At 55.5% G+C, this 230,686-nt stretch carries 167 protein-coding genes, 2 tRNA genes, 1 pseudogene and 1 riboswitch (2 of these 171 only partly in view); of the genes and pseudogenes, 108 read left to right on the forward strand and 62 right to left on the reverse strand.

Features of this window, described 5'->3' with window-relative positions; all coding sequences use genetic code 11:
* The 11 genes from SD425_RS18090 to SD425_RS18140 form a co-directional block, all read left to right on the forward strand.
* Positions 1-181: the 3' end of a sugar O-acetyltransferase gene (locus tag SD425_RS18090; protein ID WP_324671368.1), read on the forward strand. It extends 377 nt beyond the left edge of the window; the window shows 181 of its 558 coding nt (coding positions 378-558); its start codon lies beyond the left edge, outside the window; its stop codon occupies positions 179-181.
* Positions 182-405: 224 nt separating this feature from the next.
* Positions 406-1,416, forward strand: a complete 1,011-nt coding sequence (bioB, locus tag SD425_RS18095; RefSeq protein WP_324671369.1) for a biotin synthase BioB — start codon at positions 406-408, stop codon at positions 1,414-1,416.
* Positions 1,417-1,567: 151 nt separating this feature from the next.
* The gene (locus tag SD425_RS18100) at positions 1,568-2,722 is read left to right on the forward strand and encodes an aminotransferase class I/II-fold pyridoxal phosphate-dependent enzyme (RefSeq protein ID WP_324671370.1); all 1,155 of its coding nucleotides are present in this window, start codon (positions 1,568-1,570) and stop codon (positions 2,720-2,722) included.
* Positions 2,723-2,733: 11 nt separating this feature from the next.
* On the forward strand, positions 2,734-3,360 hold the full coding sequence (bioD, locus tag SD425_RS18105; protein WP_324671372.1) for a dethiobiotin synthase: 627 nt from the start codon (positions 2,734-2,736) through the stop codon (positions 3,358-3,360).
* A gap of 127 nt (positions 3,361-3,487) precedes the next feature.
* Positions 3,488-4,774: an adenosylmethionine--8-amino-7-oxononanoate transaminase gene (gene bioA, locus SD425_RS18110; protein WP_324671374.1), complete on the forward strand. Its 1,287-nt coding sequence runs from the start codon at positions 3,488-3,490 to the stop codon at positions 4,772-4,774.
* Between the two features lie 103 nt (positions 4,775-4,877).
* A complete protein-coding gene (locus SD425_RS18115; protein ID WP_324671376.1) occupies positions 4,878-6,086 on the forward strand; it encodes a beta-ketoacyl synthase N-terminal-like domain-containing protein in 1,209 nt (402 codons plus the stop codon).
* Between the two features lie 126 nt (positions 6,087-6,212).
* Complete coding sequence (locus SD425_RS18120; RefSeq protein ID WP_324671377.1) at positions 6,213-7,580, forward strand: M28 family metallopeptidase; 1,368 nt, start codon at positions 6,213-6,215, stop codon at positions 7,578-7,580.
* 27 nt (positions 7,581-7,607) lie between these two features.
* Entirely contained in the window at positions 7,608-8,429 is an 822-nt protein-coding gene (locus SD425_RS18125) for a hypothetical protein (protein WP_324671378.1), read from the forward strand.
* Positions 8,430-8,855: 426 nt separating this feature from the next.
* Positions 8,856-9,542, forward strand: coding sequence for a hypothetical protein (locus tag SD425_RS18130; protein WP_324671380.1), 687 nt, complete (start codon positions 8,856-8,858; stop codon positions 9,540-9,542).
* Positions 9,543-9,667: 125 nt separating this feature from the next.
* Positions 9,668-10,591, forward strand: coding sequence for a 3',5'-cyclic-nucleotide phosphodiesterase (locus tag SD425_RS18135; RefSeq protein ID WP_324671381.1), 924 nt, complete (start codon positions 9,668-9,670; stop codon positions 10,589-10,591).
* A 384-nt stretch (positions 10,592-10,975) separates the two neighbouring features.
* Positions 10,976-11,740, forward strand: coding sequence for a slipin family protein (locus SD425_RS18140; RefSeq protein WP_324671382.1), 765 nt, complete (start codon positions 10,976-10,978; stop codon positions 11,738-11,740).
* 84 nt (positions 11,741-11,824) lie between these two features.
* Here the strand turns inward: SD425_RS18140 and SD425_RS18145 are convergent, their stop codons facing one another.
* The 9 genes from SD425_RS18145 to SD425_RS18185 form a co-directional block, all read right to left on the reverse strand.
* Positions 11,825-12,160, reverse strand: a complete 336-nt coding sequence (locus SD425_RS18145) for a hypothetical protein (protein WP_324671383.1) — start codon at positions 12,158-12,160, stop codon at positions 11,825-11,827.
* Between the two features lie 306 nt (positions 12,161-12,466).
* Positions 12,467-14,005, reverse strand: a complete 1,539-nt coding sequence (locus SD425_RS18150) for a TSUP family transporter (RefSeq protein ID WP_324671384.1) — start codon at positions 14,003-14,005, stop codon at positions 12,467-12,469.
* Positions 13,998-15,734: an NADPH-dependent assimilatory sulfite reductase hemoprotein subunit gene (locus SD425_RS18155; protein ID WP_324671385.1), complete on the reverse strand. Its 1,737-nt coding sequence runs from the start codon at positions 15,732-15,734 to the stop codon at positions 13,998-14,000. The genes SD425_RS18150 and SD425_RS18155 overlap by 8 nt, the downstream gene beginning before the upstream one ends.
* On the reverse strand, positions 15,734-16,510 hold the full coding sequence (locus SD425_RS18160; RefSeq protein ID WP_324671386.1) for a DUF2490 domain-containing protein: 777 nt from the start codon (positions 16,508-16,510) through the stop codon (positions 15,734-15,736). The genes SD425_RS18155 and SD425_RS18160 overlap by 1 nt, the downstream gene beginning before the upstream one ends.
* Positions 16,511-16,523: 13 nt before the next feature.
* Positions 16,524-19,394: a TonB-dependent receptor gene (locus SD425_RS18165; protein ID WP_324671387.1), complete on the reverse strand. Its 2,871-nt coding sequence runs from the start codon at positions 19,392-19,394 to the stop codon at positions 16,524-16,526.
* Positions 19,395-19,889: 495 nt separating this feature from the next.
* The gene (locus tag SD425_RS18170; protein ID WP_324671389.1) at positions 19,890-21,728 is read right to left on the reverse strand and encodes an assimilatory sulfite reductase (NADPH) flavoprotein subunit; all 1,839 of its coding nucleotides are present in this window, start codon (positions 21,726-21,728) and stop codon (positions 19,890-19,892) included.
* 90 nt (positions 21,729-21,818) lie between these two features.
* Positions 21,819-23,108 carry a sulfate adenylyltransferase subunit 1 gene (locus tag SD425_RS18175; protein ID WP_324671391.1) on the reverse strand — a complete coding sequence of 430 codons (1,290 nt, stop codon included), beginning with the start codon at positions 23,106-23,108 and terminating at the stop codon, positions 21,819-21,821.
* Between the two features lie 77 nt (positions 23,109-23,185).
* Positions 23,186-24,097: a sulfate adenylyltransferase subunit CysD gene (cysD, locus tag SD425_RS18180; RefSeq protein WP_324671392.1), complete on the reverse strand. Its 912-nt coding sequence runs from the start codon at positions 24,095-24,097 to the stop codon at positions 23,186-23,188.
* A 111-nt stretch (positions 24,098-24,208) separates the two neighbouring features.
* Entirely contained in the window at positions 24,209-24,988 is a 780-nt protein-coding gene (locus tag SD425_RS18185; protein ID WP_324671393.1) for a phosphoadenylyl-sulfate reductase, read from the reverse strand.
* 284 nt (positions 24,989-25,272) lie between these two features.
* A riboswitch (SAM riboswitch) is annotated at positions 25,273-25,363 on the reverse strand.
* A gap of 182 nt (positions 25,364-25,545) precedes the next feature.
* Between SD425_RS18185 and lysA the strand changes: the two genes are divergently transcribed.
* Positions 25,546-26,688 carry a diaminopimelate decarboxylase gene (lysA, locus tag SD425_RS18190; protein ID WP_324671394.1) on the forward strand — a complete coding sequence of 381 codons (1,143 nt, stop codon included), beginning with the start codon at positions 25,546-25,548 and terminating at the stop codon, positions 26,686-26,688.
* A 153-nt stretch (positions 26,689-26,841) separates the two neighbouring features.
* On the opposite strand, the gene SD425_RS18195 is transcribed toward lysA, so the two are convergent.
* A complete protein-coding gene (locus SD425_RS18195) occupies positions 26,842-28,497 on the reverse strand; it encodes a glycosyltransferase family 39 protein (RefSeq protein ID WP_324671396.1) in 1,656 nt (551 codons plus the stop codon).
* A gap of 636 nt (positions 28,498-29,133) precedes the next feature.
* On the opposite strand from SD425_RS18195, the gene SD425_RS18200 reads away from it, so the two are divergent.
* The 3 genes from SD425_RS18200 (at position 29,134) to SD425_RS18210 (ending at position 33,597) form a co-directional block, all read left to right on the forward strand.
* On the forward strand, positions 29,134-29,952 hold the full coding sequence (locus SD425_RS18200) for a formylglycine-generating enzyme family protein (protein WP_324671398.1): 819 nt from the start codon (positions 29,134-29,136) through the stop codon (positions 29,950-29,952).
* A gap of 95 nt (positions 29,953-30,047) precedes the next feature.
* Positions 30,048-31,541 carry an SDR family oxidoreductase gene (locus SD425_RS18205; RefSeq protein WP_324671400.1) on the forward strand — a complete coding sequence of 498 codons (1,494 nt, stop codon included), beginning with the start codon at positions 30,048-30,050 and terminating at the stop codon, positions 31,539-31,541.
* Between the two features lie 199 nt (positions 31,542-31,740).
* Entirely contained in the window at positions 31,741-33,597 is a 1,857-nt protein-coding gene (locus SD425_RS18210) for a prolipoprotein diacylglyceryl transferase (RefSeq protein WP_324671402.1), read from the forward strand.
* Positions 33,598-33,630: 33 nt separating this feature from the next.
* Here SD425_RS18210 and SD425_RS18215 read toward each other — a convergent pair whose 3' ends face one another.
* Positions 33,631-33,861 (reverse strand): DUF2905 domain-containing protein, encoded by a 231-nt coding sequence (locus SD425_RS18215; protein ID WP_324671403.1) that lies wholly within the window; start codon positions 33,859-33,861, stop codon positions 33,631-33,633.
* Between the two features lie 246 nt (positions 33,862-34,107).
* Between SD425_RS18215 and SD425_RS18220 the strand changes: the two genes are divergently transcribed.
* The gene (locus tag SD425_RS18220; protein ID WP_324671404.1) at positions 34,108-35,922 is read left to right on the forward strand and encodes a prolipoprotein diacylglyceryl transferase family protein; all 1,815 of its coding nucleotides are present in this window, start codon (positions 34,108-34,110) and stop codon (positions 35,920-35,922) included.
* 18 nt (positions 35,923-35,940) lie between these two features.
* On the opposite strand, the gene SD425_RS18225 is transcribed toward SD425_RS18220, so the two are convergent.
* The 4 genes from SD425_RS18225 to SD425_RS18240 all read right to left on the reverse strand — a co-directional run bounded on the left by SD425_RS18225 (position 35,941) and on the right by SD425_RS18240 (position 40,921).
* Positions 35,941-36,213, reverse strand: a complete 273-nt coding sequence (locus SD425_RS18225) for a hypothetical protein (RefSeq protein WP_324671405.1) — start codon at positions 36,211-36,213, stop codon at positions 35,941-35,943.
* A 104-nt stretch (positions 36,214-36,317) separates the two neighbouring features.
* Complete coding sequence (locus SD425_RS18230) at positions 36,318-36,716, reverse strand: response regulator (protein WP_324671407.1); 399 nt, start codon at positions 36,714-36,716, stop codon at positions 36,318-36,320.
* On the reverse strand, positions 36,709-38,214 hold the full coding sequence (locus tag SD425_RS18235; protein WP_324671408.1) for a PAS domain-containing sensor histidine kinase: 1,506 nt from the start codon (positions 38,212-38,214) through the stop codon (positions 36,709-36,711). Before SD425_RS18235 ends, SD425_RS18230 begins: the two co-directional genes overlap by 8 nt.
* 169 nt (positions 38,215-38,383) lie before the next feature.
* Positions 38,384-40,921: a DNA topoisomerase 3 gene (locus SD425_RS18240; protein ID WP_324671410.1), complete on the reverse strand. Its 2,538-nt coding sequence runs from the start codon at positions 40,919-40,921 to the stop codon at positions 38,384-38,386.
* Between the two features lie 215 nt (positions 40,922-41,136).
* Between SD425_RS18240 and SD425_RS18245 the strand changes: the two genes are divergently transcribed.
* The 4 genes from SD425_RS18245 to SD425_RS18260 all read left to right on the forward strand — a co-directional run bounded on the left by SD425_RS18245 (position 41,137) and on the right by SD425_RS18260 (position 44,847).
* Positions 41,137-41,637, forward strand: a complete 501-nt coding sequence (locus tag SD425_RS18245) for a hypothetical protein (RefSeq protein ID WP_324671411.1) — start codon at positions 41,137-41,139, stop codon at positions 41,635-41,637.
* A 657-nt stretch (positions 41,638-42,294) separates the two neighbouring features.
* Positions 42,295-42,561, forward strand: a complete 267-nt coding sequence (locus SD425_RS18250) for a hypothetical protein (protein ID WP_324671412.1) — start codon at positions 42,295-42,297, stop codon at positions 42,559-42,561.
* Positions 42,562-42,653: 92 nt separating this feature from the next.
* Complete coding sequence (locus SD425_RS18255; protein ID WP_324671413.1) at positions 42,654-43,484, forward strand: DUF1206 domain-containing protein; 831 nt, start codon at positions 42,654-42,656, stop codon at positions 43,482-43,484.
* Between the two features lie 247 nt (positions 43,485-43,731).
* Positions 43,732-44,847 carry an NAD(P)-dependent alcohol dehydrogenase gene (locus SD425_RS18260; RefSeq protein ID WP_324671414.1) on the forward strand — a complete coding sequence of 372 codons (1,116 nt, stop codon included), beginning with the start codon at positions 43,732-43,734 and terminating at the stop codon, positions 44,845-44,847.
* A gap of 95 nt (positions 44,848-44,942) precedes the next feature.
* On the opposite strand, the gene SD425_RS18265 is transcribed toward SD425_RS18260, so the two are convergent.
* Positions 44,943-45,314 carry a hypothetical protein gene (locus tag SD425_RS18265; RefSeq protein ID WP_324671415.1) on the reverse strand — a complete coding sequence of 124 codons (372 nt, stop codon included), beginning with the start codon at positions 45,312-45,314 and terminating at the stop codon, positions 44,943-44,945.
* A 229-nt stretch (positions 45,315-45,543) separates the two neighbouring features.
* Between SD425_RS18265 and SD425_RS18270 the strand changes: the two genes are divergently transcribed.
* Positions 45,544-45,753 (forward strand): hypothetical protein, encoded by a 210-nt coding sequence (locus SD425_RS18270; protein WP_324671417.1) that lies wholly within the window; start codon positions 45,544-45,546, stop codon positions 45,751-45,753.
* Between the two features lie 188 nt (positions 45,754-45,941).
* Here SD425_RS18270 and SD425_RS18275 read toward each other — a convergent pair whose 3' ends face one another.
* From SD425_RS18275 to SD425_RS18285, 3 genes are all read right to left on the reverse strand, one after another.
* Complete coding sequence (locus SD425_RS18275) at positions 45,942-46,670, reverse strand: carbonic anhydrase (protein ID WP_324671418.1); 729 nt, start codon at positions 46,668-46,670, stop codon at positions 45,942-45,944.
* 353 nt (positions 46,671-47,023) lie between these two features.
* Positions 47,024-48,421 carry a sensor histidine kinase gene (locus SD425_RS18280; protein WP_324671420.1) on the reverse strand — a complete coding sequence of 466 codons (1,398 nt, stop codon included), beginning with the start codon at positions 48,419-48,421 and terminating at the stop codon, positions 47,024-47,026.
* A 159-nt stretch (positions 48,422-48,580) separates the two neighbouring features.
* Positions 48,581-49,258 (reverse strand): response regulator transcription factor, encoded by a 678-nt coding sequence (locus SD425_RS18285; protein WP_324671422.1) that lies wholly within the window; start codon positions 49,256-49,258, stop codon positions 48,581-48,583.
* 704 nt (positions 49,259-49,962) lie between these two features.
* On the opposite strand from SD425_RS18285, the gene SD425_RS18290 reads away from it, so the two are divergent.
* The 10 genes from SD425_RS18290 to SD425_RS18335 all read left to right on the forward strand — a co-directional run bounded on the left by SD425_RS18290 (position 49,963) and on the right by SD425_RS18335 (position 92,391).
* Positions 49,963-50,364: a hypothetical protein gene (locus tag SD425_RS18290; RefSeq protein WP_324671424.1), complete on the forward strand. Its 402-nt coding sequence runs from the start codon at positions 49,963-49,965 to the stop codon at positions 50,362-50,364.
* A 780-nt stretch (positions 50,365-51,144) separates the two neighbouring features.
* On the forward strand, positions 51,145-51,795 hold the full coding sequence (locus SD425_RS18295; RefSeq protein WP_324671425.1) for an exopolysaccharide biosynthesis polyprenyl glycosylphosphotransferase: 651 nt from the start codon (positions 51,145-51,147) through the stop codon (positions 51,793-51,795).
* Between the two features lie 250 nt (positions 51,796-52,045).
* Positions 52,046-58,300, forward strand: a complete 6,255-nt coding sequence (locus SD425_RS18300; protein ID WP_324671426.1) for a PKD domain-containing protein — start codon at positions 52,046-52,048, stop codon at positions 58,298-58,300.
* A gap of 319 nt (positions 58,301-58,619) precedes the next feature.
* The gene (locus SD425_RS18305; RefSeq protein ID WP_324671428.1) at positions 58,620-64,730 is read left to right on the forward strand and encodes an FG-GAP-like repeat-containing protein; all 6,111 of its coding nucleotides are present in this window, start codon (positions 58,620-58,622) and stop codon (positions 64,728-64,730) included.
* Between the two features lie 139 nt (positions 64,731-64,869).
* Complete coding sequence (locus SD425_RS18310) at positions 64,870-70,950, forward strand: FG-GAP-like repeat-containing protein (RefSeq protein ID WP_324671430.1); 6,081 nt, start codon at positions 64,870-64,872, stop codon at positions 70,948-70,950.
* Between the two features lie 182 nt (positions 70,951-71,132).
* Positions 71,133-77,222 carry an FG-GAP-like repeat-containing protein gene (locus SD425_RS18315; protein WP_324671433.1) on the forward strand — a complete coding sequence of 2,030 codons (6,090 nt, stop codon included), beginning with the start codon at positions 71,133-71,135 and terminating at the stop codon, positions 77,220-77,222.
* A gap of 127 nt (positions 77,223-77,349) precedes the next feature.
* The gene (locus SD425_RS18320) at positions 77,350-80,736 is read left to right on the forward strand and encodes an FG-GAP-like repeat-containing protein (protein WP_324671435.1); all 3,387 of its coding nucleotides are present in this window, start codon (positions 77,350-77,352) and stop codon (positions 80,734-80,736) included.
* 355 nt (positions 80,737-81,091) lie between these two features.
* Positions 81,092-85,561 (forward strand): FG-GAP-like repeat-containing protein, encoded by a 4,470-nt coding sequence (locus SD425_RS18325; protein WP_324671436.1) that lies wholly within the window; start codon positions 81,092-81,094, stop codon positions 85,559-85,561.
* Positions 85,562-85,856: 295 nt separating this feature from the next.
* On the forward strand, positions 85,857-89,009 hold the full coding sequence (locus SD425_RS18330) for an FG-GAP-like repeat-containing protein (protein ID WP_324671437.1): 3,153 nt from the start codon (positions 85,857-85,859) through the stop codon (positions 89,007-89,009).
* Between the two features lie 259 nt (positions 89,010-89,268).
* A complete protein-coding gene (locus SD425_RS18335) occupies positions 89,269-92,391 on the forward strand; it encodes an FG-GAP-like repeat-containing protein (RefSeq protein WP_324671438.1) in 3,123 nt (1,040 codons plus the stop codon).
* Positions 92,392-92,485: 94 nt separating this feature from the next.
* Here SD425_RS18335 and fbaA read toward each other — a convergent pair whose 3' ends face one another.
* From fbaA to nirB, 8 genes are all read right to left on the reverse strand, one after another.
* Positions 92,486-93,568 carry a class II fructose-bisphosphate aldolase gene (gene fbaA, locus SD425_RS18340; RefSeq protein ID WP_324671439.1) on the reverse strand — a complete coding sequence of 361 codons (1,083 nt, stop codon included), beginning with the start codon at positions 93,566-93,568 and terminating at the stop codon, positions 92,486-92,488.
* An 897-nt stretch (positions 93,569-94,465) separates the two neighbouring features.
* Complete coding sequence (locus SD425_RS18345; RefSeq protein WP_324671441.1) at positions 94,466-96,634, reverse strand: alpha-galactosidase; 2,169 nt, start codon at positions 96,632-96,634, stop codon at positions 94,466-94,468.
* A gap of 226 nt (positions 96,635-96,860) precedes the next feature.
* Entirely contained in the window at positions 96,861-98,354 is a 1,494-nt protein-coding gene (locus SD425_RS18350) for a rubredoxin domain-containing protein (RefSeq protein WP_324671442.1), read from the reverse strand.
* A gap of 257 nt (positions 98,355-98,611) precedes the next feature.
* On the reverse strand, positions 98,612-102,124 hold the full coding sequence (locus SD425_RS18355) for a molybdopterin-dependent oxidoreductase (RefSeq protein ID WP_324671443.1): 3,513 nt from the start codon (positions 102,122-102,124) through the stop codon (positions 98,612-98,614).
* A gap of 201 nt (positions 102,125-102,325) precedes the next feature.
* The gene (locus SD425_RS18360; protein WP_324671444.1) at positions 102,326-103,648 is read right to left on the reverse strand and encodes an MFS transporter; all 1,323 of its coding nucleotides are present in this window, start codon (positions 103,646-103,648) and stop codon (positions 102,326-102,328) included.
* 63 nt (positions 103,649-103,711) lie between these two features.
* Positions 103,712-105,001, reverse strand: a complete 1,290-nt coding sequence (locus tag SD425_RS18365) for an alginate export family protein (RefSeq protein WP_324671445.1) — start codon at positions 104,999-105,001, stop codon at positions 103,712-103,714.
* A gap of 68 nt (positions 105,002-105,069) precedes the next feature.
* Entirely contained in the window at positions 105,070-105,432 is a 363-nt protein-coding gene (nirD, locus tag SD425_RS18370; RefSeq protein ID WP_324671447.1) for a nitrite reductase small subunit NirD, read from the reverse strand.
* A 208-nt stretch (positions 105,433-105,640) separates the two neighbouring features.
* On the reverse strand, positions 105,641-108,145 hold the full coding sequence (nirB, locus tag SD425_RS18375; RefSeq protein ID WP_324671448.1) for a nitrite reductase large subunit NirB: 2,505 nt from the start codon (positions 108,143-108,145) through the stop codon (positions 105,641-105,643).
* A 655-nt stretch (positions 108,146-108,800) separates the two neighbouring features.
* Here nirB and cobA point away from each other — a divergent pair.
* From cobA to SD425_RS18390, 3 genes are all read left to right on the forward strand, one after another.
* Positions 108,801-109,562 carry a uroporphyrinogen-III C-methyltransferase gene (cobA, locus tag SD425_RS18380; RefSeq protein ID WP_324671449.1) on the forward strand — a complete coding sequence of 254 codons (762 nt, stop codon included), beginning with the start codon at positions 108,801-108,803 and terminating at the stop codon, positions 109,560-109,562.
* A 314-nt stretch (positions 109,563-109,876) separates the two neighbouring features.
* Positions 109,877-111,325, forward strand: coding sequence for a T9SS type A sorting domain-containing protein (locus SD425_RS18385; RefSeq protein WP_324671450.1), 1,449 nt, complete (start codon positions 109,877-109,879; stop codon positions 111,323-111,325).
* Between the two features lie 56 nt (positions 111,326-111,381).
* On the forward strand, positions 111,382-112,392 hold the full coding sequence (locus tag SD425_RS18390; protein WP_324671452.1) for a hypothetical protein: 1,011 nt from the start codon (positions 111,382-111,384) through the stop codon (positions 112,390-112,392).
* Positions 112,393-112,413: 21 nt separating this feature from the next.
* Here the strand turns inward: SD425_RS18390 and SD425_RS18395 are convergent, their stop codons facing one another.
* The gene (locus tag SD425_RS18395; RefSeq protein ID WP_324671454.1) at positions 112,414-115,140 is read right to left on the reverse strand and encodes an MGH1-like glycoside hydrolase domain-containing protein; all 2,727 of its coding nucleotides are present in this window, start codon (positions 115,138-115,140) and stop codon (positions 112,414-112,416) included.
* A 281-nt stretch (positions 115,141-115,421) separates the two neighbouring features.
* Here SD425_RS18395 and SD425_RS18400 point away from each other — a divergent pair, with 281 nt between their 5' ends.
* The gene (locus SD425_RS18400; RefSeq protein ID WP_324671455.1) at positions 115,422-116,279 is read left to right on the forward strand and encodes an aldo/keto reductase; all 858 of its coding nucleotides are present in this window, start codon (positions 115,422-115,424) and stop codon (positions 116,277-116,279) included.
* 99 nt (positions 116,280-116,378) lie between these two features.
* Here the strand turns inward: SD425_RS18400 and SD425_RS18405 are convergent, their stop codons facing one another.
* Positions 116,379-117,605, reverse strand: coding sequence for a multidrug effflux MFS transporter (locus tag SD425_RS18405; protein WP_324671456.1), 1,227 nt, complete (start codon positions 117,603-117,605; stop codon positions 116,379-116,381).
* 470 nt (positions 117,606-118,075) lie between these two features.
* Between SD425_RS18405 and SD425_RS18410 the strand changes: the two genes are divergently transcribed.
* The gene (locus SD425_RS18410; RefSeq protein WP_324671457.1) at positions 118,076-119,071 is read left to right on the forward strand and encodes a ScyD/ScyE family protein; all 996 of its coding nucleotides are present in this window, start codon (positions 118,076-118,078) and stop codon (positions 119,069-119,071) included.
* A gap of 160 nt (positions 119,072-119,231) precedes the next feature.
* Here the strand turns inward: SD425_RS18410 and SD425_RS18415 are convergent, their stop codons facing one another.
* The 3 genes from SD425_RS18415 to SD425_RS18425 all read right to left on the reverse strand — a co-directional run bounded on the left by SD425_RS18415 (position 119,232) and on the right by SD425_RS18425 (position 122,590).
* Positions 119,232-120,275, reverse strand: coding sequence for a DUF1259 domain-containing protein (locus SD425_RS18415; protein ID WP_324671458.1), 1,044 nt, complete (start codon positions 120,273-120,275; stop codon positions 119,232-119,234).
* 23 nt (positions 120,276-120,298) lie between these two features.
* A complete protein-coding gene (chrA, locus tag SD425_RS18420) occupies positions 120,299-121,639 on the reverse strand; it encodes a chromate efflux transporter (RefSeq protein ID WP_324671459.1) in 1,341 nt (446 codons plus the stop codon).
* Between the two features lie 105 nt (positions 121,640-121,744).
* Positions 121,745-122,590, reverse strand: a complete 846-nt coding sequence (locus SD425_RS18425) for a chromate resistance protein ChrB domain-containing protein (RefSeq protein ID WP_324671460.1) — start codon at positions 122,588-122,590, stop codon at positions 121,745-121,747.
* Between the two features lie 123 nt (positions 122,591-122,713).
* Between SD425_RS18425 and SD425_RS18430 the strand changes: the two genes are divergently transcribed.
* Positions 122,714-124,312: an OmpA family protein gene (locus SD425_RS18430; RefSeq protein WP_324671462.1), complete on the forward strand. Its 1,599-nt coding sequence runs from the start codon at positions 122,714-122,716 to the stop codon at positions 124,310-124,312.
* 202 nt (positions 124,313-124,514) lie between these two features.
* Here SD425_RS18430 and SD425_RS18435 read toward each other — a convergent pair whose 3' ends face one another.
* Positions 124,515-125,939, reverse strand: coding sequence for a sensor histidine kinase (locus tag SD425_RS18435; RefSeq protein ID WP_324671463.1), 1,425 nt, complete (start codon positions 125,937-125,939; stop codon positions 124,515-124,517).
* A gap of 141 nt (positions 125,940-126,080) precedes the next feature.
* A complete protein-coding gene (locus tag SD425_RS18440; RefSeq protein WP_324671464.1) occupies positions 126,081-126,746 on the reverse strand; it encodes a response regulator transcription factor in 666 nt (221 codons plus the stop codon).
* 255 nt (positions 126,747-127,001) lie between these two features.
* Between SD425_RS18440 and SD425_RS18445 the strand changes: the two genes are divergently transcribed.
* The 5 genes from SD425_RS18445 (at position 127,002) to SD425_RS18465 (ending at position 130,961) form a co-directional block, all read left to right on the forward strand.
* Positions 127,002-127,457, forward strand: coding sequence for a thioredoxin family protein (locus SD425_RS18445; RefSeq protein WP_324671465.1), 456 nt, complete (start codon positions 127,002-127,004; stop codon positions 127,455-127,457).
* A gap of 5 nt (positions 127,458-127,462) precedes the next feature.
* Positions 127,463-128,536 (forward strand): FAD:protein FMN transferase, encoded by a 1,074-nt coding sequence (locus tag SD425_RS18450; RefSeq protein WP_324671466.1) that lies wholly within the window; start codon positions 127,463-127,465, stop codon positions 128,534-128,536.
* Positions 128,537-128,541: 5 nt separating this feature from the next.
* Complete coding sequence (locus SD425_RS18455; protein ID WP_324671467.1) at positions 128,542-128,775, forward strand: DUF4266 domain-containing protein; 234 nt, start codon at positions 128,542-128,544, stop codon at positions 128,773-128,775.
* 53 nt (positions 128,776-128,828) lie between these two features.
* Positions 128,829-130,112: a DUF3570 domain-containing protein gene (locus tag SD425_RS18460; RefSeq protein ID WP_324671469.1), complete on the forward strand. Its 1,284-nt coding sequence runs from the start codon at positions 128,829-128,831 to the stop codon at positions 130,110-130,112.
* Between the two features lie 138 nt (positions 130,113-130,250).
* The gene (locus SD425_RS18465; RefSeq protein ID WP_324671470.1) at positions 130,251-130,961 is read left to right on the forward strand and encodes a VIT1/CCC1 transporter family protein; all 711 of its coding nucleotides are present in this window, start codon (positions 130,251-130,253) and stop codon (positions 130,959-130,961) included.
* 32 nt (positions 130,962-130,993) lie between these two features.
* Here the strand turns inward: SD425_RS18465 and SD425_RS18470 are convergent, their stop codons facing one another.
* From SD425_RS18470 to SD425_RS18480, 3 genes are all read right to left on the reverse strand, one after another.
* On the reverse strand, positions 130,994-134,137 hold the full coding sequence (locus SD425_RS18470) for a PAS domain-containing protein (RefSeq protein ID WP_324671471.1): 3,144 nt from the start codon (positions 134,135-134,137) through the stop codon (positions 130,994-130,996).
* Between the two features lie 359 nt (positions 134,138-134,496).
* Complete coding sequence (locus SD425_RS18475) at positions 134,497-134,955, reverse strand: VOC family protein (RefSeq protein ID WP_324671472.1); 459 nt, start codon at positions 134,953-134,955, stop codon at positions 134,497-134,499.
* 2,128 nt (positions 134,956-137,083) lie between these two features.
* Entirely contained in the window at positions 137,084-137,692 is a 609-nt protein-coding gene (locus SD425_RS18480) for a Crp/Fnr family transcriptional regulator (protein WP_324671473.1), read from the reverse strand.
* Positions 137,693-138,225: 533 nt separating this feature from the next.
* Between SD425_RS18480 and SD425_RS18485 the strand changes: the two genes are divergently transcribed.
* From SD425_RS18485 to SD425_RS18585, 21 genes are all read left to right on the forward strand, one after another.
* Positions 138,226-138,399 (forward strand): hypothetical protein, encoded by a 174-nt coding sequence (locus SD425_RS18485; protein ID WP_324671474.1) that lies wholly within the window; start codon positions 138,226-138,228, stop codon positions 138,397-138,399.
* Between the two features lie 3 nt (positions 138,400-138,402).
* Positions 138,403-138,801, forward strand: a complete 399-nt coding sequence (locus SD425_RS18490) for a DUF308 domain-containing protein (protein ID WP_324671475.1) — start codon at positions 138,403-138,405, stop codon at positions 138,799-138,801.
* Between the two features lie 130 nt (positions 138,802-138,931).
* Entirely contained in the window at positions 138,932-139,588 is a 657-nt protein-coding gene (locus SD425_RS18495; protein WP_324671476.1) for a Crp/Fnr family transcriptional regulator, read from the forward strand.
* 72 nt (positions 139,589-139,660) lie between these two features.
* Positions 139,661-140,746 (forward strand): medium chain dehydrogenase/reductase family protein, encoded by a 1,086-nt coding sequence (locus SD425_RS18500; RefSeq protein ID WP_324671477.1) that lies wholly within the window; start codon positions 139,661-139,663, stop codon positions 140,744-140,746.
* 398 nt (positions 140,747-141,144) lie between these two features.
* Positions 141,145-141,645, forward strand: a complete 501-nt coding sequence (locus tag SD425_RS18505; RefSeq protein ID WP_324671478.1) for a cupin domain-containing protein — start codon at positions 141,145-141,147, stop codon at positions 141,643-141,645.
* Positions 141,646-141,780: 135 nt separating this feature from the next.
* Entirely contained in the window at positions 141,781-142,668 is an 888-nt protein-coding gene (locus SD425_RS18510) for an NmrA family NAD(P)-binding protein (protein ID WP_324671479.1), read from the forward strand.
* 187 nt (positions 142,669-142,855) lie between these two features.
* Complete coding sequence (locus SD425_RS18515; protein ID WP_324671480.1) at positions 142,856-143,836, forward strand: AraC family transcriptional regulator; 981 nt, start codon at positions 142,856-142,858, stop codon at positions 143,834-143,836.
* 306 nt (positions 143,837-144,142) lie between these two features.
* On the forward strand, positions 144,143-145,390 hold the full coding sequence (locus SD425_RS18520) for a site-specific integrase (protein ID WP_324671481.1): 1,248 nt from the start codon (positions 144,143-144,145) through the stop codon (positions 145,388-145,390).
* Positions 145,391-145,443: 53 nt separating this feature from the next.
* On the forward strand, positions 145,444-146,424 hold the full coding sequence (locus SD425_RS18525) for a hypothetical protein (RefSeq protein WP_324671482.1): 981 nt from the start codon (positions 145,444-145,446) through the stop codon (positions 146,422-146,424).
* Positions 146,425-146,530: 106 nt separating this feature from the next.
* On the forward strand, positions 146,531-146,848 hold the full coding sequence (locus SD425_RS18530; RefSeq protein ID WP_324671483.1) for a helix-turn-helix domain-containing protein: 318 nt from the start codon (positions 146,531-146,533) through the stop codon (positions 146,846-146,848).
* Positions 146,841-147,608, forward strand: a complete 768-nt coding sequence (locus SD425_RS18535) for a KilA-N domain-containing protein (protein WP_324671484.1) — start codon at positions 146,841-146,843, stop codon at positions 147,606-147,608. The genes SD425_RS18530 and SD425_RS18535 overlap by 8 nt, the downstream gene beginning before the upstream one ends.
* A gap of 46 nt (positions 147,609-147,654) precedes the next feature.
* Complete coding sequence (locus tag SD425_RS18540) at positions 147,655-148,140, forward strand: hypothetical protein (RefSeq protein ID WP_324671485.1); 486 nt, start codon at positions 147,655-147,657, stop codon at positions 148,138-148,140.
* Between the two features lie 57 nt (positions 148,141-148,197).
* Entirely contained in the window at positions 148,198-148,692 is a 495-nt protein-coding gene (locus tag SD425_RS18545; RefSeq protein WP_324671487.1) for a hypothetical protein, read from the forward strand.
* 77 nt (positions 148,693-148,769) lie between these two features.
* Complete coding sequence (locus SD425_RS18550) at positions 148,770-149,573, forward strand: hypothetical protein (RefSeq protein ID WP_324671488.1); 804 nt, start codon at positions 148,770-148,772, stop codon at positions 149,571-149,573.
* Complete coding sequence (locus SD425_RS18555) at positions 149,570-151,051, forward strand: replicative DNA helicase (protein WP_324671489.1); 1,482 nt, start codon at positions 149,570-149,572, stop codon at positions 151,049-151,051. Before SD425_RS18550 ends, SD425_RS18555 begins: the two co-directional genes overlap by 4 nt.
* Positions 151,052-151,054: 3 nt before the next feature.
* A complete protein-coding gene (locus SD425_RS18560) occupies positions 151,055-151,585 on the forward strand; it encodes a hypothetical protein (protein ID WP_324671490.1) in 531 nt (176 codons plus the stop codon).
* Positions 151,586-151,642: 57 nt separating this feature from the next.
* A complete protein-coding gene (locus tag SD425_RS18565; protein WP_324671491.1) occupies positions 151,643-152,497 on the forward strand; it encodes a hypothetical protein in 855 nt (284 codons plus the stop codon).
* 1,053 nt (positions 152,498-153,550) lie between these two features.
* Positions 153,551-154,240 (forward strand): hypothetical protein, encoded by a 690-nt coding sequence (locus tag SD425_RS18570; RefSeq protein WP_324671492.1) that lies wholly within the window; start codon positions 153,551-153,553, stop codon positions 154,238-154,240.
* 104 nt (positions 154,241-154,344) lie between these two features.
* On the forward strand, positions 154,345-154,656 hold the full coding sequence (locus SD425_RS18575; RefSeq protein WP_324671493.1) for a terminase small subunit: 312 nt from the start codon (positions 154,345-154,347) through the stop codon (positions 154,654-154,656).
* A 174-nt stretch (positions 154,657-154,830) separates the two neighbouring features.
* The gene (locus SD425_RS18580; RefSeq protein ID WP_324671494.1) at positions 154,831-155,118 is read left to right on the forward strand and encodes a hypothetical protein; all 288 of its coding nucleotides are present in this window, start codon (positions 154,831-154,833) and stop codon (positions 155,116-155,118) included.
* A 106-nt stretch (positions 155,119-155,224) separates the two neighbouring features.
* Complete coding sequence (locus SD425_RS18585; protein ID WP_324671495.1) at positions 155,225-158,113, forward strand: hypothetical protein; 2,889 nt, start codon at positions 155,225-155,227, stop codon at positions 158,111-158,113.
* Here the strand turns inward: SD425_RS18585 and SD425_RS18590 are convergent.
* Complete coding sequence (locus SD425_RS18590; protein WP_324671496.1) at positions 158,091-158,666, reverse strand: DUF4468 domain-containing protein; 576 nt, start codon at positions 158,664-158,666, stop codon at positions 158,091-158,093. The two genes, SD425_RS18585 and SD425_RS18590, sit on opposite strands and share 23 nt — an antisense overlap.
* Before the next feature lie 43 nt (positions 158,667-158,709).
* On the opposite strand from SD425_RS18590, the gene SD425_RS18595 reads away from it, so the two are divergent.
* The 4 genes from SD425_RS18595 (at position 158,710) to SD425_RS18610 (ending at position 160,349) form a co-directional block, all read left to right on the forward strand.
* On the forward strand, positions 158,710-159,054 hold the full coding sequence (locus SD425_RS18595) for a hypothetical protein (protein ID WP_324671497.1): 345 nt from the start codon (positions 158,710-158,712) through the stop codon (positions 159,052-159,054).
* 608 nt (positions 159,055-159,662) lie between these two features.
* Complete coding sequence (locus tag SD425_RS18600; RefSeq protein ID WP_324671498.1) at positions 159,663-159,875, forward strand: hypothetical protein; 213 nt, start codon at positions 159,663-159,665, stop codon at positions 159,873-159,875.
* Between the two features lie 15 nt (positions 159,876-159,890).
* Positions 159,891-160,112, forward strand: a complete 222-nt coding sequence (locus SD425_RS18605; RefSeq protein WP_324671499.1) for a hypothetical protein — start codon at positions 159,891-159,893, stop codon at positions 160,110-160,112.
* 102 nt (positions 160,113-160,214) lie between these two features.
* A complete protein-coding gene (locus SD425_RS18610; RefSeq protein ID WP_324671500.1) occupies positions 160,215-160,349 on the forward strand; it encodes a hypothetical protein in 135 nt (44 codons plus the stop codon).
* Positions 160,350-160,481: 132 nt separating this feature from the next.
* Here SD425_RS18610 and SD425_RS18615 read toward each other — a convergent pair whose 3' ends face one another.
* Both SD425_RS18615 and SD425_RS18620 read right to left on the reverse strand, forming a co-directional pair.
* Entirely contained in the window at positions 160,482-160,703 is a 222-nt protein-coding gene (locus SD425_RS18615) for a hypothetical protein (protein WP_324671501.1), read from the reverse strand.
* Positions 160,704-160,824: 121 nt separating this feature from the next.
* On the reverse strand, positions 160,825-161,724 hold the full coding sequence (locus SD425_RS18620) for an alpha/beta hydrolase (RefSeq protein ID WP_324671502.1): 900 nt from the start codon (positions 161,722-161,724) through the stop codon (positions 160,825-160,827).
* 448 nt (positions 161,725-162,172) lie between these two features.
* On the opposite strand from SD425_RS18620, the gene SD425_RS18625 reads away from it, so the two are divergent.
* Together SD425_RS18625 and SD425_RS18630 are read left to right on the forward strand one after the other, a co-directional pair.
* On the forward strand, positions 162,173-164,689 hold the full coding sequence (locus tag SD425_RS18625; protein ID WP_324671503.1) for a PAS domain-containing sensor histidine kinase: 2,517 nt from the start codon (positions 162,173-162,175) through the stop codon (positions 164,687-164,689).
* A gap of 27 nt (positions 164,690-164,716) precedes the next feature.
* Positions 164,717-165,121 carry a response regulator gene (locus tag SD425_RS18630; protein WP_324671504.1) on the forward strand — a complete coding sequence of 135 codons (405 nt, stop codon included), beginning with the start codon at positions 164,717-164,719 and terminating at the stop codon, positions 165,119-165,121.
* A 95-nt stretch (positions 165,122-165,216) separates the two neighbouring features.
* Here the strand turns inward: SD425_RS18630 and SD425_RS18635 are convergent, their stop codons facing one another.
* The 4 genes from SD425_RS18635 to SD425_RS18650 all read right to left on the reverse strand — a co-directional run bounded on the left by SD425_RS18635 (position 165,217) and on the right by SD425_RS18650 (position 170,977).
* A complete protein-coding gene (locus tag SD425_RS18635; RefSeq protein ID WP_324671505.1) occupies positions 165,217-165,633 on the reverse strand; it encodes a response regulator in 417 nt (138 codons plus the stop codon).
* 38 nt (positions 165,634-165,671) lie between these two features.
* Entirely contained in the window at positions 165,672-168,065 is a 2,394-nt protein-coding gene (locus SD425_RS18640) for a PAS domain-containing sensor histidine kinase (RefSeq protein ID WP_324671506.1), read from the reverse strand.
* A 212-nt stretch (positions 168,066-168,277) separates the two neighbouring features.
* Positions 168,278-169,138, reverse strand: coding sequence for a DUF2971 domain-containing protein (locus SD425_RS18645; RefSeq protein WP_324671508.1), 861 nt, complete (start codon positions 169,136-169,138; stop codon positions 168,278-168,280).
* Between the two features lie 1,659 nt (positions 169,139-170,797).
* Positions 170,798-170,977 carry a hypothetical protein gene (locus SD425_RS18650; RefSeq protein WP_324671509.1) on the reverse strand — a complete coding sequence of 60 codons (180 nt, stop codon included), beginning with the start codon at positions 170,975-170,977 and terminating at the stop codon, positions 170,798-170,800.
* 242 nt (positions 170,978-171,219) lie between these two features.
* Here SD425_RS18650 and SD425_RS18655 point away from each other — a divergent pair, with 242 nt between their 5' ends.
* Together SD425_RS18655 and SD425_RS18660 are read left to right on the forward strand one after the other, a co-directional pair.
* The gene (locus SD425_RS18655) at positions 171,220-171,672 is read left to right on the forward strand and encodes a hypothetical protein (RefSeq protein ID WP_324671510.1); all 453 of its coding nucleotides are present in this window, start codon (positions 171,220-171,222) and stop codon (positions 171,670-171,672) included.
* A 6-nt stretch (positions 171,673-171,678) separates the two neighbouring features.
* Positions 171,679-172,053: a hypothetical protein gene (locus SD425_RS18660; RefSeq protein ID WP_324671511.1), complete on the forward strand. Its 375-nt coding sequence runs from the start codon at positions 171,679-171,681 to the stop codon at positions 172,051-172,053.
* A 77-nt stretch (positions 172,054-172,130) separates the two neighbouring features.
* On the opposite strand, the gene SD425_RS18665 is transcribed toward SD425_RS18660, so the two are convergent.
* Positions 172,131-172,204, reverse strand: a tRNA-Ile gene (locus tag SD425_RS18665).
* 171 nt (positions 172,205-172,375) lie between these two features.
* On the opposite strand from SD425_RS18665, the gene SD425_RS18670 reads away from it, so the two are divergent.
* The 3 genes from SD425_RS18670 to SD425_RS18680 are packed head-to-tail and all read left to right on the forward strand — an operon-like array spanning position 172,376 to position 174,611.
* Positions 172,376-173,032, forward strand: coding sequence for an HAD family phosphatase (locus tag SD425_RS18670; protein ID WP_324671512.1), 657 nt, complete (start codon positions 172,376-172,378; stop codon positions 173,030-173,032).
* Entirely contained in the window at positions 173,007-174,212 is a 1,206-nt protein-coding gene (locus tag SD425_RS18675) for a site-2 protease family protein (RefSeq protein WP_324671513.1), read from the forward strand. Before SD425_RS18670 ends, SD425_RS18675 begins: the two co-directional genes overlap by 26 nt.
* Before the next feature lie 60 nt (positions 174,213-174,272).
* Positions 174,273-174,611 (forward strand): hypothetical protein, encoded by a 339-nt coding sequence (locus tag SD425_RS18680; RefSeq protein ID WP_324671514.1) that lies wholly within the window; start codon positions 174,273-174,275, stop codon positions 174,609-174,611.
* A 71-nt stretch (positions 174,612-174,682) separates the two neighbouring features.
* Here SD425_RS18680 and SD425_RS18685 read toward each other — a convergent pair whose 3' ends face one another.
* A complete protein-coding gene (locus tag SD425_RS18685) occupies positions 174,683-175,876 on the reverse strand; it encodes a phosphoglycerate kinase (protein WP_324671515.1) in 1,194 nt (397 codons plus the stop codon).
* Between the two features lie 210 nt (positions 175,877-176,086).
* Here SD425_RS18685 and SD425_RS18690 point away from each other — a divergent pair, with 210 nt between their 5' ends.
* From SD425_RS18690 to SD425_RS18715, 6 genes are all read left to right on the forward strand, one after another.
* The gene (locus SD425_RS18690; protein WP_324671516.1) at positions 176,087-178,837 is read left to right on the forward strand and encodes a D-alanine--D-alanine ligase; all 2,751 of its coding nucleotides are present in this window, start codon (positions 176,087-176,089) and stop codon (positions 178,835-178,837) included.
* Positions 178,838-179,064: 227 nt separating this feature from the next.
* Positions 179,065-179,850, forward strand: a complete 786-nt coding sequence (locus SD425_RS18695) for a PASTA domain-containing protein (RefSeq protein WP_324671517.1) — start codon at positions 179,065-179,067, stop codon at positions 179,848-179,850.
* A gap of 188 nt (positions 179,851-180,038) precedes the next feature.
* Positions 180,039-181,880 carry a T9SS type A sorting domain-containing protein gene (locus tag SD425_RS18700; protein ID WP_324671518.1) on the forward strand — a complete coding sequence of 614 codons (1,842 nt, stop codon included), beginning with the start codon at positions 180,039-180,041 and terminating at the stop codon, positions 181,878-181,880.
* Positions 181,881-181,964: 84 nt separating this feature from the next.
* Complete coding sequence (locus SD425_RS18705; RefSeq protein ID WP_324671519.1) at positions 181,965-182,261, forward strand: rhodanese-like domain-containing protein; 297 nt, start codon at positions 181,965-181,967, stop codon at positions 182,259-182,261.
* Positions 182,262-182,415: 154 nt separating this feature from the next.
* Positions 182,416-182,865 (forward strand): MarR family transcriptional regulator, encoded by a 450-nt coding sequence (locus SD425_RS18710; protein WP_324671520.1) that lies wholly within the window; start codon positions 182,416-182,418, stop codon positions 182,863-182,865.
* A gap of 26 nt (positions 182,866-182,891) precedes the next feature.
* Entirely contained in the window at positions 182,892-183,329 is a 438-nt protein-coding gene (locus tag SD425_RS18715; RefSeq protein WP_324671521.1) for an organic hydroperoxide resistance protein, read from the forward strand.
* A gap of 62 nt (positions 183,330-183,391) precedes the next feature.
* Here SD425_RS18715 and SD425_RS18720 read toward each other — a convergent pair whose 3' ends face one another.
* On the reverse strand, positions 183,392-185,311 hold the full coding sequence (locus tag SD425_RS18720) for an ATP-dependent DNA helicase RecQ (protein ID WP_324671523.1): 1,920 nt from the start codon (positions 185,309-185,311) through the stop codon (positions 183,392-183,394).
* Between the two features lie 334 nt (positions 185,312-185,645).
* Here SD425_RS18720 and SD425_RS18725 point away from each other — a divergent pair, with 334 nt between their 5' ends.
* A complete protein-coding gene (locus tag SD425_RS18725; protein WP_324671524.1) occupies positions 185,646-186,119 on the forward strand; it encodes a hypothetical protein in 474 nt (157 codons plus the stop codon).
* A 77-nt stretch (positions 186,120-186,196) separates the two neighbouring features.
* Here SD425_RS18725 and SD425_RS18730 read toward each other — a convergent pair whose 3' ends face one another.
* The gene (locus SD425_RS18730) at positions 186,197-187,012 is read right to left on the reverse strand and encodes a hypothetical protein (RefSeq protein WP_324671525.1); all 816 of its coding nucleotides are present in this window, start codon (positions 187,010-187,012) and stop codon (positions 186,197-186,199) included.
* A 379-nt stretch (positions 187,013-187,391) separates the two neighbouring features.
* Positions 187,392-188,045, reverse strand: a complete 654-nt coding sequence (locus SD425_RS18735) for an ABC transporter ATP-binding protein (RefSeq protein WP_086596343.1) — start codon at positions 188,043-188,045, stop codon at positions 187,392-187,394.
* A 227-nt stretch (positions 188,046-188,272) separates the two neighbouring features.
* Here SD425_RS18735 and sucC point away from each other — a divergent pair, with 227 nt between their 5' ends.
* A complete protein-coding gene (gene sucC, locus SD425_RS18740; RefSeq protein ID WP_324671526.1) occupies positions 188,273-189,475 on the forward strand; it encodes an ADP-forming succinate--CoA ligase subunit beta in 1,203 nt (400 codons plus the stop codon).
* A 96-nt stretch (positions 189,476-189,571) separates the two neighbouring features.
* On the opposite strand, the gene SD425_RS18745 is transcribed toward sucC, so the two are convergent.
* A complete protein-coding gene (locus tag SD425_RS18745) occupies positions 189,572-190,051 on the reverse strand; it encodes an Ohr family peroxiredoxin (protein WP_324671528.1) in 480 nt (159 codons plus the stop codon).
* 165 nt (positions 190,052-190,216) lie between these two features.
* Between SD425_RS18745 and SD425_RS18750 the strand changes: the two genes are divergently transcribed.
* Positions 190,217-190,291: transfer RNA gene (locus tag SD425_RS18750), tRNA-Arg, on the forward strand.
* 372 nt (positions 190,292-190,663) lie between these two features.
* Positions 190,664-191,302, forward strand: coding sequence for a Type 1 glutamine amidotransferase-like domain-containing protein (locus SD425_RS18755; protein ID WP_324671529.1), 639 nt, complete (start codon positions 190,664-190,666; stop codon positions 191,300-191,302).
* 156 nt (positions 191,303-191,458) lie between these two features.
* Here the strand turns inward: SD425_RS18755 and SD425_RS18760 are convergent, their stop codons facing one another.
* The 3 genes from SD425_RS18760 to SD425_RS18770 form a co-directional block, all read right to left on the reverse strand.
* Complete coding sequence (locus tag SD425_RS18760) at positions 191,459-192,004, reverse strand: hypothetical protein (protein ID WP_324671530.1); 546 nt, start codon at positions 192,002-192,004, stop codon at positions 191,459-191,461.
* The gene (locus SD425_RS18765; RefSeq protein WP_324671531.1) at positions 191,988-192,809 is read right to left on the reverse strand and encodes a helix-turn-helix domain-containing protein; all 822 of its coding nucleotides are present in this window, start codon (positions 192,807-192,809) and stop codon (positions 191,988-191,990) included. The genes SD425_RS18760 and SD425_RS18765 overlap by 17 nt, the downstream gene beginning before the upstream one ends.
* A gap of 274 nt (positions 192,810-193,083) precedes the next feature.
* A complete protein-coding gene (locus SD425_RS18770; RefSeq protein WP_324671532.1) occupies positions 193,084-194,202 on the reverse strand; it encodes an acyltransferase in 1,119 nt (372 codons plus the stop codon).
* A 339-nt stretch (positions 194,203-194,541) separates the two neighbouring features.
* Here SD425_RS18770 and SD425_RS18775 point away from each other — a divergent pair, with 339 nt between their 5' ends.
* Positions 194,542-194,805 carry a hypothetical protein gene (locus SD425_RS18775; protein WP_324671533.1) on the forward strand — a complete coding sequence of 88 codons (264 nt, stop codon included), beginning with the start codon at positions 194,542-194,544 and terminating at the stop codon, positions 194,803-194,805.
* Positions 194,806-194,894: 89 nt separating this feature from the next.
* On the opposite strand, the gene SD425_RS18780 is transcribed toward SD425_RS18775, so the two are convergent.
* The 4 genes from SD425_RS18780 to SD425_RS18795 form a co-directional block, all read right to left on the reverse strand.
* Positions 194,895-195,356, reverse strand: coding sequence for a molybdopterin oxidoreductase (locus tag SD425_RS18780; RefSeq protein ID WP_324671534.1), 462 nt, complete (start codon positions 195,354-195,356; stop codon positions 194,895-194,897).
* A gap of 18 nt (positions 195,357-195,374) precedes the next feature.
* The gene (locus SD425_RS18785) at positions 195,375-197,672 is read right to left on the reverse strand and encodes a nitrate reductase (protein ID WP_324671535.1); all 2,298 of its coding nucleotides are present in this window, start codon (positions 197,670-197,672) and stop codon (positions 195,375-195,377) included.
* Positions 197,673-198,056: 384 nt separating this feature from the next.
* The gene (locus tag SD425_RS18790) at positions 198,057-199,079 is read right to left on the reverse strand and encodes a glycoside hydrolase family 43 protein (RefSeq protein WP_324671536.1); all 1,023 of its coding nucleotides are present in this window, start codon (positions 199,077-199,079) and stop codon (positions 198,057-198,059) included.
* Positions 199,080-199,399: 320 nt separating this feature from the next.
* The gene (locus tag SD425_RS18795) at positions 199,400-201,133 is read right to left on the reverse strand and encodes an alkaline phosphatase D family protein (RefSeq protein WP_324671537.1); all 1,734 of its coding nucleotides are present in this window, start codon (positions 201,131-201,133) and stop codon (positions 199,400-199,402) included.
* Between the two features lie 281 nt (positions 201,134-201,414).
* Here SD425_RS18795 and SD425_RS18800 point away from each other — a divergent pair, with 281 nt between their 5' ends.
* The 3 genes from SD425_RS18800 (at position 201,415) to SD425_RS18810 (ending at position 203,035) form a co-directional block, all read left to right on the forward strand.
* Positions 201,415-201,906, forward strand: coding sequence for a Panacea domain-containing protein (locus SD425_RS18800; RefSeq protein ID WP_324671538.1), 492 nt, complete (start codon positions 201,415-201,417; stop codon positions 201,904-201,906).
* Positions 201,890-202,264, forward strand: coding sequence for a hypothetical protein (locus tag SD425_RS18805; protein WP_324671539.1), 375 nt, complete (start codon positions 201,890-201,892; stop codon positions 202,262-202,264). The genes SD425_RS18800 and SD425_RS18805 overlap by 17 nt, the downstream gene beginning before the upstream one ends.
* A 120-nt stretch (positions 202,265-202,384) precedes the next feature.
* On the forward strand, positions 202,385-203,035 hold the full coding sequence (locus tag SD425_RS18810) for an outer membrane beta-barrel protein (RefSeq protein WP_324671540.1): 651 nt from the start codon (positions 202,385-202,387) through the stop codon (positions 203,033-203,035).
* 134 nt (positions 203,036-203,169) lie between these two features.
* Here SD425_RS18810 and SD425_RS18815 read toward each other — a convergent pair whose 3' ends face one another.
* Positions 203,170-204,828: a catalase gene (locus SD425_RS18815; protein WP_324671541.1), complete on the reverse strand. Its 1,659-nt coding sequence runs from the start codon at positions 204,826-204,828 to the stop codon at positions 203,170-203,172.
* Positions 204,829-205,166: 338 nt separating this feature from the next.
* Here SD425_RS18815 and SD425_RS18820 point away from each other — a divergent pair, with 338 nt between their 5' ends.
* From SD425_RS18820 to SD425_RS18845, 6 genes are all read left to right on the forward strand, one after another.
* A complete protein-coding gene (locus SD425_RS18820; RefSeq protein ID WP_324671543.1) occupies positions 205,167-205,655 on the forward strand; it encodes a TlpA disulfide reductase family protein in 489 nt (162 codons plus the stop codon).
* Positions 205,656-206,078: 423 nt separating this feature from the next.
* Positions 206,079-207,521 (forward strand): T9SS type A sorting domain-containing protein, encoded by a 1,443-nt coding sequence (locus SD425_RS18825; RefSeq protein ID WP_324671545.1) that lies wholly within the window; start codon positions 206,079-206,081, stop codon positions 207,519-207,521.
* 300 nt (positions 207,522-207,821) lie between these two features.
* Positions 207,822-209,123: a T9SS type A sorting domain-containing protein gene (locus tag SD425_RS18830; RefSeq protein ID WP_324671546.1), complete on the forward strand. Its 1,302-nt coding sequence runs from the start codon at positions 207,822-207,824 to the stop codon at positions 209,121-209,123.
* A 230-nt stretch (positions 209,124-209,353) separates the two neighbouring features.
* Positions 209,354-209,563, forward strand: coding sequence for a hypothetical protein (locus SD425_RS18835; RefSeq protein WP_324671547.1), 210 nt, complete (start codon positions 209,354-209,356; stop codon positions 209,561-209,563).
* 198 nt (positions 209,564-209,761) lie between these two features.
* Positions 209,762-210,490 carry a fasciclin domain-containing protein gene (locus SD425_RS18840; RefSeq protein WP_324671548.1) on the forward strand — a complete coding sequence of 243 codons (729 nt, stop codon included), beginning with the start codon at positions 209,762-209,764 and terminating at the stop codon, positions 210,488-210,490.
* A 107-nt stretch (positions 210,491-210,597) separates the two neighbouring features.
* On the forward strand, positions 210,598-210,978 hold the full coding sequence (locus SD425_RS18845; RefSeq protein WP_324671549.1) for a hypothetical protein: 381 nt from the start codon (positions 210,598-210,600) through the stop codon (positions 210,976-210,978).
* A gap of 46 nt (positions 210,979-211,024) precedes the next feature.
* Here the strand turns inward: SD425_RS18845 and SD425_RS18850 are convergent, their stop codons facing one another.
* On the reverse strand, positions 211,025-211,306 hold the full coding sequence (locus SD425_RS18850; protein ID WP_324671550.1) for a GNAT family N-acetyltransferase: 282 nt from the start codon (positions 211,304-211,306) through the stop codon (positions 211,025-211,027).
* Between the two features lie 181 nt (positions 211,307-211,487).
* Between SD425_RS18850 and SD425_RS18855 the strand changes: the two genes are divergently transcribed.
* The gene (locus SD425_RS18855; protein WP_324671551.1) at positions 211,488-211,955 is read left to right on the forward strand and encodes a hypothetical protein; all 468 of its coding nucleotides are present in this window, start codon (positions 211,488-211,490) and stop codon (positions 211,953-211,955) included.
* A 193-nt stretch (positions 211,956-212,148) separates the two neighbouring features.
* On the opposite strand, the gene SD425_RS18860 is transcribed toward SD425_RS18855, so the two are convergent.
* The 3 genes from SD425_RS18860 to SD425_RS18870 form a co-directional block, all read right to left on the reverse strand.
* A complete protein-coding gene (locus SD425_RS18860) occupies positions 212,149-214,260 on the reverse strand; it encodes a TonB-dependent receptor family protein (protein ID WP_324671552.1) in 2,112 nt (703 codons plus the stop codon).
* Positions 214,261-214,426: 166 nt separating this feature from the next.
* Complete coding sequence (locus SD425_RS18865; protein WP_324671553.1) at positions 214,427-216,004, reverse strand: SusD/RagB family nutrient-binding outer membrane lipoprotein; 1,578 nt, start codon at positions 216,002-216,004, stop codon at positions 214,427-214,429.
* Between the two features lie 14 nt (positions 216,005-216,018).
* Positions 216,019-219,204, reverse strand: a complete 3,186-nt coding sequence (locus SD425_RS18870; RefSeq protein WP_324671554.1) for a SusC/RagA family TonB-linked outer membrane protein — start codon at positions 219,202-219,204, stop codon at positions 216,019-216,021.
* 475 nt (positions 219,205-219,679) lie between these two features.
* On the opposite strand from SD425_RS18870, the gene SD425_RS18875 reads away from it, so the two are divergent.
* The 13 genes and pseudogenes from SD425_RS18875 to SD425_RS18935 all read left to right on the forward strand — a co-directional run.
* A complete protein-coding gene (locus tag SD425_RS18875) occupies positions 219,680-219,964 on the forward strand; it encodes a hypothetical protein (RefSeq protein ID WP_324671555.1) in 285 nt (94 codons plus the stop codon).
* Between the two features lie 121 nt (positions 219,965-220,085).
* The gene (locus SD425_RS18880) at positions 220,086-220,583 is read left to right on the forward strand and encodes a hypothetical protein (RefSeq protein WP_324671556.1); all 498 of its coding nucleotides are present in this window, start codon (positions 220,086-220,088) and stop codon (positions 220,581-220,583) included.
* Between the two features lie 237 nt (positions 220,584-220,820).
* Positions 220,821-222,020, forward strand: a complete 1,200-nt coding sequence (locus SD425_RS18885) for a PQQ-dependent sugar dehydrogenase (RefSeq protein WP_324671557.1) — start codon at positions 220,821-220,823, stop codon at positions 222,018-222,020.
* 129 nt (positions 222,021-222,149) lie between these two features.
* The gene (locus SD425_RS18890; RefSeq protein WP_324671558.1) at positions 222,150-223,502 is read left to right on the forward strand and encodes a dicarboxylate/amino acid:cation symporter; all 1,353 of its coding nucleotides are present in this window, start codon (positions 222,150-222,152) and stop codon (positions 223,500-223,502) included.
* Positions 223,503-223,629: 127 nt separating this feature from the next.
* Positions 223,630-224,184, forward strand: a complete 555-nt coding sequence (locus SD425_RS18895) for a hypothetical protein (RefSeq protein ID WP_324671559.1) — start codon at positions 223,630-223,632, stop codon at positions 224,182-224,184.
* 136 nt (positions 224,185-224,320) lie between these two features.
* On the forward strand, positions 224,321-224,632 hold the full coding sequence (locus tag SD425_RS18900; RefSeq protein ID WP_324671560.1) for a hypothetical protein: 312 nt from the start codon (positions 224,321-224,323) through the stop codon (positions 224,630-224,632).
* Between the two features lie 10 nt (positions 224,633-224,642).
* Positions 224,643-224,957, forward strand: coding sequence for an outer membrane protein assembly factor BamE (locus SD425_RS18905; protein WP_324671561.1), 315 nt, complete (start codon positions 224,643-224,645; stop codon positions 224,955-224,957).
* Between the two features lie 565 nt (positions 224,958-225,522).
* Positions 225,523-228,237 carry a S8 family peptidase gene (locus tag SD425_RS18910; RefSeq protein WP_324671562.1) on the forward strand — a complete coding sequence of 905 codons (2,715 nt, stop codon included), beginning with the start codon at positions 225,523-225,525 and terminating at the stop codon, positions 228,235-228,237.
* Positions 228,238-228,651: 414 nt separating this feature from the next.
* The gene (locus SD425_RS18915; RefSeq protein WP_324671563.1) at positions 228,652-228,900 is read left to right on the forward strand and encodes a hypothetical protein; all 249 of its coding nucleotides are present in this window, start codon (positions 228,652-228,654) and stop codon (positions 228,898-228,900) included.
* Between the two features lie 227 nt (positions 228,901-229,127).
* Entirely contained in the window at positions 229,128-229,436 is a 309-nt protein-coding gene (locus SD425_RS18920) for a hypothetical protein (protein WP_324671564.1), read from the forward strand.
* A gap of 113 nt (positions 229,437-229,549) precedes the next feature.
* Positions 229,550-229,891 (forward strand): LysR family transcriptional regulator, encoded by a 342-nt coding sequence (locus SD425_RS18925; protein WP_324671565.1) that lies wholly within the window; start codon positions 229,550-229,552, stop codon positions 229,889-229,891.
* Positions 229,892-229,957: 66 nt separating this feature from the next.
* Positions 229,958-230,446, forward strand: a pseudogene (locus SD425_RS18930) (LysR substrate-binding domain-containing protein).
* 172 nt (positions 230,447-230,618) lie between these two features.
* A protein-coding gene (locus SD425_RS18935; protein ID WP_324671566.1) for a hypothetical protein crosses the window boundary here: on the forward strand, positions 230,619-230,686 show its beginning. The gene runs 307 nt beyond the window's last position; the window shows 68 of its 375 coding nt (coding positions 1-68); its start codon is at positions 230,619-230,621; the stop codon falls past the right edge of the window.

The raw sequence follows: 230,686 nt of genomic DNA on the forward strand, positions 1-230,686 counted from the left end.
AATTACCATTGGCAATAAAGTATGGCTAGGCGCGGGTGTGCTGATAATGCCCGGCGTAAGCATCGGCGACAATGCAGTGATTGGGGCGGGCAGTGTGGTCACGCGCTCCATCCCAGCGAATACCGTGGCCGTGGGCAATCCGTGCCGCGTGATTCGCGAGTTACCGGATCAGACGAGTTAGGTTTCTGCCCTTTAGAGTACCACGAAGAACTTGGGTCGACGCACCTAGGTTTGGTCTCTCAAACCTATCAAGGCACTCGAAAGGACAGCTTAGAGCGCCTAACCTAAAACTTATTCGTGGTCTAAACTCAACTTCTCGCTTAAATTGCAGCCCGCCGAAAAGCCATTCAAGCTTCGGCGGGCTTTTTTATCTTGTCATCCGGCAACTCACAAACGGCACTCCATATGCTCCGCACCGACTGGACCCTCGACGAAGTCAAAGCAATTTATCACCAGCCCGTGCTGGAATTGGTAGCGCAGGCTGCCGCCGTACATAAGGAACACCAAACCACCGGCGAAGTGCAGGTGTGCACGCTGTTGAGCGTAAAAACCGGTGGCTGCCCCGAAGATTGCGCTTATTGCCCCCAAGCCGCCCGTTACCACACGGGCGTGCAAGCCCATAAGCTTCTCCCTGACGCTGAAGTGATTGCGGCCGCCCAACGCGCTAAAGACTCGGGCAGCACCCGCTTCTGCATGGGCGCCGCCTGGCGCGAAGTGCGCGACAACCGCGACTTCGACCGGGTGCTGAACATGGTAACCGAAGTGAACAACCTAGGTATGGAAGTGTGCTGCACCCTAGGCATGGTGAACGAGTACCAGGCCGAGCGCCTCAAGCAAGCCGGCCTCTACGCCTACAACCACAACCTCGACACGAGCGCCGAAAACTACTCCAACATCATCACCACGCGCACCTACGACGACCGCCTCGATACGCTGGAACACGTGCGCAAAGCGGGTATTTCGGTGTGCAGCGGCGGCATTATTGGCCTAGGTGAAACCGACGAAGACCGTGTAGCCATGCTGCACACACTGGCCACGCTACCCGCCCACCCCGAGTCGGTGCCGGTGAATGCGCTGGTGCCGGTGCAAGGCACGCCCCTCGCCGACCAACCTCGCGTGAGCGTGTGGGAGATGCTGCGCATGATTGCCACCGCCCGCATCCTGATGCCCAAAACGATGGTTCGCCTCTCCGCTGGTCGGCAGGAAATGCCGGTATCGGAACAGGCATTGTGCTTCCTGGCCGGGGCCAATTCCATCTTCTCGGGCGAAAAACTACTCACTACACCGAACCCTGACTTCGACGCCGACAAGCAAATGTTTGCGACCCTAGGTCTGACGCCTCGCAAGTCGTTCAAGGATGTACCAGTAGGCGCCACAGTGCTAGGCAAAGCTGAAGCGGTAACAGTAGAAGCGTAGTTGGCAATCATTAACCGCGCAAAACCTTTTCATCTGTCATCCTGAGCTTGCGAAGGACCTTCTCACGCCTGAATGCTAATCGTTGCTACGACTCTTTCAAGCGTGAGAAGGTCCTTCGCAAGCTCAGGATGACAGATGATTTTTGTTCATAATGTCCCAGCACCTGCTTCTTCAACGCCTTGCCCAGCAGCTCGCTAAGCGTGAAGCCGAAGGCACTCGCCGCCACCTGACTACTGCCAGCGCCGTCCGCGTTGATTTCAGCTCTAACGATTACCTGGGGCTAGCTAGCTCGGAGGCACTGAAGGCGGCACTCCAGAAAGAAGTTGCTGAAGCAGCAGGCAGCACTGGTTCGCGCCTGCTTACCGGCAACTCTGCTTCGGCTGAAGCCTTGGAAGCACACTTGGCTAGCTTCCACCGCGGTGAAGCCGCGTTGCTGTTCAACTCCGGCTACGCTGCCAACCTAGGTTTTTTTGCGGCCGTGCCGCGGCGCGGGGATGTTATTTTTTATGATGAAGCCAGCCATGCTTCGGTGAAGGATGGTATTCGGGGCAGCTTCGCCACGGCGTATAGCTTCCGCCACAACGACGTGGCGGACCTAGAACGGCGGCTACGCCGGCTAGACCTAGCTGCTGGCGGTGCCGTATTTGTGGCGGTGGAAGCGTTGTATTCCATGGATGGCGACCAAGCCCCGTTGCGAGACCTTGCGACTTTCTGCCAGCAGGAAGAATTGTATTTAGTTGTTGATGAAGCGCATACTAACGGCTTGTATGGTCCAAATGGCGAGGGGCTGGTGGTGGAGCTAGGATTGACGGAACAGGTTTTTGCCCGGGTACTCACCTTCGGCAAAGCCTTGGGCAGTCAGGGAGCGGCCGTGGTGGGAGCGGCTGTGCTGCGCGACTTTCTCATCAATTTCAGCCGTCCTTTCATTTATACCACGGCCCTGCCGCCTGCTACCATTGCAGCTCTCACGGCAGCTTATCAGCTCCTTCCCACGCTCACGGCAGAGCGGCAGCAGTTGTTCGCCCTCTCCGATTTGTTGAAAGCGACACTGAATGCCGTAGCTGGCCTCCACGTACCGGAAGCGAGCCACGTTATTCATCCCATCTTTTTCCCGACGGCCACCGGTGGCCCGGCCCACGTGCGTGCCGTGGCGCAAGCGGCGCAGGCAGCGGGCTTCGATGTCCGCCCGATTGTGTCACCGACGGTTCCAGTTGGGACTGAGCGGCTACGACTTATCATCCACAGCTTCAACACCGAAGCTGAGATCCTAGCTTTGGCTGACGTGTTGCGCGCGGCAGCCAGCTAATGCTTTCTTACATGACTCCTGAACGCTTATTTGTCACTGGTATCGGCACGGATGTGGGTAAAACCTTCGTTGCCGCTATTCTCACCGAAGCCCTAGGTGCCGACTATTGGAAGCCGGTGCAGGCTGGCCTCACCCCCACCACCGACACAGCTACGGTGCAGCAGTTGGTTACGAATCTGACCACTTACTTCCACCCAGAGACGTACCGCCTACAATTGCCGGCGTCACCTCACGCGGCGGCGGCCGCCGAAAATATTCTTATCCGGCCCGAAGATTTCACGCTTCCTGCAACTGACAACCACCTGATTGTGGAAGGTGCGGGCGGCTTGCTAGTGCCACTGGCGCCGGGCTTTTTGATAGCAGATTTAGCAGTTCAGCTAGGGCTAGCGACTATTGTAGTCTCCCGCAATTACCTAGGCAGCATCAATCATACCTTGTTGACCTTGGAAGCGCTCCGTCAGCGCGGGCTGTCCGTTCGGGGGGTGGTGTTCAATGGTGAACCAAACCCAGCGACGGAAGATTTTATTACGCAGCACACGGGGGTGCTCGTGTTACCTAGGATTCTGCCAGAGCCAACGGTAAATGCAGCGGTTGTCAGTCGCTACGCCGCCGCCTTCAAGACTGCCTTCGGGCTGTAGGAACGCGCCACGACGCCTTCGGCTTTCCTACCAGCAGAGCCACAACCCAACTTCTGCCTCCAACGATTGTCATTCATGTGAGAACGCGCCGTGGCGCGTTCCTACGTACCTTATTTATTTGAACAGAATGTCTCTCGCCACCCGCGACCACGCCGTTATCTGGCACCCCTACACCCAGATGCAAACCGCCCCGCTGCCTATTCCTATCGTGCGCGGAAAAGGCGCTTGGCTGTACACGGAAGACGGTACCGCCTACCTCGATGCCATTGCTTCGTGGTGGGTCAACCTGCATGGACACGCCAACGCGCACATTGCCGAGCGAGTTAGCAACCAATTGAACACGCTTGAGCACGTGATATTTGCGGGCTTCACCCACCCTTCGGCCGTAGAGCTGGCAGAGCAGCTACTAGAGATTCTGCCCTCTAATCAAGCCCGCATCTTTTACTCCGATAATGGCTCGACGGCAGTAGAAGTAGCCCTGAAAATGGCGCTGCAATACTTCCACAACCTAGGCCGGCCGCGCAAAACAATCGTGGCCTTTCGCGACAGTTACCACGGCGACACGTTCGGGGCCATGGCGGTGAGCAGCCGCGGGGCCTTCACGGCGCCGTTTGCACCCCTTCTTTTTGATGTGGCCTTTATTGATGTGCCCACGCCGGGTCGAGAAGCCGAAAGCCTAGCGCAGCTTGAAGCGGTAGCAGCGCTGGGCGACGTGGCAGCGTTCATCTTTGAGCCGTTGCTGCTCGGTACAGCCGGCATGATTACGTATTCGCCCGAAGCCCTGAACGCCCTGATGGCCTGCTGCCAACGCCACGGCATCCTGACCATCGCCGATGAGGTAATGACAGGTTTCGGCCGCACCGGGCGGCTGTTTGCTAGCGAGTACCTAGCTAGTCAGCCCGACATGGTGTGCCTTTCTAAAGGACTAACGGGAGGCACGATGGCACTCGGCGTGACAAGTTGCGCTGCTCCGGTTTACGATGCTTTCTTGAGCGAAGACAAGCTCAAAACGCTCTTCCACGGCCACTCCTACACAGCTAACCCAGTAGCTTGCTCGGCGGGATTGGCTAGCATGGAACTTACCCGCTCGGCCGAATGTGCGGCCAGCCTAGCGCGTATCAACCTAGCCCACCAGCAGTTTGCCCAAGAAATGACTGACCAGCCGGGCATTCGCGACATCCGGTTGCTAGGTACCGTGCTAGCCCTCGAGTTTGCCGTAGACACCTCAACTACCTACTTCAGTTCCCTGCGCGACGAGCTATATCAGTTGGCCCTGTCCCACCGCGTCATTCTGAGGCCGCTCGGCAACATCGTTTACACCATGCCTCCTTATTGCACAACCGATGAGGAGTTGCAGCTGATTTACAGCGTAATGCGCCAAATGCGCGAGTTGGTAGTAAGCAAAACGAAGTAGACACAAGCCACTCAGACGATATCGTCTGCTAACGCCAACAGCAACCAGCCGGATACCTTTGGCATCCGACCGGCAGGCAAATACCTGATTTGAAGATTACGAAATGTCTGCTGAAGACCTGATTATTATTCGCGGTAGCGGCAGTGTTTCGGCGTTAGGCCTAGGTTCGGCCCCTTATGGCGCACCCGAAGCAACCTTCACGGCGCGGCAGCTAGGCTCTAGTGCAGTGGCAGTAGCCGCTTTGCCAACCGCTGCGGAGGCAGCGCTAACCGCCTTGCGCCAGCAGCACCCCACCTACCGCCAACTCGACCGCACGGTATTGCTAGCCCTGGTGGCTGCTCGTCAGGCTGCTGCACAAGCGGGGTGGTCCGGTGCCGAAGAACTAGCGTCGCTAGCGGTTAGCATCGGTTCTTCGCGCGGCGCAACAGGACGCGTAGAGCAGTTTCACGAGCAGTTTCTGACGGAAGGCACCGTGCCAGCTGCCGCCTCGCCGCTCACGACCCTAGGCAACGTAGCCAGTTGGGTGGCCTACGATGCCAGTGCCCACGGCAGCGCGGCGCTGAGCCATTCCAGCACGTGCAGCAGCGCCTTTCAAGCGCTCGGCAATGCCCTGGCGTGGCTCCGAGCGGGCATGGCGGAGCTTTTTCTGGCGGGTGGTGCCGAAGCTCCGCTCACCGATTTCACCTTGGCCCAGATGCAGGCTATTGGCATTTATTCGCCCTTCGCGGCAGCAGAGTGGCCTTGCCGGCCCGGCGCAGGTGCTCCTTCCACGTTCACGCTCGGCGAAGGAGCCGCGGTGTTTGCCCTGGAAAAAGCTAGCTACCAAACCATTCAACAGCAAAAGCTTGTTCGCCCAAACCAACCCATTTTTCAATTGGAAAGCGTAGGCTTTGGCTTCGAAGCCATTGGCAGCAAAACTGGCCTTTCCCGCGACGGTCAGCACTTCCAAACAGCTATGCGGCAGGCCTTGCGCCAGGCCAACCGTAGGCCCGACGAGGTAGACGCCCTCGTGCTACACAGCCCCGGTACGCCCGCCGGCGACGCAGCTGAGCGGGCGGCCATACAGGCTGTTTTCGGGGAAAACACCCCGCCGCTCACCTCCAACAAGTGGCTGCTCGGTCATACCCTAGGCGCTTCGGCGGCGCTCAGCCTAGATTATGCCCTGCACCTGCTCACCACCCAGACCTGGCCGACTGCACCATTTGCCACCGACCTAGCTCCTGCTCCTACGCGCCCGCTCCGCCGATTATTAATCAACGCTGCGGGTTTTGGGGGCAACGCTGCCAGTGCCTTAGTGTCTTTGATGCAGTAACATAATACTTTCAGGTAGCGGGTTGCGCGTAGCTAGGTACACACACCTACCTCGGTTCATTCGCCCTACAGCGCAAACCAAAAGTTCGCGTTACTTTACTAACGTTCCATAACCTAAATACCTTAGATGAAACTTCACTTTACTCTTTTACTTGCTACGGCCGCCAGTATTGCGCCCTCTTTTTTGCGTGCCCAAAGCGCCCCGCCTACCACGCCCGACCCGGCTATCAAACAGATGGTGGAAGCCATTTCGGCCAAGAACCTAGAAGATGATATCCGTAAAATGGTGTCTTTCGGTACCCGCCATACGCTGAGTGATACCAAGGATAAAAAGCGCGGCATCGGGGCAGCGCGTAACTGGGTTGAGCAGGAGTTCCGGAAGTATGCCAAAGCCAGCGGCAACCGCTTGAAAGTGGAGCAGGATACCTTCACGCTCAACCCCGACGGCCGCCGCATCGATAAGAAAACGCTGATGGCTAACGTGATGGCCACACTGCCTGGCACTGACCCCAACGACAACCGCGTGTTCATCGTGAGTGGCCACCTCGACTCGCGCGTGACCGACGTGATGAACCGCACCAGCGACGCCCCTGGCGCCAACGACGACGCTTCGGGTGTGGCTTTGGTAATGGAAATGGCGCGCGTAATGTCGCAGAAACAATACCCATGCACGCTGATCTTCGTGGCCGTGCAAGGCGAAGAGCAGGGTCTGCTAGGCTCGGGCTACCTCGCCAAGAAGGCCAAAACGCAGGGCTGGAACTTGGTGGGCATGCTCAACAACGACATTGTAGGCAACTCAAAAGGCTTCGATCCGGAAATCTCTGACAACAAGCACATTCGGGTATTTAGCGAGGGAGTACCGGCTACCGAAACACCCGAGCAGGCTCAGCTACGCCGCACACTCAGCAGCGAGAACGACTCGCCAAGCCGGCAGTTGGCCCGTTACGCCAAAACGGCCTGCGAGCAGTATGTGTCCGACTTCGGCGTGATGGTGGAGTATCGCCCCGACCGCTTCCTGCGTGGCGGCGACCACACGCCCTTCAACCAACAAGGCTTCACCGCTGTGCGCTTCACCGAGCCCAACGAGAACTTCAACCACCAACACCAGGATCTGCGCACGGAGAACAACATCGTGTACGGCGACAACCCCGAGTTTGTGGATTACCAGTACTTGCGTAAAAATGCGGGCGTGAACTTGGCCACCATGGCCAGCCTAGCTCTCGCCCCTGATGCCCCCCAAAACGTGGGCGTGCTCACCGCCAAGCTCACGAACCGCACCGAGCTAAAATGGGATGCGCCCAAAACCGGCCGCAAACCCGCCGGCTACTACGTGCTGATGCGCGAAACCAGCAGCCCCGTATGGCAGCAGAAGTTCTTCTCTAGCGGCACCACCGCCGACTTACCTCATAGCAAAGACAACTATATTTTCGGGGTAGCCTCGGTGGATGAAGCTGGGCACGAGAGTTTGCCGGTTATTCCGAAGCCGGTTCGATAGTACCAATTATTTATGTAGTGTAAGCATATGTGGCTCAGCAAGATCATCCTCAGTTTGTCGATTATGAGCTACATATGCTTAGACTCAATAGCTGTACACGCTCAAGTTGACGCAAGCCTCTGGATAGCTGTTTGGCCAAGTAGAATAGAGCTTCCTATTCAGCCAAGTCAGGTTTTTTTGTTCTCTACTTCTAGTTATGACTTCCTGAAAAAGGCGATGCAACAGCTTGACTCTGACATTCAGGTCTATCTCTGGTCTGCCCATGATTCGGTACCGCTGCGAGTGCATGACCGTTTAAGTAGCGCGAATGGCAATATGAGGCTCTTACTTCAGCCTGAACGCCCATTATTAATGGATAGCTTGTATGAGCTACGTGCTAGCCGCGGCGAAGAGAATGTGTTCTATTACTTCCAACAGAATGAGCCTACTGTACCAGGTAGACGTGGCAGAACCCGTTATAGGTGGCGGGTAGTAAGCACACCAGATACAAAAGCCCCTATCTGGTGTGCTACGCCTATGGTGACGAAAAAAGTGTATGAAGCATGGGGTGAGGCTCCATCTAATTATGTCTCCTTCTCTTATCCCCTACAGGACACTTCGACTTGTATAATCAAAGCAGTCGTTCAACATGTGCGCGATGGGTGCAAATTCACTACTTATTTGAAGCCGTGGCAAAACCAACTCTTTCTTGGAGAGTTTGACGAAGACAATTTTCGCTTTGCTTCAGGGGAAGATTATAACGTTACATTCGAGGCCATAGATGCTGCTGGTAACCGTGCTACTGCTAATGGATCTGCTCTTCCGTTTCAAGCGCCTACTAAGAGCCCTACAATTTGGGGGGAATATTGAATATCCTAGTCGCTGATAATGCCTATCCGCTCAGTCAAATGGAATAATAACTTGACTGCTGATACTTTATCGTCTAATCCAATAGTTCGCAGGAACTTATCAGAGCAGCAGCTAAATGAAGCTAGGCCAGTCTCTTCTAGCTGGTAGTTGGGCAGCAGATAGCCTGATCGGGCTATATAGAGTTGACAGTGAGTAAGCCTACGAGGCGTGTAGGCAATAGTCAGCAAAATCCAACTTAAGTAGACCTGTACAATTAATCAATCAGCAGCACTACTATCTGTTTGTCAGCACGTTATTCTCGCATAATCTGACATTTATGTGGTTCTCGATAGTAAGGCACGATATAATGGCCATGAGTTGAAAGCCCGTAAATTCGTTCTGTTGTGCCAGCCTAGAATATCATAAGTGGCTGCCATACTCAACATCATGAACCACTTGCCACTTCGATTGCTCACTGGCACACTCGCTTTGCTGGTTTTAAGCTGTGATCTTAACAAGGAAGATGCTTTCACAGTAGTCGAAGGTAAGGTGATGAACCCATACCTTGGCCAACCGGTAGCGGGGGTATCAATTGTAGCATATCGCGTCCTTAATTCCTGGAGTGGCCCCTTTATCGATTCGTTAACGGCCGCAGAGACGGACGCAGCTGGCTACTACCAGCTTTCCTTTGATGCAAGTAAATCCGCCAGATACGAGGTTAGGATGCGGTCTACTAACGTGTATGATGTAACGAACGGCTTTGATGGGTATGCAGAAGCAGAACGCGGCACCGCTAACCACCTAAACTTTTCCGTCACGCCTTACAAAACGGTGACCTTAGACGTTAACTCCAGCAAAGGCGGTAAAACCGACATTTCCTTTGGCTACTTCACCAATGACCCAGGCAATTGGGTCGGCGGGACTATCTTCTATGATACACTGAAAGCGCATCAGGACTTTCATTTTTTACAGACCATCCGCGTCGTACCTAATCGTACGTACCGATTCAATAGAACAACCGCAAACCGCTACAAAGTCCCCAACACGTATTACTACGATTTCAGGGATTATGCTTCGACTTTTATCGATCGTACAGTTGGGTACAATGACACAACCGTGATTACATTCAGGTAATAGCTTACGCTAGTTTCAGCGGGGTTGATCCCCAGGCAGCTACTATAGCAGCTGTTGCAACTTGTTAACTATTCATTCTTTTGCACCTAGCTCTGCGCCTGTTTTTACAATTGCTTTGCGCAATTTTGTTGCCGCTCAGCGCGCTGGCTCAACGCGCGCCGCGGCCCACCTTCCAAGTCGTGCCCCTAGGCGTGAACGGCGGCATTACTGAGGACAACCTATCGGCCTACTTGCTCGCGCCGGTTAACTCAACTAGTTACATCAGCCTCGATGCGGGCACGTTGCGAGCGGGTATTGAGCGAGCTATTGTGGCGAAGACCTTTGAGGTACCGGCAGAAGTGGTGCAACGGCGCTACATCAAAGCGTACTTCATTTCTCACCCTCACCTCGACCACCTAGCCGGCCTGCTACTCAACGCGCCGGACGATACAGCCAAAACCATCTACGCGCAGCCGTCTTGCCTGGAGACGATTCAGACGCACTACTTTAATTGGGCGAGTTGGCCAAATTTCGGTGATGTGGGCGCGGCACCTGCGTTGAAGAAGTATCATTACCAACGGTTGACCCCTAGCACCGAAACGCCGGTGACCGGCACTAACATGAGCGTCCGAGTTTTCCCGCTGAGCCACGGCAAGCCCTACGAAAGCGCGGCCTTTCTTGTGCGCAGTCAGGAAGCGTACGTGCTCTACCTAGGTGACACCGGCGCCGATGCCGTAGAACGCACGGACAAGCTGCATTACCTGTGGCAAGAAGTAGCGCCCCTGTTGAAAGCGCACAAGCTCAAGGGCATTTTCATCGAAGCCTCCTACCCCAACGAGCAACCCGAGTCGCAGCTTTTCGGCCACCTCACACCCCGGCTATTACTACAGGAGCTGACGAACCTAGGTCAGCTCAGCGGCGCTGAGGCGTTGCGCAATTTACCTGTTATCATCACCCACCTGAAGCTCACTGGCGACAACAAAGCGCGTATCCAACAGCAGCTTCAGCAGGCCAATACCCTAGGGTTGAAGTTAATCTTCCCCGAGCAAGGGCAACGGTTGCTACTGTAGGAACGCGCCAGGGTACGTTCGTCGTCTGTGTATTGCCTACGGGGAAACGATTCGTGCGTAGTCGCTCAACGATTGAACGCGCCGTGGCGTGTTTCTACAACCTGCCCGAACTAGTATTTCTGAAACGGCAAGAAAGCCTTTTCCAAAATGATAAAAGATGCTCAGCTAAAGGGAAGACAATATTGCTTTACGATAATCATTACACCTGTTATACAGACTCTTACATAAAAAACACTACTCTCAAGAAAGTTAGCTTCAGGTAATTTGCCCCTCGGCACTGGCTTTGTGACCTGACTCGGTACGGTCATCAAGCGCATTCCGCCGCTCATCGGAGTGCGCTTGATGACCGCAATCAAACCCTGTCACCTTACAGTCTTCACCACCATGCTACCTTTAGCTATTCTCCTGATTGTTGTTGCCTTTTTTCTACTCGGGCTTTGTATTTCTCAGGAATACGAGCGGGCTATTGTTTTCCGCCTAGGTCGGTTCACGGGTACTCGCGGACCAGGGCTGTACTGGATTATCCCCTTCATTGAGCGCCGGAAAACCATCGACATTCGCACCAAAACCGTGGACTTGGAGCAACAGGAAACCATCACCAAGGACAGCGTAACCATTAAGGTCAATGCGGTGCTGTGGTTCCGGGTGGTGGCGCCAGATGCCGCGGTTATCAAGGTGGCCAACTACAACCAAGCCGTCTACCAATTGGCGGTTACGGCCTTGCGCAACATCATCGGACAGCACCAACTCGATGAAGTGCTGCGCGGCCGGCAACAGATTAACGCCACGCTTCAGCAGCTCGTAGACGCCGCCACCGAGAACTGGGGTGTGAAGATTGAGCTGGTTGAAATTAAAGACGTGGAGATTCCCGTATCGATGCAACGGGCCATGGCGCGCGAGGCCGAGGCCATTCGGGAAAAACGGGCCCGCATCATCAAGGCCGAAGCCGAGCTGGAAGCTAGCATCAAACTCACGCAAGGTGCGCAGCAAATGGAAAACAGCCCCATGGCCCTGGAGTTGCGCCGCATGCAGATGGTTTCGGAAATTGGTATCGACAACAATACCACGACTGTTGTGCTGATTCCCTCGGAGTTCAGTCACGCCGCTCAAAGCCTGAACAAATTGGCTAAAGTCGCTGAGCACGTGTAAGCGCCACGTAACGTTAGCTAACTCCATCAATCAAAAAGCGGGTACTCCAGTTGGAGCACCCGCTTTTGCGTGAGCCAGAACTACCTAGGCCTGAAGCGAAGCCGCCGCCGAGCTGAGCGTCTGACCGAGCTGTTGGAGCTTGGCACTGGCATCGGGAGTAGCGCTAGCAGCAGCTTTGCTCGTGTGCTCGCCGAGCGTTTGCAACGACTGGCTGATCTGGGCAGCGTCGCCGCTACCGATGGCGCTCTTCAAGTTCTTTAGTTCTGCTGAAATAGCGCTTAGAGCAGGGCTACCGGCTCCGTCCAGCGTAGAAATCCAGCCGTCGATGTTGTCAGCTGCGGCCGGAGCGGCGGCGCTAAGGCCTCCACCAAGTGCTTGTAAGGTGGCGTCAAGTTGGTTGGGTGATTGTGAAGATTCCATAGTGGAAAGAATAGTTTGGGTGAAAACGATTGTGAACACCTATACTACTCTACCCTGTATTTAATGTTGATTATCAATATTTTAAACAAGCCAAGCTAAAACATATTTCGCTCTAACTGGTGTGCACATAATAGGGCCTAGCACAACGGTAGAGCGTATAAAAAAAGCTGGCTTCACTCTGCTATGAGTGAAGCCAGCCTAAATCTTACACACTTAAATTTTTTAGCAAAAAATTAACACAAGCTCATCCGGTGGTACTTGGTTGACCAACGCAACTTCTGCCGCTGTAGCGTTGTGCTTGGCGCGTTAGAAAACCACTTTTCGCAAAGCCCACAGACTCCAGATAATTACCATCAGCCCGACACAGATAAACATCGTCCGGATAGGTAAGCGGCCAGCCAAACGAGCCGCGAAAGGAGCTGCGGCCACGCCCCCTACGATCAGCCCCAGCACGATTTGCCAGTGCGTGATACCTAGGGTAGCGAAGAACGTGAGGGCACTGGCGAACGTGACGAAGAACTCCGTCAGGCTAACCGAGCCAATAACATAGCTCGGCGTGCGGCCTTTTGCAATGAGCGTGCTCGTAACTAACGGCCCCCAGCCGCCACCGCCGAACGAATCGAGGAAGCCCCCGGCAGCAGCCAACCAGCCCACATGCTTGATCTTGCGCTTGCCCTCCTGCTTTTTGAAAGCGCGCACAATGATGCGGATACCGAGCAGGAGAAGGTACACGGCCAAAAAGGGCTTGACATACTTGGCGTACTCCTCACCGAAGCGAGAAAGCAAGTATGCTCCCGTTACGGCGCCGAGAATACCCGGAATGAGCAAGGCTTTGAACAAGCGCTTGTTGACGTTGCCAAACTTGTAGTGACTATAGCCCGAAGCACCACTCGAAAACATCTCGGCCGTGTGAATGCTGGCGCTAACAGCCGCGGGCGAAATATTCATTGACATTAGGCTAATAGCCGTCACCACGCCGTAGCCCATGCCGAGCACCCCATCTACGATCTGTGCTCCGAAGCCAACAGCCACGAAAGCATAGAACATGCCCCCGTTGCGCATGGCGTCGTATACTTGGGGCAAGGTGATGTAGAAGGAAGCAATATTGAGCGCAATAAATGCAGCAAACGTAATGAGCGCACCCGTTGCCACGCGGCGCCAATAGATTGTTGCCGGCGACTCGTAGGCCGGGCCGCCCGCTAGCTCCGCTGTCACAGCGTTCAGCGATTTTACTTTCTCGGCAAAATCTCCCTGAATACGGTTGCGAATGGCTGTCATCTGCTGCAGCAACTCATGTACTTCATCGGGCAACGTTTCCTCCAACACTGCCCGCAGACGCTTGGCGACCGTCGGTGACTTGCCGTTAGTGGATATGGCTATCTTCAGATCACCCTTCTGCACTACCGACGACAAGTAGAAGTCGCACTGGTCGGGCGTGTCGGCTACGTTGGTGAGGAGGTGGCGGGCGGCAGCTTGCGCCTTGATGTGCCGGTGCAAGGCCGGATCATCGGTGGCGGCAAACACAAAATCTTGGTCGTTGAGGTCGTCGTCGGAGTACGGACGCTCAAATATTTGCACGCGTGGGTGCCGCGCCGCTAGCTCGCGCAAAGCGGGCTGCACCGTAGTGCCCACCACCGTGACGGCGGTGGCGGGACTATTGCGCAGAATGGCCGTCAGCTTCTCCAGGCCCACATTACCGCCTCCCACCAGCAGCACCCGAAATTGCTCCAGCTTAATAAAAACCGGAAACAACGGGTTAGCTGCCGGGGCGGGCGCGGATGCAGCAGCGGCAACGGCTGGGCTAACTTCCGCGTTGGTAGGCACAGGGTTCAGCGTATTAGGCATGGAAGTTTAGTCCGTGAGTTGTGGCTTGCACATGACCCTGGCGAATAACAAAATCACCAAAACGCTCCCCGGTTTGGCGCTGCTTGGCGTAAGACTCCAGCAAGGGCGTGAGCGTTTGCATGATACCTTCCTCGTCCAGCATTTCCTTGTAGAGCTTGTTTAGTCGCTCGCCTTCGTGGTCGGCACCTAGGTAGAGGTTGTAGCGGCCAGGCGAACGGCCGATCAGGCCGATTTCACCTAAGTATGGCCGGCCGCAGCCGTTGGGGCAACCGGTCATGCGGATCAGGATGCCGTCGTTTTCCAACTCGTTAGCGCGGATAACGACGTCGAGGCGGTCGAGCAAGTGCGGCAAATAACGCTCGGCCTCGGCAAAGGCGAGTGAGCAGGTATTCAGGGCCGTGCAGGCAATGGAGTGCAGGCGCAACGCCGTTTGCTTCTCGGTTTTGGCCCACACACCGCGGGTTTCCAGAATCTCTTGGATGCGGGTGCGGTGCTGCGTCTCGATGTTGGCCAGTACTAGGTTCTGGTTGCCGGTCAGGCGAAACTCGCCGGTGTGGAACTCGGCGATTTCGCGCAGAGCTGTCTTCAGCTCGAAGCCTGGCTGGTCGTGCACACGGCCACCTTCGATGAACAGCGTCAGGTGCGCCTTATTAAGCCCGTCGCCGATAGACCAGCCGAAGCTGTCCCCTGAGGTTTCGAACTTATACGGCCGGGCCGGAGCTAGGTCGCGCCCAAAACGCTGCCGCAACTCACCCAAAAAGGTATCGAGGCCTACCCGGTCGATGGTGTACTTGAGGCGCGAGAACTTGCGGTTTTCACGGTTGCCCCAGTCGCGCTGAATCGTTACGATCTTCTCGCACAAATCCACCGTGTCTTCTACTGGTACAAACCCGATCAGGTCAGCCAAACGCGGGTAGGTTTCGGGCATGCCGAACGTCATACCTAGGCCACCACCGATAGCCACGTTGAAGCCTACTAATTTGCCGTTTTCTTCAATGGCAATCAGGCCGATGTCGTTGGAGAAAATATCGGTATCGTTTTGCGGCGGCACGGCCAGCGCAATCTTGAACTTGCGGGGCAGGTACGTGGAGCCGTAAATCGGCTCGTGGTCGGTGTGCTCCACCTCACGCTCCGTGGTCAGGGCACTGCTGTAGGCTTGCTGGCCGTTCAGCCACAAATCCCAGTACGCGGTGGTGCGCGGCGTGAAGTGCTGGCTGAGCGCGGCGGCTACTTCGTGCACTTGCTTATGCACGCCCGACTCGTGCGGATTGGCCGAGCACATTACGTTGCGGTTCACGTCGCCGCAACCGGCAATGCTGTCGAGCAGCACGTCGTTGAAGCCCTGAATGGTGCGCTGCAAATCGCGCTTCAGCACGCCGTGAATCTGAAACGACTGGCGGGTAGTAAGCTTCAGCGTGTCGTTGCCGTAGCGAACAGTTAGCTCATCCATGCGTAGCCACTGCTCGGCATTCACCACGCCGCCCGGTACGCGCACGCGCAGCATGAACGAATACAGCGGCTCTAGCTTCTGCCGCTTCCGCTCGCTTTCTAGGTCGCGGTCGGTTTGCTGGTAGAAGCCGTGAAATTTGATCAGCTGGGTATCGTCAGCCGCCACAGAACCAGTGATGGGGTTCTCCAGGCTTTCGGCAATCGTGCCACGCAAGAAGTTGCTGGCCGTCTTGATGTGTTCGACTTCGGAGAGTTTCGGATTACTTGAAGTATCTGCCATTAGTAAGGTTGTGGCGAGGAAGGTAGCTGCGCAGATGCAGCGCGCAGATCTAGGTTATGAAAATAGAACACCCGGATGGTGTGCTGGTTGCGGTACGTGTCGCCAGCCGGGAGCTGTTGGAATAGGTGCATGTAACCGGCTTGTACCTGCGCCTGTTTGCTTATTTGGTACGCCACACCCGCAAACAAGCGGTTTTGGTCGAAGTAGTTGTACCGTACTTCTTTGCCCAAGTTAACCATTACCTCGTCATTCAGCAGAAACTGCCAACTGCCGGGGTCGAAGTTGCGGCGCGTCAGAGGCAGGAACAGCGCCATGTTGAAGCGGGTTCGATAATTGAAAGCATAACCCGGCGCCAAGGCCTCATTATTGCGGATATTTCGCCGAAAACGCTCCTCCAGCCGCACCCATTGCATGAGTCGCGCCTTCGGGAATTTGGTAAACCACTGCACTTGTTGCCAAGGGCGGTGTTCAGGCATGCCGATCCGCCGAGCCCCGTCGGGGAAGTGGTGCACGTAGGCGTAACCAGCCGTCAGGCGCACATCATCTGTGAGGTAATACGTCAGGCCAACGCGGGCAACGGTCTGAAACATATCATGCACAAACTGATCGTGCAGGCGCAGGTGCAAATCCGTCCAGGTGCCCCAGCGTTGCGAAAAGCGCGTTTGGTTGAACACCCCCACCCAGGTCTGGCGCTCCTGCACAAAGTTCTTCTGCGCCCACAGGGGTTGCCCAGCCAGTAGCAGACTTACAACGAGAAGAGACAGAAACCGCTTCATCCTTGTACCTAGCTTAGTGAAGCACCGTGTTGTCGAACGTCAGCGCTATGTAGTACAGCCCGCCGATGGTTGGGCCCGCCGCGTACTGGATGTAGCGGTTATTGAACAAATTCGCGCCGCCTACTTTGATCGTGGTTTTCAACGTAGGCACACGTAAGTTGACCTGCGCATCCACCGTTTGATAAGCCGGCACTCGGCCGTTAGCCAGCGGGCTTTCCCAGTAGAAAGTACTCTGCCGACGCCACGCAATGTTGAAACCTAGGTTACGCACTACCTCGCGGTTCCCAAACGAAGCGTTGATGGCCCACTTCGGGGTATTGAAGCCCGTCACAAAGATGTCGGCCTGTTTGTTGGCGGAAATGTTGTTGTAGTTAACGTTACCACCCACGGTAAACTTCTGGTAGAAGTTGTAGTTCACGCCCAGCGTAGAGCCGTAGCTCTTGTAATCGTTGCGGGCATTGGTGTACACGCGGTAGCGGTCCTGGCGGGCGTCACGGTTGCTGCGCACGGCGGCTAGCACGGCGTCATCCGAACCCACTTGCACTTGGTTGCCGCTAGCATCTTTCGGCACACTTACTTCTACCTGACCGAGAAAGCCCGAGTAGATGTTGTAGTACGCATCGGCGTCAATGGACACTTTGTTGTCGAACAGCACACTACGGTAGCCTACTTCGTACGAGTTGATCTGCTCGGGTTGCTCGTTGGGCAAGTTAGCTACTTGCAGCAGTTCCCGGTTTTGCGGAAGCAGGGCAGCCTGCGAGGCAGTAGTGCCATTGTTGGCTGCCACGTAGGCGTTCACAGCAGCGTTGAACCGGTCGATGGAAGCACGGGTGTAAGAATTTTGCAGGTAGTTCAGGCCTTCGTTCACGCGAGCTAGGCCACCCACGCGGCGTACGTTGCCGTTATTCACGAAGGAAAGCGCCTCAAACAGCGACGGGAAGCGCCAGCCGTTCTGGTAGGAAGCGCGGAAATTATGCTTCTCGGCCACGGTGTACACGGCGGCGATGCGCGGGTTTACTTTCGGCGTAAACTCCGGGTTGTAGTCAACGCGCAACGAGCCAGTCAGCTTCAGGCGGTCGGCAAGCAGCAGCTTGGTGGCTTGAGCAAAGCCGCCGAACTTCTTGTAATACACATAATCGCCACCGGGCTGGTTTCGCTCCGTTAAAGGCAGGCTAAAATCTACGAAGTTGTTGCCGTCGGGAATGATCTGGTACACGCGGGCATCGGCGCCAACTAGCACATCGGCAAACTTGATGCGCTGACCTAGGTTCCAGATGCCTTCGGTGTGGTACGTACGACTGCGCTGGGTAAGCGCGGCACCGCCCGGAACGGGGGCACCCTTCACGTTTACGCCGCTGTCCCAGTTATTAGTACCAACAATCTGCGCTTTCAAGTCCCGGAAAGCCTGGGTACCCGGCTCGGCACGACCAGCATCGGCGGCGGCGCGGGCAGCCACCATGGCGTTGCCTAGGTCCGCACCCGATTGCAAGGAGCTTTGCAGAGCCGTCCGGAACTTGGCGCCCCACACAGCGTTGGAGCCATTCTGCAAATCCAAGTTCAGGGCCAGTGGATTGAGGTTGTAAGAGTTACCCGTGTTCTCAATCAGCGAATAGGCGCGTACGGTGAAGTCGGTGCCTTTCAGCTCTAGCTTATGGTTCTGAACCGTCACGCCGTCGAGCTGGATCTTGTTGCCGCGCTGAAACACACCGTCCATGAGGCCGAAGCGGTAGCCGTAGCTCAGCTCCAGCTTGTCGGTGAGCTTGTAGTGCAGGCTAGCATCCGCCTTGATGTTGCGCACGGTGGAGTTCACCAGATCCTTTTCGTAGTAGCCCGTGCGGGTTACCGTAAAGTTCTGGCTTTTACCGTTGTATGGGATGTTTACCGTCAGGGAAGAGTTGGTATCGTCGCCGTAGCGGTTCCAGAGGTCAGCCGCCGGGTTGTAAGCACCCGATAGTTCGGGAAAGGCTGGGTTGGCGGTAGCTAGGTTCTGCGGGTTTTGGTCGGTCTGGGTATTGGCCAGCCAGTCGGTACCCTGTAAGTAGCTCAGGTTCACCTTGTACGCCCAGCGCTGCGTCTCGCCAATTGTTTGAGCCCAGCGTACCGCTGATTCCGTTAGCAAGCTAGGTTTGCGGTCGATACCATCCACGTGGTTTACGCCCCCCTTCTGATACACGCTCAAACCTTGGTAGGTGAAAGGGCTCTTGGTGGTTAGGTTGGCCATACCGTTGATGGCGTTCATACCGTAGAGCGCCGATGCCGCACCGGGCGTGATTTCCACGCTGGCGACGTCTAGCTCGGTCGGACCAATGGCGTTGCCGAGCGGCACCCCGAGGGTAGCCGCCTGCATATCCACGCCATCCACCAGCTGCATGAAGCGGAAGTTGTTCGGAATGTTGAAACCCCGGGTGTTCGGCACTTTGAACGTGAGGCTCGAGGTAGTCATCTGAACGCCTTTCACGTTTTCCAGCGCATCGTAAAAGCTAGGTGCCGGAGTTTCCTTAATTGCCCGAATGTCAAGCTTTTCGATGGCAACTGGCGACTTCAAACGGCTTTCTTCTACCCGAGAGGCCGATACCACGACTTCGTTGGTCAGCACCGATTTGGACTCCAGCGACACCTGCAAACGGCTGCTGGCGCTGGCCACTTGAATTTCGCGGGTTTCGTAGCCAATAAAGCTGAAAACCAAAGTAAACGGAAAGCGGAGCCGCTCTTTTAAGGCGAAAGCGCCCGTAGCATCGCTCTGGGTACCGACGGTGCCTCCTTTCACGCTGACCGTCACGCCGGGCAGTGGTTGGTGGTTGTTATTGTCGCGGATGGTGCCGCTGATGGCAATGATAGGGTCTTGGGCAAACGCCGGTACTGCGTTGGCTAGAAGCAAAAGCACAAAAAGCCACAAAGAGGCATAATAGTGTCTCATTGTCAATGATGTGTAGATTTCAAAAAGAGAGATGTAAACAGAACGGCCGCTCAAAAGTGCGTGCGACGGCCAGACACAAGGCTTTGACGACAAGACGGCCTTGGCATGTTGCCAAAGGCATTGGGGCCAAGCGCTAGTCGTTTAATTCTGACTACAACATCGTCTTTGAAAAGCGCACACCATAGGAGGCAAGGAATTCATTAGTAAGATTTTAACAGTAGGTTCTTTTGATTAGAGTTGCTTTACTCTAGGGTGAATGCTAGCGGCTTCCTTGATATCAAGGAAGAATCGGAGTAGCCTTGTTGGTGAAACAACTTTTTAAATGTGTCATGCTGCCGCCAGAAAGCGCTGGCGTACAGTACCAGCTTTTCTGCTCGCAACGAAGCACGTAAGCGGCTTCCAGCGGCAACATGACAAACGATTAAGCCAACCTTTTACTTTAACTGGCTTATTTACTGCCAACTAATATACATCTTCGAGGTAGCGACGCTGTTTTTTCAAATTGCGCACGTAATCGGTGGCCGCATCTGAGCTGATACCAGCCTCACGCTGCACCACTTCTGTCAGCGCTGTTTGAATAGCAGCACCTAGGCGTACTTTGTCGCCGCACACGTAGAAGTGCGCGCCGTTTTCCAGCCAGCCATATACTTCCTTCGAGTTTTCAAGCAGACGGTTCTGCACGTAGATTTTCTCGGCTTGGTCGCGGGAAAAGGCTACGTGCAACTGATTGAGCTTGCCTTGCTTGAGATACTGTTGCCACTCCGTCTGATAGAGGAAGTCGGTGGTGAAGTTGGGGTTGCCGAAGAACAGCCAGTTGCGACCGGCGGCACCTAGCTCCACGCGTTCCTCCACGAAAGCTCGGAAGGGCGCCACACCCGTTCCCGCTCCTACCATGATAATGTCGGTATCTGTGTTTTGGGGCAGCTTGAAGTATTCGTTGTGTTCTACAAACACCTTTACCGTATCGTCGACGGCTATGCGGTCGGCCAGGAAGGTTGAGCAAGCACCCTGCTTACGCCGACCAAACGCTTCGTAGCGCACCGCACCTACCGTGAGGTGCACTTCATCGGGGTGAGCGAGCAAGCTGGAGGCAATGGAATAGGCCCGGCTCGGCAGCGGCCGCAGCGTTTCTACGAGTGCCTGCGCGGAGAGTTCCGTAGGGAAATCGGTGAGCAAGTCGGCGATGTCGCGGCCATAGAGGTAAGGCTGCAACTGCTTCGTATCTGTCAGCAGATCCTGTAGTTGTGCATGCGGAGCCAGGGCAGCATAGCGCTCCATCACGTCACGCGTCAGCACCGACAGCTCCCGGCGATTGGCCAAAGCAGCTGCTAGTGGCAACCGCTCGGTACCTAGGTCTACCGATTCGCCTTCGGGCAAACGGGCGGCCTTTAGCACTTCTTCTACAAGTGGGTCTTCGTTGACAGGCACTACTGCCAGTGCATCGCCTGGCTCATAGTGCAAACCCGACTCAGCTAGGTCTAGCTCTAAGTGGTACGTTTCCTTCGACGAACCCCGGCCATTAAGCTGAATGCTTTCGAGCACCCGCGCTTCCCACGGGTGCTTACGCGAATAAACTGTAGCGGCCGGTTCTGCTTTCACAGCAGCCGAGGCACTTGCGGTGGGCGCAGCCGCGGCAGCAGGTGCCGACGCAGGAGCAAACTCGCTGGTGATCTTATCTAGTACGGCCGCAATCCACTCTTCGGCAGCAGTTTCGTAGTCTACGTCGCAGTCGACCCGGTCTAGAATGCGTTGGGCACCTAGCTCGGCAAAGCGCTCATCGAAGTCACGGCCAGTCTTGCAGAACTCCACGTAGCTTTTATCGCCCAAGGCCAGCACCGAATAGCGTAGCTCGGGTAGCTTTGGCGCCCGCTTGCTGAACAAGAATTGGTGCAGTTCTTCCGCCGACACGGGCGGATCGCCTTCCCCTTGCGTGCTCACTACCACCAGCATCAGCTTCTCTTGCGCCAGATTGCGGGTAGCGTAGTCGTTCATGTCTTTTACCTCTACTTTGAGGCCCTTACCAGTGGCAGCATCCGCTAGCTGTTTTGCTACCTTCTTGCTATTACCTGTTTGAGAACCAAAGAGTACGGTAATGGTAGGCACTGGTGCAGGTGCGGGCGCTACCGCCGCAGCTGCCGGGGCAGCCGTAAGTTGCGGCGCCGCACCGGTAGTTGCTGAGTAGCGACCATAGAAATAGCCACTCAACCACAGCAGTTGTTGCTCGGTCAAGTTGCCCGAGAGTTGCTGAAGCGTTGCGTCGTCGAGGCCCGCGGGAAGAGTTGTGCCTTGTAAAGATGTCATGTTTGCTAATGGAGAATTCTTTCTGCGGTTTCTGGTTTGACCCGGTGTAGAGTAACCAGCTGGTCGCTCTGCACCGGGTCAAATCAATTCCTAGATCGAGAAGGCTAGGGCGCCGGGTTCTGCTTCGGTAAATAAATCGGGGTCAGTGGCTTCGATCAGGCCAGCGGCAACCGTGCTGCCGGTTTGCTCGTCCACCAAAACGAAGGAGCCCGAGTCGCGGTTCTGACGGTATGGATCAGCCACGATAGGCGCCGCCGTTTTCAGCCGTACTCGCACGATGTCGTTGAGCTTGGCCTCGTCGGTGGCAACGTGGGTGAACGTTTGCACGTCGATTTTATACAGAATCGTGGGCAGCGAAGCCTTCACTAGCGCCGAATGGTGCTGAAGCAGGAATTTCCGACCACTGCGTAAAGGCGCTTCGGCCATCCAGCACAGGGTGGCTTCCAGTTCGCGCGTGATGTGCGGCACCTGCTTCACCGGCACGATAGAGTCGCCGCGGCTCACGTCCACATCCTCGGACAGGCGGATGATTACGCCTTGCGGTGCCACAGCACTTTCTACCTCTTGTTGGTTGATCTCAATAGCTTCAATGGTCGTTTCAATACCGGAAGGCAGCACCGTCACCTTGTCTCCTTTGCGGTACGAGCCGCTCTGAATCCGGCCAGCGTAGCCGCGGTAATCAGGCAGTTCATCCGTCTGAGGACGAATAACATACTGCACCTGGAAGCGCGACTCTTGTACGTCGGCCTCTTGGGTGGTCGGTACGCTTTCGAGGTACTCCAGCAAGCTAGGTCCGTTGTACCACGTCAGGAAGGCCGAACGCTCCACAATGTTGTCGCCGTGTAGGGCGCTGATCGGAATAGCCTTTATATCAGACAAGCGGAGCTGCTTGGTAACCTCAGCGTAATCGGCTACAATCTTATCGAACACTTCCTGGCTGTGCCCAACCAAATCCATCTTGTTCACGGCCAGCACGAAGTGCCGGATGCCAAGTAGAGCCGCTACCATCGAGTGACGACGCGTTTGCTCAATCACGCCCAGGCGCGCATCGACCAGCACGATGGCTAGGTCGGCGTTTGAAGCGCCCGTCACCATGTTGCGGGTGTACTGCACGTGGCCGGGCGCGTCGGTAATGATAAACTTACGGCGCGGCGTGGTGAAGTACTTGTACGCCACATCGATGGTGATGCCTTGTTCGCGCTCGGCGCGCAGACCGTCGGTGAGCAGGGCTAGGTCTACGGTGCCGTGCACGGTTGGCTTGTTTTCAAGCGCCGCTAGGATATCCAGTGACACTGAATCACTGTCATATAGCAGGCGCCCGATGAGCGTACTTTTGCCGTCGTCAACGCTGCCGCAAGTAATAAAACGAAGTAAATCCATTTGGTGGTCTATTGATTTAGCGAGTAGTCGACTCCGTGAGCATGATAGCTAGCTCACGAAGTCACTAAATCACATTTTTAGAAATAGCCGTTACGCTTACGATCTTCCATCCCGGCTTCCGAGATGTTATCATCGAGACGGGTAGCACCCCGCTCGCTGACTTTCGCCAGAAGCAGGTCTTCAATAATATCGTCGATGGTGCTAGCGTCGCTCTCTACAGCAGCCGTGCAAGTCGAGTCACCCACGGTGCGGTAGCGTACTTGGCGCTTTACTATTTCGTCGTTTTCGTCTAGTTGCAGGTGCTCGCTTAACCCGAGCAGCTGGCCGCTCGGCAGCACCACACAGGCGCGCTCGTGGCCGAAGTAGATGCTCGGCAAGGCAATATTCTCGCGCTGAATGTAGCGCCACACATCTAGCTCGGTCCAGTTGGAAATGGGGAATACGCGCACGTTTTCCCCCTTCTGAATTTTGCCGTTATAGATGTTCCATAGCTCGGGGCGCTGCCGCTTGGGGTCCCACTGGCCGAACTCGTCGCGCACGGAGAAGATGCGTTCTTTGGCGCGCGCTTTTTCCTCATCGCGGCGAGCCCCACCGATGCAGGCATCGAACTCAAACTCTTCGATTACATCGAGCAGCGTGTACGTCTGCAAGGGATTGCGACTCGGAAATTTACCGGTCGCGTCGCGTAGACCGCGCTGCTTGATGGTGTCTTCTACTTTGCGCACGATGAGCTTTTCGCCCAGGCGGGCAGCTAGCTCGTCGCGGTAAGCCAGCACCTCTGGGAAGTTATGCCCAGTGTCAACGTGAACCAAGGGAAACGGGAAGCGCCCCGGACGGAAAGCCTTTTCAGCCAGACGCGTTAGTACAATAGAATCTTTGCCACCCGAAAATAGCAGTGCGGGGCGCTCAAACTGCCCGGCTACTTCCCGCATAATGTGGATTGCTTCGGCTTCTAGGCGGTCGAGGTAATCTAAATGAGAGGTACTCATGCAAATTGTTGCTTTAACCTGTGCATCGGCCCTACTCCTGTGAGGAAGCTAGGCCGACGACATTGAGAGGTAAACCAAGGCTAGCTTGGCAAATTGAATTAACAAGAGGAGTTAGTTGCTCGGGGCAGGCGTGGTGCTCGTAATAGGCTCCACCACCGGGTCCGGCCCATCGTGGGTGCCGTGGGTATGCAGGCCGCACTCCTTCGCCGACTGGTTTTCCCACCACCAGCGCCCGGCGCGGAAGTCTTCGCCGGGCTGAATAGCGCGGGTGCAGGGCGCGCAGCCAATGCTCACGAAACCTTGCTTGTGTAGCGGGTTCACCGGAATGCCATGCTCACGCACATAGTCCCAGCATTGGTCCCACGTCCAGTCGAACAGCGGGTGCACTTTGATAAGCTGGTGCGCCTCGTCCCACTCTACATTATGCATGCCCTGGCGGTTGGCCGATTGCTCGGCGCGGATACCCGTAAACCACAGGTGCTGACCAGCTAGTGCGCGATTCAAGGGCTCTACTTTACGGATGTAGCAGCACTCTTTGCGGTTTTCTACGCTTTCGTAGAAGCTGTTAGGTCCTTTTTTGAGCATCAGCTCCTGTACGCTCTGCTGATCGGGGAAGTATGTTTCAATTGGCTTCTCGTACTTCAGCAGGGTCTTGTTCCAGGTCGAGTAAGTTTCCTGGAAGTTACGCGCGGTGTCAAGTGTAAATACTTTCACCGGCAGATCATTCGTAAAAATCAGATGACTAATTATCTGATCTTCAATCCCGAAAGAAGTTGAGAAAACAGCTTTATCGGGAAAAAGAGAAGCGGCGTAGGTGAGTATTTCAACAGCACTACGTCCGGCTAATTCTTGGCGCAGGTCGTTGACCCGGTCCTCAGATGGTAGTTGCATAAGCAGAAGAATTCAGGGATTTGGGAGGGCTAGCTCCGATTTTGCAGTAGAACCAACGGATCGGCGCAAACTTCAGCCTACGTTGAGTGGCTACTGCGGTACGTTGCGTAAGACCTTTGTGGTCATTACCAGCGTGTTAAACCAAGAAAAAGGAGAAAAGATGCGCGAAACCTTCTTAACCTCGCATAAGCCCAACCATGCACGTGCCACAACATCCATGCTGTACGGATGCAGAGGTGGTGGGGTGGGCGGCGGGGTTCAGCAAGAATTTCACGGCTGTGTTGTTTTTATATGATCAGGACTTGGCACCGTTCCGGTATTCCGGGGGTTGTCGGCGTTTCGTCGAGCCTGTCTCTCCACGCCTCTGTATAAAAACAATCCTTTTGTCAGAAAGATTGAATGGACGCAAAAGTAATAGCCATTTCTTAATAATCATAACTTATATACACACTGCTTGCGTGCTTCACCACAGGTTTTTACGCAGTAAGCTCGGCAGATTTATAATTTAGCTAGGTTCTCGCCGTACATTCGCGCGGTTTTTACGCTGTTTTTCACGAATGTCCTTCACGCTACCGGCGGAACTTCACGCCCACTCCACTCCTTTCTATTTCTACGACCTAGCCCTGCTGGAGCAAACCCTCACGGCTTTGCAACAAGCCGCTAAGCCCCGCGGCTTCCACGTGCACTACGCCCTAAAAGCGAACGTCAACTTGCCCGTGCTGGAGCGTATCCGGCAGCACGGCTTGGGCGCCGACTGCGTGAGCGGCGGCGAAGTGCAACGCGCGCTGGACGCCGGCTTTGCGCCTCAAGACGTGGTATTTGCTGGCGTAGGTAAATCGGATGTGGAGTTGAACCTAGCCCTAGCCGCTGATATCTGGTGCTTCAACGTAGAATCGGTGGAGGAGCTGGTGGTGCTCGATGCGCTAGCTGGTGCCCAGAACCGGCGCGCCCGCGTGGCACTGCGCGTGAACCCTAACGTGGATGCACACACCCATCATTACATCACGACGGGTCTGGAAGCCAACAAGTTTGGCATTAGCTTATCCGACTTGCCGAGCGTGGTAGCTCAGCTGCCTTCGTTGCCCAACATTGAGCTGGTTGGGCTGCACGCGCATATCGGTTCACAGATTACGAATCTGAGTGTGTTTGGCGAACTCAGCCAAAAGCTGAACGAACTGCAAGATTGGCTGCAAGATCAAGGCTACTCCCTCCCCCACCTCAACGTGGGCGGCGGCCTCGGCATCGACTATCAAACGCCTGACAAGAACCCTATCCCGGACTTCGAAACCTACTTCCGGACCTTCGAGCAGCACTTGGTGCGGCGCCCCGGCCAGAAGGTGCACATGGAGCTAGGTCGCGCGGTAGTGGCGCAGTGCGGTACGCTCATCAGCCGCGTGCTGTTCGTGAAGCGCAGCCAGCAAACGCAGTTTGCTATCCTCGACGCCGGTATGACCGAGTTGATCCGTCCTGCGCTCTATGGCAGCCACCATCACATCCAGAATCTCAGCAGCCAAGGTGCCGTGCAGCCCTACGACGTGGTAGGCCCTATTTGTGAGTCGTCCGACCGGTTTGGGCAAGAGGTGCTGCTACCCGAAACCAAGCGCGGCGACCTTATTGCATTGCGATCGGCGGGAGCTTACGGCGAGGTAATGTCGTCGCATTATAACCTACGCGAAAAGGCGCCAGCATACTACGCTTAGCCTAGGTAGCTAGGTCATAAATGCTTCGGTCATCCTGAGCAGAGCGAAGAACCTTATCGCGTTGAAACGATAATCGTAGTTACGATTCGTTCTCGCGTGATAAGGTCCTTCGCTCTGCTCAAGATGACAGATAAATCAGTGGATAGCACTGATTTACCAGTAGATCGTCCACTTGCCTAGGGTTTCATGCTGGGTGAAGTAGCGCAGCATCCACTTGCGTTCTTCCTTCAACTCGCCTTTCACCAGCATCGCTGGGTGTTGCACGAGCAAGCTACCTAGGTAGGGCTCCTGGCGAGTGTCAGGTAGCATGATGAGGTTGCGGCGCCATGTCTCATCGGCTTCGAACTGCGTTTCGCGGTGCAGGTTTTCATTGCCATCGTAGAGCGAGACGGGCAGCTTGCCTAGCTCAAATGCTAGAGACGGCAGCAACTCGTTGTACACAAGTACGGTACGACTCGCGAGCTTATGCTGGCGCAAAAATTCCGCGAGCGGGCGGCTGCCATTGAAAGCTAGTTCGTTCTGGTCCATGATGGGCTTGGCAGTGAGCAAGAGGGCGGCGGTGAATACCACGGTTGCGGCCAGAATGCGGGGAGCTACTCGTACTTGGTCCCATAGTGTTAGGAGGAGCACCAGCACAATCACCCCAACCGCCGGTCGCAACACCGTCAGGGGGCTCATTTCCAAAGGGATGCTTGGGAAAGCAGTTAGCAGCACCGGCAGCAAGCACAGCACCGCCAGCAGAAAGCCGTAGAGCGCCACAATACCCACATACCAACGAAACAGCACGGCGTCGGTGAGGCGACCTAGGTAGTACACCGTCAGCAAGGCCACGCCGGGGAAGATGGGCAACACGTAGAGCAGCAGCTTTGACTTCGAGATGGAGAAGAAAATCAGCGGCACTACTACCCAAAAAATGAGCACGTTGCGCCACTGTTGCGGCAGCTCGCGCCAAGGCGTGCGCACCGCCCGACTAATCAGCGCCACCGACCACGGCAAGCTCGTGGCAGGCGCCAGTACCACGTAAAACCACCACGGCTTAGCCCGGTTGAAGGTAGCGGCGTTGGCGAAGCGCTCCACGGTGTGCTCAAACAAGAAGTAGCGTACGAAGGCCGAGTTTTCGGCCACCAAGTACAAATACCAGCTCAGCCCAACCAACACGAAAAGCACGATGCCTAAAGCGTGATGCTTGGTGAAAGGCCGCCGGGTTTGCTGCTGTTTGAAGTAAAAGCTACTGACTGCCATCAGCGGCAGCACAAAGCCAACAGGCCCTTTAGTAAGAAAAGCTAGGCCGAGTCCAATCCAGAACAGGTAGAGCCAGCGGGCGCCCCCCCCGTCGTAGTAACGCAGAATTCCGTAGGCTGCCGCCAATTCTAGCGTAGCTAGGTAGGCATCGGTCGTGACATTCAGCGCCGAGATGAGCACGACGGGCAGTGTGCCGTAGATGATGGCTGCCGCTAAGGAACGTGCCCGGTCGCCACGAAACATAATTTGCCCCAGGCCATACACCAGCAGCACTTGCAGTAATACGGCCACAATGGGTAGAAGTCGCACAGCGGCGGCATTCGGCCCGAACAAACCTAGGCCAGCCGCTACGAGCCAATAGGTGAGCGGCGGCTTGTGGAAGTGCTGAATACCCAGCAAGCGCGGGTGCAGCCAATCTTGCCCCACCAGCATCTCGCGGCCGATTTCGGAATAACGCGCCTCGCTGCTTTCCAGCGGACCCCAACTGCCGATATTCACCAGAAAAGCTAGCCCCAGCACCAACAGAAACAACCAGAGCCAGGTGCGGGAAGTAAGCGGAGCAGACATAACAGCGTTTTTTGGCCAATGAAAATGGCTGCAATGTTAGCCAAAATGGGCGGGCGCGTCATCGACAGGGGCTTTGTTCTAGTTCTTTTTCGCCCAAGATATTATTTGCTGTAGGGAGCAGGGCCTGCTGACGCCTCTTGTGGAACGATACTGCTGTCTTGGCACGGAGTAGCGAGAGTAAGCGCCACATCCTATGTACACGTGCTCCAAACTATTAGCAGGTTTCTGGTAAGCAGCGCTTCAGATATCTGCTGTTATATAAAATAACTTACATCATATAAACCTTTAACGATAAGCCACTTGTGTTTTTGAAAAACAACTTATTTCTATTACCTAAGCAGTTACGCTGAGCGCCGCATGGCAAAGCAGCTACTCCGATACTAGGCGCAGCTGCATACCCGTCGAACAACTTTAGCCACAGAACCACGCAAGTGCCTAGGAGAGTATTCTTGACAAGATTTTTTCATGAGATACGCTACAGGAAAACAAAGAATACTAACAATAACCGCGGTAATTATTGGCTGTACACTAGTTGCAGCTAAGACCTCCGCACAAAACAATCACAAGCCTAGCAACTCGTTCAAAGATTGTCCTGACTGCCCAGAAATGGTAGTGATTCCCTCTGGGACTTTTACGATGGGCACTCCTGATAGCGAAGAGGGAAGGTCTGAGGTGGAAGGGCCGGTTAAGAAAATAACCATCAGGCAATTCGCTGCTGGTAAATACGACGTTACCCGAGGTCAGTGGGAAGTATTTGTAAATGCTACTCATCGACCGGTCGTTACGGGGTGTGCCTTCAGTGGTTTTGAAGATGCGAGCCGCAAAGCCTGGGATGCCAACCCCGATGCATCATGGCAACATCTCGGCTTCCCACAAGACAAGACGCACCCTGCTGTTTGCCTAACCTGGGATGACGCGCAGGACTACGTGAAATGGCTGAGCCAAAAAACAGGACATACTTACCGCTTATTAACGGAAGCTGAATGGGAATTTTCGGCTCGTGCCGGCTCGAATACACCTTATCCCTGGGGAGCAGTAGCCAGTCATGAACTTGCTAATTATGGCGCTGACTCCGGCTGGGTAGGAGCAGCCGTGGGGCGGGATAAGTGGCTAGGCACTTCACCGGTAGGGTCTTTTCCGCCGAACGCCTTTGGCCTGTACGACATGCAGGGAAATGTATTGCAGTATGTAGAAGACTCTTTTTCACCTACTGTTGCTCAAATACCGTCTGATGGGTCTGCTTATAAAGAAGATGTCGTTTTGCACATGACGGGAAGGCTTACTTTTATGAACGGCAAAAAATCCAGTGAAAGCCGGATGGTAAGAGGTGGCGACTGGGGAGATCCGCCGCTCATGCTTCGTTCAGGGTTCCGCAACTGGGCGCCCGGACGTGGATTCACCCTACAGAACTACCGTAGCGGAGGTGTGGAATTCCGCGTAGCGAGAGATCTGTAGTGTTTAATGGGTAGATAGAAAGGGAGCAACTTTGCCCGCTTCTGCAACTAACGGAAGCCGAATGGGTTATCAACATACACCCTTTCCGCCCGCCCATGAAAATCCTGCTCACCGGTGCTAATGGCTACATCGGCCAACGCCTGCTTCCGCTGCTAGTAGAGGCCGAACACGAGGTCATTTGTCTGGTGCGCGACCCGCGCCGCTTCGAGTTGCCTGAGCGCCTCCGTGCCCGCGTGACGGTAGCACAAGGCGACTTACTCCAACCCGACTCCCTCCGCGACCTGCCCCGCGACCTAGATGCTGCCTACTACCTGGTGCACTCGATGAGCGGCAACGACAAAAACTTTGTGCAATCGGAACAAGATTCAGCGCAGAATTTCGTCGATTACCTCGATCAGACTACCGCCAAGCAGGTTATTTACCTGAGCGGCATCGTAAACGACCAAGGGCTTTCGGCGCACTTACGCTCGCGCAAAGCGGTGGAATCGGTGCTGGAGAAAGCGGAAAAAGCTAGCCTCACGGTGCTGCGCGCCAGCATTATCATTGGCTCCGGCTCGGCGTCGTTCGAGATTATTCGGGATTTGGTGGAAAAGCTGCCGGTGATGGTTACGCCGCGCTGGCTCAACTCGCGTTGCCAACCCATTGGCATTCGCGACGTTATGTTTTACCTCACCGCGGTACTCGACAACCCCGACTGCCTGGACAAGAAATTCGACATCGGCGGGCCAGATGTGCTGACCTACAAACAGATGCTGCTTGGGTTAGCTGAGGTGCGCGGCTACCGGCGCTACATCATCACGGTGCCCGTGCTTACGCCGCGGCTTTCGTCGTGGTGGCTGTTCTTGGTAACGCGCACTACCTTTTCGCTCGCCCAAAGCTTAGTAGAGAGCTTGCGCAACGACACCGTGGCCGACCCGCAGCGGAGCATTCGGTCGGTAGTGCCGCACGAGTGCATGAGCTACCGCGCCGCGTTGGAGCTAGCTTACTCACGGATCGAGCAGAACGAGGTGATTAGCAGCTGGAGCGATGCCCTGAGCAGCGGCGTTATCCAGAAGAACTATATGGACTTCGTGCAGATCCCGCAACACGGAGTACTCACCAATCGCCAAGTGCTCAACTTCACCCGCGACCCCAATGAGGTGCTGCGCAACGTGTGGAGCATCGGCGGCGAACGGGGCTGGTATAAAGTCGATTGGCTCTGGCGCATCCGTGGACTGATGGACAAGTTTGTGGGCGGCGTAGGCCTGCGCCGCGGCCGCCGCTCCCCCACCAAGCTACGCGCCGGCGACCCCCTCGACTTTTGGCGTGTGCTCGTGGCCGACCGAAGCAGCCGGCGCTTGCTGCTTTACGCTGAGATGAAATTACCCGGCGAGGCCTGGCTGCAATTTCGCATCACCGATAACGGAGACGGAAGTCACCGATTAGAGCAGCTAGCTGCCTTCCGGCCACAGGGGATTGCAGGTCGTCTTTATTGGTACTCGCTCGTGCCGTTTCACTTCATCATCTTCCGGGGCATGATCGAGAACATTGTGCAGTATGGCGAGGTGGTACCGGTGCTAGGTTCTCAGCCAGCCCCAGCAGGAATATAGCTGTTGCTTACCTAGCAGCGCTTTATTTACGAAGTCTAAAATTCAGGTTATTTTCGTCTAAACACCAACTACTTACAAACATATCTTAGCAGTACCGAAAGTCCTTTACTCATGAATAGTGGGTATAGTTATTTTCTAATAAAGAAGAGATTTGAACAATGATCATGGCGTGTCGTCAGGTCTTGTTAGTTGCTCTTCTATGCCCTGTTATTTACACCTGTTGCTACCGACTCCAGTCGGTCATTTCTATTACGACATATTTTATCTACTCGGCTTCGGGGTAGCGGGTGTACTGCTGCTACTTGAGGCTAAGCGGCGGCAGTATGCTTGGCGGCCTTGGCTGGTGTTGATGGCGGGCGCTCAACTGCTACTTATCCTAGGCACGAAGCTGGTGGCGGGTTCGGCCGCAGATTGGCAACACTTATTTGCACTCGGTATCTGGAACGGCCCCGACCATCGTTCTATCCTTGGGGGCTTACTAGGTGTGGTACTGGCGGTTGCTATTTTACGGCGCTGGCTTGGCTTCGACCGCGATGCATACGATGCACTGGCTTTACCGCTTATGGTTGGCTTAGCAGTGCAGGGCATAGGATGCTTTTTAACGGGATGCTGCTTCGGCATTGTGGCCCCTACGCTCCCGTTCAGCGTAGCGTATGCGCCCGGTACACTGCCCTTTTTGGTGCAAGTGTCGCGGGGCGTGCTTGAGGCCAGCGCACCTAGCTCACTCCCGGTGCATCCGGCTCAGCTCTATCAAATTCTTCTCTGCCTAGGTATTGCGGCTGTCCTACTGGCTACGCGGCGGAAGCAGTGGCCAGATGGCTGGCGTTTTACGCTCGTGCTTTTGCTGTATGTGCTCGGCCGGTTTGGTTTCGAATTTTGGCGCGATGCGGCTGGCGACGTGGTGGGTAGTGGGCTTTGGGGCAGCCTAAAACCCGTGCAGTGGGGCCTGCTGCTTGCCTTACCGTTATTAGGTGGCTGGCTCATCTACCAGAAGAAAACGGCTGCTCCTGCTACCGGCTCCGTTCTGTCGAATGACTGGCGCCCCATGTTCACGGTGGCAACGCTGCTCCTACTCACTGCCGCTCTAGGCCCGCAGTGGCTGACGTGGTCGGAGCGGTGGGTAGTGCAAAGCTTGCTTCTGACAGTAATGATATTGGAAGCTAATCACTTACGCCAACTGCATAACAGAGTACACTCGGCCCCGAAGCTAGCTACTATGCTCGGCTGCTTAGCCATGCTGACCATGAGCCAAGCACCAGCGCCCCAAGACCCCACGCTTCAGCCTGAGCGCCAGGGCTACACCACATTCAGCGTAGGTGGTTCGGCTGGCTCTATGCGGCAGCTGTATGATTATCCTTACGGGTGCTCCGGTTCGCGCTATGATGTCCCGACATACCGTCAGCATTACCAAGTGGGCACACTCGATGTTGCCCAAACCCAGCCCTTTGGTCGGCACCTCACCTTCACCTACGGCGCGGCGCTTCACGTGGGCCAGACCCGCTTTTTGCCCGATCAGGATACCTCCTTTGTCCCGCACTCAGCCTATAATACTCCGGTGCCTGCCTTCACCTACGATGGTAAGCGGCAGCTGTTCACCATCAACCCCTATCTGGAAGTAGCTCGTCCTGAATATCTACGCATGGGGCTAGGTGTCCACCTCGGTACAGCAGCTTACGATTTTCCGTATAGCCCTGGAGAGCGGAATAAGGTCAGATTGCAGTTCCTGTTAGAGGGTGGCTATATGCCTTACGTGTTCTTGCACATGAGCATCAACCAGGGAGCCCGAGGAGTGGGCGACGGTACCTCTATGGTTGGCCTGGGGTCAGGCTTTGGCCAGAACGAGCCGCGCCTGCTTACCGGTTTGGCTTTGGTGAACAGCGAATCAAATGCGGGACTGCTAGAAAAAGTCACTTATTCCTACATTCCTTTCATACAAGGCAGTATACCGGTAAACGCCAACTGGGAAATCCTGCCATACGCAGCTACTAACTTCAAGCACGTAAACCAAGTGCGCGTGCAGTTGCGCTACCGCTTGCCCCGGGCCACGACCCGCTAAGATGCTGGCGCTTTGCCAAACCACTGTTCAGACCTAGCCCCCAAATCGCCGGACCAGCCACATGATTAGGCTGAGCAGCAAGCTGATTAGCACCATCGAAACAAAAGGAGCATAGAGCCGGAAGCCAGGCCGCTCTACCCGCACGTCGCCGGGCAGACGTCCAAACCAGCCGAGCAAACTGCCGCCACCTAGCCACAGGAAAGCGCCCAGCAGCACAATACCTAGCCCCAGCAGGACAAGAATTTTACCGAGTTGAGGAGTCATGGTTGTAGGCTATAAGCTGTTTCTACGGCCAGTATACGTGTCTCTTATTTACAGATTACACAGTTACTTGAAATACCCCTATTTAATGACCTTAATTTTCTGTTTCACAAGCATTTATTATATAGAATAATAGTATTTTAGAGTACTGCTTTGTGAAGTACCAGGTGGGTAGCACGCCAGCTAAATTCGACCTAGCAGCAGCTTTCTTGCCGACGTAAATTCTTTCTTTGGTATCAGCTCTATCCTATGTCTTCGTTGCTGTTGCCTTCGCCTCTTGGGCACCATTATTACTCCTTGTTTTACCTGCTAGCCTTTGCATTAAATCAAGGGTTGTTGCTGTGGGAAGGGTATCGGCGCGGCTACCCGGTCCGAACGTGGCTGCTGCTCATGGCCTGCACAACGCTGGCGTTTATTCTAGGTACCAAGCTGATAGCTGTTCCGGCCTCTGAGTGGGCAGCTTGGTGGCACACTGGGCAATGGCCAACTTCCACCATGCGCTCTGCCTTAGGTGGTGCCGTAAGCGGCACGCTGGCGTTGCTCGCGCTGCGGCGCTGGCTAGGCTTTAGCTGGCACGTCTTCGATGCATTCACAGTGCCGTTTTGCGTGGCGCTGGCCGTGCAGTGCGTAGGCTGTCTACTCACGGGTTGCTGCTTCGGCGAGCTAGCTCACGACGGCCTAGGCCTCTGCTACGCGCCCGGTACCCCGCCCTTCCTGACCCAAGTACAGCAAGGACTCATAGCCGCAACGGCCTCTCATTCACTACCTGTGCAGCCCGTGCAGGTGTACCAATTGCTGGTATGCCTAGCCGTCGGCGCAACTATTCTGCTGGTGCGCCGCAAGCCATGGCCCGGTGGCAGCTGGCGTTTGCTGGGGCTAGGCTTACTACTGCTCGGACGCTTCTGGCTGGAGTTTCTGCGCGACCCTGCCAGTGAGCGGGTCGGAGCTACTTTGCGCCCACTAGCGGGCATGGTGCTCAAAGAAGTTCAATGGGTCCTGCTACCTCTACTTTTTATCTCGCTGTTTTGGTGGCTCTACCTGATAAGGCGCCACGCAGCAGCACGCCCAGAGATAGTACCAGTGAACAACAGCCTGCGCAATTTGCTCGGTACCGCCGCACTGTTGGGCATCACGGCAACGCTCGGCCCTTGGGCACTCACGCTCCCAGAGGTATTAGTTATCAAGTTTTTGCTCCTCCCCGTGGTAGTTATAGAGCTAGGTAGGTTGTTGCTCAATGGGTCGCGCGCGGCTACCCAGCCGCGGCTAGTTGGCTTACCCCTCGGCCTAGCTTCTTTGGTACTGCTATTCACGAACCAAACGCCCGTTGATTCTACGTACCGCCAAAGCTACTGGTCCGTGACGGGCGGCGTTGGCAATGGCCGCTTTACCCGAGTACAAGAATATGAATCGACGGGCTGCGGCAGCACACCCCCGCCCCCTCAGTCATTCAGGCACGAGTACCAGTCGTTACAGCTGGGTGTGGCGCACATGGGGCAGAAGAAAGCCAATCCAAGTCAAGGCACACACGGATATAGCGTGGAAGTGGGCCTTCGCGGGATGCTAGGCCGCGACCGTGAGTATGACTCTATTGGCTCCCTGACCCGTACAACGCCATTGTTCACGTTCGTTCCCTATTCCATTCTCAACAGCCGTTATCTTGGCGTAGGTTTAGGCTTCTGGATTGGCCCACTAGGCTATTCTACTGCCGATAAAACCTACTCAGTTAATAAGTTTGATGCCTATTCACTGCTACGGCTGGGCCCACGGGAGCTTATCTATGCCCAAGGCGAGTACAATTCGCTCGAAGCAGGGTTAGGAAATCCAGCCACGCGCTTCGGCTTGGGGTCACAATTCAAGTCGAACGGCCAGGTGCAGGTGCTAGCGGGCCTCGCAATGGGCAAAAATTACAGAACGCCATCTAACAGCCGCAACCAGGCCTTTTTCATAGAAGCTAGCTTAAGGCCACAACCGAATCTATATGTGCAGCCTTACCTCACCCTAGGTGGGCGTGAGTTCCGACAAGCCAGCTTGCGCCTGCGGTATGACTTCCGCCGCCAGAAATAGCTTGGGCAGATCGGCTTTTTAATTCCAATAAATTTGAACCAGCACGATAATACCGATAACCAAAGCGGCGTAAACGCCCAACGCCCACCACTCGCCGGGGTCTTTGAAGTTATACGGATAGCGCTTGCGAGCTGCTTGCTGTACCCATACCGACACTACCGTGCCGCCAGTGGCAAGCCCCAAGGCTAAGGTCTGGGGTATGGCTTGGCGAAACAACAACAGCAAGGCAACCAGCGGCACAAGCCCCACAAGGTAGCCTAGCAGGCGGGTAGTAAAAAGGGTAGAAGACATACAAACAAATTAGCACTAACGGCTCAATCGGGTACGCCGTTGAGCCGTTAGCAGCGTGTAAAACGAAGTTCACGTTTTACACTACGTGTCGCAGACGTTTAGCGCTATGCTTTACTTTCATTGGCTAGCCCCAGCATTTTTTCTAGCGCGTCGCCATCTAGGGGTTTGGTGAAATAACCTTTCACTGCCTTATACCCTCTCGACTTTTCTATGTCTTCGGGGTGGATAGAAGAAGTTAGCACACAAACGCACACTTCCTTGGGCAGCTGTAGCGCGGAGAAGGCGTCCAGAAACTCCCACCCGTCCATCACCGGCATGTTGAGGTCGAGTAGAATCAGATCTGGAACTTCTTCTTGCCGTTGTAATGCGAGCAGCGTGTCGTAAGCTTCTTGGCCGTTTACGTACTTCTGTACTTCGCCAAAAGCCTTGTTCTGCTTTACAATCAGCTCCGTTATAACCAACGTAATTGGGTCGTCTTCAATAACATAAATCAAATCAAACACTTTCACTGAAGTAGACTTTAAAGGTGGATCCACTACCTAGCTCGCTCTCCACATCAATCTTACCGTTCATTGCTTCAATCTGATTCTTCGTGATAAAGAGGCCAACGCCGCGGGCATCTTCGTTGCTGTGGAAGGTTTTGTACATTCCGAAGAGCTTCGTGCGGTGACGATTCAGATCAATACCTAGGCCATTATCTTTAATAGTTAGAACGGTATACCCTTCTTCCAGATAGTAGCCCAATGCGATAATGGGGTAAGTATTAGTGGAGCGGTACTTAATAGCATTGCTAATTAAGTTGAGCAAAATACTGTCCAGGTACGCAGGCACCACGTTCACTGTTATAATAGACGGAATGTCGACGGAAACGGCGATGCTACTTTCGTGGATAAGTATATTCAGTGCCTCCAGGGTTTTGTTCACCTCTTCCCGCAGATTGCGCGGCTCTTTGGGCTGATTGGCGTGGCTGTTAGCCGTTACAATCTCATTGAGGTTGACGATGGTTTCGGCTAACTTATCGGTGCTGGTTTTCAGCATTTGCAGAAACATCGCACTTTGCGCCTGGTCCGTCGAAAGCTGCATGAGTTTCACCAGCGACGTCAAGTTGGCCGAGTGCGAACGGATGTTGTGAGAAATGATGTAGGCGAAGTTTTGCAGCCGATTATTTTGCTGCTTGGTTATCTCCAGTAGCTTTTGCGACCTTTCTAGGTTCTCGACGAGCAGCGTCACATCATATCCTACGCATAGGATTTCGCTTATCTGGCCAGCACTATCGAGTAACCCTTTGAATTCCCAGTGGTTAGATTTGACGGTACCGTCGCGGTAGGGCTTGCGCAGAATAACCTGGTGCGGAATTTCGGGCTCGGCAAAGCAACGCCCCACCACCCCGATGCATTTGGGCCAATCTTCTTCAACGATGCTCTGCAAGGACGACGTGCCGATGATCTTGCTATCGTAACCGAAACGCTCGTAGAAGAAATCGTTTACGTACGTGTACTTGCCCTGGGCATCAGTCTTGATAATGTACACCGACTGATTACTCAGAATAGATCCGTAGTGACTGGCTAGCTCGTGCGCATATATTTCCTCGTTGCGCTGCTTGGTAAAGTTCGTAAGCACCCCCAGCATCCGGTACGGCTGGCCGGCTTCATCCTGTATCAGAAGGCCTTGGCACAGCAACCAAACGATAGCCCCACTCTGGTGCGTACACCGCACTACCTGTTCGTAGCTTTTTGTGGACGAGGCAGTACAATGCGCGACGTGCGCATTAAGAGCAGCTAGGTCTTCTGCATTCACCACAGCCTGCCAACGTTCTACTACGTTTGGCAGCGCTTCCGGGTCATGCCCGACGGTGCGCCAGAACTTGGGAGATATCCACCGGTTTTCTGGGTTGTGCAGATCCCAGTACCAGAGCCCACCCAGCGAAGATTCTTGGATAAAGTCAAAAACTACACGTTGCGTCTTTTGTAGCTGGACAAGCTCTTCGTGGAGATAATTCATATCGGTAATTTATTGGCTTTGACAAGACAATCGACCTCACACGGGTAGCACTAATCTTGCCGAGGGCTAAACAATACAGACAAAAATATACCGCTACGCTTGACCTTAGTGTAGTTTTCTACAAACCCCTCCTTTCGTCACGGTCAACCTCCTGTATGACACGTTGACCTCATTCCTTTTCGAACACGGGTTCAATATGTCCGGTGGCGCTGATCTGCAAGGCAGCCGCATAGCGTGCGCCCGTGCGCTGCGACAAGAAGCCGCGAATGACACCAGTTTTACCTTTGCGCAGCAACTGGTTCATCTGCACGTCGCTCAGCGTTTTACCACCCCACTCAAACGGCGCCCGGAACTGGCAATCTTCCCGGAAGCGCGAGCAGCCCCAGGCCGTTTTGCCGCGCAGCATGGTACCTAGCTTGCACACTGGGCATGGAATCACGCCGGGGTCTTGGGCCGTTGTAGGCTTGCTTTCGGCAGCACGCACCAGTTCTAGCTGGTGCTGCGGCGTAAGGCGCACAGCCGCGTCGAACTTGGCTCCGGCATCGTCTACGAAGCTTTTAATAACGGGCGTGCGGCCTTTGGCAAGCAACGCACTTACTTGCTTGTCGGTGAACTTCTTCCCTTCAAATTCGGCGGGTAGTCGAAACTGACAATTCTCCCTAAAGCGGGAGCAGCCGAATGCCGTTTTGCCGCGCAGAATGTGCCCCGCACCACAAGACGGGCACGGACCTAGGCTCCCCGGAATGGCAGGCGTAGCAGGTTTAGCTCCTGGAGCTTGCGAGCCACCTTTTGCCGCAGCTGTAGCTGCTGCTTCAGGGGCGCCTACGGTAATAGAGCGGCGCGAACCGTCCTGCTTTACTTCCAACACCATCTCACGCACGAGGCTTTTCAGCTCGCCCAAGAACTGGTCTGAGTCTAGGTTGCCGGCTTCGATCTGGCGCAGCTTCTTCTCCCACTGCCCCGTCAGCTCCGCCGACTTCAGCGTGGGGTTACGAATCAGACCAATCAGCTCAACTCCAGTCGATGTGGGTACAATCTTCTTCTTATCGCGCCGGATATAGCCGCGTTTAAACAGCGTTTCAATGATCGCTGCCCGGGTACTCGGTCGCCCGATACCGTTTTCCTTCATGGCCTGGCGCAGCTCATCATCGTCGATGTTGCGACCGGCCGTTTCCATCCCGCGCAACAGCATGGCCTCGCTGTACTCGCGCGGAGGTTGGGTCACTTTCTGGTCAAGACGCGGCTTGTGCGGGCCACTCTCGCCTTTTTCGAAGGTAGGCAGCACGGTATTCACGACGTCATCGTCGCCTTCGGTGCCCGCTTTCGGCGTGGCGGGTGCTTGCTGGGCCGCCGGGTCGCCGTACACCACGCGCCAGCCGGGGTTCAAAATCTGACGCCCCCGCACGCGAAATGGGTAACCAGCCGCCTCGGCCGTCACGGTTGTGTTCGACACTTCGCAGTCGGGGTAAAATGCGGCTAGGAAGCGCCGCACGATGATGTCGTACACGCTCGACTCATTGCCCCCTAGGCCGTTAGCGGTGGCACCCGTTGGGATGATGGCGTGGTGGTCGGTGACTTTCTGGTTGTTGAAGACCTTAGTCGACTTCCGGATCTTATTGGCCAGCAGCGGCTGCGTAAGGCTGTGGTAAGCGCTTAGCCCTTTAAGAATGCCGGGAATTTTGGGGTACTGGTCGTCGGGCAGGTAAGTGGTATCCACGCGCGGGTAGCTCACCACCTTCTTTTCATAGAGGCTCTGCACCGTTTTGAGCGTGTCTTCAGCTGACAAACCTAGCTGGTTGTTGCATTGCACTTGCAGCGAGGTCAGGTCGAAGAGCGCGGGCGGCGACTCGTAGCCTTTCTTGATTTCGACACCGGTGACGGTGAGCGGCGCGGGCTGCACGGCCGCCAGGGCCGCCTTGGCTTCCTCCTCGCTCACGAAGTAGCCACGCGCTTTCAGCCTAGCTTTTTCGTCGGGCTCATCGTCGTCGGCTTTACTCTTCTTAGGCGGCGCCACGTGGCTGAACATAGTGCCGCGGTACTCCGTGCGCAACACCCAGTACGGTTCGGGCTTGAAGTTCTGAATCTCGTGGTACCGGTCTACGAGCAGCGCTAGGGTTGGCGTTTGCACGCGCCCAATGCTGAGCACCTGCTTTTGGCCGGCGGCGTACTTGAGTGTGAATAGGCGCGTGGCATTCAGACCTAGCAACCAGTCACCCACGGCGCGGCTCTTGCCGGCTTGGTAAAGGCGGTCGAACTCGGCACCGTCGCGCAGGTTCTGGAAGCCCTGGCGAATGGCTTCCTCGGTCAAAGAAGAAATCCAGAGGCGCTTGAAGGGCTTGCGGTACTTGGCCTCGGTGAGCACCCAACGCTGAATAACCTCGCCCTCCTGCCCGGCGTCGCCACAGTTGATGACTTCCTCGGCGTTGGCCAGCAAATTTTTGATAACGTTGAACTGACGCACCACGCCGTCGTCGCGGCGCATGAGTTTGATGCCGAAGTTATCGGGCACCATGGGTAGGTCGTGGATGCTCCAGCGCTTCCACTCGGGGCGGTAGTCTTCGGGTTCGCGCAGCTGGCAGAAGTGCCCGAAGGTCCAGGTTACTTGGTAGCCATTGCCCTCAAAGTAGCCGTCCATCTTCCGGTTGGCACCGATGACGTTGGCAATTTCGCGGGCGACGCTAGGTTTTTCGGCAATGCAAACTTTCAAATCGCAGGGTGTTGCTGATTCAATGATTTCGCTGAGCTAGCTCAGCAAGGAATCAACAAAGATACACGGAGAAAAAGTCGATTTCGCTTGTGACTTCTCGCTTGAAATGGCTAGGTGTTGCTGCCGACTTATATATTTACAACTAAGTATATCCAACCGACTACATAAGGGTTCCTTTCTGCTGCCTACTCTCTAGGATTTCCTTTACTTCTCTCTTGGAACCTACCCTACCACCCAACTTATGGGAGCGTATCCGGGCTTTTGAGCTCGACGATCCGGCTGCTTCCTTTTCCTTTACAGACCGCCTAGCGCGGGAGAACGGTTGGCCCTTAGACTATGCCCTCCGCGCGGTGCTGGAGTACAAAAAATTCATGTTTTTGCTGTGCCTCGCGCCGCACCCGCTCACTCCTTCCGACCCAGTAGATCAGGTGTGGCACTTGCACTTGCTGTACACCCAGTCGTACTGGGTAGCGTTTTGCGACCAGGTGCTCGGGCGCCCTATTCACCACGGTCCCACGAAAGGCGGCCCTAGCGAGCAGACCAAGTTTGAGAACTGGTACGAACGCACGAAGCAACTGTATCACACCACGTTCAATGCCTTGCCACCTGCTGACATTTGGCCCGATAGCGAGACCCGATTCCGGGAAATCAACTTCCGGCGTGTGAACCTTGATGCTTATTGGTTAGTACCTAAACCTAGCTTTCGGCGCAACTGATGCCTGCCCTTACGGACTTCTCTCCTGCTGAGCTTTTGCTCGTTGTTCACGAGCGTCACGCTCCTCTTCTACGACAGCTTCTGCGCCTTACATTTCTGGATCTGTTGCGCAAGGAAGCACTTAGCTTAGAACATCGGTATAGTCAACCGCACCCTAGCGACCCTGCGGTTCTGTATACCTACGTATGCGCAGGCCCTATGCTAGGTGCTTACTCGTATTTGCCCCATGAGAAGCCGCTCCTAGAGTTATTCCTACAAGACCCTTCTTTCCAGACGCAATTTCGGCAGTACGTCAGGATGCTTATGCAGCGCGTAGGCTCCGTGCGCGCTTACTATCAGTTGATCTTGCAAAATGACCGCACCGCTGAGTTGTTCATTCACGCCTCTTGGTGGCGGCGCCTGATTGGCTACATAACGCCAACCACTCAAGGCAGCAATTTCGATCAGTTTGTTCGAAATGAGTTAATTAACCTAGATAAGCAATTGGTACGATGTGCCAACCAGCCCACAGCCGAAACTCAAACGTGGCTGCACAATTTGCAAGGATTACTCTTTCTGCTTCCCTCATTTACTTCGCCGGTTGGGCGCCAGCTAGAAACAGAAATGCGGGAGCTTGAGCATGTAGAAGGCACTAGTGACGCGGGCGGGTCTACTTGGAATGATTGCGCGGATACGTTTGACAGCCATTGCCCGTCGCACGATGGGCATAGTGGCTGCGGCGGGCACGGAGATGGACATGGGCACAGCAGCGACAGTGGGTGTAGCAGCGGCTGCTCCGGATGCAGCAGTGGCTGTGGGGGATGTGGTGGTGTTGACTAACCTACTCACTGCTTTTTACCACCGCAAGGAACCTAGCTGGATTCATTCCCACGTTTCTACTCAGCCGGACTACAAACCCAATGGGCTGAGTAATAAAGAAGAATAGCTGGCTCAGACGAACGGTTTTGTGAGTATTCCATACATGCGCAGCAACCTAGCTATGTTTTTCTTACGTAAGCGTTGGGTTGTCATAACGCAATGGAATTCACGACCTCCACTATACCAGCTGCCTTACCCTCCCCTGCGGCCAGCCTCAAAGTTTGGGCACGAATTGGCTTTGCCTCACTCGGGTTCGTGTACTTGGTACTAGGTGTGCTCGCGACTATGGCTGCGCTCGGCTTGCGTGGCAGCAATGCGCCAAGTCAGCAGGAGGCCTTTCAAGCCATTCAGCACATGCCGCTAGGTCAGGCTTTGCTATGGCTCATTGCGGGTGGCCTGTTGGGGTATGTGGCGTGGCGCTTTGCCCAAGCTCTACTTGACACGGAAAACCAGGGATCCGCTGTGAAAGGCTTAGCCGTCCGGGGGTTCTATATATTTAGCGGACTACTGCACGGAGTCCTAGCTTTTTACACCGCCAGAATTGCCTGGCATGGTCACCTCCCGCCCAGTGACAACACCAGCCAATCGACGCTACGAAGCGTACTGCACCACCACTACGGGCAGGCACTGCTAGGGCTAGTTGGGTTGATTGTGCTAGGTGCCGGCGTCGTCCAGCTCTACCGCGCTTGGTCGGGAAAGTTCGATACCGACGTACAGTTCAGTCCATTTACGCACGCCCAACGGCTACTCGTGCACCGCATGGGCCAAGTTGGCTACAGTGCCCGCGGCGTGGTGCTCCTCATTATGGGTTACTTCTGCTTTATGGCTGCCCAGCATGCCAACATCAATGAAATACGTGACACAGAGGGTTGCTTTAAGGCGCTGCAAGCCATGAGTCCAGAAGCGCTCGGCGTAGTTGCGCTGGGGCTAGTCGTTTACGGACTTTACATGTTTATTCAGGCCCGCTTTCCGATTCTGCGACGAGTCTGACCTAGGGTATGGCGTGCATAATCAGGGGAATTTCAGTTTCCCAAGCACCTCTCTTTTAAGATAGAGGCCTGTTTTTGGTCGATGAAAGGGCGATACAGTTGGTTGAGCTAGGAGGTAATGGCAAGCTAGCTTTTAGAGCTCCATAGGTCTATTAACTACCTCCAGGCGCAGCCGTAAACTCTGCTAGCGTTCTACGCTTCTGGCTTGCGCCAGAAAACGTCCCTCTCATTACCAAAACCAACCTCTTATGGATACTACCACTTTCGAAGCAACCACGACGGTCGAAACCATCAAAACGCCTGCTTACGGCGCCACCAACTCCATCTTCAACGGTCTGAAGCGCATGGAAATTGAGCGCCGCCTCCCCCAGGGCGACGAAGTTCATATTGATATCCTATACTGCGGGGTGTGCCACTCCGATGTGCACCAGGTGAAAAACGATTGGAAAAACACGGTGTATCCGTGCGTACCAGGCCACGAAATCGTTGGTCGGATCTCGCAAATCGGTAGCGCCGTCACCAAGTTCAAGGTCGGCGACCTGGTAGGCGTGGGCTGCATGGTTGACTCGTGCGGCGAGTGCCAACCCTGTAAGCACGGCGAGGAAAATTACTGCCAAGGCCCGGTGAGTTGGACGGCCACGTACAACGGCCCGATGAAGCCCGACGGCAGCGGCGCCAACACCTTCGGTGGCTACTCCACCAACATCACCGTGAAAGAGTCGTTTGTGTTGCGCATTCCGGAAGGTCTCGACATCACAGCGGCCGCGCCTATCTTGTGCGCGGGTGTCACGACCTATTCACCGATGAAGCACTGGAATGTGAAAGCCGGTGACCAGGTAGGTATCGTGGGCCTCGGCGGCCTAGGTCACATGGCCGTGAAGATAGCCAAAGCGTTAGGCGCTAACGTAACTGTGCTTACAACTTCCAAGGATAAAGTAGCCGATGCTGAAGCATTCGGCGCCCACGAAGTCATCATCTCGACTGACTCTGCGGCGATGAAGCAGCACGAAGCCACGTTCGATTTTATCCTCAACACCATCCCCGACGCGTACGACATCTCCGATTACGTGTCGCTGCTCAACCTCGACGGCACCATCGTGGCCGTTGGCTTGCTAGGCGAATACAAGAAGCCGCTCAACAACATGGATATGGCCATGTACCGCCGCACGGTGGCGGGCTCCATCATCGGGAGCATCGCCGAAACCCAAGAGGTACTAGATTTCTGCGCCGAGCACAACATCTTGCCCGAGGTACAAATGATCAAGATGCAGGACATCAACAAAGCGTTCGACGACCTGCTTGATAAGGAAGTGCGCTACCGCCACGTCATCGATATGCAGTCATTGAAGGAGGAAGAAGCATAAGCACCTAGCTCCTTTGCAAAACGGCCTTGCAATAGTTCACGTGAGAACCGCTGCAAGGCCGTTTTGTGTACAGGGCTTCGAAGAAGCCCAGCAAGTTAGTCTCGGTATTTCGGCATTTCCTCCGGTTGCGAGAGCAAGCCGGCGGTCAATTCTACTGCTCCAATCGCTAAGAAGGCGTTGCGGGCGGCTTTATTTTTAGAGAAACCTAGCAGCCAAGGGGCACTAGCCGCTAGCACACCGGCAGCTATGTCCAGAATAAGGTGCGTTTTGAAGGGTATCTTCTTGAACACGCCCCATTCGGCTCGGGTAAATAAGCCAACGGTCAGGACGTTACCGGCCAGCACGCGCGTCATCGTAACGGCGCTCTTTTCGTCTTCGAAGCCAGCTAGCTTTGGTAAAGCAAGAACCATGGGTATGTAACTCAAATCGGCAACGCCGTGCATTTGACGCGAAATAGGCTTTTCCATACTACAAGAAAGTGGGATGATGAATACAAGCAGTACGTCAAGCTTTTTGGAAAAGGTATTGTCGAGTTGGCAACAACTTTATGACCTTCCAGCTATCAGCACCTTCCACAAGCGCTCCTTAACAGTTCGAACAGACTAGTCGCTTTGCTTGGAATATTCAAGTATTCATGTGCCGCTCACTTAACGAGCGGTAGGTTTGGACCATCGTTCAACCACTTGTTTTTTCGTCATGAAAAAGTACCTAGTTCCGGTTGTCGCTCTGGCTTTGGTTACGGTTCCTGCGTGGGCCGGTCCCAGCCACCCCGTCACTGCAAAGCTTATTCCCGCTTATTCCATCCTGCTACCCGGCGTAGAAATCGATGGCATCAGCCCCACAAAACATCTGCCGCGCACAGCGCATCCGCGGCCCGTACATCGTACCAAATCGGTGAAGCATTAAGCAGAACATGCTGCAACAAACGCCTAGTTCTTGAGGCGTAAGCATACCCAAGCTTAGGCGTCTCTCACACGCAGGCGTCTACTCACTTGCTTGTCTTAGGGCATAAAAAAACCACCGAAGCTTAATGCATTCGGTGGTTTTAACACGCCAGCCCTTTCCCCTCAGTCTAGGCCAGCGTGGTACTGGTGTTAGCTCACGCGCTGCATGGAGCTATCAGCTTCTTGTTCTTCGACATGCAGGGTGTTTGCCTGTTCTTCTATTGGCACCACTGGCAAGGCTAGCTCATCGCTCGAAGGCTTCGCGCTTGTTGCGTAAATGTGTGCGTACTCGTGAAGGTCATCTTCCACGCGCAAGTCTTTCAGCAGGCCATCACGCACGTCGTACACCAGGCCATGCAAGCGCGGCGGGTTGTCTCCTTTGCGTGCGTTCTGGATGATGTTGGTTTTCGACAAGTTGCGTACCTGCTCGATTACGTTCAGTTCCACGAGGCGTCGCAGACGCGTCTCCTCGTCATTGATGCGCAAGTATTCTTTTTCGTGCAGCCGAATAACGTCCCGAATGTTGGTCAGCCAGTTATCAATCAAGCCATATTGCTTATCGGCAGCAGCAGCAGCCACACCGCCACAACCATAGTGACCTACCACCATAATATCTTGCACACCAAGCACCTCCACAGCGTATTGCAACACGCTCAGCAGGTTCATATCGGAGTGCACCACTAGGTTCGCAATATTGCGGTGCACGAACATCTCCCCTGGGCCAGTGCCTGTGATATTGCTCGCGGGCACTCGTGAATCGGAGCAGCCAATGAATAAATACCGCGGCTTCTGGCCCTTCGCTAGTCGGTTGAAGTAGTCAGCATCATTCGCTAACTTTTCTTTGACCCATTTGCGGTTGTTTTCCAGAATCTCTTGCATCAGTGGGAATTAGATTTGAATGTTGCTGCTAATTTCAACGTGCAAGTATTTGTTTACAAGAACGAAGCATCTTTCAAAAGCGCCTGTAACAGATGGGTGGTTGCGCCAGCGGGCGCAGACGCAGTTACACCCTAAGCAGTTTTAATCATAGCAGCAGAGCTAGCTTCGCACCGGCGATAATGGCTTGGTAAAAATGGCCTGCCAGTACGAGATGGTACAAGTCTACAACCACGCCGTTAAGACCAAATTAAAAGAGCGTTAAAAGGAAATTAAAAATTACAACTGTTTGATTATCAATAATAAATATCAGCAAATAAGTTATAAGCTATGCTACCGTCCTGGGGCAACAAGCTTCACATAGCTGGTAATTCTAAGCGCACCTGAGTTCCCCTACCTAGCTCGCTCTCCACGGTTATGGTGCCGCCATGCAGTTCCATGATCTTAGCTGTCAGCGGTAGCCCAATGCCATGCCCCGGCACGTTGCGCACCGTCGCGGCCCGAAAGAAAGGCACGAATACTTGTTGGCGGTCCGCTTCGCTCATGCCTACCCCTTCATCGCGCACTTCCAAACTCACCATCCGTCCATTGGTTGCCAACACTGCCAGGATAGGTTGTTTAGAGCCCATCGAAAACTTGCAGGCATTCTCCAGAATATTGAGCACGGCCGCCAGTAGCAGCGCTTCGTTGCCGTACACGCTGAACGGAATGGCCGTCATGTGCGCTGACGCTTCGTTGAAATCTAGGTCGATCCGGCAGGTAGGCTGGCGGCGCTGCATTTCTTCGTGGGCCTGCAACACCAGCTCGTCTAGGCGCACCGACGTGAGCGGCACCTGCGAAGGGTCGTCCGACACTTTTGCAATCTGCAACAAGCCGTTCGTTAGATCTTTCAACAGACGCGCCGCATCTAGGGTACTCTGTAGCACGCGCCGGTACTCGCCAGGCGTGCGCTCCTGCATCAGCGCCACTTCCAGTTGCCCAATGACAGCCGTGATGGGCGTACGCAGTTCATGCGAGGCATCGCGCACGAATGTACGCTGCCCTGCAAACGCTGTTTCAAGCCGATCGAGCAAGCTGTTGAAGCGCTGGGCTAAGTGCGACACCTCGTCTTGGCCATCGGCCTGCGACAGGCGCTGGTGCAGATCCGACGCCCGGATATTATCTACCTCCTGCACAATACGCTTCATGGGGCGCAGGGCCTGCCCGGCAAAAAACCAACTTCCTAGCCCCACAATGAGGAAAGAGCCGAGTAGCCCAGCTAGCAAAATCTGGCGTTCCTGCCGTAGCTGCTCCCGGGTTGTAGTATCGAGCGAGGACGCCACTACTACAAAATCGCCGCGGCGGGCATCGCGGTAGAGCAGCCCTACCGTTTGCCGGTAGTCAGGACCTAGCACCACCTCCTGCCCAGTTTGCCGCACCGCACTAAGCAAGTCAGCGGGCACGGCCATTATCGTTTCCTGCCCTTCGCGAAATACGATTTCGTTGGCAGCATTATATACGTATACTTCTTCCTCGGGCAGGGTGCGATAAAACTGCCGCAAATAGCGTCGGTACGAGGCACGACTTTCCTCGTCGGCCCGGTTAGTTCCATCCAAGTACACGTGCGCTACAATGCGCGCCCGCGCAAACAAGATCTCGGTGAAGTACTGCCGCCAAGAGTAGTATGAAAAGAAGTAAATGACCAGCGTAAATAGCACCAGCGTGACGGCCAAAATAGCGGCAAACTGCAAGGCTAGGCGCGTGCGAATGGTCATAGGCTGAAGGATTGAATTAGTAGATAGTTGAATGGTCGGCTATTGCAGCTTGAGCCTACGTCGTCCTTCTCGCAAAGAAAGGACTTGTGACTTCCCCGTTCAGCTAGACATCCATGGCTTACCCCCTAGCTGCTTAATAAGCCGCCAGCTAACACACCGTTATTCTTCCTTCATTACGTAGCCCATGCCCACGAGTGTATAGATGAGCTTAGGCGAAAAGTCTTTATCTACCTTTTTGCGCAGGAAGTTGATGTACACATCAATCACGTTGGAGCCGGTATCGAAGGACGTTTCCCAGACGTGCTCCAGGATATCAACCCTGGAAATTACCCGTCCTTGGTTGCGCAGCAGGTATTCGAGCAGGGCAAACTCACGAGCCGTGAGCTGAATAGCCTGCCCCGCACGCTGCACAAGCTTGCGCGCTGGATCGAGGGTAAGATCGGCTAAGCGCAACACAGCCCCGGCCGCTGGCCCCTCCTGACGGCGCCGAGCCAGGGCCCGAATGCGCGCCAGCAACTCCTGAAACGCGAAGGGCTTAACCAAGTAATCGTCGGCACCTGCATCGAGGCCCCGGATCTTATCATCCGTTTCGCCGAGGGCCGTGAGCATCAGAATGGGGACGGCCGGGTTTTGGGCCCGCACCTGCCGACACACTTCGAGCCCACTGAGGCTAGGCAGCAGCGTGTCGAGGATAAGCAGATCGTAGGAGTTAGCTAGCGCCATACGTAAGCCCACCAAGCCGTCGGGCGCTAAGTCGACAGCATACTGCTGCTCCGTCAGGCCTTGGTGCAAAAAAGCGGCTACTTTGGGTTCATCTTCAACCAGCAGGATCTTCATCGGGAAAGGGCGAGGATAAGGGCAACAAACTACTTCTGTCTGTTGCGGTTGCGGGCCCCAAGATACAGGACTAAGCCGGGTCGCCTAGTACCTAGCTCCTGATAAGCTGATTCTGCTGATTTAGCGAATACGCTATGAACGCAGATTCATCTGCGCAATAATAGAAGGTAAATAACTAGCTATAAGAACTTTATAATACCTAAAAGGCTACTAGATGATGTAGCCCAAACAGCTAGAAACTTGCTGTAGCAATTCATTGGGAGTAAGAAACTGATTACTCATCACTACCGTTTGACATATAGCTACAAGTGCTGCTTGCTGCCTAACCGTGAGTTTGAGTGACGTATACCGTTCCTGCACAAACTCAGACAGCCAGCAACCAGCCTGTGCCGAGTTGCCTTTGTATAACGCTGCGCGAAGATTTACCTCATTCTCTGACATGGGCTTTTATCTTAACAGGTATTTCTACAAAGTTATTATTCCTAAGTCCAATTTTCAAAGATGCTCCCTACATCCCCAGCAGTTATTTTTTATGCACAGTTCTGGCTTGGCACTGCGTACCTAGGTACCAGAGTTTCAGGAGCTGAGGTATAGCATCTGTTTTCGTCCTCTTTCGTCCGCCTCCTTAGTAACGCTAGACCCTTGGCTGGTCGCCCACCGGCCAACGGTAAGTCTAGCGTGAAGCGCACCGTCCGTTCCATACAATGCAGACTTTTCGCAAATTAGTTGATACCCCTTCTCTCACTGTTTCCTATGATGGTCCTAACGATTGGTTGTATATCGAATGGAAAGGAGAACATGATAAAACCTCAGTACTCGCTGGCTTCGAGGTTATTATACGATGCTTGCAAGCATGGGAATGTAGAAAGATTTTGAACGATAGTAGTCAGGTAACTAGCAGTTGGGAAACATCTGCACAGTGGCTAGGTCGTGATTGTCTTGACAGCATTGCCCAACAGGGCGTTCGTTATGTCGCCTGGATCTACTCTCCTCTCTGGTCTGACCAACACGCCATTGATGCCAGCATGCAGTTCATCACCAATCCCATCGTGATTATGTTTGAAGAATTGGCTACTGCGTACGCATGGCTGAAGCAGAGCCGGTAGGCACCGGTTATGCTACTTCATGTCGGCAAGAATAGTACATCGTTTAGGTTATATAGAGTGATATTGACAGAGATCAACTAACATAATGTCGCGCGGTGGTAGGCTGTCCTAGGTGCATCACTTTATAACCTCTCGGCCCTAGAATCGCCCCTAGGTAAAAGCCTATAAATGCAAAATGAAATAATTGGATATTTCCAACTAGGCATTTTACAAAAAGTTCCATCTTCAGCTTTTATTGCCAGCATATGTACCTAGCAGGGCGCTAAGGCGTTTTCTTGGGCTATTTGTATCTAGCTAATCACTAAGCTTATAGGACTTGAACGCCACGCCTAGCTCCGGTTAGGCAAAAAAGCACAATTGTTTACAGCTAGTAAATCCAGCTAACTACTTCACTACGTATGTATTTGCCGCAGGTAACAGTACGTTTTCTGCTGGTATGTTCCCGAAAAGCCTCAGTCAGTGATTGAGGCTTTTTTATAGCTCCTCAAGGCATTCGGCCTTCTACTTAGGAGCAAGAACCCTCCCCTTTTCCTACGGCTTATAAAAGCGCTACCAAGAAGCTACCGCCTAGCTTTTGTGGTTTGATCTAACGTCCGACCAACCAGCTGAATAGAAAGTAGTAAAGCTATAGAAACGAGCCTCTATACTCCTTAAACACAAGGATATAACCGCGTATTGCAATTCCCTGAATAGGTTTTTAAAAATAATTTCTTGCACAAATTTTTGTTTATATAATGTGATTACACTATGTTTATAAAAAATATAACGTATCTGGTAAGCATGGAGCACATTTTCTCTCTCCCTTCAGCCGCTCTAAAGGTAAACTCTACAGTAGCCCAACCCACTTTTCTCAAGCGGGCTTTCGACATTGCATTTGCCTCTTTGGTACTGATTTTTTTGCTCAGTTGGTTGGTGCCGCTGATTGCACTAATTATCAAAATTGATTCAAGAGGACCGGTCTTTTTTAAACAACTACGCACAGGCAAAGATGGGTTACCCTTCTACTGCCTCAAGTTCCGCAGCATGCGCATGAGCGCTGATGCTGACCACAAGCAAGCTAGCCGTGGCGACAACCGCATCACCCGTATTGGTGCCATGCTGCGCAAAACGAGCATAGACGAGCTGCCGCAGTTCATCAACGTGTTGCGAGGCGAAATGTCGGTGGTAGGGCCGCGCCCGCACATGCTCAAGCACACGGAAGATTACGCCCGCGTGATTGACAACTTCATGGTGCGCCACGCGGTGATGCCTGGCATCACGGGCCTTGCACAAGTAGCGGGTCACCGCGGCGAAACCAAGGAGCTTATAGCCATGACTAAGCGCGTAAATGCTGACATCTTCTACATCAAAAACTGGTCGTTTCTGCTTGATCTTAAAATCATTGTGCTCACCGTTTACCAATCCGCTAAAGGCAGCGAAAACGCCTTCTAGTACCCTTTTTCTTCTGCTCTCTCCCGCTCTCAGTTGCCCTATCCTACCCTTATCTAACCCCACCAATTTTCATTTAAGCTTGCTCAGCTGCTTCGTCATGTAACATTGCTTAACAACAAGCTTTCTATCTCAAATAAGACTAAACTTTACAAACACACCCAGCATGCATTCTTTTTATAACCTCTACCATCGTAGAAGGGGCTTTTTTCTGTCATTATTAATTCCATTGCTTGCCGTCGCTCCCCTCTCGATGGCAGCAGCTGAGCCGGTAGCAAGCCGGTCTATCTCTAGTAATGATAATCCTACGGCTCATCCGCAAGCACATCTAGCTTCCCCATCCGTTCGCTATACCACTGCTGCATCAACAAAGCGCAAAGCTGCTTTAGTGGATCTGCGCACGCCAGAAAACCCAGCCAGCACCGTTTCGGGTCTGGACTACAAGTATTATGAGGGTTTCTGGAAGGCGATTCCCAACTTCACTACTCTCACGCCGCTCAAAACGGGCGCTATCATGCAGCCGGCCCTAACGCCGGCGCAGCGCGACTACGGCTACGCCATGCAGTTCACGGGCTACGTGACCGTACCCACTGATGGCCAGTACACCTTCTACGTCAACTCCGACGACGGCTCGCTTCTCTACATCGGCAATACGCTGGTGGTCAACAACGATGGCACCCACGGCGACCAGGAGCTCAACGGCACCATCGGGCTGCAAGCCGGTACCCACGCCATTACCGTGGCTTACTTGCAGGATGCTGGCGGCCAGAACTTGCAAGTGAGCTATGCCGGCCCAGGCCTGAACAAGCAGCTCATACCGGCTTCCGCCTACAAGCGGGCCTCGACATCTACGTCGAACAAGGCACCGGTAGCTAATGCGGGCGCTGCTCAAACCATCACGCTGCCAACCAGCACCGTTACCCTCAATGGCAGTGGCACGGACAGCGACGGCACAGTGACAGGCTACCTCTGGAGCCAAGTAAGCGGCCCGAGCACCGGCACGTTCAGCAACAAAACGGTAGCCGCTCCTAGCGTGAGCGGGCTGCAGGCGGGCACGTATGTCTTCAGCTTGGTAGTGACCGATAACCTAGGTGCCCTCAGCACCGAGTCGCAGGTGACCGTAACCGTGAATGCTGCTTCGGGTCTGCGCACACCAGAGAACCCAACCAACACGGTAGCAGGCCTCGACTATAAGTACTACGAAGGTTTCTGGGATAATTTGCCAGCCTTCAATACCCTGACGCCCCTTAAGACAGGTACCGTTACGGCTCCGTCGTTGGCGGCTCAGCAGCGTGACTACGCGTTTGCGTTCCAATTCACGGGCTACGTGACTGTACCAACTGATGGTCAGTATACCTTCTACTCCAACTCCGACGACGGTTCCCGTATTTATATGGGTTCCACCTTGCTCTTAGATAACGACGGCTCGCACGGCGACCGGGAAATTGCTAGCACCATCGGCCTGAAAGCTGGTACACACGCTATTACCATTGCCTACTTACAAGGCTATGGTGGCCAGAATCTGCAAGTGAGCTACGCTGGTCCGAGCTTCGCGAAGACCCTTATTCCAGCCTCGGCTTACAAGCGCGCCACTACGGCTACAAACCAAGCGCCGGTGGCCAACGCTGGCGCCAACCAGAGCATCACCCTACCGACTAGCTCAGCAACGCTCAGCGGCAGCGGCACCGACGCCGATGGCACGGTGGCTAGCTACGCTTGGACGCAAGTAAGCGGCCCTAATACTGCTACCTTCACTAATAAGACAGTGGCTCAGCCGGTAGTGAGTGGCCTAACGGCCGGCACCTACGTGTTCAGCCTCATTGTCACCGACAACCTAGGCCTAGCCAGCGCTGCTGCTCAGACCAGTGTGACAGTTAGTTCAGCTGCCAACCAAGCACCAGTAGCGAATGCTGGCGCCAGCAAGACCATTACGCTGCCCACCAGCAGCACCACCTTGAGCGGTAGCGGCACCGACGCCGATGGCACCATTGCTAGCTATGCTTGGACCCAGGTGAGTGGTCCTAACACCGCAACGTTCTCTAGCAAAACCATTGCTGCACCGACCGTGAGTGGCCTAGCAGCTGGCTCTTACGTGTTCAGCTTGATCGTGACGGATAACCTCGGCCTAGCCAGTGCTGCCTCGCAAACAACAGTAACGGTTAACACTGTCGCTAACCAGGCTCCTGTGGCTAATGCTGGTGCTAGCCAGACCATCACTCTTCCAACGAGTTCGGTGACACTAACTGGCAGCGGCACGGATGCCGATGGCACGGTGGCTAGCTACGCTTGGACGCAAGTAAGCGGCCCCAACACGGCGACCTTCACTAATAAGACTGTCGCTCAGCCCGTAGTGAGCGGCCTAGCGGCCGGCACGTATGTGTTCAGCCTCATCGTGACGGATAACCTAGGTTTAGCCAGCGCTGCTGCTCAGACCACCGTGACGGTGAATGCCGCTAGCAACCTGCGTGCGCCAGAGAACCCGGCCAACGCAGTAGCCGGCTTGGATTACAAGTACTACGAAGGCTATTGGAATGCGCTGCCGACTTTCAGCACGCTCACTCCTACTCGCACTGGCACCGTAACGACCCCAACCCTGACGGCTGCTTTGCGTGACAATGGCTATGCCTTCCAATACACAGGCTACGTAACGGTACCCACCGACGGCCAGTACACCTTCTACACCAGCTCCGATGACGGCTCCAAGCTCTATATCGGCTCGACACAAGTGGTGAACAACGATGGTCTGCACGGAGATGTGGAACAAGCGGGTACAATCGGCTTGCAAGCTGGTACGCACGCCATCACCATCGCCTTCTTCGAAAACGACGGTGGCCAGAGTCTGCAAGTAAGCTATGCCGGACCTAGCCTCGCAAAGCAAGCTATTCCGGCTGCTGCCTATAAGCGCGTAGCCACCACTTCCAATCAAGCACCAGTTGCTAACGCAGGTGCTAACCAAACCCTGACCCTCCCCACGAACACGGCTACCTTGAATGGCACGGCTTCTACGGACGTGGATGGTACTATCAGCTCGTATAGCTGGGCGCAGGTGAGCGGACCTAGCAATGCAAGCTTTAGCAGCACCACCGCCGCTTCCGCAACTGTAAGCAATCTGGTTGCTGGCACGTATGTGTTCAGCTTGGTAGTTGCCGATAACCAAGGAGCTCTCAGCAACCCAGCGCAGGTTAGCATTACTGTAAACCAAAACGGAGCCCTGCGCACGCCGGAGAACCCCGCGAACACAGTGGCGGGGTTAGACTACAAGTACTACGAAGGCTTCTGGGATGCGGTGCCAAACTACAGCACGCTCACGCCGCTGAAAACGGGTACCACCACCGCCTTCGAGCTGACGGCGCAGCAGCGGGACTACGCCTTCTCCTTCCAGTTCACGGGCTACGTGACCGTGCCCACCGATGGGCAGTACACCTTCTACTCTAACTCCGACGATGGCTCCTTGCTCTACATCGGCTCGACGCTGCTCGTCAACAACGACGGCTCGCACGACAGCCGCGAGGTAAGCGGCACCATCGGCCTGAAAGCCGGTACCCACGCCTTCACTGTCTCCTACCTACAAGGCTACGGCAGCCAGAATCTGCAAGTGAGCTACGCTGGTCCGAACTTCGCGAAGACCATAATCCCTACGTCGGCTCTCAAGCGCACCACAACAGCTACGAACCAAGCGCCAGTCGCCAATGCTGGCGCCAACCAAAGCATCACCCTGCCCACGAGCAGTGTTACACTCGCCGGCAGCGGCACGGATGCTGATGGCACGGTGGCTAGCTATGCTTGGAATCAGGTGAGCGGCCCTAACACCGCAACGTTCTCCAGCAAAACCATTGCCGCACCGACTGTGAGCGGCCTAGCAGCGGGCACCTACGTGTTTAGCCTCATCGTCACGGATAACCTAGGCTTAGCTAGCGCTGCCGCGCAGGTAAGCATCACGGTGAACGCAGCAGCCAACCAAGCGCCAGTAGCTAATGCCGGCGCCAACAAGAGCATCACCCTCCCTACGAGCAGTGTTACGCTCAGCGGCAGCGGCACGGATGCTGATGGCACCATTGCCACATACGCCTGGAACCAGGTGAGCGGCCCCAACACGGCGACCTTCTCCAACAAGACTGTCGCCCAGCCGGTAGTGAGTGGCTTGGCAGCGGGCACCTACGTGTTCAGCCTCATTGTCACCGACAACCTAGGTCTAGCCAGCGCTGCTGCTCAGACCAGCGTGACAGTTAGTTCAGCTGCCAACCAAGCACCAGTAGCGAATGCTGGCGCCAGCAAGACCATTACGCTGCCCACTAGCTCTACCACCTTGAGCGGCAGCGGCACCGATGCCGATGGCACCATTGCTACCTATGCTTGGACCCAGGTGAGCGGACCCAACACGGCTACGTTCTCTAATAAAACGGTAGCTCAGCCCGTGGTGAGCGGCCTAGCAGCTGGCTCTTACGTGTTCAGCCTCATCGTGACCGACAACCTCGGAGTGGCTAGTGCTGCCTCGCAAACGACAGTAACAGTGAATGCCGCCGCCAATCAGGCTCCTGTAGCTAATGCCGGCGCTAATCAAAGCATCACACTACCTACGAGCAGCGTTACGCTGAGCGGCAGCGGTACCGACGCTGATGGCACCATTGCCACATACGCCTGGAACCAAGTGAGCGGTCCTAACACGGCTACCTTCACTAATAAGACTGTCGCTCAACCTGTGGTGAGTGGCTTGGCAGCTGGTACGTACGTGTTCAGCTTAGTGGTGACTGATAACCTAGGTTTGGCTAGCGCCGCTGCCCAAACGACAGTAACGGTGAATCCAAGTGCTTGTCAGTTGGCCAGCCCTACGGTAAACACTCCGGTGACGTATTGCCAAGGCTCTACTGCTAGCCCACTGAGCGCTAGTGTAACGCTGACATCTGGCGCCACGCTGAAAATCTACACGGTTGCTACGGGCGGAACATCGTTGGCAGCTGACTTCCAGCCGTCGACTGCAGCCCTCGGTAACACTACTTACTATGTAGCACAGGCATCGGGTACGTGCGAAAGCGGCCGCACAGCATTGGTTGTTACCGTTACTGCTGTACCAGGTACGCCTAACATTGCTACTACTGTTACGCTTTGCGTAGGAACCCAATCGACTGCTCTCACCACCTCGGTAACGGCCCCAGGTAGCACGCAAAGCGGCACTCCTACTCCCGCTAGCGCACTGCGCGTTTACACCGCAGCTACGGGTGGCACGGCATTGGCCGCTAACTTCCAGCCTTCTACCGCAGCAGTAGGCACGACCACCTACTATGTATCGCAAGTAGCAGGCACCTGCGAAAGCGCTCGTGTAGCAGTTACGGTGAACGTAGTAAGCAGCGTACCGGCACCGGTTGTTATTCCGCCAGCTGGGGTTGATGCTTCTAACATTGCCGCTTGGGGTGACTCGTTCACCGATGCGCAATACGGCTACTACCCACAGACGCTTTCGCAGCTCAGCGGCTATAGCGTGGCAAACCTAGGTATCGGCGGTCAAACGTCGGTGCAGATCAAGGACCGCATGCTCGCCGATCCAGCGAAGCACACCTGGCCGACGATCATCTGGGCTGGCCGTAATGACTCCGACCAGGGCGAACAAGTGAAGGCTAGCATTGCCGCTATGGTGGCTGCTCTTCCACACAAAGAATACATCGTGGTGTCCGTCTACAATGGTTCGGGCGAGAGCCCTGGCACCTACGGCTACGAGCACGTGATGTCCTTGAACGCAGACCTAGCTTCTATCTACGGTAGCCACTTCATGAACATCCGCCCCTACACCGTGTCGATGTACAACCCATCGGACCCAATAGACGTGGCTGACTACAACAACGATACGCCGCCGACCTCGCTCCGCTCGGACTTCCTGCACCCTAACAAGCCAGGTTGCTCGATCATTGCGAACTACATCTACGCGCACATCAACCAGTTGCTGAGCGTGAACTACTGCCAAGGCGCTACCTCTAGCTCACTGAGCACCAACGTACGCATGCTGAACGGGGCTACCTTGAAAGTATACACTGCTGCGACGGGTGGCACGGCACTAGCCACTGACTTCCGCCCATCTACGACGACCATCGGCAGCACTACGTACTATGTGTCGCAGACGCTCAACGGTTGCGAAAGTGCTCGTACGGCCGTTACGGTGAACGTGAACAACTGCTCTAGCACCGCTACCGCTAGCACCAGCAGCGCCCGGACCAGCAGCACGAGCACCAGCACTAGCACGAGCAGCATGACTTCGCTAAGCGCTTTCGATGTGTATCCGAACCCCTTCTCGCAGCAGGCTACGGTTGACTTCACCTTCACTCAAACGCAGTCGTACTCGCTAGAGCTGTATGACTCGTTCGGCCGCAAGGTGCAGCAGATTGCTACGGGCGAAGCACAAGCTGCTACGTCTTACTCGCACCACATCGACGGTACGAACCTCAACGAAGGCATCTACGTGGTGCGCCTCGTAGCAGGTAAATTCAGCAAGACGTTCACGCTGACGCTGAGTAAGTAACTAACTTCCGCTCCTCTCCCTACAACTTCCTATTACTACAAAAGAGCCGACCCTATGGTCGGCTTTTTTGTTTTATGCGCTTTGCTCACCCTAGACTATAGCAATTGCCTGAGCGACAGCTTCATCATTGACCTACCACTCGCATACTATCCTGCCGAAACCAGCTTAGACGACCGATAGCACTTTAGAAAATTAATAGTACTATAATGATATAAAATTCTCTTTTATCTCGTCTAGACCTATGTTTACAACAAGCTGATTATAACACCTTACATATAGTTTACACGATATAAATGCCACGTTCTCACCCTCTTCTGCTATGATGACAACCTCTACCCTTCCGCAGCGCCCTGCTGCTCTAGCTAGGCTTGTTGCACCGATCAAAGCTAGCCTACTGCTCCTCCTAACAGTTGGTAGCGTACAGGCGCAGGCGCCTCTAGTCACGAGCCTAACACCAACGCGCAATGCCCGTTCGGCGCCGCGCACCACTAACGTCGCGGCCACCTTCAACCAAACGCTTAGCAACACGCCCGCCACGCAGCAAGCCCTTCGGGTATTTGGGCAGCAAGCCGGCAAGAAGGCTGGCACCGCAACAGTGAGTGGCAACACTCTCACCTTCGACCCAAGCACTAATTTCCAGCCAGGCGAAACGGTGTACGCCACCATTACGGGCGCGGCCCGGAGCAGCGGCGGCGTGGCTGCTGCGCCGCACGTTTTCCAATTTACCACGACTACCGCGGCGGCACCAGCCACCTTTGCGCCGGCCCGACTTGCGACCCTAGGTTTCTACCCCAATGAGGTAAAGTTCGGTGACCTGAACGGGGATGGCGCCTTGGATATCTTGGCAGCGAGTAGTAATTCAAATGTTGCCATCCGCCTCAATAACGGCAACGGCGTTTTTGGGACCACGCAAACAGTGGCCGTAAGCGCCGAAGCGCGCGTGCTGGCCACAGCCGACATTGATGGCGACGGTGACCTAGATTTCCTAACCTGCAACAACGTCTCCGGCACCACTCCCGTGAGTGTGCGGCTCAACAATGGGGATGCCACCTTCTCGAGCGCGCAATCGGTACAACCAGGTGGGGCAGTCTTGAGCATGACCCTAGGTGACGTGGATGGCGACGGCGACCAGGATCTGCTGATTGGCAAGAATGCTACGGTGGCCGTGCGCTTCAACAATGGCAGCGGCCTCTTCAGCGGCGACCAGGAAGTATCCGTTGATGCTTTCTATACGGAGGCCGTAGCGCTGGGTGACGTGGATAGCGACGGCGACCTAGACCTACTCACGGCCAACGACAGCCGAGGCACCGTGAGCGTACGCCTCAACAATGGGCTAGGTATTTTCACCGGCGGCTCCGAGGTAACGGTAGGCGGGCAGTTGTTTGACGTGACCACCGGCGACGTTGACGCCGATGGCGACCTCGACATCGTAGCCGCTAGCCAGAGCCTTGGCAAAGTGAGCGTGCGGCTGAACAACGGCAACGGCACTTTCGCCGGCGGCCAAGACTTAGTGGTAGGACCTAACCCCTACACGGTGGAACTCGGCGACCTGGATGGTGACGGCGACCTGGACCTAGCCACCGGCCGCACAAGTGGCGGCGTGGGCGTGAGCCTGAACAATGGCAGCGGCACCTTCGCCCCTGCCCAGACGCTGACCCCTGTCTCGTATGCCCGCCCCCTGACGCTCGGCGACGCCGACAACGACGGCGACCTCGACATTCTGACGGGCAACGACAACAGCACCAGTTACGGCTTGAATCTATTCCTGAACCAGCCTGCTCCTAGCATCACCAGCGTGACGCCCAATACCACATCAGCTGGCGTAAGCGTGACCATAATTGGCAACAACTTGCTAGGCGCGAACGGCGTGACCTTCAGCGGGACGGAAGCCCCCAGCTTCGTAGCCAATTCGAATACGCAGCTTACCGTTACTGTACCCAATGGCATTGCGTCGGGTCCGCTTGTGGTTACCTCCGTGCTAGGCAACAGCAACAGTGTGCCCTTTACCATTTCATCGATTTTGGGCGTGACGAGCGTCACGCCAGCGCGTAATTCCAACGCGGCGCCCCTCCGCGGGCCAGTGACGGTGACCTTGCGCGTTCCCTTCAACAACAGCCCCGCGACCCTAGGTGCCCTAAAGGTTTTCAGCCAACAGGCGGGCGGCAAGAAGGCTGGCACAACCAGCGTAAATTCTACTGCGCTGAGCTTCACGCCTACCGTTCCGTTTAAAGCCGGCGAAACCATCTACGCCACGCTCACAGGACAAGCCGAATCAGGACCAGGGGCCGAAATTACGCCCCACGTGTTTCAATTTACCACGGCTACCAGCCCGAGTTCGGGCGTGTTCGGGGGCGGCTCAGAGGTTGCGGTAGGGGGCAACCCTTTCGCATCAAGCCGTGGCTTAGCGACCGGCGATGTGGACGGCGACGGCGACCTCGACCTGGTGACTTCGAATGGTCTTACCAATACAGTGAGCGTACGGCTTAATAACGGCGCGGGTGCCTTCAGCGGCACCCAGGAAGTAGCCGTAGGCAACATACCGCTCAACGTGGCCTTAGGCGACCTCGATAACGACGGTGACTTGGATATGCTGGCGGTGAACCAAGGTACGGCGGCCAGCAACTTCGCCGGCTCGGTGAGCATACGGCTGAATAACGGCTCGGGTATCTTCTCGGGTAGCCAGGAAGTGCTGGTTGGCCAGGCGCCTTATGATGTGACCCTAGGGGATGTAGATGGGGATGGCGACCTAGATTTTGTATGTCCCAAAGCAAACGCCGCAGCGAGCGTGCGACTGAACGACGGCAGCAGCACCTTCAGCAGCGGCTCGGAAGTGGCACTCGGTTCTCTGTCTTATACAGCTGCGCTGGCAGACATAGACAATGATGGCGACTTGGATTTGCTCGCCCCCAGCTACGGTGGTTCTACCCTGAGTGTCCGTTTAAACAATGGCAATGGCATCTTCACCGGTACCCAGATCGTATCGGCGGGGGGTAGTCCTAATGGCTTTGCCGTGGGCGACATCGACGGAGATGGAGATGTGGACCTATTGGTTACCAGCTTCCTTGAATTCAGGGGCGTTGACATTCGCTTTAACGATGGGGCGGGCAAGTTCAGTAGTACCCAACGGCTGCCCTTGCCGAATGGGGCAACCAGCTTAGCGTTGAGCGACGTGGACGGTGATGGTGATCTGGATTTGCTAGCGTCAAACTATCGGACGCTCATGAGTGCGAGCATCTGTTTGAACAATGGGCTAGGTAGTTTCAGCATCAGCCAGCAAGTGGCGCTGGCCGCTGGTGCACAGGGGCTCGCGGTTGGTGATTTAGACGGTGATGGTGACACTGATTTCTTAGCGCGCTCCGACATCGGCAGCAACGTGAGCGTGCGCCTAAACGGCAACACAACGCTGCTGCCCACGGCCTTCTCCCCTACCCGCAACGCCCGCTCAGCCCCGCGCAACACTGATGTGTCCGTCACCTTCAACCAAGCCCTCACCAACAACGCAGCCACGCAGGGTGCGCTGAAAGTGTTTGGGCAGCAAAGCGGCTTGAAAGCCAGCGCCGTAGCAGTAAGCGGTAATACGCTCACGCTGAACCCAACTACCGACTTTAAGCCCGGCGAAAAAGTGTTTGCAACGCTTACCACCGCCGCGCAAAGCAGCAGCGGCAGCCTGACCAACCCGCAAGTGTACGAGTTCACGGCGGCTACCGCCCCTAGCCCGGGCACCTTCCTAGGCGGCTCTGACATTGCCGGTGCCGGCAACATCGCCGTGGGCGACCTGGACGGCGACGGTGACCTGGACTACGTGACCTTGGCGGGCGGCGTGCGCTACAACGACGGCACCGGCCGCTACGTCACCGGGCAGCTGTCCGGCACCCTTGGCGCGGCGCGCAACGTGGCCCTGGCCGACCTCGACGGCGACGGCGACCTGGATATGTTACTGAGTGCCAACAACGGCCGGGGCTTTGTGAACGTGCGCTTCAACAATGGCACCGGCGTTTTCTCGGGTAACCAAGTGGTGCAGGTGGGCGCGGAGCCGTACGGCCTGGCTGCGGCCGACGTGGATGGCGACGGCGACCTGGACCTGCTTACCGCCAACTATAGCAGCGCCAGCGTGAGCGTGCGCCTGAACGATGGCGCGGGCACTTTCGGCGGCGGCTCGGAAGTTAGCGTGGGCACCCAGCCCAACAGTCTGGCCATAGGCGACATCGACAGCGACGGCGACCTAGATTTTATCGTGCAGAACTCCAACACTACCACCGTCAGCATCCGTCGCAACGACGGCCGGGGCAACTTCAGCGGCACGGAAACCCTCTCCACCGGCTTCAACCCCAGCAGCATGGTGCTGGGCGATGTGGATGGCGACGGCGACCTGGACCTGCTTACCGCCAACTTCAACAACTACGAGGGCAACCGCACCGTGAACGGCGACGTGCGCGTGAGCAAGAACGACGGCTTCGGCACGTTCAGCAACGCACAGAAGGTAATGCTGGGCGGCAGCCCCACCGATGTGACCTTGGGCGACGTGGACGGCGATGGCGACCTAGACCTCGTCACATCCAACGGCGGCAACGGCAGCGGCACCACCGCCAGCATTCGCCTGAACGACGGCACCGGCACCTTCTCGGGTACTCAGGAGGTGACCGTAAGCACTGGCGCTAACAACGTGGCGCTAGCCGACGTGGACAATGATGGTGACCTAGATTTGCTCACCAGCGGCATCAGCAGCACCAGCGTGCGCCTGAACACTGCGCCGCTAGCTATTACCGCCGTATCGCCTGGGCGCAACGCCCCGGCCGCGCCGCGCACGACTCCCGTGGCTGTTACCTTCAACCAACCGCTCAGCACCGACCCCGCCGCCCAGAACGCTCTGCGCGTATTCAGCGCCCAGGCGGGAGGCCGCAAGACGGGCACGGCCACCGTTAGTGGCAACACGCTCCGCTTCGCTCCGAACGGCACTTTTAAGCCCGGCGAAACAATCTTCGCCACCGCGACTACAAGCGTGCGCGGCGCCAATAACCAGATACTGCCGAAACCCCAGGTTTTTCAGTTTACAGCTGCCACAGCACCTAGCAACGTCAACTTTAGCAGCGGCTCCGACCCGAGCGTGGGCGCCACTCCGCAGTCCGTCGCTACCGGCGACGTGGATGGCGACGGCGACCTCGACTTGCTCACCACCACCAACAACGCTATTGGCTACGTGAGAGTGCGCCTAAACAATGGCGCGGGCGCCTTCAGCGGCGGCTCGGAAGTGTACGTGGGGAACAATCCGTATCAGCTGGTGCTCGGCGACGTGGATGGCGACGGCGACCTGGACCTAGCGACGGCGCTTTCGGGCGCCGGCGGCGCTGGTGGTGCCGTGCGCGTTATCAGGAACAAGGGCGCGGGGATCTTCAGCAACAATGACATTCAAACGGTGTCCGTCGGCCCGAATGCGCACGCCGTTGCCTTCGGCGATGTGGATGGGGACGGCGACCTGGATTTGCTCGTGGCCAACTATACGGTGGTGGGTAACACAACCAACAGCACCGTAAGCGTGCGCCTCAACGACGGCACGGGCGAATTCAATAGCGGCTCGGAAGTAAATGTGGGCACGCGCCCGGTAAGCCTAGCCCTCGGCGATGTGGATAACGACGGCGACCTCGACTTCCTTACGGCCAACTCGAACAGCACTACCATCAGCCTACGCCTAAATGATGGCACGGGCACGTTCAGTGGCACTACCGAAATCAATACGGCTTACAACCCGGAAGTAGTTACCCTCGGCGACGTCGATAACGATGGCGACCTCGACCTAATCGCGGCGCACGTGGTGAGCAGGGTGGTAGTCGTACGCCTCAACGATGGAGCAGGAAACTTCTCCGGTACCGTGCCGTTGGTTTTGGGGCTAAGTGCCCCGTACGGTCTAGCCCTAGGCGACGCTGACGGCGACGGCGACCTAGATATGTTCGTGGCAAACAGCGGCACCAACACCGTGAGCGTGCGCCTCAACAATGGCGCGGGCACCTTCGGCGGCAGCCTGCAAGTACCCGTGGGCAGCAACCCCACCAGCGTCGTTCTCGGCGACCTGGACGGCAACGGCACCCTCGACTTTATCACTGCGAACAAAGACGCCAACACCGCCAGCGTGCGGCTGAATTCCCCGGTTGCCGCCAAAGTGCTGGCCGCGGCGCCGGCGAAGCTGCTTGAGCAAGTGGAACTGTACCCCAACCCGGCCCACGAGCTGGTGCAGCTAGTGTTGCCAACCGAACTCGTGCAACAAGCCGTGCAGCTTAGCCTGGTGAATGCGCTCGGCCAAGTGGTGCTGGAGCAACAGCTTACCGCCCAGCAAACAGCGTTGGAGCTGAAGCTAGGGCGGCTACCGCAAGGCGTTTACAGCGTGCAGCTCCGCACAGCTGCGGGTCTCGTAACCAAGCGGTTAGTAATCGAGTAAGGCTTCTACAACGAACGATCAATTCGATAAGCTTCCAACAAAACGACCGGAGTCAGTAATAGGCTCCGGTCGTTTTGTTGGAAGCCCCGATTATCGACCAACTCATATCCTGAAACACCAACCCTATTCTTTCTTAGCTATGATCACACTTCCTACTCTTCCGCCTGGTTTACGACCTAGGCTCTTGCTACTGTTGCTCGCCAGCACGAGCACGGCCTACGCCCAAACGCCCACCGTCACGAGCTTGTCGCCGGTGCGTAATGCGCGCTCGGCGCCGCAAGCCACCAATGTATCCGTTGATTTCAGCCAAGCGCTGAGCAGCAATGCCGCTACCCTAGGTGCGCTAAAGGTATTCAGCCAGCAGACCGGCGGTAAGAAAGCCGGCACGGCGACGGTCAGCGGCAACACGCTCAGCTTCGACCCTAGCTCCAACTTCAAGGGAGGCGAGACCGTGTTTGCCACGGTAACCTCGGCAGCGCAGAGCAGCAGTGGCACGCCCGCCGCGCCGCAGGTTTTCCAGTTCACTGCGGCCACGACCCCGTCGCCCGCCACCTTCAGCCCTAGCACCCAGACAGTAGAGGGCTTTGCGCTGAATGCCTATAATTTCATACTGAGCGACCTCGATGGCAATGGTGCGCTGGATGTTTTGTGTCCCGTCGCAAACACGAACACTGGAAGTAGTGGGGCAGTAGGAATACGTTTTAATAACGGTGATGGTACCTTCGGCGGGTTTCGGACGGCGAGCGTTGCTATTGATCCTTCCAAAGTAGTAACGGGAGACCTCGACGGCGACGGCGACCTGGACCTGATTACGGCGGGTTCCATCTACCCCACCAGGACTTACCGCATCAGTGTCCGCTTCAACGATGGAGCTGGCTCCTTCAGCGGCACACAACAGTTTGTCGTTGGGGATAATACCACCGACCTCATCCTAGGTGACGTGGATGCCGACGGGGACCTGGACCTACTCACCTGCAACAGCGCGACGGTAAGTGTGCGGCTGAACAACGGCAGCGGCGGCTTCAGCGGCAACCAGGAAGTACCCATTAACGCAAGCGGCGCCAGTGCCATCGTGCTCGGCGACGTAGACAACGACGGTGACCTCGACTTCGCCACGGCCAACGGCAACACCGGCATCAGCATTCGCCTGAACAACGGTAGTGGCAGCTTCGGCACCGGCCAGGATGTGCGCGTGGGCAGCCAGGTAACGGAGTTGGCCACCGGCGACGTAGATGCCGATGGCGACCTAGATATTGTGACGGCGGGCACCAACGCGGCTGGCTCGGTAACCGTGCTGCTAAACACCGGCGCGGGTACCTTCGCGCCCGGCCAAAACCTAGCCCTGGGCGCCAGCTCCACCAAAGTGGCCCTAGGCGACCTCGACGGCGACAACGACCTCGATCTGATGTCCAGCGTGAATGATGGCGTGCGCGTGCGCCTCAACAATGGCAGCGGCACCTTCAGCGGCACGCAAGCCTTGCTGGCCGGCGCCAACGTGCGCACTGCCTTGCTGGGCGACCTCGACGGCGACGGCGACCTGGATATTCTGGCCGGTGCCAACAGCATCACCGGCTTAAGCGTCCTCCAGAATCAGCCAGCCCCGAGCACTACCAGCATTACGCCCGACGTCGCCACAACGCGTAATACCGTCACGATAACCGGTAGCGACCTACTAGGTACTACCGGGGTGACCTTCAACGGCGTTGTGGCGCCCACCTACACCGTAAAATCGAACACGCAGCTGCTTGTGGCCGTGCCCGACGGTGCCACGACGGGCCCCGTTGTGGTGAACTCATTAGTGGGCAATAGCAATGGCCTTCCGTTCACCGTAACACCGATTGCAGTTGTGACCAGCGTAACGCCTACGCGCAACACGTTTCTGGCTCCTAGGCGTACGCCGATTGCAGCTACGTTCAATCAGCCCCTAGGCACCGGGTTCGACGCTTCGCAGGCCATTCGGGTGTTCAGCCAAGAATCGGGGCGCAAAGCAGGCCAAGCAACGGTGAGCGGCAGTACGCTCAGCTTTGTACCCACCACCGATTTTAAAGCCGGTGAAACCCTGTACGCCAGCGTGACGGCAACGGCACAGAGTAGCGCAGGTTCGGCCGTCAAGCCGCACGTGTTTCAGTTTACCACGGCTACTACCCCGAGCTCGGCCACCTTTGCTACCGGCGCCAACCTAGCCTTGTACACGCATGTTGATAATGTGGTACCAGGTGACGTGGATGGGGATGGTGACACTGATCTGCTGGTGACCACCAATTCTTCCGAAGGCCTGCCCAAAGTAACCACCTATCTAAATAATGGCAGTGGCGCCTTCACGAGCGCTACGCAACTAACGCTACGCGGCAGCTACATCTCCCTAGAAATGGGTGATATCGACGGCGACGGCGACCTGGACTTAGTAGTTCCGAACAATGGTCTACTTAATGGGCAGCTCGACACGTACTTGAATAACGGCCAAGGCACTTTCACGCTGGTGGCGGGGTCGGCGGCAAACCTCATCTCTATCGGCCAGTTCAGTCTTCGGGATGCCGATGGCGATGGCGACCTAGACATCTTTACGACAGGCTATAGTGGGGTAGTGGTGTACTTCAATAACGGTAGCGGCACGTTCAGCAATCCTCGCTCAACACCCGTAGGAGTTGGGGCAAAGTACCTCGCCATTGGGGACTTAGATAACGATGGTGACCTTGATGTTATCTCCGCTCCCTACAGCTACCTGAATACGGCCAGCGTGCGCTTCAACGATGGCCTCGGCACCTTCACCGGCACCCAAGAACTCCCCATCAGCATTCTGCCCAACGACGCAGACCTAGGTGATATCGACGGCGACGGGGACCTCGACTTTGTGGTGGCCAGCAATAGCACTAAGGCCGTTGACATCCGCCTGAACAACGGGGCTGGTGTATTCAGCGGCACTGGGTCAGTACCAGTGGGCAAGGGCGGCCAACCGGCCCGAGTATACCTCCGCGACATTGATGGTGACGGCGACCTCGACATCTTGACCAGCAGCACCGACAATTCCGTGAGCATCCGCCTCAACGACGGCAAGGGTAACTTCTCGGGCAATCAGGAGATTCCGGCTGGTAACAATCCCTACTACTTCTTTGTGCGCGACACCGACAACGATGGCGACCTCGACTTCATCACGACCAGCTACGATGTGGTGCAGGTGCAAGTGAACGGCGCCAATTCGCTGCTCGTCACTTCCGTTAACCCGAGCCGCAACGCCCGAGCCGCCCAACGCGACGTCCCAATTGGCGCAACATTTAGCCAGAACATTGCCAACAGCACCGCTACCCGGAATTCATTGAAGGTATTCAGCCAGCAGGCCGGCGGACTGTTGCCGTCGCAACCGCTGGTTAGCAATAGCTTTTTCGTCTTCACCCCAACTACCAACTTCAAGCCCGGCGAGAAGGTGTCAGTAACCATCACGCGGGGCGTGGAAACCAGCACGGGCCAGAACCTAGCCAACCCGCAAGTCTATCAGTTTACGACTGCGGTGGCACCTAGCCCTGGCAACTTCATCGGCGGTTCCGATACTCCTGGTGGCGGCCGGCTAGCAGTTGGCGACCTAGACGGCGACAAAGACCTTGACTACGTAACCTTCAGCGGTGCCGTACGCCTCAATGACGGAACTGGCGTGTACACTGCTGGGCAGCAAGTGTCCTTTAATGGTCTCCCACGCAACGTGGCGCTAAGCGACGTGGATGGCGACGGCGACCTCGACCTGTTGCTGAGTGTCAACAATGGCCAGGGTATTGTGTATGTGCGCCTGAACAATGGCTCGGCTAACTTTTCGGGAACTCAGCAGGTGCTGGTTGGCCAGGAGCCTTATGGCCTAGCCGTGGGCGACGTGGATGCCGATGGTGATATTGATTTGATTACCAGTAACGGGAGCAGCAGCAGCGTATCAGTTCGCTTCAACGATGGCTTGGGCAACTTCACGGGCACCACTGTGGTGACTGTAAACAGCCAACCGACCAGTGTAGCGCTGGGGGATATCGACAACGACGGCGACCTCGACTTGCTGGTGGGCAACTACAACACATATACCGTATCAGTGCGCCTCAACAACGGACTTGGCGGTTTCAGCGGCAACCAGGAAGTAACCGTGGGCCTTAACCCCAATAACCTAGCCTTGGGCGACGTGGATGGCGACGGGGACCTCGATTTTGTCACCTCCAACTTCAACACCTACGTGAACAACCAACGGAGAAATGGCAACGTGAGCGTGGTGCTTAACAATGGGCTCGGCACCTTCCGGGAAAGTCAGCAAGTGGCGCTCAGCGGCACCCCCCTCGACGTAACGCTGGGCGACGTAGATGGCGACGGCGACCTAGATATCGTGACGGCCAACGGTGGTGATGCGACCGATGCCACGGCTAGCGTGCGGCTGAACAACGGGACCGGCACCTTCGCGGGCACTCAGGAAGTGCTCGTCAGCCTCCGGCCCGGCAGTGTAGTGCTAGCCGATGCCGACGGCGATGGTGACCTCGACCTTTACACCGGAGGCAACACCAGCACCAGCTTGCGCCTCAACCAACCCGATACGTCGTTCCTGGTGCTGAGAGAGTTCTCACCAACTCGCAATTCGTCAGCCGCACCGCGCACGGCACCCATTACGGCTACCTTCAACCAGATCATGAGCCCCAGCGTGGTGAACCAAAACGCGTTGAGAGTATTTGGCACGCAAAGCCCCAAAGCGGGTAGCACCACCGTAAATGGCAACACCATCAGCTTCGCGCAAACGAATGGCTTTAAACCTGGCGAAACGGTCTTCACAACGGTTACGTCATCGTCGCGGAGCACCACTAACCAAACGCTGCTTACGCCACAAATCTTCCAGTTCACGGCCGCCACGGCTCTTGCCACGGCTGCCTTCACTGTCGGTTCCGATCCTAGCCTAGGCTCAAACCCGCAAGCAGTCGTCGCTGGCGACGTAGATGGCGACGGCGACCTCGACTTGCTATCCGTTAGCTACATCACTGGCGGACAGGTAAATGTGCGCCTAAACAACGGCAATGGCACGTTCCGCAACGGGCAAGACATACGGCTCGGCTACAACCCCTATCACCTAGCCTTGGGCGACATCGACGGCGACGGCGACCTCGACTTGGTAACCGCTAATGCTGGGGGCCCCGAGGGCTTCTCGAGCGTATGCTTCAACAACGGCGCGGGCCTTTTCTCGAGCAATTACGAGGTACCCGTAGGCATCAATCCGCACGCAGTAGCGCTGGCTGACGTAGACGCCGATGGCGACCTCGATTTGCTTGCGGCTAACTACGTGGTGCGCGGTAACACCACCAGCAGCTCCGTCAGTGTGCGCCTAAATAATGGTACGGGCGCGTTCAGCGGCACCCAAGAAGTGAGCGTGGGCACCCGGCCGGTGAGCCTAGCTCTCGGCGACGTAGATGGCGATGGCGACCTGGACCTCTTCACGGCCAACTCCAACACCAACACCGTCAGCTTGCGCCTCAATGACAGCAAAGGCATCTTCAGCGGCACCACCGAGATCAGCGTGCCCTACAACCCGGAAACGCTGACACTCGGCGATATTGACAAGGACGGTGACCTCGACCTACTCGTCGCCAACACGGCTAGCAACTCGGTAAGCGTACGCCTCAACAATAGCCTAGGGGTATTCTCCGGCACCGTGCAAATATCTGACTTGCGGGCACCGCGCGGCCTAGCCCTCGGCGACGTGAACGGGGACAGCTACCTGGATTTGCTGGTAGCTAATAGCGCCAACAACACCGTGAGCGTACGCCTGAATACTGGCAGTGGCTTCTTCGGTATCAACGCACCAGTGCGGGTAGATGATGTTCCTACTGGCCTCACGCTGGGCGACTTTGACGGCAACGGCACGCTTGACTTCGCGACAAGCAACCTAGGCAACAGCACTGCCAGCATCCGCTTGAACACGCCCGTTTCCGCCAAAGTACTGGCATCCGCTAACGCTAGTCTAACGGCTCAAGTAGAGCTGTACCCTAACCCGGCCCACACCAGCGTGCAGCTACACCTTCCCGCCGAACTCACTCGCCAGCCCGTGCAGATCAGTCTGCTGAACAGCTTGGGGCAAGTGGTGCTGGAGCAGCAGCTCGCCACCGGGCAGAACGCGCCCGAGCTGAAGCTAGGCCAATTGGCACGCGGCCTCTACAACGTGCAGTTGCGCACCACCTCGGGCCTTGTGGTGAAGCGCTTGGCTGTGGAATAGGCTTGCTAGCTCCTAATCCATCGGCCGCTTTTTGAGCCGGAGCATGCCTGCTAGGCACAAATTGGCCGGAGTCGAAAATGGCTCCGGCCAATTCTTTATTGACTGAGTACCAAACTCATCTATTTGCGTATAACTCACGCTTTGATTTTTCGTCCTTCCTATTTCTTATTCTTTCCCCTCGTATGATGCCAGTTTTTACTCTCTCCCGTGGCCTACTTCATGCAGGCACGGCGACACGGCATGCTTGCGTGCTAGGTGCAGGTTTGCTCCTGACCTCACTCGGAAACCTAGCCAGCGCCCAAGCACTCGTGGTCAGCAACGTCACGCCAGCTCGCAACATAGTGAAAGCAGCGCCGGCCACCAACGTTGCGGTTACCTTCAACCAGCCGCTCAGCAACACGGCCGCGACGCTTGGCGCGCTGAAAGTGTTCAGCCAGCAAGCCGGTGGCAAGAAGGCGGGTACGGCTACCGTCAGCAGCAACACCCTAACCTTCGACCCTAACACCGACTTCAAAGCAGGTGAAACAGTGTACGCTACCGTGACGGCCGCAGCGCAGAGCAGCGGTGGCGTTCCGGCGGCGCCACAGGTTTTTCAGTTTACCACGGCTACAGCACCGGCGCCGGCTACCTTTAGTGGGCCAGAATCGACCTTAACTACTTCCCCGGAGGATGTAGCCGTAGGTGATCTAGATGGTGACGGCGACCTTGACCTGGCCACTATTCAGCGTATCTCCTACCCTAGCAATAATGTAAGTATTCGCCTGAATAATGGGACGGGCATCTTTTCAGGCGGTCAGGATTTGAATGTGGGTCCTTACTCTCCCTATAAGATAATCCTCGGCGACGTAGATGGGGATGGCGACCTGGATCTGCTTATTTCTTACTTTCAGAATCTTGGCGTCGTAACGATACTCTTGAATGATGGCAAAGCCAACTACACGCTAAAACAACAGGTCAGCGTCGGTTCGTATCCTGTTGACCTAGCAGTAGGGGATGTGGATGCCGACGGCGACCTGGACCTTCTGACGGCTAATTCCACTTATCCGGCTAACACAGCAAGCATTCGCCTCAATGATGGCAGCGGCACCTTCAGTAGCGGTAGCGAAGTCAGCGTCGGAATTGGTGGCCGAACTATTGCGGTCGGTGACGTGGACAATGATGGCGACCTCGACTTGCTCACGGCCAATAGTAAATCGGTCTCTGTACGCCTGAACAACGGACTAGGTGGGTTCCGTGGCTCGCAGGAGCTAAGCACCAGCTACTTCACCGGCAACCTAGCCGTGGGCGACATAGACAACGACGGCGACTTGGATTTTGTGACAGCCGGCGAAGCCAACGGCATCGGAACGGCGAGTGTCGGCTTCAACGATGGTACAGGCACCTTCAACAATGGACCCAATATTACCTTAGGTGGCGTGAGCAACATTGGGTTAGGAGACTTCGAGGGTGACGGCGACCTGGATCTATTGGTGCTGAACAGCTACGGTAGCAGTTCGGTCAGCCTTCAGCTGAACAACGGGGCGGGCACTTTCAACGCGGGCCAAGAAATACCTCTGAGCTATTCTGGTAACCTTCGGCTAGGCGACCTGGATACGGACGGCGACCTGGATTTTCTGACTTTCACCGGCACTACTGTGCATGCGCACCTCAACCAAGGGGCTCCGGTCATTGCCGGTCTATCGGCCAGCAGCGGCGCGGCAGGCGTGAGCATTGTGCTGGCAGGCACCAACTTTTTAGGCGCCACCGCTGTGACCTTCAACGGAATAGCCGCCACCAGCTTCGTCGTAAATTCCCCATCTCAAATCACCGTGACGGTGCCACTGGGCGCTACCACGGGGCCCCTCGTCGTGACCACACCCGTTGGGACAAGTAACAGCGTGCCGTTCACGGTCACGCAGGACCTAGCCGTGACGAGTGTATCGCCGGCGCGCAACGCGCGCTCGGCACCTAGGCGCGGGCCCATCGCCGTAACGCTCAATCAACCACTCAGCAACACGGCTACGACCCTAGGTGCACTAAAAGTGTTCAGCCAGCAAGCCGATGGCCTGAAGGCAGGTACGGGTATCGTCAGTGGCAATACGCTCCGCTTTGCACCCAATACCGATTTCAAAGCGGGCGAAACGGTAGTTGCCACGCTTACCGCGGCGGCGCAGAGTAGTACGGGTGCTTCGGCCAAATCGCACGTATTTCAATTCACGACAGCGACCAGCCCGAGCACGGGCGTATTTGGCGGCAATCAGGAAGTAACCGTGGCGGGTCAGCCCTCGCAGGTGGCTGCCGGGGATATTGATGGGGACGGTGATTTGGACCTGCTCACGCCGATCAACGGGAACACCGTGAGTGTGCGCCGCAACGATGGCAACGGTATTTTCAGTGGCAATCAGGAAATACCTATGTCAACGCCGGCCTATGCCACCTTGGGCGATATAGACGGCGACCATGACCTAGACTTAGTGGTTGCCAACTATGTTAACAATGGCACGGTGAGCGTACGCCTGAATGACGGCACGGGCTCCTTCTCTGGCAGCCAAACAGTAGCCGTAGGATCTTATCCGTTCGACTTGTCTCTGAAGGATGCCGATGGCGACGGCGACCTAGATTTATTTGCGGTCGGCATCGATTATACAGCCCCCTTCAACGGCATCGTAAGCGTACGCCTGAATGATGGCACGGGCTCTTTCACGGGTAATCAGAATGTAATCATCGGCACGAATACGCGCGGCCTAGCGGTAGTGGACGTGGATGCCGATGGTGACGTAGACTTGCTCGCGTGTGCTTCCCAAGACAATAAGGTGAGCGTGCGCCTGAATAACGGCGCTGGTCTCTTCTCGGGTACTACTAGCATACCGGTAGGCAACTTCCCTACGAGTCTGACCACAGCTGACGTAGACGGCGACAGCGACCTGGACTTTATGACGGGCAACCGCAACAGCAACACCGTCAGCGTACGCCTTAACAACGGCATCGGCTCGTTCGTGGCGGCGCCTGATATTCCGCTGAACGTCACACCCGTCGGTGTAACAGCCGCCGACGTAGACGGGGACGGCGACCCGGATTTGCTTGTTACCACGGAAGCCAACTCCAAAGTGAATGTGCGTGTTAATGATGGCCTAGGGTCCTTCACAGGCACGCAGGAAGTATCCGTTGGGAATACACCCCGCGGTACCACAGTGGCCGACGTCGATAATGATGGTGACCTGGATTTGCTGGTTGCCAATGCAAATGCGAATACCGTAAGCGTACGCCTAAACGGTGGCAAAACCTTGCTCGCTACTACCCTCTCTCCTACTCGAAATGCACGCTCGGCGTCCCGCAACACCGACGTAACGGCAACCTTCAACCAACCGCTGGCCAACAACGCCGCCACGCAAGGCGCTCTGAAGGTATTCAGTCGGCAAGCGGGCGGGCTGAAAGCTAGCGCCGCCACCGTCAGCGGCAACACCCTCACGGTGAATCCCACGACTGACTTCAAGCCCGGCGAAACGGTGTTTGCAACGCTGACCAAGGCCGCGCAAAACAGCAGTACCAGCTTGCCTAACGCGCAGGTCTTTCAGTTTACCACGGCCGTAAGCCCTAGTACGGGCACCTTCGCGGGTGGCGCTGATGTAGCGGGGGCAGGCGCCGTAGCCGTGGGCGACGTGGATGGCGACGGCGACTTAGATTTTGTAAACGCCTCAGGCGGTGTGCGTCTGAATACTGGCAACGGCCGGTATACCAACGGTCAGCAAATCCAGATAACGGCCTTCGGCGGCCCAGTCAGTGTGACCCTAGGTGACATTGACGGCGACGGTGACCTGGATCTGGTGCTGAATGTGAACCCCCAGGGCGTCCTCTACGTCCGCTTCAATGATGGCAAGGGCACTTTTTCCGGCACTCAGCAAATCCAGGGCGGCTCTGGTCCAGCAACGTTGGTTCTAGCCGATGTAGACGGGGATGGCGACCTAGATCTGCTCACGGGCAACTATGTTAGCAACAACACCGTGAGTGTGCACTTCAACAATGGGCAAGGTATTTTTTCAGGCACGAAGAATATCAATTTGGGTAGCCCGGTAAACGACCTAGCCGTAGGTGACATCGACAACGATGGCGACCTAGACTTCGTGGTGCCGAATATCTCCAACAATATCGTGAGCATTGGGCGGAACGACGGCAGCGGCAATTTCAGTAGCAGCCAAGGCTTTGCCGCCACGTTCGCCCCTTCCGGCGTCGCCCTCGGTGACCTCGACGGCGACGGCGACCTGGACCTGCTCACCACCACACGCTACCGTTACGAGAACGGGCAGCAACTCAACGGCGACGTTTACGTGAGCCTCAACGATGGATTCGGCAACTTCAACGTTACGCAGCAGGTGCCCAATGTCAGGCGTGCGAATCGGATCATGCTGGGCGACGTGGATGGCGACGGCGACCTCGACTACGTGACCTCCGGCGGCGGCGTGCGCCTGAACGATGGTACTGGCACCTTCTTCGGCAACCAAGAAGTAGCCACCACGGGCATCGGCTTCGTGGAGCTAGCTGATGCCGATGGCGACGGCGACCTCGATATCTTCGCGGGCGGTACCATCTTCGACGGTGGCCCCGTCACCAGCATCCGCTTCAACCAGGGCACCACCACGCCGCTGGCTGTTTCGGTGCTTTCGCCCCAGCGCAATGCGCCCTCATCGCCGCGGCCCACGCCGGTGTCCGTGACGTTCAACCAGGCCCTCAACCCCGACGTCAGTCAGAGTACGGTGAAGGTATTTGGTCAGCAAGTCGGCCTGAAAGCGGGCACCACCAGCGTGAGCGGCAGTACGCTGACGTTTGCGCCTACCGCTGACTTCAAACCCGGCGAAACGGTGTTTACTACGATTACAGCAGCCCGTAGTACTAGCAGCCAGGCCCTGTCAAAGCCCTTTGTTTTCCAATTTACGGCGGGCACGGCACCGGCCACTTCGCTCTTCACACTGGATAACTCACTGAGCGTGGGCAACAACCCGCAGAGCGTCGCCCTGGGTGACCTCGACGGGGACGGCGACCTGGACCTAGCCTCGGCCAGCAACAACTACCCCAACGGCACAGTGAGCATCCGGCTAGGCAACGGCAACGGCACCTTCGCGGCCAGCCAGGAAGTGCCCGTGGGCTGGGGGCCTTTCCAGGTGGTGCTCGGCGACGTGGACAATGATGGCGACTTGGACCTGCTCACGGCCAACGCGAGCTTCCCGGTGGGGACCATCAGCGTGCGCCTGAACAATGGCCGCGGCACCTTCTCGGGCAGCCAGGAGGTGTTGGTCGGCAACAACCCGCACGCCGTGGCCCTCGGCGACGTAGATGGCGACGGGGACCTGGATTTGCTGGCGGCTAACTACGAGCCCGCTTCCGTGAGCATCCGCCTGAACGATGGCGCCGGAACCTTCGGCAACGGCTCAGAAGTGAGCGTGGGTCCGCGGCCACTGGGCCTGACCCTGGGTGATGTCGACGACGACGGCGACTTGGATGTGCTCACGGCCAACTCCTTCAACAGCACCGTCAGCCTGCGCTTCAACAACGGCAATGGGACCTATTCCGCTAGCACCGGCGTAGAGATTGGAGTAGCCTACAACCCCGAGGCCCTCACCCTCGGGGACATCGACAACGACGGCGACCTGGATCTGCTGACGGCACATCCGGTTGGTAGCACCGTGAGTGTGCGCTTCAATGATGGCAGCGGCAGCTTCTCGGGCACGCAGCAGCTCGCCGTTAGTCGGGAGCCCCACGCCCTAGCCTTGGGCGACACCGACGGCGATGGCGACCTGGACCTGCTGACCGCCAACTACGGCAGCACCAATGCTAGCTTGCGCCTGAATGATGGCCTGGGCACCTTCAGCCGCAGTTCGGAAGTGCCCGTCGGTGGCAAGGCCAGCAGCGTAGCCTTCGGCGACATCGATGGCAACGGCGCCCTGGACTTCGTGACGACGCACCAAGGCGCCAACACCGCCAGCGTGCGCCTCAACAAGACGACTACCGCCGCCAAGGTGCTGGCGACAACGGCAACGCCCCGGAACCTAGCTGAGCAAGTAGCGCTGTACCCCAACCCGGCCCATGCGTCGGTGCGGTTGCAGCTGCCAGCCGAGCTGGCCCAACAAGCGGTGCAGCTTAGTGTGGTAAATACCCTGGGCCAGGTGGTACTAGAGCAAAAGCTAGCTGCCCGGCAAACGGCATTGGAGCTGAAGCTAGGTCGGCTAGCGCAGGGCGTGTACAACGTGCAGTTACGCACCGCGTCTGGCCTCGTCGTGAAACGCCTTGTGGTTGAATAGACTCTGCGCCAAAAACCCTCACTCATAACTGTAGTACAAAAGTGACCGAAGCCGAAAGCTGGCTTTGGTCACTTTCATGTTTATCTACAACCGCCCCCTATTACTCTAGTCCTCAATCCATTCTCATATGAGTTCGAAGTTTACTTTCTCGCCCCGCTCAGCGTGGGCAAGCGCCCCAGCCCGATTAATCGATGGGGCACTTGCAAGCCTGCTCCTGCTGATGCTAGGTGGCTCAGCCCAGGCCCAAGCGCCCGTCGTCACGAGCCTAGCTCCTACTCGCAATGCGCTAGCAGCCCCACGTACTGCGTCTGTGACGGCCACCTTCAACCAGCCGCTTAGCAACACAGCCAGCACGCAGCAGGCGCTACGCGTGTTCAGCCAACAAGCCGGCGGCAAGAAAGCCGGTACGGCGGCGCTGAGCGGCAACACCCTCACCTTCGATCCGAGCACCGATTTTAAAGCTGGGGAGAAAGTAACGGCTACCATCACGGCGGCCGTGCAAAGCAGCAGCGGCCAGAACCTAGCTTCGGGACACGTATTCCAGTTCACGACGGCTACCGCACCGAGCAGCGCTACTTTTTTCAACCAGCAAGTCAACCTATTGGGTAGCAATATCTCCCCGGTGCTGGGCGACGTGGATGGCGACGGCGACCTCGACGTGGTCGGTGGTTCGGGCGTGCGCCTAAACACAGATGGCCTAGGTACCTTCGGGGACAACCAACCCTTGCCAACCCCGGCCGCCTACGCCCTAGCGCTCGGCGACGTAGATGCCGATGGCGACCTAGATTTGCTGACGGTGAATAACAACGCGGCGGGCACCGTGAGCGTGCGCCTCAACAATGGCAGCGGCACCTTTAGCGGTAGCCAGGAGGTATCGGTGGGGAGCTACCCAGGCAGCGTGGTACTCGGTGACCTCGACGGCGACGGCGACCTGGACCTACTGACGACCAGCAACGCAACGAATAGCACCGGGAGCAGCTCGGTGAGTGTGCGTCTCAACAACGGCAGCGGCGTTTTTAGTGGCAATCAGGAAATTAGCACCAGCAGCCTCGCCCGCACGGCCCTTGGCGACGTCGACGGCGACGGTGACCTCGACTTGGTGTTGGCGCTCTATAACAGCTCCGTGGCGAGCGTGGTGCAGGTGCGCCTCAACGATGGCACCGGCGCGTTTGGCACGGGCCCCACGGCTCCCCTCGAGCCCGCTATTTTTCAGTTGCTGCTGGAAGACATGGACGGCGACGGCGACCTAGATATGGTAGCCGCCCACCTCAACGTTACGACGGGAATACCCGGCCCTATTGCGCAAGGACGGGTGATTTTGTACCGCAACAACGGCCTGGGCACCTTCGCCAGCGGCCAGACGATTGCGAGTCTTTCCAACCCAGGCCGCATAAGCCTCGGCGACCTCGACGGCGACAACGACCTCGACCTGCTGACCACCTACATCGGTTTTCGCTTCGACCCACCGACTGTCAGTATAAACCTCAACAACGGCAACGGCACCCTCACAACCGTTAGTGCCAAACCCTACAACCCAGGCATTGCGAACACCGTGCTGGGCGACGTGGACGGCGACGGCGACCTGGACTTTCTGACCAGCACCGTTTATTTCAACCAGAATACGCCAACGCTCACCAGCGTGACCCCGGCCACCGCGCCAGCTGGCACCACAGTCGTCATCCGGGGCAAGGACTTGCGCCAAACTATCGAACTGACGCTAAATGGCGTGTCGGTGCCAGGTTTCGTCATCAACTCCGATGCGCAGATTACGTTCGTGGTACCAACGTACGCTACTACTGGCCCCCTCACCGTCAGAACGTCGGTGGGTAGCACTAGCCTAGCCTTCACCGTGACGCCGCCCGACCTAGCCGCGACAAGCTTTATTCCCGCTCGAAATGCGCGGGCAGCTGACCGAAGCACCGATGTGGGCGTCACGTTCTCGAAGCTGATTCGCAACAACGCCGCGGGCCTAGGTGCGCTGAAGATATTTAGCCAGCAAGCGGGCGGCTTGAAGGCAGGTACGCCGCTGATCAGCAACAGCTTTCTCGTATTCAATCCTACCACCGACTTCAAAGCGGGCGAAACGGTGTCGGCGACGTTGGCCCGGTCCGTGGAAGGTCGCAACGACGAGCGCCTAGGTGCCGGGCAAGTGTTTCAGTTTACCACGACCACGGCGCGCAGCTCGGTCTTGTTTACCAGCGCGCCGAGCGTGGCGCTAGTAAACCCCTACGGCGCGACGCAGGGCGACGTGGACAACGACGGCGACCTAGACCTCCTAACCGTTGATAACCTCAGTGGCACAGTGACCATTCGCGTGCGGCTGAACGCGGGCAACGGTACCTTCACCAACGGGCAAACGGTGACCTTCTCGGAAACCTCGTACCTGAGCCAAACCAACACGCTGCTCGGCGACGTGGACAATGACGGCGACCTCGACCTCGTGACTAGCGCCGGCGTGTTCCTCAACAACAATGGCGTATTTGCGAGCACTCCGCAAGGCGACACCGGCAACATTGCTCTCGGCGACCTAGATGCTGACGGCGACCTTGACTTAGTTGGTTCAAGCCTAGCGGCAGTTACGATACCAGGCCCTATCACGTACACGATCCGCACGGCGTTGGTGCGCCTGAACAACGGCAACGGCACCTTCACCCAAACGCAGCAGCTTACCGTGGGCAGCAGCGACAACAACCCGCCCACCTTCTCGCTGTTGAAGGACATGAACAACGACGGCGCCCTCGACCTGATCATCTCCAATACTTCCGCCAACCCTATTACCACCAGGCTGCACCTGAATAATGGCTTTGGTACTTTCGACCCGGGCGGTCAGCAGCTGTCCATTAGCAACCCAGCCGTGGGCGACGTGGATGGCGACGGTGACCTCGACTTGGTCGGCACTTTCGACACCACGCCCACCGTATTGCTCAACAATGGTCGGGGCACCTTTGGCCCTGGGGTCGCCGTGGACCTAGGTGCTGGCTTCACCCCTTCTACCCTCGGCGACGTGGATGGCGACGGCGACCTGGACCTGTTTGTGGTGAGTATCACGCAAGCTGGCGTTCGCCTGAACAACGGCACAGGCAGCTTCAGTGGTGCGCTCAACTTCTCGCTGAATGCAAGCCCCCGCACCCTCTCCACCGCCGACCTCGATGGCGACGGCACCCTCGATTTTGTCACGGTCAGCTACAACAGCGCCACTACCAGCGGCATCGCGAGTGTGTACTTGAACAACCACTCCATTCCGACGGCGACCCTGCCGGCTCACCTCGCCGAGCAGATCAGCTTGTACCCGAATCCGGCGCACTCGGCCGTGCAGCTGCGCCTACCTGCCGCCCTAGCCCGGCAGCCGCTCCAGCTTCAGGTGCTGAACACGCTGGGGCAAGTAGTAGTGGATCAAACGCTACCCGCCCAGCCTGCTACCGAAGTGGCACTTCCGCAGCTCCCAGCCGGCGTATATAATGTGCGACTCAACACCAGCCAGGGCCTGGTGGTGAAGCGCTTGCTGGTGCACTAGTTTCTGAGCACAAAGCTAGCTTCCACGAAAAAGAGCCGACTGCATTAGTCGGCTCTTTTTGTTTGGTTTTCAACGGGAACCAACGTCACTTGTTCGCCTCGTCATAGCCTTGTGCCTCGCCCCTAGTCCAAGGCTAGGTTTTCTCAGCCCCCGGCCCACGCTTGCCAGTGACGTCAGCCGCCACGAAGTAGAAATCAAAAATTATACTTTTCAATTATTACATAACTATAAAATGCTAATATATAGCATTTTATTTCAAATAATCCTATGTTTGCCAGTGCCTCAAACGGGATGAGGTGTGCAGTTGAAGAGAGGCATTGTCTACTTCCTTTCCACCCTTATTCCTGTTCTGTTTATGTTATTATCTTCTATTCCTCTACCGCACTTAGCGGCTAGGAGGCTTACGGCCCGATTCCCACATTTGCTGGGCGCCGGGCTGATGCTGCTCCTAGGACAGGCCGAAATGGTCCATGCCCAAGCCCCTACTATCACGTCTTTGGCGCCGGCGCGCAATGCTTTCGCGGCTTCTCGCACCACCACTGTAACAGCTAGCTTCGACCAGCCGCTGAGCAACACCTCTGCTACGCAACAAGCCTTACAGGTACTCAGCCAGACGAGTGGGCGCCGCAAAGTGGGCACAACTACCGTGAGCGGCAACACGCTCACGTTTGACCCCATTACCGACTTCTTGGCCGGCGAAAAAGTCGTTGCTACGGTCACCAGCGCGGTGCAGAGCAGCAGCGGACAAGCACTGGCCAAGCCGCAGACCTACCAGTTTACCACGGCTACGGCCCCCAGCAGCGGCACGTTCCGTAAGGGCGCCGAGCTGCCGGAGGTCAGTGGCGCCACCCAGACGGCTGATGTCGACGGGGACGGCGACCTAGATCTACTCACGCTAACCGGCAGTGCCGTGCAAGTGAGTCTCAATAATGGCAGCGCCACCTTCAGCAGCGGTCAGCTTGTGTCCTTGGCGGTCAGCACTGGCACGCCCACCCAGTTTGCCATCGGCGACCTCGACGGCGACGGCGACGCGGACTTTGCGGTGGTGAACTCCGGCGCCTTTAGCACCATCGCGGTGTTCCTCAACAATGGCAGCGGCGCGTTCACGGCGGGGCAAGTCCTTGGCAACACGGCCGGGGGCCTCGCCAACAACCTCAATACCATTGCCCTCGCCGACCTCAACGCCGACGGTGACCTAGACATCGTGACGGCCAACAGTCCTGCGGGTCGCATCGGCTCGGTGCACTTGTTCCTGAATGCGGGCAACGCTACTTTCACCCGAGATGCGGCCGTGGGCAGTGGGGTGAACAACTCCTTTGCCCTGGGCGATATCGACAATGACGGCGACGTGGACATCATCACCTCCAACTTCGCTTTCTTTACCAACTCGCCCCTTGTGCAGGTGTTTCTGAACGATGGAGCGGGGGTGTTTAGCTACGGCCAGCAAATCACGGGGGCTAGTGGCGCTGGACTCCTAGATTTCGATGGCGACGGCGATTTGGACTTGCAAACCAGCTACGAAGGCAAGAATGTGCTGCTGAACGAAGGTGGCACCTTCAACAAGACGGCCGGGATTACGGCCCCAACCGTGGTGGCCGCCGGCGACGTCGATGGCGATGGGGACCAAGATCTGCTTTCGTCGCAGAGCGGCAACGACTCGCTGCTGGTGCTGCTCAACAACGGCCAGGGCCAGTACGCGCAGAGCCCCACGGCGGGTAAGCTACCTAGGTACAGCGCCTTAGCAGACCTAGACCAAGATGGCGACCTAGATGTCTACACGTTTGCGGGCCCGGTGAGCGTGTGGCTGAACCAGCCGCTGCCCTCTTCGCTGGTGGTTACGGCGCTTTCGCCGCCCCGCAATGCTGTGGCTGCCCCACGCCCGTCGAATGTGGCCGTTACGTTCGATCAGCCGCTCAGCAACAATGCCGCGACCCTAGGTGCTTTGAAGATATTTAGCCAACAAGCGGGCGGCAAAAAAGCGGGTATTGCTACCGTGATCGGCAACACGCTCACATTTGACCCTAGCACTGATTTTAAGCCGGGCGAAAAGGTATTTGCCACTATCACGGCGGCGGCGCAGAGTAGCAGTGGCGCTAGCTTAGCCAAACCCCAGGTGTTTCGGTTCACCACGGCCACCAGTCCCAGCGCAGGTACATTCGGAAGTAGCGGCGACATACCCCTGGGCTCCACCGATTTCCGTTTGACTGTCATCGACATCGATAATGATGGCGACCTAGATCTACTTAAGCCTGGCAGTAGTGACGGGATTGGTGGGCTATCCGTGCGCCGGAACAATGGCGACGGCACGTTTAGCGCCCCCCAGCAGATCCCCATAAGTGACGCCTTCGCCACTATCGTGTTCGGCGACCTAGATAGCGACGGCGACCTGGATTTTGTGGCCGGGAGCACTCCCTATTTGAATAACGGTGCGGGTACGTTTAGTGCCGGCAGCGACTTCGGAGCGCCGAGCTTCGCCGATCCTAGCCTCTACGACATGGACGGCGATGGCGACCTGGATCTGCTCTCCACCGGGGGCAACGGCATCTTCGTGCGCCTGAATGATGGCACCGGCACCTTCAACAGCACGACCACATTCAACACCACCGTGCGCCGCATCACTGGCTACACGGCCGGCGATATCGATAACGATGGCGACATCGACGTGGTGTTTGGCATTGAGCGCGCCGGTAGCGGCATTGCACTCAACAACGGCGATGCTACGTTTAGTCTCGGCGCAATGGGCATCACCAGCTTATACTTAGAAGTGTATAAAGCTGCTTTAGAAGACGTTGATAAGGATGGCGACCTAGATCTGCTGCACGCCAGCGCCGGCCCAGTAGAGATTTTGCGGAACGATGGCGCGGGCAATTTCAGCCCCAGCTCCATCGTCGACGGCGGCAATGCCTTCATCATAGCGCTGGCAACCGGTGACGTAGATGGCGACGGCGACCTGGATCTGCTGATCGAGAGCAGTACCGTTCGGGGCGTCTACATTCGTCTCAATAACGGCGACGGCACCTTTGGTGGCAGCGGCACTGTTTCGTTTGCGGTTCCCACGTCTTCACTTGAGCTTGCGGATATCGACAGTGACGGCGACCTAGATTTGCTCGGATCTACCACTACAGGTGTGAGCGTCTACCTGAACCAGAACACCGCCGCTCTGGCGGTTACGGCCCTCTCCCCAACCCGCAACGCCGTGGCCGCGCCGCGCCCGACGAATGTAGCCGTCACTTTCAACCAAGCCCTGAGCACTGGCGCTGCCACGCAAGGCGCTTTGAAGGTGTTTAGCCAACAAGCGGGCGGTAAGAAAACCGGCACCACCACGGTGAGCGGCAACACGCTCAGCTTCGATCCGAGCACGGACTTCAAGCCCGGCGAGACAGTGTCTGCCACCCTCACTACGGCTGCGCAAAGCAGCAGCGGCGCTAGCTTAGCCAAGCCGCAAGTGTTCCAGTTTACCGCCGCCGCCAGCGCCAGCAGCGGTGCCTTCGGCAGTGGCTCCGACCCACTGGTTGGCGAAAACCCGTACGGCGTGGCTAGTGGAGACGTGGATGGCGACGGCGACCTCGACCTGCTCACGGCCAACATCAGCAGCAGCACCGTGAGCGTGCGCCTCAACAATGGTTTGGGCAGCTTTAGCGGCACCCAGGAAGTCAGCACCGGGCGCGGCCCCACGCAAGTCGTGCTCAGCGACGTAGACGGCGACGGCGACCTGGACTTCGTGACCGCCAACAGCCGCTCCATCTTCCCCAGCACCGTGAGCGTGCGCCTCAACAATGGCTCGGGCACTTTCTCCGGCGGCCAAGACGTCCCCGTGGGGTACACGCCCCACGCCGTAGCTCTGGGCGACATTGATGGCGACGGCGACCTCGACCTGCTCGCCCCTAACTACACGGCCGGCAACAGCACGACGAGCAGCACCGTGAGCGTGCGCCTGAATGATGGCCTAGGGTCCTTCTCCGGCACCCAGGAAGTGAGTATCGGCACGCGCCCCTTGAGCATCGCCCTAGGTGATGTGGACAATGACGGCGACCTGGACTTTGTGACGGCTAACTCCAACACGCTCACGGCTAGTGTGCGCTTAAATGATGGCACCGGTTCCTTCTCCGGCAGCACCGAGGTGCCTGTAGAGTTCAACCCCGAATCCATCGTCTTGGGCGACATCGATCAGGACGGCGACCTAGATCTGGTGGTAGCCAACCAGGCCCTCAACACGGTGAACGTGCGCCTGAACAATGGCCTAGGCAGTTTCTCGGGTACTCAGCAGCTCGCCGTCGGCGCTACGCCGCACGGGGTGGTGCTCAGCGACGTAGATGGCGACGGCGACCTGGACCTAGCTACCGCTAACACCGGCAGCAACACCGTGAGCGTGCGCCTGAACACTGGCACGGGCACCTTCAGCGGCTCGCAGGAAGTGAGCGTTGGGGCGGGCACCTTCAGCCTAGCCTTGGCCGATGTGGACGGGAACGGCACCCTCGACCTACTCACGGCTAATAGCGCCGGCAACACCGCCAGCGTACGGCTGAATGCCGCCGCGACGGCTCAGGTGAAAGCCCTGGCTACCGCCTCCGCCCATCTGGCCGAACAAGTAAGCCTCTATCCCAACCCAGCCCATGAGTCGGTGCACTTGAGCCTGCCCGCGGAGCTGACGCAGTACCCTATCCAAGTCAGTGTGCTCAACAACCTAGGTCAGGTGGTGCTCACGCAGAAGCTAGCACCTAGGTCACCGAGGGAAGTACAACTGGCGAACTTACCAACTGGTATGTACAGTGTACAGCTAGTTACCAACGAAGGACTTATCACTAAGCGCCTTCTGATTGAATAGCTGAGCTGCTCTTGCTTTCCTGCTTCTACTTCTAATCAGAGCCAACCCTTCGGGGTTGGCTCTGATATTTATGTCACTTTCGAAAATCAGCATAACCACTGAATGTGTGCTTTTAGCAGAGCTAGGGCAAGGCAATAATGTAACGCTTTTTAGTAGTTAGCTTATATAATGTTTGTGGTATTAAACAAAGATTTACTGTTTACAATCAGATCCATTGTAAGTTTACTGTCTACCTGCTTTTCCGCGTATGAATCGGCGGTTTGGTATTGCTCATGCCCTCTGCTTCCCCTCTCGTATGACGCTATTCTCTACTATTGCTGCTCGCTTGTCACTCCCACAAGTGGAAATTAGCCTTCTGCATAAGCTAGGCACAGGTGCTTTGCTATTGCTAGCTGGTGGTGCTCATGCTCAAGCGCTTACTATAACCAGCCTTTCGCCGGCGCGCAACGCACGTTCGGCGGCGCGCACCACGAATGTAGCGGCTAGCTTCAGCCAAGCGCTTACTACGGGCAGTTCTACTCAGCAAACCTTGAAAGTCTTCAGCCAGCAGGCTGATGGCAAGAAAACGGGCACGGCTAGCATCAGCGGCAACACACTCACCTTCGATCCTACTACCGATTTCAACCCGGGTGAAACGGTGCTGGCGACCCTCATGGCCAATGCCCAAAGCACTAGCGGCACGACAGCGACGCCCCACGTTTTTCAGTTCACCACCGCCACGACGCCAGCACCAGGCACCTTCAACGGCGGCTCGGAAGTGCGGCTGCCTACTCTCAACCATTCGCGGCTAGCCGTGGGCGACGTCGATGGCGACGGCGACCTCGACTTTGTGACCACGAACACCAGCAACAGCAGCGTGAGCGTGCGCCTGAACAACGGCGCGGCCTCCTTCAGCGGTACCCAAGATGTGGCCGTGGGCAGTTCACCCCTAGCTATTGTTTTGGGCGACGTAGACGGCGACGGCGACCTGGACCTGCTCACCACCAGCCTCTCGGCTAATACCGTGAGCGTGCGTCTTAATAACGGCGCGGGTACGTTCGGTGGAGGCCAGGAGATAGGCATCGGGACCGTACCGCAAGCGCTGACGCTAGGTGACCTCGACGGCGACGGCGACCTTGACCTAGCTGTTGCGGCCACGGGGGACAATGTCGTTTCTATCCGGCTGAACAATGGCACGGGCACCTTCAGCGGTAGCACCGAGGTTGCGGTTGGCAATCAGCCTTCTAGCCTAGCGCTGGCCGACCTGGACACCGATGGTGACCTCGACTTACTTGCCCTCAACTACGACGACAACTCCACCGTGAGTGTGCGGTTGAATACAGGCACCGGTTCCTTCAACGGCACGCAGGAGGTCGCCGTGGGCCCAACCGCACGGGACTTAGCCGTGGGCGACGTGGATGGCGACGGCGACCTAGATCTGCTCGCCATCAACAGTACACCCAACAGTACCGTGAGTGTGCGCTTGAACAACGGCGCTGGCACGTTTGGCGGCACGCAGTCGGTGGCCGTCGGGTCTAATGCGGAAACTGTTGTGCTCGGCGACGTGGACGGCGACGGCGACCTAGATCTGCTGGCTACGCATCAAGCATTCGCCGATGCGACGGGTTTCCAGGGCAGCAACGGCGTGAGCGTACGGTTGAACAATGGCAGCGGCGCCTTCAGCGGCACCCAAGATGTCCCCCTGATTCAACCCATTGGCTACTTCAACAGCCCCTTAGACCTAGTGCTCGGCGATGTAGACGGCGACGGCGACCTCGACTTGCTCACCTCCAACAGCAACAATGCCGTGAGTGTGCGCCTCAACCAGAACCCCTTACCAGCTTTTGTGAGCACCACGCTACTGCCTGTACGCAATACCTTGGCAGCAGCCCGCACCACCCCAGTACAGCTCAAGCTTAACCGCGCTTTGAGTACTGATTTGCCTACGCAAAGTGCGCTGAAGGTCTTCAGTGCGCAGTCGGGTGGGCAGAAAGCCGGTGCAACCGTTGTGAACGGCAACACGCTCACCTTCACCCCTTCGGTGGCCTTCAAGCCCGGCGAGACGGTTGTTGCGAGCCTCACAGGACTGGCGCTCGACCCAGCAGGCAACGCCATTAAGCCAGAAGTCTTTCAATTTACCACAGCCGTAGCGCGCAGCAGTGGGCAGTTCAGCAGCACCCCTGATGTTGCTGTGGGTGCGGCGCCGGCCGGCATCACGCTCGGCGACGTAAACGGCGACGGCCGCCTCGATTTGCTCAGCGCCAACAACGTCAGTAACACCATTAGTGTGCGCCTCAATACGGGTCCGGGCACGTTCACGAGCAGCCAGGAAGTAGCTGTTGGTCCCGGTAACTTACCGGAGCAAGTGGCCCTGGGCGACCTCGACAGCGACGGCGACCTCGACATGGTAATTGCCACGGCCGGCTCGCCCAATATCAATGGCACCGTGAGCGTACGATTTAACAATGGACAAGGCGTTTTCAGTGGCACGGCGGCCTACTTTGTAAGCTATGCGCCGCGCCGGATTGTGCTCGGCGATATTGATGGCGACGGTGACCTAGATTTTGCCACCGCCAACGGCACCGTGGGCACGGTAAACGTGAAGCTCAACGACGGCAAAGGCGTTTTCATCGACTCGCAGCGCCTGAGCTTCAACTCGTCTACGGCTGACCTAGCCTTCGGCGACATCGACAGCGACGGCGACCTAGATATGCTCGTCACGACGCCCATTGCACAGGCAGTAAGCATCTTACGCAATGATGGCTTTGGTATGTTTAGCGCCAGTGGCACGGTTGCAGTTCAGAACCCCGGCAGTGTCGTACTAGGTGACGTGAACGGTGATGGTGCGCTAGATTTGCTCACGGGTACGACCACCGCCGTGCGCGTGCACCTAAACAATGGCAGCGGCATGTTCACCAGCAGCCAGGATGTTAATGCGGGCGGGGCCTTCTACTCCATTGCCGCAGGCGACGTGGACGGCGATGGTGACCTCGACTTGGTGGCCTCCAATTACGACTCCAATGTCATCAGCCTTCGCCTCAACAACGGAACTGGCACCTTCACGGGTACCACAACCATCGCAGTTGGAAGCTCGCCCTATGGCGTCGCCCTCGGCGACTTAGATGGCGATGGTACCCTCGACCTAGCTACGGCCAACCGCAACAGTAACTCGGCGAGCGTGCGCCTCAATAGCCAAGTGCTAGCAACGGTGCCTGCCCAATTGGCCGAGCAAGTTGCCCTTTATCCAAATCCAGCCCGCGAGGCAGTGCAGCTGCGTTTACCCGCCGAACTGACCCGCCACAGCGTACAGGTGCGTGTGCTCAACACCCTAGGTCAAGTGGTATTAGAGCGGAACCTAGCTGGGCAAGCCACGCAAGAGGTGCTATTGCCTCAGCTAGTCACTGGCGTCTACAATGTGCAGCTTGGCACCAACCAAGGGGTCGTAAATAAGCGTCTGCTAATCAAGTAACTCTTTGTCTTACAGCTACTCTTTTACAAAGCCGGTCCCGCAGGACCGGCTTTTTGCGTTCGTGCTGTTGATTCTGTTCTCACGTTCGAGAACTTCCTTTGGCATGACATCCAAATGCTCTTTGTTAAGTAAATATGACTTTAGTAACAATATTTATCCTTTATCCGGTTTATACGTACTTTACTGTCGAACAACCGCTTGTGCGCTTGTAAGTCCTGTTCTGTCACACAACCATCTCCTTACCTATTTCAATCTCTACATGCCTTTATTTCCTATAATTTATCCCAGCCCGGGCCTAGCTCGACTTGGCGGTACGCTCTCGTGCGCGCTGCTGCTGGCTATGACTGCTGCTCATGCCCAAGGCCCAACGGTAACAGGCCTAGCTCCTGTACGCAACGCCCGCTCGGCCCCGCGCGCAACGAACGTGGCCGCCACCTTCAGCCAAGCCTTGAACAATAGCGCTAGCACCCAACAGGCGCTGAAGGTGTTCAGCCAGCAAGCCGGCGGTAAGAAAGCGGGTACGGCTACGGTAAGCGGCAACACTCTCACGTTTGACCCTAGCTCCGACTTTAAGGCTGGTGAAACGGTGTATGCCACCGTTACGTCAGCCGCTCAAAGCAGCACGGGCACCGTCGCCACGCCCCACGTTTTTCAGTTCACTACAGCCGTCAGCCCGAGTTCGGGTACCTTCAGCGGCGGTTCGGAAGTGACCGTAGGAAATGGTAACATTATAGTTAATGCCCTTCAAAAAGTAGGCGACATAGATGGGGATGGCGACCTAGATCTACTCGCTATCAATAGTGGAACTAACCTAGTAAGTGTGCGCCTGAACAATGGCGCTGGCATCTTCAGCGGCACGCAGGAAGTAGTTGTTAGCCCTAGCTCCTACAACCTGGAACTTGGGGACTTAGACGCCGACGGAGATTTAGACCTCGTATCTACTGGTTGGAATGCTTCTACCAATGTCTCCCTCATTAGCATACGCCTTAATAACGCAGGCACCTTTTCTGCGGGGCAAGAATTTGACATTTCCCCTTACGTACGGGAGGTAACGCTAGGAGACATAGACAACGACGGCGACCTCGACCTGGCAATCTCCAACAGCTCTGGTAGCGCTAGCGTTATTACAAGACTAAACAACGGCAACGCTACGTTCAGCGCTGGCTCATCAATAGCGCTAGGTTTTGCTCCTTATAGATCATTGCTCGCCGATGTGGACAACGATGGAGATTTGGACTTACTGGCTGCTAATTACCAAGACGACCAAATAGCCATTCGGAAGAATAACGGCCAAGGCAGCTTTTCGGGTACGCAGGTACTAGTAGCCGGCGGCACCCCTGGCAATACCGTCGTGGGCGACATTGATGGCGACGGAGACCTCGACCTGCTCACCACGGGTGCTGGGTGGGACCCTGGCGTACACATAGGTGTGAACGATGGCACCGGTACCTTCACGCGCGCACCAAATGTTGTACTGGGCAATACACCCGCTAACCTCGCTTTGCACGACGTGGATGGCGACGGCGACCTCGACTTAATCGCTTCAATTTATAACACCCAGGCGTTGTTTATTCGCCTGAACAATGGCTCAGGTACATTTTCGGGTAGCAGTTATTTAACGCTTGATTATCTGCCATCAGGATACCTTCTCCATGATGTAGATGGCGACGGCGACCTCGACATGCTGATGCGCAACAACAATAGCGTGCGTGTATGGCTCAACCAAGCCGCTGCTTTCACGGCAGCACCGCTGGCACCCGCTCGCAATGCCCGTTCGGCCCCGCGCAACACGGATGTAACCGTGACTTTCAACCAAACCCCGAGTAATACCCCGGCCACGCAGCAGGCGCTGCGCGTGTTCAGCCAACAAGCCGGCGGCAAGAAAGCGGGTACGGCGACAGTAAGCGGCAACACCCTAGCCTTCAAGCCTAGCACGAACTTCAAGGCAGGTGAAACCGTCTTTGCTACCGTCACGACGGCGGCACAGAGTAGCACGGGTCAAAGTCTGACACGAAACCAGGTCTCTCAGTTTACCACAGCCACGAGCCCAAGCGCCGGCTTATTCACGGCGGCCAGTTTGGTATCGGTAGGCACTAACCCTGGCACCGTTGCCTTCGGCGACGTGGATGGCGACGGCGACCTCGACCTAGCTACGTCCAATAATAACAATACGGGTTCGGTGAGCATCCGCCTGAATAATGGCAATGCCACGTTCACTGGTGGCTCAGAAGTAGCCGTAGGCATCTTGCCGCGCCAAGTGGTATTCGGCGACGTGGATGGCGACGGCGACCTGGACTTGCTCACCGTCAACGTAGGCTATACCATCAACTACACGGCTAGCACCGTGAGCGTACGCCTGAACAATGGTAACGGTACCTTCGGCGCTGGCTCAGAAGTTACGGTAGGCCCCCAGTTCGGGGCGGGCACAGGCAAGGCCATCTTCTTAGGCGACATTGATGGCGATAGTGACCTCGACTTTGTGGCAACGTCGAACGTCGGCGGCACAATAGCCGTGTGCCGGAACAATGGTAACGGCACGTTCGTCGCTGAGCGCATTATGGTTGGTAACGTAGCCGATAGTGCCGTACTGGGCGACGTGGACAACGACGGCGACCTCGATCTGCTGGTGAGTGAGCCCCCCGGCGGACGAGTTTACGTTCTCCCTAACAATGGTGATGGCAACTTTGGCAGCTACCGCCAAATTGTAGGTGTCGCTGGACCGGGCTTTTCCACTGCCACGGGTATCACCCTCGGCGACGTGGATGCCGACGGCGACCTAGACCTAGTAGCCATTGGCAGCCAAACGGTTAGTATTCGAATTAATGAAGGCGGCACTTTCTACGACGGTCAACAAGTAGCCGTGAATGGACAACCTAGCACGGTAGCATTGGCTGATGTAGACGGCGACGGTGACCTCGATTTGCTGGCCACCACCGCTAACTCCACGGTAAGTGTGCGCCTGAACAATGGCAGCGGCACCTTCAGCGGCACGCAGAACGTGAGTGGCGGTGGCTACATCGCCTTAGGCGACCTAGATAACAACGGCACCGTGGACTTTGCCTTCCCGAATGCCGCTAATGCGGCCGTTGCTATCCGCCTGAATAATCAAGTACTAGCTACCGCGTCTCCGCAACTAGCGGAACAGGTATTGCTCTACCCTAACCCGGCCCACGCGTCCGTGTACCTGCGCCTGCCTACCGAACTGACGCGCCGCAGCGTGCAGTTTCAAGTGCTTAACACTTTAGGGCAAGTGGTAGCAGAGCAAAACGTAGCGGCACAACCTATTTCAGAAGTGCGCTTGCCCAAGCTGGCTGCCGGCATGTACAATGTGCGCCTAGCTACCAGCCTAGGCACGATCAACAAGCGGCTGCTGATTGACTAGTACAAAGCCATCCCAAGTGTTTTGTAAAAGAAAAGCCGGCTCCTTCTGGAAGGAGCCGGCTTTTCCTTTACAAGTAAACCTAGCCTAGCTTCTGCTAGGGGCGACGGTTGATAGCATTCAGGTCTTCGAAGGCCTGCTTCAAGCGCGCTACGAAGGTTTCTTCGCCTTTGCGCAGCCATACGCGGGGGTCGTAGTACTTCTTGTTGGGCGAATCGGCGCCGGTGGGGTTACCGATCTGACCTTGCAGGAAGCCTTCGTTTTTCACGTAGTAATCCTTGATGCCTTCCCACAGTGCCCACTGCAAGTCGGTGTCGAGGTTCATCTTGATAGCGCCGTAGCTGATAGCCTCGCGGATTTCTTCGCGGCTAGAGCCCGAACCACCGTGGAACACGAAGTTCACCGGCTGCGGACCGGTGCCGAAGTGCTCTTGCACGTAGTCCTGCGAGTTCTTCAGGATGACGGGCTGTAGCTTCACGTTGCCGGGCTTGTACACGCCGTGCACGTTGCCGAATGCGGCCGCGATGGTGAAGTTAGGGCTTACCGAGCTCAGCTCTTTGTAAGCGTAAGCCACTTCCGAAGGCTGGGTGTAGAGCTTGGAGCTGTCCACGTCGGAGTTGTCGACGCCATCTTCCTCGCCGCCCGTCACGCCTAGCTCGATTTCGAGCGTCATGCCAAGCTTAGCCATGCGCTCCAGGTAGCGCTTGCAGATTTCGATGTTCTCCTCAATGGGCTCCTCCGACAAGTCGAGCATGTGGGAGCTGTAGAGGGGCTGACCGTGCTGAGCGTAGTACTTCTCGCCCGCGTCGAGCAGACCGTCGATCCAAGTGAGGAGCTTCTTAGCGGCGTGGTCGGTGTGCAGCACCACGGGCACGTCATAGAGCGCGGCCATTTCGTGCACGTGCTTGGCACCCGAGATGGCGCCGGCGATGCTGGCCCGCTGGTCGCCGTTCGGAATCGATTTGCCCGCGTAGAACTGGGCGCCACCGTTCGAGAACTGAATCATCACCGGCGAATTCACCGCCTTGGCAGTTTCCAGCACGGCATTCACAGTGTTGGTGCCCGTCACGTTAACGGCCGGCATGGCGAAAGCATTGGCCTTAGCATATTGGAAAAGCGACGCGAGTTCATCGCCGTGCAGGACGCCAGCGCGCAGGCTGGTCAGGGTTTGTGCTTCCATAAAAGTCAGGAAAACGGGAAATATGAACGGTGTATCGAGGACGAAAAAAGCGCAGCCCGACTGGCTAGCGGCTCATGACCCCTAAAAAGGACCTAAGCACGCCCGGCCGAAGATAGGAAACGGACTTGGTTTAACTGCCTAGCTAGGTCGGTTTAAGCGTCAGAAGTACAAGTTAATCTATCCTTTCCCTAGGTACAAACAGCCTTGCGAAGGCAAGGGTGCAAGTTATTTGATGCAGGCAGGCCTTTTCGGCGCTGCTCCTACCTAGTCGGTCAAGCGCCTTTGCAAACCAGCAACGCCCCCAAGCAGCTGACACGTTGATCAACTCAGACAACGGTTCTGCCAGTTAAAACATCTTTCTGCTCAACTCACCCGATTTTCATTTGATCGTAGAGCAGTCCCACACAATTTCAGCCGCTGAGAAGCCTGAGGTTTTTCAGTATTCGTCCTCTCCTACTACCTAGCTATGAACCCAACGACTACGCTTCCTACTGCTCAAACTCCCTCCTCCTTATTTCGTCTTTTACTAACCTGGTGGAAGACGTGGAGCGGTGAGTGGGAACCTAGCCTTTTCTTTGAAGCCCCGTACGCGCTACCCTCGGCAAAGCTGCGGAAGCAACGGCTGCTCATCACGCGTCTTTTCTGGCTGCACACCAGTATTTGCGCCATAGTTTTGGCTTTGGGTTGGCTTTATTTATAAGCTAGGCTCTTAGGCAGTAGCGCTAAGCTTCAGCTTGGCGCACGAGCAACGCGAGTATCTAGGTACCAGAACTCGCGTTGCTCGTGCGCCAAGCCGGAGCTTAGCGCTACTGGTTTGTCTGCTCGACCGAATTGCATACCTGGTCGAGCAGACGAGCAGGTTTCTAGGTGCGGACGACAAAGCCCGCGCTACCTAGCTTACTGCGCCGTCAGCTCCAGCACGTGACTGGTTAAGGCCGTGGCGCTAGCCGTGGAAGCTAGCACGCCCACTTTCATCAGAAAGTCGCCGGAGTAGGCCTGGCCATTTTCGGGGATGTTCGACTTGGCGCCGGGCATGAGGTTGACTTCCTGCACGCGGTACTGGCGGCTCGGGTCCAGGCCTTGCAGACGCACCCGGCCGTACTCCTCGCCGAAGCGCGGATGCAAGGTGTAGGCAAATACGACGGCTTGGCTGTGACCCTCGTTCACGTATTGCACCACGGCCCGACTCGTTTCGAGCGGTGACACCAGCCGGTACAAATCGCCGTGCCAGATAACGTCGCTCAGGCGCTTGTACTCCTTCACGGCTTGTTGGCTGAATTGCAATTCCTCCGGCGTAAACTCTTCTACCCGAATGTCATAGCCTAGCCTGCCCATCATGGCCACATCGGTGCGAAACTTCAACGACTGCTGCTTATTCCAGGAAGTGACGTGCGCCGATACGGCAATGGAGGGGAAGAAATAGGAGTAGTTCCACTGAATAAACACCCGCTCCAGCGCGTCCGTATTGTCGGAAGCCCAGAACTCGGTGAAGTAGGGCAGCGCGCCATAGTCGACGCGGCCACCACCACCCGAGCACAGCATCACCGGCACGTGCGGATACTTCTGGCGCATGCGCTCAAACACCTTGTACAGCCCGTGCACATAGTCGATGTAGAGGTTCGACTGTTTGTTTTTTAAATACGGTGAGAAGGCATTTGTAATCATGCGGTTGCTGTCCCACTTGATATAACCTAGGGTTGGATTTTTGGTGAACAAGTCATCGACCACGCCGAACACAAAATCCTGCACTTTGGGGTTAGTCAGGTCGAGCACCAGCTGGTTGCGGTAGTAGTGCTCCTCGCGGTTGGGCAGCTTCAAGATCCAATCGGGGTGCTGCTCGTACAGTTCGCTCTTGGGGTTCACCATTTCGGGCTCAATCCAGATACCGAACTTCACGCCGTTTTGGGTAGCCGTTTGCACCAAGTGGCCTAGGCCATTGGGCAGCTTCGACTTCGTTTCCTGCCAATCGCCGAGGCCGGCGTGGTCGTTGCTGCGCGGGTATTTATTGCCAAACCAGCCATCATCCAGCAAAAACAAATCGACACCTAGCTTCGAGGCGTCGCCGATGAGGGCGTCGAGCTTCTGCTCGTTGAAGTCGAAAAACGTGGCTTCCCAGTTGTTGAGCAGCGTCAGGCGCGACTTGGTGCCGTCGAGCACGCCGTACTGCCTAGCCCAGCGGTGCAGGTTGCGACTCGCCAGGTTTTTGCCCTGGTGGCTGTAAGTGAAGATAAAAGCTGGCGTTTCAAAGGCTTGGTTCGGGGGCAATTGATACTCCGACGCGTACGGGTTCATGCCCGACAGCACCCGCAGGGCGTTGTGCTCGTCCAGCTCAAACGACAACTGAAAATTGCCCGACCAAGCTAGGGTACCCAGAATTAGCTCGCCTTCGGTTTCGGTAGCTTGCTTGTCGAGGGCTAGCATAAAGTGCGGCGCCTGATACATGTGGGCCCGCGTACCTAGCTTGCTATCAATTACTTTAATGCCGCTAGTCAGCTCTGCCTCCTGCGGACGCATCTCCTCGGCCCAGTCGCCGTGGAACTGCGTGAGCCAGTAGTGCGGCGCCTCAAAGTGCAGCATGGCCGAGGCAAAACGGCTCAGCACCACCGGCGCCTTCTCGCGGTGACGTATCTCCGTCCAGGCCTTTATCACGTCTTCGTTGGCATAAGCGCTGAAGTGCATAATCACTTCCACCGGATACTTCGAGTCTTGCAGCGTAATAGCCGTATGTATCTGACCATCAGTGGCAGGGCTGGTTGTATGACGCACGTAGCGCAGTTCGAGCGAAGGATTTCCGTCGTTGTGCACCATCCGGATGGCGGGCTCAAACAAGTCGTTGAGGCCGGCCGGCACGTAGGCTTCGTGGCTACCGGTTGGCAACCGCTGGTAGTCGGCGGCTTGGGCTAACTTGTCGCCTAAATACGTCTGATAAAGTCGCTCCTTCTCTCCTACCGACAAAAGCAGCGTGGTGTTCTTCGTTTCAATTCGAATCTGCTTGCTGGCTTGTGCCATTGCTGTTAAAGAACTGGTAAGCAGCAGGAATACGCAGAAGAGCAGATTTTTGACCATAAGTTGGGCGGGAGTAGCTAGGGTCTGAGAATGAGAGTAGCAAAGCAAAAGCTGTCTTTTCAGGCAACTTCGCAAGGTACAAACCTTCCCCAGACCCTAGCTATTCCTGCTCAGCAAGTACACTGTAGGAATATCACTTTTATACTATCGTTGCAGTTATGCGCGTACGGCATCGTTCAACGATAGTGGTACTACGACTTTGGAGTCGTAGTACCACTCGCGCTACCTAGGCCACTAGGTTCGGCGTCGCTACGCTGGTAAATGCTTCTTTCGGCGCTTCGCAAGTTGGGCAGCAGTAGTTGACTATGTCCTCGAACGACGTGCCGGGCGCCACTTCATTCAGCTCGTCGCCGTAGGTTTGGTCGTAGATGGTCAGGCAGCGCGTGCACTGGTAGAGCGTGGGCGCTATCGAATTCTCGACCGGCTCAGCCGCGGGTTCTTCGGCGTAGAAGGTGCCCAGACCTAGGTCATCGCCGGCTTGCAGCTCGTAGAACTGGTTGCAGAGTTGAATCAGGTACCAGCTCAAGCTTTCGCGGCTTACCTTCTGCCGGAAGCTAATGAAGTCCTTGGAGTTGGGGTTGAAGTCGCGGGTATGCAGGATTTCGAATTGCTCTTCCCGCAGGCCAATCTGGTTCGCGTTATGCTGCTGCGAGCGAATGACGATGGAGCCAAATAGGCCTGTTTTGGGCTGGGTTTTAATAGCAAAACATAGGTGATACGTGCGCACATCTTCCTCGTTGAACTGTCGCACCAGCTCGTGCTTGAGGGCTAGTCCTTGCTCGCAGAGGTCTTCTACTTGCCAGTTCAGCTCGTTGGCCGCGTGCCGCACGTTGATGCGGTGCTTGCAAAGGGCCGTGTCCCACAGGCCTCGGTCGCCTAGCTCTATCCCTTTAATGATGAGCGATTTCCAAGGCGTGGTATACAGCTGCCCGATGCGCGTCTTTAAGCAAACCTTGCACAAGTCTTTCAGGAAAGCCACCGAAAACAGCTCATCGCGCCGGTAGATGCCGAGCCACAGCTTGTTGCCGTAGCGATTAAAACCTTCGTAGTACGGCAGCGTGAAAGCCGGCACCTTCAACGGCACCGTAATCGGCTGCAACACAAAGCTGCCGCCTGCCGCACTCACCAAGCCGTAAAGCAGCGCCCCATCCGCCGACGGCTGGTCGTAGAACTTGTGCTGATGCGCAAAAATCACCCGCTCGATGGCGCTGCTGAGGCTCGGTATATCCTCGGAGTACACCAAGGAAGGCCAGCAGTACAAGCTGTTGGTCTTCGGGAAGCGCACGTACAGATACCAGTAGTTGTTGGTATCGGAGGCAATAAAATTCAAATTTCCCGAGAAGAAAGGAATGAAGGTCTGATTGTTATCAATGAGGTTGATCTTCAGCTGCGGCCGGTAGTCAAACAAGTCCAAAATGTCCTTGTACACGCCTTCCCGCAGCCAGTTGGCGTGCTCAAACACGTCCTCCGTCACGTAGGAACTGACGATGTTGGGATTCCCATCGGCACTCAACTCGTAGATGATATCGGCCGAAGCTAGCTGCTGTTGCAAGCTGCGCTTCTTCTCATCGGCCACGGTGAACAAGATTTGCTGCCGATTACCGAACTGGATGTGTTCCACATCGGCGTTTTCCGCCGCATCCAGAATAGCCAGCAAGTCCCCCGCCGATACAATGCCGCCGGGCAGGTTGATTTTGATGATGTGGGTTTTCGGTGGCATTGAGTCTTGTGGGGTTGGTATTATCTCCTTACTAGAGCTAGGATTAGCACCCCCCCTCCTTTTTTCAAATTCCGCGCATCAAGCGGCGTGGGTGGCCGTAGGCCGGGGTGGTTCAGCTAGAGCTAGAAAAATAGAGCTAGCTTTTGGTTTCTAGTTTATAGCATCGTTCAACGAGTTTAACCACCCCGGCCTGCGGCCACCCACGCCGCTTGATGCGCGGAATTTGAAAAAAGGAGGGGGGGTGCTAATCCTAGCTTCTACAGCACCTCCAGCGTCAGCAGGCTTTCTTCTAGTATCTGTTTCACCTCCGGCCGACACGAGCCGCAGCCAGTACCCGCCCCAGTAGCAGCGCATAGCTCCTTCAAATCGGTACAGCCAGCGGCTATTTTCTGGCGGATGTTGTCGCGGCCGACGCTGTTGCAGCTGCACACCAACTTACCGAGCACCGGCTCGGCTTTGGCGCCGCTGCGCAGGAGTTGGAGGCGCTTCTCCCCTAGCTCGATCTTGCCCGCAATCAGTTCGCGGAATTCCTGAAACTCGCTTTTATCGCCGATGAGGATGGCGCCTACGAGACGGTCTTGGTGGATGATGCACTTCTTGTAGTAGCGCTTGGCCTTGTCCATGAACACAATCTCCTCGTACTGCTCCAGGTTGGGCGCCTCGGGCAAGCCGATGCTACACAGGTCGAAGCCGTGGATTTTGATAATGTTCATGAAGGTGCTGCCGTCGTAGTAGCTGGCAATGTCGCCGCTGAGGTAGCGGGCTACCACGTCGGCTTGCTGCTCGGCGGCGGCGGTGATGCCGTAGAGCGTGCCTTCAAACTCAGCTATTTCGCCGAGGGCGTACACGCTCGGGTCGCTGGTTTGCAGGCGCTCATTCACCACTACGCCGCGCCGACACACGAGGCCACTTTCGCGGGCTAGCTCCAGGTTCGGCACCGTGCCGATGGCCATGATCAGGGCGTCGCAGTCGATGCGGCGGCCGCTTTTCAGGCCCACGCCGGTGAGACGGGAGCGGCCGTAATAAAGCTCGACTTCGTCGTTGAAGTAGAGGTCGCAGCCCTGGTCGACCATTTCCTCCTGTAGCAGCTGACTACCTAGGGCGTCAAGTTGGCGGTCGAGGAAGCGGGAAATGCGCTGGATGATGGTGACGCGCGTGCCGATTTCGCGCAACGAAGCGGCCATTTCCAGACCTAGCAAGCCGCCGCCTACAATCACCACATGAGCGTTTTCGGGCAGGTGGTTCTTGAAGTTGTCGGCGTCGGTGCGGCTGCGCATGCTGAAGATGCCCGGCAACGAGGGCACATGCTTGGGCACGGCGGCGCGGCTGCCAGTGGCCATAATCAGCACGTCGTAGTCGGTGCGCTGGCCCCGCGAATCGATTACAAATTTCTGTTCGCGGTCGACGTGCTCCACGCTCACGCCCCGGAGCAGCCGGATATTATAGCTAGGTTCCTCGTGGTCCTGCATCTTCACCAGCCGGTCCCAGCCCTGGTGCCCGCTGATGTAGTCGGGCAGCATCACGCGGTTGTAGAAGGGAAAGTCTTCCTTACTGAAGATGGTGATTTCGTCGTCCTGGTTCAGCTCGCGGTATGACTTCACGAAGCCGTACGCACCCGCACCGGCGCCAATAACCACAATGCGCTGAAACGGCTTGCGGTATTTCTCCACCCGTACGGCGCAGTACTTAAAGTCAGGCTCCTTGGAAATGGGGTCGAGGGCGCCGCTGGTCACGTTGTTGGCGCGGTTCAGATCGTTGCCCAGAATTTTGCCCCAGTGCATGGGCAGGAATACCACGCCGGGCTTGATGTTGCTGGTGAGCCTAGCTTGCACGCGCACTTTCCCCCGCCGCGACTCGACTTCCACCAAGTCGTTTTCCACGATGCCGAGGCGCGTCGCGTCCTGCGGGTGAATCTCCAAGAAAGCTTGTGAAATGTGCTTTTTGAGCTTGTTGACCTTTCCCGTCTTACTCATCGTATGCCACTGGTCGCGGATGCGGCCGGTGGTCAGAATGAACGGGAAGTCCTCGTCCGGCTCTTCGCTGCGGAAGCTAACGGGCGTGGCGTGAATAATGGCCTTCGTGGAAGGTGTGTAGAAGACATTGTCGCTGAACAGCCGTGGCGTACCTAGGTTGTTCTGACCGACTTTGTACGGCCACTGCACCGAGCCTTTTTCCTGCAACACGCTGTAGCTCAACCCCGAAATATCGAGGGTAGTACCAGCCGTTAAGCGAGCATGCTCGCGGTAAATAGCAGCGGGCGAATCGTAGTCGAAGCCAGGGAAGCCCATCGTGCGGGCAAAGCGGCAGATGATTTCCGCGTCGGGCAGGGCTTCGCCGGGGGCGTCTACCACTTTCGCGAGGTGACTGATGCGCCGCTCGGAGTTGGTCATGGTGCCTTCCTTCTCGGCCCAGGCGGCGGCGGGCAGAATGACGTCGGCGTAGGCTAGGGTTTCGGGCTTGTTGCTGATGTCCTGCACCACCACGAACTTGGCCTTCTTCAGCGCCTCTTCCGCCAGCCGCACATTGGGCAAACTGGTCAGCGGATTGGTGCAGATAATCCAGATAGCCTTCAGACGACCATCGTTCAGGGCTTCAAACATTTCCGTCGCCGTCAGCCCCGGCTTGTCCGACAACGTGGTGCCGCCCCAAAACTGTTGTACCTCGGCGCGGTGCGCGGGGTTAGCTAGGTTGCGGTGAGCAGGCAGCAGGTTCGACAAGCCACCTACCTCCCGGCCACCCATAGCATTGGGTTGTCCGGTAAGGGAAAGTGGACCCGCGCCGGGCTTACCGATCTGGCCCGTAATCAGGTTCAGGTTCAGTAGGCTCAAGTTTTTATCGACGCCTACCGCGCTCTGATTCAGGCCCATCGTCCACATGGAAATGAAGCCTTTAGCCGAGCCGATGTATTGCGCCGCTAAGCGAATCTGCGCTTCCGGCACGCCGCAAATGTGGGCGGCTTCGGCTAGGGTGCGCTCAAACACAACTTGCTTGTACTTCTCAAAGCCTTCGGCGTGGTTGCTGATGAAAGCTAGGTCGATGTCGCCGTTCTCGATCAGGGCGCGGCCGATGGCGTGGTTCAGCACCACGTCGGTGCCGGGCGTGAGTTGCAGGTGCAGGTCGGCGATGGCGCAGGTGTCCGTTACGCGCGGGTCCACCACGATGATCTTGGTGGCGGGGTTGGCGGCTTTGTGCGCTTCCACCCGACGCCACAGAATTGGGTGACACCAGGCGGGGTTCGCGCCTGTCACGTAGAAGCAGTCGGCTAGCTCGATGTCGTCGTAGCAGACCGGCACGCTGTCTTCGCCCAATGCCATTTTGTAGCCCACCACCGCGCTGCTCATGCACAGGCGCGAGTTGGTGTCGATGTTATTGCTGCCGATAAAGCCTTTTATCAGCTTGTTAATCACATAGTACTCTTCCGTGAGACACTGGCCGGAGGCGTAAAAGGCTACTGAGTCGGGACCGTACTTTTCGATGAAGGTCTTGAACACGGCGGCGGTGCGCTGCAAGGCCTCATCCCAACTCACTCGCTGCCGCGGCATGCTGCGGTTGTAGCGCATCTGCGGGTACAGCAGCCGGTCGCTCTGGTCGTTGACGGTGTATTGCAGGTTCAGGCCCTTGCTGCACAGCATCCCTTTATTGACGGGGTACTCTGTATTGCCCGCCACCGAAACGGAACCATCTTTCTCCTTCTTCACCGTCACGCCGCACCCCACGCCGCAGTAGCAGCAGGTACTGGTGAAAGTGTCTTTCGCTTGTCCGTTGGTCATGGTGGCAACTGAGCGGATGTAGCGCGAAGCTCCCGCTTCGCGTATCGTTGAACGATTATCGTTGGAACGTCACGCACGCTAGTCGTTCAACGAGGCGCGAAGCGGGAGCTTCGCGCTGCATCCGCCCTGCTTTCTGCGGATGAATGTTCTATTATGTTATGCCGATCCGACACCTAGGGCATCGGACCGGTGGAGCCGAAGCTAGGCTGGTTGCAGCTCCGTATCGACAACAGCAGGTATGTCGCTGGTCTTGGCCGTGAGCAGGCGCGAGAGGAACACGATAGCGCCCGTGGCGGCCACGCCGATGCCGATGTAGAGGAAGGCCGTGGAGTAGCTGATGTTCTCCGACTTGAACAGGAAGCCCACCAGCATGGCACCTAGGTTGCCGCCGGCACCCACGATACCGCTCACACTACCAATGGCTTGCTTGTTCACGAATGGCACAATGGAGTACGTGCAGCCGTTGGCCATTTTCAGGAACAAGGCAAACAGCAGCATGGTCATGATGGCGAGCGTGAGAGTTGCGGCTTGCGAGAAGTAAGCAATGCCGAGGCCTTCCAGCAACAGCAGGATACCGAGCAGGTACCACTTGCCGCTCATGCCGTACGCACGGCCAGCTATGTCGCTCACGTAGCCGCCGAGGCCGCGGGCGAAGATGTTCATGAAACCGAAGATGCCCGCCAGCAAACCGGCCATGACCAATGTAGCCTTATAGTGATCCACGAAGTAAATAGACGCCACGTTGTCCACCGTGATTTCGATGCCGAAGCACGCGCCGTAAGCTAGGGCCAGAATCCAGGTGCGGTAGTCTTTTAAGGCAACTGCGAAGGTGCCCTTCTTTTTGGCCGTAGTATCACGCTGAATATCGCTGAAGTTGCCGCGGGGCGTGTCTACCGTGAATTTGTAATACACCACCGCCATGATGAGCAGGATGACGCCCGGCACCACCATGGCGAGGCGCCAGGAGTTGGCTTTGTCTACATAACCTAGGCTCACAAAGGCGCCGGCTACCAGCGGCATCACAATGTTGGCAATGCCGCCCCCTAGGTTGCCCCAGCCGCCCGCTACCGCATTGGCCGTGCCGACTACATTAGGAGCAAACATCATGGACGTGTGAAACTGCGTAATCACGAACGAGGCACCGATGATGCCAATCACGAAGCGGAACAGCAGGAAGCTTTCGTAGCTGTCGCTCAGGCCGATAAGCATCACCGGAATGGCACCTACCACCAGCAGCATGGAGTACGTGAGGCGTGGCCCCAGCGAGTCGCACAAGCGCCCGACGAGCAAGCGGGCCAGGATAGTAGCCGACACCGAAGCAATGATAATATTGCCAACCTGCCCTTTATCGAGGTGCAGCTGCTCACGCACCAGCGGCATGAGCGGCGCAATACCGAACCATCCAAAGAAGCAGAAGAAGAACGTCAACCAAGTGATGTGGAAGGCGCGCATCTGCACGCCTTTGCCAGAAAAGATGTTGAGCTTGCTCAGCGGCTGCTCAGTGGTGGCGGTGGCCATGTTCATAGTCGGCTGGAGTTGAAGTGGAAACTTGGTAAGCAGAAACCTGGTCGGCCTAGGCCGCTGCAATCAATGTTGGAAGAGCACCGGCTTGAAGGTGAGCATCACCCAGGCCCACTCGTTGTTGGGCTTGCCCGCCGGGCGATTTTTCAGCGCATCCATGGAAGAGGTGGCGAGCATGTGCGAGTAGCCGGTTTTCAGATTGAACTCCGGGCTGACGTTCACGTTGAGCAGCAAGTCCAGCTCCTCTCCGAGTCGGGAACCTAGTTTTTCATCGCTGTTACCAGTCCTGTAAACCGTAGCCGGCGACTCAAATAAGTGAGCATGCGCGAGCAGGTTAGCTTTGGAACTCAGCTTGAAGCTGGTTTTCAGGTACGCATCGAGCAAGCCCGCAATGCGGCCAGCTTGGCCGTGTGGATTGCTCACGTAGAAGTAGTCCATGTGCCCGTAGAAGGCGTGGTTGGTGCCGTAGAGCGGCACAAAAGCCCGGTCCGTGGCGTCGCGCGCATCCGAACCAGACAGGTAATCGACACCTAAGGTTAGAGGCGTGAGCTTCGTGTTGAACGTCGCGTTGAAGGCCGCTAGGTAGGCGCGGATTTTACGTCCGGCTAAGTTTGCGCCGGCCTGGTAGTAGAACTCGCCGCCGAGCACCGTTGAACCTAGCTTCTGCTCGGCCACCACGCCGTAGGTTTGGCGGTAGTAAGTGGTAGAATCTGTCGTGCGCTGCCGGCCGTCGTTGAAGAACAGGCCTGAAACCTTCGCACTCGCCCAGTCTTTGTGCAGCCACACATATTGCATGGTTTTGTAGTTGTCGATGCCAGTGTAGTAGGTATCAAACAGCTTCGTTGGCTCCGAGAAGTACGGCTGGTTGAAGCCGACGCCCGCGTGCGCCGTGAAGCCGGTGCTATCAGCATACACAAACTTCACCGCGTCGTGGCTGCGGCCTTGCTGCGCCCAATCGAGCGAGCCGAGGAAGCGGGCGTTGTCGTATTCCAAGGCTTGCCGCCCGACACGCACCGAAAAGCGAGGCAAAAAGCGGTATTCCCCGTAGGCCTCGTACACGTTGAACAAGCTAGGGTCCGACTTGTACACTTGGTTGGTGCTGCCCCAGATGCGCACATCCTGCACGGTCATGCGCACTTGCAGCTTGTCGTGGGTGTAGTTGGCGCTTAGTCGGGAGCGCTGCTCCACGAAGGCCGCTGGCTTATCGGCACCAGTCCGTACCGTTTTGAAACCGTTGCGAAGCTCTGCCCGTGGCCGAATTTCGGCCGATAATACAAATTGGCTAAAAGCCGCGTGAGAAGTGAGTAAGAGTGTTCCTGCGCCGAGCAGGAGCTTGCGCGTAAAGGTTTTTTGCATGAGTTAGCATTAGAGCCTGAGGAATCTTGAGGGTCGGAAATCCGCGCACCATGCCAACATCGCCGGAGCTAGCTGTTGCTCAGCCCCACATACACCTGGTCGCCTTCCACCTTCACAGGGTAGGTCGTGATGGCGCACTCGTCGGCGTTCAGACACTCACCAGTGAGCAGCGAGAAGGTGCGTTTGTGAAAGGGGCACGCCACTTTGGGCTCGCAGGTGTCGCCGGTGCTCCCGATCATGCCGCGCGACAGCACCATCTGCTGCTTATGCGGGCACAGGTTCTGGGTAGCGTACCACTCGCCGCGGCGCGTGAAGTTGAAAATGGCAATCTGCTCGCCTTCTACCAGGGCGCACACGCCACCGTCGCGGGGCACGTCCGTGGTTTTGCACACGGCTACCCAATCAACTGCTACTAAAACGTCGATTTCCATTGTGTTAGATGGTTGATGTTGTGTGTAAATCTTCGGTTAAGTGCCTCATGTGGGCGCCTCACCCCTAGCCCCTCTCCGAAAAGGAAAGGGGGACTAGCTTCTAACTTTTTAGCCTAGCTTTTTATGGACTAGAGTTCTAGTGCTAGAGCTAGTTCCCCTTCTCCTTTTCGGAGAGGGGGCTAGGGGGTGAGGCGCCCCGTTGCACTCCCTACCACTCCACCACAGCCTTCTGGCCGCGCATCAACTCGAACTTCATGTTCGGGTCTTTCTCCTTCGGAGCGTTCACGAAGTGCGAGAATTGCTTGCGGAGCTCCGCGTTCTCCACCACTTCCTTCCACTCGCAGTGGTAGTTGTTGATCAGCAGCTGCATCTCGGCTTCGAGGTCAGCGCAGATACCTAGGCTGTCGTTGATGATGACGTTGCGGAGGTACGACATGCCGCCGTCCATCTTGTTGAGCCAAGTGGCGGTGCGCATCAGCGGGTCGGCCGTTTTGATGTAGAACATCAGGAAACGGTCGAGATACTTGAGGCAGGTTTCCGTGTCGATGTCGGAGGCCAGGAGTTGAGCATGCTGGGGCTTGGCGCCGCCATTGCCGCACACGTACAGGTTCCAGCCTTTTTCGGTGGCAATGATGCCGAAGTCTTTGGCTTGGGCCTCAGCACATTCGCGCACGCAGCCACTCACGCCGCTCTTGAGCTTGTGGGGGGAGCGAATGCCTTTGTAGCGGTTTTCGATGTCGATGGCGAACGTCACGCTGTCGTGCAGACCGAAGCGGCACCAGGTGCTGCCCACACAGCTTTTCACCGTACGCAGCGACTTACCGTAAGCGTGGCCGCTTTCAAAACCGGCGTTGATTAGCTCCTCCCAGATGTCGGGCAGGTCGCTGAGGTGGGCACCGAACATGTCAATGCGCTGACCACCTGTAATTTTGGTGTAGAGGCCGTATTTCTGAGCTACCTCGCCAATGACAATCAGCTTTTCCGGCGTGATTTCGCCGGCCGCGATACGCGGCACCACCGAGTAACTGCCACCCTTTTGGATGTTGGCTAGGTAGCGGTCATTAGTGTCCTGAATCGTGCTTTGCTTGACAATTAGCTCGTTCCAGAGGCCCGCTAACACGCTGCCCACGGCCGGCTTGCAGACTTCGCAGCCGTCGCCTTTGCCGAAGTGGTCGAGCGCCGCGTCGTAGGTGCGGATGTCGTTGATGCGGAACAAGTCGAACAGTTCCTGGCGCGAGTACTCAAAATGCTCGCAGATGACGTTCTTGATGTAGGCACCGTTGGCTTTGAGCGTGCTGTTAATCAGGTCTTTCACCATCGGTACGCAACCGCCGCAACCGGTGCCGGCCTTGTTGCACTTCTTCATGCCGTCGACGCTGGTCACCCCTAGCTCGTTCACTGCCCCGCAGATGTTGCCCTTAGTCACGGCCTCGCAGGAACAGATCAGCGCCTCGTCGGGCAGACTCATCACGCCGGCACCTTCGCTGGCCTCGCCACCGCGGGCACCTAGGATCAGGTCCTCGGGGTGGGGCGGCAGCACGATTTTGTTGTTCACGGTTTGCAGCAGCATGTTATAGGCTTCCGCGTCGCCGATGAGTACGCCGCCGAGCAAGTATTTGCCGTCGGGGCTTATGTTGATGCGCTTATACACGCCGCTGTGGGCGTCTTCGAACACGATAGAGCGACTGTGCGGCTCGGCGATGAACGGGTCGCCGAAGCTCGCCACGTCGACCCCGATCAGCTTGAGCTTGCTGCTCATGTCATAGCCGGTGAAAGCGCGGGCGCCTTGCGTGAGCTGACTTACCACCACTTCGGCCATGTCGTAGCCGGGCGCTACCAGGCCGTAGATCATGCCGCTGTGCAGAGCGCACTCGCCGATGGCGAAGATCCGCGAGTCGCTGGTTTGCATGTCGTTGTTCACCACGATGCCGCCGCGCATGCCCACTTCCAGGCCGGCCAGCTTGGCTAGCTCGTCGCGGGGCCGAATGCCGGCCGAAATCACCAGCATGTCGACTTCCAAAATGGAGCCGTCGCCGAAATGCAGCGAGTCGATCTTGCCGTCGCCGCCGATGCTGGACGTGGCTTTGCTCAGGTGAATCTGCAGACCGAGGGCTTCCAGCTTGTTTTGCAGCATGGCGCTGCCAGCCGTATCAATCTGCCGCGGCATGAGGCGCGGGGCAAATTCTACCACGTGGGTTTCTGCCACCCCTAGGTCGAGCAGCGCTTTGGCTGCTTCCAAACCTAGCAAACCGCCCCCGAGCACCGCGCCCGACTTGGCCGTGGCAGCGTATGCTTTGATTTCTTCCAGGTCTTCAATGGTACGGTACACCATCACGCCTTCCTTCTCTACTCCCGGAATATCAGGCACAAACGCCGACGAGCCGGTAGCCAGCACCAAGTAATCGTAGGGCTGCACGAGGCCGTGGCGGGAGTGTACCGTCTGGCTGGCGCGGTCAATTTCTTGCACTGGGTCGCCGAGGTGCAGCGTGATGTGGTTGTCGTGGTACCACTGCTGCGGCGCCATCAGTAAGTCATCAGCTGTTTTGCCGCCAAAGTACTCGCTTAAGTGCACCCGGTCGTAAGCCACGCGGGGCTCTTCGCCGAACACGACAAGGTTGAAGGCGGTCGATTTTGCCAGGAGTTTCTCGCAAAACTTGTATCCGACCATTCCATTCCCAATCACAACGACGGTGGGGAGACTTTGCTGTGTCATAGCAACTACGGTTAGCTGGTAAGCAAAAGTGGAAGGAGAAGCGTGTTTGCGACTAGTGTTTGTAGTCACAAAAGCCTACTCTGCTCAAAGTCTTGTGTACTTTTCTGAAGTATCCCCTCATCTCAGGGGTAGCCTCAATAAAAAGGCCTTGTTATTCTCGATACCCCCTATCGTTCGAGGGTGTTTTTTGATATTTTATGCAATTTAAAGTCATACACCCTTAACATACAATAGCCTTCTTTGAAATACTTGCTATTTTTTCAACAATACCCCTTTATTTTTAACACCATTACTTTTTGACATAAGTGAGGTTACACTTGCTATTTTTTAGCAGAAAGCGCCTGAAAACCATCTTACCTTGCTCCTGCTCGGTGCGAAACCCAGCTTACATTGCCTCAAAAGCATCTGACCAACTCCAACGAGCTTACATTACCATTCCGCTATACATCTAGGTATTCGACGAGCTGCTGCCAACTTTTTCTGTAAAAAGCTGTCTTTAGCGCTTGCTCAACCCTTTGCTGGTTGCAGATTGCCTTCCTGGTTGCTTGCTTTGGTGAGCGTTTAGCTTCTCACTCCTTCTTCCTGCTAGGTTTTAAGAGGAGGCTAGCCTTTTGGTCCGCTACCTCCCCTAGCACTTCATTCAAGTCTATTGCTTATGCCTCCTTCAACAGCAAGCCCCGAACTCTATGTAGTAGGTGCCGGGCCGGGCGACCCGGAGTTGCTGACGATGAAAGCCTACAAAGTTTTGCAGAAGGCCGACGTGGTCTTGTATGACAACCTAGCCAACAAGGACCTGCTGACCATTCCGCGCGAGGATTGCGAGAAGATCTACGTGGGCAAGAAGCCCTACGGCGCCTACACGCCCCAGGAAGCTATTCACGAGATGATCTTGGAAAAGGCACTGGCCAAAGGCTGCGTGGTGCGGCTGAAAGGTGGCGACCCGTTCATCTTCGGGCGCGGCTTCGAGGAGATGCTGTTTGCGCGGTCGCACAACATCCCGGCCTACTACATCCCCGGCATTTCGAGCATGCAGGCAGTTGGCTTCGAGGATATTCCGCTCACGCACCGCGTCGTGAGCGAAGGCGTCTGGATGATTACGGGCACCAAAAAGGACGGCACTCTCTCCAACGACCTGCGCCTAGCCATGCAGAGCAACGCCACCGTCGTAATTTATATGGGCATGAAAAAGGCAGAGGAAATTGCGGCCACCTACCAGCAAGCCGGTCGCGGCGATGTGCCCGTGGCGGTGGTGCAGCACGCCTCGTTGCCCCACCGCAAGTCAGTAGTCGGGCAGGTGAAAGACCTACCTAGCCTCATCCTTGACAACCATCTCACCTACCCGGCCCTCATCGTCATTGGCTGGGTAGTAGCCGTGGGGCGAAGTGGTGAGATGCTGAAGCAGGAAGATGGTGAGTGACTAAGCCAGCATGAAATAGCGTGTTGTGCTTGCCGGGAGGCAACTGGCTAAGCTTTTTTAAGAGTTCTGGCGCTACTGCCAGGGCTTTTTTGTTTCTGAAAGATACCCCCTTTCTGTTGCCGTGCGCTTAGGCTACTAGCCAAATTCCGGCGTTTACTACCACCCAGATGCTGTTCACTGCTTTTTCCCGGCAAGCAACGCGCCTGGGCCGCTACTTTGTACCGTGTCGCAGTCAAACAAGCTCGTCGCTGGCAAATTAGTGCGCTTAGCAGAACCTAGGTTTGACTTGCCGCAGGCATCTAGGTTCTATTCAAATGAAACACGCTTACTTCAGTACTATTCTCTGGCTCGGAACGGCAGCAGCTTCGGCGCAGGGCCTCACCAACAGCGGCACAACGATTACGCTGGACGCGGGCACCACCTTGCAAGTTCAGGGTGCGCTGCTGAATACGGCCACCGGCACGCTGACTGCTCCCATCACTAGCGTGGTGCAGATTACGGGTAATGTTATTAATCAAGGGACGCTTACGCTTCCGGGGCAGCTCGTGCTCAATGGCAGCACCGATCAGACCCTCCAGGGAGGCAGCGGCACCTTTGGCACCATTGAAGTCAACAACACCGGCGCACTGGGCGCCAACCGGGTACTGGTGCCTACCGACCTGACCATTACCACGCAACTGCTCCTGATGCGCGGCCTGGTGCGGACCACCCCCACGGCTACGGTGCGCTTGCTAGACATGGCGCGCGTCATTGGCGAAGGCGCCGGGCGGTACGTGCAAGGCAATCTGAGTGTGCAACGTGCAACAGTCGACGCGGGTACCGGGGTGATGGATTTCTCGCATGGGCTGGTGCTCGACCCGCAAGGGCAAAACCTAGGTGCCGTGACCATTACTCGCACCGCGGGGCTGCAACTCGCCGGACAAAGCTACGGCACCAACTTCAATGGTAATCAAGGGATTGACCGCGTGTGGCAAGTGGTGGCTGCGCAACCCCCTTCGACACCCATTACTCTGACGCTGAGCTGGGTAGCCGACGATGACCACGCGGTAAACGCGGCCGCCTCCCTGCAAGCGTGGCGAGCCGAAACGGCCGCCGGCCCTTGGGTGCCCTTCGGCGTTGCGGCAAGTGCCACGGCGCGCAGACTCACGGTGAGCGGAACCCAGCTAGGCACCCTGACGCTAAGCAGCACGAGCCAACCGCTGCCGGTGGAGCTGGTTCGCTTCGCCGTCGAGCGCCAGGGACCGGATGGGCTTGTGCGCTGGGCCACCGCTTCGGAACACGACAACGCCTACTTTGAGGTGGAGAGCAGCGTGGACGGACAGGCGTTTCACGCCCTGGGTCGCGTGGCGGGCCAGGGAACCAGCACCACAGCCCATACTTACCAGTGGGTAGATCAGAACCTGGCCCGCTATGCCGCCGAGCAGATCTACTACCGGCTGCATCAAGTAGACCTGGATGGCACGGGCGCCTACTCGCCCGTGCAGGCGCTTCGGGTGCCGCTGGTCGGGGGCTTGCAGGTGCAGGCCTGGCCGAACCCGTACCAGCAGCAGCTCACCCTGACCGTGCACACCCAGGAAGCCGGCACAGCCCTAGTGCAGCTCACCGATGCAGTAGGCCGGCAGCTCCGTCAGCGCCAGATTTCATTGCCCGTGGGCACGACCACCTTCCCGGCCGAGGACGCTATTGGCCTACTGCCGGGCGTGTACCTGCTGCACGTGCAGCAAGGCACGCAGCAGCGCACCCTCAAGCTCGTGCGGGAGTAGCCCGGTGCCATTTCCTTCCCTTCTTCTATTCTGCCAGGTTTTCTTTTTTCTGTTATATGAACCAACGTTATACGTTCCTCTGCTTAATTCTCTTGTTTGTCAGCCCGCTGTTGTTGCGGGCACAAACGCCTGGTGGTGTGCGCATTGGCACGGCAGGCACCCCCAACGACAAAGCCATTCTGGACCTGGATGCCACCGGCAAGGGTCTGCTCATTCCGCGCATGGATTCGGCCACGCGGGCCGGCATCAGTGCCCCACCCGATGGCCTGATGGTGTTTCAGACGAATGGCCGCAAGGGCTTCTGGTACGCCGTGGGTGGCAGCTGGGTGTTTATTCCGGATAAAGCCCGCTCGGGCGACAACCTAGGCAACCACAAAGCCACGCAAACCCTGGACTTGAACAGCCAGCGCTTGCTGGGCACGGCTACAACGCCGTTAGGCGACTCCCTCGCGCAAGTCGAGGTAACAGCTAATATAGGTAGCCCTAGTGCCGCCTTTATCACGCGCAGCAAATTCGGCAGTTTGTACACCCGTGCTATGCTGTCGGGCTACGGCCGCGGACCTTACGGGGAAACTATTGACTACGGCGTGTGGGGCAATGCGTATCGTGTAGGCGGTTGGGGTGGAATCTTTTCGGCGGGTAAGCCGGGCAGCCCGCAGCGGTGGGTGGGCTTGGCGCCTAATACGGGTACTAGCACCGGCGCGGCTATTCGCATTGTTGATGGCAACCAAGCCGCGGGCAAGGTGCTCACCTCCGATGCCAACGGCAACGGCACCTGGCAAGCTCTACCCAGCCAGAGCCTCGATCTGGAAACGGTCTACAAAGACTATACTATCCCCGCTGGCTACCTAGGCTTCTTCGCCGTGGGTTGCCCGTCGGGCAAGCGCCTGCTCAGTGGCGGCGGCGGCTTGCTAGATCCCACCGTCAGCACCTACAGCAACGTCACCATTTTGTACAGTGGCACTGAAAGTGCCAGCTCTCCTAATACCTGGGTTATCAAGGTGGCCAACACCAACTCTACGGAGCGGACAATACGCGTCTTTTGCAATTGTGCCCGCGTGCCGTAGCTCGTTTGCGGCTTCAATACCCTACTGCACCCGCCGTACCCGAAGGTAGTCGAGCATGGCTTGGTTGACGTCGCCGTTCATGTTTTCGTTGGCGGGCTCGAAAGCTAGGGTCAGCGGGTGCGTGCCTTTCTCAAGGCGCACGAGCACGGCATTAGTAAAGCCCCAGTTCGACCACTCGTCTACGCCGCGTTGCGGTAGCACGATCGTGCCCAATTGGTTTTCACCACTGCGTAGCGTCCGAATGGCGCATTTGTTATTGGTGTTCGTTGGGCCGTTGCCATTGGCATAGCGGAAATCGACAGCGTAAAGGCCAGCTTCAGCAACGGTTACCGGGATGGTGAGCGTCCTGTTTTTGGTCTTACTAATCTCAACAAAACCGCTGCCACTGAAGCCTTTGTAGGGTAGCGCAGCTTTGGGAGCTAGGGTTTCGAGCTGATATTGCTGCCCGGCAGCTTGCGTGCCAACCGGCAGCGGCTCACTGGCGAACGACTCCAAACCTAGGTTATCAACGGCAATTACCTGGTACACCGCGAAGGAGGCAGCCGAAATAGCTAGCTCCGAGCTGGCAGTGCTCGTAAGCGGCTGGCCATCCTTCAGCACTTTGTAGGTTTTTACACCTTCCTGCTTAGTCCACGTCAGGCGGTTATTGGCAAAGGTGACAGCCGGCGTTTCGGGCGAAAAGCGGTTGGGCACGCGAGTAACAGCAGTCTGTTGTGGCACCTTATCGCGCAGCACCATGCGCACGGTGTACCGACCGGTGAGAGTAGCGGGCACCGCCGCTCCGGGAAGGGGCTGCCCATCCAGCGTAATGGTAGCGAGTTCGTTGCCAAAGCCTTGCAGCTCCATATCGAGCACGGCGCCGCGGTAATGGAAATTTGTCAGCTTGCGCTGGCCCTGAAACGCTCGTGGCACGAAGGGCCGGAACACCAGCCGATCGGGTTGAAACTGCATACCAAACAACACCTTGTAGACCAAGCTCAGACTACCCGACAGGCTCCAGAGCATGTTGCTGGAGTTGATTTGGGTACCGGCGAAGTCGCCGTTTTCGGCCACGTAGTTCTCTTTGTTGGTCAGGAATAGCGCGGCAGGGCGGTAAATGGCGGCCATGCTTTCCGTCACGGATGCTTCATTTCCAGCCTTCGCAGCGGCGAGCGCCCAGAAGCTCTGCACGAAGGGCCACACAGCATTATTGTGGTACGGGGGAATGCCCGGAATCTGCGGATAAATGCACGAAATGCCGTAAGCGGTAAGAGGTGTTTTGGCAACGACTTGCTGCGCCCGCTCGCCTTCGGCTAAGCCGAACAACACGCTCAGCCCCTCCCCTAGTGCTTCGGCCCGTGGCGAGAGAATCAGGTTGGTTCGTCCGTACAGAAATTGCCCATAGTAGCCTTTGCCCGCTTGCCACAGGTGTTGATTGACGCCCTTTTTAATCTGTTCCGCCAGCTGCTGGTGCTTGGTTGCCACAGCTTGGTCGCCGAGTTGCTGGGCCATTTCAGCCAGCACCACATTGGCGTGGTAGTGCACGGCGTTGGTACCTAGGTTCTCCGATTCATAAATATCAACGGGCTGCATCCAGCGCGGATAGGTTTGCTCGCGCCAGTCCAGGAACGACGACTCACCGCGCACCAAGCCGGTTTGTTGGTCGTAGGCATTCTGCACGTCGTCCTCAATCGACTTTTGGATAATCGGGTACACCTGCCGCAGCCACGCTTGGTCGCCGGTTACCTTATATATCTCCCAAGCCGCGGTGGCCCAGATCATGCGGTCGGTGGAGCACGGGTAGGCGCCGCCGGTGCCGGTATCCTGAATGATGCGGCCCTCGGGCGACACCTTGCGCATCAGGCTGTTCATGGCAACTTTCGGTTGCAGGCTAGCTTGAGCCAGAATGATGCTGTAGCTGATGTCGCGCGTCCAGACGCCTGCCCACTCCTTGCCGGTGCGGAAGGTGCTGTCGGGCTCCACGGCGCGGCGGGCTTCTTCTAAAGCTAGGTTGTAGAGGGCATCGGCCAACGGGTACTCGGAAGTGTACTGCGGAAAGTCGGTGGTGTTGATGGATTGCTTCCACTGGGTAGCCGTGGTTTTAGCGGCTTGGGGCTGATTAAGCGTCAGCGTCACCTCGTAAATGCCGTCGCCATCGGGGTCTTTCAGCTCTAGCTCGGGCTTATTCACGAGGTCGTCGAAATCCCAGCTCAGCGGGGCCGCGTCGCCAGCCACGTACACGTGCTTGAAGTCTTGCTGATAGATTTTGTCGCCTTTTGCTGTGGTGTAAAAGCCTTGCTGCTTAAATGCCGCCAGCACGAGCCGCAGATCCAGTCGAAGCTTCAGTTGCGTATTGGGAGCTAGGTAGGTGTTGGCTGGTATCGGCGTTTGATCTTCGTAATGCTGCCCAAACACAATCAGAGGCGTTTCTATCGCTGCTCCTCCGGCTTTTGGCAGCGCCACTACCACGTGATTCTGTCCGGAAGGCATTTCATTGTCCTTGCCATTTAGGCTGAACTTAAAGCTCACTTTCGGGCTCTGAAAAGCGTTAGCGGGACTATGATAATTGGAGGTTAGCTCGGTCGGCGACACGGCTTTGGCAACGTAGTCTCCTTGCTCCACCCGGTCGCGAAAAATACGGTACGTGTCAGATTGCCAGACGCTGGCTGCGGGATTAGTAGAGGTATCGGCCACTGGTTTTCGGTTTTCGCAGGAGCTTACGAACAAACAGGCCAGCAGGAGGCTGGCGGAAGGAGAAACGTAGTTCATAAGCGGAGCAGCAAGTAAATGGTGGGCGGGTGCAGGCTGTGAAATAAGGCATTTCGACTGATTTTAGCATGAACGCGCCGCGTCCACGGGCCCGGCGTCCGATTGCAATGATACTGGTCGGACGTTTGATCAAGGCGCTGCACATAGCAAGACCCGTTGAAGCTGCGCTAACAAACCTTTGACTTGTGTGCTGGTTCTTTCTTCTGCTTACTGAGCTTGCGTATAACCGCTTCAGTGAGCATCGCCAACCCTCACTCCCAATACCTTTTAAACTGCATACCATGTCAGAAGTGACCAGCTTTCCTACCACCTTCAACCTAGGTGGCGACCTGACCATTAATCGCCTAGGCTACGGCGCCATGCGCATCACCGGCGACGGCATCTGGGGTCCACCCAAAGACCACGACGAATCTATCCGGGTGCTGCAACGCGCCGTAGAGCTAGGCATCAACTTCATTGATACGGCCGACAGCTACGGCCCAAACGTATCGGAGGAGTTGATTGCCGAGGCCCTGCACCCCTATCGCGCCGGCCTCGTCATTGCCACCAAAGGCGGCTTGCTACGCACCGGCCCGAATCAATGGCCCATTAACTCTCACCCCGACCACTTGCAGGAAGCGCTGGAAGGCAGCCTCAAGCGCCTGAAGCTCGACCAAATCGACCTGTACCAACTGCACCGCGTCGACCCGAACGTGCCGTTCGAGCAGACTTTAGAGTTCCTGCAAAAGGTTCAGGAGCAAGGTTTGGTGAAGCACATTGGCCTCTCGGAGGTAGATGTCGATCAGATCAAGAAAGCCCAAGAGTATGTGAAAGTGGTATCGGTGCAGAACATGTACAGCGTCGATAACCGTAAGTGGGAAGCCGAGCTTACCTACTGCGAGGAGCAGAACATGGCCTTTATTCCGTGGTATCCGCTGAGCGGCGGCAACCAGCAAGCCCTCGACAAGCTAGGTCAGATTGCGCAGAAGCATGATGCCACGCCCCAGCAGGTAGCCCTGAGTTGGCTGCTGCACCGCTCGCCCAATATCCTGCTCATTCCGGGCACCTCGAAAGTGAAGCACTTGGAAGAGAATGTGAAGGCGGGTTCCATCGAGCTTTCTCAGGAAGACTTGCAGGCATTGGAAAACCTGAACGGCTAAGAGCTAGGTTTTCTTCACCTCAACAAAAAGGCCGCTCTTAGGAGCGGCCTTTTTGTTTTCTCGGTTGGGCCTAGTGCTTCTGAGCCGGGCCGAATGGGGCTAGTGCACCATTACGCCAGCTTCTTCACTAACTGCTACCGGCTCACCGATAAGACGGCGACCGACAAGTTGAATAAGTAGTGCCAGCAAAGCCGAAGCCGCCATGATAGTGACCATCGGCACAGCCGTGTGCGTGTTGAAAAAGCTCACACCGAACGAAGCTAGGGCACCCACGGCCATTTGCGTAGCGCCCATCAGCGCCGCCGCACTCCCGGCATTCTTGGAGAAAGGCGCAATGGAAAGGGCGGCCGCATTGGGGTTAGAGAAACCTAGGCAGCACAGGAAAAGGAAGAGCATCACGATGGTACCTACCACGCCAAACCAGCCTTGCGTGGCGCCTAGCAGAAACACCAAGCCAATAACCGACTGGCAGAGCATGGCCGCCAGCACGATTTGCTCGCTACGATAATAGCGCAACAGCCAGCTATTTACCTGGCTAGAGCCAATGAAACCCACCGACAGCAAGGCAAAAATCCAGCCGTACACCTGGCTGCTCACGTGGAAAATATCCATGAACACCAACGGCGAACCCGACACGTAAGCCAGCAAGCCGCCAAACGTCATGGCGCCGGTGAGGGCGTAGGTGAAAAACTGGGGGTTGCGCAGCACCGACCAGAACGCCGTCAGGATGGGGCGTGGGTGCAGTGAGTAGGTCGGGTCGGGGGCGTAGCTTTCCGGCAGCCAGAAAACGCTAGCGACCAACATCAGCGCGCCCATCGCAAACAAGATGAGAAACACGGATTGCCAGCCAAAGGAAGCCACCATGTAGCCGCCAATAGTGGGCGCCAGCATCGGCGAAGCGCTGATTACCAGCATCAACAAGGCAAACACTTTGGGGCTATCCTGCACCGGAAATAGGTCGCGCACCATCGCTACGGCCGCCACGGAGGCGGCGCAGCTGCCCACCGCTTGCAACAAGCGCAACCAAATCAGCGCGTCGATGCTGTGGGCCTCGTAGCAGCCAATGGATGCCAGCACGTACACGACCAGGCCAACATACAAGGGTTTTTTACGCCCAAAGCGGTCTAGCAACGGCCCATACAGCAGCTGCCCAGCCGATACGCCCACGAAAAAGCTAGACAAGGAAAGCGCCACTTGTGCAACAGTGGTATGTAGATCTTGGGCAATGGCCGGAAAGCCCGGCAGGTACATATCAATGGAAAACGGTCCGAGTGCGGAGAGCGAACCAAGAATGAGGATCAGGAAAACGTAGCGTTGTTTGGTCATAGCAGCATCAGGCGCTGTTGCGTGCAGAAGGCACCTAGCTCATCGTATAGCAAAAACAGCAGGAGTAATCGGGAGAGGTAAGCTGTATAAGCCCAAAATCAATAGAAAGTTCATTCGCTGACTCAATTGGCGAACAGCATTCTTGCTCTATACGACAGCAACAGGCTGGTGGATAACATCGCCGCACCTAGGAAGCTAGCCTTGCTTACCGCAAAGCGCTACAGGAACGTCCCAGAGGCATAGCAGCGCTCCTGTGGCGCTTTGCTTGCTGCAGGCAAGAGCTGTATTAACTGGACTGTTGCGGTTCTACTTTATACTGGTAACACAAACTACTCGAATGATTATAGTACAATGATGCCGTATTAAATCATAATTAATTTTTCATCGCATAAACACTTGAATTTCAGAATTTAATATACATTTATTTTTTACTTCCACTCACCTATTAACCATCCTAAAACCTTCCTAGCATGCAGTTAAAATCCTATTCATCCCTGGCCCTATTAGCCTTGTTTACCGCCGCCGGCTGCGACGACATTGAGCCCATCATTACGGCCGAACCAACTCACTTTATCCCCGAGGTAGTAGCCTCCGGCTTGACGCTCCCCTTGGGCATGAGCTTCGACGGGCTAGGGCGAGCCTGGGTGACGGAGAGCGGCACAGGCAAAAATGACGCGCGCGTTTCGCTGATCACCAAGGATGGCAAGGTATATCCGGTCATTACGGGGCTAGCTTCTGCTGTATCCAACGAATCCATCGAGGGTATTGGACACGTGCTGTACCAGGAAGGAATTTTGTATATACTAGAAGGTGCTACCGGCACACTGTACACTGCGAATGTGGCGGGCTTCAAGCCCGGCGATGCGCCAGTTGACGCCAAAACACTACCCAAGGAAGACATCGGCACTTTTGTGAAGGCGCAGATGCTAACCAACCCCATCAACACCAACGTTTACAATCTCACCTTAGGCCCCAATGGCGACCTCTACATCGTCGATTCGGGAGCCAACGCGGTTATTAAACGTAACAGCCAGACCAAGGCACTCAGCGTATTCGCCCGGATTCCGAGCGTGGCGCCAAACACCGATGCGGTGCCGACGGGCATCACCTTCGATGGGCAGAAGTTTCTGGTCAGTGGCCTGAGTGGCTTCCCATTCACGGCGGGCGCTACGAAGATTCACCGCGTCGACCTAGCCGGTAACGTCTCTGATTATCAGACGGGCTTCACCACACTCACCGATATCACGCTGTCGGCCAACAACAAACCCATTGTTGTTCAGTACGCCCGGTTTTCACTCGCGCCGCCCATTCCTGGTTTCCAAGCCCGCACGGGCCTTATCACCAATGGCGATAAAACAGTCCTGCTCGACGGCCTTGACCGCCCTACGGATATCGAACGAGTCAACGACCGGCTGTACTACGTGCTCAACACTGGCGACGGCACCCTCATGAAACTCACGTTTTAGCGTGAGCTACTCGGGCAGCGCGACAGCCTAGCTAGGTAGAAGACGCGTTTGTGAACTACGCGCCGCAGCTTTCCCCGATAACCAAACCCCGCAGTACATTCGATTGAATGCCTGCGGGGTTTGTTATTTTTAAACGCGGGGTACTTACTGGTGCGCTCAACTAATGCGCTTGATGATGCATTGGCATTGCTTTCGGTGTGCTCTTGCCTAATTGGTCGAGGGCGGCGCGAAAACCGGCAGCTAGCACTGGCGCTGGCCCGCGCCCGTAGTAGTGCAGAAACACCATGCGGGGCTGATCGAAGAGCATGTGATTGTGCACAGCTACCACCTCCAAGTTATTCGCCCGTAAGGCTTTAATAACCGGATTAACTTCGTTTTCCAGCATAGCAATGTCGCCGGCAATGTGCGCGTCAGCTTGCTTGCCGGCAAAAGCCGCCCACGAGTTCAGGCCGATAGCGGCCGTCATGTCGGTGCCCATCATGGTCACGCGTAGGTCGTCGCGGCCGATGGTGTACTTGTACGTTGGGCCATTCACTACGCCCTGGTACTTCACAATTTGGTCGAGCACGGCTAGGTCAAACAATTCCCGGCCAAGTTGCGAAGCTGAGCCCGGCGCCGGCGTGGCCGTGTTGCCCGACTGCGCCGCCGACGTGCCGCTAGCTTGCGGCTGATTGGCGGGCAGCAATTTCGAGTCTTTCAGCGTGGCCGCGAACTTTTTGGCTAGCTCGGCGGGGCTGCCCATGCCGTGAATGTGCATGTAGAAGATGCGCGGCTCCTCGTAGAAAAAGTGGTTGTGGATGGCGCCCACTTCCAGGCCGTTGGCGTGCGCCGCCGAAATAAGCGGGTTCACTTCCTCTTGCAACAGCACCGTGTCGCTCATGAGCATGGCCGACTTGCCGTCGAGCGTGTGCTTGATGGCTACCCAGCCACCAAAACCAAAGGAAATCGGTACGGCTTCTCCTTTGATGGTCACTTTCAAATCGTTGCGCGGCAAGGGTGTGGTGTGCGTGGCCTGCGCCTCTACGTAGTTGCCCTTCTTACCCAATGCCTGCTCGATGGCGGCAATATCGGCGGTACTAAGGGCGGGTGTTTTGCCGGGAGCGGATGGGCCGGCCAACGACGTAACAGGGCCCAGCCACAATGGCGTAGAAGCTAAAGCACTCGTTTTGAGCCACTCGCGGCGGGAAAAAGGAGCAGATGACATAGGGTCGGATAGGGTCAAAAAGCTTAACCTAGGTAGCCAGAAAGTAAGTAGTATAATAAGCCAACGCCGGCGCTGATACCAATCCAAAGTATCATATTTACCTTAAACCGGTACAGGGCCACAAGCGAAATGAGCAGCCATACCAAGCTAGGCCAGTGCAGGTCAGCTAAGTCAAAGCGCCCAGTGGGAAACAGTACCGCCCGACCTAGGTAAACCGCCAAGTTCAGTACGACGCCTACCACAGCTGCCGTGATGATGCTCAGTACCGCTTTTAAGTGCGCGTTGTGCTGGGTGCGCTCAATCAGCGGCGCCCCCACCAGGATGAACACAAAGCAGGGCAGGAAGGTGAAGTAGGTGGTCGTCAGCAGGCCGAGCGCACCTAGGCCGAGTGCACCGCCGAAGTGCGTGTAGCCACCCATAAAGCCCACAAAGGCCAGCACCATAATGAGTGGCCCCGGCGTGGTTTCGCCCAAAGCTAGGCCGTCGAGCATCTGCCCGTGCGTGAGCCAGTGCAGCTTCTCTACGCTCACCTGGGCCACGTAGGGCAGCACCGCGTACGCCCCGCCAAAGGTGACCAGCGCGGCCTGGGTGAAGAACGTGCTGAGCCGGCGCCAAAACGAAAAATCGGGTGCCAGCAGCCAGAACAACCCAAACGGCAGCGCCCACAATGCCACAGATACCCCCAGCTGTCGCACCAGGCGCGGCAGCGAAAAGCCCGTACCTGGCACCACCGATTGCGAAGTCAGGAAGTACCCTTCTTCGGCTTGTGCCGCTTTGGCCTGCGCTGCAGCCGAGCCAGCCGGCGCCGGAAACCACCGCTGCGCCACCAGCGCCACCACGGCCGCTCCTATGATTAAGAGCGGGAAAGGCACATTGAACCAAAAGATGCCCACGAAGCTAGCTACTGCCACCACGTAGTGCAGCGGACTCAGCAACGATTTCTGCCCGATCTTCACCATAGCCAGCAGAATAATAGCCACGACCGCCGGTTTCAGCCCGCCAAATACGCCCTGCAAGGCCGGCAGCGTACCGATGGTGACATACAGCAGGCTCAGTCCCAGTAAGATGAGCACCGAAGGCAACACAAACAGAATACCGGCCGCCAAGCCGCCCCGCGTGCCGTGCAGAAGCCACCCGATGTAGGTGGCAAGCTGCTGGGCTTCAGGACCGGGCAGCAGCATGCAATAGTTGAGCGCGTGTAGAAACTTAGCGTCCGAAATCCAGCGCTTTTGTTCCACCAGCACGGTGTGCATAATGGCAATCTGACCGGCTGGCCCACCAAAGCTGATGAACCCTAGCTTGACCCAGAAGCGCAAAGCCTCAGCGAAGGTGGGTTTAGAAACAGGAGTAAGCACTTGGTTCATAGAGCGTAATAGCAAGACAGATGGGTGCCGCTACCTCTTGCTGCTACAATGCTACGGCGAACCTTCCCCGGAAGTATAGAACAGATTTTGCGGCTGGTATAATCTTTACTTTCGCAGCTGCTTTTTACGATAACTGGCGGGGCTTTGCCCGGTGTGCTGCTTAAAGATGCGAGTGAAATGACTCTGGTCGGAGAAGCCAGTGAGGTAGGCTATTTCAGCCAGCGAATACGTGGTAGTATCCAGCAGTTGCAGCGCCTTTTCGATGCGCAGCTTGCGGATGTATTCGCCAAACGATAGGTCGTCGAAGTAGCGCGCAAACTCCCGCGATAAGTAGCTAGGGTTCACCTGCAGCGTGTCGGCTACTTCCGTAAGGCGCAAACTCAGGTTGGTGTCGAGGTGGTCCTGAATCAGCTCGCGCAGCTGTACGGCCCAGGCAGGTGGGGGCGCGCTGCGGTTTTGGGTGCGCTGCAGGTAGGTCTCGTACACTTGCACCAGGAGTTGCTCCTCCGGCTGCTGGGTGTGCGGCTGGCCTTGCAGGTGTTTGGCCCAACTATACAGCGCATCATACAGCACAAGGCCTTGCTGGAGTAGCTGCTGATCGTCGCGGATGTTGTAGGCTAGGCCGGCGGAAATGGCCCACAGCCCGGCCGCTTGCTGGGCCAGGGCGTGGTTGTCGGTGTCGGCGCCGCGGATGATGGGCGCCATGGCGTGCAAGGCCGGGTCGCGCAGGGCATATTTTTTCAGCAAGTAATCGAACGTGCACTCGCGGCCGTAGTGCGAAAGCTCGACGTTGGGCACATCAAAGGGAATAGCCCCCGTTTGCTCGGCGGTCAGGAGAACGGTGTCGGCGGGCACGTACAGGATTTCCGCTTGCGGATCGATGAAACGAAGGATCAGCCAGGGACAAGCTAGGCGGTCAATCTTGGGATGCTCGCGGGTGACCCATTGCATAACGGAAGAGGTAGTATATGAGTGGAGGCGCGGCCAGCGTTAATCCGCCGCGTCTTGCAAAGTAAGTATAGCTACGGAGTCGTGTTTTTTCGTAAAAGCCTAGCTTAGATCAACAAACACACCTTGAAAAACATCATGCGCGAAGGTGGAACGGTGCTAGATTCTATCAACACCTGCTTTACGGCAGAGCTTCTTCAGCAAATAAGTACTGCGCTGAACCAGAGCCCTCCCGTTGTTAGGCAGGGGCTTGATCGGCTTGTGCCCTTGGTGGTTAATAGCTTGCAAAACTGGGTAGCGCGGCCCAGCGGCGGCGAAGCCCTCTGGAACCTTACCCAGCACGCTCACCAAGCTAGGTCACTTGCCCAACTGGCCACGCCTACTGCTTTTGGGGGGCGGGGCGTGCGCCTTATGCAAGAGCTGCTTGGCAGCACGTACGCCAGCATCACTACACCCCTGCGCACAGCGACCAACCTGCCCGAAGAAGCTTTCAACTGGGTTCTGGAAGTAGCCGTGGCAGCGGTGCTAGGTACCCTCGGCCAGTACGCCGCCGATCATCAGCTCGACTCCACTCGCCTCGGTCGTTGGCTACGCCAGCAGCAAAGCGTAGCGGCGGCCCAGCCCTTGCAGCCCACCGAAACGTTCGTTCCGCCCTCCACCGCCCCACGCCCTACCCCAGCGCCCGAACCGCCACTGCATCGCTACACGGTTGCGGGGGCTGGTACGTGGGAGAAAGTGGGCGGCGGCATCACCTTTACTCCCACCAGGGCTAGGTCGTGGTTTACCAAGCAGCGACGCTGGCAGCTAGCCGTGGCAGCGGTGCTGGTTCTGGGGGTGGGCTACCTAGCGAGCTTGTTCTTCACCGATTCGGAGTTTACGCCGGCCGCGGCCGTTACGGCGCCAGTCACCGACGCAACGGCGGCACCCGCAGCAACCAGCGCCGTGGCCGCCAGCTACAACGAAGCCGAGGCCAACAGCGCCGCGCCGCTCACGACGAGCCTGCCCGCCGGCCACTACGACCCCGTCACTGACACGTATATCTACACCATCGGGCAGCCGTTGGTGCTCACCCTACCCGACGGCAGCAAGCAGCGCGTAGGTTCCAACTCCACCGAATACCGCCTCTATCACCTGCTCACTGACCCCGCCCAACGCCTCGAAACCCAGAATACGCCTTCCGCCTGGATCAACGTGGACCGGGTGTACTTCACCGCGGGCCAGGCTTCGCTCACGGCCGAGTCGCAGCAACAGTTACAAAACCTAGCGAGCATCTTGAAGGCTTTTCCGCAGGCCCGCATCAAGCTAGGTGGCTACACCGACAGCACCGGCGACGTAGAAAAGAATCTGCTGCTGAGCCAGAGCCGCGCTTCCGCCGCGATGCAAGCACTGATAAAGCTAGGGGTCGATGCCAACCGCCTGCAAGCGGAAGGCTATGGCGCCCAAGATTTTGTGGCTTCCAACGTGGGGCCAGTAGGCCGGGCCCTAAATAGGCGACTGAGCTTATGCGTGCTCAACCCAGCTACGGCTGCTACGCCCGGCCCTGCGTTAGCCGCTATACCGGCTGCCCTGCCTGCCACCACAGCGGCAGCAGCTTCCGCATCGGCACACCATGCGAAGCCGGCAACTAAAAGACGCCGGGTTGTCCGACACCGGTCCAAAACCGGCAAGTGGTTTCGGGGTCTGATCAAGAAGATTCGCGGTAAGCGCACGCAGCAGCACCGCTAAACGCCATTTACTTTTAAGGAAATCTTAAGAAAACTTGTTGGCCAAGAGGACTCGGTGTTCCGTATCAGGACCGCTGCTTTCGCGTCAGCCTAGCTTTAGCTTCTGGCAATGCTAGTGCGCAACACTGTTGCCGGCGCCGTGAGCTAACGACTACACCGACCTGCTTCCCTAATCTCTCTCCCGCAAAAATGCCCCGCCCGGTTCAGACGATGGCGGGGCTTTTTTCTGGTATCCTAACTTTTTCCGCCGGGAACAGCAGCGTGAACGTAGTGCCCTGCCCTAGCGCGCTGCGCACCTCTACCTGGATATTGAGCAGTGCACAGGCTTTCGCCACAATGGAAAGGCCCAACCCCGTGCCCGCTATCTGTTTGTGCGCCAAAGCGTCGGAGCGGTACAGAGGGTCAAAGATCTTGCTCAGGTCATCGGAGCGAATGCCGATGCCTTGGTCGGTGATGGTGCAGCGCAAGCTGTTGCGCTCGGCAGTCAGCTCCACCCAAATGGTCGAGTTGGCCGGGGAGTACTTCACAGCGTTGGCCAGCACGTTATCCAGAATCAGATCGACCAAATAAGGGTCAGAGGTGACAAGTGGCGTGTCTGGATCTTGCACATCCACCCGAATATGCTTGGCACCTAGGTCGGCACGATGGCGGTAGAGCACATCGTGCACACTGCTCACCACCGACAGCTCCTGGCGGTTCAGCGCTACCTCCTTGGCGTGGTTCTCGAACCGCGCCAGCAGCAGCAGCTGATCCACGAGCTGTGTGAGCCGGTCAATTTCGCGGATACTTAAGGCTATGTTTTCTACGTACTCGGCCGCGCTACGGGGCTTGCGAATGAGCACCTCCAGGGTGCCTTTGAGCACCGCCAACGGCGTGCGCAGCTCGTGCGAAGCATCGGAAGTAAATTGCTTTTCGCGCTCCACAGCTTGCTCAATGCGGTACAACAGCCCGTTGATGGCGCTGGCTAGGGTGTGCAGCTCGTCGGGGCGCGCGGGTAAAGCAATGCGCTCAGCTAGGTTGCTGCGGGTGATGCGGTTCGTGGTGGCTGTAATTTGGGCAATGGGTGCAATGCTGCGCCCCGCTAGCAGGCGCGCAATGCCAAATAACACCAGCAACACCGCCGGAAACGACAGCAGCAGCACCGTTTCGAGGCGGCGGAGCACGTGCTGAGCCGCCTCCGCTGAAATGGCTGCCAACAGGTAGCCCACCGGCTTGCCATGCTCCACGATGGGCACCTGCACCTGCCGAATGGCCTTACCGTGCAGCGTCGAGGTCAATGGCACTCGCCCATCGGTGGGGTCATCGAAGATGAGCTGGTTATGTTTCAGATTGGGCGAGCGGTCCATCAGCCGGCCGTTCAGGTCGTTCACCTGAATAAACACCGGGTCAATCTGCACTTCGCGGTGCTCCTCTTCCTCCCACTCGCCTTTGTGCGCAAACACAATCGAGCCGTTGGCAATCGACAGCTCCTTCCGGTGCTTGGCCGCTTCAAAGCGCAGGTTGGTATCCAGCTCCGAGTACACCTGTTGCTGCACCACCACAAACACCACCAGATACACCAACGCTATCAGCGCCGCCGTAGCGAGCATATAGTGCAGAGCAATGCGGTCTTTAAAAGCCAGAGACATAAGAGTGACTGAGTAGCTGAGTGACTGAGTGACGGGAAATAAAGTGACGGGGGGAGCGACTGGACTAACTCAACTGAGCAAGGTGTAAGAGCGACTCACTCAGTTACTCAGTGCGAAGCCATTCAGTCACTCACTGCCAAGTCAATCGCGCGCGACATAGCCAATGCCGCGAATGGTTTGCAGGTACTCTTCATCCTTGCCTAAGCGCAGCTTTTTGCGCAGCGCATTCATATATACGTCGATGATGCCGGTGTTATACTCAAAATGAATCTCCCACACGTGCTCAATAATCTTCTGGCGCCGGCAGACGTTGCCTTTGTGGCGCAGTAGATACTCGAGCAGCGCAAACTCTTTTTGGGTAAGCACGATTTCTTCGTCGTCTTTATAGACCTGGTGCGTGGCGACGTCGAGCACGATGGGCCCGACGGAAAACCGCTCGGGCGTGGCTGTAGCCGTGCGCAACTGTACCCGAATGCGTTCCAGCAGCTCCTCGAAGTGAAACGGCTTCTTGATGTAGTCGTTGGCGCCAGCCTGCAAACCCGCGATGGTATCTTGCACGGTGTCTTTGGCCGTGAGGAAGATCAGTGGCGTTAGGTTGCCCTGTGCCCGCAGTTGCTTGCACAGTTCCAGCCCCGTGAGCTCAGGCAGCATCCAATCGACGAGCAACAGGTCGTAGTGCTGGCTGAGCGCTTGGCGTAAGCCCACCGTACCCGTGTCTGCCACGTCGATGCCGTAGCCTTCTTCCTCCAGCCCTTGCTTCAGAAAACGGGCAATGCCAGGCTCATCTTCGATTACTAGTATTTGCATGAGGTAAGATAACGCGCCTTGGCTTGCCTACTTGCTAGTAGCACCTAGCTCGTCCGCTTTTGTCATTCGCAACACGAAGTACGCGGTTTAAATGCCTATGCAGAAGCAGGCGCTCCTCTCTTAAGCAAAGCTTAAGACAAACCATAGGTAAGGCAATTCTTAAATATTGCTTAAGAGTGCACCATGTGAGTAGTAGTAGCGTATGGAAAGTAGCTTTAATGTTGTTTTAATCTCGAAGTCACCTTCTTCTCCTCTATGCGCTTTCTTGCCTTCTGCCTTTTTGCGTTGCTGACTGTCTTTCAAACGCAGGCGCAAACCTCATCCGTCACCTGGAAGGGTGACCTAGCTGCTGCCTTGCAAGAAGCCAAAACTACCAACAAGCCGGTGCTGGCCGTTTTCTCGGGCTCTGATTGGTGCAAGCCCTGCATCATGCTGAAACAAGAGGTGTTCGACCAGCCCGAATTTGCCCAATACGCCCAGGACAAACTGGTGCTGGCCCGCTTCGACTTTCCACGGAGTAAGAAGAACAAGCTTCCCGCTGAGCAAACCAAACAAAACGAACAAGCTGCTGCTCAGCTGAATAAAGAAGGCGCCTTCCCCCTAGTTGTGCTGCTCTCGCCCGAAGGCAAGGTGCTGGCCAAAACGGGCTACCGTCCTGGTGGTCCGGCCGCGTACGACGCTTACCTAACGCAGCTTTTAGCCAAGCGGTAAGCAGTATGCCTAGCTCACTGAGATGGTTACGGGTCGGCGCGTCGCTGGTGCTAGGTATGCTGGCTAGCTTTTCCGTTGCCTATGCCCAAGGCCCAAAGCCAACACCTAGGGCGCGCAACTTTACCCGCGAAGCGCACCTGATGGGTTCGCACTTCACGTTCACAGCCGTGTCGGCTGATGACTCGCTGGCGTGGCGAGCTCTGCGCGCAGCCATTCGCGAAACTCAACGCATCGACCGTCTGTGCTCCTACTGGGATTCCACCTCGCAGATCACCCAGATCAACCGTGCGGCGGGCCTGCACCCGGTGGTCGTCGACCAAGAAGTGTACGACCTGATTGGGCGCACGTTGAAGCTCTCCGCGCTGAGCGGAAGCGCTTTCGATATCACCTTTGCTGGTGGCGAAAAGATCTACAAGTTCGACCGGCAAGAGCACGCTGCCCTCCCCGATTCGGCCGTCGTTCGAGCTTCCGTGCGGCGCATCAACTACCGCAATATCGTGCTCAATCCGGCCGCGCACTCCGTAATGCTGAAGGAGAAAGGCATGCGCCTGAACCTAGCCGGCATCCTGCAAGGCTACGGCGTACGACGCGCCCAAACCCTGATGCAGCAATTAGACATTCGGGGCGGCCTCATCAACGGGTCAGGCGATATTTCCTGCTGGGGTCGGCAGGGCGATGGTTCGCTGTGGCGCATTGCCATCGGCGACCCGGCGTATCCGCAGTCCGTTTCCTCGTGGCTGACCGTGACGGACGTAGCCGTCGTGACGGCTGGCAACTACGAGCAGTATTTCACGGTGCAGGGCCACTACTACGGTCACATTATCGATCCGCACACGGGCTACCCGGCCACTGGGTTGCGCTCGGTCACCATCATTTGCCCCGATGTGGAGCTAGCGGATGGCCTCGATGAAGTGGTGTTTGTGAAAGGCCCGGAGCAAGGGCTAGCCTTCATTAACCAGCTCAAGGGCGTTGACTGTACGCTTATCACTAACGACGGCCGCACCCTTACCTCGAAGGGCATGACCGTGCATTATTACTCCAATCAACGCCCCCAGGCGGTATCTCCCTCTCAACCTTAAGCCTGATGAAAACCACGCAGTGGCCCCGTGTACTTCTTGGCTTGCTCCTGCTTGCGGGCAGTGGCAGCCTGACGAGTTGCGTCTCGGTGGCAGCCTACCAGAAAGTGTACCTCAACGACGAGGACATGAAGCTAGCGAACAAGCCCATTGAAACGTACGAAACCAACTTCGAGAGCTACCGCGAGGGTGCCGGCGGGGCCAACGGTGGCAAAGTAGGTGGCGGTTGCGGCTGTAATTAGCTGGCAGCTCCTAGGCCAAGCATTTTGATTTTTCGCCCCTCACACCGCAGTTCATGCCCCGTATATCTATTCTGACCACTGCCTGCCGCCTTGCGGCAACTCTATTGCTTGGCCTAGCACCCGTACTGGCGTGGGCCCAGGCGACGCCCACCCCCAACCGGGTTGATGGCTATGGCGCCCCGAACCCGCCGGTAGCGGCACCTAGCCCCGCCAACAGCGGCGAAACCCAGGTCGACATTCTGATGAGCTACTACGAGCAGGATGGAAACCACGGCGCGGTGGAAGGCGGCCGGGGCACCCAGCACCTGACCGATTTGACGCCCACCATCATCCTGAACGTGCCGCTAGATTCGGCCACTCGCCTGTCGGCCAACGTGGGCATGGACTACTACGCCTCGGCCTCTACTGACCGTATCGACCAAGTCTTGTCTTCCCCGTCTTCTCACGACGCACGGTACCACGTCGATTTTGGCTACGCGCATACCCTGGCCGACAAGCGCACGATTGTGGGCCTAGGTGCAGGGTTTTCGAATGAATACGATTACCGCTCATTCAATGTAACGGGCTCTTGGGCCCATGCCTCCGTCGACGGCAACCGCGAGCTGAGCGTAGCCGCGCAGGCCTTTTTTGACCGGGCCACGCTCATCCTTCCCGCCGAGTTACGCACCGGTCGCAACCAGGAGCACGGCTCCGGCTTCGATACCCGGCAAAGCTACAACCTGAATCTTACGTATTCGCAGGTGCTCACGCAACGCTTGCAAGTCGCCGTGAGCACCGAGCTGGTTGCCCAGCGCGGCTTACTGAGCACGCCGTTTCACCGGGTGTATTTCAAGGAAACGGGTGGCACCCTAGGTACGGCCAAAACCGAGCTGCTGCCGCGCCAACGCTACAAGTATCCGGTGGGCTTGCGCCTCACCTATTTCGCAACCGACCTGGTGCAGATACGGGCGTTTTACCGCTTCTACAACGACAACTTTGGGATTCGGGCGCACACCGCAGAGCTGGAAACCCCCATTAAGATCACGCCTTTCTTTGTGCTCTATCCCTTCTATCGGTACCATACTCAAACAGCAGCTACGTACTTTGCTCCTTACTTAGAGCATTCCACCGCCGATGCCTACTACACTTCCGACTACGATTTGGCGGCTTTCTCGGCTAATAAGCTAGGTATTGGTTTGCGCTATTCGCCGGTGTACGGTATCGGGCGGTTCAAAACGCCTTTCGGTAGTCGGATTGCCAAGTTCAAGAGCCTGGACTTGCGTTATGCTTACTACCGCCAGAATACTGGCCTCACTGCCAGCCTCGTTAGCGCCGATTTCTCCTTCACCATGCCCTAGGTTGGCCTTCTGTTACGCTTTTCAAACACGCCCCGCTAGCAACCCTGGTGGGGCGTGTTTGGTTTTAGGGCTAGACTTTCGCCCGGCGGTTCGTATACTAAGCGCCTCTTCTGTTTTCCAACGCTCTTTTTTCCGTCTATGGCCAGCACTCAGCATTCGCACGATGAGCAACACCTCACCAGCTCGGCCATGTTGCAGGATATTGTTATTGGGCTTTCGGATGGCCTAACAGTGCCTTTTGCACTGGCGGCGGGCCTGAGCGGGGCGGTGCAGTCGTCTGCTTTGGTCATTACGGCGGGGCTAGCCGAGGTAGTAGCGGGCTCCATTGCCATGGGCCTAGGTGGCTACTTGGCCGGTCGTACCGAAATCGACCACTATGCCTCGGAACTGGCGCGCGAGCACCGCGAAGTGCGCGACATTCCCGATGCCGAGCGCGCCGAAGTCGACGAGTTGTTGGCCGACATGGGCCTCTCGCCAGCTACCCGCGCCGCGGCTGTCAGGGAGCTAACTGCCGACCCCGAACAGTGGGTGCAATTCATGATGAAATACGAGCTAGGGTTAGAAGAGCCCGACCCAAAGCAAGCACCCAAGAGTGCCGCTACGATCAGCCTAGCCTACGCACTCGGCGGAGTAGTCCCGCTTAGTGCTTATTTCTTCACGAGTACTCCGGCGCAAGGGCTCTTTTGGTCGGCGGTTATCACGTTGGTTTGCCTGCTGGTTTTTGGTTACCTCAAAAGCAGAATGACAGGCCAGCCACCCGTGTGGGGAGCCATAAAGATGGCCGCAACGGGCGCCCTAGCTGCCGCGGCTGCCTTTCTGGTTGCCCGACAATTTTCTACCCTCGCTTAGCTTTCAGGTGCAACTCCCGTCCTAACTGTACGCTACACCGACGGCTTCGCCAGCCGAAGAATAAGCTCACAAAGCTCGGCTTCTTCAAAAGGCTTTGTCAGCCATGCGTTCATGCCCGCTGCTAAGTAGGCCTCGCCATCATCGGCAAAAGCATTGGCCGTTAAGGCGATAATTGGGACATGAGCACGCGCCGCATCATCATACTGCCGGATAGCCCGCGTCACCCCGACGCCGCTCAAGCCGGGCATCTGGATATCCAGAATGGCAACATCATATGCGTTAGCTCTAAGAAGATTTAGGGCTTGCTGACCGTCGCCTACAGCCTCCACCTGCACGCCCCAGTGCTCGAGCATCACAGTTGCCAGCCACTGGTTCACCATGTTGTCTTCGGCTAACAATATCCGTAAGCCGCGCAGCTGCTCGTAGTCGACTGCGGGGGCAGAAGTAGCACTGAGCGTCTCTTCCACTACGCGAGGGAAAGTCAGCACAAAGGAGAAAGTAGTGCCCTTGCCTAGCTCGCTGCATAGTTGCAGGGTGCCACCCATATGGTGAATTAGCTGCTCGCTAATGGCCAAACCTAGCCCTGTGCCACCGAAGCGCTGACTGGTATGGGCATTCGCCTGCATAAAGGCTTCAAAAATGTGAATTTGCTGCTCGGGCGCAATGCCGATACCCGTATCCTTCACCCAGAACCGTACCGCCAGCGCACTCGGCGTATCAGCAACGACCGTTGTACCAAGCTCAACGCTGCCCTGCTCCGTAAACTTAATAGCGTTGCTGAGCAAATTCAGTAACACTTGGTGCAAGCGGTAAGCATCGCCCAGCACATGGGTATCGGCCAGGTCGAAAGGAATCACTCGAAGAGCGAGGCCTTTCTGTTCGGCCAAAGAAGCAACCGTTTGCAGCGCCCCATGCAGCGCCACACTCAGGTCGAACGGGGCATGGTCAAGCTGCAGGTGGTTGGCCGTAATCTTGGCCATGTCGAGCACATCATTCACTAGCGCCAGCAAGTGTTGACCAGCCCGTTGCATAGTCTGCAAATACTCCCGCTGCGAAGCAGCTAGCTCCGTGCGCTCTAGTAGTTTGGCCATACCGAGCACTCCATTGAGCGGCGTCCGAATCTCATGGCTCATGCGTGTCAGAAAGGATTCCTTAGCGCGGGCACTTTCTTCCGCTAGCTGCTGCGTTTTCTTGAGCGCTGTAATGTCCGTGCTCATTATCAGCACTTCCTGGTGGCCATTGATGCGCTCTAAGGGATTCATATGCACTTGCAGAGAGCGAGTTTCACCCGATTTCAGCGTCAATGACATTTCGGTGACCAGCGGCTTTTGAGTAGTAAAAACCTGTTGGCGACACTGCTGAATCTGACGCAATTGCTCCACCACCGCTGGGCTCTTCTCCCCCACCGCTACATGCTCACTGACAGCAGCCATCTCTTCGAAGACTTTGTTGGCAAACGAGACGTTACCGAATTGGTCAGTCACGTACACAATGTTCGGCAGTGTATCAACGATCAGGCGGATGAAGGTTTGCTGCTCCCGGATGAGCTCCTCACTTTGGCGCTGTCGCTCCTCAGCGGCGTAGCGGGCCGTAATATCCAGACCCGACCCGACCACCAAGCGCAAGGTACCATCGGAGTTAAACACGGGTCGCAAGTGCCGTAGAATGCGGCGCTGCGTCTCTGCATTGCCCTGCATCTCTTCCCACAACACATCGGTGCGCGCCTGAATAGCTTGGTTGAAAAACTCTTCGCGCTGCTGACCTAGCCTTGCGGGCCGCTGCCGGAAGGCGCAATACTCAGCATTGGTCTTACCAATAATCCACTGCCGAATCTCCGGGTTTGTGATGGACGACGGATTGACAAACAAGTAGCGATGCTCGGCGTCGAATACCGCAATGTCGACGGGGAGCAGGTTTAGGATAGATTCGTAGAACTCTTGCTGTTGCGCCGCTTTTTCCTCCGCCAGCTTACGCGCCGTGATATCGATGCCCGAGCCAACCAGCAGCCGGACGCTTCCATCCGCCTCAACGATAGGACATAAGTGACGGAGCAGGTGCCGGGGTGTAGGCCCACCAAGCAGTGCTTCCTCCCACTGTAGTTCTTGCCGGCTCGTTATTACCTGCGCAAACATCTGTTGTCTTCTCTCGCTGATTTCTCGCGGCATAGAGCGGTAACGACAGGCTTCTTCATTGGTTTTGCCTAGCATCCACTCCCGAGCCACCGGATCGGGTTCTACCGCTGCATTCACAAACCGGTACCGAAAATCAGCATCTACAACCGCCACTGCGGCCGGTACATGGGCCAAGATGTTCTCGTAAAACGCACGCTGCTCGGCCACTTGCTGCTCGGCCTGGTAGCGAGCCGTAATGTCGGTCATGTATAAGGTAACCAGCCGTTCGTTTGGCACCCCAACGATCGTGACGAGGTAGTGCTGCTCAGCTAGCACCAGTTCTTGGCGGTATACCTTGCTGGTGGCTACGGCATCTTGCACAAACCCCAGTAGTTGCTCTCGCACCAACTCATAGGTATCGCAAGCCTGCACCAACGACGTGGCCGCCGGATTAGCATAGATTATTTCTCCATCATAAGCTAGTCTCAGAATAGGATCCGGATTTTGCTCAGGGATATAGGAAAGCGTACGAAGCAGAGTGTCGCGCTCGTGGCGTTCTGTCACATCGCGGTAGCAGATCAGGCGGCCAGCCTGGTCCTGATCTAGCACCAAATAATCGAGCTCTAGTACTCGTCCATTTGCGAGAATAAATTCTTCGTTAAGAACCGTTTTACCGGCTATGTGCAACGCTTGAGCCCGCGCCGCAAAGTCAGCGGGGTCTTGAAATGCTTCGTCGATATAAACTGTATCGGGCGGAATAGGCGGGTATACTTCCGCAACAACATCACCCACTGCTAAGCCAAATAATTCTCTGAAATACTGATTTACAAACAGAATCTGGCCCTCTTCGCTAACGAGCAAAATTCCTATCCGCAAGTTCTCGACTAAGGCAGTCAGTTGGCTCTGCTGACGCTGTGCGCTCTGCTTTACGGTGGTGAGTTGCTGCTCTAACGCAGCAACACGCGCTTCGGCTGCTAGCAGGGCTGCTTCCAACTGTTCGCGGCTAGGTTGCGCTGCTATTTGTGGGTTTCCGTCATTGGACAGGGAAGACTGAGCCTGAGCCATAACTTCAAGAAAGGCAATGGAGAGTACAATTAAAATAACAAGAATATAATTCTACACTAACAGTAAACTATATTAACAAAAGTTCACAACCATATATTTTTCAGCAAGAGCTTATTATATTTTCTAGGTATAGCAACGGCAATTAGCAAAACAGCAGGCAATGCTCATTTGCTATTCTGCATGATTTTAAATAAATACTTTAACCTTACTGACTATTAATTCAGTTTAGCAGGCAGAGCAATTACCGTATACACAAGCCACTAAAAAACAGGCTTGTACTAGCGCTAAAGCAATTTACCAACCATTTTATTGCGCTAAAGTCTCCTTTAACGCAATTCCAAATTTGGTACTTTCAATTCTCATTTAGCGTCATTTATTTCAATCCAATAACCATCCGGATCTTGAAGATAAATTTGTTTAACGCCGTCTGCTCTCAACGTGGGGTCTTTGCCTTCTCCTTTTAAATTTGTGTAAGCCACGCCTAGCTTTTCCAAGTGGCTGATAAATTCAGCCAGCACTGGAACCTTGAAGCACATGTGAATATTTTTATCAGCATTCGGGGTGCACTGACGCTGAATAATATGAAGCTGAATACCCGGGCCAATTGAAAGCCAGGTGTGCAGGCCGTCATTGAACGGATTAGGTATTTCTTCCAGCATCAACACGGTGCGGTAAAAGGTCGTGCTTCGCTTTAGATCTTGCACGCAGACAGCCGAGTGATTGAAGACAGGCGCTAAGCGGGACTTGGTTTGTGCGGTGACAACTTGCGAAACGCTCAACCCGCAGATGAGTGTTAGGAGAAACAGTACGATTTTCATCCTCCAATGTACTAATTGCAACTGTTTCAGCAGTACCTAGCAGCAACAAAGAGTTGGCCTCCGCTGGAGGCACCGCCAAGGACAGCAATTGCGTCGTTGGCGGTGCCTCCAGCGGAGGCCAATTCTCTTTACTAACCAATAAGAAGGTCTTGCCTAGCTAGGCAATATCATTCTTAACACGTGGGGCAAAACAATGACAAGTAGCCCCACAACAACTGCGAATAGTAGCCCAAGCATCAACCACCAGTACAACCGCCGTTCGGCACAAGCCGGCTGTGGCCACCACAGCATAAACGGCAGCACCAGCGGCACCATGCTCTTAAGTTCTTCTCCGCCTGCCAGGTGCAGATTCGCACCCGTGATGGTGGCCAATAGTGCACTTAGCAATAACATATAACGCTGCCAGTTAGGCAAGTTGGGTACGGGCACCATATTGAACACCCTAGCTAACATGTGGCAACGTGCTAACACTTGCATGATAGCCACTTACAGATCTGCTGCCTTTGCTTATCAGGCTCGCCCTTGTCCGTTCTGCGTTGACTAGGGTCAAGTTGCGCTGTACACAAAAACCTGGTAATAATGCTAAACTTAAGCTTCGCGCAAGCAAAGTAACAACTGCGCTAAGGGAAGCTTTGTTATTATAAACCAATTTGCACTTTTTGATAGCTGTAAAAATATGCGCCATGAACTATCGAAATTTATAATTGAATGATTATCTGGGCGTAACAAGAAATAATGACAGTAAAGTCTAGGTTTTGTCTTCTAACTAATCCAGTTTTAAAAATACTCGTGAATAGAACAATTTGTTTTTTCAGATGAAACTACCAACAAAGCAATTACTTCAATTCAAGAAAATACTTACCGATACCTGAAAAAGGGTACCGGCATAGTACTAAACGCAAGCACTGAATCTTTATGAGCAAGAAGGAAGCCAGCTAGCTTATCGGAGCTTCATAATTCGTTACTTGCAAGACCTAGGTCGCTACAAATCCTTAGTAATCAGCAGCTAAAAGAATATTCCCAACAAAGCTCGAATTGAGCCATGAGAAACGTGTGCACAGCTTTTGGGAAAGCCTCGGATCTGAAGAAGTGACTTGAGAAGTCTAGCTAACAGTATTGACCATTTTCATGAGCCCAGCCTAGTATCTCACGTGTAGCACCGGAACCTAGTGCTCGTAGCGTTCTAACGCCCGCATGCGACTATTGAGAAATCAGGGAAAGTTGTTGATTTTTAGCTACATCACGCCCTGCTCATTGTTCATCTCAGAGCATTCAACAACCGTTCTCTCTAATGTAGCAAAGCTAGCTTTGTCATCTTTGCCAAGTCAAAAAGCCCAAGGTTACGAAAAGCGGAAAGCTTTCTGACGGATGGCTGAGACATGGTAAGAGAAGCCCCATTAAACTCACCTCTTCTCATGCTTTACCACTCGTTCCTCAAGAAGTCTGGTTTCCTACGATGATAGATGATCTAGCTCAAGGAAGATTTTAGCCTATTCTACAAATTCGAGTACTTGACCTAGCTCGATGAATACTTCTTCTACTCCTTTCTCGCCTAGTGACCATGCGTATTCTCCGGAAGAGCGTGCCCGCCTCAAGGTTGCATTTACTTCGATTGCGGCCACCTATCGTACCTACATTGGACGCATGTTATGGTGCTTTCTGCTAGCTGCCTTGGCACTGTGCATGATCTATGCCCCAGCACCTATTCACTGGCTAGGCCTGCTATTCGTCCCTAGCTTGTTTGGAGGCATTTTCCTTGGCTTTCGGGCGGCGGCGTTACTCAAGTGCCCGGGCTGCTCCCAGTCGCTAACCACCATCAAAACATACTGCCCACACTGTGGCAGCTCTGATCTAACCGCCCAAAAAGTTGTGAACGGGCCGTGGTCGATGTGGCATTGCACTAAATGCAACTCCAATCTAAGTGACGGCAAACGGATGTTTTGTGAGATTCGAATCTGCTCTACTTGTGGACTCCACCTAGATGAGCAAGGTCTAGAAACGTGGTCGAAGTTTGTAGCAACGCCGGGAAGAATATAGTACTACCTCGGCAGCCAAAACCAGAAAGAGCCTGCGCCATCTAACACTGCCTAGCTCCAGTTCTATCACTGAAGCAGTAATTGAATTTCTACTACTTAGACTTCCCTAATTGCCCACGGATGCGGCTGAGTGAAGGCCCCTTAATACCCAGATACGAGGCGATATGCCCCAAGGAAACTCGATTGGTGACGCCTGGAAACTGCGCTAATAGCGCCAGGTAGCGTTGCTCGGCCGTTTGGAAAAGCATGGCTTCGGACTTGGCCTGATGCAACACTAGGTACTGCTCGGCCAGCAGGCGGCCAAACCGCTCCCAGCTGTGCGACTGCTTGTAGAGCTCGTGCAACTGCCCAACGCTGATGACCATCAGTTCGGCGTCTTCTAGCGCGGCAATGTAGTAGGGGCACGCCTCCTGGGTAACTAGGCTTTTAAGGGAAGTGAGAAACGTGCCCTCTGGCACAAAGGCAACAGTGTGCTCCATGTCTGTAGACGGGTCAACATAGTACACGCGAAACAAGCCACTCACAATGAAGCCGATATATAGGCATACAGAGTTGCGGAAGTTAAAAAACTCGTGGCGCGGAATAGTGCGCAGCTGCCAATGGTCCTCGGCTAAACGAAGGTCTTCGTCGGAAAGGTGGGCGAAAGCTTGTAGCTGCTGAGCCAGCAGTTGACGAGGAGAGTCCTTGAGAAAGGAGAGCATATAACAGCAAGGTAGAAAGGAAAGCGCCAGCTTTAGCACACCCAACTATTCGCATCGAGCGAGACTAAAACTGCTGACAGAACAAGTACTTCCACGCTGAACAAGCTAGGCTCTGACTTCCGTAGCGGAGCGGTCAAGCAGCCAGATAACCTGGCAGTTAAAGTAAATAAATTATCGAGCGACACTTTTTAACCTAGGTGAAAAATCTAGTTGCGGCGCGGCAGGACCTTTGTCACATCACTAAGCCTCGATGAAGCCTATGCTGCCTAGTTAAAAATGCCAATGGCCGCTTGCGCTGGCGGCGATGCTCTCATCGCTGGCAAAAAAGCGCGTTGTAGCCGCTGAGCCTGCCTAAGTGGCTACAGCTCGAAATAGGCCATCACCCAAAAAGTACGCGCAGCCACACGCTGCCTTTCTAGCCAGCTATGGGCTTCTACTTGCTCATTCTGTCAGCACTGCTGCCTTCCTGTAAAGGCGACGCCCCTCTTATTACCTGCCCCAACACCTTGCCTTTTACTAATCAACTTAAACTCATGTCCGTTTCCTTAGCAACTCCCGTTTCAGCCCCCGTTTCTACGGCCCAGGCACTCCGCACCCTTTACTTCGTGCGGGCCGCTTTCTCCGTGGTTTGGGTTAGCCTTGTTTTTCTGTTTGTAAAATCCGCGCCCACGCTCACGGCTGCTTTGCTGCTGCTCTACCCGGCCTAGGACGTGCTAGCTACCTTCGGGGATATTCGGGCCAACCGCAGCACCGGAGGCTCTCTGCTGCCACAGTACGTGAACATCGTCGTTGGCAGCATCACAACGGTAGCCGTGGGCCTAGCTCTGCGCAATGGCATTCCGGCGGTCCTCACCGTATTTGGCGTGTGGGCCGTGCTGACTGGACTGATTCAACTGCTGCTCGGCTTGCAGCGACGACGCCCATTGGGTGGACAATGGCCGATGATCCTCAGCGGCGGACAGTCGGTCCTAGCTGGGGTGTTGTTTGTGGTACAGGCCCACGACCCCACAAAGGGAGTAACCAATGTGGCTGTTTACTCGGCGGTGGGGGCATTTTATTTCCTGCTGGCGGCTTTGCGCCTGCGGAAAGCTACGCTGCCGACTACATAAGCAGGGTCATTCTTGGAAAGTGTCACTCGCTTACTGTTAAAGTAAGCGCCTGACCTGAGGGTCTGCATCTCAAGCAGCATGGAGCAAGCAGCGTGGACGAACATATGTCCTCCACGCTGCTTAGGTCGCTATGGCTCTAGCAGCGTTCATCGGTTTCACAGAGTATCTTTCCGGATCAACTAGCTTTCTGCGCATGGTGGTGCCAACTAGGACCGTTTCCGTTTCGTTGCTGGCGGCGTTGCCGCAATCCCCTCAGCTTTCCGCAGTAGAACAGCAGAGCGTACTTGCTGCCTTCCAGGAACGCATACTTACGGAGGGTGAAGTACTCGTTGAAGCGAGAACCGTCTGCGAGGAGCTTTTCTTTGTGCAGGAGGGCGTACTGCGTATTGCGGTGCGTGATACCCAGGGAAAAGAGCGAACCCACTTTTTTCGGGAAGCGGGCCAATTCTGCACGCTCCTAACCAGCTTTGAGCAGCAGCTACCTGCTACTCAGAGCCTACTCGCGGCCTGTCCGGCACGGGTGTTAGCCATCACCTACGCTCAACTAGTGGCCTTAAGCCAGCAGGTACCTCGCCTGTCGGAACTCCTGGGCCAACTGATTCAGCAGGAATTACTGGGCAAGCTGCACCTGCACCGCACATTTATGGGGCACGATGCCGCCAGACGCTACCAGTTATTTTTACTGCATCAGCCTGAAGTAGCCCGGTGCGTTCCTCAACACCTGATTGCCTCCTACCTAGGTATCACGCCTCAATCCTTGAGTCGGCTGCGCAAACAGATCGACTAACCTCACTTTTTACCATTTGGTAAGCCCCTCTGTTTCAACTTTTGCTCTGCTCCACCTAGAGAATATAAGCAGATGCAAGCAGCCATTTTAGAGGCGTTCGGTACCCCTCTCCTCCTACAAGAACTCGCAGACCCTAGGCCCCTTGCCGGCGAAGTAGTGGTAGATGTGGTGGCCGCCCCAGTGTTACCCTATGCGGCCGAAGTGTTCAGTGGAGCACGCCAATACCCATTATTGCTACCGCTGGCAGTAGGCTCTGGCGCCGTGGGACGAGTACGGTCTGTAGGGCCCGATACCACGCGCCTAGCCCCCGGCGACTGGGTGTACTGTGATCCGACCGTGCGCGCCCGCGATGAACCCGTTGCTCCCGACATCTTGCTGCAAGGCCTAATCGCGCCCAGCCCCGGTGCGCAGCGGCTGCAAGCCCACTTTCGGCACGGCCCCTTTGCCGAGCAGTTGCTACTACCGCTGGAAAATGCCATTCCACTCGGCGCCCTTGAGCCAGCGGAAGCAGCGCGCTGGTGCGGCCTAGGGCTTTGCCTGGTGCCCTACGGCGGGCTACTGGCCGCAGACCTGCAAGCCGGCGAAACGATCCTAATCAGTGGAGCCACCGGCCACTTTGGGAGTGCCGCCGTTGCCGTGGCGCTGGCTATGGGGGCCGGATGCGTCATCGCCCCAGGCCGCAACGAGGCGGTATTAGCTGATTTAGTTAGGCGCTTTGGTTCGCGCGTCCGACCCGTTCGTTTGAGTGGTGATGAGAATGAGGATCAGCGACGCATGCAACGGGCAGCTCCTGGCCGCATTGATAAGGTACTAGACCTTCTGCCTCCCCTACCAGATGCAGCGCCAGTACGAGCTGCGGCCCAAACCGTGCGTCCACATGGCACTGTGGTGCTCATGGGTGGCCTGCGTGTGGGGCTGGAACTCAATTATGCGCACCTGATGCGCCATTGTATTACCGTGCGAGGCCAGTATATGTACCCACGTCAAGCTCCTGCTCAGTTAATAGCGCTTATCCGAGCTGGGCTTTTGTCACTCGACGAGTGGAAGATCACCACCTTTTCCCTTTCACAAGTCAATGCGGCCGTAGCCCATACGGCGCACACCGGCGAGGCTTTCCAGTCGACCATTCTCTTACCAGGCGACGTGGCATTTAAGTAGTGTACATTCGGGCGAGCTACCTAGTGAATAAGGTTGCTCGCCCTAAACAGGCCACTAGTGCCTAGAACTGCCTTGTGGTAGAATAGGCGGACCTGTTTACTAGCAAAATGGTTGGGTTCTCAAACAACCTAGGTCTAAAACAACCTTTGTTACATGGGAAGGCAGGTCGCAGTATACCTAGTGAGAAACTGTTGATACAGGCAAGTCCGGGTCATAGTATTCGACTGCAGCGAAAAGGATACCATTTGGGACAACAAGTAAAGCGGACACTCTATTTCAGACCAAGACGACTCTGTTGGCGGCGCATGCTTTAGTCGGATACGACTGATTTGTTGTCCTATCAGGGTATTTTCCAGCGTAACGCTTTCTGACCTTTGGCTTATACTTTATCGAGCCTTATGGAAGAGCAAAAAAAGCATCCGGTTACACTAGCCCCAACAGAGGGGCACTCCATCTCGGTGGTTGGAGACACCTACCGCATCCTGGTTAGCGGAGAAGAAACCGCAGGAGCCTTTGCCATCATCGATATGCTGATACCACCCGGTGGCGGCCCCGGACCCCACGCACATGCGGCTTTCGAAGAGTCATTTTATGTGCTGGATGGGGAGATTGAAGTCAAATCCGAGTTCGGGACTTACGTGGCCACTCGAGGAGCCTTCGTCCGTATTCCGGAAGGTGGCGTGGTGCACTGTTTTCGCAACAACACTCAACAAATGGCCCATTTGCTTTGCACCGTAGTGCCAGCCGGCTTAGAAGCATTTTTTACCGAGATCGGCCAACCTGTGGCCACTGGCCAGTTTCTGCCGCCACCGCCTCTGGAAGAAACATTCCTGAAAAAGCTACAGGCCGCTGCGAAAAAGTACGGGCAACAAGTATTTCCGCCGGATTATCTCCAGTAACTCTGCTCGCCGGGTGCCACCCCCTAGGCCATTAGGCGAAGCGCGTGCTTTCTTTTTTAGGACTTCTCACTTTTCGGTAGGCCCTGGTGAATGACGCAAGAGTTCTCCTAGCGCCGCCGACCAACCACAAAAACCATGAAGATTACAACTGCAGGCTCTCTGGGCAATGTGGCCAAACCAGTAGTGAAAATGCTACTAGCCGCCGGCCATGATGTAACCGTTATCACCAGTAATAACGACCGCAAAGATGAAATCAAGGCCTTAGGGGCCGTAGCGGCCGTGGGCTCGCTCAGCGATGCAGCGTTCTTAACCACGGCATTCCACGGAGCGGATGCCGTGTATGCCATGGTGCCGCCAGCAATGGGTACTTCTCATCTAATCCAAAACATCGCGGAGGCTGGGCAGGCGTATGCCCAGGCAATTAAGGCGGCGGGAGTATCCCGCGTGGTCATGTTAAGCAGCGTCGGGGCAGATGCGGCGGCGGGTACCGGTCCCGTACAAGGCGTGCACCAGATTGAGCAATTGTTTCAGCAACTGGCAGGAGTGAACGTGACCATCTTACGATCGGGATTTTTCTACACCAACTTCTTGCGAGACATTCCCCTGATTAAAAACATGAACCTCTTCGGCAACAACTACAGCGGCGAGGATAAATTAGTCCTCACGCACCCAGAGGATGTCGCCACAGCAGTGGCGTCGGAGTTGCAACAGCCAGGAAATGGGTTTGAGGTGAAGTACATCATCAGTGCTATCTCGACCGGCAATGAAGTTGCCTCCTTGCTTGGTCCAGCAATCGGCAAACCAGACCTAGTCTGGACAACTATTCCTGACGAACAGCTGAAGCAAGGGATGCTATCGGCCGGATTGTCACCAGAGTTGGCCGGGCTTATCACCGAACTGGGGCAAGGGGTAAGAGCTGGCTTAGTTACCCAAGATTTCTTTGCCACCGGGGCACACGTCACGGGCAAAATCAAGTTGGAACAATTCGTAGAAGAGTTCAAAAATCAATATCAGCAAGCATAAAACAATGCCCCCTAGGATAGCAACTTGCTATTCTAGGGGGCATTGTTTTATGCCGTATTATGCAGAGGAAATACGAACGCAGAGGCCTCGTGCATCACCGAGTGCTAGCCTCGAGCTCGTCCTTTTAGTTACCGTTTTTCATACGACAAGATCATGCGTAAATGAAAAAAGGAGGAACCATCTCATTATGCTATTCAACTTCTCCGCAACCTCCGATTTTGACTTCATCACCTGTTTTGCTCGTCACATACAGGCTCCTGTGCACAACGGAGTGTTGGAGATACCCGAAAAGCTAGGACGAGGATCGATTCGCAAATTAGTATTCGGAGCAGATTTCAAGATTACGCTCCACCACTATCTACTCCAGGAAGAGCTACTTCTCGAACGCACGGCTTCTGGGCTGGGGAACGAGTTGATTACCATCTTTTTTTACGACAATGAGCAGCCGCTCGGCGTTGCGTACAACCAAGAGCCTCCCGTTTTATTTTCCCAGCGCAACGAGTCGGCTATTCAGGTTACGTCCAACGATCTTAGCTCCACTATCCGCTTTCCCGCCCAGCAACGTATTCAGTACGTGGTAGTCGCCATTACCCCGACGCGGCTAAAGGAATTATTAGGTATCCGTAACCCTAACTCGGTCCTCCAAACGATTACGGGCAGCGGCAACTCTTTTCTCTTCTTCGAAAGTATGCTGGCGGAAGCCAAGCTACTGCTCAACAAAATGACTGCCGTGGATATGCAAGAGAGCCTTAGCCACTTCTACATGCAGATCAAGGTGCAGGAGTTGCTCTACCTTGTTTTCCATAAACTATCACTGCGTGAAAGTGCGGCGCATCAACCGATTAATAGTGTAGATGCTGCCCGCTTGCTCCACGTTCGCCAAGCCATCCTCCGCGACTTGAGCGCGCCGCCGGTCTTGCGGGAGTTGGCCCACTTGGCCGCCATGAGCGAAACCAAACTCAAACAGCTGTTCAAGCAAACGTTTGGCACCCCCATTTATACATATTACCAGCAAGCTAGGATGGAAGAAGCGGCTTTTTTGCTGAAGCACGGCCGGCATTCGGTGGCCCAAGCAGGCTATGAGTTAGGCTTCTCCAATCTGAGCCACTTCAGCCGGCTGTTTGAAAAGCATTACGGGCAGAAGCCGAAAAAATATTCGGCTTCTTGACGCTCGCTAAGCACAATGATTGCCGGGGCAAAGATCTTACTAGTAGGCACTAACGAAAAAGTGGATTGCACACCATTAAAGATGTACAATCCACTTGAGTGGGCCCACTTGGAATCGAACAAGACTATTTATCCCATGTCCATCAGATATAAAAACATTGTTTATAGGCCTATAAACAATGTTTTTGTTTTATACTAGTTGGTTTACATCGGGATAAATACGGTTGAAATGTCAAAGTATGTACCCTCATGTGTACCCTGAGAAGCATAGAAGTTGTATCTTGCCTATGGCAACTACAAACACACTATGGCTACTGTATCCTTCCACCTGAAGGAGCCTCAGGCAGACCGCCCCACGGCTATTTATGCCCTGCTTACTATTGACCGGGGTAATCGATTGAAGATCTATACTGGTCAAAGCATCCACCCCAGTAAGTGGATAAAAGACGATCAACGAGCGAAAGAGCGAGGCAAAGGCAACGAGTTGAACGGGCACTTGAACGACGCCCTCAACGGTATACAAGATCGATTGCTGACGACGTACGCCGAGCACCTGGCTGCTGGTGCCTTACCTACCGCTGCTCAGCTGAAAGCGGCCGCTGCCCCTGTAGCCATAACGCCTAAAGTTCCGCAGTTAGACAAAGCAGACCTGCTGACCGTCTTCACGGAGTGGATTGCTAGTCGTTCGCTAACGCACACGCCTAACACGTTACGCACGTATCGCACAACCTTACGCCATCTCCGTGATTTTCAGAGTGCCGCTAAGTACCCGGTGGCATTTGACACTGTGGGCGGCACTTTCTCGCAACGCCTTGCCGAGTACCTGTTAACAAAAAGGCAGCTGCGTGATACGGCCGTACGCAAGAACCTAGTTATACTGAAGTGCTTTCTGGCCTGGGCCACAGAGCATGGCTACCCGGTACCACCTGATTATAAAAAGATAAGCTGGCAGCGACGAGAGCCGGATATACTCACGCTCACTCGCGCAGAAGTAGTAGCTCTGGCTAGTCTCGACCTTCGTCCTGCACTCAACAACGCCCGCGGTCTATTTCTGCTGGGGGTATATACCGGTCTACGCTTCTCCGACGTGGCTGCCCTACGCCCAGAGCACATCCACGTTGACCGGTTGCGCTTGACTACGCAGAAGACGCGTGATACGCTTACTATTCCGATACGCCCCGAAGCCCGCCCGCTTCTAGCGCAAATAGTGGCCGGTACCCTGCGACCACTACCTAACCAGGTACTCAATCGCTACCTCAAGGAACTAGCTGCTCTGGCTGGGATTGATACGCTTACGGAGCGTACTCATTACGCTGGAGGCAAGCGCCACACCACCACAGCCCCGAAATATGAATTTGTGACGACGCATACCGCCCGTCGCACATTCGTGACGCTGGCACTAGAAGCCGGATTACGACCGGAACTGATTATGAAGATTACCGGTCACAAGGACCTAAAGTCGTTCAGCCGCTACGTGAACGTAACGGAGGATTCAGTATTGACGGAGTTTGCTAGGGTGTATGAGACACCTGTTGTAGAGACTACAGCGATGTAGTATTGCGGCAACTAACAGTAAAATACAACCTTCACCTTAGAGCTGGCAAGCTGATGAACAAGGCCCTTGAACTACACGCATACTACTCTAAATTATTCGAGGCATTTGCAGTACTGCCTCCTGGTGATATTGGCTCTGCCCTCTTTGATGAATCCGTAGAGTTATGGGCAACAAGTCCTTGGCAAGACTTTGGAGCATTCTTAAATCGAGTAGAAGCATATTTAGGCGCAAGCACTTTAAGCTTGGATCGTCAAGCTAGAATTGAAGCTTTCTTAGCTAAGCACAAAACGCACTATGAACGCTGTGTGTGGGCACCTGAAGAACGGCCATATCTTAACGAAACAGATAAGGGCAGTTTACAGGCCCGGCGTCAACTGCTGAAAGCTGGTTGGTATAATGATTCTGAGATGTCCGAAAACTTCGAATGGTCCGGTTCATCAGCCTTAGAAGAATACACTCAAAAACAGTTAAAAAAAGTTGAGCAGCGATTACTAATCCTAGCTGAACGTCACAGATCAACAGCACAGACGGAAGATATTTCGCGAGCCTCAGCTCATGCTATTGTGCAATCCGCGCTGACAGCTGAACAAGCAACAGACACTGCCATTACCCAATCGGTTCAGCACGCGCAGCTAGATAACCCTCCCGCTTGTACTATAGCCGATCTGTGTTTATCAAATTTTACTTCCGCTAACCTCTCTAGCTTATTGATTTATCTGAAGGCTATTGATAAAGATTTATCCAGCCGTCCGTTCAGACCACTTCGCGGGAAAGGGAAAGGAGCTATTAGCAAGGTAGCTGCTGCACTTAGTGTATTGTCACGCGCTGGATTGTTCAGTGCTGACAAAGACCAATGGTCGGAAGCTACTGATAAGGCATACGGCATTCCACTAGGTGCAAAAGTGCTGGCTTACGAGTATGGAGCAACTAGAGGGAAAACCCCAAGCTACAACGGGAGTGCAGCATTTGACACTGCAACAGAGAAGGCTAACCTATGGCTAGACCGATGGAAACAGATGCAAAAAGTCATCTAATAGGAATTTATTAGGCTTAATAGGAATACGGCCTATAAGTGCCTATTAGAAACCTGCTCTTTGTGACAGAGCTGGCCAGCATACCTACCTGGCGACTCTTTCGTTGATGCAGGCCATTATCCCCGTGGGCGTTGACTATGCCCAACTACTCGAAGATGTGCGAGCTGTCGTTCGGCACGAAATTACCCTCGCTTCCACACCCGCTTCGGATGCAGGTACCTCGCCAGTTAATGAGCTGCTGAGCATCCGTGAGGCAGCTACCTTACTGGGTGTAACCGTGCAAACCATTCACGACTGGAAGCGGCGTGGATTACTGAAGTACCACAAGTTAGGTAGCCGCTCCTATCTAAAGCATAGTGAGGTATTAAGCGCCCTCCAAATTAACCAGCGTACGCTAAAAGCAGGAGGGCGGCACCGTGGCTAGCACGAGCATTATCCCTTTCTCGTTCGGCGGCGTCGTGATTCGCCAAGATAGCCACGGTCGTATTTGCCTGACCGATCTGTGGAAGGCCGCCGGCAAGCAGCGCAGCAAGCGCCCCGCGGCCTGGCTAACCCTACCCACTACAGTCGGCTTTTTAGCTGCCACCGAGCGATTTTTAAAGGTCAACAAATCTGACCTTTTAGTTTCCGCTGCTGGCCGTGGGGGCAGCACCTTCGGCCACCGCCAACTCGCCCTAGAGTACGCCCAGTATCTGAGCGCTGACTTGTCGGTAGTGGTGAATCAAGTGTTCTTCGAACGCCAAGCCGAAGAGCAGAATCCCGACAAGCTGTTGGACCGCGCCGAGGCCGCGTATCGTCGGCGCGGCTTCTCCGAGGAGGAAATACGGGCCCGCTTCCAAGGCAAGGCCACGCGTAACCGACTCGTGTCGGTGCTGGCTCGTCACGGCGTCAAGAAGCAGGGCTTTCGTCTGTGCACCAACGCCACCTACATACCGCTGTGGGGCGGCAACGCGGCGCACGTGCGTCAGCGCAAGAACTTACCCGAAAAGTCGAACCCGCGCGAGCATATGAGCGAGAAGGAGATGGTAGCCCTGCACCTCTCCGAGCTGCTCGCGGCCGAGAGCATCGAGAAAAAGAACGTGCGGGGCAACGATGCTTGCGCTTTGGAGTGCCGGCGCGCGGCGGCGACGGTAAGCCGCATGATTCAGCAGCACAAAGACTACCTCCATGGCTCGTCACACTAGCGCAGACCTCTCCCTTCATTCCAGCCATCAGTCAAGCACACTTGATATGAAAAAGCCACAAGCAACCCAACAGCCTTCCGTCCAAGAATTGCGCACCTTTTTAGATGAGTGCGGAGACCCTTTTAACGCGGGCTGCGGACAATGGATTATTGATGATCTGCGTGCCGAATACGGCCGTGTGTACGCGCAGTATCGCGCCTTACAGATAGCACAACAGGAAGGTATATTCGAAGTAACCCTACGCAGTGCCACTCAAGTTCTTACGGTGCAGATAGCATCCCCGAGGGAAGAAGGTTTCCAAGCTGGTGAGGTGCTAGAAGCCCAACTGATGGAGCGCATGCTTCATCTGAGCAAAAGCATTCTTCTGCAAATAGAGGATTTGGAGCTGACCAAAAGCAAGCAACAAGGGCTTACGGAAGATCCGAGAATGAGCATGGTTCACGCCTTGAGCATGCCACAGAAGGCAGAGTTGCTTTCTATGGACTCCGCTGAGCGTTGCCCTCTCCTACCTGATCTAGCTGCCGCCGACTAATACGCAACCTAATTCCTCAAAAGACTATTAACAGAATCTTTCAAAAATTCAATTGCCATGAAAAAGAATCAAGCCTCCGAACTCAGCGCAGTAGAACTAGCCAAGTACCAAAGGGAAACCGGGTTTGACGCTACTGATTTTTACACTTCGGCCTACGGGCTTGAGAAGGATAAAGCCCGCTACGCAGTTAAGAAAGAACAGTACCAGCAGTTGTGGAATGTTCTGAATGATGGCACCGCTCAGGTAACCATCAAGTCTGCAACAGGCGAAGCTAGCTTTATTCTTACGCTAGAAGATAGTGGCGAAACACTTCAGAAGGTGCTTGATCCAATCTTCTTAAAGTTGAATGGCGAATTGCGTTCTCTTCAGAATTGGATAGTGGAAGCCGCCGCCAAGGTAAAGCAGGGTGTTGATGAGTGCGGACTAGAAGCGAGTGAGGAAGCCTGGGAGATTGTTAAAATGCTCATGCTCAAAAAGCCTAAGGCAACCTTATCAGAGCGCTGCCCTCTGTTGCCCGCTTTGAAAGTAAAGAAGGCGCCGGCAAGCGCCTAATATCTGCAAGCTGTCTGTCGTGCTAGGGTATCGCGAAATGCTATACCCCTGGCTACGCCTTTTCCTATTGCTAGCGCTTGCCTCTTCTTTCAATGGCCTGCCCCACTCCCCAGTATCTCAGCATACCGCTGTCGATTTTAGCCATGGAAGCGCCCTCGCTCAACGCGAAGGTGCTCCTGGCTGACGTCATCAGCATGTACCAGTCGACGGGCAAGGTGTACGCGTCGGATGGCTTCTACGCCGAGCGTTACAACGCAAGCCGGCGCAGTATACAAGAGGCTATGAAGTGGCTGGATGATAATGACTATGTAGCACGTGAGACCGACTACACCTCTCCCACCAATCGGCGCTTAATACCTAGCCAGAAAGCATTGTCGCTTTTGGGGGAGGATACGCAGAATCCGCGTACTCCCTACGCAGAATCTGCCGACCTAGGTACGCAGAATCTGCCGCCCCCCTACGCGGATTCTGCCGACAATAAGAACAGTTTAATAGAACAGTTTAATAATACACTCTCCAGCGCTGACGCGCCGGGGGTGAGTGAGCAGAAAGGAAAGAAGGCAAAACCATCCAAAGACGAGCAGTTAGGCTTCGAGGTGTTTTGGTCGGCTTACGACAAAAAAGCCGACCGCGCCAAGTGTGAACGAAAGTGGTCGGCGCTAAGCGCAAAAGTGCGCTCTACTATTCTAGCCCACGTGCCGCTCTACGTGGCAGCCACGCCAGAGAAGAAGTACCGGAAGGACCCCTATACCTACCTCAACGGCCAGAACTGGCAAGACGAGGAGCTGCCCGTCACCGCTGCCAAGCCTACAGCAGCGCTACCCACAGCCACTCCTGTCGCCGAGAAAATTAAGTCCCAACGCCAAACCATTCGCTTATGAATGCTACCGATAAGTTCCTGCACCTGCCTCAGCAATCCGAAGAGCTCGAGCGTGCCGTGTTGGGGGCGATGATTACGAGCTCCAGCAGTTTACGCGACGCCCTGACCCTGCTTCGGGGTGGCGCAGAGGTATTCTACCACACCCCACACAAACACATCTTCAAGGCTATCCACGCCCTGAATAGCCAAGGCAAAGGCGTTGAATATGTCACGCTCATGCAACAGCTGACCACTGACGGCAAGCTGGCCACAGCCGGGGGCTCTGCCTACGTCAAGGAGCTGATTTACCAGACCATCTACGGCCCGAGCGTCAAGGATTACTGCGAGTTCATGATTGCCCTGTGGAGTAAACGACGGGTGGCCGATACTATGCGGGTGCTGCTACAGGGCGCCAACGATCCGCGTAGCAACATTCATGAATTACTAGCGGAGGCCTACACTCACATTCACCAGGTGCAGCAAGGCTTGCAGGTGAAAGGCCCGGTGGTGCTAACGGACGTTATTGACCCCGTGGCAGACGCCATCGAACAAGCGGCGGCTACCCCTGGTGGCATGACGGGCGTAACCAGTGGCCTCAAAAGCATCGATGACATGACGGGCGGCTGGCAGCCCTCCGATCTGATCATCATCGCGGCCCGCCCTGGCGTTGGCAAAACCAGTTTCGCCTTGGCCAACGCTGTGCCTGCGGCCTTAGCGGGTCAGCCCGGCGCCATCTTCAACCTGGAGATGAACAATCTACAGATGGGGCGCAAGATGGTCGCCACCGAGCTAGGCGAGTACAGCACCAGCCAGCTGCAAAAGGGCTACTTCCCCTCGGGTGGCCTGGCGGAAGCGAAAACCATTCGGGAGCGGGCCGCCCGGTTGCGGAATGCCGAAATCTACCTAGACGAGACGCCGGGCCTAGAAATCAGCGAATTCCGTGGCAAAGCGGCCCGCCTCAAAGCCGACCACGGTATCTGCTGGATTATTGTCGACTACCTGCAGCTAATGACGGCCAACGGCAAAGGCAACCGCGAGCAGGAAATTGCCGCCATCAGTCGGGGCCTCAAGCTAACGGCCAAAGAACTCAACGTTCCCGTGCTAGCCCTCTCACAGCTCTCGCGGACCGTGGAGAGTCGGGGCGGCGAGAAAAAGCCGATCCTGTCGGACCTGCGCGAGTCGGGCGCCATTGAGCAGGATGCCGACGTGGTCGTGTTCCTCTACCGCCCCGAGTACCACGGCATCAAGCAGGATGAAATGGGCGGCTCAGTGGAAAACACCACGGATGTCATTTTCGCCAAGCACCGCAACGGCCCTCTGGGTGAAGTTACCCTAGGTTCGACCATGAAGAACGGGCGCTACTTCGATTTGGACATTGAGCCTTCGACACTGGCCACGCCGGAGCCAGCCCCTGTACCGGAGCAATTCGGTCCACGCATCCTAGGACTACGCACGGCCGGCGCGAGTGAGTTCAGCGACCCAGGCGAGCCCCTTGAGTAGCCCATGGAACCAACGACGCTACCCCTGCCTACGGTGCCCGAAGTGTTCCGCACCGCTCACGTCGTAGCACCCACGGCGAGTCTACAAGCCATGCGCAGCACGCGCAAGATCCTACGCTCATTGGGCGCTGCCTGCCGCCGCATGCAAGCCGTCATCATGCTACGCTGCCAGCGCGCTGGTACCGTGGCCTTCGTGCACGGAAGTTGGGCCAACGCCAATGAATGGCAGCTATTACTCGCCGAAGTCGACCAAGCTCTCGCCGCCCTACGCGCCGCCTGGCAGGAACTGAAAGACACGGAACACGCCGTGCAGGAGGTTTGCCGCACGTGGCGCGCGACACACGGTATTCCCGCCGACTTCCACTTGCACGAAGACACCGAAGAATTCTGGCTGCTGTACTGGCCGGCCGTGCAGGCCGCCCGCAGCCAATCCGATGCGCTCATCGACACAGCGGTGCGGCAGTGGGGCGCGGCCTCTACTACCTACCTGCGCCTATTGCAAAGCAGCTACGCCAAGCCCCGCGTTTCGCGCTAACTCACGGACTATCAGATTTTACGGCAACTGCCTGAAAACCTCTTTATCCCTTCTCCCATGCGGTACAAAGTGCTCACCAACATCAAGGCCGAAGACAACCTAGCTCAGCTCTTCAACGCCTACCAACGCCAGCTGCACACGCTGGAATGTCTTTCCCTGCCCAACGAAAGCATGGGCGACTACCAAGCGTTACTACGTTCAGTTGCGTCCGACGCCCCGAGCGAGAGCGCCCAGCACGTATTCAACCATGCCGTGCCGCGCTTCTACGCGTTGCAGGTGCTGAGCAACTCGCTCACGGACCTGCACAAGAACATCGGCTGGTGCATCAAAGCCCTGACCGAGTTCTTCGACCAGTACGACGGCGACCTCACGCGCTATGCCATCGAAACCCGCCTCAAGGTCGTTGACGAGTTCGGCAGTGACGACGAAACCGACTGGGAAGAAGATGGCTTCGACGAGAAAGGCCAGAAGTGGAAGGTTACCTACAAAGACGACGAGAAGACGCTGAAGCGCTATTCCCTGCATGCTGACTTGGAGCAGTATTTCAAGCAGGAGAACAGCTGCGGGGAGAAAATCGGCTCCAGTCACCCCGAAGACTTCGCCTACTTCTCTACCCTGGTCGAGAACGCCACCGACTTCAACAGCATGAAGTTTTTGCGCCAAGCCTTCGACGCCGAGCTCCCCCTCTACCGGCAGAACGAAGCCGGTGACATGGTGCAACAGTCGCTGGGCGACGAAGTAGAAAACGAGCTCAACGAAGCCTTGCGTAATGAATCCATCGTGGGGTACTTCAACACAGTGTTGGAGCTCGCTCGCCAGGCCGCTATCACCTTCGTGTTTGCCACTACGGCCGACGACTACCGCAAGCTGCTCACCCAGCTGCAAGCCGTGCGGGACGTATGCCCTAGCTAGTCGACTTCAGACTACTTACAGGTTGGTGGGCAGCCCGGAGCCCACCAACATCTGGCACTTTCGGCTATGCCGCCCAAGGTGCGCGATATGGACATAGTGCGCTTCATACGACTCCAGGGCGGCAAGGGTCGGCTCGGTGGGCAATGCACGATATGAGCGGTGCTTGGCGTGACGTACTGGGGCGACGAGGGTGCATTGCACGACCAGCACCAACAAGAACAAAAGGACCAACACCGCCAACAAGCGGTAGGTCCACGATAACGCCAAGGTCTGCATCGGAGATGGCTGGTGCGTGAAGCCTTAAGGTAGATCGCATCTAGCTTATAACCAACGCCATCACTGTTGAATACCAACAAACCGCAACAGTAGCGAAAACTACTTAGCTCTCTTTGGGTGCATACTCAAGAAAGTAAAGGGGTATCGCAAAACGCGATACCCCTTACGATCAGCAGTGCCTAGAAAGTACTTGAGCAAAGGGCATATCTGGTAGATATACCCTTGGTAGAACGAATAGGCTTCACCATCCCACGTCGACATTTACAGGAACACAACAGGAATAAACACGCCCACCATAGCCGAGGAAAGCCTAAGGCTGTTGCGGCGTTTACAGGCATATAACAGGCATAGAATGACCCTTTGCCCTCCTATAAATAACAGAGATCAACAGCAAAAACGGGTGGCCTTTGTAGGAACCAGCTGTAGTCCAGCAAAGGGCATAACGAAATGGTATACCCTCACCGTGGGTGGCCCCTAGGTTGCTAAGGTTTGCTAAGGTGCAGCGACCTCAAATGCTAAGAAATGCTAAGATTTTCGACTCGACATGCTAACAAATGCTAACATTTTTTCGACTGTAGCCGGGTTGGCTCTTTCCTGTTTCAGTCGGCTCCCACCCTTACGCACGAACGCGTCATGGGCAGACGCATGCTGACATTTTTCTAACAAGTGTTAACACTTGTTAACGCATGAAAGGCATAGCTCCGGGAACACAACGGAAACCGAATGCCGGTTTACCTCGCCTCATCTCGTTTATAAATTCCCCTCACCAGCTCGCTCATGATAAACCTTGTCGACAGCGTCGGCCCCTACGAATTAGCCTCTTCCTGGCACGAAGTCACCACACGCCAGTACTGCGCGTTGGCTGCCCTTACCGACTCGACCATGGAGCATGCCGCCGCCTGCCTGGTAGGCCGACCGGTGGAGCCCAGCGAGTCGGTGCTAGCGGCCTTGGCTTTCCTTCGCACCGAGCCACCGACCACCGGTGGTCCCGCCTACCCACTGGACCTAGGGCAAGAAACGTACGTGCAGGCGGAGCAGCTGCGCATGCTAGCCTCTGGTCAACCATTGCCCTCGTGCTTCGGCCAGCTCTACGGTCTCTTCGTGGCCCAGCAGCAGCCAGGCGTCGATGGCTTCGATCAGCAGGTGGCCACCGACCTCGGCGCCGCTTGTCTTGCGTGGCCAATCACCGACACCTACCCCGCCGTGCGGCATTGCCTGTCGGAGCTACAGCGACTCACGACGCAGTACGCCAAGCTAGCTGAGCCTTGCCTGTGCGTGCAGTGCCGACAGCCGCGGCCGGCGCAGGCTAGCCAGTTGGCGCTTCCGGGCTACGCGCTCGTCATCGGCATCATCGCCGATAAGCTAGGCACGGATCCGTTGGCCGTTGCGGCTTGGTCGGCCGATACCGTCTACCAGCACCTACTGCAGGAGCGTCTGGATCATGAGCAGCAGGTAGGGCTCGCTTAGCTGGTGGGGAGTTTCCCGACCAATACGCGCGCGTACATGCGCGTGCGCGTACTGTTGTCGAAAAGGGTACTTACCCCGATTCAGAAAATAAGACAAAAGCGGCATTGCTCGCTGGTTATGCCACCTCAGGTGCTGGGCAAGAAGGGCACCGATTGCTGAAAAATGCTGAAATTCGGGCTGCTGTTGATGAGCGTATGAGTACCCTTGCTATGAGCGCGGAAGAGGTGGTGCAGCGCATGAGCGAGGCAGCTAGCATCCTTCTAAATGAGCACTTTACGATTAAAAAAGCACAGGACTACGAGCAAGAACACGTCACCATTGGCGAGCTGGCACAGCGCAAAGAGGGTGAAATTGACTTTATCCGGGAATTTCTGGCGCGCACGTACCCGAGGTACAAGTGTGCTACCGGCCATTAGCGCCCCGCAGAGGTGTTGGGTTAGTTTCCACTTGTTACCATGTCTACGCGCGCATCTGATTATCATTTGCTTGTGTTATTCCCCGCCCTAGGATTCAGCCGAAGATTGCCGAGAGGTTTCGTGTGTGGTATTGGGTAGGGTTTGCTAGCTTTAGCAAACCTCAAGCTTATACCTATGCGCTATCAATTTCGAGAGGAGAGTTATCAAGGCAGAACCATTCGCTTCATAAAGGCCATTGGTGTAAACAGCGACGGGCTAGCGATGGCACCGGCTTATGTAATGAACGTGATGAAATATATAAGCACTAAAGAGCCCGATATAATTGTGATAGGTATGATAGGGTATAGCGGTACCTCTTCGTCGACAAGTGACGCTTTTACGGCTGCGTTTTTAAAGCAGTACCGCCGATTGCCAGATCATTATTACGCGTGGAAAGAGGCAGCGATAGAAGATCAATCATAAAACCCTGCTAGCTCATTAGCCACAAAGCCATAGGGATCACTAATTTCCCGCCCCGCCTGTAACCCACAAACTACCTGCCTGCACCTAGGTGTTGCACCTTGCAGGCATGGCAACCACAGAAGAGAGGATCCTACTTCGTGTCGACATCGACTATAACGACAAGCGGATACAGGAACTGACGAAGTCGATTCGCGAGGCCAAGCAGGCATCGGCCGACCTAGACAAGCAGGCGAAGGCCGGCAAGATTTCGCAGGACGAAGCCGACCGGGGCATGCAGCGGTACGCGAACGACGTGCGGATCATGGGCCAAGAAGTGAGTTTGCTCAACAGGCTCAACGATGCCCAGCGCGTAGCTAACCTAGCGGCCGCGGGTAGCTATGATCAGCTCCGGGCGAGGGCGCGTCTACTTACGGCGCAGCTCAACGCGATGGGCGAGGAACAGCGCGAGAATACAGAAGAAGGCAAGGCGTTAACGGCCGAGCTCCGGGAAACCAACGATGCCCTAGCAGCTGGCAGCAAAAAGGTTGGTGACTTCAAAGGCCGACTGTTCGAGTACGGCGACTCCATCAAAGAAGCGCTACGCGGCACAGGTCAGTTTGGCAACAGCGTAGTAGGCCTAGCCGACAACTTCAGCGGCAAGCTTACCAAAGGGCTAGAAATCGGCAAAACGGCATTCGGTAGCTTCAACCGGGTACTAGCTACCAGCGTTATCGGCATTGTTATTCTCGCCCTCGGCACACTCTACACGTTCCTGACGCGCACGCAAGCCGGTATGGACTTCGTGGAACGGAAAACGAAGGCCGTGAATGTAGTCTTTGGCGTACTCGTGGATAAGATTGCGCCCATCGGGCAAGCCTTGCTCAAAGCCTTTACCGACCCGAAGCAAGCCATAAGCGACCTGGTAGACTTCATCGAGCAAAACCTGAGCAACCGCCTCGCTTCTTTCGGCGTGCTGCTAGAAGCCATTCAGGAGCGCGACTTTTCCAAGTTGGCCGATGGGGCGGTGCAGCTCGCCACCGGCATTACCAACGCCACCGACAAGGCCAAGGCGTTCGGCTCGGAAGTCAGCAACGCGGCCAAAGCCGGGGAACAGATTGCGACGACCTTACAGCGCATTCGAGATGCGGAAACCCAAGTCGAGTTGCAACAGAAACGCAATGAGGCGCAAATTGAAAAACTGAAGTTCGCTGCCGAAGATGTGACCAAGGCCACGGGCGTGCGCATTCAGGCCGCCCAACAGGCGTTTTCTTTGGAGCAGCAGACGACACAGGTTACGCTCAACTTGCAGCAGTTGCGCGTCGATGCGCTCAAGCGCGAAGCTAGCTTGCACAGCCAAACCGCCGCCCAGCGGAGGGAAATAGCCGAGGAAGAGGGTAAGCTCGCTGACATTACCAAGAACAGCCTGACGCGGCAAATCGAGCTAAACAACAAGATCAACGAAATCCGCAACTCGGCCGCACAGGCTGCCCAGCAAGCCAACGACAAGGCGCTGGAGTTGCGACGTGGGCAGTTGAAACTAGAGAATGATTTGATCGACCAGCAGCTCCGTAAGGTGCGCGCTGGCAGTGAGGAGGAACTACGCTTGCTAGAGCAAAAGCTTGTGAACTCGCGCACGATCGAGCTGACGCAAAAAGACTTGACCAACAAGCAAAAGCAACTCATTGATACTAAGTACGAGAATGACAAAGCGCAGCTAGAAACGGACTTCGCCAAGAAGCGCCTGGAGGGCCAAGCGCAGGCTGCTGTTGACGAAATAACAGCCCGCCTTACCGCCGTACGCCAAGGCTCCGACGAAGAGCTAGCTGCGCAACAGCAGCTCATTGAAAAGCAGCGAGCGCAGCAGATCGCCGCCCTCAACGACCAGGAAAGCAACGAAGCTAAGGCAAGGCTGATTAATGCCCAAGCCGACCAACAGCAGCAGGAACTTCTGTACAACAACCGCCTGAGAGCGGTGCAGGACTTCTACCAGCAGGAACGCAACGAACTAGAGCAGGCGCGGGCCGGTGGCTTGGTGACGGAAGAACAGTACCAGCAGCTACTATTTCAGCAGGAGTTAGGCGCCACCGCCGCCCGTAAACAGGTAGCCGAGACATTCAAGAAGGATGCTAGTGGCATTGACCAAGAGCTTACCGAACTGCGCATACGTAATCTAGAGCGGGTCACAACGAAAGAGCGCGAAGAAGCACAGAAGAGGGCTGAACTCACCGCACAATTTGCTCAACTGGTGGGTAACTACTTCTCAGATGTGCTTCAGCAAACGGATAGTTCCTTGCGTGACTTTGCCAATGCAGCCCTCTTGATGTTGGTCAACGAGGTGGAGAAGACAGTGATTGCGGCCCAGATCAAAATCCTGGTTCAGGCTTTTTCTTCTGCAGACTCTATTGCCACCTTCGGCGCGGCTGGTGGTTTTCGTGCAGCAGCCATTATCGCCGGGCTTACCGCTGCAACAGCTCCGTTAAAAGCAGCCCTAACCCAGTCACCATCTAGCGGCACTAGCTTCGCCGAAGGTGGTGCAATCAAAGGCCCAGGCACTGGTACCAGTGATTCTATACCGGCCTATGGCCCAGGTAATGATACTGGCTTACCGATCTACCGCTTAAGCAACGGAGAGCACATACTAACAGCTGAAGAGGTACGCAAGGCAGGCGGGCACCAAGCTGTTGAGCAAATGCGCGCGCAGTTGCGCAATCAACAGCAGCCGGCGTTGATGACGTCTTTATCAAACTTGGCCGGCCCACAAACCCGTTTTGCTAACGGCGGGCCAATTGCGAGCCCAATGCTTCAGCCGACACAGGATGGTGGCTATTGGATGCGCCAGCAGGCTCAGCAAGCAAGCGGCGTGATTGATTATGAAAAGCTAGGAGAAACCCTAGCTAGACACGTTCCGGACGTAATTGATGTGCGCAACTTGCTTAGAGCCGTGGATAAACACCTGGAGCCACGCGTAAAATCGACCTTGGGTAAGAGGAAGCCTACCAATCCTTTCCAGTCGTAGTCTCCGCTTGCTGCAACGAAGCAATGATCTTCGCCACAGCTTCACCCGTGGCGTCACTTAAGGTTTTAATGTATTGATTTGGCTCTCCCTTTCGATTGTACATGCCCTTCATGCTCAATGTCTCTTCTAGCGCTTTTGGCTTCGTGTACTCCTCCTCTGTGTAGCCGATAATGCTAGCTTTCGTAGGATTGAACACGAGTCTGTCTTGCAGATCAGAAAGCACATAGCGGTACCGGCCATCTTTGGTACTCAGGATTAAGGTAAACCAGACGTTCCGCAGGATGGGTTTGTCGATTGGCGCGAAGCCTTTCACCACCAGCGAGTGGTCGGGAGCGTCGGTTAACTGAAGCGGGTCTTTCGTGGTCTGAAAGCGACGCACCGCCCACTCCCGGGCCCGGGCATACAACTCTTCTTTCGTGGCATTCGGCACCTGCACCACGCTGGTATAGGTAATCTTGTGGGTGGCCGAGTCAAGGGGCAAGCCTGCTAAGGTTTGGGCTTGGGTAGCATGAAGGGTAAGTAAGAATAAGGCGATAGCTAGTAAGGTTTTCATAGAGGAAAGCTACTGAACAAAATGCAAGTAACCAGTTCGACCCATGGACAATAAGCAAGTGCGGAAGCGTCAGAGGAAAGTCAAGCACGGTGAATCGTACGCGCATACAGAAACCAAGGAATACCGCGCTTGGCGGCACATGCTGGGCCGGTGCCGTAATCCCAACCACCGGGACTATGCCCGCTATGGTGGCCGCGGTATCGTTGTGTGCGCGCGCTGGGTTACTTCCTACCAGAACTTTCTTGCCGACGTCGGCCGGGCACCTTCCGTAGAGCACATCTTCGCCCGGCGCAGCGAAGACGGCAACTTCGAGCCCGCCAATTGCGGTTGGGGCATCCTGACCCTAGTGCCCACCGTCGCCTTCCATTCTGACCCTGCCAACGCGTGAGCAGGGGCTCACAAGTACACGCTTTGGCACCTAGGCCACGAGTTTCGACACCAATACGCGTACGCGCGCGAGGCAATGCATCCAAGCCGTGGAGAGTTTCCGGACCAATACGCGCGCGCGAGGGAATGAGCGCAGATCACCCGGACTTTCGCGACCAGTACGCGCGCGCGCACGAGGACCGAACCCGATAAAACCCGATGATTTTACCGATACTCCCCCCCAAAACCCCCCATTGATGGCATGCTTTACCATAGTAGTGGCCTAGCTACAGAACCCAACAAAACCCAACACTCACTCCCCTTTCCCTAGCACCATACCTAGGCAGTAGCGTACGGTGACGCTGCGATCTGGCAGCTCACTTTTGCGCCGAGACCCTTCTTTGCTTGGCACAGTAAGCTCCCTACTAATTAGGGAGCTTGCCCACGCTCGCATGCAGCCTAAGGAAAGCAGCGCCGCTTTCTGCAAACTGTGTAGCGCAGAGCGGTTAACAGCAGGAACTTCCCAAACTTTTCGACCCTATCGGGGTAGAATATTAGCTACATCTTGCTAAATTGCTATAGAAATAACATGATCCTATTTATCACTTCTTTACGCCTCTGACGCACCTTATGGCCCATAAGACGAAGACGAACAAGGACGGCGCACACGAACAGTATATCAAAATCGGTATTCCGCAGGCTGTATTCGATTTATTGCACGAACGGCGCGAAGACGAGGGCAACACCACCATGCAGGAGTTCTTGGCGCCCGTATTGAAGGCTGTAGCCAAGGGCGAAATCAGCCGGCCCTATACGTGGCAGTTAAAGCAATCGGCTACCTAACTTATTGATCCGAATATGACGAGCAAAAAACGTCGCCCGGGCCTGCTAGAGCGGGGCATGAAAGAGATCAAGCTTATCTTGCCCGAGCAGGTTGTGGATGACTTGGACGAACTCATCAGGCAAAGCGAGGGCGTGAACCGCCAGGCCTACCTAGCACCCATCATTCGGGCTGTGAGTAAGGGCGAGCTGGAGCACCGTTATACCTGGAAATCACCCGTGACAGGCAAGGTGTATTAGTACCTTATCCCCTTCCTAGGCGACATCGCTGAAGATCGGTTTATGCGCGTGCCGCATTAACTGGGTACACTGCAGAAGTAACGCCCAGAGGCACGGCGCACCATGGTCAAGATCGTTTTGTATTCGACGAAAGACACCGACGAAGCTATCCGCTGGCAAGCTGCCAAGAAAGGTATCTCCGTGAATGCCTATTTGCTGTTCTTCGTCAACGCCATAGCAGACGGACGTTGCGTATAGAACCCAACTATCCAAGCCCAAAGCAGAAATAACGCCTACATGCAGAGTTGATTCGGCAGCTTAGCAGCTGGTAACTAGGCGTGTTTATCTGACTACCCGCCCTAGGTGTTGACGAAGTAGTAGCCCCCTTAATTACTCAGCGGCAATATAGCCCACGTGTTCGCCTTCCCGGGTGTAGACGAGAAGCACAGAATCGAGGTCCTCAAACCAGAGTTGCTGTTGGCTGAGCTGGCGCAGGTCTGCGACGAGACTGGAGACCTGCTGTACGAAGGGATTGCCGGCGAGAAAACGCCGCAGTTTCTGTTCTAATGAGGGCGCAAGCGGTTGCGATAACCGCAAGGTAGGCGTTGGCATAAGTATATGATGGCAGATAGCACCGTAACTCCCTGAGGCATTAGCTTATCTTCACTCCTACTCAGAGTAAGCATAAAATCAAGCGCAGCAGTTGCTGATGCCAAGCGTCGAAGAATAGCGCTTACGCGGTCAGGGTCCGTTCAGCTCCTTTCCCCGCCAAAAAGGCTTCTACTACCGCCAGGGTTTCCAGCGGGGCGCTCAGGTGCGGGCAGTGACCGGTGGCGGCCAGGGTGACGAGTTGCGCGTGCGGCAAATGCGCGAGCAGGTAAGCCCCCACCTCGGCCGGCGCAACGGCATCTTGCTGACACTGCACCAGCAAGACCGGCACCGACACCTGGCTCAACGCCGCCCGGCTATCGGCGAGCAGCGTTACCCGGGCAAATTCCTGCGCTAAGGCGGCATTCATCTGGCAAAAGTACTGGGCGAGTTCCTCACCCAGCGCCGCGGGGTTCGCCGGCCCCATGAGTAGCCCGGCGAACATCGACGCCCAGCCGTGGTAGTCGGTGCGCATCAGCTCGAGCAGCTGCTGCACATCCTCGCGCTCGAAGCCGCCGTAATAATCTGGCTCGTTCAGGTAGCAAGGCGAAGGCGCCAGCATGATCAGCTTGGCAAAGTAGGCGGGGGCCTGCACCGCGGCCAGCATGGTGATCATGGCGCCCACCGAGTGGCCCATGCCGATTACTTGACGCAGTTCCAAGGCTTGGCAGATCTCGACGACATCGCGGGCGTAGCCGTCCAGGGTGGCATACTTCTGCGGGTCGTAGGCCTGTGCGTCCGATTCGCCCGCGCCAACGTGATCAAACAAGACCAGTTGGTAGCGCGTCACCAGCGCCGGAACCAAATAGCCCCAAATATGCTGATTGCAACCGAAGCCATGGCACAAGAGCAGCGTGGGTTTGCCAGCGCCCGCCCCAAGCACCTGCACATGATTGCGGCGCAGAACGTGGTGCCGCTCGGTCAGGGACCCGCGCACAGCCACAGGGGCCGGCGGGGTGGGGCGGGTGGAATAGACGAACGGCAAGGGAGCAGAGGGCAACATGGGGCAAGCCAAAAGGAGCGGTAGGCAGTAGAAGGGGAACGTTGCGAAAGTTAATAAATATTGATAATTCAATATTTATACTACTCGTGTTTTTTTCTAATTTCTCTCCGGGGCGTTTGCTTACCAGGCAGCCGTCTTGCCTATCGGCTCACTAGCCCGTGACTATTGTGCAGCAGGCTCAGATCACTGAGTATATCTTCATCTATGCTGAAAATGCTGCTGGCGAATGCAATACTATTGAGGTACAACACCAGCCTCGGCTATCGGTATATCAACAACGTCTTTATAAAACCCGAAATTGCGGGATTTATAAAGACGTTGCTAACCTACGTCTAGCAAGAAGCAATGGGTAGGATTCACAGAATCAGCATAAAAGACTTGCTCTTACGTCTAGCGAAGCATTTATTTTGCAGGTCGTTTTCTACCTACTATGTCTGCTCTTGCCTCTGAACGGTCGGTCGCGCTACTTGATACGCTGCTGGACATCTCGCTCACGGCCGTGGCACTGCTGCGGCCGCTCTACGCGGACGACAACCGCTTGACCGACTTTGCCTGGGTGTACCTGAACCCCGCCGGCCAGCAGATGCTGCGGCAGCCCGAAGTGCCCGCCGCGTCTCTGCTCACGCTGTTTCCCACCGCCGTAGAAGATGGCGTATTTGCCAAATGCCACCAGGCATTCCTCACCGGCGAGGCCCAGCGCAACGAGACGCTCTACCAAGCCGATGGCCCGGACGGATACTTCCTGCTGACAACTCAGCGGAGCGGGGACCTGCTGGTGGTCAACTTCACCCACACCAACTACCATCTGCGCACGCCCGTCGAGCAGGCGTTGCGCGCGAGTCAGGCGCGGGAGCGGGCCGCCCGGGCCGAAGCCGAGCGCCTGAACCAGGAACTGACGGTTGCCGTGCAAGTCGCTGAGCGGGCCCGGGCCGAAGCCGAGCGCCAGCGCGGCGAGTTGGAGCGCGTCTTTGAGCAGGCGCCGATCGCAATTGCCGTGTACCGCGGCCCTAGCTACACCATTGAACTCGCCAATCCCACGGTGGCTCGCCTTTGGGGTCGCACCCGCGAGCAGCTGCTGGGCAAGGGCCTATTCGAGGCGCTGCCCGAGGTAGCGGGCATGGGCTACGAGGAGCTACTCGACGGCGTCATGGCGACGGGCGAGCCCCACGTGGCCCACGCCATGGAGGCCCACCATGACCGCAACGGGCAGCGCGAAACCGTCTATTGGGACTTTGTGTACGTGCCCATGTACGCCGCTGACGGGCGTATTAACGGGGCGATGGTGGTGGCCACGGAGGTTACGGCGCAAGTGCAGGCCCGCCGTCAGGTGGAACACCTCAACCAGGCGTTGGAGGCGCGCGTGCAGGCCCGTACCCGCGAGCTAGCCGAGCAGCAACAGCTGCTGAGCCAGATTCTAGGACATGTTCCAGCTGCCATTGCCACGTTGCGCGGGCCGGAGCACCGCTTTTCATTCTTCAACGAGCACCATCAGCGGCTGAATGGCCACCGGGCGGTGCTGGGCGCGACCGTGCGGGAGGTAGCACCGGAAGCGGTGGAACAAGGCTTTCTGGCCCTCCTCGACCACGTGTATCAAACCGGGCAGCCACACGTGGGCAGCGAGGTGCCGGTTTGGGTGACGTTGCCGCCAATAGCTGACCCCTACTACGCGGACTTCCGCTACCAACCCTTGCACGACGAGCGTGGCCAAGTGCAAGGAATTTTAGTTTTCGCCGTGGACGTCACCGAGCGCGTGCGGGCCCGCCAGGAGCACGAGGCGCAGCAGCGGCTGGTCGAAACCGTTTTTCAGCAGGCGCCGGCCGGCATCTGGGTGGCGCAGGGACCAGCGCATGTGTTTGAACTCATCAACCCGCAAATGGAGCGGCTGCTCGGCCGCTCCCGGGAGCAGGTGCTAGGTCGCCCCTACTTCGAGGTGCTTCCGGAGCTCGTCGGCCAAGGGGTGCCTGCCTTGCTGCGGCAGGTATGGGAGAGTGGCCAGTCCATTATGGTGGAAGAGTTTGCCGTGCAACTGGCGTACCATGCGCCAAACGAGCCCGGCTACTTCACCTTTGTCTTTGAGCCCTTGCGCAACGAGCAGGGACAGGTGGTCCGCATTGCCTGCGTGGCGCTGGAGGTGAGCCCGCAAGTGCTCGCGCGGCGGCAGGTACAGGCGTTGAATGAGGAGTTGGCGACGCTCAACCAAGACCTCATTGCCAGCAATGAGCGCTTACGCAACAGCAACGCGCAACTCACGCGTAGCAATGCCGATCTGGATAGCTTCGTGTATTCGGCTTCGCACGATCTGAAAGCGCCTATTGCCAATGTGGAAGGCTTGTTACACGCGTTGCACCAGGAACTACCGCCGGCGCTGCTAATGACGCCAACGATTGCCCGGGTCCTGCACCTGATGGCCGACGCCGTCGCGCGCTTTCAGCAAACCTTACTGCACTTGACGCACATTGTGCAGCTAGAACGGACAGATGTGGAGGAAGCGCAAGAGGTTGCGCTCGAGCAACTGATCAACGACGTTTGTTTGGACCTAGCGCCAGCGATCGACGCTGCCCAGGCGCAAGTGCTCGTTGACACGCAGCAGTGTGCATGGGTGCGGGTTGCCCCCAAGAGCTTACGCAGCATTGTTTTTAATCTCGTAAGCAACGCCTTGAAGTACCGGGTGCCGGAGCGGACGCCTACCGTGCACGTACGGGTTGCCTGTCAGGATCAGCAGATCCACTTGAGCGTGCAGGACAATGGCTTGGGGTTGACCCCCGCGCAGCAGGGGCATCTGTTCAAGCTCTTTCGCCGCTTGCACCCAGGCGTTGAGGGTTCCGGCGTAGGACTGTATACGGTCAAAAAGATCGTGGACAATGCGGGCGGCACCATCACGGTGCACAGTGAAGTAGGCGTGGGTACCACCTTTAGCATTTTGCTACCGGGTGCGAACCGTAAATAAGAGAAATAAAATGACATTCTTTGCCACGTGAAAAAACTTGCCAGCATACTCCTGGTGGATGATGACCCGACCAACAACTTTCTCAACGAGCGACTGTTCCAACGCTTGCACGTGGCCGAACAGGTGCATATTACCGAGTCAGGCGACGAAGCCCTAACCTGGCTCCAGCAGGAAAACATGCCGCCCACGCTTCTACTGCTGGACGTGAGTATGCCTGGCATGAGTGGCCTGGAATTTCTGGAGGCCTACCAGCCCTTGCGACAAGTTCAGGCGCAGCCGACAGTCGTGGTGATGCTCACCACGACGATGGACAGTCGGGATCTACTGCGCTTGGATGAGCTTCAGATTGATGGTTTGGTGAGTAAGCCCCTGACGGAGGAGAAGATCAACTATTTACTTCAACTGCACTTCCAGCGTCACCTCCCCGCCTAACGCGCCCTTTATTAATCAGTGAAGGCCATGCCAGCATGCTATATCACTGCTTAGCTCGATGCAATTAGGTATAGGGAGCTCACTGCTTAGCGCCTTTATGCACTAGGCTGTTCGGCGAAGTGCTGCCGCAAGATGGCCTGTACCTTCGTTTGGGTGAGGGGTTTGTCTAAGTAGTCGGTAATAGGTAAATTCTGCACTCGCTGCTGGTCCTGCGGACTCACTGAAGTCGTAAGCATCACTACTACGGCCCGCTGTTCGGCGGCTGGCAACTGCTGGTAGGCCTGCAGAAACTGAATGCCGTCCATTACGGGCATATTGATATCCAAAAACACCAGCACTGGCTCGTCGGCTGATCGTTCCTGGCAGTGTAGCCCTAACTCGTGCAGGGCTTCTTGTCCGTTCAGGGCCACACGAATAGGCCCTGTTACCTCCAGGCGTAGCAGGAGTTTTTTGTTGAGAAAGTTGGTGGTGGGATCATCATCGACCAACAGCACGCAGGGAATTGTAGCCATTTGCTCTGCTATACGATCAGCAGCGTGAATGGACCGGGTTAGCGCGGGAAATAAACCCGGAAAGTGGAGCCCTGTCCCAGTTGGCTGTCTACCTCAATGCGGCCGCCCGCGTTTTCCAGGATGCGTTTGACCATGTAGAGACCCACGCCGGTGCCTTCGACGTGGGTGTGCAGGCGCTGAAACATGGCAAAGAGCCGCTCCTTGTCCTGCGCCAAATCCAGCCCCAGGCCGTTGTCCTGCACCTCCAGTACGACGTAGTCGGTGGCCCGCCAACTGCGCAGCTGCACGGCGGGCACCCGGTCGAGGTGACGATACTTGAAAGCGTTGCTGAGCAAGTTGTAGACCACCGAGCGCAGGTTCTTCTCGGCAAACCTCACGGTCAGGTCCTCGGGGATGGTCACGGTCAGCTGGCCCTGGGTTTCAACCAGCAGCGGCGTCAAATCGAGGCGCACCGCCTCCACTACGGGAGCCACGGCCACGGCATCGCTGGCGGGATTGTGCTCTTTTTGCAGGCGGCTTAGGTCGGTCAGGTGGGTGATGGTGCGGCGGAAGCGCTCGATGGCGTCCTGCATCAGCGTCAGCATCAGGGGTACGTCCCCGGTGCGGCCCGCCTCCGGCAGTTCGTGCTCCAGGGCCAGTAGCAGGCCCTCGAGGTTGGTGATCGGAGCCTTCAAATCGTGGCTGGCCGTGTAAATGAAGTTGTCCAGGTCCACGTTGGTGCGCGTGAGCTGCTGCTGTAACGCTACTTGCTCGTGGACTTCAAACGTGAGGCCACTATGCCCCAGCACCTGGCCTTCGGTCCCGAACAGGGGTTGGCTGCGGCTTAACATCCACCGGTACTGCCCATCAGCCCGGCGGAAGCGGTAGGGCGTGCTCAACCAGGGCTGGCCGGCCTGCACGGCGGCCACAAAACTGGGCTGTTGCTCCACTAGGTCGCCGGGATGCACCGTCGCCCAGCCTTCATCCAACGAGCGCAGCCGGGCGGCGTCCAGGCCCGTCCACTCGAAAAACTCTTTGTTCAGATACACCAGGCTACCCGCCGCGTCGGTGCGAAACAGGAAGGCGGGGGAGTGGGCCGTGAGCAGGCGCAACTCCGCGGCCGCCTCGTCCGCCTGCTGGCGGGCCAGCACTTGCTCGGTCACCTCTACGGCCACGTCAATCGCGCCCAGCAACTGGCCGTCGGCATCGTAGAGCGGCTGGTAGACGAAGTTGTAGTAATGGGTTTGCACGTGCTCGCCGCGGAGCACATCCGCCGGGGTTTCCGTGCCGATAAAGGGTACTTCTGTACGCAGGACCTGCCGCATTTGTTCATCAAAGCCTTGGCCGCGCAGCTCGGGTACCGCGTCCATAAAGGGCAGGCCGATTACCTGCTCGGGGGTGCGCCCCCACAGGGTCGCCATTTGCGCGTTCGCCGCCGTAATGCGCAACTCCTCCCCCTGAAAGACCCCTATCGCCACCGGGGACTGGTCGAGAATGAGTTGCAGCAGGGTGCGCTCGCGCTCCGCCGTGGCCAGCGCCTGCTCGGCTACCTGGGTGCGCTCCTGCACACGCGCTTCCAACTCGGCATTGAACTGCTCGACCTGCTGGCGGGCGCGCACTTGCTGGCTCACGTCGTACGTGAAGTCCATCACGCCGTCGATGTGGCCCTGCACGTTGCGCAACGGGTGCAGGGAGATGTTGAGAAAGACCTGCACCGGCTGCCCGTTGCCGTGGAAATCGAACCAGCCTTCCATTTCGCGCAGGTACACCGGCTCCCCGCTCTGGTAGACCTGGTCAAACAAGGCCACGACCCCCAGCTCGACGGACTCCGGGGTACCCTCGCGAAACGGCCGGCCCAGGAAGGAGCGGTGCGGAAACAGGCTCTGATAGGCGGGGTTGACGAATTGGTAGATGTGGTCGGGCCCTTGGTAGACAGCAATGTAGGCGGGCATCTGCGTGAGCACCTCCCGGAAGCGTTGGCGCTGTTGCTCGGCCACGGCGTGGGCCGCTTGCTCGGCGGCCACGCTTTCGCGTAGCTGCCGCTCGACCTGGCGGCTGGCGGTAATGTCCAGCACGGATTGAATAATGAACTGCACCTGCCCCGCGGCATCGAGCACGGGCGTATGGCGCGATTGCCAGTAGCGCTCGACGAAGCGGCCCGGCCAGGTCGGGTCGGGCACGTCGTAGTGCTGCGGGGCCATCTCGTGCGGCTGCTTGGTGGCCAGCACCCTTTCCAGCGAAGCGCGCACGTTGACCACGGCGTTAGCCTCGGGCGTCTCGGGGTTGTCGGGGAAGGCGTCGAAGATGTGCTGCCCCACGAGCAGGTCTCGCTCCGTGAGCGTGGCGGCTAGGTAGTCGTCGCTGGCGCCCACGATCACCCATTCTGGAGATAGCAGCAGTGTAGCCCCGGGCTGGGCGTTGAAAACGGGCAGCAAGTCGAGCGAGCGGGACATAGGAGCACGGGAAGAAATAAACCAGAGATAGGCAGGGACAGCCCGCAAGCTACGAATCGATTGAGACGATGCGCCTTGCTCGTGCGCTTACTTCCACGGATTGGCCAATTGGAGCATGTGACTATATCTTTCCGGCTGGTGCGGGCCTAAGTACAATCTCGAAGTCCCGCCTTGGGAGAGAGTCTGATCAGCACTAACGCTAGTGCTTTTACTTACCAATTTCTGTACGGAACAAGAGATACTTTGGTAATAGCATGCAGGTCATGACCTAGGTAAGTGCAGGACTGCAATGCGAGATCTTGTCTAGGCCCTGGGCCAACAACTATGGTTGATAGCTTAAGTGGGTCAGCCTCCTTATTCTTTACGAGTGGTATTTCTACGTATGGTATTAATATGTCTTTAGCCTCTCGAAACTTTATTGTATCCCGCTTGAAGAACAAGGTCTGATTGCCATTAAGCGTAAAAATGTCAGCCCGGACATCAAAATAAGTTTTAATCAAGCGCCATTCGGCTTCTTCCCCAAACTTCTCGTGCTTCATGATTGCGGCAGCCTGTGCTAAGGCTTTGGGCATCTCGCGTATGGAACGGTGGCAGTTATAGTACCTAGAACTATTGCCTTGTTCGTGCTCTTCCAGCGCCTTAGCCCATTCTGCCGGCGTGAAGCCGATAATCTTAGCTTTGATATAAGCTATTTGCTCTTGCTTATCATAAATACACTTTTGAAGCGTGAGGCCATTATCCGTTATAACCTCCTCTAACTGCTCGCTATCAAACGAGAACGAAAAGCCACCAGTAGGGCAATAGCCTCGCCACTGGCTTAATTGATCATCGTTTTCCGAGAGCGAGAACGTGAACACTGCCGTTACAGCTCCATTTATATAATCATTATAGCCGAAGCCTTGATACTCTGAGTCAACTATCTGCTTTGTTAATTTATAAGCATACGTATACTCTTCAATATCATTCTGATAGTGAATATTGGTAAACCATAAAGATTTACTTCGAACAATACCCATCAAGCCTGCTGGGCTGGAATAGTGATAAAGCTTGTTAAGATCCTGCGGAAAATCCATAATGTGGTTTTATAATAAGATGAATGATACGCTATATCAAATCCGTTGCCTTGACACATGCTGCATAATCCTCTAGTCCTCCTGCATCTGCAAAGCACAAGCACTGGTGTAGGTGGTTGATCCCCGAATTATAGTACACTCCGACGCACTTGTATATGAAAGCCTTCTTGGTGGTCGAGCCAACGGGTAAACCTGCTAGGGTTTGGGCTTGAGAATTGACAGATACAGTTACTAGGATGGCTAGCAAATAGAGTAGTTTCATGCTGGTTAAGGTACAATGTTACTCTAAACAGCGACAAAGTGTTGAGCAGTTCTAAGGTCCTGCCGCAACATGGGAAAATGGCTGCAAAAGGACATGACTTCTCACGATAAAGCTCGCTCGTTTGAATAAGTAGACAACAAAATGCCTGTGGATAACTGAATTTTTGCTAAAAATAGTAGAGACAATGAAGATAATTTAATCAAGTTAATTATTTGACTTACAATGTTCTATAATTACGAGTCGGACAAAAGAGTTAAAAACCCAGGGAATTCCCGGCTAATCTTTATTGCCTTACTGTATCTCAGTATCTTTACATCAACACAAGCACGGTTACCACCTCGGCCTCGGCATCGTCTTAGAAAGACGAAACCCCCGACAGGTCTGAAGCTGCCAGGGGTTCCAAGAAGTGAGGTGGAAGAGCACCTTAACTTCTGACGAAATGAAAGGTAAGCGTGTGAATCATAAGTGGGCCAAGCTACTGGCTCGCTTGTGGGACAGTCGGCATCTGTGGATACCGCCTGTTGGAGTAGTGTTGAAGTTTGCAGCATTGCTGCTGCTTTCGCACTGTCAGTAGTCCTTAGCCGGTGTTCTGCTTGCAGGGCACCGGCTATTTTTGTTGCTGTTTCTATTTAGACACAAATAAACGAAGCTTTATCGACTTTGCTACATCAACTGATGTAGCAAAGTTCACAAGTAACTGTTATTCAGTAATTAACAATTTGTAATTAGTTGTTATAAAGTGTTATAAGTTGTAACAACAACACACCGCTTCTTAGACAAACAAAAAGCCCCAGCGGGTAAGGCTGGGGCTTTGTAATATGTTGCTTTGCGGATTACTCCTTCTTGCTGGGAGCAGGTATAACTGTCTTTTTCATGGGAGGGAAACCTCCTATGGGAATACCACCAGGATTGCCGCCATCATCTCCATCAGGACGATAGAAAACATAGCAGGTCTTATAATTAGTCGAAGTGAGTGCGGCATTGTACAATTGTATGTACCCACTTGCTCCGTCATTAGTGATAAAGATTTGCGTTGCATAAAACGAAAGAGCATTCCCTTCGTTCTGCCAGCCAAGGCTAATTAGTTGACAGTTCTCTGGGGGCGTTACGTCATAAGCTGCGCTGCTAGCCCCATCAAGCTCACTCCAATTCGAATCTTGATACGTGTAGAATCCCATAATAGTCAATATGAAAGGTTGCCTACTCTATCACGGCTTTTCGGCATCTGCCCAGCCTTGCGCAACATGTGCTAAGGTTGGGCCAAGAATAACGTATTTATACTGTAAGTAGCAATTAGTCAATGGATTATTTTCTTCTTCGTTGAAGCTAAAAGAAGATACTGTAGCTGCCTAGCCGCGAAGCCTGACGTGTAGGAAAAAGGCTTTTAAAGTCTTGGGTTAATCCTCTTTATCTAGCCCTAATTTCTCAATAATGTACTCGCTACGCCCCAAGCCAACGGCAGTAGCTAACCTTTCCAGTTTATCATACTCAGCATCAGTGAACGAAAGCGTTCTACTGCGCTTGTGCCGTGTTTGGTCTTTTGGCGGGCGGCCGGTGCGCTTGGGCTTGTCTTCCATAGTGTTACAAAGGTAAGGAATATATTGATTACACAACGTGTAAAAACACTTGTAAAAATATTTATCAAAGTGTTTTTACACTTTAGAAAAGCCCCTATCTTTGTAGTGTTCAAACGGAACAATCAGCGCTTAGGGCAAAAAAAGAAGGGCTAACCGGTGACACGGCTAACCCTTCCCAGAACAACCGGTGACACGGTTGCCCTGTGCTGAGGTCTCTCAACCCCATTCATACCGCAAATTACATGGAAAATCATGTAACGAAGCAAGCCGCTGGTGACACAGCCAATGTTTCAACCCCAACCTCACCAAAGGTTAGCGCTACCCTACGCCGTTATACTGGCCCACTCAGCCGCTTCCTCGAAAAGCAGGCCGAAGCAAAATCTCAGGCAGTCGCCGAAGCGGCCAAAGCCGACACCTTGCGCGCCATGCGCAACAATGTGCTCAGTCTAGTTGAAGACACTGCCCTCTTCACCGACACGGAGCGCCTGCGCACGAATGACAGTGTATACCAAACCACTTGCGTAGCTCAGCTACAGCGCTGGTTTCGCAACGTGTACCGTGTGAGTCAAGAGCGCACCGCCCGCGCCCTGCGCCTCGGCACGAGTGACCTTGCCGGGGAACTCGCCTACAATAGCCGTTTGGCGGACTTGCTCGATGAATCGGGTCTAACGCATTCCGAACTTCTTAGCCTGTAAACCGCCATGTGCAGCTACTATAACTTAGCCGCGGCATTGGAGAAACAGCGCCAAGCCGAAGCCGAAGAGAAAGCCCCAGAAACCCTCTTCCTGAAGCCTATAACCGAAATAACACTCACCACTGGCACGGAATCATTCACCGTGCCAGTGAACCCTAAAACGGGCTTTTTAATCATTCACAAGCTACAGACATCTGACGACAGCAAAGTCGGTGTAAAGAAACAAAGCCCAACATTCTCGATCTTGAGGATGCTGGGCTTTTACCCTAGGTCGAGCTGGCAACTACAAACCAGTGGGCTTACTCAAAGATATGATATTGGCGTAAAAGATTACCCCCTTAGCTTATTAGCTTTTCTCTTGAAAAGCCAAGAAAACGGTTAGTCCTTCAAACTGTGTACCCCTGAACGTACCCCTTAAAAGAAAAAACCCTGTTTCCAATACAGAAACAGGGTTTTTAGTGGGCCCACTTGGAATCGAACCAAGGACCTACTGATTATGAGTCAGTTGCTCTAACCGATTGAGCTATGGGCCCTGTGCAAAACGAACCTAGACGGTTGGTTTCGGCGCTGCAAACTACGAAGTTTGCGAGCGAATTTCCAACTAAATAGCTAAATGGATGAGTAATTGAAGGATAGGACGCCGGTCGTAGAAAATCTAAGCAGGCCGCTTGCTCCTTCAGTCACTTATCTCACACTTTGTACTTATGTCCGGGAAGATCCCCAACCTGCTCTTCGACTTTGGCGGTGTTATTATTAACATCGATTATCAACGCACACTAGACGCCATGCAGTTGCTTAGTGGTGAAGGCAACACCATTGGCTTTACACAAGCAGCGCAAGCAGAACTGTTTGACCTACTGGAGACAGGTAAGCTGACCAGCGAACAGTTCCGGGCGGGTTTGCGCAGCGGCTATGGCCTGCAAGCTACCGACGACCAGCTCGATGCTGCCTGGAACGCCATGCTATTGGATGTGCCCGCCGAGCGCCTCGCCCTCATTGCGGAGTTGCGAGAGCTAGGCCACGAGACGGCGCTGCTCAGCAATACCAATCACATGCACATCAACGTCATCAACCAGCAGCTCAAGACGCAGTACGGCTTTGCGCACGGTATTGCCGATGCGCTCGACCGGGTGTTTTACTCCCAGGAAGTAGGGTTGCGCAAACCCGGTGAGGACATTTTTCGGCACGTATTGCGCGAAATGAACTGGAAAGCGGAAGAAACTCTTTTCATTGAAGATAGTATCCAACATATCGAGACAGCGCGCCGCCTAGGGCTGCATACGCTTTTCTTGGCTCCACCCCTTACGCTTACCGAAGCTCTTCCCGCTGCCATCCGTGCCTTCTCCTCTACCGCTCCCTGAGGCGCCAGAGTTCACTTCTGACGACGCCGACTATTTCCTGCCGGAACCTGCTTCCTCATCCCGCTGGCGCACCTACGCCCTTCATCTGCTCCTGTTTGTTGTTACGCTCATCACCACTACGCTTGCTGGCGCGGAGTGGATAACGGGCAGAACCTTTTTCGGACAGGTTAGCTCGTGGCCATTCACTATTCAGCTTTCCACGGCGGAAATGCTAAGAGGGCTGTGGTTTTCGGTGCCGTTTCTGGGCGTGCTCACGGTGCATGAGTTTGGACACTACTTCACGGCTGGCCATTACCGGGTACGCGCCACGCTGCCGTTTTACATTCCCTTTTTCACGGGTGTGTTTAATACAATCGGCACGTTTGGAGCGGTTATCCGCATCAAAGACCGGATTTTCTCACGCAAGGAGTTTTTTGATATTGGCTTAGCCGGGCCACTGGCTGGCTTTCTGGTGGCGGTGCCAGTGCTTATCTATGGCTTTACGCACTTGCCGCCACTGGAGTACATTTTTCAGATTCATCCGGAATATCGTTTCTACGGGGCAAAGTACGCGCACTATGTGTACCGCGGTGGCGACACGCTAGCTTTGTCTAGGCCGCTGATTTATAGTTTGCTGGAAAAGTGGCTAGCTAACCCAGCGCGCATTCCCCACCCCAACGAACTGATGCATTACCCGGTACTGCTGGCAGGGTTGATGGCTCTGTTCTTCACGGCCCTCAACTTACTACCCATTGGGCAGCTCGATGGAGGGCATATCTTGTACGGTCTGCTTGGCTATCGCCGGTTCAATCGGATTTCGTTAGGGCTGTTTATCGTCTTCATTTTCTACGCGGGGCTAGGTTTGTTCACCCTTCATAGCAGCCGCGACACCTGGCTTTACTGGAGCGTACCGTATTTGCTTTACTTATTCCTGGTGTTCCAAAAGGCTTTACCTACCCCACAGCGTGGCTTACTCCTAGCCCTAGGCGTGTGGGCCGCGCAACTTGCTGTGGCCTTGGCCATACCGGGCATTCAGGGTAATCCGGGGTGGCTGGTATTTGGCTTGTTGCTGGGGCGGGTAACGGGCATTTTTCACCCGCCGGCTCCTGACGAGCGCCCGCTGAGCACTGGCCGCAAAGTGCTGGGCTGGGTGATGCTGGTCATTTTTGTGCTGTGCTTCAGCCCATCGCCATTCGGCTAATGGTAGCTAGGTTGCGTATACGGATTGGTTTGTTTGCTTTAAGCTTCTTCTTCCGCCCTTATGCCCACTGACTGCAACTCGCCCGAATACCGCTGGGAACTAGCCGCGCGCATTGCCAACAGCATGCTCGGCGCTGGCCTTAGCCATCGTGACATCAACGAAGCAACCACCTGCGACGACCTATTGGAGCTGGGAGAGTTACCCAAAACGGAAGTCACGTATTTGCGCGGTCTGCTCCTGCTGGCCGACCATGAAGCGCGCGACCTATTCACGCGCCATGCCCGTGGCAAAGCCACGCCCGAAGACCCAGCCGAATGCAATACGTTCAACTTTTTCCGCCAGCTCGTCTGGATTAACCTGTACAGCCGGCCCGATGCCGAGGATGGGTTACCGGTATAGCTCCTACAGAACAAAAAAGCCCGTGTGCAACGCTGCACACGGGCTTTTTAATGGCTGATACCTAGCTTAAACTATGCTTCCAGCGCCGCTACGCCAGGCAGCGTTTTGCCTTCCATGTACTCCAGCAGTGCACCGCCACCGGTCGAGATGTACGATACCTTGCTAGCGTAGCCGAGCTGATTCACGGCCGCGGCCGAGTCGCCGCCGCCGATGAGCGAGAAAGCACCGTTTTGAGTAGCCTCGGCAATGGCGCGGGCCACGAACTCCGTGCCCACCGAGAAGTTCGACATTTCGAACACGCCCATTGGGCCGTTCCACAGAATGGTTTTCGACTCCCGAATGATGTCGGCGAATAGCTCGCGCGAGTTTGGCCCGATGTCCAAACCCATCCAGGTAGCCGGAATATCAAGGTTACCGGCAATATCTACGTCGGCATCGTTCGCAAAGCGGTTGGCGATGACGCTATCTACTGGTAGCACCAGGTTCACGCCTTTTTCTTTGGCCTTTTGAATCAGCTCCTTCGCTAGGTCTACCTTATCGGCTTCCAGCAGCGAGTTGCCGATTGAGCCGCCCTGCGCTACGGCAAACGTGTAGGCCATGCCGCCACCGATAAGCAGGTTATCTACTTTATCGAGCAGCTTTTCGATGATCAGAATCTTATCCGAAATCTTGGCTCCGCCCATAATGGCGGTAAAGGGGCGGTCAGCGTTGGCGAGTACGCGGTGAGCGTTTTCCAGTTCACTCTGCATCACGTAGCCTGCCACGCGGTTTTCGGGGGCGAAGTACTGCGCCATTACGGCCGTGGAAGCGTGGCTGCGGTGGGCGGCGCCGAAGGCATCGTTCACGTACACATCGCCAAGCTTAGCTAGCTTTTGCGCAAAAGCGGGGTCACCTTTTTCTTCTTCGGGATGGAAGCGTAGGTTGTCGAGCAGCAAAATTTCGCCGGACTTCAGCGCGGCGGCCGCCGCAACAGCTTCCTCGCCAATCACGTCGCCACCGAACTTCACTTCCTGGGCGTATTCGTGTTGCAGGGCCAGCACAAGGTTGCGCATCGAGTTCTTCTTGTCGGGTCCGCCCTTCGGCCGACCTAGGTGCGACAGCAGCACTACGCTGCCGCCATCGGCCAGAATTTTTTTAATCGTCGGCGTCGCCGCATGGATGCGGGTGTAGTCGGTGATGCGCAGCTCCTCGTCGAGGGGCACGTTGAAATCCACGCGTACCACGGCTCTTTTGCCGGCGAAGTTGTACTGATCGAGGGTTCTCATGGAATCGGAAATGGGTTGAAGGAAGTCCGTATACGGGTTTGCGGCCGCAATGTACCAGGAGCGCGGAAATTGGCTCTATTCCGAATTGGTATTCGTGCCGTTAACAGGGAGCTTTGCGGCGACTAGGTGGCTTCGGACTTTTGCTGCCACTTTCCTGGCGTATTCCGCGTTACTACGCAGTTACGCATTTGACTTACCTTTGCGCTACGTATGAAAATAGGCATCTTCTTTGGCGGCCCGTCGCGCGAGCGGGAAATTTCCTTCGCGGGTGGCCGCACCGTATACGACAACCTCGACAAGTCGCTGTTTCAGGCCGTTCCGATTTTTGTGGACAGCCTCGGCAACTTTATCCTGCTCGACTGGCAGTACATTTATAAAGGAACCATTCGCGATTTCTACCCGCCGGTGGCGGCCCTGCCCGCTTCCGAGCACAAGCTGCAAGTGTATCTGGAGAGCCTAGGTGCGCTGAGCATCGAGGAGCAAGACCAGATTATCAGCCAAGTGGGTCGGCGCGTGCTGCCCCACGAGCTAGCCTCGCTGATGGACTTTGCCTTCCTGGCGCTACATGGCCCCAGCGGCGAAGACGGCGCTATTCAAGGTTTGCTCGAATGGTATGGTATCCCCTACTCTGGCTCCGGCATTCTCCCTTCCGCATTTGGCATCGATAAGATCGCCCAGAAGAAATTACTGAAAGCCCTCGGCCGCCCTACGCCCGATTTTCGGGTGATAACCGCCGCCGAATGGGACGTTGCCAACCCCGAGGCCACACTTGCCTACTTGGTACGTGAACTAGGTTTGCCGCTCGTGTTCAAAGCGCCGCGCCAAGGCTCCAGCATCGGTGTGAGCATTCTGCGCGAGCAAGATGTAGCCAAGTTTGCGGCGGCAATAGAGCGCAGCTTGTTCCGCAAAACCATGAGCCGCGCCGAGTGGCAAGACCTAGGTACGCAAGGCCAACTCGCCTGGGTACAGCAGCTTACCGATATCCGCGAAGGAATTGGCCTGCCAGTGCAGCTAACCGTGAGCGGCGAACAATTAACCGCTGATACGGAGCTAGCTTCTAGCGAAGATGCCGGCATTATCTTCCATCCGGAAGCATTGCTTAATAAGCTCAACGAGCTTTTCCAGACGGCGGGAACCGTGCGCCTGACCAACGTGGACGGCGAGACCCAGGTGCTCGTGGAAAGCTTTGTGGCCGGTCGGGAGTTTTCGTGCATTGTGGTGGAAGACCCGAACGGCGAACCCCTGGCGTTGCCACCGACGGAGATTGTGAAAGGCGAAGAACTATTCGACTACCGGTCGAAATACCTGCCAGGCTTGAGCCGCAAAATCACGCCCATCGACCTGCCCGAAGCCGAAATTCAGCGCATTCGCGAGGCTTGCCAGGAGATGTTCACCACCTTCGGCTTCCAGGTATACGCGCGCTTAGATGGCTTTTTGGGTAAAGATGGTCAGTTGTTCCTCAACGACCCGAACACCACGTCGGGCATGCTGCCGGCTTCGTTCTTCTTCCACCAGGCTGCAGAAATCGGCTTAAATCCGTCGCAGTTCCTGACCTACCTGATCCGTACGTCACTGGCGGCGCGGCGTCGGGCTGGCATGCGCCCCGTGAAGCTAGCTTCGCTGTTACAGCAGCTCGACGAAGCCGTAGCCTCTCGCCAACAGGAAGAAAAGCAGCGCACCAAAGTAGCCGTGATTATGGGTGGCTACTCGTCAGAGCGCCATATTTCGGTGGAGAGCGGACGCAACATTTACGAGAAGCTCAGCTCGTCGGTGAAATACGAGCCGCTGCCGGTGTTCCTCACCGGCTCGGCTCAGGAGCACAAGCTTTATGTGCTGCCTATCAATGTGATGCTCAAGGACAACGCCGACGATATTCGGGAGAAAATCGAGTACGCCGAAGCTGGCCATGATCTGCACCCTATTTTGCAACGCATCCGCCGCGAAGCCGAACCGATTACCAGCACGTACGCCGGTCAGCCTACGGCGCAGCCCCGGCGCATCTCGTTTGCAGAGCTAGCTGAGGCAGTCGATGAAGTGTTCATTGCCCTGCACGGTCGGCCCGGCGAAGATGGCGCGTTGCAGCGTGAGTTGGAGCAGTATGGCTTGCCGTACAACGGCTCGGGCGTAGCGTCGAGTAGCGTCACTATCAACAAGTTCGAAACGAACAAGCGCCTGCGCGAAGCGGGTTTGCGCGTAGCCGAGCACCGCATGGCCAACCGCCTGGAGTGGGAAGCCGATGCCGAAAGCTTCTACCGCAGCCTCGAAACGCAGTTCGCCTATCCCTTCATTGCCAAGCCCGCCGATGACGGCTGCTCTTCGGCCGTGAAGAAAATTAAGAACCGGACGGAGTTAGAAGCCTTCTGCCGCCTCATGTTCCGCGACCAGGAAGACCTGGAAACGGCCGCCGCTGAAACGCTGCACCTAGGTTTTAAGGAGGAGTTTCCTCAAAAAGATGCCTTCTTAGTTGAAACCCTGATTGACCGTGACGGCGCCAAGCACTTCCTCGAAGTTACGGGTGGCCTGCTCACCCATTGGCGCCCCGATGGCACGTACGAGGTAGAGGTGTTCGAGGCCTCCGAAGCACTGGCAACCGGCGAGGTGCTGAGCCTAGAAGAGAAATTCTTGGCTGGCGAAGGGCAGAATATCACGCCCGCCCGCTACTCCCCCGATGTGCAGGAGCGGCAACGTATTTCGGAGGAAGTAAAGTACGAGCTAGGTCGCGTGGCCGAAGTGCTGAACATCCAAGGCTACGCCCGCATCGACGCCTTTGTGCGGGTGCGCGAAACCGGCGCGGTGGAGGTCATCATCATCGAGGTAAACTCATTGCCCGGTATGACGCCAGCCACCTGCATCTTCCACCAAACTGCTCTGAACGGCTACACGCCCTACGACTTCATCGACCGGATCCTAGAGTTTGGCAAGGAGCGCACCAACCGCTTGCAATTGGAAGAGAAAAGCTAGGTTAGAAGCTAGCACCCCTCCTTTTTTCAAGGAGGGGTGGCCGAAGGCCGGGGTGGTTCGGCTAGAGCTATAAGATTGGACCTAGCCTGTCGTTCAACGATGGTAACCACCCCCAACCCCTCCTTGCAAAAAGGAGGGGAGCTTGGGCCTAGCTCTTTCTCTCAACAATCTAGCTTTTAGCGCTAATTTCGCCTCCTAACCCTTAGCTTCTAGCTCCTTCCTAAACAATGGCTTTTCTTAAATCAGACACCCCCTTCGACGTTGTGAAGCACCTGCTGGTGATGCTGGTGGTCGGGGCGCTGCTGTTATTTGCCTTTTTCTTTGTCTACTTACCCATCACCACGCATCACGGCGAAACCATTGTAGTTCCGAAGATCACCGGGATGCGGCTGGAAGCGCTGGAAGATTACTTGGACGAGCGTGACCTGCGCTACTTCGTAGACGACTCTAGTTACAACCCCAGGATCCAGCCGTTTACGATACTCACCCAAGACCCCGCACCGGGCGAGCGGGTGAAAGAAGACCGCAAGATTTACATCTCGGTGAGCATGAAACACCCACCGGTGATCAAGATGCCGAAGCTCACAGAAGGCACTGAGAAAACAGCGTACATGATCCTGGAAAGCTATGGCCTAGCACTAGGCAAATTGATAAAAGTGCCTGACTTGCGGCAAAACCAAGTCCTGCGGCAGCTCGTCGATGGCAAGGAAATCGCTCCGGGTGCTCCTATTGCCAAAGGCACTCGCGTAGACCTAGAAGTAGGCGACGGCCTAGGTAACCAAGAGTTTCCGGTGCCCAACGTAGTGAACATGCCAACCGACGAAGCAACCACCTTGCTGGTAGGCCAAGGCTTACAAGTAGGCGAGATTTTCTACCAACCTGCCGAAGATGACCAAACCGATGGCACCGTGGTAAAGCAACGCCCCACGCCAGGCCCCGGCGCCACCATCCGCATGGGGCAGCTAGTCGACTTATGGATAGCGGGCGAGGAGCCAGTGAAGCCTGTTCGGTAGGACTTTTTGCCACTACGTTCCCTTAACTTCAGCAAAGAAGCCGTGCGATTTGTACGGCTTCTTTGCTGAAATTCTGTTTTGTGAACCTAGGTGCCATACTAAATCGTACCTCTCTGAGGTTAAGCTTAACGGCCAACTGCGTAAGCTCCGCGGACGCATTGGAAGCCAAGCTATTCAAACACCAATTTATGCGCTATTCCAAACAACTACACCGCGCTTTTTTCCTGTTTTTCTTGCTCCCGCTGGTTGGCCACGCCCAGACGGTAGCCCCGTTGGAAGCTGACCCCAGCCGCACAGCGCCAACGGCTGAGCGTAGCGTTCGTGCCCGAGGCACGGCGTTGGCTTTGCCCGTATTCGACGATTTCACGGGACGTGAAGGGCAGCCCAATACGCAAGTATGGCTTGCGCGGGGCGGCACGCTGGTTAACAACCGCTTTCCGGTAGCGCCGCCCTCCCGAGGCGTAGCTACTTTCGACGGCCTTAATGCGAGCGGCCAACCCTACGGTTCTGCCGTCAGCGACACCGACACGCTCACCTCGCAACCCATCGACCTAGGTGGTCTTACGGCGAGTGCCCAAGTGTACCTGAGCTTTTTTTGGCAAGCTGGCAGTGTAGTTGGGGCGCCATCTCTGAATAGTAGCAGCCGACCCGTGTACTTGTCTCTGGAATTCTTGGATAATACGGGCATCTGGCGCCAAGTCTGGATTGAGCGGAGCACCAGGGTACAAACGGCGTTTCAGCAGCAACTTATTCCGGTGACAGATAGTCGCTACTTGCACAATGCTTTCCAGTTCCGCTTTCACTCATCGGGCAATCAGGCCAACACCAACGATGCTTGGAGCATCGACTATGTCTACCTCAACCGCGACCGTTCAGCCACCAACAACTCTTATCGCGACATCGCCACCAGCACCCCGCTCACCAGCCTGCTGAAGACGTACACGGCCATGCCGGTGTGGCAGTATAATGCGAGCACCTCACCTACTAACCTGTTGAATGACAACACCTCCACGACCATCAACAACTTCGACGTAGGTCCGGCCAACACCCCAGTTACTTGGACGGGCACCCTGCAAGTGCTACCTAGCAACGCGGCCACCACGTACTTAAATGGTACTTCTTCCCTGCAACCTAGCCAGCAGCAGTTCGCTGTGACTGGTAGCATACGCAACACGCCCTTGCCCATTTCTGATGTAGGAAAGCGCGTGCGGCACACCATCACGCTTCTCACCAACGAATCCAACCAACGCACACTTCCCAACGACACCATCAGCCGCATCACCGAGCTAACGGATTATTATGCCTACGATGATGGCACGCCCGAAGCGACGGTAGCGACTAGCGCCCTCAGCTATTTAGTTTACCGCTTCGACCTTAACAAGGCCGATCAGGTGAAAGGACTGCGCTTGCACATGCTGCCATCCCCTACGGCAACCAGTCGCGTACTCACCATTGGCATTTGGGATGAAAAGGACGGCAAGCCTTCGGGAGTAGCTAAAGCTACCCAAGCGTACACCGCACCAGCATCACCGCCGGCCAACTACGTTGATATTAACTTCCCAGCCCCCGTACCAGTAAGCGGCTCGTTCTATATCGGTTACGCAGCTAGTGGCAACTTTCTGCAAGCAGCCCTAGATTACAACAGCACCGTTCCTGCTAATTACATACTCGTTTCGCAGGGACCAGTTACGGCTACCAGCAACAACTGGTCGGCTTCTACGCTACAAGGGGCCATCATGATGCGTCCAGTCCTCACCAACAACATCGTTGTGACGGCAACGGCCGATGCCGCGACGGCGGCCACGTTTAGCGTGTATCCTAACCCTAGCTCTGGCCTCGTGCAGGTGCAGGGTAGTTACCGCCGTGCTACGGTGCTCGATGCCGTGGGGCGGGCAGCTTGGGTTCAGCCTGCCGCTCAAGCTGGCCAAGCAAGCCTGAACCTAAATGCTTTACCAGCTGGTGCCTACGTACTACAGCTAGAGCTTCCTAACGGCTTGAAGGTGACCAAGCGATTGATTCTGACGGAATAAGACAGCGCAGAAGCACTTCGTTCTTCCATTTTTTGCGAAATTGCACACTTAACGCTCCTGTCTTTCTTTCCTTTTTACCATTCCATGCCCGATATTACTCCTGCTGAACTTAAAGAGCGCCAGCAAGCTGGCGAGAAATTGAACATCATCGACGTGCGCGAGCCGTGGGAAAATGCCGAAGGTCGTATTGAAGGCAGTCAAAATATTCCCCTCGGTTCTCTTCCCGGAAAGCTAGATGACTTAGAGGACCTGAAGAGTGAAGAAGTGATTGTGCACTGCAAAGGCGGTGGTCGCTCTGCTTCGGCCAAAGCCTTCCTAGCACAGCAAGGTTTCACCAACGTACGCAACCTAATTGGGGGCTTCTCTGCATATCAGCAGTAGATTACCAAACCTACTTCGACGCTCGGGCGCTACCTGCTAGGTAGTGTCCGAGCTTTTTTATTTTACTAATCAGCATGTTATGGAATTATTTTAAACTATTCGGTTGTATACAATTAAATTTAGCAAAACCACACTACCTTTGCTCACGAAGATTATGAACAAGCCTGCTCTCAACGACGCCACCGAACTTCTCAAACTGGATAACCAGCTTTGTTTTCCGCTGTACGCGTTGTCGCGCATGTTCACCAAGGCTTATCAGCCGTATTTGCAAGCGCTGGATATCACCTACCCGCAGTATTTGGTGCTCATGCTACTCTGGGAGCATCAGGAGCTAACGGTCAAGGAGCTAGGCGAGAAGTTGCTGCTCGATTCTGGCACGCTCACGCCTTTGCTCAAGCGCATGGAACAGCGGCAGTGGCTGAGCCGGCACCGCGACCCACGCGACGAGCGTTCTGTGGTTATCACGTTGTTGCCCGCTGGCAAAGAATTGCAAGCGCCAGCCTGCAGCATTCCTGTGCATCTTCTGGAGAAGCTTCAGCTCTCCCCCACCGAATTTGAAACCCTGCGCACGCAGCTTCAGCAGTTGCTGACGGTGCTGCGCTAATTTTTTACTTTACCCCTCTATTTGCCATGAAAATTGAAAAGGTCTTCACTGCACAAGCGCTTGCCAAAGGCGGCCGCGACGGTCACGTTAGCTCTGCCAATCAAGTATTAGACCTAGACCTCAGCACCCCCAAGGAGATGGGTGGCCCAGGCAAAGCTGGCGCTACGAACCCCGAACAACTATTTGCCGCTGGTTACGCCGCTTGTTTCGAGGGTGCCCTAGGTGTGGCAGCCCGTCAGGCTCACGTGAAGCTGGAAGGTGTAACGGTAGAAGCGTTCATTGGCTTCGGCAAAGCTGAAGATGGCGGCTATGGCATTTCTGCTGATCTGCACGTGAACATCCCCAACGTGGAGCAAGCCCAGGCCGAGCAATTGGTAGAAGCCGCCCATGGTATTTGCCCTTACTCGCGCGCCACTCGCGGTAATATCGAAGTATCGCTGAGCACCACGACCAATCCTGCCTAAGGGGCTAGGATACATCGTAAAATAACAAAGCCACCTATCTTACGATAGGTGGCTTTGTTATTTTACGTCAGTTTACCGTCGGCGGCGTAGCGCAGTTCACCCCGGTCCACCAATTCTCGCAATAATTCCGTGACTGTGCTAGCCTGAGCCGGAGTAAACTGGCTGACCACTTGGCGCGGTGTCTGCGGGTTAGTGCGTACTAGCTGCAAGAGTTGCTGACGTAGCGCCGGCGATGCACCTGCTGGATGTTGTTGCTTTTTCTGCTCTATGCAATAGTCGCACACCTTGCACATGGGTGCATTCAATTCACCAAAGTACGCCAACAACAGTTGCTGACGGCAGCGTTCGCCCGTCGCATAACGCACCACAGCGGCCGTTCTTTGCTGCGCCAACTCTCGGGTTTCGCGCAGGTGTTTTTGATCGAGTGGCAGTTTGTCGGCGTCGTAACGAGGCGTCGTGAACAGCGCCTGCGGGGAGTCGTGCTTAGGTTGGTAGTGTATAATACCCGAGCGGTGCAGAAACAGCAGCATTTTGCGTACGTCTACCACGCTCAGGCGCAAGTACTGAGCTAGGCTATTTTCAGAAATACGCTGAAAGCTGGTAAAGATTTCTCCTCCATTGAGCCGTAGCAAGGCCTTGATAAGCTTGTCATGCTGGGCATTAGCCACCTGAAAGCGGTACAGATCATTATGATCGATGGGAATGTGCACGCGCGCCGGGTTATTCACGGCTTCGTTTACTTGCACAAAGCCTTCCCGCTCCAGCGTCCGCAGGGCGTTGTGCGCATCTACGGCCTTGATGCGGTACGTTTCGGCAAACTGCTGGATATCAAAATCGAAGGCCACCAGCTCACCGCCACCCACGGCCGTCCGGGAAAAATTAGCCAGCGCCTGATAGACGCGCCGCACCGTGTCGAGCGGTGGGTGAGCGAGTTCCGTGCGCCGACGTAGATCTTCGGCATCGTTCGGGCCGGTGAGCAGTACGGCAAAGGCGTATTTTTCGTCACGCCCGGCCCGACCCGCCTCCTGATAATACGCTTCTAAGTTATCAGGTGCGTCGAGGTGCACCACGAGCCGCACGTCGGGCTTGTCGATACCCATTCCGAAGGCATTAGTTGCCACCATAATGCGCGTCCGGTCTTGCATCCAGTCCTGCTGGGTACGGTGGCGCTGCTCGGCGGGCAAACCCGCGTGGTAAGCTGCCGCCGGTAGCTGATGCTGCTGCAAGAAAGCAGCAGCTTCTTCGGTTTGTCGGCGCGTACGGGCATATACGATGCTCGTTTTGCCCGGCCCAACGCCGCGAACAATCTCTAGCAAGCGTCGCAGCTTGTCTTCCGTCTGAAAAACCGAGTATGAAAGGTTTGGCCGGGCAAAGCTCTGCTGAAAAACTTGACCGCCGGACCGAAAACCTAGCTTCTCTACAATATCCTGCTTCACTAGCGCCGTGGCTGTGGCAGTAAGCGCAATGACGGGCACGGTGGGTAGCAACTCGCGCAAGGCTGCGATTTGTAAGTATGGCGGCCGAAAGTCATACCCCCATTGCGACAAGCAGTGGGCTTCATCAATGGCCAGCAAATTGACGCGCATACGCGCCACCCGGGCCCGAAACAAATCGGTGAGCAAGCGCTCTGGCGACACATACAGAAACTTGACCGGGCCATACACGCAATTGTCCAGCGTCTGGTCAATTTCCTGGTGGCTCATGCCCGCATAAATGGCCTCAGCCCGAATGTCGCGGCTGCGCAGGCGCTCTACCTGGTCTTTCATAAGCGCAATCAGCGGCGACACCACCACGCAGATACCATCGCGGGCCAAAGCGGGGACTTGGAAGCAAATGCTTTTTCCGCCACCAGTAGGTAGCAGAGCTAGCGTGTCACGTCCTGCCAATACGGAGCGGATGATATCTTCCTGTAACGGCCGAAACGCCGTGTGCCCCCAATGGTGGCGGAGCAAGTGCAGAATATCATCGGTAGGCGCAGGCACAGGCAGCAAAGCGTTAGCGGAACCACGAAGATAATACCAGTGCCACGTAAATAGAATACACTGCTACGCTAACCACGCTGAGTACTTTTTAGGCTTCGAGCAAAGCTAGGTCATGTAGCATCGTAAGGCCTCTTGGCCTTCTTATTTAATTTATATTACGCTTTTAAATATGGTTTATCATTAATATTAAGAATTTAGTATGCTTTTTGAAAGCTCTGTTTGCTCACAATAATCTAGCAAAGACACATCTTCTCGCTAGTCCCCGTTCTTTCCGCTCTTTTCCCCTACACGCTCTTTTTGCAAAATGTCGTCCCCAGAAGTGAAACCATTATTTATGGCCTCGCACGTCAGTGCCTACTATGATTCTACCAATGACTGGCTCTACTTAGATTGGCACGGGGAGCTAGATCTTGATGCACTTCGCAAAAACTGTCTGCAATTGGTACTGTGCTTGGTAACAAAGCGATACAAACGAATCTTGAACGATAACACTAACCTCACGAAAGCGACTACTGATGTAGTACCCTGGTTAGCGACAGAGATACTTCCCTACATGAAGCTCGTCGGGATAGAATATATGGCCTGGATACTATCACCAAATTTGGATGTGCAGAACGAGGCGAAAGAGGCTATTGAAGAGTTAACGAAGCCTGTTGTGGTGCTCTTCGATGATATGGCTTCGGCCTACGAATGGTTGAGCTCTGTCGACTTCAAATCACCAGCAATGCTCGCACCCGCTAGCAGCATCGAGCAGATTATGTCAGTACTCAAAAACCGAGTTTCGTACTTAGGTGGCAAGATGTGGTAGCCCTAAATAATGCTAAAAACAAGAGCCCGGTTCTAGTTAGAACCGGGCTCTTTATATGATATATGATCAGCTACGCCTTATGCAGCAGCCGACTCGCCGTTCTCACGGTCGTCAATGGCTTTGCGCAGCTTAGCAATAGCCTGCCGAGCACGCTCTTCGTCCAGACGGTTAATGTTAAGCAACATCTTAGTCTTCTCCTGGCGCGTGATCACCGGATGATTCAGCAGACGAATGATCTCTTCCTTCTGCGCAGCTGTAGCATACGCTACAGTTGGTGTTTCGACGGGAGCAACTGGCTCAGCTGGCACAGCCTTCATGGGAGCAGGAGCTTCAGCCGCTACGGCTACTGGAGTAGCTTCAGGAGCAACAGCTAAAGCTGGCTTCACCTCAGGCGTGTTGCCGGCATAGTCCATCTCTTCGGCAGGAGTAGGCTCGTAACCAGCAGCCCGGATGATCCAAGCCAGAATGTTACGGTATGCCTTGCCGATGGCGCGCGTCTGCGCCATACTCATAATGGCAAACTCCTGGTAGAATTTCTTGCCGTTCTCCTTGTTCGAGCACACGGCAAAGCCGGCGCCTACTGTGTGACCTGAGCGCAGGTCAAATAGTGTCACCTTAGCCTGGTACTTCATCTCCGTGTCGGTGCTGACGTTGATGACGTGGTCGACGATCGGCACGATGCCGAGACGCGAACCGGCATATTGCCAACCTTCCACGTTCACAAACTCTTTGCCCTGCACTGTCGTCGAGAGCTTGTTATCCTTGATGAACTTGGCTAGGTCCGTAGCCAAGTGCAGCGTCTCGTCGGAACGGGAGATGTCGTAGCTCTCAACTTTATTCTTGCGAGCTGGCTCCTTGGTGGTTTTGATAGCTTCGTTCATGGCGGTTTCCATAAGTGTCCTGTAGTACGTTGTGATGTTCAGATATAGAACTAAATATAGTCTATAAAGGTGCAAAAACCATCTTGTTTTTTAGTAAATTTTCTATCTGTAAATCAGCATGTTATAAATTAATTTTTATACACACTTACTAAATTACTTAGACAAACATCTACTAAATCTATTATCAGCTAAGAAAACTAGCGTAGCTACTTCTTTTAGCCACGCTAGTTGCCACCGTTATAATTGAAGCGACAGCGGACTGCTTGGTTGCGTAACCGAGCAGTCCGCTGTACCAGCGGTCCGTTGCCACAGCGGACGCGTTCCGGGGAAAGAAAAAGCCCGTAGAAACCTAGGTTTCCACGGGCTTTTCAACGTGTTTCAGTTCAATAAGTTACTCCGAGATGTAGCCGTCCTTCATAATGATTTTGCGGTCGGCCATTTCGGCTAGCTGGTCGTTGTGGGTCACAATCACAAACGTCTGCCCTAGCTCCTTGCGCAGCAGAAAGAAGATCTGGTGCAGCTCTTGGGCATTCTGCGAATCGAGGTTGCCGCTGGGCTCGTCGGCAAAGATGATTTCGGGCGAGTTGATCAGGGCGCGGGCAACGGCGGTGCGTTGCTGCTCGCCACCACTCATCTCGCTGGGCTTGTGGTCGGCGCGGCGCTCTAGGTTCAGCATGCCAAGCAGCTCGCGGGCTCGCACGCGGGTTTCTTTTTCCGAACGTCCTGCCAAGTAAGCTGGCAAACACACGTTTTCGAGCGCCGTGAACTCCGGCAGCAAGTTGTGAAATTGAAAGATAAAGCCGATGTGGCGGTTGCGAAACCGAGCTAGGTCCGAGCGCTTGAGCGAGCTGACCGACTCTCCATCAAACAGCACCTCGCCCGAATCAGGGTTATCGAGTGTGCCGAGGATGTGCAGCAACGTGCTTTTGCCAGCTCCCGAGGAGCCGACAATGGAAACGATTTCCGACTTTTCAATCGTCAGGTCGATGCCTTTGAGTACTTCCAGCGTGTTATAGCGCTTGCGAATATTAATGGCCTGCAGCAAAGTAGGTCAGGGTTGAATGAGCGGGACGAGACAAATCTACGGATTGTAGGTGGTTGTGGGGGTAGTAGTTGTGGGATAATTGTCGGGCCAGGGAGCTAGCTTCCACGCCACTACTAGCGTGAAGGCAGCAAGCTAGGCCAGACTCCGCCCCCATTTTTACACTTCCGTGCTCCGTTATTATTACCTACTTTCGTGCCTAGTTACCACTTTCCACTGATTGACCCCCTATGAACATTCACGAGTATCAGGGTAAAGAAATTTTAAAAAGCTACGGCGTCCGGGTGCAGGAAGGCATCGTGGCCGACACGCCAGAAGAAGCCGTAGCCGCTGCCAAGCGCCTGACCGAAGAAACCGGTACGGGTTGGCACGTAATTAAAGCCCAAATCCACGCCGGTGGCCGCGGCAAAGGGGGCGGCGTGAAGCTGGCTAAAAACCTGGAGCAGGTAAAAGACATTGCTGGCCAGATCATTGGCATGCAGCTTATCACGAAGCAAACAGGTCCGGAAGGCCGCAAAGTGCATAAAGTACTCGTAGCACAAGATGTGTACTACCCCGGCGAATCGGAGACCAAAGAGTACTACATGAGCGTGCTGCTCGACCGCGCAACGGGCCAGAACGTTATTATCTACACCACGGAAGGCGGCATGGACATCGAGGAAGTAGCTGAGGCGCATCCCGAGAAAATTCACCGCGAGCATGTTGACCCACGCGTAGGTCTGCAAGCCTTCCAGGCGCGCAAGATTGCTTTCAATCTAGGTTTGTCGGGCGATGCTTTCAAGGAGATGGTGAAGTTCGTAACAGCTCTTTATAAGGCCTACGACGAGACTGACTCTGCGATGTTCGAAATCAACCCCGTGCTCAAAACCTCGGACAATAAGATCCTGGCCGTTGACGCGAAGGTGAACCTCGACGACAACGCTCTGTACCGCCACAAGGCTTTCGCCGACCTACGTGACACCAACGAGGAAGACCCCTTGGAAGTAGAAGCTTCGGAGTCGCACCTGAACTATGTAAAGCTCGACGGCAACGTGGGCTGCATGGTAAACGGCGCGGGCCTAGCTATGGCTACCATGGACATCATCAAGCTATCGGGCGGCGAGCCGGCTAACTTCCTCGACGTAGGCGGTGGGGCCAACGCGCAAACCGTAGAAGCTGGTTTCCGCATCATCCTGAAGGACCCGAACGTGAAGGCTATCCTGATCAACATCTTCGGTGGTATCGTTCGTTGCGACCGGGTTGCTAACGGTGTGGTAGAAGCCTACAAGAACATCGGCGACATCAAAGTGCCGATCATCGTTCGTCTGCAAGGCACCAACGCCGAAGAAGGCGCGCGCATCATCGATGAGTCGGGTCTGAAGGTATTCTCGGCCGTATTGCTGAAAGATGCCGCACAGAAAGTAAAAGAAGTACTAGCCGGCCAGACTGCTTAGTCACACCCAAAGCTAGCTTACACGAAAAAGCCCGTCTGATGCGTCAGACGGGCTTTTTTATGGTCTTGCCTAGGTAAGCTAGGCTATACAGCAATTTTACTGAACGCCGCCTTTTTCGGCTACGCCTGCATTTTCTTCAGCTTCAACAGGAATTGCTTGGCCTTGTACTCGTAGCTCTACTTCCATGTTGCCACGCGTACCTACCGAATACGGACAGATTTTGTGGGCCTGGCGCACCATGTCCACAGTTTTGTCGTGGTCGAAGGATTTCAAGTCTACATCCAACACGGCAGACAGGCCATAGCCTTCGCCTTCTTGGAAGAGCGTTACGGAACACTGTACCGTCGTTTCAGAATCAAGCTTATCGCCGGCCCGTTGGGCAATTACGAGCAGCGCTTGCTGGAAACAGGATGAGTAACCAGCAGCAAATAGCTCTTCAGGGTTGGTAGCACCTTTCTTTCCTCCTAGCCCTTCTGGCACCGACATATCCAGGTCGATGATACCCGTTGCAGAGCGTACGTGGCCGCTGCGGCCGCCAATGGCCGTAGCATCGGCCGTATACAAATTCTTTTTCATGGTGTAGGTGGTGATATAAGCAGAAGTATTTTTCTGATTAGCTTAACTGGCTTTCGGTCATTTAGGTTACCTGTTCTTTCAAGACTACCGTGTAGCGGAAGTTTAAGCCAAATGTGCGCTGGGTTTGGCAACACACATTTTTCTGTCTACTTTTGCGCCACTCTAGGTCGCGTCGTACAACGGATAGTATTAGAGTTTCCGAAGCTCTCGATCTAGGTTCGATTCCTAGCGCGACCACCAGAAACCGTGTTTACAAGCTGTAAACACGGTTTTGTTTTTTTCTGGGGTACAGGTAAGAATATAAACTTGCGTTCTACCTTCTTCTGCATTTTTGGGTAGATCATCGGACCTAGTTTTCTAACTCCCTCTCCAGGAAGGTCAAAGACCCGCATTGTCAAATGGCGGCGCGGGCCTTTCTCATTAGTACTAGATACACATGGAGGAGCTGAACAAACAACTTTGTTTTTCAAGCTAGATTAAAAGAGAAGACCAGCTAGGTTATCCAAACGAAAAGGAACTTGATCGTGTAGGAAGGTCTTTCTGATTCTGACTCCCCTGCTGAGTAGTGCAGCGATTCGTTTGCCTATCGGTTATCCTAGCGTTCTTGTTACCGTGAAGTACTACTTGTCTTCCTATAAGTTTGGTAATCAGCTAGACCAGCTTCCCTCACTGCTGCCGCTAGCTGCTAAAATCGGGCATATTCACAACGCGCGTGACTTCACGACTGCCGACGTCGAAAGAAAAGTGCGCAGCCAGCAGGAAGAAATCGCGCAGCTACAGCAGCTCGGCTTTGCGGCGGAAGCGTTGGACCTGAAAGATTATTTCCACCGAGAAGCAGCGTTGCGAACCAAACTCAACACCCTACACGGCGTGTGGGTGAGCGGGGGAAATACTTTTGTCTTGCGGCAGGCCATGCGCTTGAGTGGGTTTGACTGCGTTATTCATGAGCTAGCGCAACGGAACGACTTTTTATACGCGGGCTATAGCGCCGGCATCTGCGTGTTATCCACGTCGCTGCAGTATTTGCACCTGGTGGATAACTCAGATGATTTCCCCTACCCCGACTGCCAGCAACCCCTGTGGCAGGGGCTAGGGCTGCTCGATTACGCATTGCTACCGCACTATGACTCTTATCACCCGGAATCAGAGGCAATCGGGCGAACCGTTACGTACTGTATTGAACAGAAGCTGTTGTTCAAAGCACTCCGCGATGGTGAAGTACTGGTAATGACAGAGAGGGATGCTAGCTAGCGTGTACCTGCTGGCTCCTTACCGCGTGTTACCTAGGCCATTATTGCAGGAAGTCTCCTATGTTATGAAGGGCTATCTTAGCTAGTGACGTTCCAAAAAGCTGATAAGCGTAAGTGTACTGAGCGTGGGCGCCACGCGAACCTAGCACTGCAGGGCTCAGGGGGCAATGGGATGCAGCTTTTCATCTACCTCCGTCCCTTGGCCCGCCACCCGACACCAGCCCGTTTCCTTCTTGATAAACACCTCCAGCCGGCGCACTTTCAGGGCTACCTCGCGCCCATCGACCGTGAGCTGAACATCGGCCAGCCAATTCACCACAGCCGAAGTACCACTGTAGAGCCGAATAATTTCGCTGCCGGGCACGGGCTTCACGCTTCTGAATACCACCTTGTCTTTCTTTTGCACTGCTCGCCATTGCGGCACCGAGTAGGAAATGTCGCCTTTCGCGCCGACGGCCACAATATCGGTCGGGCAAGAGACGCGTTCCGCGCCGCCTGGGCTATGTAGGATGGCGCGTATTTGCTGCCGTTCCTTGGGGTAGCTCACCGTATCGATTTGGGCCGAGGCCACTGTGGCGGAGCAAAGGAATAGGCTGGTGGCGAACACAGTTTTCATCATCGCGGGGAGTGGATACCGGGCGAAGGTAGCAGGCACTAATCCGTCAAAATAGTACAAATACGACAGACTAAATCCGTAGGTCATCTTGCACCGTCAGGGGCGCGTGTTGCAGCTCCAAGGCTAGTTGCTTTGGGGTGCTGGCGGTAAACTCCTTGAAATCCCGAATCAAGTGCATCTGATCGTAGTAGCCACATTGGTAACTAATGGCTGTCCAACTCGCCTGAGGCTGGTTTACTTTCAGCCGGTAGGCTTGCGAGAAGCGGATGAGACGGGCAAAGAACTTGGGCGAGTAGCCTAGTTGCTCATGAGCTTTGCGCTCGAACTGGCGAGGGCTCAGGCAAGCCATGGCCGCGGCTTGGTCGATTGGATGGGCATATCCCCCGCTCACCATCCACCGGGCCGCCTGCGCCAAGGCGCTGCTCGTGGCCCTTGTCAGCTTGCGTAACAGGTAGGCTTCCACAATGCGTTTCATGTCCAGCGAATGCCTAGCTGCCTGGAGCTGCTCACTTACGTCGCCGATTTCTCGGCCTAGTAGCTCCATTGCCGGCAGGGGCACGTCCCGCAGTTCGTGCAGGGGCACGCGTACTAACTGAAACAAGCCGCCCGGGTGGAATGCCACCGACACAAAGCGATGATCAGGACCCATAGCCAGATCGACTTTTCTGGTTTGGGGCCCTACGATCGTACAATCGGGTAAGGCTAGGAAAGGATGCCCCTGTTGGCGGCTTTGGGTTGCGTCACCGGGATAGAAGTTTAGGCTGTGCTGCGGGGTGGGTGGGAACGGCGCTTGACGGCTGTAGGCAGCACCGCTTAGGCGTACCTGCAAGACCATGATGTGACTTACCCAGGGCTGTAAGGCGGGGTGAACCGCGTAGTAGTCAGGCTTCATACACGGGGCGTACGGGGGAGAAGGTGCGTCGTGCTTCTTGCGCTGGCTCGTACGCAGTGTAAGATAGGAAAAGGGAGCGGATCGATTTTCCTGCCGCCGTTCCTAGGATATCATCTCTCGCACGTCCACGGCACCTTGCGTTTAAGTAACGCTAAGGTGTGCCGGGTGCCTATTGGTACTGAAGGACTAGTCCCTATCCTGCGCCGAACAAACTAGCAAGTCTACTTATGCAAGCTCCTTACAGGAAGAGCTTGTTAGTTGCTGACTATTAGACTTATTGCTTTACCCTAAAATAAGAGACTTCTGCTGAACCTGTCTTTAACTTCTTGCTCAAGTACGCACGAAGGGGAGTATCTACGAAGCGCATAATGCCATACGCTAGTAACAGCAACAAGAGCACACCGAGTGGAATCAGCATGGCTAGGGTACTCAGCGGTGGTTTCTGCTTTTCTATGTAGCTCAAAAAGACCCACAGGAAGGGATAATGAATCATGTAGAGCGGGTAAGAAATTGCCCCTAAGAAGGTGCAGAGCTTTGCGGCACGTATCGTCAAGCGTGCTCCGGCACCTAGGGCTACCAGCAGGGGGAAGTAGAAGAGCACGACCACTGAGTCGATAAGCCAGTTCACCTGCTTGGAGAAAGGAAGCAGAAAGGCCGCCATCAGTAACAACGTAAGGGCGAGAAATCCTAGGCGTGTGGGGATGATCCACTTAGCGCGATACACAACGATGCCCACCAGAAACGAATAGCTGACCCGCACGGCGCCACCGCCAACGTTGTCACCACCCCAGCCTACTGCCAAGTTTGTGGCTGCGTACGCCTCGTAACAGAGTGCCATAGCTGCTAGCACCGTGAGAACATGCAACGTGCTTGGGCGCATACGGACTAGCACCACGGCATACACGAAATTAGCTACGTACTCCCAGAAGAGTGACCAAGTCGGCGGGTTGAGGTGGAAGAGGTTGAAATACCGTTCTGGCACTAGTGGATAAGGAATCAGCAGGCACGAGGCGACAAAAAGCGGCAGTACTTTAGAGGCATATGCGGTATACAAATTACTGAAAGGATCCAGGCGAAAGGTCAGCAGCCCTAGGAACGACCCAATCACTACCAAGGGATGCAAACGAATCAACCGGCGCATAAGAAAGGAAGCAACTCCGATTTTTTCTAGGCGTGTGTCATAGGCACAGGCGATGACAAAGCCCGATAAGCAGAAGAAGAAATCGACGGCAAAGTAGGCGTGGGCAATGAAGTTGTCGGCGTAATCGGGAACGGCAAACTCCATGAAGTGGAAGACAACGACGGCAACAGCAGCAATGCCACGTAGGCCATCCAAGATGCCGAAATAGGGAGTTGTTTCCTGGTCAGCAGGGAGGGAAGCTGTCTGGGTCATGGCCTGGGTGGGAGGGCAGAAAGTGCTAAGACAGCAACTTAGCACTTAAAAACAGAATGGGTACAACTCTACCTCTTCTGGTTACGCCTTTGGTGTAGCACGTAAGTCTCCTGCTGAGTACTTATGCGTCAGGGTCCCTTCTTCGACTAGCCGACCTATGCTTCCCTGCCTAGAAGTTCACTGTCGCTTCGTTACTTAGATCAGGCAAGCAGAAATAAAAAAAGAGCCATGTACACATCCTTCCTCAGATTCAGACATACGGTAGCACTCGTGTTCTGTACCCTATCATCCGCTATTCTTGCTTCCTCTCCCCTACTGGCGCTAGGCCAGCAGGCGCCTGTGGCACACCGTCCTGCAGCAGCTACGTGGAAACCCACAGCGGATTCTGTTACGATTCCGAACTACCTATACCGGACCCGGTTTCGCAAAGCGGTAACGCATCCGCTAGGGGCAGCGGGCCGCCCTAATGTCCGGTCAATCTATTCCTGTCCGCCTAGGGCAGCTGTGTACGTGCTGGGCCAGAGCCAAGGAGGGTACACCAAAGTAGCGGTGAATGGTCGTGTTGGGTATGTAGCCAGCGAGTGGTTGGCGGATATCCGGTAGGTAATTTTTCAGTAATGCTCCTACGCAGGGTCATATTCATCACCTTCACAAAGTCTAAATAGAAAAGTAAAGTGAAGAAACAAGCTAGCTTACTCCTCTGCCACCAGCAGCGTTTGGGGTGCGGCTTGCTTGATACGGCCGAGTAACCAGTCGCCCTGACGCTTGGTGCGGGCGCTGCAAAATGCATAACACGCCTTAAGCTCTTCGTCGCGCAGGCCCAAAGCCGCTTGACGGATGACAATCCAGCACAGCTGCACTTCCTGGGTCAGCAGCCACACATCGTGCAGGTCGCGCAACAAGGCTAGGCTGCCGCTACGCTTCTGAGTAAACAGGTCACGCTTCAGGTTCGCTGGCTCGTTGCTTTGTTCTTCCGAATACTTTTCAACGAAGCTCATGATTTTGCCGTGGTGCTCACGCGACCAGGCCGAAAGCTTTTGGCATATCTGCTCGATGTCGGGCTCATCTTTGTGCTTCCGGGAAACGTGCTCGAAGGCATCGGTAAGCTGCTTTTCGCTGTTTTCGAGCAGACCTAGGTAGTGGCTAAGGAGCATGGCGAGGTAGAGACAGGGTTAAACCTTACGAATACGGACGGCGGCATACTTGAAGTGGGGCTGCTTGCTCACCGGGTCCCACTCAGTCAGTGTCAACTCGTTGGCTGCGCGTGGCCGATCGGGCTTGTCCCAGTAGCCGTAGTGAAAGGGAATAAAGACCAAACCGGGCTCAATATCGCCGATGCGGGCAGGCTCCAGCACCTTGCCCCGCCGCGACGTCACCTCTACCATATCGCCTTCGGCGATGCCGTAGCGGGCCGCATCCTCGGTGGCGAGCTGCACGTAGCTGTCGGGCGCCGCGTCGTATAACGCTTTAGAGCGACCGGTTTTAGTGCGCGTGTGAAAGTGGTACACCAACCGGCCAGTAGTCAGCCACAGTGGGTAGCTTTCGTCGGGCTCTTCGTGGGGAGGCTCGTAGTCTACGCCTTTCAGAAAGGCCTTGCCTTTCGGGTCAAGGAGCTTGTAATCATCCTTGCTGCGGGGGGCGCCGGTTTCGAGGTCGTGGCCGTAGGTCTCGCAGTAGTCGATATCGGTGCTAAAGACGCCATCTTCGTACAGGTGGGGCTTGCCATCGGGGTACTGCTCATTGCAGGGCCACTGAATACCGGAGCCACCGGTGAGCTTGGCGTAGCTCATGCCAGTATAGTCGCAGGGGCGGCCACGGGTGCACTCGCGCCACGCGTTGAAGGCATCTTCTGTAGTTTGCCAGGTGCTGGTCAGCAGCGGGTTACCATCTTTGTCGCGGAAGTCCATGCGTTGGGAGTAATCCACGAAAATGTCGAAGTCGGAGCGCGCCTCGCCGGGCGGATCAACAGCTTTGTGGGAGATGTGCACCGTGCGGCCTACGTTGGTAAAACAGCCCGTTTTCTCCCCCCAAATGGCTGCCGGCAGCACGACGTCGGCCAGGGCCGTCGTTTCGGTGGGAAAGGCATCCTGCACGATGACAAACAGATCTTCTTTCGCCAGAATCTTACGGGCTCGGGCTAGGTCTGGCAGCGAAACCAGCGGATTGGTACCGCTGATCCAGAGCATCTTGATGGAGCCTTGCTCGCAGTAGCGCCAGAGTTGCATAGCGTGCGTGGGCGGTGACCAATGCGGAATCTGATCCGGGTGCACGTTCCATAAGTCGGCCAGCTGCTGAATGTGCTCTTCGTTGCCCCAGTTGCGGAAACCAGGCAAGTCACCATCGGCGCCGCACTCGCGGGTGCTTTGGGCCGTGGGCTGGCCATTCATTTGGTAGATGCCACTGCCGGGACGACCAATCAGTCCGCGCAGCAGATGAAGATTATTAACCTGCACGGCCGAAGCCGTCGCCTGCATGGACTGGTATACGCCCTGCAAAGCGGTTGACACTAAGCTATTGCAGGTACCTAGGATGTGGGCCGCTTCACGCAGCTTATCAGCTGGTACTCCGGTAAGCCGCTCCACGCGGTCGGGCGTCCACTTGGCCACTATCTGCTTCAACTCTTCGAAGCCCAGGGTATGAGCGTCAATGTACTCTTGGTTGATTTGCCCGGCCTCGATGATGAGGTGCAGCAGCCCGTTCATCACCGGAATATTGGTACCCACGCGCGGAGCTAGGTGCACGGTCGCCTTTTCGACGGTGTAGGTAGCGCGCGGGTCAATCACGACCAGCTTGGGCGGGTTAGGCCCAGCCAGCCGATCCAGCACGCGCATCCACAGCACGGTTTGCTGGGAGGCAATATTGTGGCCCACGTGCAAAATGGCTTCCGTGGTATCGAGGTCGGAGTAAGAGCCTGGTTGCCCATCGGAGCCGAAGGACACTTTCAGGGCCGCTGCGGCCGTAGCCGTGCACAGGCGCGTGTTGCCGTCCATGTGGGGCGTACCGAGGCCGGCTTTGCCCACAACGCCCAGGGCGTAGTACTCTTCCAGAAATAGCTGCCCTGAGGTGTAAAAGCCAATGGAGCTAGCGGTATGCTTATCAATCAACTCCTTCGACTTGCTCACGATCAAGCTCATGGCCTCGTCCCAAGTGGCTTCCTCCAGCTTGCCGTTGCGGCGGATAAGGGGCTTGGTCAGGCGGTCCGGACTGTTGTTGGCAACCCAGCCGTGCAGCCCCTTCGGACCTAGGCGGCCGTGGTTGACGCTATCAACCGCTCGGCCGCGCACGCCCACGATGCGGCCGTCTTTCACGCCGATGTCACAGCCGCAACCATTGGAGCACAGCACGCAGGCCGATTGTACCCAGTGGTCGGGCTCTTCCTCCACCCGTTCGTCGACGCGTACGGGCCATTGTCCTTCGTAACCGGTGCGCGAGCCCCAAATGTCAGCAATACTGTCGCGAGTTTCTTTCATACCTAGCACATTCGTGGAAGTCACTGCGGCTGACCGTCCATCCTAACCGTAGCTAGGCGAGCAATAGGACAGTGGCGTCAGCCAACGTTTCGTGCGTATTCTTACGAAACTCAGCCTGGGAAAGTAGCTGGGATTTTAATATAATTTTAATCTAACCTCTGATAACCGCCTCAAGTAAATGCAAGCCAGCTAGGTAAGCCCCTTACCTACCTAGGCGATACTTCCTTACAGTGCGGGATCAACAATGGCTTTGCAAAGGGACCATATACTTTATAACTCGTTTGATCCTCCAATTAAGAGAGAAGGCGAGTATCCTTTGCCTACTCAAGCCGGATGAAGTAAGTCTATCGTGTGGGCACCGGCGCCTGTTCAATAAATTCCTATTTACTGACCTACAGGCCAGCTTAGAACCGTTTTCGTAGAGACAGGAGCACCGAAACGCGGGGTGCCATCAGGGTTCCAACTGAAGGGCTGCATGCGCAAGCTTCGCTGTTCGCACTTGCCTGTTGGGGCATCTTTGGCGTGGTACACAATCCAATCTTGCCGGCCATTGGGTGAGGTGGTAAAGCTGTTATGACCAGGACCGTAGACGCTGTTAGCGACTGATTTGCAGAACACCGGTTCAGAAGACTTCGTCCAGGAGCTAGCTTGCAGCAAGTCGCTTTGCCCAGAGGCCGTGAGCATGCCCAATGAATAATTATCATCCCAGCAGGCACTGGCCGAATACACGATGAAAACCTGTCCTTTCTTACCGCGCAAAAACTCGGGTCCTTCCAAGATTTGGCGGCCGCCCCCTTTCTCCCAGGTGTAGGTTGGCGTAGCAATAACGACTTCCTTATCGGCGAGCAGCGTCCACGGGTTTTGCATGGGCGCAATGCAAAGCACGCTCTGTGGGCCGACATACGCAGAGTAGAGAAAGTATAACTGGCCCCGATCCTCAAACACCGACCCATCTAGGCCTGGGTAACGGGTGTTAATTTTGCCGCGGTCGATCCACTGACCGGTGGTTGGGTCGGCAGCGCTATTTTCTAGCACGAATACGCCGCGGGTATCGTCGTTAAACTTCTGCGCATCGGCCGCCGTGTAGTATAGGTACCATTTCCCGCGTTGGAAGTGCAGCTCAGGAGCCCAGATTCCGCCCGAGTTGGGGCCCGTGGCGGGAGGCGTCCACACGGTTGTCGCCGACGCCGCCGACACTTGGCTGAGCACCTTGGTTTTGCGAATCACCAGCCGGTTGCCCATGGTGTTCATGTAGTAGTAATAGCCGTTATGGCGAGTTACCCAAGGGTCAGGCCCATTATCCAACAGGGGATTCGTGAAGGAAGACCCTAGCTGTTGGGCGGTACCTAGGTACTGAAAAGCGAGCAGGAAAACAGCCAGAAAAGCAAGCACTCGGTAGTGACGCATACAAATTTGGTGGGGATGACCTGACGGTAGAGTATCCCCCGTAATGTAGTAAATGCGCTGGAAGAGCACAGCCCACATACATATGGAAGCGTGGCTACCTAGGTAGCAGCTCACCCATTACACCGATGTATTCACGCCGCAGCTGATCGTTGTCACTGCTTCGGTACAGAAAAGGGTTGCCTACGACCTTATCGGCCATAAGCAACCCTTTTTAGCGGCAATCCGAGAAGGTCGCCACTTTATGAATCAGCATGAGAGCCTAGAAGCAGAGCTAGGCAGGTATTATCACCGCGATAATTCTCATTTGCTTGCTGCTTGTTTTACGCTTCACTCACGACTTTGCCCGTTGTTGTCGCCGTGCTTTCTGTCAGGATGCTGGCAACATATTGCCATTTGGATGTAGCGGCGGCGGCGGTAAACTCGGCTAGTACGTAGCCCCGTTGGGAAGCATCGAGATAGTTGAGGTCGTCGATCAGCAGCTCCGTGGATTGAGCAAAGCCCTGGGCCGCTGCTGTATTGCCACCAAATAACGCTTCGAAACCGGGCGAGGAAACGGAAGCGCAGGCAAACTCAGCCCCTACTTTGCGGCCACTGGCATCGCGCAGGTCGTTGTACCAGGCATTGTGCGTGTCGCCGGCCAACGAAATAAGCTTTTTGCCGTTGGCAGCGGCGTAGAGCTTTTCCCGTTCGGCGGGGTAGCCATCCCAGGCATCTAGGTTGTACGGCAGCACCGTTTCGACGCGGGCACGCTCGGCGGGGGTCACTGTGGGGTCGCCCTGCTGAATCCGGGTTTTGATAGCGATAAGCTGCGTGGAAACCGCCGTGTACTGCGCCAGCAGCGCCGGAGTCGCCCCGCCAGAAGCTAGCTGCGCAATAAGCGACAACAGCTCGGCTGGAATGTACATTTTGCCCATCAGCACCTGCGAGCCAAGCACCTGCCACTTGGCCTGACTGCCGGCCAGCGAAGTAGCTAGCCAGGCGCGTTGCTCGGCGCCTAGCATGCTACGATTAGGGTTGAGCCAAGCCGCTGCGAAAGCCGGCGCGTTGAACACGTTGCCCGGCCCGAAATAATCTGAGTAGCTCAACTGCTTGTCGCGCCCCAGCATGCGCGTGTCGAGCATGAGCAGGTTGGCTAGCCCACCTAGGTCGAAGCTCCGGAAGATCTTGTCTCTGCTGGCTACGCGCGCCGGCAAGTACTCGTGCCATACCTGCTGCGCATTCTTCTTCCGCTGCTGAAAGTCGCCTTCGTTGGGCTGGTGGTTTTCGGCCCCATCGATGTAAGCGTCATTGGCTAGCTCGTGGTCGTCCCACACGCAGATGAACGGCTTGCGCTGGTGCGCCTTCTGGAGCTGTTTGTCGCTACGATACTGTTTGTAACGGGTGCGGTAGTCCTGCACACTTATCACCTCCACTGTTGGCAAATGCCCTCGGTTCAGGGCGGCGGTGGCCGGGTTGGAGCCATATTCTCCGCGGCCGTACTCGTAGATATAGTCACCTAGGTGCACCACCACGTCGGCGTCGGACTCGGCTACGGCGCCGTACACGTTGAAGAAGCCCGCTTGGTAGTTGGAGCACGAAACCACGGCTAGCTTCATGCTACTTACCTGGCCGGCCGTGGGCAGCGTGTGCGTTTCACCCACCACTGATTTTGCCTGACTTAATTCACTCTGGAAGCGGTAATAATACTTTTTGTTGGCTACCAGTCCTGTTACGTCGGAGCTGATCGTGTAATCTGTAGCGGCGCCGGCCATTAGGCTGCCACTCTTCAGCACCGGCGCGAAGCTGCTGTTGTCGGCTAGCTCCCAGCGGATGGCTGTGTCGCCGGCTTCCGTCAACAGCGGCGTGTAACGCGACCAGATGATCACACTGCTTTGGGAGGGGTCGAAGCTAGCTACGCCTTCGAGGAACCCGAATGAGCCGGGCAATCCAGGCAGTTCGCCGTCATCATCGCAACTAGTGAGTACGGCTGGTAGCAGGGCCACACCACCGGAAAGGAGGGCCGTATTTTTAATGAACTCACGGCGGTTGAGGTTTTTCGTAATCTTCTCCGGCATAATAGGATTAGCTAGGTTTACCTAGACCAAGGTAGAGCGGTGCTATTACATGACTATTATGCCTGCGTTACATAATTAATTAAATTTAAACTATAAATATTTACACAAAAATCAGCTAAATCCTTCTGCTCTTTCTCGCATCAACCATCCCTCTTGTCCTTACGTCCAACACCTAGCTTTCCATTGGCACTCTATTTTGTATTTCTTCGTATATACGCTATACTTTACCGTAATTTTGTCCTAACCGGGAATCGCGGTAGTTACTTTAGAATAACCCAAGCATGGAAAACGCAGTAGCCGTTGCTAATTACTTCGTGCGGAAGTCATTGGAGTCCGGCATTCCGGTGACGCCCATGAAGCTGGTAAAACTAGTGTACGCAGCCCACGGCTGGTACCTAGGTCTGACGGGCGAGCCGCTCATTGCCGAAGGTGTGCAGGCTTGGAAATATGGCCCCGTAGTACCTTCCGTGTATGACAGCTTCAAGATCTACGGCGGCAGCCCCATTACGGAGCCAGCTGGCAGGCTGGAACCGAACGGACACGTGGTCTATTATGCCCTTAACGCCCCGAGTCTCACTAGCTTCTTGGACAAGATCTGGGACGTGTACAAAGACTATTCGGCCGTGGAGCTCTCAGCACTTACGCACCAGGAAAACACACCGTGGTTTGAGACCTGGCACCAGCAAGGTGGTCGCAACAATCGCTCCGTCGTTATTCCCAACGACGCTATTCAAACCTATTACCAGGACCTAGCGAGTGCCAACGCCGTCTGACACCCCGCCCCTACCCGACCTAAGTGCCATTCGGGGCGAAAAACGTCCGACTCGCAAAACCAAGTTGGCTACGGACGAGCAAGACTGGTTTGAGCAGGATAAGCGCAAAGGTGCCCACCGACGTGACCAACGCGCCAAAAACGTTATTCACTACACGGTGCTGAGCTTGGTCGTGGTGGCTGGTATCTGCTTGGCTGTGGGGATTGTTATCCGGGTTTGTCACTTGATATTACCACAGAACGAATTGTGGCTCACAAAGGAACAAACCGACTTTATCGACCATTTGGCTCAGCTCGCCGGCTCCGGCGTACTGGGCGGCTTACTAACTAAATACCTAGGTCGCAACATTGAAGGCTAGCTTCAAGCATCACCCTATAGAGTACCCGACATTTTGTTATCATGTTTATCTCCCCCTTCGTTAGCTAGCCTGTTTACGGTTAGTGTAATACTAGTGGCTTCTTTCGGGGCTGAAGCTCAGGTGAAATTCAGCCTAGGTCCGCGTGTTGGCGTTCAGCAGACTAGCCAAAAGAACTATTATCCCGATGACCTATATGGCCAGCTACAGGGAAGTACACCACGCTATGGTTTGCAAGCTGGAATAGTAGGAAGCATACAATGCGGCCACTTTGCTATTCAGCCAGCTGTATTGTACTCTCAAAAAGGCTTCCGCTACACGCAGGAAGGGCTCTATACATTTTTTTACGACAAGAGTACCTACGTTGTAACAGCTTCAACAGTAAGTAATTTAGATTACATCGAAGTACCATTAAACTTAGTCTACTCGATTAACCGTGAAGGCGGCTTCCAAATTATAGTGGGTTTGTACGAAGCTACTGGCGTTGGCGGCAAGACAAGCAGACGAGCTACTCTTGACGGTAAACCTGCGTATGGTGGTCCTATATATAGTGATGACTATGGCTCTTTTCGACAGGGGCTTCAACGTTACGATATTGGTCTGACCGGAGGAGTAGGTTACAAATACAAAGCGCTGCAAGTACAAGCTATTTACGGCCTGGGGGCCTTCAACGTCGATCAACAAACCAGACGCAACATAGCTGCCGCAAACTACAACTCGCCAAATCGTAGCCTACAGCTTACGGCAGCCTACTTATTTTCCTTTAATCCTTAGGACTAAATTTTGTCTAATAGAAAGGTAACAATCATTTGCTACCATCATGTAGCTAACAAAACAACCCCGCACCTGGCTAGGTACGGGGTTGTTTTGTTAGCAGAAGCTGTTTCTGCTGAAGCTAGGTTCTAGCCTTAGTAAGGCTTGGCGTCGTGCGCCATTTCCTCGGCTTGCTCTACTGCTTTCTCAGCTTGCTGGTCGTTATACTGGTTGCCGCCTTCGGTGTTGGCGTTAGCAGCTTTGATACCGTCGGCCAAGCGCTTGCCCCAATCGGCGTCGCAGTTGGTGCACAGCTCAATCATCTTATCCTGAATCACCTTCTCCGCATCAGCGAGGGCACCCACCATGTTGTTGATGAGGTCATTGCGCTCCCAATCTTCGTGCTTGCGGTACCGGTCGCCGGCCTGGCCGAAGTTGTTGGTGCGGTCGATGGTTTGACGGACCAAACGACCCGTGTACATCGGCTGGTGATCAGGGCCCTGTGAAGGCGACTCCTTCAAGCCGTTGAGGCTGCTAGGCTCGTAGTTCACGTGCGGGTTCTGGTTGGGTGCCGCGTCTACGTGGTACGTCATCTGACCATCACGCTGGTTTGTAGCCACGTGCTTTTTAGGCGCGTTGATGGGCAGCTGCAAGTAGTTAGGTCCTACACGGTAGCGCTGCGTATCCGAGTACGAGAAGGTGCGGCCTTGCAGCATCTTGTCGTCCGAGAAATCAAGGCCATCGACCAATACACCCGTACCGAATGCCACCTGCTCTACTTCAGCGAAGTAGTTCTCGGGGTTCTTGTTCAGCGTCATCATGCCCACAGGCAGGAAGGGGAACTGATCTTCAGGCCAGATTTTCGTGTCGTCGAGCGGATCGAAGTCCAGCTCAGGGTGCTCGTCGTCCGACATAATCTGTACGCACAGCTCCCACTTGGGGAAGTTGCCCTTCTTGATGTTGTCGAACAGGTCCTGGGTAGCGTGGTTGAAGTTTTTGGCCTGAATGGCTTCGGCTTCAGGAGCAGTCAAGTTTTTGATGCCTTGCTGCGGCTCCCAGTGGTATTTCACCAGCACCGCTTCACCCTGCGCGTTCACCCACTTATAGGTGTTCACGCCTGAGCCTTGCATCTGGCGGTAGTTGGCCGGAATGCCCCAGGGCGAAAACAGGAAGCTCACCATGTGCATGGCTTCCGGCGTGTTGGCGATGAAATCGAAAATGCGCTGGCCTGTCTGGCGGTTGAACACCGGGTCAGGCTTCTGCGAGTGAATCAGGTCGGGGAACTTGATGGCGTCGCGGATGAAGAACACCTTCAAGTTGTTACCTACTAGGTCCCAGTTGCCATCTTCGGTGTAGAATTTCACCGCGAAGCCACGTGGGTCACGCAGGGTTTCGGGCGAGTGACCGCCGTGGCCTACCGTCGAGAAGCGCACGAACACCGGGGTTTCTTTGCCCTTGGTGTTGAACAGCTTAGCACGGGTATACTTTTCAATGGGCTCACCACCTACGGTGCCGTAAGCTTCGAACACACCGTGCGCACCGGCGCCACGGGCGTGTACTACGCGCTCCGGAATACGCTCGCGGTCAAAGTGGCTGATTTTCTCGATGAACTGGTAGTTCTCGAGCGTAGCTGGCCCGCGGTTGCCTACAGTGCGCAGGTTCTGGTTGTTCGATACGGGATGCCCTTGACGGGTGGTGAGGGTCTGAGCATTCTCGCCGGCAGCAGTACGCTGGTCCTGGGAGGTGCCGGCACCCGTCACGGCTGTGCCCGTGCCGTTGCCCGAAGCGCCATTCTGATTTTGATCTTGGCTCATAAGGATGGGGACTTTGGTTGATTAGGTTTCGCTGCTTATACCAGTTGCTGGCGTAAGTATTTTCCAAATTAACGCTGCTTTTCGCAGACTATGCAAACGCTTACCCGGCAGACCGACAGTAGAAAGGGAAGCTTCTGAGCTGTCCTTTTGTTTAAAGATTGGCTGCTTTTCTGGTATTAGGGCGCTCAAATAGAGCCGTCGCTTTTGGGTTTAAGCATCTTATCCTACTTGCAGCTTACTTTCCACCTCGGGCGAGCGAGGCATCAATGTCACCATTTTATACGCAACTGGGCCCGCACCGATTCATAACAAAGCGCTTAGCGTGGCGTTTAGCAACTATGAATTATTTGAAAATGCTCGTTCTCGGCGGTGGCCTGCTAGGCGCCAGCGCCGTTCATGCCCAACAAGTAGCCGTTATCAAGCTGCCTGATCTTCAGAAGCGCCTCGCCCGCCCCAGCGACACAACGTACGTCGTCAACTTCTGGGCGACTTGGTGCGCACCTTGTATTAAGGAGTTACCTAGCTTCGAGCAGTTGAACACCACTTATGCCAAGCAGAAAGTAAAGGTGCTGTTGGTGAGCATGGACAACGCCTCACTGCTCGACAAGAAGGTAAAACCCTTCGTAGCCAAGCGTGCCCTGAAGTCGGAAGTGATATTGCTCAACGAACCTGACCCCAACTCGTGGATCACGAAGCTAGACCCCAAGTGGTCGGGCGCAATTCCCTTTACCCTGATGGTGAACAACCAGAAGAAGAAGCGCCAAGCCTTCGAGCAGGAGTTTACCCAGGCTGAGCTGACCACGCAGGTACAAGCTTTTTTGAAGTAAGGCTTAGGTCTCGCGCACAAGACTCCCTTCTAAGCTTTTGCTAGTAAGCGCCAGACGGTACCGTCTGGCGCTTACTGCTTGTACGCGCATACGTTAATTGCCATTTAGTCCACTGCCCTCCTGATCGTAAGTAGCTCCACCTCGCTCTACGGAAGACTCTGCCTAGTACTCTTTACTAAGCATAGCAATTATTACATCTATTGTAACCAAGTTTATAAATATTTAAATTTTATATAATTATTTTTTCAAATAATAGTATTAATTTTTATTAATATTATATAAAGCGCCGCAGAATATTTTACTTTTGGCTGAACGATGACCAAATAAGTTCTACCCAATCATATTAAAGTTATGCAGTATTCTGTAGCGCTACACTCTTTGCGGATTCTTCGAATAACACGCATATTAGTAGCTAGCTTACTTTTGAGCTTTTTCGCTTTTTCACAGGATGCGTGGGCGCAATGCGAGACGTGCCGTCCCGTCACAAACAATATTAATAATCTAAGTATAGTCAATGGCGAAACCGTTTGTATTGCGGCAGGCGTGACTGTTTCGGGCCGGATTACTTGGAATGGCACTGGCGGCGCTATTTGCAACAGTGGTACCATCACAGCCGATTTCGACGTTCCTAATCAAGGAATAGTGTACAACAATCAGGGAGCAACTATTAACATCGGCAACCTCAACCTAAATGGTGCGAACAGCCAAATTGTTAACAATGGCAGCTTCACGGCTCGTACTCTCTCTGTAAACCGTGATGCGCAGTTTTCGAACGGCTCAGGTGCAACAACCACGCTCACCAATTTGAACCTGAATAACGGGACCATTACCAATCTTGGTAACCTGCGTGTAGAACCTTCTGGCAACGGTAACATAACCCTGGGTGGTACTATCAGAAACACTATTGGCGCTACGTTCGCCATCACTACCTCTATTAATATCAACTCAGACGCGCAGATAGACAACCTAGGAACCTTCACAGCCAACAATATTAATAACAGCGCAACCATTAGGAACTGCGGCACTTTCCGGCAGACTGTTGCGGGAAACAACGTTGGTTTTACGAACAATGGTCTCGTTCAAAACTTTGGTCTTTTCGATATCCTCGGTGATTTTACTAATAATGGTGATTTTGAAGGTGCTACTCAGGGTGGCGTAGGCATTGTGCGAGTAGGACGGCAAAGCCGGCAAAACAGCGGTAAGTTTGCGGTGGTGGGCTATCTAAACTTTTGTAGAGGGTTTGACACTGACAATGGTACAACGAACGCTGCTAATGTTACTTGCTCAACTAGTCTTGCCACCGCTGGCTGCCGCAACAGCCCATTACCAGTAGAGCTGACTAGCTTCGATGCGAAGCTCAGCAAAGGCAGTGTACTCCTGACCTGGACCACGGCTTCTGAGAAGAACAACGAAAAGTTTGTAGTGGAGCGTAGCGCTAATGGCGAGTCTTTTGAGGCTATAACCGAAGTGGCAGGCCACGGCACTAGCTCAAGCAGCTACTCTTATAAGACTACCGATGTGGCGCCGCTGGCTGGCACTAGCTACTACCGCTTGCGTCAAGTTGACTTCGATGGTGCTACGGCCTACTCACCAGTACTGACCATCCAGAATGCCGCTGCCAACCAAACGAACAAGCTAGGTGTCTACCCGAACCCCGCCACTGACTACATCACCTTGGATCTGCCCAAGGGAGTTAGCGAAACGTACGAGGTACGCATCAGTACGGTGAGCGGCAAGCTCGTACGCCGCCTGGACCTGAGCGGCAGCAACCCGCAGCTTGACTTACACGCTTTGCCAGCAGGCACCTATCTACTGCAAGTACGCAGCGCCAACACGCAAACTGTGCGGCGCCTCATCAAGCAGTAAGCTTAATGGAAGTGATACTGCAGCTTGCTTAAGTGCAAAGCAAGCCATTAGTAAAAAGTTGTAAGCGCGACCAGATCTAGGATCTGGTCGCGCTTTTTTATTAACTATTTGGTAGTCAAATTTTTGCTAAAAATTCTATCAGACGTGTTTTATGGATTCATGTCTAATTCACTAACTAATATATAAAAATATCTAAGTTTTTTTGTCTTAAGCCTTGACATACTCCAAAAAGATAGTAAGTTTATACCAAAATAGAATTGTCCATCTTTTTCTCTGCTATATCCACACCTACCTCTACCCATGCGTTTTTCCTTCTACTCCCATATTTCTAAGAAGCTAGCTTCTGCCCGAGTCTTATTAGGGGCTTCCTTGCTGGTATTGAGCCCGGTTCTAAGTTGGGCACAGTATACTACCTCGCAGAATTTTGAGTCGGCCAATCGGGGCGGTAACCTACGTTATACGACTAGCGGTGATGGAGCCTTTTTCTCAGGCAATTCCGGCGATTCTTACTCACCAGAAAATAGTCCTTTGTACGTTCGTTCTCCTGATGCTCCTGCAGCTATCAACTCATTCGGAGTTAAGAATGAATCTCCTGCTAACAACATTGGCAACGTAGTCACTGCAGATATCAATTTCCGTAACGTGCAGTTTACAGGTACAAATAATGAAGCTACTTTGACTTTTCGCCTTGCTGTTTTCTCTATTAATGGCAATGGCAATGGCAACGGCAATAATCCTAATGGTCTGGAAAGCAATGGTTCGATTGTAGTTGGCATTAACCCAGATAGCGCAGCTAATCCCACAAACTATCAAGATGTACTTACGATTCGTGGGGGCGGCAGCGGCACAAAATGGAGCTTCACTGATAATCTTAGCACACCTCCTAGCACTCTACCTTCAACGCCAGGTTACAACAACGTCAAAGTTTTTTCTTCAAATAGTTTACTTAATACCCATTACACACAAATTCGAGTAAGTCTCGCTACCCTGTCGCAAGCCAAAATCCGGATAAGGCTGAATGCTAGTTCTAGAACCGTACTTCTAGTTGACGACGTATTAATCTCCAGCAATAGCCCCCTACCCGTTGAACTCGTACGCTTTACTGCCGAAGCGCAGGAGAAGAACGTGGCACTGCACTGGATTACGGCTTCCGAGAAGAACAGCGACTATTTTGAAGTGCAGCGCAGCACCAACGGCGAGATCTTCGCTGCTATTGGCAAGGTGCAAGGGGAAGGCACCACGTCCAGCATATCTAATTACCTGTTCACCGACCGTGCGCCGGTGAATGGCCTAGCCTACTACCGCTTGCGTCAAGTGGACCTAGATGGCACTGAAAGCTACTCGCCGGTACAAGCCGTGGAGTGGAAAGGTGATGCGGCAGTAGCATCCTTCTACCCCAACCCAAGCGCAGAATCCATTACGTTTACGGGCACTGAGGGCGTGCTCCACTACCGCATCTATAATGTAAAAGGGCAGCAAGTCGCAATCGGTGAGGCAGCAAGCGGCAGCACCGTAGACCTGCGCGCCGTGCCAGCAGGCATGTACTTGCTAGAACTGAGCAACAAAGGCCAACGCACCGTACAACGCTTCGTGCGACTATAAACCCTCCTGACCACAACCACACCGTTCCTGACCTGAGTAGCTTCTACACTAACTGTTCGCAAACGGCACCCTCAGTGAGGGTGCCGTTTGTCGTAGAAGCGGGAGTAGCGAGCACAACAAAATAGCCTACGCGGCCAACCCTACCGGACGAGCATACGTATGAGGCTCGACACTGCTCGAACTAAAAGCTAGGTCGAGTAGCGTCTCTCTCCAATTTCATTGCTACTCTTATGATGAAGCGAATGTTTTCTGCGGCCCTGGTAGCGCTCATGCTGACCGCCGCTGCCGCACCTGCTGTGCTGGCCCAAGGTGACACCACCAAAGTAAAATCGAACAAGAAGCACGCCAAGGTAAAGACCGAAGACGGCAAAGCGAAAATTGACAAAAAGGATAAAAAAGCCAAGATCAAGGGCGACCAAGTGCAAACGGTAACCCCATAGCTTGCTGCTATTTTAGTGATTCTAAAAGCCTTTGCAAACCGCAAAGGCTTTTTTTATGGCCATTGATTCACTAATCGTTGAATAAAAGCCCTAACTATAGTACATAATACTGATCCTTACCCGTTACACGTTCGTATACACGGTCAGCGCCACAGCGTTGAGTTTAGTAGGCGCCATCTTTCTCCCCACCTGGAAAACATGACTAAGTATTTCTTTCCTACTCTCACGCTTGCCCTAGCTTTAAACCTAGGTGCAGCTTCTACGACTTTCGCTCAAACCAAAACCAAGGAAAAATCGGACGACGAAAAGACCAAGGTGAAGGAGGACGGCGTGATGACGAAAACCAAAGTCTCGAAAGACGGCAAGGTTAAAGTAAAGGGCAAAACCGACGACGGCACCAAGGTAAAAGGCAAAACCCAACAGCTAACTCCCACCAGCTTCATTAGTACGCCTGCCGCGCCGATAGGCGTAGTAGTAGGCGGGGCCCTGATGACACCCGATAAAAATCTTGTTGCAAATGCCGTTAACTCGACGGAGCACACAACGCTAGTGGCCGTAGTAGAAGCCGCTGGGTTAGCAAAAACGCTGGAAGCAGATGGGCCTTTCACCATCTTTGCGCCTACTAATGCGGCATTCGACAAGCTTCCCGCTGGCACGGTGAACTCACTGGTGCTGCCTGGCCACAAGAATAAAGTAGCGAATATCCTCTCTTACCACGTCGTGCCAGGCCGCATCACCGCCGCTGATTTGCAAGACGGCCAGACGTTAACCACGGTAGAAGGCGAACAGCTTACCGTCGTCAAAACCAAAGACACCGTGATGCTGCGCGATGGAAAAGGCAGCGTAGCGAACGTTACCATTCCAGATGTACTGTCTAGTAATGGGGTGACGCACGTCGTTGATGCCGTGCTCATGCCCGCTAAGTAGCCGCTCCCGTAGCTTATTTTTTCGCCGAAGGCAGCAACCGTTAGGCAAAATTGCGTAAGAAGCAGGTGTCCGCTTTGGGCACCTGTTTTCATTTACTCCCTTCCATCATGCAAGACTCCGCGCAAAACACCGCCCAGAATCCTGACGAAAACCCGCCCCGTCGGGAAACCCAGAACCAACCGGCCACCATTGCCGACCCGAATGCTTCCTTTGAAGGAACGCAAGATGAGCATCGCCCAGGCGAAAACCTGTTTACGCTGCCCGAAATGCAGGATCCGCAGCCGCGCAATCCACCCAAGCCACAGGATGACCAGCCAGATGCTCCTCAAGAAGTAGATGCTCCCTCGATGCTCGACCGCGAAACGCACGGCCAGCTGCTCGACGAGCCTGCTGCCGATGGCACATCGGGCGTGTCAGATAGCGTGCTGCGCCCCATTATTGCGCAGTCCAGCAACCTCGACGATAACAATCGCGGAGAGGGGTCCTAGGTCTACGACCTAGGTTTGCCCTTTTTGCTACCTACATAAAGCGCCACTACGCCAGTATATCTTGATACTCAGCGTGGTGGCGTTTTACGTAAGCAGCCATGAACTCGCAGCTTGTGCGCACGCGCAAATGATGCTCACGGGCATACGCTAATCCAGCTTGTGCTAGAGCCTCTCCAACCCCTTGGCCGCGCAGGTTTTCGTCAACAAACGTGTGCACGAAGTCGATTAGCTCATGGGTTGGCTGGCTGTAAGCTAGCTCCGATTCGTAGCCGTCGAGCGTAGCGTAAAAGGTCTGGTCATCTTTGCTGTGGCGGATAGTGGGCTTCATTCGGTAAAAGTTAATAGGGTATGCTACTCGCAGGGTATCCCATACGTTTGCAGCAGAATACGGACTTATCCGAAAAAAGGCCGGAGTTTTTTGGAACCCCTAGCCATAGCCAGAATGAAAGGCTTTGCGTAGAAAGAAGGCGTTAGCGCTTCTTTGAATCTTACTCCTACTCCGACATCCTATGGAAACTCCTGAAAATTCTTCTCACTCCGAGAGTAACTACAACTTCGGTGATGCTGCTGAAAACCTCAAAGTTGGCCGAGACTTAGGCAAGAAAGACGGCGACGCTGATGAAGGTCAGCACCCGCATATAGCCGGTGAAGATGCCGTACCAAACACGGCGAGCCACACACCTAGCTACGGCACTTTCGGCGTGGCCGATTCTACTACCGAAGTACAAGATAGCGCTGGTAATAACCCCGGCGGCACAGCAGCGCCTTCTACCCCAGAACCTAGCCAACGCGGCAACGTGCCTCAAAACCTCAACAACGCCGACGTGCTAGACCACGTGGACGACAGCTACGAAGCGCAACGGGAGTCGTACCGCCGCGATGATCCGCGCTACGGCGGTGGCACCAGCAATTGGCCCACCAACGAGCCCGCTAATCGCACTACCGAAGGTCCCGACCCAAACGAAGACAATTTGTAGGCCTGAACTCAGCTCACCTACATTGGTTGCGCTGATTCATAAACACGATTCTAGACTTGACAATAGAAAAGCCTGCTCTGAAAGGAGCAGGCTTTTCTATTGTCTCTCGTTTAAGATTGAGCGGGCTATTCAGCAATTAGCAGTACATAGAAGATCGGCTCTGCAACTGGTAGGGCCCGCCAGCATCTAGGACTCAAATTTTCCAACCTAGGGTTGCTCCCGCATAATAATTGCGCCCAGGCGCGGGCTGAAAATAGCGGCCGCCGAAGGCGTTCAAATCGTTGCCTAGGCTGTAGCGCCGGTCCAGCGCATTCTCAATGCCCGCATAAATATCAGTCTCTAGGTGGCCTAGCACGGTACGGCGCCAACCGGCGCGTGTCCCGAACGTCCAGTAGCCGGTGACGTACGCGGTATTGGCATCGTTGAGCGGAATGCGTGCTTGGTGACTAACGGTTGGGTTGAGGTAAAAACCGGCCTGCCAATTTGCATCGAGACCAGCCGCCAGGGTCTGCGGAGCAGTGCCAGTCAGGCGCTTACCCGTATTATCTTGGTCGTTATTCTGGTAAGTGCCGAAGCGAAAATGATTGTAGGCAAAGCTCGCCCACGCCCGCAGTCCGGTAGCTTGGGCAGTACCTAGGGTCGCAGCTTCGGTAGTGGGGCGCCAGAGCCAGCCACTCACAGCAGCTTCGAGGCCACGCTGCCGCGTGTTGCCAGAGTTGAAGAACACGCTAGTGCCCGCATCGGTGGTGCGCGTCACGATGGTTTGTCGCAGGCGAAAGTCGAACAAAGCGAGGTCGAAGGTGAGGCGGTTGTTGAACGCGTTGCCTTTTGCACCTAGCTCGTAGCTGGTGCCGCGCTCCGCTTGCAAGGCTCGATTTAAGCTGCCATCCGAAGGACGAATTTCTTCGTCGGTCGGCGGCGAAAAGCCACTGCTCACGCTGGCGTAGGCCGAAATGCGCGGGGTAAGCTCCTTGAGCACGGCCACCCGTGGCGACACCTGCGGCTGGAAGTCGCGCTCAAATTGGTAATTAGTGGGTTGCTTGGCTGCATCCGAAATCCGGGCGATGCGGTAGCGCTGCCGGTTGTAGCTAGCTGCCACGGTAGCTAGAAAACCAGCCGGCAACTCCAATTCCGCCTGCCCGAATACGAACCCGGCTGCTGTCCGAATCTCGTCGTCGTAGCGCAACGTACCGGGTACACCTGCTAGGTTCTGGTAGCTACGCGAGTCTTCGAAGCTGTTTTGAAGCTCAGCCCCGGCACTCAGCCGTAGCGGACGTTGCGCTAGCGTTGTACGATAGTTGAAACTGGAGCGGCCGCCCCAACCCACGCCCGTATTCCGCTCAAAATCCACTAAGTAAGGCGTTTGGATAGTTGTAGCCGAATTATACAGTGTAGTTTTGTTCGAAAAACGGTCAGAGAATCGGTACTCGTGACTTACGCCGAGCAGCGCCGTACGCGATGCATATGAGGCCTTCTGCGCTACCGTACCGGGTGCCGTAGCCGTACTTGGTCGCGCTTGGCGCGGGTTCTGCTCGTACTGGGCCCGCGTGAGGCCACCGGGCAGTTGGTAATTGATATCGGTGTAGAGACCATGCACTGCGAGGGTACGCTTTTCGGAGGGCGCGAACTCACCATCTAGGGCAAATACGTCGCGACGCAGGGCGCTCTGCTCTCGGTAGCCATCCACCGATTGACGGGCATATTGCGCGCGCAAGTAGCCAGTCGCAGTACCGCTTTCCGCCACCACTGAGTAGCGCCGCAAGCCAAAGCTGCCAGCCGTGAACCCAACTTGGGCTCTGGCCTCCTCGGGCCTAGGCTTACGGTTTTCAAACAAGAGTACGCCACCTGTGCCGGCCCCGTACACGCTACCCGCAGGTCCTTTGATCACCTCAATGCGCCCAATAATGGCGGGATCGAGCAGATTGAGCTGCGTGGTGCCGGCAGCCTCCGTGAACGGAATGTCGTTGTAGTACACCTTCACGTTGCGTACGCCAAAGGGTGAGCGAAGCGTGCTGCCCCGCACGCTAATGCGGTAGCTCGCCGTGGCCCGTTCTTCCAACCGCACGCCGGGCAACGTGTTTACCGCCTGCGTGAGCGAAGTTTGATTAAAGCGCTCAATAGTAGTAGCATCGACCACGCCGATGGCAGCGGCCGTGCGGCGCAGCGGCAACCGTGTGCCGTAGCCAGTCACGGTGGCCTCAGGTAGGCGCACGGCGCGAGTTGTGTCGGGCGCAGAAGCTAGGTTTTGAGCGTGAGCAGGCAGCTGCACCAAAAGCAGCGACAGCAAATAGTAGCGTTGGGGCATGAATGAAGACGAATTGACTCTTGCCCAAACGGGAAAGAGGCCCGGATGTTTAGCCAAGTGCGTTCATGCCGAGTTGCACACTTGTTATACTTCCACCTGCTTTCCTTAGAACGCAAAAAAGGAGGCTGACTAGTCAACCTCCTTTTTTGTAGCTCAGACCTAGCTTTTAGTCCAGTACGTCCCAGAAAATCTTGGACGTAAACTGGTTGACATCTGCTGGCACATTTGAGCTATTCGTACTCACTTCCGTCTGGGGGTACATCAGACGTAGCGGTAATTTGTCGGTCCGCGGTGAGCTTGACTGCAAAGAGGCCGGAAATTTCGGATACGCTGTGCGGCGATACTCGTTCCACGCTTCGATGGCCGTTACTGTATTCATAGCCAAATACTTCTGGTAGATGATCTTATCCAGCTTATCCGGGCGGTCGGAGGCGACGTCCCAGTTAACCATTTTGTTAGCAGTATTAGTTGCCAAGTACTTGGTGTAGTCCGGTACCGCGTTGGCTGACACGTTGTTGGCCGTTGTCGACTGGCTCGGGGCGGGCGTGTAGAAATACACGAACGAGGCACGAATTCCATTGTTATAATCAGTTTTGGCGCCGGCGTCCCCTCCAGTCAGATAGCCGCGCGACTTGGCTTCAGCTTGCAGGAAGTAGCTTTCAGCCGCCAGTAGCAGCGGCACTGGCGCGTCGTAGCCCTTCAAGATGCCGCCGTAGTCTTTCCACCGCGAAATTTGAGTGCTACCGGGTAGCGGATTTGGGTCGCCGAGCACCACGCCTTTGTAGGTGCCGTTGAAGGTCCCAGCGGTGGCCTTCACATAAAGCTGCGACACCCTTGGGTCGTTGTTCTTATCGTATTGGTCGATGATGAACTGCGTACCGTTCTGGTAGTTACTCTGAGCAATGCGCGAACCCGTGGCGTTGGCACGGTAGTTACCCCAAAGAGGGTTTAGCTTGCCCGACGTTTGGATGTAACCAGGCTGCACTACCACGTCCGTCGTCACGAAGCCATCTGTGGCCGACTGGAGCTTAGTCATTTCGGTGCGCACGTAGCTATCTAATGATGGCACGAAGGATTGCCGCAGCAACATACGCAGCTTAAGTGTATTGGCAAACTTCACCCAACTGGTCATGTTGCCTCCAAACATAATATCCTCTGCTCCCACGGACTGGGTCGTGGTAGGGGCCGTTTTGATGGCTGCCACGGCTTCGTCCAACCGCAATGCCAAGTCTTTGTAAATGTCCTCAGCCTTATCATATTGAGGCGCAATGAGGGGTACTTCCGCATCGGCCTGCAACGATTGAGTATACGGAATGTTGTTGTATTGATCGACTAGCAGTTGGTAATTAAAGGCCTTCATGATCTTGGCAATAGCGGCGTGGTAGAGAAGCCCTTGTGCGGAGGCGCTTTTCTCAATACCGTCGTAATCCTTCAGGTTGTCGTACGTATTTCCCCAAAATCCCTGATAATACGTGGCACCGTAAGTGTAGGTACGCTCCTCGTTGTAGCCGTTTACGGTACCCGTCTTGCCCCAATAGCCAGCCGTCCAGCTACCGTAGACATTCAAAGTAAGGCCGTAGGTATCAGCCGTCACTTTTAGAGCCTGGGCCAGAATGGCAGACGGAACTACCTTATCTGGAGTTACGCTGTTAGGGTTATCATTAATGTCGTAAAACGACTCGCAGCCGGTCGACAGCGACACGAGGGTGGCAGCCACCAAAAGCTTTGCTATGGTATTTTTCATTTCTGTTGAGAAAATTAGAAGGTGGCCGACAAGCTAGCACCGTAGAAGCGGGTGGGCGGCGTCTGGCCCACGTCGTTGATGCCAATGGCGTTGCCGCTCTGGTTGCTGAACTCCGGGTCGGTCCACTGGTTTTCCTTAGGAACCCACAAGAACAGGTTACGGCCGTAGAGATTGAGGTTCAGCCCCTTGATGAATTTGGCATTGCTCAGCAGCGTAGCGGGCACGGCGTAGCTTAGCGACAACTCGCGCAGCTTGAAAAAGTCGCCCTTGGTGATGTAGTTGGCGGCAATGTTGCGATTGTAGGAGCTGTTGGCCCAGAACTCAGCTCCACCTGGCGTCAGGTTGGTGGTGTTGGCTTCGTAGTTTACGCCGTCAGCGGAGAGCACCGAAGAGTTCGGCATCACGAAAGGCAGGCGACCAGTAGAAGCACTGCGCGCCGAAGCCCCTGTGAAGTCCATAGTAGAGCCCACCCCGTGGTAGATATAGTAGCCCGTGCGGTACTCAGCCTGCGCGGCCAGGGTCAGGCCTTTGAAGGTGAGGCTGGTGTTGAAGCCGTACTTGTGCTTGGGCAGTGAATTGCCGAAGTTAGTTAGCTGGCTGGCCTGCGAGGGCACCCAGCCCTGGCGGTCATACTTGGTACCGTCGGCGGCGGTGGCCTGACCTAGGTTGATGTAAGTAAGGATAACACGGCCTTGGCTGTCGCGGTTGTAGTCGGTACCCTGGATAACCGGGTAAGGCTGCCCTTCGATTGCGTAGATCTGCGCCTGCCCATTGTCGCTGGTAGTAGACAAGGCCAACTGCTTGGTCTGGTCCGTAATCTTGAGCACCTTGTTGTTATTGTAGTTGTAGTTACCTCCAACGCGCCACGTGAAGCCCCCACGGCTCTCGATAGGCGTGAGGTTCAGTTCTACTTCCACCCCATTGTTCTGTACCCGGCCGGCATTGAGTAGGTACGAGCTGTAGCCCCCGGAAGGAGCAATGCTCGCCGCAATAGTTTGGTTGATGGAAAGCTGGTAGTAGTAAGTAGCCGCCAGACTCACGCGCTGCCGCAGGAAGCTTAGCTCGGTTCCTACCTCGGTGGAGTGCGTAAACTCTGGTTTCAGGCTAGGCTGTATTACCTGGTTGCTGAGCGTGAGGGAGGCGTTAGAGCCAAACGGGAAGCCGCTGCCCGTGTTGTAGACCGCCGCCAGGTTATAGGCGCCATACGTGGTAGCCACACCCGACGAACTATTAGGGAAGTTCACCTGCCCTACTTTGGAGTAGCCGCCGCGCACTTTGCCGTAGTCGAAAAAGGAAAGCTCCTTCAGCACGGGAATGGCTTCGGACAGTACCAGCGAGGCATCAACACTCGGATAAAAGTAGGAACGGTTGTCTTTGCTCAGCGTCGACACGGTTTCCTGCCGGCCGGAACCGTGCAGGTACACGAGGTCTTTATAACCGAGGGTAAGGTCGCCGAAGAAAGCGCCCTGGCGGTAGCGGAAGCTAGCCTGCCCGCCGGTCAGTTCGCCGATGCGGTTATTGACGTTAAACACGCCCGGCACGAATAGGGCGTTAGCCGCTACGCTCTGGTAGTTGGCGTTATTGACTTGGAGGTTATTGCCTAGAATGGCTTTCACCGAAATTACCCCAAACCTTTTGTCGAAGTTGAGGAACAGGTCGGAGTTGAGGCGGTTCACGCTGCTGCTCAGATCGGACACGGTCCCTGGGATGTTGGTACGGGAGTTGACCGGTCGAGTAAGCGTGTAGTTCGAGTAAGTGAATTTCTCCTGCCAACTCTTGCTGACCTCACTGATGGAAGTCAGGCCCACGCGGTACTGCGCCGATAGCCAGCTGGTCACCTTGTAGCCTAAGTCGATATTGCCGACCAATGTGTTGCGGCGGGTGCTGCGACGGTTATCGTCGAGGTTGAAGTAGGGGTTAGCGAAGTACTCGTTGTAATAGCCGTTGGGGTTAGCATACACGTCGGTTTGCCAATTTTTGTAACGAGAGAGCGGAATCAGCGACGAGGTGTTCAATAACTGGTTGTACACCCCACCAGTCGTCTGGTCGACCTTATAGGTGGTGTACGACACGTTCACACCGGCCGAGAGCTTGCCCATCTGGCGCGAAGCATTGGTGCGGAACGTGTTGCGGTCATATTCGTCCTTAGGTAGAATACCTTTGTTGTGAGTGTTCTGATAGGAAACGTAGATTTTAGTGTCTTTGTCGCCGCCCGAGAACGACACGTTATTCTGCATCTGGTAGCCGGTGTTAAAGAAATCCTTGCGCTCATTTGGCCGCGACACATACGGAATCTGTTGCACGTCACCTACCTCCGGCTTGTAGCCCAGTTCGCGGATAGTACCGTCGAAGCGCGGACCGTACTGCTGGTTCTCGTAAGGCGTATACTCCTGAATCCACTCCGATGAACCGGGCCCGAACTCATTCTGAAGCTTGGGCCAGAAGCTTATCTGCTCCAGCTGCGACGTGTGTGAGAAGGTAACTTGGGGGCCGGAGCCACCTTTTTTAGTTGTAATGATGAGGGCGCCGTTGGTAGCCTGAGAGCCGTAGAGGGCGGCCGCGTTGGCACCCTTCAAGATGGTGATGTCGGCGACATCGTCGGGGTTCAGGGAGGTTAGCACGTCCTGGGTAGTCTGCACGCCGTCGATTACTACCAGGGCCTGGTTTTCGCCCGTGAGTGAGCGGGTGCCACGCAACGTAACACGCACGCTGGGGTTGATGCCGTTGTTCACGGTCTGGATCTGCAAGCCCGCAACTTTGCCAGCCAGGCCGTTGGTCACGTTCGTAACGCGAGCTTGATTCAGTTCCTTTGCCCCAATAGTCGAGGTGGCGTATCCTAGCTCCTGGGCCTGGCGCTGAATACCTAGGGCACCCGTCACAACTACCTCGCCAAGCTGCTTGCTATCAGCACCTAATGAAACGTTGATTTTCGTAGAAGAACCAATTGGTTGCTCAACGGCTAAATAACCAATTGAAGAAAAGGTAAGAACGGAGGTAGTGGTAGGAAGCGTAATAGAGTAGCCCCCGTCGGCATTCGTGGAAACGCCAATGGTGGTGCCTTTCGCCAACACTGTCACGCCAGGTAGCCCCTGGCCGTTGGTTCGGTCCGTTACCCGCCCCGATATTTCCCGACTCTGCGCTGCTACCTGCTGCAACAGGCTAACAACGAGGAGAAGTGTTACAAGTAGTTTTTGTTTCATGTAGTTGCTTTAAATGGTTTGGTGGTGAGCTAAACGACATTGGTCCGCAATTATACAGTTCAGTTATTGTTTTAATACTATTACTTTCATTTTGAAAAAATGTAATTTCTTTGCACTTTATATGCAAACGTTTCAGTAAACAAACCTTTGCATTGAATTTATTACTCTATATGTTGGCTATTTTTATAAACGCTAGTCCCATTTTCAGAATCTACATAATCTGTCTAAAATAAATAATCATATTTTAACACAACGTTAACACAGCTTTCAACAATATTATATAAACAAAGTACAATTACGTCATATGTATTAATTGCTATAGACTTGCACTTATTCTACTTAACAGGCTGTTTTCTACCTAGCCTGTTGACCTACTGTACCTTGTTGGCTATTTGTATGTATCCGCTAGTGCCAAAAGACCCGTTTACCTATTATTTTATTCAGAGCATCTACCTCCTCTCTTCTTTTCGTTCCTATGAAACAGTACCTCACCCCTCAGGTGCTAGCTGCTCTCCAACAGCTTCCCACCTCTGATGCGCCCACTCCTACGACTCTGGCTACCACATCTGAGGAATTACAGCAGCGCGCCATCGCTCTTGATGACAAGCTCACGGACCTCTCCTTGGATGAAATCGAAGCGCAACTCCAAAGCATTTTCGACGACGACACCTGGACCCAGCAACAACTGCCCGCCGTGCCGGAGCAGGTAACGCACCGCTACACGTATGTATATGTGAACCAAGCGTTGCTCGGGAACTAGGCTAGGTTTATCCGCCGTAGCGAAGACGTTTTATTGCGCTATTTGAGTAATGGTCGTGTGGAAAATGTTGAGCCCTGGCATCAGCTAGCTATACAGGTTCAACCTTATAGCCTTCACCCCTATGTACTTCCCTCGTCGTTATCGTCGCAAGCTGTTGTTTCCGCCGGGGCTGCTGGCTCTTAGTGTTTTGTTGCTGCTCGGGTGCATGCGGATAGCCAAAGACCAGAGGTTTCGACCTCAGTATGTTTTGCAGTTCAGCACCATGTTGAATTGTGATAAAAACTATTCAATTCTTGATAATGGTCTTATTTCTCGTTGGTGCTATACACAACAAGAACTTGGTGCCTTAAGAATATGGCGTGACTATAGTTTTACTAGTAACGCTTTTTCTAACTGGTGGATAATCCAAGCATCTCAGCAGCATCTCGATAAACTTCAAAGGTTTCCGAACTCCGTTGATGGCATCAGATTTTGCTTTGGTTCGGATGCATTTTACGGTAATGTAATCCAAGTACTCGATATGCTGACAAAGCAGAAGAAGGATAGGTATATCGTTGATAACAGAGGTAAAATGCTCACTATTTATGCTTTTGCAGAGGAGATTGTGATGTACCCTTAGCACTCTCGGGTACATTCAGGTGCGGTTATACATTCCACATTACACCAGATACGCCTAAAATTCTCTCTCTCCAGCAATCATTATTCAATCCAGCTTGGCGCAACTCCCTCTACTTACTCCTGCTGCTAAGCATAGTCTCCATCTGGAAAATGATGTGACCTAGCTTCTACTAAGCTAGACCGGCAACCCTAGCGGCAACTCCACAGTTGAACAAGGCACACCTAGCTTATTCAACTAATGCGCCTGCTTACCCTCGCTCTTACTTGCCTCGCGGCTACCACCACGATTGCCCAAAACGTGCCGCCCGAGGCAACGCCCTTCAAAATGACGGGCAACATCTATTTGCCTTCTAAGCTGCCCGTAACCGACGCGCGGGTGGCGAGCTTGAAAGTGCCGGCCGGTTTCACCGTCAGCAAGTACACCGAAGGGCTCGATATGCCGCGCATGCTGGCCGTGGCGCCCAACGGCGACGTGTATGTCTCGAACCGGGTGAAGGGCACCATCACACTCCTTCGCGACGCCAACAAAGACGGCAAAGTGGAACTCACCAAACAGGTAGCCCAACGCCCCCACCTGCACGGCCTAGCCCTCAAAGACAACAAGCTCTACATAGCCGCCATCCGGGAGGTGTACGTGGCAGATATTCAGAAGGACGGCAGCCTAGGTGCGCTCAAAACGCTCTATAAGGATCTGCCCGACGCTGGTCAGCACGCCAACCGGACCCTGCACTTTGGCCCCGACGGCAAGCTGTACTTATCAGTAGGCAGCACTTGCAACGCCTGCGACGAGGACAACCCCGAAAACGCGACTCTGCTGCAAATCAACACTGACGGCTCGGGGCGGCGCGTGGTGGCCCGCGGCTTACGCAACACCATCGGTTTCGACTGGCACCCCACTACCAAGGCCTTGTTTGGCATGGACCACGGCATCGATTGGCTCGGCGACGAAGACCAGCAGGAGGAATTCAACCAGATCAAGGACGGGGCCCACTACGGCTGGCCGTCCATCATTGCCGATGGCAAGCATTACCCCGCCAACAAACCCAAGAGCGGGGAAACTTACGAGCAATTCGACGCCAAAACGCAGCGCCCTTTGCTCCTCTATAAGGCGCACTCCGCCCCGCTCGGCTTGATCTTCTATAACGGTGCGCAGTTTCCAGCCGAGTACAAAAACGACGCTTTCGTGACTATGCACGGCTCCTGGAACCGCGCGCAGCCTTCCGGCTACAAGATTGTGCGCGTGCGCTTCAACACCCAGGGCGAGCCCCAACAGTTCGAAGACTTCCTAACCGGCTTCCTAGTTGAAAACGACAAATCGGAGTTTGGGCGCCCATGCAGCATTGTGCAAGCCCCCGACGGCGCCCTGCTCGTGTCGGACGACGACAACGGCGTGATCTACCGCGTAGCGTATACGGCCGGCGCAAAAAAAGCTAGGTAACCTAGCCTAGCACGCTGTATGTGCTACTTTTCGGCGGCTCAGTCGACCTGCCGTTCTTTCTCCCTGGCTTTCCTTTTCGTTAGCTTGTGGCGTTGTACTTTGGTGAGGCAGCCTGCTTCTATCCATTTCATGAAAAAACTTGCTTCCAACCTCACCTTTCAGGTCCTCACGGCTATTGCCCTTGGCATCGTGGTCGGTTCGCTGTTCCCTAGCTTTGGGGCGGCGCTCAAACCGGTGGGCGACACGTTCATCAACCTGATCAAGATGCTCATTGCCCCCATCATCTTCCTGACGGTGGTGCTCGGCATTGGCAGCATGGGCGATATGAAAAAGGTGGGCCGCGTGGGCGGCAAGGCACTACTGTACTTCGAAATCGTGACGACCCTAGCTTTGGTGATTGGCATTACGGCCGCCAACCTAGCCAAGCCCGGCCACGGCATCGACGCTCGTGCTTCGGTAGCGAACCAAGGCACCGCCCAAGCCGCCGAAGCCGCCAAATACACCACCCAAGCCACTTCTGGCGGCATGGACTGGGTGGAGTTCGTCACGCATATTGTGCCGCACAACGTGGTGGGCGCCTTCGCAGAGGGCGAGGTATTGCAAGTATTGTTGTTCGCGGTGCTATTTGGCGTGGCAGTTAGCCGCTTGCCTACCAGCTACGGTCAACCGCTGATGAAAACCTTCGACCGGCTGTCGCACGCCATGTTTGGGGTGTTGGCTATCGTGATGAAGCTTGCGCCGCTGGGGGCCTTCGGCGGCATGGCTTTCACTATCGGCAAGTACGGCATTGCCACGCTGCTGCCGCTGGCAAAACTCATGGGCGTGGTATACGTGACCATGTTCCTGTTCATTTTTGTGGTCCTGAACCTCATCATGCGCTTCTATGGCCTGAGCTTGTGGCGCTACCTAGGTTTTATTAAAGAGGAAATATTGCTAGTACTCGGGACCTCATCGTCGGAGTCGGCACTGCCACGCATGATTGATAAGCTCGAGCGACTCGGCTGCTCGCGCTCCGTCGCGGGACTCGTCATCCCGACGGGCTACTCTTTCAACCTCGATGGCACCTCGATCTACTTATCCATTGCTGTCATTTTCCTGGCCCAAGCCTTCGATATTCCGCTTTCTTTAACCCAGGAACTGTCGCTGATTGGCATTCTGATGCTCACCTCGAAAGGGGCGGCGGGCGTCACCGGTTCGGGCTTTATTGTGCTAGCTTCTACCCTAGCCGCCACCAAAGTGATTCCGGTAGAAGGCGTAGCGCTGCTACTGGGCGTCGACCGATTTATGAGCGAAGCGCGGGCCATTACCAACGTCATCGGCAACGGTGTGGCCACGCTAGTCATTGCCAAGAGCGAAAACGAATTTGACGAAGTGCGGCACCAGCAAGCCTTGCGAGGGCTAGCCCTTCCGGCTGAGCAACTCCCCGAAACGCCCGCTCCCAAACCCGTGTTGCAGGATTACCAGTTTCCGCAGGAGAAATAAACCTAGCTTTTGCGCTTGAGTAGGAACGTGCCACGGTGCATTCCTCGTTAACTATCCTGCGCACATTGCCAGTAAGGCCCGCACCCTGGCGCTTGCCTTACTGCTCTGGTTCCCTACCCCAGACTCTATGCCTACCCTTTCCCCCGACCTGCGTAAAGCCCTACTCAACCTACCTCAGAAAGAAAAAGACCAGCTGCTCACCCGCCTGGTCAGTCAGAACGTCGTGCTGACCGAACAACTGGCTTTCCGCTTGCTAGAAGGTCCTAATGCCTTGGAAGACCGTCGGCAAGCTTTGCGCACGCAGATCGACGACCCAGTGCGTGGCTTTCACCAAACTCCTAATGACCTGTTGGTTATCGTGCGGCAACTGCAAGCACGCATTGGATATCACGCCAAGATAACGGGCGATGCGTTCGGGGAAGTAGAGCTAACCGTACGACTGCTTGGCCGCGTGTTTGAGCACCAACCTGCCGCCGTCGCACGGCTTCACGGCCCTACCCAACTTTTGCTCCAGCACCTAGCCAGGCGCACGCACGAAGCACTGCGGCAAGCCGACAAACTCCATCCCGACTACCATGTGGAGCTAGCTCCCTCCATAAATGAACTGCTGACCCGCGTGTGGCAATCGGCGGCGGCACCGCTGGCTCGCGAGCTAGGGGTACCGCAACAGTGGAATGCCTAACGTATTCTCTGTTGCTGATTGTGGTTATAGCACATGTTATTGCCCTAACTAGCATCCTTTATCCGGCAAATTCAGTACATGGATACGTTGCCAATTGCGCAGCTGCAACCACCAGCAGCCTACAAACTATCCTGCCATGACTTATACCCCGCACCCCGAACACATGCGCGCTCCGCAGCTCAACGAGCATGAGTTGCACCAAGCCCTCGATGAGCTAACGGCTAAAATCAAGGTTTTGCAAAACCGCGCCCACACGACCACGGCCCACTCCGAAGCCACTTACCACGAGCATATTGCGGCGCTAGAAGTGAAGCGCGCCCAACTCGAGCAGCAGCTAGGGTCGGCCAAGAACAACAAGGCCAACTCTGCCCAGCATGATTCCAGCGTGTGGGATGAGATACGCCAAGGCGTTGACAACCTGCGCAAGGATCTGCAGAACTTGTTTTAAGCACCACTTCATGCGGAAATATATTCTCACGATTTCGCTGGCAGCTAGCTGCTTGCTTGCCGCTTGTACAGCCCAGGAAAGCTACAAGAACGCCCAGTCCTGTGAGCAAGTCCAGATTGGCATGACGCAGGAACAGGTGCGCCACCTGATGGGCGAACCGACGGGTCAAGACAACAAAAGCGGCAATGGCACCACCTGGTCGTATTTGTTTGGCAGCGCCACCGACACCACGCCGATTCGTATCGAGTTCGGAGCTGATGGTAAAGTACAAGCCAAAACGTGCGCCCCACAAGCCTCGGGCAAAGAGCGACCAACGGGTAACTAACGCCCCTGCGTAGCCCGGACAGCTTGTCTATCAGCTGAGTCTTCCCTTTCTAAATGCCCCGGAGCAACCTAGCTTCGGGGCGTTTTGCTTTTAGCAGCACTCCTACAGCTGCTTAACTCTGCTTAGGCACGTGTGCTCATCTTGACGAGCTTTTCAGCTCCTCGTAAAACAGCTTTACTCTAGGTGCAGCCAGATTCTCAGATTCTTTCTACAAGAATAAGAAATTGTACCGTTTTGAGAAAATTGGCTAGTACACTAGCTCCTTCGCCATTGTTAAATATATAATTTTATATTTATAATACTCTTGCAACTTTGAATTATACCCATAAATCCTAACAATTGGGTGGAACATAGGCAGACTTGGAAGAAAGGATGAGAATTGTATAAAACAGAGCACACGGCACGAAAAATGTCTTTTGTAGCAGCATAAACTGTACTGCTATTCTTTTTCGATCCGCGTATGAAAGGATTACTACGTACCCTTCCATTAGTACTATTCCTTCTACTAATTAAGGCAAGCTCACTGTTTGCTCAAACAGCACTCGAGAAAAAACCCGGCACTCTCGTGCTGAAGCTTAAGCCCAGTTATACAACTTTAGCAGGTTCTGATCAGCCGAACATTCCTGTACTGGCCAATGTGCTAGAGCAGCTCGGTGCTTCAAACCTGCACCGTAAGTTTCCGCACTCGCTGTTTCCCGACCCTGACCAGCACGGCTCGATCAACTTACAGATGGTGTATCAGATTGACCTAGCCCCTGACTTTCCGCTGGAAAAAGCCTGCCGCGCCCTGATGCAAACGGGAGTGTTGGAATATGCCGAGCCGCTCTATCGCCGTGGGCTCCTCTCTCAGCCCAGCGACCCTCTGGCTGATTCGATAACGGGTCCGCAGTACCACCTGAAGAAAATCAAAGCGTACCGGGCTTGGGATGTCACGAAAGGTGACACATCCATCGTCATTGGCATCATCGACACGGGCACCCGCCTGCTGCACGAAGACCTCAAGAAGCAGATCAAATACAACTACGCTGACCCTATCGACGGCATCGACAACGACCATGACGGCTACGTCGACAACTTCAATGGCTGGGACATGGCCGACCGGGATAATGACCCAACTTCCAACCCGCTGATCAGCCAAAAAATTCACGGTATTCTGGTAGCAGGCGCTGCCTCCGCCAGCACCGACAACGGCCTAGGAGTAGCGGGCACCGGCTTTCGGTGCAAGTACCTGCCTATCAAAGTTTATCCGAGCACGTATGCCGGTGACTTCGCCGGTTACGAAGGCGTGGTGTACGCGGCCGACCATGGCTGCCAGGTCATTAACCTCTCGTGGGGCAACGAAGGTGGCCGCTCGCAATTTGAGCAGGATGTAATTACTTATGCAGCCGTTAACCGCGACGTAGTGATTGTAGCCGCTGCCGGCAATGGCACCACGGAAGCTGATTACTACCCAGCTAGCTACGAGCACGTTATATCTGTTGCCTCGGTGAATGCCAACGATGTGAGAGGCAACAACACCACGTATGGCTACCGCGTTTCGTTGGCCGCGCCTGGTTATGGCATCTGGAGTACGCGTGGTGATAAGCTTGATGACTACATCTACGCCGATGGCTCTTCGTTCGCCTCTCCCATCGTAGCGGGCGTTGCCGCGCTGGTTCGCTCCCGCTTCCCTAACTATAACGCCGACCAGATAGCTGCGCAGCTACGGCAAACCGCCGATAACATCAACACCATTGCCGGCAATACAGCTTATGCTGGCAAGCTAGGTACAGGCCGCGTGAATGCGTTGCGTGCCGTCACGTGCAACGACCGCCGCGAAGTACGCATTGTGCACAGCACCTTCACGCCCGCCCGCGAAGTATTCCTGGCCGGCGATGCAATGAGCCTTATCACGGAAGTGCAGAACCTGTTACTACCCGTCGAGAACCTGAAAATAACGCTTACCTCGCTGTCACCTTACCTCACGATACGTCGCAACACTTTCTCGGTGGGCGCGCTGAACACGCTAGAGCATCAAACCAACGACGCTGTGCCTTTCCTAGTTTCGGTTCAATCAGGCGTGCCTGCCAACACCAAGGCCATTCTTAAGTACCATTTTACGACGGCTGATGGCTACGAAAGCGACCAATTCCTGACGGTGCTACTCAACCCAGGCTACGTGCTGCTCGACGCAAATGACTTGCACATGACGCTCACCACTCGGGGCAACATCGGCTACGATGGCCTGGGCTCGTACCTAGGCGAAAGCATCACGTACAAGAACAGTGGCCTGCTGCTTTCGGAAGGCGGCCTGATGGTGGCTACCAGCCCTACGCGCACTTCTGACCGAATCCGCGAGTCGCCCTATAACAGCCGCACTGACTTTTATTCGGTCAGCCAACTTGCGATGAGCGAAGCTCCCCTGCGTGCGACCCAAGAAGCCATAGGTACCTTCCGCGACTCGCTGCCCGGTGCGGTGCGCAAGAACAGCGTTGGGTTGCGCATCAAACAGCACGCTTACGCGTGGTCAGGCGCTGGGCAGCGCAACTACGTGATAGTAGAGTACCGCCTCACCAACGTTACGCCCGATACGCTGCGCCCTCTGTACGCAGGCTTGTACATGGACTGGGACTTACCGCTCACGGTGACGCGCAACGCGGCTGCCTGGGATGCTAGCCGCTCGCTAGGTTATGTGTATTCGCCAGTTGCCACTAGCATCTACACAGGTGTCAAGGTCCTAACGGGCGGTACCCCCACGGTGTATTCTATCGACAACAACGCGACGGCAACTTCGCCGGTGTATTTGCGTGATGGCTTCAACCGCACCGAAAAGTTTACGGCTCTGAGCAGTGGCACCAGCAACCCTACCGCCGGTCTACCCAATGGCTCTGATGTATCGCAGGTGGTTGGCGCGGCTATTAGCAAGCTAGCTCCTGGCGACTCCGTGACGGTAGCTTTCGCCGTACTAGGTGCCTCCTCGCTTGCCGAGCTACAGACCTCTGCTACCAACGCTCAGCTTACGTACAACGGCAAGGTGTTGCCAACCCGAGAAGCAGCAACGGCAGCCCAGTGGCAGGTATATCCGAACCCAACGGCGGGCAAGACACGCGTAGAGGTGCCGCAAGCCTTCGTAGGCCAGCAGCTGCGTATTCTCAACGCGCTGGGCCAATGCATCCGGCAGCAGCCTCTACGCAGTACCAGCACCGAGCTCGATCTGAGTGGTTGCGCCGCTGGTATGTACGTGCTGCAGGTGCAAGGCTCAACGACTACTCTCTCCCGCCGCGTGCTGGTACAACCCTAAACCAGTAGTTGGTTTGCACTAGCCCCCAGGGCCCAGCTAGGTTAGGCTGGGCCCTGGGGGCTAGCTGTTTTAGCTAGGTACTTGTTTGCTTTCGGGCAAGTGCCGGTCGTTGGCCGAAAAGCGGGCTTCGACTGCTACCAGCGAATACGGGCAACTTATCACACTATACTGATAGCTAATTAGTTAAGTACTATTCACATGCATTTTGCCAATTGTTTTAGTTAAACACCCTATTGCAGGAACTTATTAAAGTAGGCATGCATAATAAATTTGCACTATATAGCTTTAGAAACTTGCACGTTAGTTAAAACCGAATTAAAGAAAAAAGCCTGCTTTAAAGCGGAATAGACGTTATTGGATAAAATATAAATAGCTAACATTTTTAGTTTTCGACGGATATTCGTATCTTTGGATATGTCGAAAGTAAAGCTTCCTACTCCGCTTCCTGTGCAGCAATATGCCCGCTGCGTGAATGACAGCAGCCAGCCCGCCGACTATATCGGTGACTGGCCAGTAGCTGGCAAGGTGTATCCTGTGCGCGTGTTGACCAACGCTCGCACCGGTGAGCCTCAGATTCACGTGCTAGGTTTCTATGCTGAGCGTCCTTATGGTGCTTTCGCCCGCCACCGCTTTGAGCCGGTGGCTGAGGTGTGGCTGAACTAACTGCTGCTTTGTTTTTAACTCAACCGGTTCTCCCGGCTTCTTCCGTTTCGCACACGGAGGTAGCCGGGCTTCTTTTTACTACCCGTTTCGCTGAGTAGATTTGGCTTTTACGTCCCTCGTATGAACCCAACCTCCGAACCCGAAGAAGTATATAGTATCCCGGTCGAGTACCGGAAGATGGAAAACATGCACATCTTGTTTTGGCTGGTGAAAGATACAGCTGGTGCATGGTCTGGAAACCGCTCGGCTTGCTGATGATTCTGCCTACGCTGGGCATTTCCATTGTTATTTGTTGGCGCACGCGTAATATGACTTCCGAGTTGGCCCACAACCTAGCTATTGTGTTTTGGATTACAGCCAACTCGTATTGGATGATCAGCGAGTTTCTGGGCTTCGATACGCTGCTGATTGGGCACACAATCGAAGGCAAACACCTAGCTATTATTCCTTTTCTGATTGGCCTGCTTATTCTGGCTTACTATTACCTGGTGCAAAAGCCTCGCGAGACCAAGCAGGAACGCGTAGCAACGCTTTAATATGACTAAGGTAGAAGCTAGCTACTCGTTTGTCAGACCCTGGCAGCCTCTAACGCTCAGAAAAGCTGGAGCTGCGTGAAGCTCTTCTTGGTAACAGCTGCGTATTTTATGCCATGCCTGATTTCCGTCTTCGCGTCTTCCAAACGGTAGCGCGCCATTTAAGCTTTACCAAGGCTGCGCAGGAGCTATTTATTACGCAGCCCGCCATCACCAAGCACATTCACGAGTTAGAGCTTAGCTACAAGCAACGCCTGTTTGAGCGGCGCAGTAACCGCATTTCTCTAGCCGAGGCTGGGCAGGTGCTACGTACGCACGCCGACGCCGTAGAGCAACTCGACCAAGAGCTAACCGAAACCTTGCAGAGCCTGCGTGGCGGTGAAGGCGGCCGGCTGCGCCTTGGTGCCAGCACTACCCTAGCGCAGTATGTAATTCCACGCTTGCTGCCGGGCTTCTAGACGCGTTATCCGGAAAGCATGCTCATGCTGCTCAACGACAACTCTGAGTAGATTGCGGAGGCGCTACTGCGTGGGCAGATTGACCTAGGTTTTGTGGAAGGACGCAGCAAAAGTCGCGACTTACACTATGAGCCTTTCCTGGAAGACGAATTGGTAGTTGTGCGCCGCGCCCAACCAGGCCCAGATGCTCCTTCCCTGACGTTGGCTGAACTGGTGCAGCTTCCGCTCGTGCTACGCGAACGGGGCTCCGGTACGCTGAAGGTAATAGAACACGCGTTGCGCATTCGGCAGGTAAAATTGGCCGAGTTGAATGTACTATTCCAGCTGGAAAGTACATAGGCAATAAAAACCTACTTGGAGGCGGCTCCAACCGCTCTAAGGTTTATTTCGCGGCTAGCGGTGGAGAAGGAAGTAGCAGCGGGACTGCTTGCCGTTGTGCCAGTGCCAGAACTGACTTTGTCGCGCCAGTTCGAGGCCGTGTGGGTGCAAGGTGCTCCTCTTTCGAAGGTGGCTGAACGGTTTTTGCGCCATGCTCGTCAACACAGCCATTCGTAGCGGTTGCAGCTTCGGGCGAAACATAGCGTGAGCTCTATTCACAACTTTTTATCCCCTCATTCAGCGCTTTATAATAGCTAGCCTGACACTGCGAAGCGTGGTCGGCAGACTAAACGGTGTAGACTACGTATAACTGAACAGTTATTCTATTCTCTCCTTACTTCTGTTTACCATGGAAAACACGCCCCAATCCTCCCCTGACCAAAACAATCAATCAGCTGATACGCCGCAGTATGGCGA

Origin of the sequence: Hymenobacter sp. GOD-10R, assembly GCF_035609205.1 — a bacterium.
In the GTDB taxonomy this organism is placed as follows: Bacteria; Bacteroidota; Bacteroidia; order Cytophagales; family Hymenobacteraceae; genus Hymenobacter.

Coding starts and splice junctions, on each gene's coding strand:
- SD425_RS18235 (WP_324671408.1), bottom strand. CDS start 38,214: ATGAATTATCTCCACGAAGAGCTTGTCCAGCTACAAAAGACGCAACGT.
- SD425_RS18470 (WP_324671471.1), bottom strand. CDS start 134,137: ATGGCTCAGGCTCAGTCTTCCCTGTCCAATGACGGAAACCCACAAATA.
- SD425_RS18195 (WP_324671396.1), bottom strand. CDS start 28,497: ATGTCTGCTCCGCTTACTTCCCGCACCTGGCTCTGGTTGTTTCTGTTG.
- SD425_RS18650 (WP_324671509.1), bottom strand. CDS start 170,977: ATGGAAGACAAGCCCAAGCGCACCGGCCGCCCGCCAAAAGACCAAACA.
- SD425_RS18475 (WP_324671472.1), bottom strand. CDS start 134,955: ATGAAAATCGTACTGTTTCTCCTAACACTCATCTGCGGGTTGAGCGTT.
- lysA (WP_324671394.1), top strand. CDS start 25,546: ATGTCCTTCACGCTACCGGCGGAACTTCACGCCCACTCCACTCCTTTC.
- SD425_RS18860 (WP_324671552.1), bottom strand. CDS start 214,260: ATGCCCCAACGCTACTATTTGCTGTCGCTGCTTTTGGTGCAGCTGCCT.
- SD425_RS18130 (WP_324671380.1), top strand. CDS start 8,856: ATGAACCACTTGCCACTTCGATTGCTCACTGGCACACTCGCTTTGCTG.
- SD425_RS18495 (WP_324671476.1), top strand. CDS start 138,932: ATGGCTCTAGCAGCGTTCATCGGTTTCACAGAGTATCTTTCCGGATCA.
- SD425_RS18450 (WP_324671466.1), top strand. CDS start 127,463: ATGCCTAGCTCACTGAGATGGTTACGGGTCGGCGCGTCGCTGGTGCTA.
- SD425_RS18880 (WP_324671556.1), top strand. CDS start 220,086: ATGTACTTCCCTCGTCGTTATCGTCGCAAGCTGTTGTTTCCGCCGGGG.
- SD425_RS18865 (WP_324671553.1), bottom strand. CDS start 216,004: ATGAAAAATACCATAGCAAAGCTTTTGGTGGCTGCCACCCTCGTGTCG.
- SD425_RS18520 (WP_324671481.1), top strand. CDS start 144,143: ATGGCTACTGTATCCTTCCACCTGAAGGAGCCTCAGGCAGACCGCCCC.
- SD425_RS18560 (WP_324671490.1), top strand. CDS start 151,055: ATGGAACCAACGACGCTACCCCTGCCTACGGTGCCCGAAGTGTTCCGC.
- SD425_RS18785 (WP_324671535.1), bottom strand. CDS start 197,672: ATGAAAGAAACTCGCGACAGTATTGCTGACATTTGGGGCTCGCGCACC.
- SD425_RS18635 (WP_324671505.1), bottom strand. CDS start 165,633: ATGGCTACAATTCCCTGCGTGCTGTTGGTCGATGATGATCCCACCACC.
- SD425_RS18215 (WP_324671403.1), bottom strand. CDS start 33,861: ATGACTCCTCAACTCGGTAAAATTCTTGTCCTGCTGGGGCTAGGTATT.
- SD425_RS18625 (WP_324671503.1), top strand. CDS start 162,173: ATGTCTGCTCTTGCCTCTGAACGGTCGGTCGCGCTACTTGATACGCTG.
- SD425_RS18455 (WP_324671467.1), top strand. CDS start 128,542: ATGAAAACCACGCAGTGGCCCCGTGTACTTCTTGGCTTGCTCCTGCTT.
- SD425_RS18500 (WP_324671477.1), top strand. CDS start 139,661: ATGCAAGCAGCCATTTTAGAGGCGTTCGGTACCCCTCTCCTCCTACAA.
- SD425_RS18460 (WP_324671469.1), top strand. CDS start 128,829: ATGCCCCGTATATCTATTCTGACCACTGCCTGCCGCCTTGCGGCAACT.
- SD425_RS18485 (WP_324671474.1), top strand. CDS start 138,226: ATGTCCGTTTCCTTAGCAACTCCCGTTTCAGCCCCCGTTTCTACGGCC.
- SD425_RS18830 (WP_324671546.1), top strand. CDS start 207,822: ATGCGTTTTTCCTTCTACTCCCATATTTCTAAGAAGCTAGCTTCTGCC.
- fbaA (WP_324671439.1), bottom strand. CDS start 93,568: ATGGAAGCACAAACCCTGACCAGCCTGCGCGCTGGCGTCCTGCACGGC.
- SD425_RS18125 (WP_324671378.1), top strand. CDS start 7,608: ATGTGGCTCAGCAAGATCATCCTCAGTTTGTCGATTATGAGCTACATA.
- SD425_RS18725 (WP_324671524.1), top strand. CDS start 185,646: ATGGCCTCGCACGTCAGTGCCTACTATGATTCTACCAATGACTGGCTC.
- SD425_RS18900 (WP_324671560.1), top strand. CDS start 224,321: ATGACTTATACCCCGCACCCCGAACACATGCGCGCTCCGCAGCTCAAC.
- SD425_RS18695 (WP_324671517.1), top strand. CDS start 179,065: ATGGCTTTTCTTAAATCAGACACCCCCTTCGACGTTGTGAAGCACCTG.
- SD425_RS18210 (WP_324671402.1), top strand. CDS start 31,741: ATGCCCTGTTATTTACACCTGTTGCTACCGACTCCAGTCGGTCATTTC.
- SD425_RS18670 (WP_324671512.1), top strand. CDS start 172,376: ATGTCCGGGAAGATCCCCAACCTGCTCTTCGACTTTGGCGGTGTTATT.
- SD425_RS18285 (WP_324671422.1), bottom strand. CDS start 49,258: ATGAAGATCCTGCTGGTTGAAGATGAACCCAAAGTAGCCGCTTTTTTG.
- SD425_RS18425 (WP_324671460.1), bottom strand. CDS start 122,590: ATGCAATGGGTCACCCGCGAGCATCCCAAGATTGACCGCCTAGCTTGT.
- SD425_RS18305 (WP_324671428.1), top strand. CDS start 58,620: ATGATGACAACCTCTACCCTTCCGCAGCGCCCTGCTGCTCTAGCTAGG.
- SD425_RS18745 (WP_324671528.1), bottom strand. CDS start 190,051: ATGAAAAAGAATTTGTATACGGCCGATGCTACGGCCATTGGCGGCCGC.
- SD425_RS18765 (WP_324671531.1), bottom strand. CDS start 192,809: ATGAAGCCTGACTACTACGCGGTTCACCCCGCCTTACAGCCCTGGGTA.
- SD425_RS18605 (WP_324671499.1), top strand. CDS start 159,891: ATGACGAGCAAAAAACGTCGCCCGGGCCTGCTAGAGCGGGGCATGAAA.
- SD425_RS18915 (WP_324671563.1), top strand. CDS start 228,652: ATGTCGAAAGTAAAGCTTCCTACTCCGCTTCCTGTGCAGCAATATGCC.
- SD425_RS18390 (WP_324671452.1), top strand. CDS start 111,382: ATGAACCAACGTTATACGTTCCTCTGCTTAATTCTCTTGTTTGTCAGC.
- SD425_RS18565 (WP_324671491.1), top strand. CDS start 151,643: ATGCGGTACAAAGTGCTCACCAACATCAAGGCCGAAGACAACCTAGCT.
- SD425_RS18545 (WP_324671487.1), top strand. CDS start 148,198: ATGAAAAAGAATCAAGCCTCCGAACTCAGCGCAGTAGAACTAGCCAAG.
- SD425_RS18680 (WP_324671514.1), top strand. CDS start 174,273: ATGCCCACTGACTGCAACTCGCCCGAATACCGCTGGGAACTAGCCGCG.
- SD425_RS18800 (WP_324671538.1), top strand. CDS start 201,415: ATGGAAAACGCAGTAGCCGTTGCTAATTACTTCGTGCGGAAGTCATTG.
- SD425_RS18120 (WP_324671377.1), top strand. CDS start 6,213: ATGAAACTTCACTTTACTCTTTTACTTGCTACGGCCGCCAGTATTGCG.
- SD425_RS18440 (WP_324671464.1), bottom strand. CDS start 126,746: ATGCAAATACTAGTAATCGAAGATGAGCCTGGCATTGCCCGTTTTCTG.
- SD425_RS18555 (WP_324671489.1), top strand. CDS start 149,570: ATGAATGCTACCGATAAGTTCCTGCACCTGCCTCAGCAATCCGAAGAG.
- SD425_RS18330 (WP_324671437.1), top strand. CDS start 85,857: ATGACGCTATTCTCTACTATTGCTGCTCGCTTGTCACTCCCACAAGTG.
- SD425_RS18160 (WP_324671386.1), bottom strand. CDS start 16,510: ATGAAGCGGTTTCTGTCTCTTCTCGTTGTAAGTCTGCTACTGGCTGGG.
- SD425_RS18300 (WP_324671426.1), top strand. CDS start 52,046: ATGGCAGCAGCTGAGCCGGTAGCAAGCCGGTCTATCTCTAGTAATGAT.
- SD425_RS18600 (WP_324671498.1), top strand. CDS start 159,663: ATGGCCCATAAGACGAAGACGAACAAGGACGGCGCACACGAACAGTAT.
- SD425_RS18415 (WP_324671458.1), bottom strand. CDS start 120,275: ATGTCATCTGCTCCTTTTTCCCGCCGCGAGTGGCTCAAAACGAGTGCT.
- SD425_RS18145 (WP_324671383.1), bottom strand. CDS start 12,160: ATGGAATCTTCACAATCACCCAACCAACTTGACGCCACCTTACAAGCA.
- SD425_RS18315 (WP_324671433.1), top strand. CDS start 71,133: ATGATGCCAGTTTTTACTCTCTCCCGTGGCCTACTTCATGCAGGCACG.
- SD425_RS18360 (WP_324671444.1), bottom strand. CDS start 103,648: ATGAACATGGCCACCGCCACCACTGAGCAGCCGCTGAGCAAGCTCAAC.
- SD425_RS18410 (WP_324671457.1), top strand. CDS start 118,076: ATGCAGTTAAAATCCTATTCATCCCTGGCCCTATTAGCCTTGTTTACC.
- cysD (WP_324671392.1), bottom strand. CDS start 24,097: ATGAGTACCTCTCATTTAGATTACCTCGACCGCCTAGAAGCCGAAGCA.
- sucC (WP_324671526.1), top strand. CDS start 188,273: ATGAACATTCACGAGTATCAGGGTAAAGAAATTTTAAAAAGCTACGGC.
- SD425_RS18615 (WP_324671501.1), bottom strand. CDS start 160,703: ATGCCAACGCCTACCTTGCGGTTATCGCAACCGCTTGCGCCCTCATTA.
- SD425_RS18780 (WP_324671534.1), bottom strand. CDS start 195,356: ATGCTCCTTAGCCACTACCTAGGTCTGCTCGAAAACAGCGAAAAGCAG.
- SD425_RS18760 (WP_324671530.1), bottom strand. CDS start 192,004: ATGACCTACGGATTTAGTCTGTCGTATTTGTACTATTTTGACGGATTA.
- SD425_RS18580 (WP_324671494.1), top strand. CDS start 154,831: ATGCGCTATCAATTTCGAGAGGAGAGTTATCAAGGCAGAACCATTCGC.
- SD425_RS18815 (WP_324671541.1), bottom strand. CDS start 204,828: ATGAGCCAAGATCAAAATCAGAATGGCGCTTCGGGCAACGGCACGGGC.
- SD425_RS18660 (WP_324671511.1), top strand. CDS start 171,679: ATGTGCAGCTACTATAACTTAGCCGCGGCATTGGAGAAACAGCGCCAA.
- SD425_RS18355 (WP_324671443.1), bottom strand. CDS start 102,124: ATGACCAACGGACAAGCGAAAGACACTTTCACCAGTACCTGCTGCTAC.
- SD425_RS18870 (WP_324671554.1), bottom strand. CDS start 219,204: ATGAAACAAAAACTACTTGTAACACTTCTCCTCGTTGTTAGCCTGTTG.
- SD425_RS18655 (WP_324671510.1), top strand. CDS start 171,220: ATGGAAAATCATGTAACGAAGCAAGCCGCTGGTGACACAGCCAATGTT.
- SD425_RS18385 (WP_324671450.1), top strand. CDS start 109,877: ATGAAACACGCTTACTTCAGTACTATTCTCTGGCTCGGAACGGCAGCA.
- SD425_RS18530 (WP_324671483.1), top strand. CDS start 146,531: ATGCAGGCCATTATCCCCGTGGGCGTTGACTATGCCCAACTACTCGAA.
- SD425_RS18855 (WP_324671551.1), top strand. CDS start 211,488: ATGGAAACTCCTGAAAATTCTTCTCACTCCGAGAGTAACTACAACTTC.
- SD425_RS18790 (WP_324671536.1), bottom strand. CDS start 199,079: ATGCGTCACTACCGAGTGCTTGCTTTTCTGGCTGTTTTCCTGCTCGCT.
- SD425_RS18400 (WP_324671455.1), top strand. CDS start 115,422: ATGTCAGAAGTGACCAGCTTTCCTACCACCTTCAACCTAGGTGGCGAC.
- SD425_RS18850 (WP_324671550.1), bottom strand. CDS start 211,306: ATGAAGCCCACTATCCGCCACAGCAAAGATGACCAGACCTTTTACGCT.
- SD425_RS18115 (WP_324671376.1), top strand. CDS start 4,878: ATGTCTGCTGAAGACCTGATTATTATTCGCGGTAGCGGCAGTGTTTCG.
- SD425_RS18690 (WP_324671516.1), top strand. CDS start 176,087: ATGAAAATAGGCATCTTCTTTGGCGGCCCGTCGCGCGAGCGGGAAATT.
- SD425_RS18170 (WP_324671389.1), bottom strand. CDS start 21,728: ATGACATCTTTACAAGGCACAACTCTTCCCGCGGGCCTCGACGACGCA.
- SD425_RS18685 (WP_324671515.1), bottom strand. CDS start 175,876: ATGAGAACCCTCGATCAGTACAACTTCGCCGGCAAAAGAGCCGTGGTA.
- SD425_RS18435 (WP_324671463.1), bottom strand. CDS start 125,939: ATGTCTCTGGCTTTTAAAGACCGCATTGCTCTGCACTATATGCTCGCT.
- SD425_RS18905 (WP_324671561.1), top strand. CDS start 224,643: ATGCGGAAATATATTCTCACGATTTCGCTGGCAGCTAGCTGCTTGCTT.
- SD425_RS18610 (WP_324671500.1), top strand. CDS start 160,215: ATGGTCAAGATCGTTTTGTATTCGACGAAAGACACCGACGAAGCTATC.
- SD425_RS18885 (WP_324671557.1), top strand. CDS start 220,821: ATGCGCCTGCTTACCCTCGCTCTTACTTGCCTCGCGGCTACCACCACG.
- SD425_RS18200 (WP_324671398.1), top strand. CDS start 29,134: ATGGGCACTCCTGATAGCGAAGAGGGAAGGTCTGAGGTGGAAGGGCCG.
- SD425_RS18265 (WP_324671415.1), bottom strand. CDS start 45,314: ATGGAAAAGCCTATTTCGCGTCAAATGCACGGCGTTGCCGATTTGAGT.
- SD425_RS18270 (WP_324671417.1), top strand. CDS start 45,544: ATGAAAAAGTACCTAGTTCCGGTTGTCGCTCTGGCTTTGGTTACGGTT.
- SD425_RS18350 (WP_324671442.1), bottom strand. CDS start 98,354: ATGCCACCGAAAACCCACATCATCAAAATCAACCTGCCCGGCGGCATT.
- SD425_RS18595 (WP_324671497.1), top strand. CDS start 158,710: ATGGACAATAAGCAAGTGCGGAAGCGTCAGAGGAAAGTCAAGCACGGT.
- SD425_RS18185 (WP_324671393.1), bottom strand. CDS start 24,988: ATGCAACTACCATCTGAGGACCGGGTCAACGACCTGCGCCAAGAATTA.
- SD425_RS18700 (WP_324671518.1), top strand. CDS start 180,039: ATGCGCTATTCCAAACAACTACACCGCGCTTTTTTCCTGTTTTTCTTG.
- bioD (WP_324671372.1), top strand. CDS start 2,734: ATGACTCCTGAACGCTTATTTGTCACTGGTATCGGCACGGATGTGGGT.
- SD425_RS18255 (WP_324671413.1), top strand. CDS start 42,654: ATGGAATTCACGACCTCCACTATACCAGCTGCCTTACCCTCCCCTGCG.
- SD425_RS18840 (WP_324671548.1), top strand. CDS start 209,762: ATGACTAAGTATTTCTTTCCTACTCTCACGCTTGCCCTAGCTTTAAAC.
- bioB (WP_324671369.1), top strand. CDS start 406: ATGCTCCGCACCGACTGGACCCTCGACGAAGTCAAAGCAATTTATCAC.
- SD425_RS18590 (WP_324671496.1), bottom strand. CDS start 158,666: ATGAAAACCTTACTAGCTATCGCCTTATTCTTACTTACCCTTCATGCT.
- nirB (WP_324671448.1), bottom strand. CDS start 108,145: ATGACACAGCAAAGTCTCCCCACCGTCGTTGTGATTGGGAATGGAATG.
- SD425_RS18310 (WP_324671430.1), top strand. CDS start 64,870: ATGATCACACTTCCTACTCTTCCGCCTGGTTTACGACCTAGGCTCTTG.
- SD425_RS18570 (WP_324671492.1), top strand. CDS start 153,551: ATGATAAACCTTGTCGACAGCGTCGGCCCCTACGAATTAGCCTCTTCC.
- SD425_RS18365 (WP_324671445.1), bottom strand. CDS start 105,001: ATGCAAAAAACCTTTACGCGCAAGCTCCTGCTCGGCGCAGGAACACTC.
- SD425_RS18280 (WP_324671420.1), bottom strand. CDS start 48,421: ATGACCATTCGCACGCGCCTAGCCTTGCAGTTTGCCGCTATTTTGGCC.
- SD425_RS18925 (WP_324671565.1), top strand. CDS start 229,550: ATGCCTGATTTCCGTCTTCGCGTCTTCCAAACGGTAGCGCGCCATTTA.
- SD425_RS18220 (WP_324671404.1), top strand. CDS start 34,108: ATGTCTTCGTTGCTGTTGCCTTCGCCTCTTGGGCACCATTATTACTCC.
- SD425_RS18920 (WP_324671564.1), top strand. CDS start 229,128: ATGGTCTGGAAACCGCTCGGCTTGCTGATGATTCTGCCTACGCTGGGC.
- SD425_RS18290 (WP_324671424.1), top strand. CDS start 49,963: ATGCAGACTTTTCGCAAATTAGTTGATACCCCTTCTCTCACTGTTTCC.
- SD425_RS18480 (WP_324671473.1), bottom strand. CDS start 137,692: ATGCTCTCCTTTCTCAAGGACTCTCCTCGTCAACTGCTGGCTCAGCAG.
- SD425_RS18225 (WP_324671405.1), bottom strand. CDS start 36,213: ATGTCTTCTACCCTTTTTACTACCCGCCTGCTAGGCTACCTTGTGGGG.
- SD425_RS18710 (WP_324671520.1), top strand. CDS start 182,416: ATGAACAAGCCTGCTCTCAACGACGCCACCGAACTTCTCAAACTGGAT.
- SD425_RS18155 (WP_324671385.1), bottom strand. CDS start 15,734: ATGGCAGATACTTCAAGTAATCCGAAACTCTCCGAAGTCGAACACATC.
- SD425_RS18795 (WP_324671537.1), bottom strand. CDS start 201,133: ATGCCGGAGAAGATTACGAAAAACCTCAACCGCCGTGAGTTCATTAAA.
- SD425_RS18335 (WP_324671438.1), top strand. CDS start 89,269: ATGCCTTTATTTCCTATAATTTATCCCAGCCCGGGCCTAGCTCGACTT.
- SD425_RS18320 (WP_324671435.1), top strand. CDS start 77,350: ATGAGTTCGAAGTTTACTTTCTCGCCCCGCTCAGCGTGGGCAAGCGCC.
- SD425_RS18730 (WP_324671525.1), bottom strand. CDS start 187,012: ATGGAAACCGCCATGAACGAAGCTATCAAAACCACCAAGGAGCCAGCT.
- SD425_RS18295 (WP_324671425.1), top strand. CDS start 51,145: ATGGAGCACATTTTCTCTCTCCCTTCAGCCGCTCTAAAGGTAAACTCT.
- SD425_RS18250 (WP_324671412.1), top strand. CDS start 42,295: ATGATTGCGCGGATACGTTTGACAGCCATTGCCCGTCGCACGATGGGC.
- bioA (WP_324671374.1), top strand. CDS start 3,488: ATGTCTCTCGCCACCCGCGACCACGCCGTTATCTGGCACCCCTACACC.
- SD425_RS18260 (WP_324671414.1), top strand. CDS start 43,732: ATGGATACTACCACTTTCGAAGCAACCACGACGGTCGAAACCATCAAA.
- SD425_RS18505 (WP_324671478.1), top strand. CDS start 141,145: ATGGAAGAGCAAAAAAAGCATCCGGTTACACTAGCCCCAACAGAGGGG.
- nirD (WP_324671447.1), bottom strand. CDS start 105,432: ATGGAAATCGACGTTTTAGTAGCAGTTGATTGGGTAGCCGTGTGCAAA.
- SD425_RS18395 (WP_324671454.1), bottom strand. CDS start 115,140: ATGAACTACGTTTCTCCTTCCGCCAGCCTCCTGCTGGCCTGTTTGTTC.
- SD425_RS18465 (WP_324671470.1), top strand. CDS start 130,251: ATGGCCAGCACTCAGCATTCGCACGATGAGCAACACCTCACCAGCTCG.
- SD425_RS18895 (WP_324671559.1), top strand. CDS start 223,630: ATGCCTACCCTTTCCCCCGACCTGCGTAAAGCCCTACTCAACCTACCT.
- SD425_RS18175 (WP_324671391.1), bottom strand. CDS start 23,108: ATGGATTTACTTCGTTTTATTACTTGCGGCAGCGTTGACGACGGCAAA.
- SD425_RS18875 (WP_324671555.1), top strand. CDS start 219,680: ATGAAACAGTACCTCACCCCTCAGGTGCTAGCTGCTCTCCAACAGCTT.
- SD425_RS18525 (WP_324671482.1), top strand. CDS start 145,444: ATGAACAAGGCCCTTGAACTACACGCATACTACTCTAAATTATTCGAG.
- SD425_RS18845 (WP_324671549.1), top strand. CDS start 210,598: ATGCAAGACTCCGCGCAAAACACCGCCCAGAATCCTGACGAAAACCCG.
- SD425_RS18835 (WP_324671547.1), top strand. CDS start 209,354: ATGATGAAGCGAATGTTTTCTGCGGCCCTGGTAGCGCTCATGCTGACC.
- SD425_RS18890 (WP_324671558.1), top strand. CDS start 222,150: ATGAAAAAACTTGCTTCCAACCTCACCTTTCAGGTCCTCACGGCTATT.
- SD425_RS18275 (WP_324671418.1), bottom strand. CDS start 46,670: ATGCAAGAGATTCTGGAAAACAACCGCAAATGGGTCAAAGAAAAGTTA.
- cobA (WP_324671449.1), top strand. CDS start 108,801: ATGCCTCCTTCAACAGCAAGCCCCGAACTCTATGTAGTAGGTGCCGGG.
- SD425_RS18705 (WP_324671519.1), top strand. CDS start 181,965: ATGCCCGATATTACTCCTGCTGAACTTAAAGAGCGCCAGCAAGCTGGC.
- SD425_RS18770 (WP_324671532.1), bottom strand. CDS start 194,202: ATGACCCAGACAGCTTCCCTCCCTGCTGACCAGGAAACAACTCCCTAT.
- SD425_RS18140 (WP_324671382.1), top strand. CDS start 10,976: ATGCTACCTTTAGCTATTCTCCTGATTGTTGTTGCCTTTTTTCTACTC.
- SD425_RS18515 (WP_324671480.1), top strand. CDS start 142,856: ATGCTATTCAACTTCTCCGCAACCTCCGATTTTGACTTCATCACCTGT.
- SD425_RS18150 (WP_324671384.1), bottom strand. CDS start 14,005: ATGCCTAATACGCTGAACCCTGTGCCTACCAACGCGGAAGTTAGCCCA.
- SD425_RS18325 (WP_324671436.1), top strand. CDS start 81,092: ATGTTATTATCTTCTATTCCTCTACCGCACTTAGCGGCTAGGAGGCTT.
- SD425_RS18820 (WP_324671543.1), top strand. CDS start 205,167: ATGAATTATTTGAAAATGCTCGTTCTCGGCGGTGGCCTGCTAGGCGCC.
- SD425_RS18510 (WP_324671479.1), top strand. CDS start 141,781: ATGAAGATTACAACTGCAGGCTCTCTGGGCAATGTGGCCAAACCAGTA.
- SD425_RS18540 (WP_324671485.1), top strand. CDS start 147,655: ATGAAAAAGCCACAAGCAACCCAACAGCCTTCCGTCCAAGAATTGCGC.
- SD425_RS18445 (WP_324671465.1), top strand. CDS start 127,002: ATGCGCTTTCTTGCCTTCTGCCTTTTTGCGTTGCTGACTGTCTTTCAA.
- SD425_RS18405 (WP_324671456.1), bottom strand. CDS start 117,605: ATGACCAAACAACGCTACGTTTTCCTGATCCTCATTCTTGGTTCGCTC.
- SD425_RS18585 (WP_324671495.1), top strand. CDS start 155,225: ATGGCAACCACAGAAGAGAGGATCCTACTTCGTGTCGACATCGACTAT.
- SD425_RS18645 (WP_324671508.1), bottom strand. CDS start 169,138: ATGGATTTTCCGCAGGATCTTAACAAGCTTTATCACTATTCCAGCCCA.
- SD425_RS18640 (WP_324671506.1), bottom strand. CDS start 168,065: ATGTCCCGCTCGCTCGACTTGCTGCCCGTTTTCAACGCCCAGCCCGGG.
- SD425_RS18205 (WP_324671400.1), top strand. CDS start 30,048: ATGAAAATCCTGCTCACCGGTGCTAATGGCTACATCGGCCAACGCCTG.
- chrA (WP_324671459.1), bottom strand. CDS start 121,639: ATGAACCAAGTGCTTACTCCTGTTTCTAAACCCACCTTCGCTGAGGCT.
- SD425_RS18715 (WP_324671521.1), top strand. CDS start 182,892: ATGAAAATTGAAAAGGTCTTCACTGCACAAGCGCTTGCCAAAGGCGGC.
- SD425_RS18100 (WP_324671370.1), top strand. CDS start 1,568: ATGTCCCAGCACCTGCTTCTTCAACGCCTTGCCCAGCAGCTCGCTAAG.
- SD425_RS18345 (WP_324671441.1), bottom strand. CDS start 96,634: ATGGTCAAAAATCTGCTCTTCTGCGTATTCCTGCTGCTTACCAGTTCT.